The sequence below is a fragment of the Escherichia sp. SCLE84 genome, from assembly GCF_012584495.1.
GTDB lineage: Bacteria > Pseudomonadota > Gammaproteobacteria > Enterobacterales > Enterobacteriaceae > ECMA0423.
This window is the reverse complement of record NZ_CP051430.1, coordinates 4,778,368-5,009,053: the sequence shown is the minus strand read 5'-3', so window position 1 is coordinate 5,009,053 and position 230,686 is coordinate 4,778,368. Positions and strand designations below refer to the sequence as shown.

Below are 230,686 nucleotides of genomic sequence, written 5' to 3'. Positions count from 1 at the left end.
GCTGGTTGAACTGGCACAAACCGACCCGAATCGCTGCGCCGTCCTGTGCGCTAACCTTGGCGGCGACACAGACACCATCGGTGCTATGGCGACGGCAATTTGCGGCGCGTTGCATGGCGTTAACGCTATCGATCCTGCGTTAAAGGCGGAACTGGATGCGGTAAATCAGCTTGATTTCAACCGCTATGCCACAGCGTTGGCGAAATATCGTCAACAACGGGAGGTGGTATGAGCGGCGCTCGATTACACACGCTGCTGCCTGAATTAACCACGCGTCAGCCGGTGATGGTCGTCGGCGCGGCGGTCATTGACGTGATCGCCGACGCTTATGCCCTCCCCTGGCGTGGGTGCGATATCGAACTGAAACAGCAGAGCGTTAACGTTGGCGGCTGCGCACTGAATATTGCCGTGGCGTTAAAGCGCCTCGGCATCGAAGCGGGTAATGCCTTGCCGCTCGGTCAGGGCGTGTGGGCGGAGATTATTCGCAACCGGATGGCAAAAGAGGGCTTAATCAGCCTGATCGATAACGCCGAAGGTGATAACGGCTGGTGTCTGGCGCTGGTTGAGCCGGATGGCGAACGCACTTTTATGTCATTCAGCGGTGTGGAAAATCAGTGGAATCGCCAGTGGCTGGCGCGATTAACCGTTGCGCCTGGCAGCCTGCTCTATTTTTCCGGTTATCAACTGGCCTCGCCCTGCGGCGAATTGTTAGTGGAATGGCTGGAAGAGCTGCAAGACGTGACGCCGTTTATCGATTTTGGCCCACGTATTGGCGATATCCCGGATGCATTACTGGCGCGGATCATGGCCTGTCGACCTTTAGTGTCGCTCAATCGTCAAGAGGCTGAGATTGCCGCCGAACGTTTTGCTTTATCCGCAGAGATAACAACACTTGGCGAGCAATGGCAGGAGAAATTTGCCGCGCCGTTGATCGTTCGTCTCGATAAAGAAGGCGCATGGTATTTCAGCAACGACGCTTCTGGCTGCATTCCGGCATTTCCAACGCAAGTTGTAGACACCATTGGGGCGGGCGACAGTCATGCAGGTGGCGTACTTGCCGGGCTGGCCTCTGGTCTGCCACTGGCGGATGCCGTATTACTGGGCAATGCAGTGGCGTCGTGGGTTGTCGGGCATCGGGGCGGTGATTGTGCGCCAACGCGCGAGGAACTACTCCTCGCACACAAAAACGTATAGATCGCTGCGACAGTGGCTAATGCTGTACTCAATAGGCCGTTGCTGTTGGTCAAGCGCCACTTGCTTGATCACCAGCACCGGTATTTTGCTATCTAACTGAATATGTGACTGAAACTCGGCATCCGGCATCCGGGCGCTAACGCGGGAACGCGTACGTTGTGGGTAAATGTGCTGGCTGCGGAAATAGTCATAAAGTGAAATCCCGATGGCATCAACATCATGAATTAAATGCGCCGGAACCCACGATTCCTCAATCGATACCGCTTCTTCATCGACATAGCGAATACGCTTAAGCAAAAAGACATCACTTCCTGCTTCGACCGCCAGCTGCTGCGCGACTTCTTCGGGACATTTCACGACACGCTTGTTAACCCATAGCGTATCGGGCTTTTTCCCGCGCAATACCACCTGCTGAGAAAAACCTCGCGCTTCTTTCAACGAGTATTCGAAGATGTTGTTGATCTGCGTGCCGTAACCGCGCGAACGCGTCACCACACCCTCTTCTTCCAGCGCCTGCATCGCCTTGCGCACCGTAATGCGCGAAACGCCGGTTAACTGACTTAAATCACGCTCACCGGGCAAAATATTGCCATGCTCCAGCACCCCGCTGCGCACGGCATTTTTTACCGTTTCGGCAAACTTAATATAAAGCGGCGTGTTATCCGCCGCTAAAATACGCTCGTTCAGTTGGGCAATCAGCTGGGTATGCGCTTGTTCCATTTGTCTTTTTCCTGCCGAGGAGTCTGGTGGGAGTATATCACTGCTTCTTATTTAAGGCGTTTCTTTAATCCCATCAACGAATGCCTGCAACTCCTCCACCGTGCCATGAAATACATTAAAATCCACCGGACCATTGATGCCATCTACCTGTCCACGGTCGGAATGCTGCCAGAAGCGCCAGGCCATGCCGTCATTGTCCGGACGACGTTGATAATAGTGAGCCACCCACCACGGATATTCATTGAAATAGCCCGCCAGATTGGTGTGATAAAAAACGGCTCCTGAGTAAATAATCGGCTTTTTTCCCGTACTTTTTTCGACCATTTTTAGCCACTGACTTACTCGTTTGCGTAATTCTTTTGCCGATAATTTTCCCCGTTCTTCTACGTCCAGTACCGCAGGGAAATCGCCTTGTGAGAAATCCACCGTTTGCAGAAATAATCGTGCCTGAACCGGCGCTGCTACCGACGGGGAGAAATAATGATACGCCCCGCGCAGCAGGCCATTTTCGCGGCTTAGTTGCCAGTTACGCGAAAAATACGGGTCCACCAGCTTTTCGCCTTCCGTCGCCTTAATAAAAGCAAACTGTAAGCGGATACCGTTGTCGCGCATTTTTGCCATCCGCTGCCAGTCGATCCGCTCCTGCCAGCGCGAAACATCTATTCCGTGAATGGTATAACTGGCAGGAATGCGAATTGCGAAAGATTTAACCGGGCGATAACTGTAGAAGTGGATGTAGTCTTTAATCTGAACTGCTGTCGAATAGAAAAAATTCACCGTCTGACGCGGATAAATTGCAACGATGGAAATTAGCCCAAGAGCGCATAATAGAGAGGTGAGTTTTTTTCGACTGGTAATTCTTAGCTGCATTGGTTTCATCCCTGAATGTCAGTGCCAAAGGCTGACAATAACCAAAGCAGCTATAGTACGGTGCTCACCACCAGGCGTGGAAGTGGTGAACCGGACCAATACCGTGACCAACTTCCAGCGTGTCGGCCTGGGCTAATGCTGATGAAAGCCAGCTTTTTGCCTCCTGTACGGTGTCAGCCCAGTTTGTATGGCGCGGGCGTAGTGCAGCCAACGCCGCAGAGAGCGTACAACCAGTGCCGTGGGTGTTTTTGGTCATAATGCGCGGTGCGGTAAACCGTTGTTCACCCTCGCGGGTAAACAGCCAGTCCGGGCTTTGCTCATCATCCAGATGACCACCTTTCATTAGCACTGCGCCACAGCCCATCGCCAACAGCGATCGCCCTTGTTCCAGCATTTCCTGTTCGGTGCGCGCGTGTGGCGCGTCGAGCAAGGCGGCAGCTTCGGGCAAGTTTGGCGTTATTAATGAAACCTGTGGCAATAATCGACTGCGCAGCGTAGCAACCGCCGAAGGTGAAAGCAGCGGGTCGCCGCTTTTTGCCAGCATAACGGTGTCGAGTACCACGTTTTGGATCTGATAACGTTGCAACCGTTCTGCCACCGCTTCAACAATATCGGTTTCCGCCAACATACCGATTTTAGTGGTGTCGATTCGCACATCGCTGAACACCGAATCGAGCTGGGCGGCGACAAAATCAGGCTCAATGCGATACACCGACTGTACGCCACGGGTATTTTGCGCCACCAGTGCAGTAATAACTGAGCAACCATAAGCGCCAAGTGCCGAGAAGGTTTTAAGATCGGCCTGAATCCCCGCACCACCACTCGGATCAGTACCGGCAATCGTCAGAGCGTTAATTCGTTTCATGCCTGCACCTCCTGCGTCAATTGCCAGAGCGCATCAAGGAAATGTGGAACAAAACTGCCTGGCCCCTCGCTTCTGGCGACTGCGCGCTCTCCGGCTTGTTTCATCCAGTGACAGGCAGATGCGACATTTTCCAGCGTATCGCCTGGTAACGCACAGCAGGTAGCGACAACCGCCGATAATGCACAGCCAGTTCCTACCACTTTGGTCATTAACGGATCGCCACCGTGAATACCAATGATACGATGTCCATCGGTAACATAATCCATCTCGCCAGTGACCACGACGATTGCGCCAGTTTCCCGTGCCAGTGTTTGTGCAGCGGGTATCGCGTTAGCTGCGGCGTCAGTGGTATCCACTCCCCGTCCACCATTAGCAATGCCAGCTAATGCCATGATTTCCGAAGCATTACCACGTATGGCGGTTGGCTTATGAGACAGAAGTTCCAGACAAAAACGGCGGCGATAATCGAGTGCACCAACCGCTACTGGATCAAGCGTCCAGGGTGTTTGAGAGCTTTTTGCTTGCTCAACGGCGGCACACATCGACTGTGCGCGTAGCTGCGTCAGCGTGCCAACGTTAATCAGCAACGCACTGGCAATAGCCGCAAACTGACTGGCCTCTTCGGTTTCGATAACCATCGCTGGCGATGCACCGAGCGCCAGCAAGGTATTGGCAGTAAAGGTTTGCACCACATCGTTGGTCATGCAGTGCACAAGAGGGGAATGTTGGTGAAAAAGGTGTAACGCGTGCGCAGATTGCGCTGAACTCAGCAGGTCGACTTGCATAGTTTGCTCCTGCCATAACGTGAAGAAGCAATGACCTGGTGGTCCGTGACTTCCCTACGCTGGCATTATCCAGATCAGGTGATACGGGTATTTCTCAGCCTTCACGCAGAAGGGCACCCCGAGTCGTTTGGTTGCGATGATAAATCGCAGAGGAGGATGGTAATGTCCAGCGCACGCGTTGTAAACGAGGAAAAACGGCAGTTTTACAATCGCGTTAATAAATTATTTGATATATGAATCCAGCACCTTCAGAACGACATCCAGATCTTCTTCACGTTTTAGCTCATCCCCCTGGTGAACGATGTGTTCCGTCAGATGACCTTTAATCACTTCCCGCATCAGACCGTTTACCGCGCCACGGATAGCAGCAATCTGTTGTAAAACTGCAGCGCATTCGTGCGGCTCGTCGAGCATTTTCTTGAGCGCCACGACCTGGCCCTGAATCTTACTGGCACGCGCTTTCAGTTTCTGTTTATCACGGATTGTATGAGACATGGCAACACCTGGTTAACAAGAATATGAAAAATCATAGCACTATTAATCTACTGGGGGGTAGTATCAGGTACTGGGGGGGAGTAGAATCAGATTGCCGAATTAATACTAAGAATTATTATCATGACCGAATTTACAACTCTTCTTCAGCAAGGAAACGCCTGGTTCTTCATCCCCAGCGCCATCTTACTTGGTGCGCTTCATGGCCTGGAACCAGGGCACTCAAAAACGATGATGGCGGCGTTTATCATCGCCATCAAAGGCACCATTAAACAGGCGGTGATGCTCGGACTGGCAGCAACTATTTCGCATACCGCAGTGGTCTGGTTAATTGCCTTTGGCGGGATGGTGATCAGCAAGCGCTTTACTGCTCAATCAGCAGAACCGTGGCTCCAGCTGATTTCCGCAGTGATCATTATTGGCACCGCGTTCTGGATGTTCTGGCGTACCTGGCGCGGCGAACGCAACTGGCTGGAGAATATGCACGAGTATGATCATGAACATCATCACCACGATCACGAAGATCACCACGACCATGGACATCATCACCATCACGAACATGGCGAGTATCAGGATGCCCATGCACGAGCCCATGCCAATGATATTAAACGACGCTTTGATGGTAGAGAGGTCACCAACTGGCAAATTTTGTTATTTGGCTTAACAGGTGGTCTTATCCCCTGTCCGGCAGCAATTACCGTGCTGTTGATTTGCATTCAGTTGAAAGCCCTGACACTGGGCGCAACACTGGTCGTCAGTTTCAGCATTGGCCTGGCGTTAACGCTTGTCACCGTAGGCGTTGGCGCAGCAATCAGCGTTCAGCAGGTCGCAAAACGCTGGAGCGGATTTAACACTCTCGCTAAACGCGCCGCCTATTTTTCCAGTCTGTTGATTGGCTTAGTCGGTGTGTATATGGGCGTACATGGCTTCATGGGCATAATGCGATAACTCAATCCTTTAGGCTTGCATGTTATCTTCAGCCCAGGATGATTCTTAAATCAGCTATTTCCGCTGACTCTCTGCTCGCTAAGGATGCTTTTAGGGCATCCTTTCATTTACACTTTTTACGAAATCATGGGATCACTAACAAAATATCGCTTGTCAGTTATATTGTATGGCAGGAAAGATATGCGACTGATATTACAGATCCCCAAAGTGGAGAGTTTATGACCATTAAAAATAAGATGTTGCTGGGTGCGCTTTTGCTGGTTACCAGTGCCGCCTGGGCCGCACCAGCCACCGCGGGTTCGACCAATACCTCGGGAATTTCTAAGTATGAGTTAAGCAGTTTCATTGCTGACTTTAAGCATTTCAAACCAGGCGATACCGTCCCAGAGATGTACCGCACCGATGAGTACAACATTAAGCAGTGGCAGTTACGTAACCTGCCCGCGCCTGATGCCGGGACGCACTGGACCTATATGGGTGGCGCGTACGTGTTGATCAGCGACACCGACGGTAAAATCATTAAAGCCTACGACGGTGAGATTTTTTATCATCGCTAAAAAAAGCCCCCTCATCATGAGGGGGAAATGCAGACACCTTGTTATTTTTTATTATTAGCCACTTGCTCGTCTTGCTTGTTATTAGTCGTATTTCACGTTGATTAATGCGGTTGCCTCCAGTGCGCCAGATTTAACTTTGTTTGTATCGTAGACGTAGTAACTGGCAGTTATCGGAATTGAAACCGTTGTATCTGTAAGTTTTGACTTTGCCGCAATTTCTTTTAAATTTGTGTATCCTTTACTGCTGTTAGTGATATTTAAAAGTGTGACTGACGAACCATTACTTTCAAGAATAAATCCTACGCCATTATCTTCCGCACCTTTCAGTATTGTGTTGCTGTTGGTTAACAAGTCAGAACTTGATAAATACACCTGCATTTTCCGTGATGTTTGATTTTGTTGACCTAATAAATTTTTACAACGCAGAATAATATCCCCTTGTTTACTATTTATTGTTGCTTTGTTACCTGTGGCTGGTAATTGTGAAACGGGAATACTGTCTAAAGTAATTAATAAATCGTCCGGTTTGCAGGTTGTGGTTATCGGGTTGTATGACAATGTCAGATTAAAGGAATAGACACCTGCATTTTGTGCCAATGCATTTCTGTAGCTATTTACACATGCATCCCATGACTTGCCACCTAATAAACACAGTAGAAATTGTACTGCGGCACTCCCGCGTGTCGATGATGAAGCACTGGATAATGTCGCAACTCCATTAATCATCACTGAACCGCCGCCCCCCGCAGAAACATTCACTTTTGCATTACTGGCCGCAGGTGTCACCGTTACCGAATAACCACTGGTGAAACTGGTCTGATTATTTGATAACGTGATGTTGTTTTTATTGGTCCATTCAAAATGTAAATTTAATTTAATGGTATCGTTATAAAGTCCAACAATAATATCCGACGGGCTCATAGGGGTGATAGTATTTGTACTCACGCATGACGAATCATTAAAATTATGCTCATATGTCGCCATTTGTGTTTGAGTAAGTGCAAAATCCCCCTGAACAACCAAATTGTGCTGAACAGATAACTCACTATAACATGCCGCATAGCTCACAGGCATAACCATCATCATTACTATAAATAACATTATACGAATATTCATAACCACCTGACTATTACTGGCAAATATAGTTTCTACTTTCATCAATCTCTTTACCGAAGGTGATTGTGCATGAAAGTCCTTGTTGCTTATCAATTGCTACATTAACCGATGGCGGTACTTCATTGGTGCGAATAAATAACTGGCTTCCCTGACCGACAACGCCAATATTATGACCATGGATATCATTGACTTCATAACCAAACATTAATGGTTGCCCATCCGCTCTTAACGCTTTTATAAACCAGGGCTTGCGCTGATCGGTATCAAAATTAACCAGTACAACCGCGCCGCGATAAGGGGCGGCAATTTTCCGGTTGCCACGTAATTCTGCTTCGCTATCGCTTTGCGACACATCCAGCATCAGGTGATTTTCCCGATAAGGTGTCATTCCGTCGTATACCACCACTCCATTACGGTTTGTTGTGCGATATTTTTGCCCATTGACATAAGCATCTTTAATTCCTGGCGCATTCATCACAGCAAACGTTTCGGAAAGACGGTTCGCCAGATTAACGCCCCCCGACCAGGCGACAATGCCCCCTGAAACACTGGCTCCAGCCTGTCGATAAGTACTCGACTGACTATAACTGCCATTCACTGTCGCAACCGGCGCGTTCCAGGTCAAATTCGCCCCAGCTGTCGTTTCATTTCCCTGATTCTGATAACTCAGGTTGACCCCATAGTTAAACTGATCCCGGCTTCCAACGGTTCCTGATAATCCCGTATTATTTGAGGCAAACCCCTGATCATCAAACGTCGTTGAGTTAGACATATATATTTGCCGACGAGGCGTCGTAACGTCATCACCCCAATCAAAGGGAATCGATATAAAAATATTAAAACGTTTCTCTTCATGATGATTCTCGTCATACGCCTGGCTTGCCGCGAGGATATAGCTTATCCGCCGCCAGTTATTGGAATAACTCAACTGATAATCCTTACTGCTGCCGCTACGCCCCCAGTAATCTCGCCATAACGTACTTAAGGACACAGACCCCCAGCCTTCTGGCAATGACTGGCTCATATTGGCAGAGAAGCTATTTTTACGGCCAAAATCGTTCTGGTAATAATCGGCAATGTCATAGACATCGTTTTCATCACGGCGATAATTATCTTTATTGTTTGCCCAAACGTGATCATTAAATGTCCGGTAATCACGCGATGAATAACGCCAGGCCGCCAGACCAAAACGCGTCGACGTTTGGCTCACAAATTTGTTGTAGGCAATTTGATAACTTTGCCCGTCAAACACATCGCCGTTGTCTTGTTTACTATGCGACTTCGTGGCATCGACGGAAATGGCACCAAAGCGTGTATTCCAGCCAGTCCCCAAAGTAAACGCGTAATAATTATTCGCGACCATCGAGCCACCATACAGCGTCAATAAATTATTAAAACCATACTGATAACCCGCCTGGACAAAATCACTTTGTTTGCTCGCCCCTTCAATATGGCTACGACCCGCCGCAAAATCATATTTCGATACGCCGGGTTGCAGCATATTTGGCACTGCTGCATAAGGCACCAGATAGGTGGTTACCGAGCCGTCCGCCTCTTTCACGCTGACATCAAGATCTGCTCCACCACCGGCCAACTGCAAATCTGTAATCGCGAACGGGCCAGGAGGAACCTCTTTCTGATAAACCACAAAACCGTTCTGTTCAATAGTTACCAGCGCATTACTCTGAGCAATCCCCTGCACCCGTGGCGTAAAATTTTGTTTCGAGTTAGGCAACATCTGCATATCACGAAACAACCGCACACCGCTGAAGCGAACAGAATCAAAAATATCGCTTGATGTGTACATATCACCCACGCGAAGCGTGCCGAGAAGTTGGGCAAATCCACGTTCCAGATACAGGGTATTGCTTTTCCACACCCCTGGATTGTTATTTGTTTTACTGAAACTGGCATCAGAATGCAGTTGCCACCCCAGTAAATTTAACCCGCTGTTAAAACGTACATATGTACTCTTACTATTACCCGACGCTTTATAGTCACTGTAATACTGACTCACATAATAAGAGGTATAAAACGCATTAATACCCCGCTCCCAGTTTTCCGGTGGAACATAGCCACTTTCCAGTTCTTCCACCCAGGCCTGCGGGACACTGAAATCGAGACGAAAAACCCCGATATCCCAGGTATAGCTCCCACCCTGAACAAGTTGCTCAAATGTTAAACATTGCTTACCGCTGGCGAAGTTATCGCTATTAATGCCTAACCGCTTGATAACTTCTATTGATAAACATGTTTCTTGCGGGTTGTCTTTAACAATAATCTCATATTTCCCGCGCCATTGCTTATTGACATAAATATCGATGTCATACTGCCCCGGTAAGGGTTGATTATCATCAAGACGAATATTTGCAACCTGCTGGTCTTTCATTCCACCTATCATAAAATGGGTATCAAAGGTTTCTTCAGCTGCATAAGCTTCAATGCCGAGCAATAACGCTACGATTGCTGATGCAAGTGGGGTCATTCTCAACATAGGCAGCTCCTGCAATTAAATTTTGTCACTAATATAGTTGCCGTGGTCATCGATAATGGTCAGATACCAGTTATTTGCATTATTACTTTTGACATTAACACTCTGACTTTCTAAGGGGGCAATCATAATAGTTTCATAATTGACTTTAACATTATTAGCTTTGACATCCGAAATCGTCACCCAATTAGCTGAGTCATTTTTTATCACCAATCCATTGCCACTGCGATTTACCAGTAACTTTTTAAAGGTCGCTTTATTTACCGGAGCAATACCCGCTGGCCGGTAAAACAACTTAATTCTGTTTTGCATCGCAAACTTCAGTGCATTTTTGCCTTCTTGCTCTGGACTATTTGGTGGAATATCCAGAACATTCAGATAAAAAATGCTTTCTTTATTAGTGGGCAGTTTATTCGGCATAATTTTGATTTTTACTTGCTGCCCGGAATTTGCCCCTATTTTTGCCACTGGTGGCGTTAACATGAAAGGAACCTGAATTTTTTCTGGTGGTAACGACGTATCGCCATCATCAATCCACGCCTGCAGCAGCGAAGAACGGTTTCCCTGGTTCATCAACTGCACCATAACTTCTTTATTTTCTGCCGGGTAAATAATGCGCGTCCCGTAGATAACAATTCCGGCATGTGCAGGAAGGACCATAGAAAAAATGAGTAAAGATAATAATCCTTTCATCTTAATGCCTCTTAAATTAAAAAGCCGCCATGGGGATAGCGGCCATGTTTATTACCTGGAGAAACTTACAATTTTATTTATTAATCCTGCGCCACACGCATAACCAGAGAAGATAACACATCACCTGATTGCACTGAGTTATCTGTCAGTTTCAGGTATTTTGCTTTAAACGGAATAGCATATTGACCTTCCGCTGTTTTATAACTCTCAATGTTAAAAGGTGCAGAAACATCCAGGACATCGCTGTTATCACCTAAATAGAGATAGTAACCCACGGTATCGTTGCTACTGGCTATCGCCTTATCGTTACCGGTTATTTTATCGTTGGTAATCAACGAGAGTTTTACACCAGCAACTTCTTTCGGGCAGCTAATTTTTAACATGCTGCTGGTTACACCGACTGCATCATCATAGGTAGAATATTTAGCTTTACCTTCAAAGACAGTGGTTGGTACAGTCGGCATATTAATACTTACTGAATCACCACCCGCTTCGAATTTACACGGAGATTCTGCAATATTCCCCTTAATAGTTAATGTTCCGGTATCAACGTCTGCAGCAAATACTCCAGCGCTCATAAAAAAAGAAGAAAAGACAGCGGCAGCAATAATTGAACGTTTCATAATATGTTCCTTAATAAAATTTATTTTTGGTTGTTAAGAGTCTGTATCTCTTGGAAACAAATTTCTCACATCAAAAAAGTTGCCGCAATGTAAACACATTGTTTTATTGATTTAAAACAAATTAACCATTGCAATATAAATACAAAAAATGTTTAAGAGTATTAACTATTTATCGCATCTATCAATTAATGTAGATTTATGTAAATGGTATTGTTGATATCAATAAAAAAGCCGAAATCATTTATATAAATGATTTCGGCTTTCTAAATGCAATTAAAATCAGGTTGCCAAATTAATCGTAGCGATTTAACACGATTCGACGTTTGCTATCGCTACCTGCAACAACCACTTCTGTCGTTACACCTTTGACGGGCGAAGAAAACAGATGACGGGTGTCAACATTATACGTTAACTGACCACAATGCTGTTGAGGTTGACCATTAACCATAGCCATACTGCATGTTGGGGGACTGATCCTGCCATTAATCGCTAATGTGGCAGTCTCTGAAGAGAATGCGGGAGAAGCCAATCCATAGGCAAGAAAAATAATTCCTGACAGCCAATACTTATTCATTGAACGTTATCCCTGTAGTAAAGGTTATGCCTGGATAGAATGAGTGCATAACAAACTATAGCTGTACATCCACTACACAGCCACGAAGGATGATAATGAAGCATTGCCTGTATGATCAATCGACTTTGTAGAGTTTCGGACGAAGGTCCGCAGAATATTCGCAGTATTAAATAAGTGTTCATTAATGCGGCAAAAACTAATACACCGCATCAATGTAACATCTCTGCGGTGTATGAAGAATAACCAGAATGGTTAATAGGCGTTAGACCGCGCGGAAGGAAATCTCGCCTGGAATGACTTCACCCTGCCAGTAGAGCTGAGCTGCAACGCGGTCAGCCAGCTGGCGGTAGATAGCGGTAAATTCGCTCTCCGGACGGCTGATAACCGTTGGCGTGCCTTTATCGAGATCCTCACGTAAGGAGATGTGTAACGGCATCTGCCCCAGCAGCTGTGTGTGGTATTTTTCAGCCAGTTTCTCAGCACCACCGGTACCGAAAATCGGTTCATGGTGACCACAGTTACTGCAAATATGCACACTCATGTTCTCGACAATACCAAGCACCGGAACCTCGACTTTCTCGAACATCACAATGCCTTTTTTCGCATCGATCAACGCGATGTCCTGCGGGGTGGTGACCACGACTGCACCAGTTACTGGAATGTTTTGCGCCAGCGTCAATTGAATGTCACCGGTGCCTGGCGGCATATCAAGCACCAGATAGTCGAGATCCGGCCACAAGGTTTCCTGCAACATCTGCATTAACGCCTTGCTCGCCATCGGTCCACGCCACACCATCGCATTGTCGTCAGTGACCAGATAACCAATTGAATTGGTTGCCAGGCCATGAGACATAATCGGTGCCATGTGGGTACCGTCCGGCGACGTTGGACGCTGATTTTCTGCGCCCAGCATGGTGGGAATTGATGGGCCGTAGATATCGGCGTCCAGAATGCCGACTTTCGCCCCTTCCGCCGCCAGTGCCAGCGCCAGGTTTACCGCCGTGGAGGATTTACCCACGCCGCCTTTACCGGAGCTGACCGCAATGATGTTCTTCACACCATTAATACCCGGCTGATTCTTCACGCGTTTTAAGGTGGCGATATTGTGCGACAGTTTCCAGTCGATAGCTTTCGCCCCGGTGATACGCAGCAGTTCGGCGCTACATTGCTCTTTTAACTCTTCAAACGCGCTATGCCAGACGAATGGCATAACCAGTTCCACATGCAACGTGTCGTCCATCCAGGCGACATGGTGCAACGCTTTCAGCGTGGTGAGGTTATGCTTCAGGGTTGGGTGCTGAAAATTGGCCAGTGTCCCGGCGACCATTGCGCGCAAGGCTTCTGGTGATTTGGCCTGGGATTGTTCGTTCATCCCGACTCCTTTTTTGTATAGATAAACCATCAGCTGATAGTTTACCTGAAGAATATAGAGAAGTACTTACTTAACATTTTCCCATTTGGTACTATCTAACCCCTTTTCACTATTAAGAAGTAATGCCTACTATGACTCAAGTCGCGAAGAAAATTCTGGTGACGTGCGCACTGCCGTACGCTAACGGCTCAATCCACCTCGGCCATATGCTGGAGCACATCCAGGCTGATGTCTGGGTCCGTTACCAGCGAATGCGCGGCCACGAGGTCAACTTCATCTGCGCCGACGATGCCCACGGTACACCGATCATGCTGAAAGCTCAGCAGCTTGGTATCACCCCGGAGCAGATGATTGGCGAAATGAGTCAGGAGCATCAGACTGATTTCGCAGGCTTTAACATCAGCTATGACAACTATCACTCGACGCACAGCGAAGAGAACCGCCAGTTGTCAGAACTTATCTACTCTCGCCTGAAAGAGAACGGTTTTATTAAAAACCGCACCATCTCTCAGCTGTACGATCCGGAAAAAGGCATGTTCCTGCCGGACCGTTTTGTGAAAGGCACCTGCCCGAAATGTAAATCCCCGGATCAATACGGCGATAACTGCGAAGTCTGCGGCGCGACCTACAGCCCGACTGAATTGATCGAGCCGAAATCGGTGGTTTCTGGCGCTACGCCGGTAATGCGTGATTCTGAACACTTCTTCTTTGATCTGCCCTCTTTCAGCGAAATGTTGCAGGCATGGACCCGCAGCGGTGCGTTGCAGGAGCAGGTGGCAAATAAAATGCAGGAGTGGTTTGAATCCGGCCTGCAACAGTGGGATATCTCCCGCGACGCGCCATACTTTGGTTTTGAAATTCCGAACGCGCCGGGCAAATATTTCTACGTCTGGCTGGACGCACCGATTGGCTACATGGGTTCTTTCAAGAATCTGTGCGACAAGCGCGGCGACAGCGTAAGCTTCGATGAATACTGGAAGAAAGACTCCACCGCCGAGCTGTACCACTTCATCGGTAAAGATATTGTTTACTTCCACAGCCTGTTCTGGCCTGCCATGCTGGAAGGCAGCAACTTCCGCAAGCCGACCAACCTGTTTGTTCATGGCTATGTGACGGTGAACGGCGCAAAGATGTCCAAGTCTCGCGGCACCTTTATTAAAGCCAGCACCTGGCTGAATCATTTTGACGCTGACAGCCTGCGTTACTACTACACTGCGAAACTCTCTTCGCGCATTGATGATATCGATCTCAACCTGGAGGATTTCGTTCAGCGTGTGAATGCCGATATCGTGAACAAAGTGGTTAACCTGGCCTCTCGTAATGCGGGCTTTATCAACAAGCGTTTTGACGGCGTGCTGGCAAGCGAATTGGCTGACCCGCAGTTGTACAAAACCTTCACTGATGCCGCTGAAGTGATTGGTGAAGCGTGGGAAAGCCGCGAATTTGGTAAAGCAGTGCGCGAAATCATGGCGCTGGCTGATCTGGCTAACCGCTATGTCGACGAGCAGGCTCCGTGGGTGGTGGCAAAACAGGAAGGCCGCGATGCCGACCTGCAGGCAATTTGCTCAATGGGCATAAACCTGTTCCGCGTGCTGATGACTTACCTGAAGCCGGTACTGCCGAAACTGACCGAGCGCGCAGAAGCATTCCTCAATACAGAACTGACCTGGGATGGTATCCAGCAACCGCTGCTGGGCCACAAAGTGAATCCGTTCAAAGCGCTGTATAACCGCATCGATATGAAGCAGGTTGAAGCACTGGTGGAAGCGTCTAAAGAAGAAGTGAAAGCAGCTGCCGCGCCAGTTACTGGCCCACTGGCAGATGATCCGATTCAGGAAACCATCACCTTTGACGACTTCGCAAAAGTTGACCTGCGCGTGGCGCTGATCGAAAACGCAGAGTTTGTTGAAGGTTCTGACAAACTGCTGCGCCTGACACTGGATCTCGGCGGTGAAAAACGCAATGTCTTCTCCGGTATTCGTTCTGCCTACCCGGATCCGCAGGCACTGATCGGGCGTCACACCATTATGGTGGCCAACCTGGCACCGCGTAAAATGCGCTTTGGTATCTCCGAAGGCATGGTAATGGCTGCTGGTCCTGGCGGGAAAGATATCTTCCTGTTAAGCCCGGATGCTGGTGCTAAACCAGGCCATCAGGTGAAATAATCCCCCTTTAAGGCGCTGCATCGACAGCGCCTTTTCTTTATAAATTCCTAAAGTTGTTTTCTTGCGATTTTGTCTCTCTCTAACCCGCATAAATACTGGTAGCATCTGCATTCAACTGGATAAAATTACAGGGATGCAGAATGAGACACTTTATCTATCAGGACGAAAAATCACATAAATTCTGGGCAGTTGAGCAACAGGGAAACGAGTTGCATATCAGTTGGGGAAAAGTTGGCACCAAAGGGCAAAGCCAGATAAAAAGTTTTTCAGATGCTGCGGCAGTGGCAAAAGCGGAGCTTAAGCTGATTGCGGAGAAGGTGAAGAAGGGGTATGTGGAGCAAGCGAAGGATAATTCTTTGCAACCTTCCCAAACGGTAACGGGCTCTCTCAAGGTAGCGGACTTATCCACCATTATTCAGGAACAACCCTCTTTCGTAGCAGAAACCCGTGCGCCTGACAAAAATACAGATGCTGTTTTACCGTGGCTGGCAAAAGATATTGCTGTCGTTTTTCCGCCCGAAGTTGTACACACCACGTTAAGTCATCGCCGCTTTCCCGGAGTTCCTGTTCAGCAAGCAGACAAATTGACCCAATTACGTCGCTTAGCCTGTAGTGTGTCGCAACGGGATAATAAAACAGCCACATTTGACTTCAGCGCCTGTTCTTTAGAATGGCAAAACACCGTCGCCCAGGCGATCAGTCAGATCGACGGCCTGAAAACAACACAGCTACCATCACCAGTAATGGCTGTACTCACGGCACTTGAAATGAAATGCACAAGATATAAAGTGCGTGAGGATGTTATGGATCAGATCGTCCAGGAAGGCGGTCTGGAATATGCTACTGATGTAATAATACACCTTCAACAGATTGATATTAAATGGGATTATGCGAATAATGTCATTATTATTCTGCCGTCTGGCATTGCACCTGACTACTTGGAGCAATATTCCAGATTTGAATTACGCCTACGTAAACATTTATCACTGGCGGAAGAGTCTCTCTGGCAAAAATGTGCACAAAAACTTATTGCCGCAATTCCACATATTCCAGAATGGCGGCAACCATTAATTGCTTTGTTATTACCCGAAAAACCAGAAATTGCACATGAAATTGCCCAGCGTCTACTGGGGCAAAAAAAATTACCCTCGCTTGAGTGGTTAAAAATAGTGGCGACTGATGAGCACATTCTTGCCTCATTAGAAAAATATCACGAGCCATATGCCATTTTTGATGATTACTATTGTGGTGCGATATGGTCAGCCACCGTATTACAGGAGCAAGGTGTTGCAGCCCTGCCCCGATTTGCTCCCTATGCCGCAAGTGACTACTGCGCCGATGTGTTGCGTCATATCAATCATCCGTTCGCATTAACACTGCTTATACGTGTAGCCGGGCATACTAAACGCTGTCACGATCGGATGACGAAAGCCTGCGCTGCGTTCCCACATGCAGCAATGGCGGCACTGACGGAACTTCTTGGGCAAAAAGAAGAGAACAGTTGGCGCATTATGCTAATGACAATGCTTATCTCACAACCAGCACTGGCAGAACAGGTCATTCCCTGGCTCTCGACACCCGCAGTTGCCGTACTGAAATCATGCCAGCAACAACTGACACAGCCCTCAAACCATGCCAGCGCCGATCTACTGCCAGCCGTAGTAGTCTCCCCTCCCTGGCTTTCGAAAAAGAAAAAATCGCCGATTCCGGTGCTGGATTTAGCGCCATTAGGCATTGAGCCAATCTGTTATCTGACAGAAGAAATCAGTAATCAACTTTTGGCGAAATATATCTGGTATTCAAAACACATCACGGTTAGCCATGAAGAAAGTACTACCAACCTGTTGGCAAGGATGGGTTTTCAACGACGGATCGCTGGTACATATATTAAAGCTCCCGAAGCGGTAGTTGAGGCATGGCTAAATGAAGATTATTCAACCTTACTAAGTGAATTTAAGGTGTTTCATTCACCTACCGGGCATTATTGGCAGTTGGGGATTTTGACAACATTGCCGCTGGAGAAAGCAGTAAAAGCATGGAATGCCCTTACCCTATCTCCACATACCGATACCGAATACGCCATGTTACATTTTGGACTCAAAGGGTTACCTGGGTTAGTAAACTCACTTGCACGCTATCCACAAGAAGCCTTGCCCATCACGAATTACTTCGCAGCGAGTGAGCTGGCTCCTGCCGTCGCCCGTGCCTTCAACAAACTGAAAACGCTACGCGAAAACGCCCGTAGCTGGCTGTTGAAATACCCGGAACATGCCCTTACCGGCCTGCTGCCTGCGGCGCTCGGCAAAGCCGGTGAAGCACAGGATAACGCCCGCGCTGCCTTGCGTATGCTTACCGAAAACGGTCATCAGCCATTACTGCAAGAAATCGCCCGACGTTATAACCAGCCGGAAGTAACCGATGCGGTGAACGCTCTGCTTGCGCTCGATCCCTTAGATAATCACCCGACAAAAATCCCCACTCTTCCGGCCTTTTATCAGCCATCGCTCTGGACGCGCCCGGTATTAAAAGCAAATGCCCAATCACTGCCAGATAGCGCCCTCCTCCACCTCGGTGAAATGCTCCGCTTCCCTCAGGAAGAGGCTCTGTATCCGGGATTATTGCAGGTGAAAGACGTCTGTTCCGCCGACTCACTGGCGGGATTTGCCTGGGATCTGTTTACCGCCTGGCAGACCGCTGGCGCGCCGTCGAAAGAGAGTTGGGCGTTCACTGCGTTAGGCGTTCTCGGTAACGATGACACCGCCCGCAAACTGACGCCATTAATACGCGCCTGGCCTGGTGAATCCCAGCATAAACGCGCCACCGTTGGGTTGGATATTCTCGCTGCTATCGGTAGTGATATCGCCCTTATGCAGCTTAACGGCATCGCCCAGAAACTGAAATTCAAAGCATTACAGGAGCGGGCAAAAGAAAAAATTGCCGACATTGCCGAGAGCCGCGAACTCACGGTGGCGGAGCTTGAAGATCGGTTAGCACCGGATCTCGGTCTGGATGATAACGGTTCGCTGCTGCTGGATTTTGGCCCACGGCAGTTCACCGTCAGCTTTGATGAAACCTTAAAACCGTTTGTGCGTGATGTTTCCGGCAGCCGCCTGAAAGACCTGCCCAAACCGAACAAAAGCGATGATGAAACGCGGGCGAACGATGCGGTTAACCGCTACAAATTGCTGAAAAAAGATGCGCGTACCATCGCCGCCCAGCAGGTAGCAAGGCTGGAATCCGCCATGTGCCTGCGCCGCCGCTGGTCGCTGGAAAACTTCCAGCTCTTCCTGGTTGAGCATCCGCTGGTTCGTCACTTAACCCGCCGTCTGATTTGGGGCGTTTATAGCGCCGAAAACCAGCTACTGGCTTGCTTTCGCGTAGCAGAAGATAACAGCTACAGCACCGCTGACGATGATCTTTTCACCCTGCCGGAAGGCGATATCTCTATCGGCACTCCTCACGTTCTGGAAATATCACCAACGGATGCTGCCGCCTTTGGTCAGCTTTTTGCCGACTACGAACTGCTACCACCGTTCCGCCAGCTCGACCGTAACAGCTACGCCCTGACAGAAGCCGAGCGCAATGCCAGTGAACTGACCCGCTGGGCAGGCAGAAAATGCCCGAGCGGTCGGGTCATGGGACTGGCGAATAAAGGTTGGGTGCGTGGTGAACCGCAGGATGGTGGCTGGATCGGCTGGATGATCAAACCTCTGGGCCGCTGGTCGTTAATCATGGAAATCGATGAAGGCTTTGCAGTTGGTATGTCGCCAGCCGAACTTAGCGCCGAGCAACTCTTAAGCAAGCTGTGGCTATGGGAAGGCAAAGCAGAAAGCTATGGCTGGGGGAGTAATTCAACACAGGAAGCGCAGTTCTCCGTACTCGATGCCATCACCGCCAGCGAGCTGATTAACGATATTGAAGCCCTGTTTGAATAAGGAAAGAGCATGGACAAGGAATTACCGTGGCTGGCGGATAACGCCCAACTGGAACTGAAATATAAAAAAGGCAAAACACCACTCAGCCATCGCAATTGGCCGGGCGAACCAGTGCCTGTTATCACTGAAAGCATCATTCAGACACTGGGTGATGAATTGCTACAAAAAGCTGAGAAGAAAAAAAACATTGTCTGGCGTTATGAGAATTTTTCACTGGAGTGGCAGTCCGCCATTACGCAGGCCATCAACTTGATCGGCGAACACAAACCCTCAATCCCGGCCCAGACAATGGCGGCGCTAGTCTGTATCGCGCAAAATGACAGCCAACAGTTGCTCGACGAAATCGTCCAACAAGAGGGGCTGGAATATGCGACTGAGGTGGTGATTGCACGCCAGTTTATTACACGATGTTATGAGAGTGATCCTCTGGTAGTCACATTGCAGTATCAGAACGAGGACTATGGCTATGGTTATCGCTCAGAAACCTATAACGAATTCGATCTCCGACTGCGTAAGCATCTCTCTCTGGCAGAGGAAAGCTGCTGGCAGCGTTGCGCCGACAAACTCATTGCCACACTGCCAGGAATAACCAAAGTTCGCCGCCCTTTTATTGCGCTGATCCTCCCCGAAAAACCAGAAATCGCCAATGAGTTGGTAAGCCTTGAATGCCCGCGGACTCATTTTCATTCTAAGGAGTGGTTAAAAGTTGTTGCTAATGACCCCACAGCGGTGAGAAAACTCGAACGCTACTGGAGCCAGGATATATTTAGCGATCGAGAAGCCAGCTACATGTCGCATGAAAACCACTTCGGCTACGCGGCCTGCGCCGCCCTTTTGCGCGAACAAGGACTGGCAGCCGTTCCGCGCCTCGCGATATATGCCCATAAAGAAGATTGCGGCAGTCTGCTGGTACAAATTAACCATCCGCAAGTCATCCGCACCTTGCTGTTAGTTGCTGATAAAAACAAACCCAGCCTGCAACGTGTGGCTAAATACAGTAAAAACTTCCCCCATGCGACACTCGCCGCACTGGCAGAACTGCTGGCGTTAAAAGAACCACCAGCCCGCCCAGGTTATCCAATCATCGAAGACAAAAAGCTGCCTGCACAGCAAAAAGCACGCGATGAATACTGGCGTACGCTGTTACAAACGCTGATAGCATCGCAGCCACAACTAGCAGAAAGGGTGATGCCGTGGTTAAGTACTCAAGCCAGGGCAGTGCTGAATAGTTATTTATCGGCACCGCCAAAACCGGTTATTGATAGCACCGATAACAGCAGTCTGCCTGAAATGCTCGTTTCACCACCGTGGCGTAGTAAGAAAAAAATGACAGCTCCACGTCTTGATTTGGCACCGCTCGAATTAACTCCGCAAATTTACTGGCAACCAGGCGAACAAGAGAGGCTTGCCGCCACTGAGTCTGCCCGTTATTTCAGCACGGAATCTCTTGCGGAACGCATGGAACAAAAAAGTGGACGAGTTGTATTACAGGAACTGGGTTTTGGGGATGATGTATGGCTGTTTCTGAATTATATACTCCCCGGAAAACTGGATGCTGCACGCAATTCACTCATTGTTCAGTGGCATTACTACCAGGGGCGGGTTGAAGAGATCCTGAATGGCTGGAACTCCCCGCAAGCACAATTAGCAGAACAGGCGCTCCGCAGCGGTCACATAGAAGCGTTAATTAACATATGGGAAAATGACAACTTCTCACGTTATCGTCCGGAAAAGAGTGTCTGGAACCTGTATTTATTGGCACAGTTGCCGCGTGAGATGGCTTTGACCTTCTGGCTGCGTATCATTGAGAAAAAGCATCTGTTCGCGGGTGAGGACTATTTTCTCAGTATCCTCGGATTGGATGCGCTACCAGGTCTGCTGTTGGCTTTTTCACATCGTCCAAAAGAAACATTTCCGTTAATTTTAAATTTTGGCGCAACAGAACTGGCGCTGCCTGTTGCCCGCGTCTGGCGACGTTTCGCGGCGCAGCGTGATCTGGCTCGCCAGTGGATTTTACAATGGCCGGAACATACGGCTAGTGCACTTATCCCTCTTGTCTTTACCAAACCCAGCGATAATAGCGAAGCCGCATTACTTGCCCTGCGTTTACTGTACGAACAGGGACATGGCGAATTGCTACAAACCGTGGCAAACCGCTGGCAGCGTACAGATGTATGGTCTGCCCTGGAGCAGTTGCTTAAACAGGGTCCAATGGACATTTACCCGGCACGCATTCCAAAAGCCCCTGATTTCTGGCATCCGGCAATGTGGTCCAGGCCTCGACTTATCACTAATAATCAGCCTGTTACCGGTGACGCTCTGGAAATTATCGGCGAAATGCTGCGCTTTACCCAGGGGGGACGTTTTTATAGCGGGCTGGAACAACTGAAAACGTTCTGCCAGCCACAAACGCTGGCAGCTTTTGCCTGGGATCTCTTCACTGCGTGGCAACAAGCTGGTGCCCCCGCAAAAGACAACTGGGCATTTCTGGCGTTAAGTCTCTTTGGTGACGAAAGCACGGCACGGGATCTGACGACACAGATCCTCGCCTGGCCACAAGAAGGCAAATCTGCCCGTGCTGTCAGCGGCCTGAACATCCTTACCCTGATGAATAATGATATGGCGCTGATACAGCTGCATCATATATCGCAACGGGCTAAATCCCGCCCCTTACGTGATAACGCGGCGGAATTTCTTCAGGTGGTCGCAGAAAATCGCGGGCTAAGCCAGGAAGAGCTAGCGGACAGATTAGTCCCAACCCTGGGCCTTGATGATCCGCAGGCGTTGAGTTTTGATTTTGGTCCCCGGCAGTTTACCGTTCGCTTCGATGAAAACCTCAACCCGGTTATCTTTGATCAGCAAAACGTTCGCCAGAAAAGCGTTCCCCGGTTGCGCGCCGATGACGATCAACTGAAAGCGCCCGAGGCACTGGCCCGACTAAAAGGGCTAAAAAAAGATGCTACTCAGGTGAGCAAAAACCTGCTCCCGCGTCTTGAAGCTGCCCTACGTACCACCCGACGCTGGTCGCTGGCAGATTTTCATACTCTGTTTGTTAATCATCCCTTTACCCGCCTGGTTACCCAGCGATTAATATGGGGCGTGTATCCGGCAAATGAACCGCGTCGTTTACTCAACGCCTTTCGTGTGGCCGCAGAGGGGGAGTTCTGCAATACGCAGGATGAGCCAATTGACCTGCCTGCGGATGCTCTGATTGGCATTGCCCACCCGTTAGAAATGACAGCAGAAATGCGCAGTGAATTTGCCCAGCTTTTTGCCGATTACGAAATTATACCGCCACTTCGCCAGTTGACACGGCGCACGGTGCTGCTCACGCCTGACGAGTCAGCCAGTAATAGTTTGAATCGCTGGGAAGGTAAATCTGCTACCGTTGGGCAACTTATGGGAATGCGATACAAAGGCTGGGAGTCAGGCTATGAGGACGCATTTGTCTATGACCTGGGTGAGTACCGGCTGCTCCTTAAGTTTTCACCCGGTTTTAACCACTACAATGTTGATAGCAAAGCGCTAATGAGCTTCCGTTCTCTTCGAGTGTACAGTGACAATAAATCCGTCACTTTTGCCGAACTTGATGTGTTTGATTTGAGTGAGGCGTTAAGCGCACCTGACGTCATTTTCCATTAAAACACAGCGGGCAGTGATGCAACTGCCCGTTATCAACACGACTTACCAGCGGGGAAAGCGATGATCGTGCAAAAAGAGCTGGTTGCTATTTACGATTATGAGGTCCCTGTACCTGAAGATCCGTTTTCCTTCAGACTTGAGATCCATAAATGCTCTGAATTATTTACAGGTTCCGTCTATCGACTGGAGCGATTCCGGCTACGTCCAACATTTCATCAACGTGATCGAGAAGATGCTGACCCGCTAATAAATGATGCGTTGATTTATATAAGAGATGAGTGTATTGATGAGCGGAAATTACGAGGTGAATCACCTGAAACTGTAATAGCAATTTTTAATCGTGAACTACAGAATATATTCAACCAACTAATAGAATATTAGTTTATTAAAGGGGGAAGCGGTTTTCCCCCTTAGTTGCGTTTCAATTTGCCCATTACTTCAACAAATCAATCAACCGTAACAGAGACACTAATAGCTCCAGTACGGCAATGAGCACGGTTAACTTTTGTGTCAGCGTGTCCATCCGCTCTCCTTATTAAGGAGCGCAACACCAGCACCTTACCCTTACACTGCCTGTCGATACTGGTTTACGTTTGTTGAGTCGCCATGTTGCACTCCGGATCAGAGCACTACCTGCGGCACCACCCGTCCGGTAGCCAGGACTTGAAATGGGTTCGATCCGGCGCAACTTCCCAACAGTCAGGATTATAAATCTCATTATCTTAATTGCAACACTGTCCAGAGGTGGTTATAATTCGTTCGTTGAGATGCCATGTTGCACTATCAGTAACTTAACATCAAAGTAGTAAATAAAAGAACCTGCCTCACCAGCAGGTTTTTTTATTTTCTGCGATCTACTTTCCAGATATTTTTTGCCAATAGCCCACCATAAATATTCACATCCCGGTCAAATGGTGCGTTGAATATAAAATCGATGAATTTATAAATAAAAATGAGTTATATGATGAATTAATAAAAACAGTAATCATTTTATTAAAGGGGGAAGCGGTTTTCCCCCTTAGATGCGTTTCAATTTGCCCGTTACTTCAACAAATCAATCAACCGTAACAGAGCCACTAATAGCTCCAGTACGGCAATGAGCACGGTTAACTTTTGTGTCAGCGTGTCCATCCGCTCTCCTTATTAAGGAGCGCAACACCAGCACCTTACCCTTACACTGCCTGTCGATACTGGTTTACGTATGTTGGACCACGATGTTGCACTCCGGATCAGGGCACCACCTGCAGCACCACCCGTCCGGTAGCCAGGACTTGAAATAGGTTCGATCCGGCGCAACGTCCCAACAGTCAGGATTATAAATCTCATTATCTTAATTGCAACGGGGTCCACCGGTGGTTATAATTCGTTCGTTGGAACACGATGTTGCACAGGCTGTGGTGTTAGGCCTGAAAATAGTAAATAAAAGAACCTGCCTCACCAGCAGGTTTTTTTATTTACTGTGATCTGCTTTCCAGATATTTTTCGCCCAAACAACTAATGCGCCAAACATTTATTGCGCGTAAAATATCGTTTATTTCATTAATACATTTCAGGGATGAATATATGTCACCGCAGAATAATCATCTGCAGCGTCCGCCTGCCGCTGTGTTATACGCCGATGAACTGGCAAAATTAAAACAAAATGATAACGCACCTTGCCCGCCCGGTTGGCAGTTAAGTTTGCCTGCGGCCCGTGCTTTTATCCTTGGCGATAGCGCGCAAAATATTAGCCGTAAAGTGGTGATTAGTCCCTCCGCTGTCGAACGTATGTTAGTCACTCTTGCCACCGGACGCGGTTTGATGTTGGTGGGGGAACCTGGCACCGCAAAATCTCTCCTGTCTGAATTACTGGCAACCGCTATTAGCGGCGATGCCGGGTTAACCATCCAGGGCGGCGCATCTACCACTGAAGATCAAATCAAGTACGGCTGGAACTACGCTCTGCTTATCAATCATGGCCCATCAACGGAAGCGCTGGTCCCTGCCCCGCTTTACCAGGGAATGCGCGACGGCAAAATCGTCCGTTTCGAAGAGATAACGCGTACACCGCTGGAAGTGCAAGATTGTCTGTTAGGTATGCTTTCTGACAGAGTTATGACGGTGCCGGAACTCACTGGTGAAGCCAGTCAACTCTATGCGCGGGAAGGCTTTAATATTATTGCCACTGCCAATACCCGCGATCGCGGCGTCAATGAGATGAGTGCCGCGCTAAAGCGTCGCTTCGATTTTGAAACTGTCTTTCCGATTATGGATTTCGCTCAGGAGCTGGAGCTTGTCGCCAGTGCTTCGGCGCGTTTGCTGGCCCATAGCGGTATTCCGCATAAAGTGCCTGACGCGGTACTGGAGTTACTGGTCCGCACCTTCCGCGATCTGCGTGCCAACGGCGAAAAGAAAACGTCAATGGATACACTAACAGCGATTATGTCCACCGCTGAAGCCGTGAACGTGGCCCACGCCGTAGGCGTCCGCGCCTGGTTTTTAGCGAATCGCGCAGGTGAGCCAGCCGACCTGGTGGACTGCATTGCCGGAACCATCGTCAAAGATAACGAAGAAGATCGCGCTCGTCTGCGCCGTTACTTCGAACAACGAGTCGCCACACATAAAGAAGCTCACTGGCAGGCTTATTATCAAGCCCGCCACCGCCTGCCGTGAGGAAAGATGCATGAGCGAGCCGTTAATTGTCGGCATCCGGCATCATAGTCCGGCCTGCGCCCGGCTGGTGAAATCGTTAATCGAAAGCCAGCGGCCACGATACGTGTTGATTGAAGGCCCGGCTGATTTTAATGACCGGGTAGACGAACTGTTTTTATCCCACCAGCTTCCGGTAGCTATTTACAGTTATTGCCAGTATCAGGACGGTGCAGCCCCCGGGCGTGGTGCCTGGACGCCATTTGCTGAATTTTCGCCGGAGTGGCAGGCGCTACAAGCCGCACGTCGTATTCAGGCACAAACTTACTTCATCGATTTGCCTTGCTGGGCGCAGAGTGAAGAAGAGGACGATTCGCCTGATACGCAAGATGAAAGCCAGGCCTTACTGCTGCGTGCCACCCGCATGGATAACAGCGATACCCTGTGGGATCACTTGTTCGAAGATGAAAGCCAGCAAACTGCATTACCCTCTGCGCTGGCGCACTATTTTGCCCAACTGCGGGGCGATTTCCCCGGCGATGCACTCAATCGTCAGCGCGAAGCCTTTATGGCTCGCTGGATTGCATGGGCGGTGCAGCAAAATAATGGCGACGTGTTAGTCGTCTGCGGTGGCTGGCACGCTCCGGCACTGGCAAAAATGTGGCGCGAATGCCCGCAGGACATTAACACGCCGGAATTGCCCTCGCTGGCAGATGCCATTACAGGTTGTTATCTCACGCCCTACAGTGAAAAGCGCCTTGATGTGCTGGCAGGATACCTTTCCGGTATGCCTGCCCCGGTCTGGCAAAACTGGTGCTGGCAGTGGGGCTTACAGCAGGCCGGTGAACAACTGCTAAAAACTATCCTTACCCGTTTGCGCCAGCACAAGTTGCCTGCTTCGACCACGGATATGGCTGCCGCTCATCTGCATGCGATGGCGCTGGCACAGTTGCGCGGTCATACACTACCGTTACGCACTGACTGGCTGGATGCCATAGCAGGCTCGCTGATTAAAGAAGCCCTGAATGCGCCGTTGCCGTGGAGCTATCGCGGCGTTATTCATCCCGATACCGATCCGATTCTGCTAACGTTGATAGACACATTAGCGGGTGACGGATTCGGTAAACTTGCCCCTTCTACGCCACAACCGCCTCTGCCAAAAGATGTCACCTGCGAACTGGAACGTACCGCAATCTCTCTTCCGGCGGAGCTTACCTTAAATCGCTTTAACCCCAATGGACTAGCGCAAAGTCAGGTGTTACATCGGCTGGCAATACTGGAGATCCCAGGGATTGTACGCCAGCAGGGAAGCACACTGACACTTGCAGGCAACGGTGAAGAACGCTGGAAATTAACCCGCCCGCTTAGCCAGCATGCGGCATTGATTGAGGCCGCCTGCTTTGGTGCAACACTCCAGGAAGCCGCACGCCATAAATTAGAAGCCGATATGCTGGACGCGGGTGGAATCGGCAGTATCACCACATGTCTTAGCCAGGCGGCGTTAGCGGGTCTGGCGTCCTTCAGTCAACAATTACTGGAGCAACTCACATTATTAATCGCCCAGGAAAATCAATTTGCCGAAATGGGCCAGGCGCTGGAAGTGCTATATGCCTTATGGCGGCTGGATGAAATTAGCGGTATGCAAGGCGCGCAGATATTACAAACGACGTTATGCGCGGCTATCGATCGCACGCTGTGGCTATGTGAATCTAACGGCAGACCAGATGAAAAGGAGTTTCACGCTCACCTGCATAGCTGGCAAGCGTTGTGTCATATCCTGCGCGATCTACATAGCGGTGTGCAACTCCCCGGCATTTCTCTTTCTGCGGCGGTAGCCTTACTGGAGCGACGCAGTCAGGCAATTCATGCCCCGGCGCTGGATCGCGGCGCGGCTCATGGCGCACTGATGCGTCTGGAACATCCTAACGCCAGTGCCGAAGCGGCGCTGACGATGCTGGCGCAGTTATCCCCGGCACAATCCGGCGAAGCGCTGCACGGTTTGCTGGCGCTGGCCCGCCATCAACTGGCCTGTCAGCCGACATTTATCGCCGGTTTCAGCAGTCATTTAAATCAACTAAGTGATGCCGATTTTATCAATGCCCTGCCCGATTTACGCGCGGCGATGGCCTGGCTACCACCACGAGAACGCGGGACGCTGGCGCATCAGGTGCTTGAGCATTATCAACTGGCGCAACTTCCCGTTTCGGCGCTGCAAATGCCGTTGCATTGTCCACCACAGGCCATTGCACATCATCAACAACTCGAACAGCAGGCACTGGCATCGCTGCAAAACTGGGGAGTTTTCCATGTCTGAACTGAACGATCTTCTGACCACCCGTGAGCTACAACGCTGGCGATTAATTCTTGGCGAAGCGGCAGAAACGACGCTTTGTGGGCTGGATGACAACGCCCGGCAGATAGACCACGCGCTGGAGTGGCTGTATGGGCGCGATCCTGAACGGCTCCAGCGTGGTGAACGCTCTGGTGGATTAGGTGGCTCAAATCTCACCACCCCTGAGTGGATCAACAGTATTCACACTCTGTTTCCGCAACAGGTGATTGAGCGACTGGAAAGCGATGCCGTACTGCGCTACGGCATTGAAGATGTGGTGACGAATCTCGACGTGCTGGAACGTATGCAGCCTTCGGAAAGCCTGCTACGCGCCGTTTTGCACACCAAACATCTGATGAATCCCGAAGTACTGGCTGCCGCCCGCCAGATAGTGCGCCAGGTTGTTGAAGAAATTATGGCGCGACTGGCAAAGGAAGTTCGTCAGGCTTTTTCTGGTGTCCGCGATCGCCGTCGCCGCTCATTAATTCCACTGGCGCGAAACTTTGATTTCAAAAGTACTCTGCGCGCCAACCTGCAACACTGGCACCCGCAACACGGCAAGTTGTATATCGAATCCCCCCGCTTTAACAGCCGCATTAAACGCCAAAGCGAACAATGGCAACTGGTCTTACTGGTTGATCAAAGCGGATCGATGGTGGACTCGGTGATCCACTCTGCGGTGATGGCGGCCTGTTTGTGGCAGTTACCCAGCATTCGTACCCATCTGGTGGCGTTTGACACAAGCGTGGTTGATCTCACGGCAGACGTTGCCGATCCGGTAGAGTTATTAATGAAAGTACAGTTGGGCGGCGGGACCAATATCGCCAGTGCCGTGGAGTATGGTCGGCAACTTATTGAACAACCAGCAAAAAGCGTCATTATCCTCGTGAGCGATTTTTACGAAGGGGGTTCATCATCATTGCTGACGCATCAGGTGAAAAAGTGTGTCCAGAGCGGCATCAAAGTGCTGGGACTGGCAGCGCTCGATAGCACCGCAACGCCTTGCTATGACCGCGATACGGCCCAGGCGCTGGTTAATGTCGGCGCACAAATAGCCGCCATGACGCCGGGCGAGCTGGCATCATGGCTTGCGGAGAATCTTCAGTCATGAATTCACTACGTCCGGAATTATTAGAACTGACACCGCAGGCACTGACGGCGTTAAGCAATGCCGGTTTTGTTAAGCGCAGTCTTAAGGAACTGGAAAATGGCAACGTCCCGGAAATCAGCCATGAGAACGGCGCTTTAATCGCCACTTTCAGTGACGGTGTCCGTACCCAGCTGGCGAACAGCCAGGCACTGAAAGAGGCTCAGTGCAGCTGCGGGGCCAGCGGCATGTGCCGTCATCGCGTGATGCTGGTGTTAAGTTATCAACGACTTTGTGCCACCGTCCAGCCCACGGAAAAAGAAGAAGAGTGGGATCCGGCAATCTGGCTGGAAGAACTGGCTACCCTGCCCGATGCCACCCGCAAACGCGCGCAGGCGCTGGTCGCTAAAGGCATCACCATTGAGTTGTTCTGTGCGCCGGGCGAAATTCCCTCTGCCCGCTTACCGATGAGCGATGTGCGTTTTTATTCCCGTAGCAGTATTCGTTTCGCCCGTTGTGATTGTATTGAAGGCACACTTTGCGAACATGTCGTACTGGCTGTGCAGGCCTTCGTCGAGGCCAAAGCGCAGCAAGCAGAATTTAACCATTTAATCTGGCAGATGCGCAGCGAACACGTCACATCATCTGACGATCCGTTTGCCAGCGAAGAAGGCCAAACGTGTCGTCAATATGTTCAGCAATTAAGCCAGGCATTATGGCTTGGCGGCATCAGCCAGCCGCTTATTCACTACGAGGCAGCATTCAACCGCGCATTGCAGGCGGCAGAGGCCTGCAACTGGCGCTGGGTGAGTGAATCACTACGACAGCTACGGGCAAGCGTTGATGCCTTCCACACTCGCGCCAGCCACTATCATGCCGGAGAATGCTTACGTCAGCTTGCGGCATTAAACAGTCGATTAAATTGCGCACAAGAGATGGCCCGGCGCGACAGTGTTGGTGAAGTTCCTCCTGTGCCGTGGCGCACGGTCGTTGGCTCTGGCATTGCCGGAGAAGCAAAGCTTGATCATCTGCGGCTGGTGTCTTTAGGTATGCGTTGCTGGCAGGATATTGAGCATTATGGTTTACGCATCTGGTTTACCGATCCCGACACCGGCAGTATTTTGCACCTTTCGCGCAGTTGGCCGCGAAGTGAACAGGAAAACTCACCGGCAGCTACGCGTCGGCTGTTTAGTTTTCAGGCTGGCGCACTGGCGGGTGGGCAAATTGTTTCACAAGCAGCAAAACGCAGTGCCGATGGCGAGCTGCTGTTAGCTACCCGCAACCGCTTAAGCAGCGTTGTGCCGCTGTCGCCTGATGCCTGGCAAATGTTGAGCGCGCCGTTACGCCAGCCGGGCATTGTGGCTTTGCGGGAATATTTACGCCAGCGTCCCCCCGCCTGCATACGGCCTCTTAATCAGGTCGATAACTTATTTATTCTGCCGGTCGCTGAGTGTATTTCGCTCGGTTGGGATAGCAGCCGCCAGACGCTGGATGCGCAGGTAATCAGCGGCGAAGGTGAAGATAATCTCCTGACGTTATCCCTTCCGGCATCTGCCTGTTCTCCTTTTGCCGTTGAACGCATGGCGGCGCTTTTGCAACAAACAGACGACCCCGTGAGTCTGGTTTCTGGCTTTGTCAGTTTTGTTGATGGGCAATTGACACTGGAACCACGGGTGATGATGACAAAAACCCGCGCCTGGGCGCTGGACGCAGAAACTGCGCCTGTGGCACCGCTACCTTCTGCCAGCGTTTTGCCTGTGCCGTCTACCGCTCATCAGTTGCTGATGCGCTGCCAGGCGTTACTTATTCAACTGCTCCATAACGGCTGGCGCTATCAGGAACAGAGCGCTATTAGTCAGGCAGAGTTGCTGGCGAATGACCTCTCCGCGGTCGGTTTTTATCGGCTGGCACATGTGTTGGGACAATTTCGTAATACAGAAAGCGAGGCACGGGTAGAAGCAATGAATAACGGTGTTTTACTTTGCGAACAATTATTCCCCATGCTTCAGCAACAAGGATGAAATAGTGCTTTTTACTAAGAGTTCTACTCCAGTTCCGGACTGCTCACGTCACGGTATTAGGCATATTCTATATAGCCCCTGGTGAGAGTCACCAGTTTCTTGATTAAATAAAATGGAGTTTTACATGAAGGCTTTCAATAAGCTGTTTTCCCTCGTTGTTGCATCTGTTCTGGTTTTCTCTCTTGCTGGCTGCGGTGACAAAGAAGAATCGAAGAAATTCAGCGCCAATCTGAACGGCACTGAAATTGCCATTACCTATGTCTACAAAGGTGACAAGGTGCTTAAACAATCTTCTGAAACCAAAATTCAATTTGCTTCTATTGGTGCAACCACCAAAGAAGACGCTGCCAAGACACTTGAGCCGTTAAGCGCCAAATACAAAAACATCGCGGGTGTTGAAGAAAAATTAACCTATACAGATACCTACGCGCAGGAAAACGTGACTATCGATATGGAAAAAGTGGATTTTAAAGCCCTGCAGGGTATTTCAGGAATCAACGTTTCTGCTGAAGATGCCAAAAAAGGTATCACTATGGCGCAAATGGAACTGGTGATGAAAGCCGCTGGTTTTAAAGAAGTGAAATAATCTGTCGGCGGCCATGTTCCGCATGGCCGCCATACCCGTCTTAGCTTTTCTTCACATGCTGGCGCGCTGCCAGTCCACGCAGAAAATAACGTAAAAATTGATCGCCGCATTCGCGGAAGTTTTTATGATCCGGTGCGCGCATCATCGCTGTAATTTCCGGCATCGAAACGCGGAACTGCTGTTCGGTGAGGATAGCCAGAATGTCATCGGTTTTCAGCGAAAACGCGATGCGTAATTTTTTCAGCACGATGTTGTTATTAATGCGACGTTCCGGCTCCAGTGCCGGAGCAGACTCATCCTTGCCGCGTTTTTCATAAATCAGGCCATTGAGGAATGACGACAAAACAATGTCCGGACAACGCTGAAAACCCTCTTCGTCTTCTTTACGTAGCCAGACGGCGATCTGTTCCGCGGTGGCTTCGACATTACCCAGCGCCAGAATACGCACCAGGTCATTATTATTGGCTTTCAAAATGTAGCGCACGCTGCGCAGAATATCGTTACTTAGCATGAGGCCTTCAGGTGTTGATGAGGCAAAAAGCCATTTTAGCAGTCTTTTACAGGCCAATCGCCTCTTTTAAGCTTTTCAGATAACGGCGGCTGACCGGCACGGTTAAGCCATTACGCAAAATCAACTCGGCCTGGCCGTTATCTTCCAGACGAATCTCCTGTAAATGCGCGAGGTTAACCAGATACTGACGATGGCAGCGCAGTAGTGGTGTACGACTTTCCAGGGTACGTAATGTCAATTCGGTAAAGCCCTCTTTCCCTTCGTGGCTGGTAACGTAGACACCGCTCATCCGACTGCTGACAAATGCCACATCTTTCATTTGCAGCAAATAAATCCGACTATGCCCCGTACAAGGGATAAATTTCAGCGCCTGTTGATTTTCCGGTAACAGCGAAACATCCTGCTTGCTGCGTTCCTGACGCAAACGCGCCAGCGTTTTCTCCAGTCGCGCTTCATCAATTGGCTTCAGCAGATAATCAAAGGCATGTTCTTCAAAGGCTTTAATAGCGTATTCGTCAAACGCGGTGAGAAAAACAATATACGGACGATGTTCCGGGTCGAGCATCCCCACCATTTCCAGACCACTGATGCGCGGCATCTGGATATCGAGAAACAGCACATCCGGGCGCAGTTTATGCACCGCGCCGATCCCTTCCACGGCGTTTGAACACTCTCCAACGATTTCAATATCGCTCTGCTCCTGCAAAAATACACGCAGGTTCTCCCGTGCTAACGGTTCATCATCGACAATTAAGACTTTAATCATGCCTCGTCCCTCCATGGTAGTCGTAACGTTATTCGGGTGTAACTATCAGGCTCACAGGCGACGCTTATTCCATAGTCATCGCCAAACCGTTCACGTAAACGCTTATCCACCAGATTCATCCCCAGCCCACTGGCATTGGTTACCGGTTGATACAAACCGGCATTGTCTTCGATCTCCAGCATCAAATGTTGCCCCTCACGTCGGGCGCTGATTGCCACTCGCCCTGTATCCAGCAGTTGTGATGTCCCATGTTTAATGGCGTTTTCCACTATCGGTTGCAGGGTAAACGCGGGCAATTGCTGCTGGGATAATTCTTGCGGAATAGCAATGTTGACCTGCAACCGCGACTGGAAGCGCGCCTTTTCAATTTGCAGATAAGCGTTCACATGTTCAATTTCGTCGGCGAGAGTAACAAACTCCGAAGGCCGCTTTAAGTTTTTGCGGAAAAAAGTGGAAAGATACTGCACCAGCTGGCTGGCCTGTTCGCTGTCGCGGCGGATCACCGCTTTAATGGTGTTAAGCGCATTAAACAAAAAATGAGGATTCACCTGGGCGTGAAGCAGTTTGATTTCTGACTGGGTGAGCATCGCTTTTTGCCGCTCATATTGCCCGGCAAGAATCTGCGCCGAAAGCAGTTGCGCAATCCCCTCGCCCAGCGTGCGGTTTATTGAACTGAATAAACGGTTTTTGGCTTCATACAATTTGATGGTGCCCATCACGCGCTGATTTTCGCCACGCAACGGAATTACCAGCGTCGACCCCAGTTTGCATTGCGGATGCAAAGAGCAACGATAAGGTACTTCGTTGCCATCAGCGTAGACCACTTCACCGGTTTCAATCGCTTTTAAGGTGTAAGTCGAAGAAATCGGTTTGCCGGGTAAATGGTGGTCGTCACCAATTCCGGTAAAGGCCAGCAATTTCTCTCGATCGGTAATCGCGACTGCACCAATATCCAGCTCCTGATACAGCACCTGAGCCACTTTCATGCTGTTCACTTCGTTAAACCCCTGTCGCAAAATGCCTTCCGTCGAGGCTGCCACTTTCAGCGCAGTGGCAGAAAAAGCAGAAGTGTATTTTTCAAACATCGCGCGTTTATCGAGCAATATACGCATAAACAGCGCCGCGCCGACGGTATTGGTGACCATCATTGGTGCAGCAATATTACTCACCAGACGCACCGCATCTTCATAAGGTCGGGCGATCGCAAGGATGATCAGCATTTGCACCATTTCAGCGACGAACGTGACGGCACCGGCGGTAATGGGGTTAAAGACTTTATCAGTGCGCCCGCGACGGATCAGGATGCTGTGTACCAGGCCGCCGAGCAATCCTTCAACGATGGTTGAGATCATGCAACTTAGCGCGGTCATGCCCCCCATCGAATATCGATGTAAGCCGCCGGTCAGACCAACCAGCCCACCGACGACCGGACCGCCGAGTAAGCCGCCCATTACCGCGCCTATCGCACGGGTATTGGCAATAGAATCGTCAATGTGCAACCCAAACCAGGTGCCCATGATGCAGAAGATGGAAAAGACGATGTAGCAGAGAAATTTATGCGGCAGACGAACCGTGACCTGCATTAACGGTATGAATAATGGCGTTTTACTCATTAACCACGCAATGACTAAAAAAACGCACATCTGCTGAAGCAGCAGCAACACCAGATTAAAATCGTACATACCCGCAAACCACACTTCCCTTTAAAACGCGTAACATACATTGCCTGCGTTTAACTTTCTTTGAACTCTTGCAGAAAAATGAGAATTCGTGAGTACGATCACTCAAAATCGCCTGGCAAAAATAAAATCACCCTATAGATGCACAAAAAACGGGCAAAACTACCTGGTTCGCAAAACTGCGTCTAAAGTTAAACCGGGACCTCGCGAGCAAGGGTGAGACGATGGCGCTTTACACAATTGGTGAAGTGGCGTTGCTTTGTGATATTAACCCTGTCACGTTACGCGCGTGGCAGAGGCGTTACGGGTTGCTGAAACCGCAACGGACAGACGGCGGTCATCGACTGTTCAACGATGCCGATATTGACCGTATCCGCGAGATCAAACGCTGGATCGACAACGGCGTGCAGGTCAGCAAAGTTAAAATGCTGCTCAGTAATGAAAATGTTGATGTGCAGAACGGCTGGCGCGATCAGCAAGAAACATTACTGACCTACCTGCAAAGCGGCAATCTGCATAGCCTGCGAACGTGGATCAAAGAGCGCGGTCAGGATTACCCCGCCCAGACACTCACCACACATCTGTTTATTCCTCTGCGCCGACGGCTTCAGTGCCAACAACCGACTCTCCAGGCGCTGCTGGCGATCCTCGACGGCGTACTGATCAACTACATCGCCATTTGTCTGGCTTCGGCACGTAAAAAACAGGGTAAAGATGCGCTGGTGGTTGGCTGGAATATTCAGGATACCACCCGTCTGTGGCTGGAGGGCTGGATTGCCAGTCAACAAGGATGGCGCATTGATGTCCTCGCCCACTCGCTCAATCAACTACGCCCTGAACTATTCGAAGGCCGTACATTGCTGGTGTGGTGCGGTGAAAATCGAACCTCCGCCCAACAGCAGCAACTCACCAGTTGGCAAGAACAAGGCCATGATATTTTCCCACTCGGCATTTAATGATTCGTTAACAAATGCGCTTTACTGTACAATCCTTTCGTTAACATAAGGAGTGCAATATGCGCATAGCTAAAATTGGGGTCATCGCCCTGTTCCTGTTTATGGCGTTAGGCGGAATTGGTGGCGTCATGCTCGCAGGTTATACCTTTATTTTGCGTGCTGGCTAAGCGCCTGCACCAGCCTTTCAAACAGGCGGTCTGCGATGATCGCCGCCAGTGCCACCAGTAACGCCCCCTGGATCACATACGCGGTATTAAATCCGCTAAGCCCGATGATGATGGGCGTACCCAGCGTGCTGGCCCCTACCGTTGAGGCGATCGTCGCCGTACCAATGTTGATAATCACCGAAGTTCGCACGCCCGCCAGAATCACCGGAGCCGCCAGCGGTAGCTCGACCTTACGCAGTCGCTGACCACGACTCATTCCCATACCTTTCGCAACTTCTGTCACGCTGGCATCAATCGCTCCCAGCCCGGCAAGTGTCGCCTGCAGGACGGGCAGCACACCGTAAAGGATCAAGGCGATAATCGCTGGTTGCAGACCAAAGCCGATCACCGGAACGGCAATCGCCAGCACTGCGACAGGCGGAAAAGTCTGTCCAACGGCGGCAATAGTTTCCACCAGTGGGCGAAATTCCGCGCCCCACGGGCGAGTGACAGCAATTCCGGCACCAGTGCCAATGATCACCGCAAACAAACTCGAAATTCCCACCAGCCAGAAATGAGCCAGTGCCAGAGCTGCAAAACTTTCTTGCTGATAAACGGGTCGTGGCAGTTGTGGGAACAAGGCAGCAAACAGCGGCTGGCTGTAAGGCAGCCAGAAAATCAGTGCCACAAACAAAGCAATGAGCCAGAACAGCGGATCGCGCAACATCTTCATACGCTTACGCCTCCACCAGCAGATCCTGAAAATGCAGCGTACCGCAAGGCTGGCCCTGCGTGTTCACCACCGGCAGCACCTCGCAACCCCGCGCGACAAACAGGGAGAGCGCATCGCGTAGCGTCATCTCTTCTACCAGTGCCTCACCTTCTGCCCGTTCTTCGCGACGCACGTAATCCGCCACACTACGTAACGAAAGCAGACGCACACCCAGTTCGCTACGTCCAAAAAACTGGCGGACAAAATCATTCGCCGGACGAGTCAGCATCGTCAGCGGATTGCCCTGCTGCACCACTTCACCGTGATCCATCAATACCAGATGTTCAGCCAGCCGTAGCGCCTCATCAATATCATGAGTGACCAGCACAATAGTGCGCCCCAGCAAACGGTGAATGCGCGTCATCTCTTGTTGCAACGCGCCGCGCGTTACCGGGTCCAGTGCGCCAAAAGGTTCATCCATCAGTAAGACTTGCGGATCGGCAGCCAGTGCGCGCGCCACTCCCACACGTTGCTGCTGACCACCGGAAAGCTGATGCCGATAACGCTCACGCAAATTTGACTCCAGCCCCAGTAGCGTCATTAATTCGTCGATACGATCGTCAATCCGTGCCCGCGACCATTTTTGTAATTGCGGCACGGTAGCGATGTTTTGCGCCACGCTCCAGTGGGGGAATAGGCCAATAGATTGAATGGCATAGCCCATCCGGCGGCGCAACTCCAGTACTGGCAGCGAGCGAATTTCTTCTCCGGCAAAGCGGATCTCTCCGCTGTCATGTTCCACCAGGCGGTTAATCATTTTCAAGGTGGTGGATTTGCCGGAGCCAGATGTGCCAATCAGCACCGAAAAACTCCCTTCCTGAAAATTGAGATTAAGATCGTTAACGGCTTTTTGTGCGCCAAACAGTTTGCTGACATGGCTAAATTCAATCATTACGTTTCACCTTCAGCAGTGCGATAAGCAAATCGAACAGGGCATCGATCAGCACCGCCAGAACAATTACCGGGATCACCCCCAGCAACACTAAATCAATGGCGCTGCTTAGCAGCCCCTGGAAAACCAGCGCACCAAAACCGCCTGCGCCGATTAACGCCGCAATCACCGCCATACCTACAGTTTGCACCATCACCACCCGCAGGCTGCGCAGAAATACCGGTAACGCCAGTGGTAACTGAACATGCAGGAATCGCTGCGCCCCGCTCATGCCCATCGCTCTGGCGCTCTCCAGCACATCGCGCGGGATCTGGTTCAAACCGACTACCACGCCGCGCACCAGCGGCAGCAAGGCATAGAGCACCAGCGCAATCAGTGCGGGTGTCATTCCGGTTCCTGCTATGCCGAGCTTCCCCAGCCACGGAAAGGCCGTCACCAGCGCGGCAAGCGGCGCAATCAACAGGCCAAAGAGCGCCACCGAAGGCACGGTCTGAATGACATTGAGCAGAGAAAAAATTGCCCCCTGCCGAGCAGTGGAAAAGTAGCACCAGATGCCCAACGGCACACCAATCACTAACGCAGGCAGCACCGCACCAAACAGCAACGTCAGATGTTGTGCCAGCGCGTCGTCAAACACATCCTGACGGTTGGCGTATTCTTTCATTAGTGAGAGATCGTTAAGCGTGCCGGAGTACAGCAACCACAGCGGAATAATGGCAATCTGCATATGCAACAACCAGCGCCACAGCGGATGCGTGGAGATTCGGCGGATGGCATCGCTACAGGCCAGCAATGCCAGCGCCGCAGCCAGCCAGAAACCACTGCCGAGGCTGGTACGCGCCAGCGCACTGCCATTTTGCGCCAGTTGTGTCGCCGCCTTTCCCGCGCCCCACACCAGCAATACGAAGACGAATTGCGCCAGAATGAGTGCACAAATGCTGCCTTTTTTACCGGGAATAAAACAGGCCGTCAGCCAGGCGCAACCAACGCCCACCAGCATCCAGATCGTTTGCGGCCACAGCTGCCAGAGATGACGCCCCTCACCCGAAACTAAACGATTAGGCGCGTAACTGATAAACGGCAGCGCCGCTGCGATTACCGTCAGCAACAGCAGCAGCGCCAGAACAGGATTAATACGTAGATAAGTCACGGGAAATTACTTCGTCCACCCTTTTTGTTTCAGGTAGTCGGCAGCCACTTTTTTGGCATCCAGTCCTTCAACTGCAATGCTGGCATTCAGTTGCTGCAATGTTTTTGCATCGAGGCTGGCGAAGACTGGCTGTAGCCACTGTGCCATTTGCGGATACTCCTTCAACACCGATTCACGCACCACTGGTGCAGGCGCATAGATAGGTTGCACGCCTTGCGGATCGCTTAAGGTTTGCAGCCCCAGCGCCGCTACCGGGCCGTCAGTGCCGTAAGCCATTGCAGCATTAACGCCAGAGGTTTGCTGGGCAGCGGCTTTGATCGTCACCGCCGTGTCGCCACCAGCCAGTGACAGCAACTGATCCTGACCGAGCTTAAAGCCATAGGCTTTTTCAAACGCGGGTAACGCATCGGCGCGTTCGATAAACTCTGCCGAGGCTGCCAGTTTGAAGGTGCCGCCCTCTTGCAGATAACGACTCAGGTCGGCAAGCGAAGTGAGTTTATTTTTCTCTGCCACATCCTGACGCACGGCGATAGTCCAGGTGTTATTTGCAGGCGCGGGCGTCAGCCAGATTAACTTGTTGTGCTCCGAATCGAGCTTTTTGACTTTCTCGTAACCTTGCTGCGCGTTTTTCCACGCTGCATCGTTTTCATCTTTAAAGAAGAAAGCGCCATTGCCGGTATATTCCGGATAGATATCCAGTTCACCGGAAGTAATCGCCCCGCGCACCACAGGAGTCGTTCCGAGTTGCACTTTATTCACCGTCGGTACGCCGTGGCTTTCCAGCACCTGCAAAATGATATTGCCGAGTAGCGCACCTTCGGTATCGATTTTTGAACCGACTTTAACGGGGGAAGCCGCCTGTAGCGGCAGGCTCACGGCTGCCAACATAACCAGTGAACCTGCCCAGAGCTTTAAGAGTGGCATGATGCTTTCCTCATTCTTTTACTGTTGTTTTCAGCGAATTAAGAGAAAAGCATAGTTGATAATGGCGGGGTTAGCCTGAGCGGAAGGATTCAGTTGCAGAATCAGATAAATACTTAAGAGGCATATTCGGTCCGGCGTTTCCTGCCGGATGCGGCGCGAGCGCCTTATCCGGCCTACAAAGGGCGCAAACGTCGCGCCCTTACTAAAGCATTACAGCAACTCAAACTCGCCTTTCTTAACGCGTGCGGAATCAGTGCCGATAAATACATTGAACTTGCCAGGCTCGGCGTCATATTTCATCTGTTGATTCCAGAACTTCAGCGCCTCAATATCGATCGGGAAGCTGACAGTCTGAGTTTCGCCCGGTTTCAGGGTGATTTTCTCAAAGCCTTTCAGCTGTTTCACAGGGCGACTCATGGAAGCCGTCACATCCTGCAAGTACATCTGCACTACCGTGGCCCCCTCGCGCTTACCGGTGTTCGTCACCTGCACGCTGGCAGTCACTTTGCCGTCACGCTTCATGGTCGGCGCAGAAAGTTTCACATCAGAGACGGTGAAAGTGGTGTAGCTCAGCCCATAGCCGAACGGATACAACGCCCCGTTAGCTTCATCAAAATAACGCGAAGTGTATTTGTTCGGCTTGTCGGCATTATACGGGCGACCGGTATTCAGATGGCTGTAGTACACCGGGATCTGCCCGACAGAACGCGGGAAGGACATTGGCAGCTTGCCGGACGGGTTGTAATCGCCAAACAATACATCGGCAATTGCATTACCGCCTTCAGTCCCCGCAAACCAGGTTTCCAGAATCGCATCAGCCTGCTGATCTTCTTTCACCAGCGCCAGCGGACGCCCGTTCATCAGCACCAGCACCAGCGGTTTACCGGTGGCTTTCAGCGCCGCAATCAAGTCACGTTGGCTTTGTGGAATAGTGATATCGGTCCGGCTGGAGGCTTCGTGCGCCATCCCCTGTGCTTCACCGACTACAGCCACCACCACATCAGATTGTTTCGCCGTCTGCACCGCTTCATCAATCATCTCTTGCGGCGAGCGCGGATCGACTTTGACCGCTTCTTCATACTGATTCAGGAAATCGATAATGCCTTTGTCACTGGTAACGTTCGCCCCTTTGGCATACAGCACTTTACCGTTTTCACCGACGGCATTTTTGATCCCGGTCAGTACGGTCACGGATTGATCGGCAACACCGGCTGCGGACCAGCTGCCCATCACGTCACGTTTACTGTCCGCCAGTGGCCCAACCACCGCAATGGTGGCCGATTTTTTCAGCGGTAACGTTTCGAGACGGTTTTTCAGCAACACCAGGCTTTCGCGCGCCACTTCACGCGCTTCTTTACGGTGCAGGCGGCTTTCGGCATTGGTATCCACCGGGTCAGACTCTTTCGGCCCCAAATGGCTGTATGGGTCGTTAAACAATCCCATATCATATTTAACGTTCAGTACATGGCGGGCAGCATCGTCCAGCTCTTCCATCGTCACTTTGCCGGATTTGATCAACCCAGGCAGATACTTCGAGTAATACTCGTCGCTCATACTCATGTTGATTCCGGATTTCAGCGCCACGCGCACCGCATCTTCCGGGTCTGCCGCCGTGCCATGTTTAATCAGCTCTTTGATTGCACCGTGATCGGAAACGGTGATGCCTTTAAAGCCCCACTGGTCGCGCAGAACATCTTTCAGCAGCCAAGAATCGGAGGTGGCTGGCGTGCCGTTCAGCGAGTTCAGCGCCACCATCACCGCGCCGCTGCCTGCGTCCAGCCCCGCTTTGTACGGCGGCATATAATCATTAAACAGGCGCTGCGGACTCATATCGACGGTGTTGTACTCTTTACCGCCTTCTACCGCGCCGTATGCGGCAAAGTGTTTGACGCTGGTCATCACCGAGTAGCGATCTGCCGGGCTTTTACCCTGCATCGCTTCCACCATGGTTTTACCCATTGTTGAGGTGAGATACGTATCTTCGCCAAAACCTTCGGAAGCACGTCCCCAGCGCGGATCGCGCGAGACATCGACCATCGGTGCCCAGGTCATATTCAGGCCATCATCTGCCGCTTCATAAGCAGAGACACGTCCGACCGTTTTCACTGCATCGAGGTTAAAAGACGAGGCCAGACCGAGGCTAATCGGGAACACCGTGCGCTGACCGTGCAGCACGTCGTAAGCAAAGAAAAGAGGAATTTTCAGGCGGCTTAATTCCATCACCTGATCCTGCATGGCGCGGATATCCTGACGGGTTACGGTGTTGAAAATCGCCCCAACCTGACCGTCTTTGATCATCTCGCGGATCGCCTCTTTCGGGTTATCCGGGCCGACGCTGATTAAGCGCAGCTGACCAATTTTCTCATCAACTGTCATTTTCTTAAGCAGTTCGGTGACGAACGCATCCCGCGCTTCGGGCGTTAATGGATGGTTGCCGAATAAATCATCCGCCAGTGCTGGCTGCAGGGCCAGACTCACCGCGATTCCTACTGAACATAGCCATTTCATATGGATTTTTCTTCCTCTGTTGCCCGACGAGGCAGCGAAAATGGTGCAAAAACCGTAGTTTGCCATAAGCATGATGGAGAGAGAAAAAGAATGCTCAGTTTATTGTCTGAATTTTCAAAATATTCACTCGCTGAATTGTCATACAAGGCGCTATTCTAGTTTGTGATATTTTTTCGCCACCACAAGGAGTGGAAAATGTCTTCCATGACAACAACTGATAATAAAGCCTTTTTGAATGAACTTGCCCGTCTGGTCGGTCATTCACACCTGCTCACCGATCCCGCAAAAACGGCCCGCTATCGCAAGGGCTTCCGTTCTGGTCAGGGCGACGCGCTGGCTGTCGTTTTCCCTGGCTCACTACTGGAATTGTGGCGGGTGCTGAAAGCCTGTGTCACCGCCGACAAAATTATTCTGATGCAGGCTGCCAATACAGGCCTGACCGAAGGATCGACGCCAAACGGTAACGACTATGATCGCGATATCGTGATCATCAGCACCCTGCGTCTCGACAAGCTGCACGTTCTTGGCAAGGGCGAACAGGTGCTGGCCTATCCGGGCACCACGCTCTATTCGCTGGAAAAAGCCCTCAAACCGCTGGGACGCGAACCGCACTCGGTGATTGGATCGTCGTGTATAGGCGCATCGGTTATCGGCGGTATTTGTAACAACTCCGGCGGCTCGCTGGTGCAACGTGGCCCGGCGTATACCGAAATGTCGTTATTCGCGCGTATAAATGAAGACGGCAAACTGACGCTGGTGAACCATCTGGGGATTGATCTGGGCGAAACGCCGGAGCAGATCCTTAGCAAGCTGGATGATGATCGCATCAAAGATGACGATGTGCGTCACGATGGTCGTCACGCCCACGATTATGACTATGTCCACCGCGTTCGTGATATTGAAGCCGACACGCCCGCACGTTATAACGCCGATCCGGATCGGTTATTTGAATCTTCTGGTTGCGCCGGGAAGCTGGCCGTCTTTGCGGTACGTCTAGATACCTTCGAAGCGGAAAAAAATCAGCAGGTGTTTTATATCGGCACCAACCAGCCGGAAGTGCTGACCGAAATCCGCCGTCATATTCTGGCTAACTTCGAAAATCTGCCGGTTGCCGGGGAATATATGCACCGGGATATCTACGATATTGCGGAAAAATACGGCAAAGACACCTTCCTGATGATTGATAAGTTAGGCACCGACAAGATGCCGTTCTTCTTTAATCTCAAGGGACGCACCGATGCGATGCTGGAGAAAGTGAAATTCTTCCGTCCGCATTTTACTGACCGTGCGATGCAAAAATTCGGTCACCTGTTCCCCAGCCATTTACCGCCGCGCATGAAAAACTGGCGCGATAAATACGAGCATCATCTGCTGTTAAAAATGGCGGGCGATGGCGTGGGCGAAGCCAAATCGTGGTTGGTGGATTATTTCAAACAGGCCGAAGGCGATTTCTTTGTCTGTACGCCGGAGGAAGGCAGCAAAGCGTTTTTACACCGTTTCGCCGCTGCGGGCGCAGCAATTCGTTATCAGGCGGTGCATTCCGATGAAGTCGAAGACATTCTGGCGTTGGATATCGCTCTGCGGCGTAACGACACCGAGTGGTATGAGCATTTACCGCCGGAGATCGACAGCCAGCTGGTGCACAAGCTCTATTACGGCCATTTTATGTGCTATGTCTTCCATCAGGATTACATAGTGAAAAAAGACGTGGATGTGCATGCGTTAAAAGAACAGATGCTGGAACTGCTACAGCAGCGCGGCGCGCAGTACCCTGCCGAGCATAACGTCGGTCATTTGTATAAAGCACCGGAGACGTTGCAGAAGTTCTATCGCGAGAACGATCCGACCAACAGCATGAATCCGGGGATCGGTAAAACCAGTAAACGGAAAAACTGGCAGGAAGTGGAGTAAAAATTACGGATGGCAGAGTATCGCCATCCGAATTCACTTAATCGTTCTGTGCCGTCTGCCCCGCCGCCGCCATTTGGGCGGCTTTTTGTTTTTTATAGCTCAACGCTGCTGCCGGCACAGGCATCACTTTACCGGTTTCAATCCAGGTACGCAGGCGGCTGGCATCGGCAAAATGGGTATATTTGCCAAACGCGTCCATCACTACCAGCGCCACCGGTTTATTATTGATAACCGTACGCATCACCAGACAATGGCCCGCCGCATTGGTAAAGCCGGTTTTGGTTAACTGAATATTCCAGTTATCGCGATACACCAGATGATTAGTATTGCGGAACGGCAGCGTATACGTCGGGTTAGAGAAGGTTGCCATATCTTCCCGGGTAGTACTTAACTGCCCGATCAACGGATATTGTTTGCTGGCAATGAGCAGTTTGGTTAAGTCACGGGCAGTTGAAACGTTATGCACCGACAATCCGGTAGGTTCAACAAAGCGCGTGTTGTTCATTCCGAGCGATTTCGCTTTCGCATTCATTGCCTTAATAAAGGCTTTGTAACCACCGGGATAATGGTGCGCAAGGCTTGCCGCCGCGCGGTTTTCTGAAGACATCAGCGCCAGCAACAGCATATCTTTACGGCTGATTTCGCTATTCAGTCGTACGCGCGAATAGACCCCTTTCATCTCCGGCGTCTGGCTGATATCCACTTTTAGTTTTTCATCCAGCGGCAGTCGTGCATCCAGCACAACCATCGCGGTCATTAATTTGCTGATAGACGCAATTGGACGCACCAGATCCGGGTGGTTCGAATAGATCACTTTGTTGGTATTCAGATCAACAATCATCGCGCTACCGGAGGCAATTTCCGGTTGTGAAGCGGTGGTAGCGGCTGCCGTTTTCGCAACGGCCTGCGGTGCCAAAGGCACAGCCAGCATCAGGGCCAGGCTAAATAAAGAAACTCGAAATTTCGGCATGATGAGCATTCAGATAGTGGTTCACGCGCACGGGTTGCGCACCGCCGGAGTAAGGATTTACTGAGGCTAGCGACGCCATCATAACGAGCAAAAAGTGCGATCGTCAAAGGAGAATCGTGAGGAAATGCTGCATTGCTGACATTTACGCCAGCAATGCAATGTCAAAGAACTTTCTAGAACAGGCGATACCCGTAGCCCCATAGTATAACGGTTAGGGCGAGCAGCACTTCCAGTACCAGCACGCCAATCGCCAGCGTCGAACTGGAGAAGCTAAGGCCTTCCTCTTTGTTGATATTCAGGAAGCTCGGAATACCAAGGTAAAGCAGGTAGCCGGTGTAAAACAGCGCCACCGTGCCGACCAGCGCACACAACCAGACCAGCGGATAAAGCGCCACCAGACCGCTTAAAAACAGCGGAGTTGCAACGTAGCCCGCGAAGACCATGCAGTGCGCAAGTGACGGACGCTGCGGGTAATTGCGCGCCATCCACCAGATGACCCGCCCCATCACCGCGACCCCAGCCAGCATAACGCCGTAAAACAAGACAGCCAGCGCCAGTCCGGTAAACCAGGATAACTTCAGGATAGTGCCATCGCCAAAATTCCAGCCAATCTGTGTAGTGCCAATGAAGGCGCAAATCACCGGAATCGCCGCCATCAGCAAAACGTGGTGGGTGTAATGGTGAGAAATCGTTTCGTTTTCGCGATTAATCACCTGCATTTCACGATCGGGATGGGAAAACAGTCCCCAGACATGGCTCATACCGCCCCCTTGTTGTGAGTTCATGAACCTGACAGTTCAAGTATAAGTCAGCTTGTGATTATTTTTTGTTCGCCCATGTAATTTTCACTGTCTGATGAACGTCCTTTTTCAGCGTGAATGATTCACAGGGTGTATGCTTACTGGCAACCAAAGGGAGACAGACTGGCCTATGGATCTCAATACACTTATCTCACAATATGGTTATGCCGCGCTGGTGATCGGTAGCCTGGCGGAAGGTGAAACCGTGACTTTGCTGGGAGGCGTTGCGGCACATCAGGGGCTATTAAAGTTCCCGCTGGTGGTACTTTCTGTGGCGTTTGGCGGCATGATTGGCGACCAGGTGCTTTATCTGTGCGGGCGGCGGTTTGGCGGCAAGCTGTTACGCCGTTTCTCGAAACATCAGGATAAAATTGAGCGGGCGCAGAAACTTATCCAACGCCATCCGTATCTGTTTGTCATTGGTACGCGCTTTATGTATGGCTTTCGGGTGATTGGCCCGACGCTGATTGGTGCCAGCCAGCTGCCGCCGAAAATCTTTCTGCCGCTGAATATTCTCGGCGCATTTGCCTGGGCGTTGATTTTTACCACTATTGGTTACGCTGGTGGTCAGGTGATTGCGCCGTGGTTGCACAATCTCGACCAGCATTTGAAGCACTGGGTCTGGTTGATTCTGGTCGTGGTTCTGGTGGTGGGCGTGCGCTGGTGGCTGAAACGGCGCGGGAAGAAAAAGCCGGATCATCAGGCGTAAAACCATTGCCCTGGGTAAGGCGTTCGCGCCGCATCCGACATCCGGTGCACCATGCCTGATGCGACGCTTGTGCGTCTTATCATGCCTACCAAAATTTTACCCATTGAAATAACCACGCACCTCACTGCGCTATTCTGGGTTGAACTGCGGATTCGCCAACATAAAGCCGCCATCCACTATCAACGACTGCCCGGTGGTGTAATTTGCGCCCTCTGAGCACAGCCACGCTACCAGGCTGGCAATCTCATGCGTTGCGCCAAAACGCCGCAGAGGAATCGAAGGCTCCGCGTCGGGCTTCACGTCGCTGTCATCCATGCCATTCATTGGCGTGGCGATCGCCCCAGGCGCGACTGCGTTCACCAAAATCTTATGCCTGACCAGCTCCAGCGCCATCGTTTTGGTTAACCCGCCGAGCGCATGTTTAGCGGCTGTGTAAGCGCTGGCATCCGGCAGCGGCGTATGTTCATGTACCGACGTAATGTTGATGATGCGACCGCCCTGCCCTTGTTTCACCATCTGGCGGGCCGCAATTTGTGAGCATAAAAATGCACCATCGACATCAACGGTAAAAATCTTGCGCCACTCATCGAAAGCCATATCAAGAAACGGCGCTTTGGTCATTGCGCCCGCATTATTCACCAGCACATCAATACGCCCCAGCCGTTGAATGAGTTTCTCCAGCGCCTGCGCACCTTCTGGCAGTTTACCGAGATCCAGCTGCACGATCTCCGCACGTACGCCGTGGCTAACTACCTCACGCGCGGTATCTTTTGCCCCTTCTTCATCTGAGTGCCAGGTAATGCCAATATCAAACCCCTGCTGCGCCAGTAATAACGCGCACTCTTTGCCGATCCCCGAATCGGAGGCGGTAATAATCGCAACCTGTGCCATCGAGTTCTCCACTTAACGCTGAATAAACGTTAAGTATAGAAGGCGCATATCATCAGCGTTTGTAACCCCCGCCCAACGCACCAGTGAGTTGAATGGAAGCATCCAGCCACTGCCCTTGCAATAACAGGCCATTGGCCCGCTCACGCAGCGCGGGGATTCTGGCTTCGCTGACGCGGGAACCAGCAATGATGCCCGCGTTAAAGCGCGCCTGCGCAAGACCTACCACACGCAAGGCATCGCGCTCAATTTGCGCCTGATGCTGGTTTTTCTCCGCAAGTGTCTGAACCTGACTGGCTGCCCGCGCCACGTCATTCACCGCTTCAACCACCGCTTTGTTGTAGCTGGCGATAGACAAGTTGCTTTCGGCTTTTGCGATATCGAGGTTGGCGTTAAGACGACCACTATCGAAAATGGGTAGCGTCAGGCCTGCCGTAACGCCCATTTGCTGCGCGGAATGACGGAACAGATCGCTTAAGTGCAACGCATCCTGTTGCAGGAAGGCCATCAGGTTGATGTCAGGATAAAATGCCGCTTTTGCCGCATCAATGGTGCTTAGCGATGACTCAACGTACCAGTGCGCCGCCTGCAAATCTGCCCGCCGGGCCAGTAAGGAGTACCCCAGTTCATCAGGAAGCTGGCTTGCCACTTTCGGCAACGTGACCGGTTTAAGCTTCAATGACTTTGTCTGGTGATTTGTGAGTGCGCTTAACCGTGCCTCAATAATTTTCATTTTCCCCGCGACATCGTTGAGCTGCTGCCGGGTTTTGCTGGCATTAATATCGGTTTCCACACCTTCAACTGAAGAAGTAATCCCGTTCTGATATAGCTGGCGATCGGTCGCGATAATAGTGTTCTGCTCTTTTTCTATTTGCTGCAAGACCGTGTTTAACGCCGCCTGGGTTTGCCACTCCCAGTACAGGCGGGCTACGCTGCCAGCCAGCAATTGGCGGGTTTGCTCGCGTTCCGCCGCCCGTGCTTTAACCGTACCCAGGCGGGCAGTAACCTCCGCCCGATTCTTTCCCCAGATATCGAGATGCCAGCCCGCCGTTAAGCCAAAAGTTCCGTTGGTGTACCACGGACCGGTCGTACCTGCGGCCGGATCGTTCAGAGCAAACGGCCCCATTAGCCCTTCTGCCGACATTTTTTGCCGCTCCATATCCGCAGAAAAGTCGATCTGCGGACCATCCTGAGTAGCAACTGCCTTCGCCTGGGCTTCAGCCAGCTGAATGCGCTCTTCAGCCACCTGCATATCCGGTGCGTTCTGTAGTGCATTGTTAATTAATGAAGTGAGTTGATTATCGTGATACTCCAGCCACCATTGGCTGTCTGGCCAACCATTTTTCAGCGCCGTGGGTAATGCGGTATCAACTTGTGCAGCGGGCGTTTGCTGGCTTAACGCCTGGCGGGTTTCATGCATAGGCGCACACCCGGTCAGCATCAGTAACAGCGGAAAACAGGCGATGGCTGGATAAAAGGAATCACGATTCATGGGGGAATAATCAGGTAAGAAAAGGTGCGCGGAGATTACCGTGTGTTGCGATATATTTTTTAGTTTCGCGTGGCAATACATCAGTAGCAATAAAACGACATATCCAGAAAAATATACACTAAGTGAATGATATCTTCCGATTTATCTTAATCGTTTATGAATAACGGCAAAGGGCTTCGTTTTTTCCTATACTTATTCAGCACTCACAAATAAAGGAACGCCAATGAAAATTATACTCTGGGCTGTATTGATTATTTTCCTGATTGGGCTACTGGTGGTGACTGGCGTATTTAAGATGATATTTTAAAAATCAGATATGGCATATAAGTTGTCAGGTCAGGAACTAGATATTTTGTGTACTTGATTTGCAAACAGCTCCGGTGTTGGTGGCGTCAAAATCGCTGAAGCGTTCCCCGAAGGCCGGGGCAGCCCACATGGATGTGGGCTGAGGGCGCGTCTTACAAGGACGTTTCCTCGCGCCCGACCCGGTAGCCGAAGGGGATAAGCTGAAGGTACCGCGCAGCGGCGATTTTGTTCGCCAGAGCCCGGGGGTGCAGGGGGAGGAGGCGATTGTCCTCCCCCTGCGCGCTCCTTGCGCCAGTGGCAATATGTGGCTTAGTTCATGAAAGGAGCGCAACAAGATGATGAAGCTGAATAAGCGATTCATTGTCTCTGATAAGCTGCGATTCCACTATTATCGCAGCTTATCGATATCAATTGCCTGAATAGCCCTTGCAATATCAGGGGAATTATTCAACACCCGAACATGCTGAAATAATCCCGTTGCTTCATCGTATTCTTTACGCAAATAACTCAACCACTGTTTAATCCGCGCAACGTGATATAACCCGGTATCGCCCTGCTTTTCCAGACGGGTATATTTTTGCAGCAAAGCAACCACCTCCGGCCACGGCATTCGCGGTTCGTTATATTTTACTACCCGGCTCAGGTTGGGAATATTGAGCGCCCCGCGACCAATCATCACTGCGTCGCAGCCGCTGATCGCAATGCATTGTTGCGCGCTCTGCCAGTCCCAGATTTCGCCGTTGGCAATCACCGGAATATTCAGCCGCTGGCGAATCTCGCCAATCGCCTGCCAGTCAATATGCTCCGCGCGGTAACCCTGCTCTTTTGTCCGTCCATGCACCACCAGCTCCGTAGCACCAGCCTGTTGAACCGCATCGGCGATTTCAAATTTCTTCTCACCGCTGTCCCAGCCCAGACGCACTTTCACGCTGACGGGCAAATGCGCCGGTACAGCTTCACGCATCGCTTTTGCACCCTGGTAGATGAGTTCAGGATCTTTGAGTAACGTCGCCCCACCACCGCTACCGTTGACCGTTTTCGACGGGCAGCCGCAATTGAGATCCACGCCCCAGGAACCTAATTCCACCGCACGGGCGGCGTTCTCTGCCAGCCATTGTGGGAACTGACCCAACAACTGCACGCGCACCAGCGTACCGGATGGTGTCCGGCTGGCGTTTTGTAGCTCAGGGCAAATGCGATGAAAAACTTTTACCGGCAGCAGTTGATCCACCACGCGGACAAACTCGGTGATGCACAGATCGTAGTCGTTAACTTCGGTCAGCAATTCACGCACCAGAGAGTCAAGCACTCCCTCCATCGGTGCCAGTAACACACGCATATCATCACCCGCAAAATAATGAGGCGCTATGTTAGCGCCTATGGTCAGCGGATTAAAGGTCTACAAAGAGGGATTGCTGCAAACTGCAATCCCTCTCTATGCTTGATGTATGCCTGAGTTCGTTGCGCATTGCGTAATGCCGGGGAGCGAAAAAATAAGCGCTGATTTCTTAATGTGATCGGTAGCACGTTTTACGAATTAATTGTATGATGAATCCATCTCATCTGGGGTGTTGATTATGAGTAAGACACTGAACATTATCTGGCAATATTTACGCGCTTTCGTCCTGATTTATGCCTGCCTGTATGCAGGCATTTTCATTGCTTCCCTGCTACCGGTAACCATTCCGGGCAGCATCATCGGGATGCTGATCCTGTTTGTCCTGCTGGCCTTGCAAATTCTTCCGGCGAAATGGGTCAATCCGGGGTGCTACGTACTGATTCGCTATATGGCGCTATTGTTTGTGCCGATTGGCGTAGGCGTCATGCAATATTTTGATTTGCTCCGCGCGCAGTTTGGCCCGGTAGTGGTTTCCTGTGCTGTCAGTACGCTGGTGGTTTTTCTGGTGGTGAGCTGGAGTTCACAACTGGTACACGGTGAACGTAAAGTCGTAGGTCAGAAAGGATCAGAAGAATGATGGCGAATATCTGGTGGTCATTACCGCTGACGTTGATTATCTTTTTTGCCGCCCGCAAACTGGCGGCACGGTATAAGTTTCCCCTGCTTAACCCGTTGCTGGTAGCAATGGTGGTGATCATTCCTTTTTTAATGCTGACCGGCATCTCTTACGACAGCTACTTTAAAGGTAGCGAAGTGCTAAACGATCTGCTGCAACCGGCGGTCGTCGCGCTGGCCTATCCTTTATATGAGCAGCTACACCAGATCCGCGCGCGCTGGAAATCGATCATCACCATCTGTTTTATCGGCAGCGTGGTTGCGATGGTGACGGGGACTTCCGTGGCATTGTTGATGGGCGCTTCACCGGAAATCGCCGCGTCAATCCTGCCGAAATCGGTCACCACGCCTATTGCAATGGCGGTTGGCGGCAGTATTGGCGGTATTCCGGCAATCAGCGCAGTTTGCGTGATTTTCGTCGGCATCCTCGGCGCGGTATTTGGCCATACATTGCTTAATGCGATGCGTATTCGTACCAAAGCTGCGCGCGGTCTGGCAATGGGGACTGCCTCGCACGCCCTCGGTACGGCGCGCTGCGCCGAGCTGGATTATCAGGAAGGTGCATTTAGTTCGCTAGCGCTGGTGTTATGCGGGATAATTACTTCGCTGATCGCACCGTTCCTTTTCCCGATTATTCTGGCAGTAATGGGCTAAAATTTGCGATGCGTCGCGCATTTTTGATGTAAGTTTCACGCGTTGCATAATTAATGAGATTCAGATCACATATAAAGCCATAACGGGTTCGTAAACTGTTATCCCATTACATGATTATGAGGCAACGCCATGCATCCACGTTTTCAAACCGCTTTTGCCCAACTTGCGGATAACTTGCAATCTGCACTGGAACCTATTCTGGCAGACAAGTACTTCCCCGCTTTGTTGACCGGGGAGCAAGTCTCATCGCTGAAGAGCGCAACGGGGCTGGACGAAGACGCGCTGGCATTCGCACTACTTCCGCTGGCGGCGGCCTATGCGCGTACGCCATTGTCGAATTTTAATGTTGGCGCAATTGCGCGCGGTGTGAGCGGAACCTGGTATTTCGGTGCCAATATGGAATTTATTGGTGCGACAATGCAGCAAACCGTTCATGCCGAACAAAGCGCGATCAGCCACGCCTGGTTGAGTGGTGAAAAAGCGCTTGCAGCCATCACCGTTAACTACACGCCTTGTGGTCACTGCCGTCAGTTTATGAATGAACTGAACAGCGGTCTGGATCTGCGTATTCATCTGCCGGGCCGCGAGGCACACGCGCTGCGTGACTATCTGCCGGATGCCTTTGGGCCGAAAGATCTGGAGATTAAAACGCTGCTGATGGACGAGCAGGATCACGGCTATGCGCTGACTGGTGATGCGCTTTCTCAGGCGGCGATTGCAGCGGCAAACCGTTCGCACATGCCTTACAGTAAGTCGCCAAGCGGTGTCGCGCTGGAATGTAAAGACGGTCGTATTTTCAGTGGCAGCTACGCTGAAAACGCCGCATTCAACCCGACTCTGCCACCGTTGCAGGGAGCGTTAATTCTGTTGAATCTCAAGGGTTATGATTACCCGGATATCCAGCGCGCGGTTCTGGCAGAAAAAGCCGATGCGCCGTTGATTCAGTGGGATGCCACCTCCGCAACGCTGAAAGCTCTCGGCTGTCACAGTATCGACCGAGTGCTTCTCGCTTAAGCCTGGTGCCGGATGCGGCGTGAACGCCTTGTCCGGCTTGCCAGCCCTCTCCTGGTGTCGAAATTCCCGGCAAACAGTTTGCCGTTTCTTGCGCAAAACCAGCGGGTAAAGTAGCCTGATGGAAATTTTCCTTAGATCGAGTCTCCTGCATGTTAAAGCGCGTGTTCCTCAGCCTGTTAGTCCTGATCGGCTTGCTGCTGTTGACTGTGCTCGGCCTCGATCGCTGGATGAGCTGGAAAACCGCGCCTTATATCTACGACGAATTGCAGGATCTCCCCTACCGCCAGGTCGGTGTGGTGCTCGGAACAGCAAAATATTATCGTACTGGCGTAATTAATCAGTATTATCGCTACCGCATTCAAGGAGCGATTAATGCCTATAACAGCGGTAAGGTAAATTATCTATTACTGAGCGGCGATAACGCATTGCAAAGTTATAATGAGCCGATGACCATGCGCAAAGATTTAATCGCTGCTGGTGTCGACCCATCAGATATTGTTCTCGATTACGCAGGCTTTCGTACGCTGGATTCCATCGTGCGTACACGCAAAGTTTTCGATACTAATGATTTCATTATTATCACCCAACGTTTCCACTGTGAGCGGGCATTATTTATTGCGCTGCATATGGGGATTCAGGCTCAGTGTTATGCCGTACCGTCACCGAAAGATATGCTGTCAGTACGTATTCGCGAATTTGCCGCCCGTTTCGGTGCGCTGGCTGACCTTTATATTTTTAAACGTGAACCGCGTTTTTTAGGGCCGCTGGTCCCTATTCCGGCTATGCACCAGGTGCCGGAAGATGCGCAGGGGTATCCCGCCGTCACACCCGAACAGTTACTTGAATTACAAAAGAAACAAGGAAAGTAGTTATGGATGTACAGCAGTTTTTTGTCGTTGCCGTTTTTTTCCTTATTCCGATATTTTGTTTCCGCGAAGCATGGAAAGGCTGGCGCGCAGGCGCGATTGATAAACGGGTTAAAAATGCACCGGAACCGGTGTATGTCTGGCGAGCAAAAAATCCCGGACTCTTTTTCGCTTATATGGTGGCATATATCGGCTTCGGAATTTTATCTATCGGCATGATTGTTTATCTTATTTTCTATCGTTAATATTTTCTCTTTTCTGTTAATTATTGAGAATAATTATTACTTCACTCAATAAGCTGCGGATATAACATTCTGAACCGCAGCTATTTGTGAATCCTTTCACAGTATAAATTTCCCCACGCGCATAGCCTTAATATCAGCACGCAATATTTATACTCTAAATAATTCGAGTTGCAGGAAGGCGACAAGTGAGTGAGTCCCCAGGAGCTTACATAAGTAAGTGACTGGGGTGAGCGAACGCAGACGCAGCACATGCAACTTGAAGTATGACGAGTATATTTAGCGTTCGCCTTAATTACTCATAGCATTAAGGAAGATCACATGCCGCAACAAAATTATCTGGATGAACTCACTCCGGCTTTTACGCCTTTACTGGCGATTAAAGAAGCCTCTCGCTGTTTATTATGTCATGACGCTCCCTGTAGTCAGGCTTGCCCGGCACAGACCGATCCGGGGAAATTTATTCGCTCAATCTACTTTCGTAATTTTAAAGGCGCTGCCGAGACAATTCGCGAAAATAATGCCCTCGGTGCCGTTTGTGCCAGAGTGTGCCCGACGGAGAAATTATGTCAAAGCGGTTGTACCCGTGCCGGTGTTGATACTCCCATTGATATCGGTCGCTTACAGCGTTTTGTTACTGATTTTGAACAACAAACTGGGATGGAAATTTATCAGCCCGGTACTAAAACGCTCGGCAAAGTCGCGATTATTGGCGCAGGTCCTGCCGGATTGCAGGCCAGTGTAACACTGACAAACCAAGGTTATGACGTCACGATTTATGAGAAAGAAGCGCACCCCGGTGGCTGGTTGCGTAACGGTATTCCGCAATTCCGGTTACCGCAATCAGTGCTGGATGCAGAGATCGCCCGTATTGAAAAAATGGGCGTGACCATTAAGTGCAACAACGAAGTCGGTAACACACTCACCCTTGAGCAGCTGAAAGCAGAAAACCGCGCGGTACTGGTCACCGTGGGGTTATCAAGCGGTTCCGGGCTACCGCTGTTTGAGCATAGTGACGTTGAGATTGCCGTCGACTTCCTGCAACGTGTACGACAGGCGCAAGGCGATATCAGCATTCCACAAAGCGCATTAATTATCGGCGGCGGTGATGTCGCGATGGACGTAGCCAGCACGCTGAAAGTTCTCGGCTGTCAGGCGGTAACCTGCGTAGCGCGTGAAGAGTTAGATGAGTTTCCGGCAAGCGAAAAAGAGTTTGCCAGCGCCCGGGAGCTGGGCGTTTCGATCATCGATGGATTCACGCCAGTAGCCGTGGAAGGCAATAAAGTCACGTTTAAGCATGTACGGTTACCGGGCGAACTGACGATGGCGGCAGATAAAATTATTCTCGCCGTCGGTCAGCATGCCAGACTGGATGCCTTTGCGGAGTTAGAGCCGCAGCGTAACACCATCAAAACACAAAATTATCAGACCCGCGATCCGCAAGTCTTTGCTGCTGGCGATATTGTTGAGGGTGACAAAACCGTGGTCTATGCCGTGAAAACCGGGAAAGAAGCCGCCGAGGCGATTCATCACTATTTAGAGGGAGCTTGCTCATGTTAACGAAAGATCTTTCGATTACTTTTTGCGGCGTGAAGTTTCCCAACCCGTTCTGCCTCTCTTCTTCGCCTGTAGGCAACTGCTATGAGATGTGTGCCAAAGCCTACGACACAGGTTGGGGCGGCGTGGTGTTTAAAACGATCGGCTTTTTTATCGCCAACGAAGTCTCGCCGCGTTTTGATCATCTGGTGAAAGAAGATACCGGTTTTATCGGCTTCAAAAATATGGAGCAGATTGCTGAACATCCGTTGGAAGAGAATCTGGCCGCCCTGCGTCAGCTGAAGGAAGATTACCCGGACAAAGTATTGATCGCTTCGATCATGGGGGAAAATGAGCAGCAATGGGAGGAGCTGGCGCGCCTGGTGCAAGAAGCTGGCGCGGATATGATCGAGTGTAACTTCTCCTGTCCGCAAATGACTTCTCATGCGATGGGTAGCGATGTCGGGCAAAGCCCGGAGCTGGTAGAAAAATATTGTCGGGCAGTGAAACGGGGTTCCACGCTGCCAATGCTGGCGAAGATGACGCCGAATATCGGTGATATGTGCGAAGTGGCGCTGGCGGCGAAGCGCGGCGGCGCAGATGGCATTGCGGCGATTAACACCGTTAAATCCATCACCAATATCGATCTTAATCAGAAAATCGGTATGCCGATCGTTAACGGAAAATCGAGTATTTCCGGATATTCCGGTAAAGCGGTAAAACCGATCGCCCTGCGCTTCATTCAGCAGATGCGCACCCATCCAGAACTGCGCGATTTCCCAATCAGCGGTATCGGCGGCATTGAAACCTGGGAGGATGCGGCTGAGTTTTTATTGCTCGGCGCAGCAACGTTACAGGTGACCACCGGCATCATGCAGTACGGGTATCGGATAGTGGAAGATATGGCAAGCGGGTTGTCGCATTATCTCGCCGATCAGGGATTTGATTCGCTGCAGGAGATGGTAGGTCTGGCGAATAACAATATTGTCCCGGCGGAAGATTTAGACCGCAGTTATATTGTCTATCCCCGTATCAATCTTGATAAATGTGTTGGCTGTGGACGCTGTTATATTTCCTGTTACGACGGCGGTCACCAGGCGATGGAATGGAGCGAGAAAACCCGCACACCGCATTGTAATACCGAGAAATGTGTGGGTTGTCTGCTTTGTGGTCACGTCTGCCCGGTGGGTTGTATTGAGCTCGGGGAAGTGAAGTTTAAGAAAGGCGAGAAAGAACACCCGGTAACGTTGTAAAACCAGAGACGCATCCGGCATTTGGCACCGATTGCCGGATGCAGCGCATCCGGCAATATCCACAATCACATCACTTCTTACGCGCGTATTTCAGTGAATCCAGCGCTACGGCGAAGATAATAATCGCCCCTTTGATGATGTACTGCCAGTATGGGTTTACGCCGATATACGTCAGGCCATAGTTGATGACGGTAAAAATAATTACCCCGGTCACCACGCCAATCACCGTCCCCACACCGCCGCTGAACGATACACCGCCTACCACGCACGCCGCGATAGCATCCAGCTCATACATAAAGCCGAGGTTGTTGGTGGCAGAGCCGATACGTCCGGCTTCTAACATCCCGCCAAAGGCATAGAACACGCCAGACAACGCGTAGATCATCAGCAGGTTCAGGCCGACGTTGACACCAGATACTTTTGCCGCTTCCGGGTTACCGCCAATGGCAAAAATGTTCTTACCGAAGCGGGTTTTGTTCCACAACACCCAGACGAACGCCACCGCAATCAACGCGTAGAAGGTGATGTAAGAGAGACGGAAACTCCCCAGCGCGACAAAGCCCTGAGCAAAGGTAGAGAAGCCACTGTCAAAACCAGAAATTGGCGACGCCCCGACAAAGTCGTAATAGAGCGAGTTGATGCCATAGACGATGATCATCGTGCCGAGCGTGGTAATGAACGGCGTCACGTTGAGATAAGCGATAATCAGACCGTTGATCAAACCGATCACCGCACCAATGGCACAGACAATCAGAATAACCAGCGCAATCGGCATCGTCGCCATTTCCGGGAACACTTTGTTGGCGTTATCCATGGACTGCAATAATGTCGCAGCCACCACTGCCGCCAGCCCTACCTGACGACCAGCAGAAAGATCGGTCCCCTGGGTGACAATTAACCCTGCCACACCGAGCGCGATAATAATACGCACCGATGACTGGGTGAGAATATTACTTAAGTTCAACAGACTTAAAAATGTTGGGTCCTGGAAAATAATAATCGCCAGCAAAACTAAAAGAACGACGTAAATACCGCCCTCTTTCAGGTAAGTAAGAAAACTTTTCTTATTTAACGCACTCATGGGAAGCCCCTAATCTTAAAGGTGCAAAGACGCAAGACGCAGAATTTCGTTTTGCGTTGTTGTTTTTGTATCGACAATTCCGGAAACGAGACCATTGCTCATGACCAGAATACGGTCTGTTATCCCTAACAACTCAGGCATTTCAGAGGAGATAATAATAATCCCCTTGCCTTTCTTCGCCAGTTCGGCAATTAACTGATAAATTTCAAACTTCGCCCCGACATCAATACCGCGCGTCGGTTCATCGAGCATTAATATTTCTGGTTGCGTTAGTAGCCAGCGACCAATAATCACCTTTTGCTGATTACCACCGGAGAGCGAACCAATTTGCGTCCGATGACCCGGCGTTTTTACCCGCATCGAATCAATCACCCACTGGGTATCGCTTTTCATCCGCGAGTTATCCAGTAAACCAACTTTATTTTTGTAGTTGCGAATATTGGAAATTAACGAGTTAAAACCAATATCCAGATAGGCATAAATTCCCGTTGAGCGGCGCTCCTCAGTTACCAGTGCAAATCCGTGGTTTATGGCTTCGTTGGCATTATGGTTATTGATCTGTTTGCCGTGCAACGTAATGGTGCCAGCCGATTTCTCGCGAATACCAAATAACGTCTCAACAATATCGGTACGTTTCGCCCCCACCAGCCCGGCAATACCGAGGATCTCCCCTTTATGCAGATCAAACGAGACATCGCGAATCGACGGCTGGCGCAGTGACGTTAGGTTACGCACCTCGAGGATGACTTCGCCCGGCTTGTTTTCTTTGTCAGGAAAACGCTGATTAAGAGAACGCCCAACCATCATGGCGATGATCTTGTCCATCGTCAGTCCTGCCAGCGGTTCGGTGGCGATCCACTGACCGTCGCGCAATACGGTAACTTCATCACATAACTGGAAGATTTCTTCCATTTTATGCGAGATATAAACAATACCGCAGCCGCGCTCTTTTAATTTACGAATAATAGTGAACAGATGATTGACCTCTTTTTCGGTTAACGAAGAAGTCGGTTCATCCATAATCACAATTTTCGCGTTATAGGAAAACGCTTTGGCGATTTCGATCATCTGCATTTGCGAAACGGATAATGTGCCGACGCGCGCACGCGGATCGATATCAATATCCAGTTCATCAAAAATCGCTTTGGTTTCGCGGTACATTTTGTCCTGATCGACAAACATGCCTTTGGTGGGATATCGCCCCAGCCACATGTTATCCATCACCGAACGTTGTAATACCAGGTTTAACTCCTGGTGTACCATCGAAATACCATTTTCCAGTGCTTCTTTGGCAGAATGGAAATCGATCTCTTTACCCTGGAATAAAATGGTGCCGGAGTCTTTTTGATAAATACCAAACAGGCATTTTAATAATGTCGATTTTCCTGCACCGTTTTCCCCCATTAATGCATGGATAGAATGTGGCCGGACTTTTAAATTAACGTTATCAAGTGCCTTAACACCAGGAAAGGACTTGTTGATACCGCTCATTTCCAACAAGTATTCCCCGGAAGACGGAGTCGTTGAGCTGACCATATAATTTTACCTTGTTGGCCATACAATAAGGGCGCAGTAAACGACTGCGCCCAATCAGTCTTATTTCTTGCTGAATTCAGCCAGGTTGTCTTTATCTACGCCAACATAAGGTACGCGGACCACTTTGTTGTCGATTTTCCAGTTGGTGCCATCAGCCGCACCTTTGCCATCGGCCAGGTTTTTCGCCAGATCAAAGGTCGCTTTCGCCTGGTTGTTAGCATCGTTCAGTACTGTGCCCGCCAGTGCACCGGATTTCACCAGCGCCAGCGCTTCTGGCAGCGCATCGACGCCAAACACCGGAATGCTGGACTTGTTGTGTGCTTTCAGTGCTTCTACCGCGCCCATTGCCATCGCATCGTTGTTGGCGATAACCACTTCGATTTTGTTGGCGTTCGGGCCAGACAGCCAGGCGTCCATCTTATCTTTCGCCTGAGCGGTATCCCACATAGCGGTATCTAACTGTAACTGTTCAGTTTTAATGCCTTTGTCGTTCAGCTCTTTAATCACGTAAGTGGTACGTGCTTCTGCATCCGGATGGCCCGGTTCACCTTTCAGCAATACGAATTGAATCTGACCGTCTTTGTTCAGATCCCAACCCTGATTCGCCGCCCAGTGTTTAGCAATCAAATCGCCCTGAATAATGCCGGACTCTTTGGAATCAGTGCCAACGTAGTAGGCTTTGTCGTAGCTATCCAGCGCCTTACGAGACGGTTCTTTGTTGAAGAAAACCACCGGCACGTTTTGCCCACGCGCTTTCTCAATCACCGTACCCGCAGCTGCCGGGTCAACCAGGTTGATTGCCAGTGCCTTCACCCCTTTCGCCAGCAATACGTCGATCTGATCGTTCTGCTTGGACTGGTCATTCTGAGAATCATTCATCAGCAGCTGAACATCTGGCGCGGCTTTCGCATCTTGCTCAATAGCCTTGCGCACTACAGACATAAAGTTATCGTCGTACTTATAGATTGTTACACCAATGCGAGTATCAGCAGCGTGTGCAGCGGCACCGAATAACATGCTGGCCATCACAGCAGACAGGGTTAACACCTTCTTATTCATGGTATCTCCGGTTTTTCTTATGCAGGGTAGTGCTTGAGATAAATGCTCGGCGGGGCAGTAGAGTTAATGAAGTGTTACTGAACGCCGAAGCTCACTTTTTAAAATTCGTTCTTCCATGCCCGGTAACGCTCCAGAAAACGGCTTTAATTGTTGTTATGACGCTATTACCTCGGTGAAAGTGATTATTCACTGTTACATACGGGTTACAACGTTAAAACGGTGCAATCATAGCTATCACATTGTTAAGATACTGTGAAATCACTCACAGATTGAAAGCGGTTACATCGCCTGATTTGTTGAGTTAGTGATCGTCGCCGCATTCTGGCGTGTTGCGACAGAATGGCGACGCACTAACGTCGGCATAAAACAGTGGCTGGCACGAGGATCAATATTGCCTGCTGCCCCCTGCAAGGCCAGTTCGGTGGCTAATTTCGCCATTGAAGCAATGGGATAACGCACGGTCGTTAATTGCGGGTCGGTGTAACGGGCGATGGGAATATCATCGAAACCGATGATTGAGAGATGTAACGGAATCGCAATGCCATTATCTTTTAATGCTGTCAGTGCGCCAGCGGCCATATTGTCGTTATAAGCAAATACAGCGGTAAGTTGTAGATTGCGCCCCAGCAGTTCAACCATCGCCGCCTCACCGCCCGGCATGTCCGGCGTACCAGTGCCAATCCAGCTTTCCGGCGGAATAATATCCTGCTCTTTCAACGCACTCATCCAGCCTGCTTTACGCATGGCGTCATCTTCAATGCCGTGGCTGGAAGAAAGATAACCAATACGTTGATGACCGTTATTCAGCAACATGCGCGTCGCCATTCGGGCACCGCTGAGATTATCCAGGCAAACGCAACGATGGGCGTACCCCGGCACAACGCGGTTGATTAACACCATACCGGGAATGTTATCCATAAATTGCGCCAGTTCATCGTCACTCAATGCTTTTGAGTGAACAATCAACGCATTACAACGCTGGCGAATTAACACCTCAATGGCGTGACGCTCTTTTTCCGCTTCATGATAGCTATTGCCGATTAGCACGTATTTCTGATGCTGCTGGGCGACTAGATCCACCGCTTTTACCAGCGCGCCGAAAAACGCATCAGAAACGTCCATCACCACCACGCCAATGGTGTCGCTAACCTGAGTTGCCAGCGCCTGGGCATTGGCGTTTGGCCGATAATCCAGCTCACTCACGGCTTTCATTACTGCTTCACGCGTGTCGGCACTGACCAGCGTGCTGTTATTGAGCACCCGGGAAACCGTTGCCACAGAGACGCCAGCCTGACGCGCTACATCACGAATGGTGATCATATTCACTACCTGTTATGAGATTGCAGTAAATGACTGCTTGCTGGCGGCTATTTTGTCAGCACTGAATACAGGACTTCGTGAATCGAGTCACAGCAATGGAAACGGTTACAGCCGTTTTGTTAACGAATGTGATCCAGATCGTTATCTTGATGTTTTAGATATTGCCGGTCCGGCAGCACGCAAAGTTAACTGACGCCAGAGCCATTCCACCGGCCCCTGGCGGAAGTAACGCAGCCAGATAACAGAGAAGAGGATATTCGCCAGCCATACCGGAATAACAAACGCCAGCAGCTCCAGGCGGTCAAAATGCATAAACAAACCGAGGTGGTAAAAAAGCGTGGTACAAATCAGCGTTTGCAATAGATAGTTGGTCAGCGCCATCCGTCCGACGCAGGCGATTGCCAGCACCAGCTTAAAGCGGCTTAATTGCGGCCAGAAGCCATAAAACAGCGACGCATAGCCAATCGCCTGAAACGGCGCACTCAGTTCCCGCGGCATTTGAAGTAAGAAGGCACACCAGCGATACGCCCAGTCCAGCTGCCATTGCAGGGCGATGGCAGGAAGGTTAATGGTCACCCCAATCGCCACCAGCACAAAACCAGTACGACGATAGTGACGTAAGCTGAACTGCCCTTTCAGCCAGCCGCTGCGCATCAGCGCCGCACCAATGAGCATCATCCCAGCCAGTTGCCAGCCATACTGTGCGCCCAGTGCCAGTAAACTGTTGCCAACACCATCGGCACGATTACTGATCGCATCAACGCCGCCGTGAAGCTTCCAGTATTTTTCATACAAAATAGCCGATGCATCCGGCGTCCAGGCGCGGCTGGTCTGGCTGTCGGAAATCAGCCCCAATAACAGCAAAACGCCAAGCCCCACCAGATAAAGCATGACGCCGGTATTAAACAGGCTTTTTACCGATGGCGCATCGCGCACCAGCCGCCAGCAGATTAAGCCCACCAGCCCGTAAGCCAGCAGAATATCGCCGTCCCAGAACAATAAACCGTGAATAAAGCCCAATAAGACTAACAGCGTTAACCGCGACTGGATCCAGCGTCTGCCACGGGGCAGCAACATTTGCAGGCCCGCACCAAACAGCAGCGCAAAAAGCGTGAGGAATTTCACCTGGCCGATGAGATCGAGAAATGCCCAGGTCCATGCATCCTGCGGCGTAATAGCGCCGTACCAGGCGGGATTGAGATAAGCCGCCTTTGGTAGCCCAAAGGCGCTGATGTTTAATAGCAGGATCCCCAGAATGGCGACGCCGCGAACAAAATCGAGCGTGACGTTGCGCTCCATGGTTCCTGCCTTTTAATCAGTTGTGATGACGCACAGCGCGCAGAAACTCGTGGCGCGTATTCTGACTGGATTTGAACAATCCACCAAGAGAGGTCGTTGTTGTGGCACTGGTTGCATCGCGGATGCCACGCGCCTTCACGCAGTAATGCACCGCGTCGATCGAGACAGCCACGTTATTGGTGCCCAGCAGCGTTTGTAGCGCAATAAGAATTTGCTGCGTCAGACGTTCCTGCACCTGCGGACGCTGGGCAAAGAACTGCACGATACGGTTAATTTTTGACAGACCGATCACCGAATCTTTCGGGATATAAGCCACCGTCGCTTTGCCATCGATGGTAACAAAATGGTGTTCACAGGTACTGGTCAGAGTGATATCGCGCACGGTGACCATTTCATCGACCTTCATTTTGTTTTCAATGAGGGTGATTTTCGGGAAGTTGGCGTAATCCAGACCGGAGAAAATTTCATCGACATACATTTTAGCGATGCGATGCGGCGTTTCCATCAAACTGTCATCAGCCAGGTCGAGATTCAGCAGCTGCATGATTTCGGTCATATGACCAGCAATAAGGCTTTTGCGCGTTTCGTTATCCATTTCATGCACGGGCGGGCGCAGCGGTGTTTCCAGTCCTCGCGCAACTAACGCTTCATGAACCAGGGCCGCTTCTTTACTGAGTGATGGCATTTATGATTTCTCCTGCAGGTGTGACGCCTCCGCCCTGCGTGGGGGCAAAGTTATTAAGCTGATTTACAGCCTGATTATTGTGCGTGAGGCGGCGCACATAATCCAGTATTCACAGCGATAATTATTGTAATTGCCGCTGCCTTTCATCAGCAGATGTTAAAACATCGTTATGCAAATACGGAAGTGAAAGTTACTCACAGCACATTGAATAAACGGTATGATGAAGAAATTGCAAACAACACAACAAGGAGCCACGCATGGAAATGCTCGAAGAGCACCGCTGTTTTGAAGGCTGGCAGCAACGCTGGCGACACGACTCCAGTACCTTAAACTGCCCGATGACGTTCAGTATCTTTCTCCCACCCCCTCGTGATCACACCCCGCCACCAGTGCTGTACTGGCTTTCCGGATTAACCTGCAATGACGAGAACTTCACCACCAAGGCGGGTGCCCAGCGCGTGGCGGCAGAACTGGGGATTGTACTGGTGATGCCAGACACCAGCCCGCGCGGCGAAAAGGTTGCCAACGACGATGGCTACGATTTAGGCCAGGGCGCAGGCTTTTATCTTAATGCCACGCAACCGCCGTGGGCGACGCATTACCGGATGTATGATTATCTGCGCGATGAATTACCGGCGCTGGTTCAGTCGCAATTTAATGTCAGCGACCGCTGCGCCATTAGCGGTCACTCAATGGGTGGTCACGGTGCGCTGATTATGGCGCTGAAAAATCCGGGTAAATACACCAGCGTTTCGGCCTTTGCGCCAATTGTGAATCCGTGCAGCGTCCCGTGGGGAATCAAAGCGTTTAGCAGCTATTTAGGTGAGGACAAAAATGCATGGCTGGAATGGGACAGTTGCGCGCTGATGTATGCCAGTAACGCGCAGGATGCGATCCCGACGCTTATCGATCAGGGAGATAATGATCAGTTTCTTGCCGACCAGTTGCAACCTGCGGTACTGGCAGAAGCCGCGCGCCAGAAAGCGTGGCCGATGACGCTGCGTATTCAGCCGGGATATGATCACAGTTACTACTTCATCGCCTCTTTTATAGAGGATCACCTGCGCTTCCATGCGCAGTATTTACTGAAGTGAAAGTCCGCCCGGTTCGCCGGGCATCTTCTCATCAGAAGCGATAATCCACTGCCATAAAGTAACGACGTCCGTCTTCGTTATAGCTGTAGTCGTCACGACTGAGATCCTTGTCGCCAAGGTTCAGCACGCCTGCGCGCAGTTTGACGTCTTTAGTCACCTGCCAGGCCGCGCCGGTATTCCAGATGGTATAACCGCCCGGTGTTTTAGCCGTCGCGCTGTCGGCGCGTTTCTGCCCGGTATAGTGACCAGAAACATAGAATGACCAGTCTTCCAGCGCCAGCGGTTTCCAGTCCAGCGTACCGTTAGCGGTATGGAACGGCAGATCGGATAGCGGTTTGTTTTCGCCGTTGCTGACATCACGACCATCGTTGTAGGTGTAGTTGATCGACAGTTTCCATTCATCGTTGAACGGAATTTTCAGTTCGGTTTCCACGCCCTGAATACGAGCTTTGTTAACGTTGTAGTAGCTAAATACCGGTATGCGCCGTCCGTTAGCGCCCGTCTCAAAACCAACAAAGTTTTGGTAGCCCGGTGCAGCGTTGACGTCAGACGTACGGCTGATGCTGATACGATCTTTCACATCGTTACGGAAAACGGTAACGCTGGATTCAACCCCTTCCAGCCAGCCTTCTTCACCCATGTAGTAAAGCCCCAGCTCCCAACTTTCGCTGGTTTCTGGTTTCAGATCCGGGCTACCCACAATCTTACATGCGCCACGGCAGGAATTGCTCGTCCAGTCAGGGCTAAGTTGCAACAGAGAAGGTGCTTTAAATGCCGTCGCCCAGCCCCCTTTCACCGTTACGGTGTCGGTGGCGTTATAAACCAGGTAGGCACGCGGACTCCAGTGTTCACCGTAGGTTTCGTGATCGTCCATACGCACGCCGGTCGTCAGCGCCAGCGGCTCGAAGATCCGCCATTCATCTTCCACAAACAGCGCGTACTGGCTGGCAGACGTTTTGGAGCTGGTTCCCCCGGTCAGGTTCACCGCATCGCTAAGTTTGTCGTGACGCCATTCACCGCCAACCGTGAGAAACTGATTAATCGCCGTCAGCGGCAACGTGTATTTGCCGTCGACCGTATTGCTTTCGGAAGTTATCGGGCTGCTGTTGCCAGGGTTTTTGTTCTCGACTTTCTCACCGTAGTATTTCAGTTCGCTGGTGCCGTAATCCCAACGCCCATTATGGCTGACGGAGTAGTTCTGGCGTTCCAGGCGGTTTTTGTCCAGCGAGTCGGAATCACGATCCTGACGGTCGAAACCGTATCCGGCAGTAAAATCGTGATTTTGATTCGGTGTCCAGGCAAATTCGACATTGCCGTCGCGGCTGGAGAATCCTTCAATACGCGGCGTTTCTCCGGTATCGGTGGTCGTTGAGTTTTGCGGGTCATCCTTTTCACGTTTTGCCAGGCTGCCGTAAGCTTTCATTCCCAGCACACCATCAATTAATGGTCCACTGGTAAAGAACTGACCGTTATAGGTATCACCGCGATCGCGATGTTCCTGAATGGTGGTATCGACGGTAACGGTACCCGACCATTTCTGACCGATTTTTTTGGTGATGATATTCACTACACCGCCGAGCGCATCGGAGCCGTATAGCGACGACATCGGGCCACGAACCACTTCAATACGTTCGATGGAATCGACCGGGATCCAGTTCAGATCGAAATCATTGTGGCGGAAGACGGCATTGCGGGAGTTAACGCGTTTACCGTCGACGAGAATCAGGGTGTAGCTGCTGTCCAGACCACGAATACTAACGCCCTTACGGTTATCCCCTTCGTTCGTCAGTTGTACGCCAGGCACTTCTTTGAGGACATCCTTCAGATTCTGTACCGGTTTTCGCTGCAGGTCTTCCTGGGTAATGACGCTGATACTGGCGGGTGCATCTTTGAGGTTTTGTTCAACGGAAGATGCAGTGACAACCATCGTTTCGCCATCATCATCGACCGCTAACACAGGCCATGCACAAGAAATAGCGGACAAACACAGCCCGACCCGTACGAAAGGGTTCAACCTAAACATTCCATATCTCCATGAGGTAACTACGAAAATAAAATGGGTTATCGCTCACATCTTCTTCACGTCCCCTTGCGTACGGCAGCATCGCGGTGGACTTATTTGTATGCAGGTGATCATCCCAGAAAGCCGGAACAGCCTCTGATTTGTCAGCCTTTTTTGATTGCGGCGTAACGATAATGCAAACGATAACAATTATCAATCCAAATGTTAAATTTTATATCCGCATGATTTGTCAGGGAAATGGAATTGAAAAAGCCCTCTCGGTTGAGAGGGCTTAGCAAGGAAGGGAGGAAACTTATTTCTTATCGTTCTGCGGGAACTTCATTTCGCTGTAACGTACGAAGTGAGTTCCTTTAATCAGCTTGTAGCCGAACCAAATAATCAGGAACAGCGGGATACCAATATACGTTGCCGCTACGCCGCCCCAGTCAATGGTATCTTTCAGGAACGCTTCGTAGTTCTGGCCCAAAGTGATAATCAGACACAGAATGAATGCGAAGATCGGCCCCAGTGGGAAGAAACCTGAACGGTACGGCAGATCGTTAATGTCGTGTCCCTGCAATACGTAACCGCGACGGAAGCGATAGTGGCTAATGGCAATCCCCAGCCAGGCGATAAAACCCGTCATCCCGGAGGTGTTCAGCAGCCACAGGTATACCGTCTGGTTGCCAAACATGGAGGTCAGGAAGCACAGACCGGCAATCACCGTCGTCGCATACAGCGCATTACGCGGCACGCCACCACGCGACAGTTTAGCGAAAATGCGCGGCGCTTTACCGTCACACGCCAGGGTGTACAGCATACGAGTAGACGCATACATACCGGAGTTACCCGCTGACAGCACCGCCGTCAGAATAACTGCGTTCATCACCGCCGCCGCAGAGAGCAGACCCGCGTGCTGGAACACCAGGGTGAACGGACTAACGCTGATGTCTTTAACATCGTTACGCAGCAGGCTCGGATCGGTGTACGGAATAATCAGGCTGATAATCAGGATCGCGAACACATAGAACAACAGGATTCGCCAGAACACCTGACGTACCGCGCGTGGAATGTTTTTCGCCGGATCTTCGGACTCGCCTGCAGCAATACCGATCAGCTCGGTTCCCTGGAAAGAGAAGCCGACAATCATAGCTACGCCGATCATCGCCGCAAAACCACCAGCAAACGGCGCTTCGCCGATTGTCCAGTTGCTCCAGCCCGCAGGCTGCGCGCCTTTGAAGATACCGATAATCATCAGCACGCCAACGATGATAAAGACAATAACTGTCGTGACTTTGATCAGTGAGAACCAGTATTCCGCTTCACCAAAGCCACGAACTGAGATGTAGTTCAGCAGGAAGATAACGCCGAGGAACAACGCACTCCAGATCCAGCCCGGTGTATCCGGGAACCACCAGCTCATGACCAGCTGAGCTGCAACCAGGTCAACGGCGATAGTCACCGCCCAGTTGTACCAGTAGTTCCAGCCCAGCGCGAAGCCAAAGCCTTCTTCAACATAGTTCTGACCGTAAGTGGCAAACGAACCGGAAACCGGCATATATGCAGCCAGTTCACCGAGACTGGTCATCAGGAAGTAAACCATCAGGCCAATCAGCATATACGAGAGCAATGCCCCGCCCGGACCTGCCTGAGAAATCGTTGCGCCAGAGGCAACAAAAAGACCTGTACCGATGGAACCGCCAATGGCAATCATCGTCAGGTGACGCGCCTTTAATTCACGGCGTAAGCCCGGCGCTTCTGTGGTTTTAGTTTCGGAAACCATACAAAAATGCTATCCATCTTAAAAATGAGGCGCGATTGTAGCAGACGATTGGCAATCCTTCCGGCAGAAATACACGGTTATAAGACACCTTCATGATCGCCCAGGGATTATAAGTAAAGCAGCCAATCTCTTTTCTGGCGAATGCATGCTGAGGGCGCTGCGTCACGAAATCGACACAGCACCAGCATGTTCTTGTACAGCAACTTAACGCGGTACATTCGCGGGATCGCAATAGTCCAGAAAGCGCCGTAGCGCGTTGGAAAGGTGTTTTTGCCGATGATGTATACGCCACAACGTACGCATCAGGCGCGGCAGAGGGACCGCAACTTCACTTAATGTGCCTGCCTGCAATTGATCTTCAATCACCCGTCGCGACAGGCAACTAATTCCCAACCCATGACGCACCGCATGTTTGATTGCCTCGGAGTTACCTAATTCCATCGCCATCTCAAACTTCGGTAAATGTGACAGCAATAGATAATCGACAATCTCCCGCGTGCCGGAACCGCGTTCACGCAGGATCCACGGCGCAGCGGCCAGCTGCTCTAAGGTGACCGGACCACGGGCCAACGGCGAAGTCGGCGCGGCGAAAACCACCAGCTCGTCTTCCAGCCACGGTTCAGAAATAATTTCAGTGCTGTGGCACGGTCCTTCAATAAAACCAATATCAACGCGGAAATCCAGCACCGCTTGCATCACGTCCTGGCTGTTCCCAACGCTAAGTTCAATCGGCAACTGCGGATAATCATGGCGATAACGGGCGATAACTGCAGGCAGAATGTAGTTACCGATGGTACTACTGGCATAGATACGAATCGCGCCGTTGTCTTCGCGAAACAGTTGTTCGATTTCAACCGCCTGTTCAAGCAATGCCAACGCACGCGGATAGAGCAGCCGCCCGTGTTCATTAACAACCAGTCTTTTCCCCACGCGATCAAACAGTTGCACGCCAAGCTGCCCTTCCAGGTCGGTCAAGGCTGCGCTCACTGCTGATTGCGACAACGCCAGCATCACCGACGCCTGGGTGGTTGATCCACTTTTCAATACTTCTGCAAAAACTTCCAACTGCCGGAGGGTGATGTGCATAGTCGCTTACCACTTATAAAGATTAATTATAAATATATAATCAATTTTATTTTTAAACCAGTTAGTCGTAACCTTATGCCCGGTTAAAGGAGAGGGTTATGACGAATATCACCTTACAGAAACAACATCGTACACTGTGGCATTTTATTCCGGGGTTAGCCCTGAGTGCAGTTATCACCGGGGTCGCCCTGTGGGGTGGTTCCATTCCCGCGGTTGCGGGTGCCGGGTTTAGTGCCCTCACCCTCGCAATCTTGTTGGGGATGGTTTTAGGCAACACCATCTATCCGCACATCTGGAAAAGCTGTGACGGTGGTGTGCTGTTTGCCAAGCAATATTTATTACGTCTGGGTATCATTCTTTATGGCTTCCGTCTGACGTTCTCGCAAATTGCCGATGTCGGTATCAGTGGGATCATCATTGACGTGCTGACGCTGTCCAGTACCTTCCTGCTGGCTTGCTTCCTGGGGCAGAAAGTGTTTGGTCTGGATAAGCACACCAGCTGGTTGATCGGTGCCGGTAGCAGTATCTGTGGTGCTGCCGCGGTACTGGCGACTGAGCCGGTAGTGAAAGCGGAAGCCAGTAAAGTAACCGTGGCTGTTGCAACCGTTGTTATCTTCGGGACCGTCGCGATTTTCCTCTACCCGGCGATATATCCGCTGATGTCTCAATGGTTTAGTCCGGAAACTTTCGGTATCTACATTGGTTCTACTGTGCACGAAGTGGCGCAGGTGGTGGCGGCAGGTCATGCCATCAGCCCGGATGCGGAAAACGCAGCAGTTATTTCCAAAATGCTGCGCGTGATGATGCTGGCTCCGTTCCTCATCCTGCTGGCGGCGCGTGTTAAACAGCTGTCTGGGGCGAACAGCGGCGAGAAAAGCAAAATCACTATTCCGTGGTTTGCCATATTGTTCATCGTCGTTGCCATCTTTAACTCGTTCCACCTGTTACCGCAGAGCGTGGTGAACATGCTGGTAACGCTGGATACCTTCCTGCTGGCAATGGCGATGGCGGCGCTGGGTCTGACCACTCACGTCAGCGCGCTGAAAAAAGCCGGGGCGAAACCTCTGCTGATGGCACTGGTACTGTTTGCCTGGCTGATTGTTGGTGGTGGTGCGATTAACTATGTGATTCAAAGCGTCATCGCATAAACCACTACATCTTGCTCCTGTTAACCCGCTATCATTACCGTTTTCCTCCAGCGGGTTTAACAGGAGTCCTCGCATGAAATACATTGGAGCGCACGTTAGTGCTGCTGGCGGTCTGGCAAATGCCGCAATTCGCGCCGCCGAAATCGACGCAACCGCGTTTGCCTTGTTCACCAAAAACCAACGTCAGTGGCGTGCCGCACCGCTCACGACGCAAACCATCGATGAATTCAAAGCGGCCTGTGAAAAATATCACTACACATCGGCGCAAATTCTTCCCCACGACAGCTATCTGATTAACCTCGGACATCCGGTCACTGAAGCTCTGGAAAAATCGCGCGATGCCTTTATAGATGAAATGCAGCGTTGCGAACAACTGGGGCTTTCTTTGCTCAACTTCCACCCTGGCAGCCATCTGATGCAGATTTCAGAAGAGGATTGCCTTGCGCGTATTGCCGAATCCATCAACATTGCGCTGGATAAAACTCAAGGTGTAACAGCGGTGATTGAAAACACCGCCGGTCAGGGCAGTAACTTAGGGTTTAAATTCGAACATCTCGCGGCGATTATCGACGGCGTGGAAGATAAATCCCGTGTCGGCGTCTGCATTGATACCTGCCATGCTTTCGCTGCCGGGTATGATTTGCGTACTCCAGCCGAATGCGAGAAAACGTTCGCGGATTTTGCCCGTATTGTTGGCTTTAAGTATCTGCGCGGGATGCACCTTAACGATGCGAAAAGCACCTTTGGCAGCCGCGTTGACCGCCATCATAGCCTCGGTGAAGGCAATATCGGTCATGATGCGTTCCGCTGGATCATGCAGGACGACCGTTTCGACGGCATTCCGCTGATCCTTGAAACCATCAACCCGGATATCTGGGCAGAAGAGATCGCCTGGCTGAAAGCGCAACAAACTGAAAAAGCGGTGGCCTGATCGATGAACGACAGGGAAAAGCAGATTCTTAAAATTTTACGGCGTAACCCGCTGATTCAACAGAATGAAATCGCCGATATTCTGCAAATCAGCCGCTCACGTGTTGCCGCTCATATTATGGATTTGATGCGCAAGGGTTTGATTAAAGGCAAAGGATATATCCTTACCGAGCAGGATTACTGTGTGGTTGTGGGTGCAATCAATATGGATATTCGCGGAATGGCGGATATCCGTTACCCGCAAGCAGCCTCTCATCCAGGTTCTGTTCACTGTTCCGCAGGCGGCGTCGGACGTAATATCGCGCATAACCTGGCTCTGCTTGGTCGGGATGTGCATTTAATATCAGCTATTGGCAACGATTTTTACGGCGAGACATTACTGGAAGAAACGCGCCGCGCGGGCGTGAACGTTTCAAACTGCATTCGTCTGCATGGACACAGCACTGCAACTTATCTCGCTATCGCTAATAAGCAGGAAGAAACTATCCTGGCAATCAATGACACACATATTCTGCAACAGCTAACGCCTCAACTGCTCAATACTTCACGGGACTTGATTCGCCATGCTGGTGTGGTGCTGGCTGATTGTAATCTCACACCTGAAGCCCTGGAGTGGGTCTTTACCATTGCTGATGAAATTCCGATGTTTGTCGATACCGTTTCCGAATTTAAAGCGAACAAAGTAAAAAACTGGTACAGCCGGATCCACACTCTGAAACCAACACAAAATGAACTGGAAATTTTGTGGGGGCAACCGATTAAAGACGACAACGATCGCATCAGAGCTGTAAATTCGCTGCATCAACAAGGTGTTAAACGCATTTTTGTTTATCTGAAAGATGAATCTGTATTTTGCAGCGATAAGGATGGAGAACAATTTTTGCTGACCGCGCCAGCGCATACGACAGTAGACAGTTTTGGTGCTGACGATGGTTTTATGGCGGGCTTGGTATATAGCTTTCTTGAAGGATACAGTTTCCGCGACAGCGCCCGTTTTGCGGTAGCCTGCGCGGCAATTTCGCGCGCCAGCGGCAGCTTAAACAACCCTACCCTGTCTGCCGATAACGCGCTTTCATTAGTGCCAATGGTGTAACAATGTTGCCGGATTCGACGCTTGACCGCATCTTATCCGGCTCATAAATTGCGCACTACGCTAAACCAATAAAGAATCCTGCAATAGTAGCACTCATCAGGTTAGAAAGTGTCGCCGCCGCCAGCGCGCGTAAACCAAGTTGGGCGATTTCCGGCGCACGGTGTGGCGCAACCGCAGAAAACGCCCCCACCACCACCCCGATAGAACCAAAGTTAGCGAAACCGCACAACGCGAAAGAAATAATCGCCACGGTTTTAGCATCCAGAGTGCCACCCGTTTGCAGATATGGCGAGAAATTGAGATAAGCGACAAATTCATTGATCGCCAGCTTCTGCCCAATCAAACTCCCGGCAAGATTTGCATCACTCCAGTCAACCCCCATCACCCACGCCAATGGGGCCAACAGGTAACCTAAAATGGACTCCAGCGAGGCATGTGCAAAACCAAACCAGCCGCCAACGCCGCCGATAATACCATTAATTAACGCAATGATGGCGACAAATGCCATAACAACTGTCGCTACACCGGCGGCGATTTTCAGCCCGGTCATTGCCCCTGTCGCAGCGGCTTCAATAATGCTTTTTGGCGGTGTTTCGGTGAAAGAGAGGTTATTAAAGGAAACCTGCGAAGATTCCGTAGCCGGGCTTAACAGGCGGGCAAACAAGATCCCGCCTGGGATCGCCATTAACGATGCCGCCAGCAAATATTCCACAGGTACGCCCAGGGCGGCGTAACCAATCATTGTCGAACCAGCAATCGAGGCCATGCCACTACAAATCGCTGTAAATAATTCATTGCGATTCAGACGATCGATAAAGGGTTTGACGATTGCCGGAATTTCGTTTTGCCCGAGGAAAATGGTAGTGACCGCGACGAATGACTCGATCTTGCTGATATTTAACGCTTTCTGGAAGATACCGCCGAGAATGCGAATTAAAATCCCCATCACACCGATGTAGTAGAGAATACTCACCAGTGCTGTAACGAAGATAATTGCCGGTAATACTCTGAAACCAAAGATAAATCCTGCGCCATCAAACAGCGTGTCCATTTTCGGCCCGACCAGCGAACCGAAGATAAATGCGCTACCCGCGTCGCTGTACGCCATCACTTTATGCACGCCAAAAGCGACTTTTTCAGCGACCCAACGCCCTGGCGGTAACCAAAGCATAATGCCGCCAATCACAACCTGTAACACTAACGCCGCGCCAACGGTACGCAGGCTGATCTTCTTCTTGTTTACTGACAGCAAAAATGCAATTGCCAGCAATACCACCATTCCCAGAACACTTCTCATGACATCCATAGTGATTATCTCTTCATGTCATATTGGGCGACGGCTTTCTGCCCATCAGAAATAGCCGGGCCTGCATCTTGCGCTATCGGCCCGGCTTGTTATCAACGCTTAATGGGTTTTGATGTAGCCGCGCACGCACTCTTCGACTAAGCCCCAGAACCAGTCGGTATCAATAGTGATGCCGACTTTGGTATTGGCGGGCTTGCCAAGAACGCCCAGCTCGTCGCAGACGGTGCGCCCATAGCAAGGGCCACTGTTGACGTCCACTTCGACGTACATCTCCTGGGTTTTAATGCCATCAGGGTTAATCAGATAACCGATGCAGGTGGCGTCGTGCACCGGGCCGCCAGCCAGGCCGTAGTTTTCGAACTGCGTTTTGAGAGTGAAGTTCATGATGTCGCTGAACAGCTCTCCGGCAGGGCCGCCTGCCCTTTCCATCCGAGCAATCACGTCCGGGGTGCAAACGGTCTGGTTGGTGAGATCGAGGCCCATCATCACTAATGGAACGCCAGAGGTGAACACCACGCGGGCTGCTTCCGGGTCAGCAAAGATGTTGAACTCGGCAGATGGCGTGAAGTTGCCTGTACCGTAAGCGCCGCCCATTAGCACAATTTCACGGATTTTGGGCAGGATCGCGGGTTGCATACGCATTGCCACCGCGATATTTGAAAGCGGACCAACCGGCACCAGAGTGATATCGCCATCGCTTGCCATCAGGGTATCAATGATGTATTTCACCGCGTGGGTACTTTCTGCCTGGCGGGTCAGCGGCTCGAATACCGGGCCATCCAGTCCGGTTTCACCGTGAATATTATCGGCAACGATTTGTTGACGCATAATGGGTTGCGGCATCCCCGCATAAACCGGAACATTAATCTCCAGTTTCTGGCAAACATTCAGGCCATTAATTAATGTTTTATCAAGCGTCTGATTACCCGCTACAATAGTGATGCCTAATAAATCTATTGCCGGATGTTTCGCCGCCATCATTATAGCAATAGCATCATCATGACCCGGATCACAATCCAGAATAATTTTTCTCTTTTCCATTGTTTATTTCCTCTGTTTCCAGTTGCGTTATTTTTTCTACAGCAAAGAAAATGCGACCGGGCCGATGATTGAATCTTACCAACCGCGTACGTATGCTAAATATGAGAAATCTCATAGCGGATAAACATCGTGAAAGAAATCCACAATAATGATCTTAAGCAGCAATTGATGAGTGAATCCGCGTTTAAGGATTGCTTTTTAACGGATGTTTCAGCCGATACGCGGCTGTTTCATTTTTTAGCGCGTGACTACATTGTGCAGGAAGGGCAACAGCCGTCCTGGCTGTTTTACCTGACGCGAGGCCGCGCCAGGCTTTACGCCACGCTAGCTAATGGTCGCGTGTCGCTGATCGATTTCTTTGCCGCCCCCTGTTTTATTGGCGAGATTGAGTTAATCGACAAAGACCATGAACCGCGTGCGGTGCAGGCTATTGAAGAGTGTTGGTGCCTTGCGCTCCCTATGAAACATTACCGCCCGCGGTTATTAAACGACACGCTATTTTTACGAAAACTCTGCGTCACCTTAAGTCATAAAAATTATCGTAATATTGTTTCTTTAACTCAGAATCAATCATTTCCGTTAGTGAATCGCCTGGCAGCATTTATATTACTCTCGCAGGAAGGTGATCTTTATCACGAAAAGCATACGCAAGCGGCAGAGTATTTAGGCGTTTCTTATCGACATCTTTTATATGTTCTCGCGCAATTCATTCACGACGGTTTATTAACTAAAAGCAAGAAAGGGTATCTCATTAAAAACAGAAAGCAGTTGTCAGGACTGGCGCTGGAGATGGACCCGGAGAATAAATTCTCCGGGATGATGCAGTAAAAATTATTTGCAATAGCGCGATTGCCGGATGCAACGCTTAATACGTTTTATCCGGTCTACAAATCGAGCATTACGCCAGACCAATAAAGAACCCGGCAATAGTCGCACTCATCAGGTTGGAAAGCGTTGCTGCTGCCAGCGCCCGTAAACCAAGCTGGGCGATTTCTGGAGCACGTTTTGGCGAAATAGCCGAAAATGCGCCAACGACAACACCGATAGAACCAAAGTTTGCAAACCCACAGAGGGCGAACGAGATAATGGCAATGGTCTTGACATCCAGCGTGCCGCTCGTTTGCAGATAGGGCGAGAAATTGAGATAAGCAACAAACTCATTAATCGCCAGTTTCTGCCCAATCAAACTTCCGGCAAGATTTGCATCACTCCAGTCCACCCCCATAATCCATGCCAACGGGGCCAGCACATAGCCGAAAATGCTTTCCAGAGAGACATTGGCAAAACCAAACCAGCCGCCAACTCCACCAATAATGCCGTTGATCAGCGCAATAATTGCCACAAATGCCATTACCACCGTCGCCACACCGGCGGCGATTTTCAGCCCGGTCATTGCACCGTTCGCCGCAGCTTCAATAATGCTTTTTGGCGGTGTTTCGCTAAACGACAGATTTTCAAACGTAACTTGCGAAGGTTCCGTCGCCGGACTAAGAATACGTGCAAACAGGATACCGCCAGGAATAGCCATCAGCGAAGCGGCTAACAAATAGTCAATCGGCACGCCCATTCCGGCATAGCCAATCATCATCGAACCCGCAATAGACGCCATGCCGCTACAAATAGCCGTAAATAGCTCGTTGCGATTCATGCGATCAATAAAAGGTTTAACGATCGCCGGGATCTCATTTTGCCCGAGGAAAATAGTGGTGACTGCGACAAAAGATTCGATTTTGCTGATGTTGAGGGCTTTCTGAAAAATACTGCCAAGAATACGAATCAGCAGCCCCATTACGCCAATGTAGTACAGCAAGCTGATAAGCGCGGTAACGAAAATAATCGCCGGGAGTACGCGAAAGGCGAAGATAAAGCCCGCACCGTCAAACAGAACATCCATTTTGGGACCGACCAGCGAACCAAAAATAAAGGCACTTCCTGCGTCACTGTAGGACATCACTTTATGGACGCCTAATGCCGCCTGCTCTACTGCCCATTTTCCCGGGGGAAAATAGAGCATGATGCCACCAATGGCAATTTGCAGCAGCAGCGCAGCGCCAACCGTGCGCAAGCTGATGCTCTTTTTATTTACCGACAACACAAAGGCAATTGCCAGCAATACCACCATCCCCACAACACTTCTCATTATATCCATAATGATTTTCCCTTCATGCCAGTAAACCCGGCGTCAGCGCCAGGTTTTGGTATGTTTGATGAGTACGGGCGACGGCTTTCTGCCCGCCAGAAATTAACCCACGAGACGCTGATATTCTTTGGCAATTTCGCTCGCCAGAATGGCGTTATTAAAGACCAGTTGAATATTGGATTTCAGGCTATCACCGCCTGTTAGCTCCGCAACACGCGCCAGCAGGAACGGTGTACTCTCTTTCCCAATAACACCCTGTTCTTCGGCTTCAGCAACGGCTTGATCAATTGCTGCATTGATGGTTTCTTCTGGCATCGCAAACTGTTCCGGGATCGGATTCGCCACTACCAGGCCGCCGTTCAAACCGGTTTGCCACTTCACTGCCATCGCGCGAGCAATTTCGCGGGCACTGTCAAGACGAATGCTGACTTCAAATGGGCTGGTTCGGCAGAAAAACGCAGGCAGCGCTTTTGTCTGATAACCAATTAACGGTACACCGAAGGTTTCTAAATATTCTGTTGTTAATCCTAAATCGAGAATAGATTTTGCCCCCGCACAAACAACAGTGACATTGGTATTTGCCAGTTCCTGTAAATCGGCAGAAATATCGAAGGTATGTTCCGCCCCGCGATGCACACCACCAATTCCCCCGGTGGCAAATACTTTAATTCCGGCAAGCGCCGCAATAATCATCGTTGAAGCCACAGTGGTTGCGCCATTTTTTCCGGCGGCAACAACAAAAGGTAAATCGCGACGACTAACTTTGGTCACGTTATGTCCTTCACGGCCCAGCAATTCGATTTCTTCTTTACTTAAGCCCACTTTCATCACACCGCCAATAATGGCGATAGTGGCTGGTACTGCGCCCTGTTTACGAATAGTTTCTTCTACTTCAATTGCGGTTTGGGCATTTTGTGGGAATGGCATTCCGTGAGAAATTATGGTCGATTCCAGCGCAACAACCGGTTTTTTGTTTTTTAAAGCGTCCTGCACTTCCGGGGAAATTTGTAATAATTCAGGGGAAATTTTTAATTCAGACATTCTGCGTTCTCCACTAACGATATAACGTTGGCAATCGATAAATCGGGGTTATTGGTGTATTCACAGGAGAGCGCCATTGACGAACATCCCTGTGCGAAACGAACAGATTCGGCAAACGGCATTCCGTCTACCCAACACGAAGCAAGTCCCGCCATCATGGCATCGCCCGCTCCGGTAACATTAATAACATTGGTTTTGATCGGGGCAGACCAGCCACTTTCACCGCTGATATCACTGTAATAAACGCCATCGCCGCCCATGCTCAATACCAGTCGGTTCAGGCCATGTTGATGGAACCAGGCAGCAACTTTTGCCACATCTCCACGCCCTGACAGCGCAATCCCACTCAGTGTTTCCGCTTCAAGGCGGTTTGGCTTCAGAGTGTGGATCTGATTTAGACGGTCGCGCACTTTGACACATTTCCACGCTGAAACCGGATCGACAAATACGGGTACGTTGGCAGCATTATCCAGAATCCATGCCAGTGCCTCTTCACTGATATTACAGTCCGCGACAATGACCTTTGCCCTCTGAATAAATTCACGGTGCTGTGCGAGATATTCAGCTGTAATAGCGTTGCTAATATTCATGTCATTTATAGCAACCAGCATTTCACCGGTATTATCGAGTAATGATAAATAACTCGACGTATTTTCTCCCGGCACAATCAGGCATTTATCGACATAAACGCCAGATTGATTGGTTTGCGTTAGCAGCGATTGACCATAAAAATCACTACCTACTGCGCTCAGTAACCAGGCTTTGTTACCCAGCAACGCCAGGTTTTGTGCAATATTTCGCCCTACTCCACCAGGTGTAAATTTTATTTTACCTGGATTTGAATCCGCATAATTTAATGATTCATGTGAATATCCGGCGACATCAATATTCGCCGAACCTATAATTACGACATAATCCTTTTCGCGCATAGCACGTCCTCTGGTAAAAAATTACCAACCCTGTCAATCCACAAGAATATAGATACTGCAAAGACAGTTTAAACATGTGTTCATATTTAAACATGTGCTCATAGTATGCATGTTTTACGTAAAGTAAATTGCCGCCAGAGAGGCAAAGCGGGCAGATTTGAGCAGGCTCACAAAATGCGATTAAATGCCAGAATTACAAAAGCGAGGAATTTGTGACGGGATGCACAGAACAGGAACACTAAAAAAGGGCAGAAAAGAATCTGCCCTTGAGGAAATAACCTTAGTGTTTGATGAACGTTTCAGGTTTCTACTGAAAGATAAAACCATTTAAATTCATAAAATTACATTCACAAACCGGTCATTCTCTTTGCGCTCATCCAATGATACAGGGCAGTAAATTTCTGCCCTGTAACACACCTTTTATTACGCGGCTTTCGCTACTGCGTCCACTTCCGGACGTTTCAGGAAGGCATAGGCCAAACCCGCCACCAGCGTACCGGCAATAATTGCTACCAGGTAACCCAATACCGGCGTAATAGCGCCAGGGATCAGCAGAACAAACAGACCACCGTGCGGTGCCATCAGTTTCGCACCAATCGCCATTGAGATTGCGCCAGTCAGCGCCCCACCCACGATACAGCACGGCAGCACACGCATCGGATCACGAGCAGCAAACGGAATTGCACCTTCCGAAATAAAGCACAGTCCCAGTACCAGAGCGGCTTTGCCACCTTCCTGCTGCGCTTTGTCGAATTTGCGACGCGCCACCATTGTTGCCAGGCCCATTGCCAGCGGTGGCACCATACCTGCCGCCATAATCGCCGCCATCGGGCCATAGGTTTGAGTACTCAGCAGACCCACACCGAATGCGTACGCTGCTTTATTTACCGGACCGCCCATGTCAGTACACATCATGCCACCGAGGATCGCCCCCAGCAGAACCGCATTCGCAGTCCCCATGGTCTGCAGCCAGTGAGTCAACCCTTCGAGAATGCCAGCAACCGGTTTACCGATCAGGTAGATCATCGCCAGACCGACCACCAGACTGGAAATTAGCGGAATGATCAGGATCGGTTTCAGCGCCTCCATACTCTGTGGCAGTTTCAGTTGCGTACTGATTAACTTCGCAATGTAACCAGCCAGGAAGCCCGCAATAATACCGCCAATGAAGCCAGAACCGGTGCTGACCGCCAGCATACCGCCAATCAGACCCGGCGTGAGACCCGGACGATCGGCAATGGAGAAGGCAATGTAACCTGCCAGTACCGGCACCATCAGCGCAAAGGCTGAACCACCACCAATCTGCATCAGCGCCGCTGCCAACGTACCCGGCTCTTTAAACGCTTCGATACCAAAAGCAAAAGAAAGCGCGATACACAGACCACCTGCAACGACCATCGGCAGCATGTAAGAGACGCCCGTCAGCAAGTGACGGTATGCGCCTGCACTCTCTTTCTTACCTTCAGAGGTCGCCGTTTGAGCTTTGCCCGCCGGTTCATACGGCGTTGCTTCAGCAACCGCTTTATCCAGTTCCTGCGCGGTTTTCTTCAGCGCCAGACCGGTAGAGGTACGATACATCGGTTTACCAGCAAATTTCGCCAGATCCACTTCGATATCTGCCGCCACAATCACCAGATCCGCTGCGGCTACTTCCTCGGGAGTGATTGCATTACCCGCGCCAACAGAACCACGGGTTTCAACTTTCACCCACCAGCCACGTTTTTTCGCTTCGGTTTCAATGGCTTCAGCCGCCATAAAGGTGTGTGCTACGCCAGTCGGGCAAGCAGTCACCGCAACTACGCGTTTCGGACCGCTGGCGGCAACCGGTGCTGTCGCAGTGACCGGCGCAGTGTAAGGTTTCGCATGGCCTTTGGCTTCACTCAGGAACAGCTCAGGGTGCGCAACTGCCCGGGAAATATCACCCAGCCAGACATTTTTACCGTTCAGCGCGCTGTCATTCGGGATGGAATCACCGAGAACAATCGCCATTTCTGCGTCGTTCGGATTGTCGATGATTTCCAGTTTTGCTTTTCGCGCCGCCGCGCCCAGCAGGGTCTTCGCCATATAGGCGCGTGCCTGACCGAGATTAGCGTCAATAATCAGCAGCGTTTTCATTATGCCTCTCCTGCTGTCAGTTAAAAGGTTGTAAGTCGACGCGCGCCATCATTGCGGCCAACTGCGGACGATCGGTAATACCCACATTGCTTTGACTTACCGCCAGGGCTGCAACAGCAGTCGCCAGACGCAGTGTGTGTTCACTGGATTCACGCATCAGCAAGCCATAAATCAGGCCACCAACCATAGAATCCCCTGCGCCAACGGTGCTTACGACATCGACTGACGGTGGTTTGGCGATCCATTCGCCGGAGGCATTAACCCAAAGCGCGCCTTCGGCACCCAGTGAAATAACAACATGCGCAATACCTTGTTCACGTAGCGCATGTGCAGCTTCAATCACATCTTTCATTTCAGGCAGTTTACGGCCTGCCCAGATTTCCAGCTCGCGGCGGTTAGGTTTCACCAGCCACGGTGCCGCTTTCAAACCTGCTACTAACGCTTCACGGCTACTATCAAAGATAATGCAAGGACACTGACTACGCAGGCGAGTCATCCAGTCGGTGAACGCTTCCGGGCTGACGCCTGACGGTAAGCTTCCGCTGACACAGACCATATCGAACTGACCGAGCCAGCTCAGAGAATCAGTCACAAAGCGTTCCCAGTCGGCAGGGGTGACTTCAAAACCCGAGAAGTTGAAGTCGGTCACTTCGCCGTCTTTTTCCGTCAGCTTAACGTTAATTCGGGTGCGCCCCTGTACAACCTGGAAACGGTTGGCAATGCCCAGCTCGCTGAACAGTTGCTGAAAACCATCCTGATTGTCTTTACCGAGGAAGCCGCCAACGGTGACATCAATTCCCAGGTCTTTTAATACTTTGGCCACGTTGATGCCTTTACCCGCCGCATGCAGACCGGTGGTTTTCACCAGGTTCACTTCGCCGCGTTCAATTTCCGGGCAGAAACCAACAAGGTCATAAGCCGGATTAAGGGTGATAGTAGCAACACGTCTGCTCATTATGCGCCCTCCCCAAGACCAGCAGCGATAGCGTCGCCGATTGCTTTCAGCGCCTGTTCAGCATCTGCACCCTGGGCGGTAAAGCGTAGGCGATGACCTTTCTTAACGCCAAGTGCCACAACTTTCATCAGACTACGTCCGTTTGCCGGTTTGCCGGTGCCATCAAGGTTTGTCACGGTAATATCACTGTTAAATTGTTTAATGGTATTGACCAGCATGGTACCTGGACGAGCATGCAGGCCGTGTTCATTGCGCACCACAAACTCCGCGCTTAACACGTCGTCGGTCGGCGCATCATCGCTGGTCAGCAGCGCCAGCAACGTTGCCGCATCCGCTTTCAGCAAGCGGTCAGCTTTATTGTCGAGCAACAAATCAGCGAGACGCTTAAGAACCGCAATGGGCTGATCGTCATTCATCGCCACACTCACCAGCATGGCTGCCGTTTCGCCGTCCACATCAAAAGCATTTGCCGCACGGCTTACCGCAATCGCGCTACGCAGATTGCCTTCGGCGCTATCGCTCAGCCAGATACCCTGTCCGAGGTTCAGCGGTTGTTCATTGATGGCTTTGGTGACGAAAGTGGCGTCAACTGCCCTCGCCTCTTTCAGACGCGCAGCGTTCAGCGCCTGAAGAGTCAGCAGATCGCTGGCGACGATATCCAGCGTCAGCATTTCGTTGTCGAGCTTCAGCTGCTCACTCTGCTTTTCGCCCATCAGTAATGCGCGAAGTTCTTCTGCTGTTGTTGCTGACTTCAGTTGTTCAGCAACGGAATCATCGCTCAGTACGTGGGTCAGCTGGCGTAGCAGGCCCAGATGTTCATCCGAGCTGGCAGCAATACCGATTGCCACGTACGCTACCTGACCGTCACCCCAGGTGACGCCTTCCGGGAACTGAAATACCTGAACGCCGGTTTTCAGCACCTGATCGCGGGTGTCGGTAGTGCCGTGTGGAATAGCAATACCATTGCCGAGGAACGTTGAGGTTTGCTGTTCGCGCGCCAGCATGCCATTGACGTAGCCTTCTGCTACATTACCGGCCTGCACCAGCGCCGCAGCGACCTGGCGAATCGCCTCTTCTTTGTCTCCGGCCTTTTCGCCCGGATGGATGTCCTGTACGGATAACTGGAACATAGTTCTCCTCTCTTGCTGAATTGAAACGATTCAGCCTCTATGAGAAAAAAAGCGCCAACCTGGCTTAGGGTTAAAGACAAGATCGCGCTGAAACGTTTCAAGAAAGCATAATACTTCTGTTTCAGCACGCAAGGAAAGCCGTAAAGTTATGAGCAAAAGTTTGATGTGCTGCACAATTTTTTGCCATTTTTCCTAATTGCTGATGGGAAAATCCGTTATCAGCAATTTCATTTCAGCAGCGTCAGCAGCCAATCAGCAACAGTGAAATGGCATTTTGATTATTCGTGGCGCTTTTGATTTCGCTGTCTGTTTATTTTCTGACAAGCAGCGTAAACTCCGCGTCTTCCTCTTCCAGTGATCGACCAGCATGCATAACTCCCCCGCAGTCTCCAGCGCGAAATCGTTTGACCTGACCTCGACGGCGTTTTTAATCGTTGCCTTTCTCACCGGTATTGCGGGCGCTCTGCAAACCCCGACACTCAGTATTTTTCTTACTGATGAAGTACATGCTCGTCCGGCGATGGTGGGATTCTTCTTTACCGGCAGCGCTGTCATTGGGATTCTGGTAAGTCAGTTTCTCGCCGGGCGCTCTGATAAGCGCGGCGATCGCAAATCGCTGATTGTCTTTTGCTGCCTGTTAGGCGTGCTGGCCTGCACCCTTTTTGCCTGGAATCGCAACTACTTTGTTTTGCTATTCGTTGGCGTCTTTCTTAGCAGCTTTGGCTCGACCGCTAACCCGCAAATGTTTGCCCTTGCCCGTGAACATGCCGACAAAACCGGACGTGAGGCGGTGATGTTCAGCTCTTTTTTACGCGCTCAGGTTTCACTGGCATGGGTCATTGGCCCACCGCTGGCTTATGCCTTAGCGATGGGTTTCAGCTTTACGGTAATGTATCTGAGCGCAGCGGTAGCGTTTATTGTTTGCGGTGTGATGGTGTGGCTGTTTTTACCGTCGATGCAAAAAGAGCTTCCGCTGGCGACCGGCACGATCGAAGCGCCGCGCCGTAACCGTCGCGATACGCTGCTGCTGTTTGTCATTTGTACATTGATGTGGGGCTCGAACAGCCTGTACATCATCAACATGCCGCTATTTATTATCAACGAACTGCATCTTCCCGAGAAACTGGCCGGTGTGATGATGGGGACCGCCGCCGGGCTGGAAATCCCGACGATGTTGATTGCCGGATATTTCGCCAAACGTCTGGGTAAGCGTTTCTTAATGCGCGTTGCTGCCGTGGGTGGCGTCTGTTTTTACGCAGGAATGCTGATGGCGCATTCACCTGTCATTCTGTTGGGCTTGCAGCTGCTAAATGCTATTTTTATTGGCATTCTGGGCGGCATCGGGATGCTCTATTTTCAGGATCTGATGCCCGGTCAGGCGGGTTCAGCCACCACGCTCTATACCAACACGTCGCGCGTGGGCTGGATCATCGCAGGATCAGTGGCGGGCATCGTCGCCGAGATCTGGAATTATCACGCTGTGTTCTGGTTTGCGATGGTGATGATTATCGCCACTCTGTTTTGCTTACTGCGGATTAAAGATGTTTAAGGCGCGGTCAGCATTTCCAGATCGATAAGCCAGGTCATGGCCTGCTGACGCGAGTTACCGCACATTTCAGCGCTGGCTTGTAAGCCTGCACAGACTTTCGGTCGCAGTGGCGAGGTGAAAATTTTACAGCGTTGCTGTTCATCAAGCTGAATGCAGGGCGTATTGGCGGGCTTGCCATCTGGCATACCGGGAATAGGGCTGGAAATTGAAGGGGCAGTGCAACACGCCCCGCAACCCGGACGGCATTTCATACGTTGTTCTCTTAAGGTTAACCACCGGATTGATGAGCGCGCACAGTACCACCTTTTTTGCACCAGCAAAAGTGCGAATACCACTTGCCCGAAAGGCCCGTCGCGAGTACTTTGTCGCGATATTTTTGACATTTTCGACTACAGGAATTTTTCGATGCCAAGAGCGAACGAAATTAAAAAAGGTATGGTACTGAATTACAACGGCAAACTGCTGCTGGTTAAGGATATTGATATTCAGTCGCCCACTGCCCGCGGTGCCGCTACGCTGTACAAAATGCGTTTTTCTGATGTCCGTACCGGGCTGAAAGTAGAAGAGCGTTTCAAAGGTGATGATATCGTTGACACCGTGACGCTGACCCGCCGTTACGTTGACTTCTCCTATGTCGATGGCAACGAATATGTCTTTATGGATAAAGAAGACTATACCCCGTATACCTTCACCAAAGATCAGATTGAAGAAGAGTTGCTGTTTATGCCAGAGGGCGGCATGCCGGACATGCAGGTGCTGACCTGGGACGGTCAACTGCTGGCGCTTGAGCTGCCGCAGACCGTTGATCTGGAAATCGTTGAAACCGCACCAGGCATCAAAGGGGCATCTGCCAGCGCCCGTAACAAACCGGCGACATTGAGCACTGGTCTGGTGATTCAGGTACCAGAATACTTAAGCCCGGGCGAAAAAATTCGTATCCATATCGAAGAACGCCGTTATATGGGGCGTGCTGACTAACTTCAGCCGCATGCAGAAAAGGGATAGCTCAGGCTGTCCCTTTTTTAATTTATTATACCAATCTTCTATTTTGCGCTTCCTGAACACCTTACGCCCTCAATTTTCACTCGTTGATTGATCGCCCTCACACTTCATCGCATTAACAATCCAGACCAATTTCAATTGCTGTCATATAACTTTACACTGTCATTGTTAATTTATCGTTACTAAGACGTGACTCCTATGAAGACAATTGCCTCCGTTACGCTCCCGCATCATATACACGCTCCACGCTACGATCGCCAGCAGTTGCAATCACGTATCGTTCATTTTGGCTTTGGCGCCTTTCACCGCGCTCATCAGGCGTTACTGACCGATCGTGTGCTGAATGCCCAGGGCGGCGACTGGGGGATCTGTGAAATCAGCTTGTTCAGCGGTGATCAACTGATGAGCCAGCTCCGCGCACAGAACCATTTATATACCGTGCTGGAAAAAGGTGCGGACGGCAATCAGGTGATAATTGTCGGTGCCGTTCACGAATGCCTTAATGCAAAACTGGATTCCTTAGCGGCAATTATTGAGAAATTTTGCGAGCCACAGGTGGCAATTGTTTCCCTGACGATTACCGAAAAAGGCTATTGTATTGACCCGGCCACCGGTGCACTCGACACCAGTAATCCGCGGATTATTCACGATCTACAAACCCCTGAAGAACCTCACTCCGCACCGGGTATTCTCGTCGAAGCACTGAAACGCCGCCGTGAGCGCGGCCTTACACCGTTTACCGTGCTCTCCTGCGACAATATTCCCGACAATGGCCATGTGGTGAAAAACGCGGTGCTGGGAATGGCAGAAAAACGTTCGCCAGAACTCGCCGGGTGGATAAAAGAACACGTCAGTTTTCCGGGAACCATGGTCGACCGCATTGTTCCGGCTGCAACCGACGAATCACTGGCAGAAATCAGCCAGCATCTGGGGGTAAATGATCCCTGCGCGATTAGCTGCGAACCGTTTATCCAGTGGGTGGTGGAAGATAACTTCGTCGCTGGGCGTCCTGCCTGGGAAGTCGCAGGTGTACAAATGGTGAATGATGTCCTGCCATGGGAAGAGATGAAACTGCGTATGCTTAATGGCAGCCACTCTTTTCTCGCTTATCTGGGTTACCTTTCAGGATTCGCCCATATCAGTGATTGCATGCAGGATCGCGCATTTCGCCATGCCGCCAGAACATTAATGCTGAATGAGCAAGCGCCGACACTACAAATTAAAGATGTCGATTTAACACAATATGCGGACAAGTTAATTGCACGTTTTGCTAATCCGGCGCTGAAACATAAGACCTGGCAAATCGCAATGGATGGTAGCCAGAAATTACCGCAACGTATGCTGGCAGGTATTCGCATACATCTGGGGTGCGAAACGGACTGGTCGTTGCTGGCATTAGGCGTTGCTGGCTGGATGCGTTACGTCAGCGGCGTTGATGATGCCGGAAATGCCATTGATGTTCGCGATCCGCTTAGCGATAAAATTCGCGAACTTGTTGCGGGCAGCAGCAGTGAACAACGCGTAACCGCCCTGCTTTCCCTGCGTGAAGTTTTCGGTGATGATCTGCCAGATAACCCGCATTTTGTGCAGGCCATCGAACAAGCCTGGCAACAAATCGTACAATTCGGCGCACATCAGGCGCTATTAAACACCCTCAAAATTTAACGATTTCTGCGGTTAAAGCGGATGAAGCTCACCTTCGTCCGCTCTCCCCTTCTCTTTTCTGCCTTTTTTAGCCAGGATTAACGCTCAGTTAACTTACCAGAGTATTGCGGAGCCGTTGTGACCAGGACCAACCTCATCACCGGTTTTCTCGGCAGCGGGAAAACCACGTCGATTCTTCATCTGTTAGCCCATAAAGATCCCAACGAAAAATGGGCGGTACTGGTTAATGAATTTGGGGAAGTCGGAATTGATGGTGCTTTGCTCGCCGATAGCGGCGCATTGCTGAAAGAGATCCCCGGCGGCTGCATGTGCTGCGTTAATGGTTTACCCATGCAGGTAGGGTTGAATACCTTACTGCGTCAGGGAAAACCAGACCGCTTGTTGATAGAGCCGACCGGGCTGGGCCATCCGAAACAGATCCTCGATCTGTTAACCGCACCAGTCTATGAACCGTGGATAGATCTGCGCGCCACCTTGTGCATTCTCGATCCGCGCTTGCTGCTGGACGAAAAAAGCGCCAGCAATGAAAACTTCCGTGACCAGCTGGCTGCCGCAGACATCATTGTCGCCAATAAATCCGACCGTGCGACGCCCGAAAGTGAGCAAGCGCTACAGCGTTGGTGGCAGCAAAATGGTGGCGATCGACAATTAATTCACAGTGAGCATGGGAAAGTTGACGGTCATCTTCTGGATTTGCCGCGTCGCAATTTAGCCGAGTTGCCCGCCAGCGCCGCGCATTCTCATCAGCATGTCGTGAAAAAAGGGTTAGCAGCGTTAAGCCTGCCAGAGCATCAACGCTGGCGTCGCAGTCTGAACAGCGGGCAAGGATATCAGGCCTGCGGCTGGATATTCGACGCTGATACGGTATTCGACACCATTGGCATTCTGGAATGGGCGCGACTTGCACCGGTGGAACGCGTCAAAGGCGTGCTGCGTATTCCCGAAGGGCTGGTACGAATCAACCGTCAGGGCGATGACCTGCACATTGAAACGCAAAACGTTGCGCCACCGGACAGCCGTATTGAGCTGATTTCCAGCAGCGAAGCTGACTGGAATGCTTTGCAGAGCGCGCTGTTGAAGCTTCGTTTAGCGACTACCGCGTAAGGTTGCCTGCGTTTTTCAGTAAGATAATTAGAGAAAATATGATTAAAAATTTGCCGCAAATAGTGTTGTTGAATATTGTCGGCCTCGCGCTGTTTCTTTCCTGGTATATTCCCGTTAATCATGGATTCTGGTTGCCGATTGATGCGGATATTTTTTATTTCTTTAATCAGAAACTGGTCGAAAGTAAGGCCTTTTTGTGGCTGGTTGCATTGACCAACAATCGCGCTTTCGACGGTTGTTCTCTGCTGGCGATGGGAATGTTGATGCTGAGTTTCTGGCTGAAAGAAAACGCCCCTGGCAGACGACGTATCGTGATTATGGGTCTGGTCATGCTATTAACTGCAGTGCTATTAAACCAGCTGGGTCAGGCATTAATTCCTGTAAAACGGGCCAGCCCAACATTGACTTTTACCGATATTAACCGCGTCAGCGAACTGCTCTCTGTTCCCACGAAAGATGCCTCACGAGATAGCTTTCCCGGCGATCACGGCATGATGCTGCTTATTTTTTCGGCATTCATGTGGCGTTATTTCGGCAAAGTTGCAGGCCTTATCGCCCTTATTATTTTTGTGGTTTTTGCATTTCCCAGAGTAATGATTGGCGCACACTGGTTTACTGACATCATTGTCGGTTCGATGACCGTGATATTGATCGGTTTGCCCTGGGTGTTGCTGACGCCATTAAGTGATCGATTAATCACCTTTTTTGACAAATCACTACCGGGAAAAAACAAACATTTCCAAAACAAATAACTCACAGTAATTAACATCATCAGGCTTATTTTTATAGTGAGGATAATCCTGATGATGCGCACCGTGCTTTCATCCATCGCGCGCAAAAATCATTCTCTAAGTAAATGAATGGATTGCATGCGTTTCACTCAATCGTACTTTAATTGACCAATCCCGCTTATTAACTTTCTGTATCACTTTTTCTTATAAAAAATCATGTAAAACCGCTCGCCAAGACCGCACCAATCGGGTAATCTCGAACTCGTTTTGCCTCGGCGGTAGATTATCCTCACAGCATATAATTTTGTGCGTTAGTCCACAGATTTGGCCTTAAGGAATTGTTTCAACATGCCCAGGTAATTAGTCTCGTGTCGCTTGGCATTTTTTTATAACGATATTTGTCGTTAAGGACTTCAAGGGAAAACAAACAACATGGTCAAATCTCAACCGATTTTGAGATATATCTTGCGCGGGATCCCCGCGATTGCAGTAGCGGTTCTGCTTTCTGCATGTAGTGCAAATAACACCGCAAAGAATATGCATCCTGAGACACGTGCAGTGGGTAGTGAAACATCATCACTGCAAGCTTCTCAGGATGAATTTGAAAACCTGGTTCGTAATGTCGACGTAAAATCGCGAATTATGGATCAGTATGCTGACTGGAAAGGCGTACGTTATCGTCTGGGCGGCAGCACTAAAAAAGGTATCGATTGTTCTGGTTTCGTACAGCGTACATTCCGTGAGCAATTTGGCTTAGAACTTCCGCGTTCGACTTACGAACAGCAGGAAATGGGTAAATCTGTTTCCCGCAGTAATTTGCGTACGGGTGATTTAGTTCTGTTCCGTGCCGGTTCAACGGGACGCCATGTCGGTATTTATATCGGCAACAATCAGTTTGTCCATGCTTCCACCAGCAGTGGTGTTATTATTTCCAGCATGAATGAACCGTACTGGAAGAAGCGTTACAACGAAGCACGCCGGGTTCTCAGCCGCAGCTAATAAACCGTTTGGATGCAATCCCTTGGCTATCCTAACGAGTTAACTGAAAGCACTGCTTAGGCAGTGCTTTTTTGTTTTCATTCATCAGAGAAAATGATGTTTCCGCGTCTTGATCCAGGCTATAGTCCGGTCATTGTTATCTTTTAAATGTTGTCGTAATTTCAGGAAATTAACGGAATCATGTTCATACGCGCTCCCAATTCTGGACGTAAGCTCCTGCTTACCTGCATTGTTGCAGGCGTGATGATTGCGATACTGGTGAGTTGCCTTCAGTTTTTAGTGGCCTGGCATAAGCACGAAGTCAAATACGACACACTGATTACCGACGTACAAAAGTATCTCGATACCTATTTTGCCGACCTGAAATCCACTACTGACCGGCTCCAGCCGCTGACCTTAGATACCTGCCAGCAGGCTAACCCCGAACTGACCGCCCGCGCGGCGTTTAGCATGAATGTCCGTACGTTTGTGCTGGTGAAAGATAAAAAAACATTCTGTTCATCTGCGACCGGTGAGATGGACATTCCACTCAATGAATTGATTCCGGCGCTCGACATTAATAAAAATGTCGATATGGCGATCTTACCCGGCACGCCGATGGTGCCGAACAAACCCGCAATCGTCATCTGGTATCGCAACCCTTTGCTGAAAAATAGCGGCGTCTTTGCCGCTCTGAATCTCAACCTGACGCCTTCACTCTTTTATAGTTCACGGCAGGAAGATTACGATGGCGTCGCCCTCATTATTGGCAATACTGCGCTATCTACCTTTTCTTCACGTTTGATGAACGTTAACGAATTAACCGACATGCCAGTCCGTGAAACTAAAATTGCGGGCATTCCTCTGACCGTTCGGCTTTATGCAGATGACTGGACATGGAACGATGTGTGGTACGCATTTTTACTGGGCGGCATGAGTGGAACTGTCGTTGGCCTGCTCTGCTATTACCTGATGAGCGTACGTATGCGCCCCGGCAGAGAAATCATGACCGCCATCAAGCGCGAACAATTTTACGTGGCGTATCAACCGGTGGTGGATACACAAGCTTTGCGAGTAACGGGCCTGGAAGTACTGCTACGCTGGCGGCATCCTGTCGCGGGAGAAATTCCCCCGGATGCCTTCATTAACTTTGCCGAATCGCAAAAGATGATTGTGCCGCTGACTCAGCATCTGTTTGAGTTAATTGCCCGCGATGCCGCAGAATTAGAAAAAGTGCTGCCGGTAGGCGTCAAATTTGGCATTAACATTGCGCCGGACCATCTGCACAGCGAAAGCTTTAAAGCAGATATCCAGAAACTGCTCACTTCCCTACCCGCACACCATTTCCAGATTGTGCTGGAAATTACCGAGCGCGATATGCTGAAAGAGCAAGAAGCCACACAACTCTTCGCCTGGCTGCACTCGGTAGGCGTAGAAATTGCTATTGATGACTTCGGCACCGGGCACAGCGCGCTTATCTATCTTGAGCGTTTTACGCTCGATTATCTGAAAATTGACCGTGGATTTATCAACGCCATCGGTACGGAAACGATCACTTCACCCGTACTTGACGCGGTGCTGACGCTGGCGAAACGCCTCAATATGCTGACGGTTGCTGAAGGGGTCGAAACGCCGGAACAAGCGCGATGGCTAAGCGAACGCGGCGTTAATTTCATGCAAGGCTACTGGATTAGTCGCCCGTTACCGCTGGACGATTTTGTTCGCTGGCTGAAGAAACCGTATACGCCGCAGTGGTAAGGTGTGCTTACGTCCCTTATTATTCATAGTGAAAGCATGCCGGATTGCGGCTAATGATGAGTAAAAGGAAATCCGTTGCAGATGATTGTGCGCATACTGCTGCTGTTTATCGCTCTGTTCACCTTTGGTGCGCAGGCGCAGGCTATCAAGGAAAGCTATGCCTTTGCCGTGCTGGGCGAACCCCGGTACGCGTTTAATTTCAACCATTTTGATTATGTGAACCCCGCCGCGCCAAAAGGTGGGCAGATAACGTTGTCAGCCCTCGGTACCTTCGATAATTTCAACCGCTATGCACTGCGCGGCAACCCGGGCGCACGCACCGAGCAGCTGTACGACACGCTATTTACGACTTCCGATGACGAACCAGGCAGTTATTACCCGCTGATTGCTGAAAGCGCACGCTATGCTGACGATTATTCCTGGGTGGAGGTCGCTATTAATCCGCGCGCCCGTTTTCATGATGGTTCGCCCATTACTGCCCGCGATGTAGAGTTTACTTTTCAAAAATTTATGACCGAAGGCGTGCCGCAATTTCGTCTGGTCTACAAAGGCACCACCGTCAAAGCCATTGCGCCGTTAACCGTGCGCATTGAGTTAGCTAAACCCGGCAAAGAAGATATGTTGAGTCTGTTTTCGCTGCCGGTATTTCCAGAAAAGTACTGGAAGGATCACAAACTTAGCGATCCGCTCGCCACGCCTCCGCTTGCCAGTGGTCCGTACCGAATTACGTCCTGGAAAATGGGGCAAAATATTGTCTATTCCCGCGTGAAAGATTACTGGGCAGCAAACTTACCGGTAAACCGTGGACGCTGGAATTTCGACACCATTCGCTACGATTATTACCTCGATGATAATGTCGCCTTTGAAGCGTTTAAAGCAGGTGCCTTTGATTTGCGTATGGAAAACGACGCTAAAAACTGGGCCACGCGTTATACCGGTAAAAATTTCGATAAAAAATACATCATCAAAGATGAGCAAAAGAACGAATCAGCCCAGGATACGCGCTGGCTGGCGTTTAATATCCAACGTCCGGTATTCAGCGATCGCCGGGTCCGGGAAGCAATCACCCTCGCCTTTGACTTTGAATGGATGAACAAGGCGTTGTTTTACAATGCCTGGAGTCGCACGAACAGTTATTTTCAGAATACCGAATACGCGGCCAGAAATTACCCCGACGCCGCGGAGCTGGTGCTTCTGGCACCAATGAAAAAAGATCTACCGTCAGAAGTCTTCACACAAATCTACCAGCCGCCGGTATCTAAAGGCGATGGCTACGATCGTGACAACCTGTTAAAAGCCGACAAACTTCTCAACGAAGCGGGCTGGGTGCTGAAGGGTCAGCAACGCGTTAATGCCACAACGGGTCAGCCACTCAGCTTTGAATTATTGCTTCCCGCAAGCAGCAATAGTCAGTGGGTATTGCCGTTCCAGCACAGCCTGCAACGGCTGGGTATCAACATGGACATTCGCAAGGTGGATAACTCGCAAATCACCAACCGCATGCGCAGTCGCGACTATGACATGATGCCGCGCGTATGGCGGGCGATGCCGTGGCCCAGTTCCGATTTACAGATTTCCTGGTCATCGGAATATATCAATTCCACTTATAATGCCCCCGGCGTGCAAAGTCCGGTTATCGACTCGCTGATCAATCAAATTATTGCCGCGCAGGGAAATAAAGAAAAATTACTGCCGTTAGGGCGAGCACTGGATCGCGTATTAACGTGGAATTATTACATGCTGCCAATGTGGTACATGGCGGAAGACCGTCTCGCCTGGTGGGATAAATTCTCCCAACCCGCTGTACGCCCTGTTTACAGCCTGGGTATCGATACCTGGTGGTATGACGTTAATAAAGCGGCCAAACTGCCGTCAGCCAGACAACAGGGAGAGTAGATGGGCGCTTATCTGATTCGCCGTCTGTTGCTGGTGATCCCAACGTTATGGGCGATTATCACTATCAACTTTTTCATCGTGCAAATTGCGCCTGGCGGTCCGGTCGACCAGGCCATCGCCGCCATTGAGTTTGGTAATGCCGGAGTATTACCCGGCGCAGGCGGTGAAGGTATTCGCGCCAGCCATGCGCAAACGGGCGTCGGCAATATCAGCGACAGTAATTACCGTGGCGGACGCGGATTAGATCCAGAAGTGATCGCCGAGATCACTCATCGCTACGGTTTCGATAAGCCGATCCACGAACGTTACTTCAAAATGCTCTGGGACTACATCCGCTTTGATTTTGGTGATAGCCTTTTTCGCAGCGCCTCGGTGCTGACGCTGATTAAAGACAGTCTGCCGGTTTCCATCACCCTCGGATTGTGGAGCACGCTGATTATCTATCTGGTGTCGATTCCGTTAGGCATTCGCAAAGCTGTTTATAATGGGAGCCGCTTTGACGTCTGGAGTAGCGCATTTATCATCATCGGCTACGCCATTCCGGCCTTTTTGTTTGCCATCCTGCTGATTGTCTTCTTCGCGGGCGGCAGCTATTTCGACCTGTTCCCTCTACGCGGCCTGGTTTCCGCTAACTTTGATTCGCTGCCGTGGTATCAGAAAATCACCGATTATCTGTGGCATATCACGCTGCCGGTGCTGGCGACAGTGATTGGTGGCTTTGCGGCGCTGACCATGCTGACCAAAAACTCATTCCTTGATGAAGTGCGCAAGCAATACGTGGTGACCGCGCGTGCGAAAGGGGTAAGTGAAAAAAATATTCTCTGGAAACATGTGTTCCGCAACGCCATGCTGCTGGTGATTGCCGGTTTTCCGGCGACGTTTATCAGCATGTTTTTTACCGGCTCGCTGCTGATTGAAGTGATGTTTTCACTCAATGGCCTTGGCTTACTGGGCTACGAAGCGACCGTCTCGCGCGATTATCCTGTAATGTTTGGTACCTTGTATATTTTCACCCTGATTGGCCTGCTGCTGAATATTGTCAGTGATATCAGCTATACGCTGGTCGATCCGCGTATAGATTTTGAGGGACGTTAATGTCGCGACTCAGCCCCGTCAATCAGGCCCGTTGGGCGCGTTTTCGCCATAACCGTCGCGGCTACTGGTCGTTATGGATTTTCCTCGTTTTGTTTGGTTTGAGTTTGTGTTCTGAACTTATCGCCAACGATAAACCGTTGCTGGTACGTTATGACGGCAGTTGGTATTTCCCGTTGTTGAAAAACTACAGCGAAAGCGATTTTGGCGGCCCGCTGGCAAGTCAGGCTGATTATCAGGACCCGTGGCTGAAACAACGGCTGGAAAATAACGGCTGGGTACTGTGGGCACCGATTCGCTTTGGTGCTACCAGTATCAACTTTGCTACCGATAAGCCCTTCCCTTCTCCCCCCTCCCGGCAAAACTGGCTGGGAACGGATGCCAACGGCGGCGATGTGCTGGCACGCATTCTCTATGGCACGCGGATCTCGGTTCTGTTTGGCCTGATGCTGACTCTCTGTTCCAGCGTGATGGGCGTGCTGGCGGGGGCGCTACAAGGCTATTACGGCGGTAAAGTCGATCTCTGGGGACAACGCTTTATTGAAGTATGGTCGGGGATGCCGACGCTGTTTTTGATTATTTTACTTTCCAGCGTCGTACAGCCTAACTTCTGGTGGCTGCTGGCAATTACTGTCTTGTTTGGCTGGATGAGTCTGGTCGGCGTGGTGCGGGCGGAGTTTTTACGTACTCGTAATTTCGACTACATTCGTGCGGCACAGGCGCTTGGCGTCAGCGATCGCAGTATCATCCTGCGTCATATGTTGCCTAATGCCATGGTCGCGACCCTCACCTTTTTACCGTTTATTTTATGTAGTTCGATAACCACCCTGACCTCGCTCGATTTCCTCGGCTTCGGTCTACCGCTCGGTTCACCGTCACTCGGTGAACTGCTGTTACAAGGGAAAAATAACCTTCAGGCCCCGTGGCTTGGGATCACCGCCTTCTTGTCGGTGGCGATATTATTGTCTTTGCTGATCTTTATTGGTGAAGCCGTCCGCGACGCATTTGATCCTAATAAGGCGGTGTAGCATGACGCAAACTCTGTTAGCGATTGAAAATTTGTCGGTGGGTTTTCGCCATCAGCAAACCGTACGTACAGTAGTCAATGATGTTTCACTACAGATTGAGGCTGGCGAAACGCTGGCGCTGGTGGGTGAGTCAGGTTCAGGCAAAAGCGTTACCGCGCTGTCAATTTTACGCCTGCTCCCTTCCCCGCCGGTTGAATATCTCTCCGGCGATATTCGTTTTCATGGCGAATCGCTGCTTCATGTCAGCGATCAAACGTTGCGCGGTGTACGCGGTAATAAGATCGCCATGATTTTTCAGGAACCGATGGTGTCGTTAAATCCATTGCATACCCTGGAAAAACAGCTTTATGAAGTGCTTTCACTCCACCGCGGGATGCGTCGGGAAGCGGCTCGTGGCGAAATTCTTAACTGCCTTGATCGCGTTGGTATCCGCCAGGCGGCAAAACGGCTGACAGATTATCCGCATCAGCTCTCCGGCGGCGAACGCCAGCGGGTGATGATTGCGATGGAGCTGTTAACGCGACCGGAATTATTAATTGCCGATGAACCGACCACCGCACTGGACGTCTCTGTCCAGGCGCAGATTTTACAGCTGTTGCGCGAACTGCAAGGCGAGCTGAATATGGGCATGCTGTTTATTACTCATAACCTCAGCATTGTCAGAAAACTGGCCCACCGCGTGGCGGTAATGCAAAACGGTCGCTGTGTCGAGCAAAATTACGCCGCTACGCTATTTGCATCACCCACTCATCCTTACACACAAAAGCTACTCAACAGTGAACCGTCAGGCGATCCAGTGCCGTTGCCAGAACCTGCCTCAACGTTGCTGGATGTTGAACAGCTTCAGGTTGCCTTCCCCATTCGCAAAGGGATTTTGAAGCGCATTGTGGATCATAATGTGGTGGTGAAAAACATCAGTTTTACGCTACGAGCGGGTGAAACACTGGGTTTAGTGGGCGAGTCCGGTTCCGGGAAAAGTACGACGGGACTGGCGCTGCTGCGACTGATTAATTCTCAGGGCAGCATCATCTTTGACGGTCAGCCACTGCAAAATTTAAATCGCCGCCAGCTGTTACCTATTCGTCATCGCATTCAGGTGGTATTTCAGGATCCAAACTCCTCGCTCAACCCACGACTCAACGTTTTGCAGATTATTGAGGAAGGCTTACGGGTTCACCAGCCGACGCTTTCTGCCGCACAACGCGAACAACAAGTGATAGCCGTGATGCATGAAGTGGGATTAGATCCTGAAACACGCCACCGTTATCCGGCGGAGTTCTCTGGTGGTCAGCGACAACGTATTGCGATTGCCAGGGCATTAATTCTTAAGCCCTCGCTGATCATACTTGATGAACCGACATCATCACTCGACAAAACGGTACAGGCGCAAATATTGACGCTATTGAAATCATTGCAACAAAAGCATCAACTGGCCTATTTGTTTATCAGCCACGATTTGCACGTTGTCCGCGCGTTATGTCATCAGGTTATCGTACTGCGACAAGGGGAAGTAGTGGAACAAGGACCGTGCGCGCGCGTGTTTGCCACACCGCAGCAGGAGTATACGCGTCAGCTACTGGCGTTGAGCTGACGCTTAAAAAGGATTGTAGTTTGAAAAGGGTTCGGCAATTGCCACACCAAAATTTTTCAATCGGCATGTTGCAGCAAACTCGTCCTGGCGATTTACAAACAGGCACGGCTCACCTTCACACTCCAGCACCGAACATGGAACTTCGATGTCGCTTAACGCCTGGCTTAGTTTATACATCACCGACCATGCATTATCACCATCCGGGCTAAGCAATTTAAGCGCCACCAGGCTGTTGTCACCGCACGGTCCATTTTGCGGAATCGGTTCAACCTTCGAACCTGCGAAACCAGCAGACCAGCGATAGTTCTGCGGCAGTCGATGGACGATTGAGAGTTGTAATGAAGTCACTTATTTTCCCCGGAAGTACATTCACTTCACAATTTGTTTACATCAATTTTAACACATCATCAACAATCCGTCTTTATACAGATCGTAAAGATTGATGCCTCGCCTGCGTGGCCTCTATGGCTCTGATTTAAGTAATATCTGCGGGCGTGGTCACGTTTGCGGGGCTATATGTACCCGTTTCTGCGATCTAACTCAACCTTTTTAACTACAATGATGTGACTTTTTACATAAATTGATTTTACATAAAATAAACATATATCGGGGGGAATGATAGATTTGTGGTTGACATGCATCAACAAAGGAAGCCTTTTAGCTTCCTCGTTGTGCAATAGATCACCGTTTTTTCGGTCGACTGGCGTACAGACAGAAGAGAATGGAGCTGCTTGCGCAGAATGCAATTGACCAAATCATCGGCCATGCAGAGTTAAAGGTCGCAAGAGAAAGCAATGCGCCAACAATTGCCCCTATGCCAAAACGGAAGGTTCCTGCCAGCGAAGATGCCGTTCCCGCCATATGGGGAAACTCATCAAGAATGACCGCCATCGCATTGGATGACACCATCGACACGCAGCCCACAAACGCCGCAACGCCAACCACCAGCGACCAGAATCCCAGCCCCAGCAGCGCACTGATGACCATCCACGCTGCCATAATAAATTGTATCCACAACCCCGAGCGGAACATATTTAACGCGCCAATGCGGCGAACGAAGCGGCTGTTAAAAATGGTCATCACGAACAGGAAAACAATGTTTAGTGCAAAGTAATAACCAAAGTTTTCCGGCGCGACGTGGTTAATTTCAATGTAGACAAACGGTCCGGCGCTTAAGAACGAGAACATCCCGGCAAAGCTGAAACCACTGGCAAGCATATAACTCAGGACACGCTTATGACGGAACAGCGCCGCAAAGTTACCAATAGTGGTACGAATGTGAAAAGGCTGGCGACGCTCCGGTGGTAAGGTTTCTTTAATCAGGAAGAAAATCATTGCCGAAGCCAGAATCGCCGCTAATGCCAGGATCCAGAAGATGTAATGCCAGCTCAGCCACACCAGCACCCAACCGCCGACAATCGGTGCCATCAGCGGTGCAATAGTGGTCACCAGCATGACAAACGACATCATCCGCGAGAACTCTTCTTTCGGGTAAATATCGCGCATCAGGGCGTTAATGACCACGCTGGCCGCAGCCGCAGCCAGCCCGTGGAAGAAACGCATCACAATCAGCTGATCGATGGTGTTTGCCAACGCACACGCCACCGCGGCGGCGGCAAACACCAGCGTACCGCCGAGCACCACCGGCTTACGCCCGAAGCTGTCTGCCATCGGCCCGTAGATTAACTGCCCCAACGCAAAGCCCAGAATATAAGTACTGAGGGTCATCTGCGTACTGCCCGCAGGTACGCCAAACTGCGCTGAAATTACCGGTAGCGCGGGCAGATACATATCAATCGACAGCGGCATCAACATGGCCAGCAGGCCAAGGATAAAAACAATAGCAAACGACGAATGCTGTCGGGTGGTCACAACGGGCTCCTGAAAGTCATGGAAAAGTTAGACGACGCTGGCAATTTCTTCTTCAGTTAACGGACGATATTCACCGGGGGCTAAATCAGCATCCAGCGTAATACCGCCAATACGTTCACGATGCAGCTCAACCACATGGTTACCCACAGCGGCGAACATGCGTTTCACCTGATGATAACGCCCTTCGCTGATGGTCAGACGAACCTGCGTTGGGGTAATCACTTCCAGCACCGCAGGCTTAGTGAGATCTTTTTCGTTATGCAGCTGCACGCCTTTAGCAAATTGCTCTGCCGTATCGTCAGCTACAGGTGATTCCAGTGTCACCAGATAGGTCTTCTCGCAATGATGGCGCGGAGAAGTAATGCGGTGCGACCACTGACCATCATCAGTCATCAGCACCAGACCGGTGGTATCGATATCCAGACGTCCTGCGGCGTGCAGTTTCCAGGCTACCGGTTCATCCAGAAAATAGAGCACCGTTGGGTGATCAGGGTCGTCCGTGGAGCAAACATAGCCCTGAGGCTTATTGAGCATGAAGTAACGTGGACCATGTTGCTGCGCCAGCGGGTTGCCATCGTAAGCGACATCATGTTCAGGAAGCAGTTTGAACGCTGCATTACGAACAATTTCGCCATCGACGGTGACACGATTGCCGCGGATTTCACGCCCGGCAATAGCACGGCTAACGCCGAGTTGCTGTGCGATAAATTTATCAAGTCGCATGTGTGTGATTTTGCCTGTAAAAACGGAGGTCGGGCATTGACCCGAAAATCTGAACTGTTGTCTGCCCAGTATAGCGGTCTAATAACATCCCTCAAGGGAAAAAGATCCATGGCATACTATTAGCAGAATAATCTACCTACGCGAGACCATGATTTTTACACTCCGCCCATATCAGCAAGAAGCCGTGGATGCCACGCTCAACCATTTTCGTCGTCATAAAACCCCTGCCGTTATCGTGCTGCCCACCGGCGCAGGTAAAAGCCTGGTGATTGCCGAACTGGCACGGCTGGCGCGTGGTCGTGTTCTGGTGCTGGCACACGTCAAAGAACTGGTGGCGCAAAACCATGCAAAGTATCAGGCGCTGGGGCTGGAAGCCGATATTTTTGCCGCTGGGTTAAAGCGCAAAGAGAGCCACGGTAAAGTGGTATTTGGCAGCGTGCAGTCGGTCGCTCGTAATCTTGATGCCTTTCAGGGTGAATTTTCGCTGTTGATTGTCGATGAATGCCACCGTATTGGTGACGATGAAGAGAGCCAGTATCAGCAAATCCTCACTCACCTGACTAAAGTGAATCCCCACTTACGCCTGCTGGGGCTGACTGCCACGCCTTTTCGATTGGGCAAAGGCTGGATCTACCAGTTCCATTATCACGGCATGGTACGCGGCGATGAGAAAGCCCTTTTCCGTGACTGCATTTATGAGCTGCCGCTGCGTTATATGATTAAACACGGCTATCTGACGCCGCCAGAACGACTGGATATGCCAGTAGTGCAATACGATTTCAGCCGCTTGCAGGCACAGAGTAACGGGCTGTTCAGCGAAGCTGATCTCAACCGTGAGCTGAAAAAACAGCAACGCATTACGCCACATATCATCAGCCAGATCATGGAGTTCGCCGAAAAGCGCAAAGGGGTAATGATTTTCGCCGCCACCGTTGAACACGCAAAAGAGATTGTGGGATTACTGCCTGCCGAAGATGCTGCACTGATTACTGGCGACACCCCCGGCGCTGAGCGCGATGTGTTAATTGAAGATTTTAAAGCCCAGCGTTTTCGCTATCTGGTCAACGTCGCAGTACTGACCACCGGATTTGACGCCCCGCACGTCGATCTTATCGCCATTCTGCGCCCTACCGAATCAGTGAGTCTTTACCAACAAATTGTCGGGCGCGGTCTGCGTCTCGCTCCGGGCAAGACTGATTGTTTAATTCTTGATTATGCGGGTAATCCTCACGATCTCTACGCGCCGGAAGTTGGTACACCGAAAGGCAAAAGTGACAACGTTCCGGTACAGGTTTTCTGCCCTGCCTGCGGTTTTGCCAACACCTTTTGGGGGAAAACGACCGCCGACGGGACATTGATTGAACACTTTGGTCGCCGCTGTCAGGGATGGTTTGAAGATGACGACGGTCATCGCGAACAGTGTGACTTCCGTTTCCGTTTTAAAAATTGCCCGCAATGTAACGCAGAAAATGATATTGCCGCTCGCCGCTGCCGCGAATGTGACACGGTACTGGTTGATCCGGATGATATGTTAAAAGCGGCGCTACGACTGAAAGATGCGCTGGTATTACGCTGTAGCGGCATGTCTTTGCAGCATGAGCACGACGAGAAAGGCGAATGGTTGAAAATCACCTATTACGATGAAGACGGCGCGGATGTGAGTGAGCGTTTCCGTCTGCAAACGCCCGCCCAGCGAACTGCCTTCGAGCAGCTTTTTATCCGCCCGCATACGCGCACACCGGGCATCCCTCTGCGCTGGATCACCGCCGCCGATATCCTCGCCCAGCAAGCCTTATTGCGACACCCGGATTTTGTCGTTGCCCGCATGAAAGGTCAGTACTGGCAAGTGCGTGAAAAAGTGTTCGATTACGAAGGTCGTTTTCGTCGGGCGCACGAATTACGCGGTTAATGGTAGTTTTGATTGATGTATAAAGCGATTGAGTATAGAATCTCGCCCGCTTTTGCATACGCAAAGCAGATCACTTACCTGTTGCTGGGTCGCCTGTAGCAGGATTAATTTAAGAGAGAAAGAAATGTTTACTATCAACGCAGAAGTACGTAAAGAGCAGGGTAAGGGTGCGAGCCGCCGCCTGCGTGCCGCTAACAAGTTCCCGGCAATCATCTACGGTGGCAAAGAAGCGCCGCTGGCTATCGAGCTGGATCACGACAAAGTCATGAACATGCAAGCTAAAGCTGAATTCTACAGCGAAGTTCTGACCATCGTTGTTGACGGTAAAGAAATCAAAGTTAAAGCTCAGGACGTACAGCGTCACCCGTACAAACCGAAGCTGCAGCACATCGACTTCGTTCGCGCTTAATTGCTGAATAAGTTGTAAAAAACCCCGCTCCGGCGGGGTTTTTTGTATCTGCAGATTATGCCTGATTACGGTATTGCTATTTTTTGCAGGCCAGATAAGGCGTTCACGCCGCATCTGGCATTCAGAACACAAAACCGATTAATTGCCGCCAGACGTCCGGCGCTGCAATTGGTCACGCAAATTCGGCGGCGTGCCTTTAATGGTCAGGGTATCGGTTGCCGGATCCCAGAAGATGCGTTCACCTAACAGCATCGCATCAAAGTTAATAGTCAAGCCACCGCCGCTACCGGCAAACTTCGTCAACTGACGCAGTGTGCTACGGTCTGCCGGGAAGCTCTCTTCCAGTTCGTAGCCTTTTTCAGCCGCAAACTCCGTGAAACTCACTTCGCTGACGCCTGCCAGCTCTTTCGACAGCGACTCCAGTTCGATCTCTTCGCCTGCCTGCAGCTGCTCATTACAGTAGCTATAAACCTGCTGGCGCACGTTCTGTCGCTCTGCTTTATCCAGTTGTGCTTCGGCAGTGAAATCATCAACCGCTTGCAACAGCCCACGGTTTTGCGCTTTCGCGTTTAACCCTTCGCTGGCCCCGAGGAAATCCATAAAGAAATCCGCCACTTTGCGCCCTACTCGCCCTTTCAGGAAAGTGAGATAGCGGGTGGACTCTGGATTGGTTTCCCATTCGGTTAAATCGATACGCGCAACAATATCCGCATGATTGATATCAAGATAATGGGTTGGATTGATGTCGAGATTTTCGTTAACGCGCATACTGCTCAGGTTGCTCAGAACTGCCACCAGCAGATACTCCACCGCCAGATAACGGTAGTGGCAAAACAGCACGAATCCACCGTCAGCAAAAGGATATTTCGCTAATTCGTCACGCAGGCGCCCGGTTGCCGCGCGGCTAAATGCCAGAAAGTCCTCTTCGCCCTGACGCTGTAAGCGCAGCGTCTGCGCCAGTTCACTCTCTTCGCTAAACAAGCCGTAAGCTTTATTTTTGGCGCTATAGACCCGATGCAGTTCTGCCACCATCTCAACGACGGTTTCTGTCGGTTCCAGCAATGAATCGCGCAACACCAGCTCAAGGTTCTGCTCATCACGCTTGATAAGCTGGTGCAGAGCAATCTGGTTGATATCCAGACTCATGATAAACTCTCCTTTAAGACCGGGCGGTATTCAACCACCGCCGGTTAAGCGACGCAATAAAAGATGGCGGTCATTTTACAGAAGGCAGCGTAACGAGAATGATTTAACGCATAAAAAAGCAGAAAAAAAACCGTTGCTACGGTAATATGTTGCCCTTTCATCAACTAACTGATTTCGATTTATGCCACAAATTTCCCGCTACAGTGATGAACAGGTTGAACAATTGCTCGCAGAGCTGCTCAACGTACTGGAAAAACATAAGGCTCCGACCGACCTTTCCCTGATGGTGTTAGGCAACATGGTCACTAACCTTATCAATACCAGCATTGCCCCGGCCCAACGCCAGGCAATTGCCAACTCTTTTGCCCGCGCCTTACAGTCCTCTATCAACGAAGACAAAGCGCACTAAGGGAAACAGATAACAGGTTATGGTAACTCATCGTCAGCGCTACCGTGAAAAAGTCTCCCAGATGGTCAGTTGGGGGCACTGGTTTGCACTGTTCAATATTCTGCTTTCGCTCGTCATTGGCAGCCGTTACCTGTTTATCGCCGACTGGCCGACAACGCTTGCTGGTCGCATTTATTCCTACGTAAGCATTATCGGCCATTTCAGCTTCCTGGTGTTCGCCACCTACTTGCTGATCCTCTTCCCGCTGACCTTTATCGTCGGCTCCCAGAGGCTGATGAGGTTTTTGTCCGTCATTCTGGCAACGGCGGGAATGACGCTATTACTGATCGATAGCGAAGTCTTTACTCGTTTCCATCTCCATCTTAATCCCATCGTCTGGCAACTGGTTATCAACCCAGACGAAAATGAGATGGCGCGCGACTGGCAGCTGATGTTCATCAGCGTGCCGGTTATTTTATTGCTTGAACTGGTGTTTGCGACGTGGAGCTGGCAAAAGCTGCGCAGCCTGACGCGTCGTCGGCGCTTCGCGCGCCCGCTGGCCGCATTCTTATTTATCGCCTTTATCGCCTCGCATGTGGTGTATATCTGGGCCGATGCCAACTTCTATCGCCCGATCACCATGCAGCGCGCTAACCTGCCGCTTTCGTACCCGATGACAGCGCGACGTTTTCTTGAGAAGCATGGTCTGCTTGATGCGCAGGAGTATCAACGCCGTCTTATTGATCAAGGTAATCCAGACGCCGTTTCCGTTCAGTATCCGTTAAGCGAACTGCGCTATCGCGATATGGGCACCGGGCAGAATGTGCTGTTGATTACTGTCGATGGCCTGAACTACTCACGCTTCGAGAAGCAGATGCCTGCGCTGGCAGGTTTTGCTGAGCAAAATATTTCGTTCACGCGCCATATGAGCTCCGGCAACACTACAGACAACGGCATCTTTGGCCTGTTCTATGGCATCTCGCCGAGCTATATGGACGGCATTCTGTCGACCCGTACTCCTGCGGCGTTAATTACTGCGCTTAATCAGCAAGGCTATCAGCTGGGATTATTCTCATCAGATGGCTTTACCAGTCCGCTGTATCGCCAGGCATTGTTGTCAGATTTCTCGATGCCGAGCGTACGCACCCAATCCGACGAGCAGACCGCCACGCAGTGGATCAACTGGCTGGGCCGCTACGCACAAGAAGATAACCGCTGGTTCTCGTGGGTCTCTTTCAATGGCACTAACATTGACGACAGCAATCAGCAGGCATTTGCACGGAAATATAGCCGGGCGGCAGGCAATGTCGATGACCAGATCAACCGCGTGCTCAATGCACTGCGTGATTCTGGCAAACTGGACAATACGGTGGTGATTATCACTGCCGGTCGGGGTATTCCGCTGAGCGAAGACGAAGAAACCTTTGACTGGTCCCACGGTCATCTGCAGGTGCCATTAGTGATTCACTGGCCAGGCACGCCGGCGCAGCGTATTAATGCTCTGACTGATCATACCGATCTGATGACGACGCTGATGCAACGCCTGCTACATGTCAGCACACCTGCCAGCGAATATTCGCAAGGTCAGGATTTGTTCAACCCTCAACGCCGTCATTACTGGGTTACTGCAGCGGATAACGATACGCTGGCAATTACCACCCCGAAAAAGACGCTGGTGCTGAACAATAACGGTAAATACCGCACTTACAACTTACGTGGTGAAAGAGTGAAAGATGAAAAACCACAGTTAAGTTTGTTATTGCAAGTGCTGACAGACGAGAAGCGTTTTATCGCTAACTGATTAATTATAAATCAGTTAGCAAAATATCTTACTTGCAATCGGTGTGGAAAACGGTAGTATTAGCAGCCACGAGTCGGCACGTAGCGCAGCCTGGTAGCGCACCGTCATGGGGTGTCGGGGGTCGGAGGTTCAAATCCTCTCGTGCCGACCAAAAATCCCAAGAAAAAACCAACCTTTACGGTTGGTTTTTTTTATATCTGCAATTAATTCGATAAACAGACCGTGACACATCACAGCCTGTTTATTTTTTGTTATCAGAACGTCCAGACCACACCCGCCTGAGTATTCCACGGCGATTCTACCCCTGCGCCATTGCCATAGCTGACTGACAAATGACCGCTTAACGTCGGGGTAAACGATGACCTTATCCCAGCCTGATAAACGCCACGGGTTCCAGCCACATCATTATTAAATTTGCCATCGTCATTAACTTTCACCTGGTTAGAATCGGCGTATTCCTGACGCACGGCGGCTTTCAGTCAGGGTTCCAGCGTCGTACCGTTTTGCAGGTCCATGTGATAGCTTACCGCCGTTCCCGCTTCAGCGCGTAATATCCGGGTATTTCCCACATCCGCGCGCATGCCGTTTGATAACGTGTAGTCCTGACCATCTGTGGTAAAGCCGGTAAAGGCCAGATAGGGTCTAACACTCCACAATCCGTCAACCCAACGGAACCCGCTCTCGACATGAGCACCCGCGCCGTTACTATTGTAATCGCCAAACGCTGTTGCCCCATTACTCATCTTGCAATGGATGGTGTTGGCAAAACGGTCAACTTTCACCACTCCATCAACATAGGCACCGTTCTGATGCTCCCAACCGGCATAAGCCCCCAGGGTATAGCTATCGACATTGCCTTTGCCGCCGCGATCAAAACCAATATCAGAATGAGAGTAACCAAAGAACAAGCCGCGAATTGTGCTGGTTTCTTCACGGGAGAAACGGCTATCGATACCGAGCGTCAGCCCGGTCAATGTTTGCTCAAAGCCAGCGCCCGCACCAGTGGTCACGTTGTTGCGGGTGTTAATTGCCGAACTCCACATCGCCGTATCGTAATTAACGCCTTTTACGCTACCAAGACGCTCACGCACGGTGTCCAGTTCTGCATCAAATACCAGCGGTTGTGCTGCCGCCATATTCAGCACATCAGTGGTTGAAGGGGTAATTTGCGCGCGATTCTCTGCCAAACTCCAGCTATGGTTGCCATTATCCAGCAAGGTATATTCATACGTACCGATATCAACAACGCCTCCGGCATTGCCCAACGTAAATGCAGCATCACCGCCGCCCGTTGTTACCAGTGTAAGGCTATCTCCTGCTGCCGGGCTGGCACCGGTGTCCGTCACGAATATTTTGAAATCACCTGTTGCCTGACCGGTGACGTTGAGCTGATCGCTCTGATGATTAGCCATATCGGTACGCATATAAAAATTGCCGTTTCCCGACAGGGTATTGGTGGTCAACGTAATGAAATTTTCCGCACTTGCCGTCACTGATGAACGAGTCACTGGCTCATCCATCATAATCACATTTGCGTCAGACATCGCAAGGTTGGCTAAGTTGAGGAGGGTGTTTTGGTTCGTCGTAGTGATATCGGCAATGATGGTCCATACGCTATTTTCGAGCGAAACGTCCGCTTTGCTGGTATCCACGGCACCATGCGTTCTAAAAGAAGCGCCCTCAGAAACCACTACCTTACCCACCAACATTGCGGGTGCATAATTTATTTGCGGCTTCATGACCTCAAGAATGCCATCATTCCCTCTGACTGAAACGTTAACCATTGTGCTAGCCCAGACGTTAGCGCGGCCATTGTTGATAACCATATTTTCAGAGATGGCTTTTGAGGAATACGTGATACTTCCATTCTGATCTGATCGACCGAGATCATATACCGCATTTGCCTGCACTTTCGTACCAGTATCCTTTCCCAGCGATTGCATAGTGGCATGCTCATCAAGGATAGTATCAATGGCCTGCGTGTCCTCCATAACAATGAGCCCGGAACCATCATCCAGTTCATAATTTTTTGACACACCATCTTTTATACTAAATTGGCCTTTACTGTTTGTACCACTCACTTCCAGCGCATTCGTTGAGACAATTAATTTTCCGCCTGCTTTTTTATCAACGCCAGTTACAGTCCCGCCATCCATAACCTCCAGTAAGCCGCCACTATCTACAGTAGTATTATAAGCGAAGTCATTTTCTTCAACTCGCAAACTTCCGCCGTTTTCCAACAGCATATTGTTAGCAATACCATTCTTGATTTCGAACTGACCGAGACGGTTTGTTCCGAATGCCTCCATGACCCGCGTGCTTGCTTTAATAGCACCGCCTGCTTTCTGATCTACCGCAATCGCTAATCCCCCCTCTTTAACCTCCAGTAATCCTCCCTTTTCGATAGCGGCAAGGACGGTAATCCCATCTTTTTCAACGATTAAGCGCCCGCCTTTAATCGTGGGATCATTCGCTGCGCCATAAACCTGTAGCACACCATTATTGAGGGTAGTCTGGTTTGCCGCGCCACCCATTTGAACAATTTGATAACCGTCATTTAATACTGAGTATTCTGCGGTACCATTCATTTCAATGTACTGATACCCTCCTTTAATTTCAGTATTACTACTTACACCAAATTCTTTTATATGCTGTTCTCCGCCAGGATTGATTTTCGTATTATTGGCGGTCCCATAAACCAGCTGGATATCTTTTTCCAGGACAACACCATCAACTGTCTCACCATACTCAACTGTTGATGCCAATGCTATGGGTGAATATAACGCTGTAGCCACCAGAACAGATATTGCGGAACGACAAAGAGAAACAGAACCAGATTGATGAATTGAGCTTTCATCCTATGAAATTAATTGCTGTTAAAAGCATTGGGTACGGAAAATACCCATAGCTCCATACCCGGAGTCAGTTTTTAAAAACTGTTTAAAGAAATGCACAAGTATTGTGATTGATTTTTTAGTTGTTTTTCTTGATGAGAAGCTGATGCAAAATTCCGTCTTTATAATGAAAATGATGCCAAAGCGAACGACAAGGTTGTAGTTTTCACTACATGTCCATACATAAAATGGGGTAACATTCACGCGCCTGGTAGCGTTACCAACGCTACGCTCAAACATAATGATTCTAATAAAACCTCAGGAGACTACTATGCCTGAAGCAACGCCTTTTCAGGTGATGATTGTGGATGATCATCCACTTATGCGACGCGGTGTTCGTCAGTTACTGGAGCTTGATCCTGGCTTTGAAGTGGTCGCCGAAGCGGGCGACGGCGCGAGCGCGATCGATCTGGCGAATAGACTGGATATCGACGTGATCTTGCTGGATCTCAATATGAAAGGTATGAGTGGCCTGGATACCCTCAATGCCTTGCGCAGGGATGGCGTTACCGCGCAAATTATTATCCTGACCGTATCAGATGCCTCCAGCGATGTCTTTGCACTGATAGACGCAGGCGCAGACGGTTATCTGTTGAAAGACAGCGACCCGGAAGTATTGCTGGAAGCAATTCGTGCTGGAGCGAAAGGCAGCAAAGTCTTTAGCGAACGCGTCAATCAGTACTTACGTGAACGTGAAATGTTTGGCGCGGAAGAAGATCCCTTCAGCGTGCTGACGGAGCGCGAGCTGGATGTTCTGCACGAGCTGGCACAGGGGCTGTCAAATAAACAGATTGCCTCGGTGTTGAATATTTCAGAGCAGACAGTAAAAGTACATATTCGCAATCTGCTGCGCAAACTCAATGTCCGCTCACGCGTGGCAGCCACCATTCTGTTCCTGCAACAACGCGGGGCACAATAAAAATAGCCCGATGGCATCACCATCGGGCCTCTTTTTATTTACTCTCCTGCGGCGACAAATGTTGCATCGCCTGCGCGATACTACGTTCAATCACCGCACGGCGAGTATCGTTGGCAGGTAAGAGTTTCAACATCATCTCCCACGCGGCAACGGCTTCGCCAAATCGCTGCTGCTCAAAGGCATTAAACGCATACATGCTTAACACACGGATATTGCTGTGGTCGCTTCTCACCAACTGGCGCAGCAGTTCGCCGCCGAGGCGGTTGTCGTTGGGATCAGATGAACGTGTCAACGCTTCAGCATAACCCAGTGCGGCATCGCTGTTTTTCGGATCGAGGCGATACGCAGTAGCGTATGCATCGGTGGCGATACTAGCGTTACCCAGCGCCATGCCAACGCGGCCCAACATAATCCAGCCTTCTATATCTCCCGGATTTTTTTGCAGTTGAGTACGCATCCCCAGCGCAAGACGCGACATCTCTTCTTCGTTGAGCGGATCGGCTTTCGGATCCAGCGCCCTGTCCAGCAACGCCGGAGCCTGTGCCGTGGCCTGCTGCCAGATTTTCACCTGTTGATAATTTCCGGTCTGGTAGTAGCTGACGCCAGCCACAATTAACGCCACCACAATGCCCGGCAAATAAGCGACATATCCGGCACGCTTACCTTCCGGCACGCTTTGTTCAGGAAACGCTTCCGGCACCACGCGTACCCGACGCCGCGAGCGGGCGTAAATGACCCAACCGCCAATGCCAATAGCCACTACTGGCAGCACCCACAGCAGCACGGTCAGCGGCGTTAACGGCGGATCGTAAGTGACGAAGTTGCCGTAACGCGCCACCATATAATCGACAATCTCTTTCTTACTTTTACCTTCCTGCATCAGTTCATACACTTTCTGGCGCAGGTCGGTGGCAATCATCGAGTTGGAATCGGCAATGCTGTTATTCTGGCATTTCGGGCAGCGCAGTTCTTCAGTGAGCTGACGGAACTGTTGTTCCTGTGCTTCATCTTTAAACTGCAACACGTCGATGGTCGCCAGCGCTGAGCCGGAGATCATCAACATCAGCACGCCCAATAAAAACCTCATTGTGCGGCCTCCTTACTGTATTTCTCCCACAGCGGCTTGATCTCTTCTTCCCAGACGCGAGGATTGAGATCGCCCGCATGGCGATAGCGAATGATGCCGTTGCCGTCAATAAGGAAGGTTTCTGGCGCGCCATAGACACCGAGATCCAGCCCTAACATGCCGTCGCCATCAAACAGGCTTAGCGCGTAAGGATTGCCCAGCTCTTTCAGCCAGCTGATTGCCTTCTGGCGATCGTCTTTATAGTTCATGCCGACCACTCGGATGCCCTGCGCAGAAAGCTGATTCAGATATTGATGTTCCGCACGGCAGGTCGGACACCAGGTCGCCCAGACGTTAAGCAGCACTGGTTTGCCCTGAGTCAGCACATCCGCCTGATAAAACTGCCCCGGATTGTCCAGTGATTCGAGACGAAACTTCGGCACAGGCTTGCCAATGAGCGCCGATTCCAGATTGGTCGGATCATCCCCTTCGGCATTACGCGCCAACTGCCACAGCAGCGCCGCGGCAATCGCCAGGAAGATAATCAACGGAATTAACAATACTTTGCGCTTCATACAGCCTCCGGCGCAGTTTTTTGCGGACTCACGCGCTTACGATAGCGAGGATCAAACAGACACAGCAGTCCGCCCAACGCCATCATCAGCCCGCCCGCCCAAATCCAGCGAACAAATGGTTTGTAGTAAAGACGCACAGCCCACGCGCCGTTTTCCAGCTCTTCACCGAGCGCGGCGTACAGGTCACGCGTGATGCCACCGTCAATCGCCGCTTCGGTCATCATCGACCCGGCAGTGTTGTAATAACGTTTTTCCGCATACAGCACTGTTTCCGGTTTACCCTCTCGCGTTACGCCGATAGTCGCCACACCGCCACGCCAGTTCGGGCCAGTCACCTCTTTGACATCACGGAAGGTGAAGCGATATTCATGAATATCGACGCTATCGCCGGACTTCATGCGCACATCACGCTCAACGCTATAGTTCTGACTAAAGGCAATGCCAACAATTGTCACTGCCAGCCCAAGGTGAGCCGCCACCATTCCCCAATAACTGAAGGTGGTTTTCGTGCCACGTGAAATACGCAGCGCAGCTTCCGCAATTGCCAGCACAGCAATCCAGCAGGCCATTGCCAGGCCGAGCACCGTCATCGCCACAACTTTGCTTTCGAACAGCCACGGCAGCAGCAGCGACAGCACCAGCGTTGAGATGAAGGCGATAATCAATAAATTGCGGATTTTACGTGGGCGATCGCGCCCCCAGCGCACCAGAGGACCGACACCAAGCAGCAGCGCAAACGGCACCATCAGCCAGGTAAACATGGTGTTGAAGAACGGTTCGCCAATCGAAATACTGCCCAGTCCCAGTTGCTTGTGCACCAGCGGCAGCAGCGTCCCCAGTAATACCACCAGCATCGCGGCGACCAGCAAAACGTTGTTCGCTAACAGCAGAGATTCCCGCGACCACAGCGCATTGTTTACGCGTGAGCGAACTTTGTGTCCACGCGCGGCAAACAGCAGCAGCGAACCACCAATCACCAGTACCATAAAGGCGAGGATAAACATACCGCGTGCCGGATCAGAGGCAAACGCGTGTACCGATACCAGCACGCCGGAACGCACCAGGAAAGTCCCTAGCAGACACAACGAGAAGGCACTGATTGCCAGCAGTAATGTCCACGCTTTGAAGCTGGCGCGTTGTTCAGTGACCGCCAGTGAGTGCATCAGCGCAGTCCCCACCAGCCACGGCATAAACGAGGCGTTTTCTACCGGATCCCAGAACCACCAGCCGCCCCAGCCGAGTTCGTAATAGGCCCATGCGGAACCGAGCACAATGCCGAGCGTCAAGAAGATCCACGCCGCCAGCGTCCACGGACGAGTAAAACGCGCATAAGTGCTGTCCAGACGCCCGCACAACAAAGAAGCAATGGCAAAAGCAAACGCCACCGAGAACCCCACGTACCCCATATAGAGCAGAGGCGGATGGAAGATCAGCCCCGGATCCTGTAACAGCGGGTTAAGATCGCGCCCTTCAATCGGGAAGTTCGGCAACGTGCGTGAGAACGGGTTAGAGGTAAAGAGAATGAACAGCAAAAAGCCGACGCTGACCATCCCCATTATCGCCAGTACGCGGGCCACAATATCCAGCGGAATACGCTGACTAAAAATCGCTACCGCAAAGGTCCAGCCGCTCATCAGCAGCACCCACAGCAGGAGCGAGCCTTCATGCGCGCCCCAGGTAGCCGCCACGCGATACCACACCGGAAGCTGGGTATTGGAGTTGCTGGCAACATAGGTGACGGTGAAGTCGTTGACCACGAAGGCATTGACCAGTACCAGAAATGCGCCAGCCACAGACATAAACAGCAGCCAGGCAAACAAGCGGGAAGACGCCATCATGCGCGCATCTCCGCGCGCTACGCCCCATAGCGGATACACGGACAGCAGCAGCGCAATTCCTAGCGCCAGACACAGCAGCCCGTTACCAATTTCCGGCATCATGATGCTGGGTCCTTATAAACACTCGCCGGGCGACGGTGATTGGCTTCCATCGCTTTCTCAACTTCTGGCGGCGTGTAGTTTTCGTCGTGTTTCGCCAGCACTTCTTTTGCGAGGATATGATTGCCTTTTTCCAGTTCGCCCTGCACCACAACGCCCTGCCCTTCACGGAACAGATCCGGCAAAATGCCTTCGTAAGAGACATCTACTGAACCTTCAGCGTCGTAAATGGTGAAAGTTACTTTTAGCGAATTGGGATCGCGCTGCACGCTACCCGGCATCACCATCCCGCCAACGCGCAGACGCTGACCGACTTCCGGCATTTGCTGAGTTTCACGCTTGCCGTAGAGAATTTCCCCCGGCGTATAAAAGAGATCGATATTCGAGCGCAGCGCATATAGCACCAGACCGATAGTCAGTGCCAACCCTGCCAGAACAGCACAGGCAATCCACAAGCGGTTTTTACGGCGAATATTCATGCAGCCTCCTGCTGTTGCGCAGCACGTAAACGCGCCTCACGCGCCCGCTGTTGCGCCACACCACGCAGAATTGCGCGATGCTGCATCACCGAGTGCACGACCAAAACCACCAGCGGAATAACGGTCATCACCACCGCCAGCCAGACAAAAAAGGCGTAACCGCCCATTGCGAAAAATTCATTCCAGGAAGCAAATGCAGGGGTCATTTACGGCCTCTTTTCAGTATCAGTTCACTCACCCACGGACGGCGTTTTTCCATCAGCAAAATCAAATTACGCATCCGCATCAGCGTCAGCGTGGCAGACAGGAGCAGGAAGCCAAAAATCGACCAGCGCAGCGGCGAACGCATCGCCGGATCGATACTTTGCTGCATCCGCGTTGATCCCTGATGCAGGGTGTTCCACCACTCCACGGAGTAATGAATAATCGGCAGATTCACCACGCCAATCAGCACCAGGATACCTGCCGCACGGCCCGCCAGACGGCGGTCGTCGAAGGCGTGCCACAGGGCAATCACACCCACATACAAAAAAAGCAGCACCAGTTCAGAAGTCAGACGTGCATCCCATACCCACCAGGTGCCCCACATCGGTTTTCCCCATGCAGAGCCGGTAACCAGGGCAATAAAGGTAAACACGGCACCAATGGGGGCCATCGCCGCCACCGCCAGGTTGGCCATTTTCATCTGCCAGACAAGGCCAATAAACGCTGCCACTGCCATTGATGCATAAATGCCCATCGACCAGATCGCCGCAGGCACATGCAGGTAGATAATGCGGTAGCTATTTCCCTGCTGATAATCAGCCGGAGCAAAGCCGAATCCCCAGATCCAGCCGACGGTAAGCACGACCACACTGGCAATTGCCAGCCACGGTATAAACCAGCCACAGATTTGATACAGCCGTGGTGGGATCGCCAGTTGATGCAGTGTTTTCCACATAGTTTCGATACCAGACTCGAACAAAAATCAGTAATCCAGCGTTATTGAATGCTGATTCGTAACGCTGCCGCCGTCGCAAAAGGACTTAATGTCGCGGTGCCTGCCAGCAACGCGCCTAAAATTGCCAGATACCCGTCAACGGGCAAATGCATGGAAGCCGCGTCCATCGCGGCGGTGGCGAAGATGAGTAATGGGATAGTCAGCGGTAACACCAGTATGCTGAGCAGCACACCACCGCGCTTAAGTCCCACTGTCAGCGCCACGCCCGGTGCACCGAGAAAGCCAAGCGTAGGCGTTCCCAGCAGCAGCGTCAGCGCCATCACTTGCCAGCCATAAACATCCATTCCCAGTAGCATTGCTACCAGTGGCGAAAGGATGAGTAACGGCAGACCGGTTACCATCCAGTGCGCCATCACCTTCGCCAGCACAACGGCGGGCAAGGGTAACGGCAACAACATCAATTGTTCAAGACTGCCGTCCTGCAAATCGTCACGGAACAGTCGTTCCAGCGCCAGCAAGGATGAAAGCAGCGCAGCAACCCAGATAATGCCCGGTGCAATACGCGCCAGCAGTTGCGGCTCCGGACCGATACTGAGCGGAAAAAGGGTAATTACAATCAGGAAGAACCACAGCGGGTTGGCGATTTCGGCGCTATGGCGAAACGCTACACGCAGCTCAAGACGGAAAATGCGCCAGAACATCATGCGGCCCTCGTTTGCGTCAGTGAAATGCGGCGAATTTTACTTTCAGCAACGTTGAGCGGCTGGTGGGTAGTCAGAATCACAATCCCCCCCTGCTCCGTATGCTGCGCCATACGCTGGGTCAGACGATCGACGCCGTTAACGTCAATCGCGGTAAAAGGCTCGTCGAGGATCCATAACGTGGCACGGGTCAGCCACAGACGCGCTAAAGCGACGCGGCGTTGTTGCCCGGCCGAGAGCTGATTTACAGGAATATCTTCGAATCCGGCAAGCCCGGCCTGCGCCAGGGCTTCCAGACATTGTGCGGTATCGCCATCGCGATGATAAAAGTGCAGATTTTCTAACGCCGTCAGCCGGGTTTTGATCCCCGGCTGATGGCCTATCCATAACAGGTTTTGATGGTAGCTGTCGCGTACCTGATGCAAGGGCTGCCCTTGCCAGAGAACCTCGCCTGCGTCAGGGCGAGACAACCCCGTCAGCAAACGGAGAAGCGTTGTCTTCCCCGCGCCGTTGCTACCGGTGATTTGTACCCACTCTCCTGCGTTCAGCGTAAATGACAAGCCACTAAATAAGGTTCGTTCATCCCGCTCACAAAGTAACTCTCTGGCTTCAAGCATACCCACGCAATAACCCTGTTAAAAACCTGGCTCGACTTCACGCATATCGGGCAGCTTGTGCGCTATCCCTTTATGGCAATCAATACAGGTTTGCCCATCTTTCACCGCCTGGTCATGCATCTTCGCGGCAACCGATTTCTGGGCGGTTGTATCCATATACTCGAAGTTGTGACAGTTACGGCACTCCTGCGAGTTATTGTCCTTCATGCGCCGCCACTCATTCTGTGCCATCGTCAGACGATGAGCTTCAAATTTCTGCGGCGTGTCAATAACGCCAAAAATTTTACCATACAGCTCTTTACTTGCTTTGAGCTTGCGTATCATCTTCGGCACAAACTCGTGCGGAACGTGACAATCCGGACAGGTCGCACGGACGCCGCTACGGTTGTTGTAGTGCACGGAATCCATGTATTCCTGATACACCGTGTTGCGCATTTCGTGGCAGCTAATGCAGAACTCTTCGGTATTGGCTTTTTCCATCCCGGTGTTAAAGCCACCCCAGAAGACGATGCCGCCAACAAAACCGATCAACAGCAGCGTCCCCAGCGCCAGACGGCTGGGGGTACGCCACCATTTCCACAGGCGCTTAATCAGACCAGGCTTACGGTCAGAATTTCCCATAATAACCTCTTATTTCCCGTAACCTTTTGATGGGGTAAAGGTATTCCCCACGATTGGCGCGGTATCGGCCTGCGGTACGTGACATTGCAGACAGAAATAACGACGCGGAGCCACTTCCGCGCCCACTTTGCCGTCGCTGTCCATAAAGTGAGTAGGACTGATACGCGGCGCGCCAGTGGTGCGATAACTTTCGACACCGTGGCACTGCAAGCAGCGGTTGGTATTGGTCGTTACCTGATAACCTTCAACGCTATGCGGGATCATTGGCGGCTGATTCACATAGTTCAGCGGCATCCGTTCCTGCTCTTTTGGCATCCGAATGGCCCCTTCCTGTGTCCCGGATACTTCCGGCGACTGGCTAAAATCGACGCCATTAGCCGCCCAAACCGCGCCGCTTACCACCAGGGCCAGCATCGCCGTCCATTGACACAGCGCTTTCTTCAGGTCATGGCTTTTCATGATTTCGCTCCCGAACTCCATCGTGTAGTTATTGTAAATACATCCTCAGAACAGACATCCACGCAGCGACCGCACGTCATGCAATCGCGGCTGGTGACCTGCACCGGGCTTTGTTCATCCAGCACCGGGGCACGTAGCACATGCGGTTCCGGGCAAACATGAAAACAATCCATACAGCGGTTACATTTCTGCCGATCGGTGGCCGCAACGGTAATCACACCTTTGCTACCCAGCACGCCATACAGCGCGCCAACCGGACAAATGTGCCCGCACCAGCCGTGTTCAACGACCAGTAGATCAAATAAAAACAGCGCGAGAATAAGCAGCGCGCCGCTGCCGAAGCCCATTACCAGGCTGCGCCCCATCAGAGAAACGGGGTTGATCCATTCCCAAATGAGCGTGCCAGTTAAGGCTGATCCCACCAGAATGACCACCAACAGCACGTAGCGAATGTGGCGAGGGATCGTCGCAGACTGATTGAGGTCAAAGCGCCTGCGTAACCAGTTCGCTAAGTCGGTAATCGGGTTCAGCGGGCAGACCCAGCTGCAAAATAATCGCTTTCCCGCCAGGGCGTAGAGCACGGTGATAATCACCGCACCGGTCAACGCCACCGTGGCAGGCAGATGACCACTGGCAAGACTTTGCAGCGTCATCAGCGGATCGGTCAGCGGAACGGTGTCGAATAACAGGCTACTGCTGTAGTTGCCGTGCAAGATCCACACACCAAACCATGGACCGCTCAAAAACATCCCCAGCACGAAGAACTGACAAAGGCGACGTAACACCAGCCAACGGTGACTGCGCCACCAGCCTTTTTTCTCCAGCGCCTCGCGCCCGGCGTCACGTTTACGATTTGCCATTGTTCCCCTCCAGCCAACCGAAGCGGTAATGGTGACCTAACTCCCCTTTCGCCAGTGACAGCGGTAACACCTTGATTGCCGGTTGTTCCAGCACGCATACTTTTTCGCACTTACCGCAACCGGTACAGGCGTCGCTGTGAACCGTCGGCAGAAAGCGGGCGTGCTTACCGGTACGCGTGTTGCGCTCCAGCTCCAGGGTGATGGCCTCATCAATTTTCGGGCATTCGCGATAACAAACATCGCAGCGCAGCCCCTGAAAGTTGAGACAGTTTTCCTGGTCCACCAGTACCGCCAGCCCCATCCGCGCGTCGTCGATCGATTCAATCTCACGATCCAGCGCACCGCTTGGGCACACTTTGGCGCACGGAATGTCCTCACACATTTCGCAAGGAATATCCCGTGCGACAAAATATGGCGTGCCCGCCGACAGGCCAGAAGCCAGCGTCGCCAGTTTTAAGGTGTCGTAAGGGCAAGCCTGAACACACTGACCGCAACGCACACAGGCACTGGCAAAGGCGTTCTCGTTTATGGCTCCGGGCGGGCGCAACCGCACGCCAGATGCGCGTGCGGTTTGCTGTTGTAACCCCAGCGCCACACCCACGGCAGCCAGCCCGCCTGCTGTGCGAACGACATCGCGCAGAAAGCGGCGGCGACCATTTTGAGGTTTCGCTGACCGGGACATAATGGCTTACACCTTCTCCAGTTTGACCGCGCACTTCTTGAAGTCCGTCTCTTTCGAGAGCGGATCGGTCGCATCCAGCGTCAGTTTGTTAACCAGCTGTGCGGCGTCGAAGAACGGCATGTACACCAGGCCCTGTGGCGGACGGTTACGACCGCGCGTTTCAACAATCGAGATCACTTCGCCACGGCGAGAAACCACTTTCACTTTGTCGCCACGGCGCAGATCGCGCGCTTTCGCATCCAGCGGGTGAATAAACAGAACCGCTTCCGGGAAGGCGCGGTGCAGTTCCGGCACACGGCGAGTCATACTGCCGGTGTGCCAGTGCTCCAGAACGCGTCCGGTAGAGAGCCACAGGTCGTACTCTTCATCCGGTGCTTCCGCCGCCGGTTCGAACGGCAGTGCGAAGATCACCGCTTTGCCATCCGGTTTACCGTAGAACTTATAGCCTTCGCCCGCTTTCACGTACGGGTCGTTACCTTCGCTGTAACGCCACTGTGTTTCTTTACCGTTCACCACCGGCCAGCGCAGACCGCGCGCTTTGTGGTAGTCATCGAACGGCGCGAGATCGTGACCGTGACCGCGACCAAACCATGCGTACTCTTCGAACAGCCCTTTTTGCAGATAGAAGCCCAGCTCGCGGGATTCATCGTTCAGCTGATCTTCCGCCAGTTCGGATACCGGGAATTTGCTCACTTCGGGGGTGGCATACAGAACTTCGTACAGCGTTTTGCCACGCAGTTCCGGTTTCTTCGCCAGCAGCTCTTCCGGCCATACTTCTTCAGTTTTGAAGCGGCGGGAGAACTGGACTAACTGCCAGAGATCCGATTTCGCTTCGCCCGGTGCCTGTACCTGCTGACGCCAGAACTGAGTACGGCGTTCGGCGTTACCGTAAGCGCCCTCTTTCTCTACCCACATTGCGGTCGGCAGGATCAAGTCGGCTGCCAGCGCACTGACTGTCGGATACGGATCGGAGACAATGATGAAGTTGCGCGGATCGCGCCAGCCCGGCATACGCTCTTCATTAATGTTCGGCCCGGCCTGCATGTTGTTGGTACACATGGTCCAGTAAACATTCAGCTTGCCGTCTTTCAGTGCACGGTCTTGTGCCACCGCGTGCAGACCGATTTTCGCCGGAATGGTGCCGCTCGGGATATTCCACTTCTTCTCGCAAATATCACGGTGTTTCTCGTTAGTCACCACCATGTCCGCAGGCAGACGGTGAGCAAAGGTGCCCACTTCACGCGCAGTACCACACGCGGAAGGCTGCCCGGTCAGGGAGAACGGACCGCAACCCGGCTGGGAAATTTTGCCGGTCAGCAGGTGCAGGTTGTAGACCAGGTTGTTGGCCCACACGCCACGAGTATGCTGGTTGAAGCCCATCGTCCAGTAGGAGATGACTTTCTTGTTCGGATCGGCATACAGCTGCGCCAGTTGTTCTAACTGGTCTTTCGGCACGCCGGTCATTTCGGCAGTTTTTTCCAGCGTATACTCGGCAACGAAGGCTTTGTAATCTTCAAAGCTCATCGGTTCGGAGGCGTCAGAACCTGGATTCTTCGCTGCTTTTTCCAGCGGATGGGTCGGACGTAAACCGTAGCCGATGTCCGTCGCCCCTTTGCGCAGGTTAACGTGCTTGCTGAAGAAGTCCTGATTTATCGCATTGTTTTGAATGATATAGTTGGCGATGTAGTTCAGGATCACCAGGTCAGATTGCGGCGTAAAGATGATGCCGTTATCCGCCAGCTCAAAGCTACGATGCTGGTAGGTTGAAAGCACCGCCACAGTGACGTCCTGGTTAGAGAGACGACGGTTAGTGATGCGTGACCAGAGGATCGGGTGCATCTCCGCCATGTTTGCGCCCCACAGCACAAACGCGTCAGCCTGCTCGATGTCGTCATAGCAGCCCATCGGCTCATCCATACCAAAGGTACGCATAAAGCCAACTACTGCCGACGCCATACAGTGACGTGCGTTCGGGTCGATGTTGTTCGAACGGAAGCCCGCTTTGAACAGCTTGGACGCGGCATAACCTTCCCAGATAGTCCACTGACCAGAACCGAACATACCGATCGATTCCGGTCCTTTTTCTTTCAGGGCGGTTTTGAATTTCTCTTCCATCACATCGAAGGCCTGATCCCAGGTGATTGGGGTAAATTCGCCTTCTTTGTCATATTTACCGTTTTTCATACGCAGCAGCGGCTGCGTCAAACGGTCTTTACCGTACATGATCTTGGGCAGGAAATAGCCCTTAATGCAGTTCAGGCCACGGTTAACCGGTGCGTCCGGGTCGCCCTGACAGGCCACCACACGCCCCTGCTGCGTTCCGACCAGAACGCCGCAACCAGTACCGCAGAAACGGCACGGCGCTTTATCCCATTTAATGGCTTCCTGCTGACCAACAACGGCGCGGGCAACGCCCGGCACGCTGAGACCGGCAGCCGCCGCAGCGGCCGCAACGGCGTTAGCTTTCATAAAGCTACGACGACTGAGTTTCATGGTGTTTCCTCACCTTGCTCTTCCTGCTGGTGATAAACCAGCGACACCGCCAGCACGCCCTCTACGTTGCGTACTGACTCAATGGTTTGGATCAGCGTTTCGCTGTCTTCTGCTTCCACCACCACAATCAACTGACCGCTCGGCGCGTCGCTGACAGCAACTTCACAGCCGGGAAAGGCGTTCAGTTGGGTGCTGATGTCTGAAATTCGTTCGCTTTTGGCCTGCACGACCAGGCTGCAAACTTGCCAGTTAGTGTGCATGGAGATACTCCGCAGTTATGGCTGATACCGGACAGCTGGCTGCACATGCTCCACATCCGTTGCAAAGTTGGCTATTAAGTTGCGGCTGGTAGATCCCGGAGAGCGTCGGGCGAAAGATAATTGCCATTGGCTCACAGCTATCCTGACAGCGGCGGCATTCAACTGACTGATACGCCAGGCACGCGTCCCCAATGGTGAACTGCAAATCCCAGGCCCTGGTGTGGCGCGGAGAAAATAGCGATTCGGGGCAAGCCTGCGCGCAGGCGTAACAGAAGCTGCACTCGTTATTTTTGAAATTAACGCTCGGATAGCCGCCCGCGCCGCGTTGCAGAATGTTGTTTTCACAAGCATTAATACAGGCGTCGCAACGGGTGCAATGGGTCAGAAAATGAGATTCATCACCGGACCAGGGCGGACGGATACCGTTACTGGCTTTGCGCCAGCGACCAGTGAGTATGCCCCGACGGGATGCATCAATCTTCACATTGACCTTCCATCATTAACGCGCTCTGAAAATTGAGAGCGACCAAATAAACCGCATAATTAATAAGCCATTTTTATAGCCGCTAAGATATTAAAGGATGTGTCAAAGATGCATACCCCGATCGGGGTAAAACCTGTAGCAGGATCAAAAGAGTGGCGGGAAGCGTGGCAAAAACGGGCTTTTGCTCACATTTCAAATGGTTATAAACATATTTATATAGCGATTAATTCACCAGAGATATTTCTGCTGGTTTGCTCCCTCATCAGAATTTAACACTAAAAGAGCAGGTAAAATTGTCTGAATGTTCTTTAAGTTATTCATAAAGCAAATTAATAAATCTGATGAATATGTTAACCTTCAGCGACATCATCGGTGAAAACCTATAAATGAAGAAGGAAAGCAAAAAAATGAAGACCATTCTACCTGCAGTTTTGTTTGCCGCTTTCGCTACCACTTCCGCCTGGGCGGCAGAAAGCGTCCAGCCACTGGAAAAAATCGCGCCTTATCCACAAGCTGAAAAAGGGATGAAGCGTCAGGTGATTCAGTTAACCCCGCAAGAAGATGAATCTACCCTGAAAGTAGAACTGTTAATCGGTCAGACGCTGGAAGTCGATTGCAATTTGCATCGTCTCGGCGGGAAGCTGGAAAGCAAAACGCTGGAAGGCTGGGGCTATGATTATTATGTCTTTGATAAAGTTAGCTCGCCGGTTTCCACGATGATGGCCTGCCCGGATGGCAAGAAAGAGAAGAAATTTGTCACCGCGTATCTGGGCGATGCTGGAATGCTGCGTTACAACAGCAAGCTGCCGATCGTGGTGTATACGCCAGACAATGTAGATGTGAAATACCGCGTCTGGAAGGCGGAAGAGAAAATTGACAACGCGGTAGTTCGCTAAACTGCTGTGAAGTGCGTCACCCCGTAGGTCGGATAAGGCGGTCACGCCGCATCCAACATCTAACGCCCGAGCCGGTTGCCTGATGCGACGCTGGCGCGTCTTATCAGCATACGCCACATCCGGCATACCATGCCGGATGTGGCACATCATTACAACGCAATATCCGCCACTTCTTTTTGAACGGGTTGCGGTTTCAACTGCGGTTTTGGCGTACTATCTGCTGCCTGCGGCTTGTCGTATTTCAGCCCCAGCACTTCGCTGGTGTACTGCAACTCGCGTTCTGTTGCCGCTACATCACCGTTCAGCTTGCGTCCATAAGACGGAACGATCGCTTTCAACGTAGCCTGCCATTGCGGGCTGGAAACGCGATCGCCAAATACTTTTTCCAGCAGATCCAACATAATCGGCGCGGCGGTTGACGCCCCTGGCGATGCCCCCAGCAGCGCGGCAATGGTCCCTTGCTGGTCACTGACCACTTCAGTACCCAGACGCAGTACGCCACCTTTCTCGGCATCACGCTTGATAATCTGCACGCGCTGCCCCGCTTGCCACAAACGCCAGTCCTCTTTTTTTGCCTGCGGATAGTACTCTTTCAACGCTTCAAAACGATCCTCTTCACTCAACATCACCTGACTCACCAGATATTTCACCAGATCGAAATTATCCAGCCCGACGTGCATCATCGGCATCACGTTAGAGGTGGTGGTGGAACTCATCAGATCCCACAATGAACCGTTTTTGAGGAATTTGGTTGAGAAGGTGGCAAATGGCCCAAACAGCACTACGCGTTTACCGTCCAGAACGCGGGTATCGATATGCGGAACCGACATCGGTGGTGCGCCAACGGATGCTTTACCGTAAACCTTCGCCAGATGGTGATTAACCACGTCTGGATTTTCCGAAACAAGGAACTGTCCGCCCACCGGGAAACCGGCGTAGTCTTTCGCTTCCGGAATCCCCGATTCCTGTAACAGCTTCAGCGCCGCACCGCCCGCGCCGATAAAGACAAATTTGGCACGAATGTTCTGTGCAGTGCCATTTTTCAGATCGGCAACGGTAACGGTCCAGGTGTTATCGTCATTACGCTTTAGGGCGCGGACTTCGCTGCTGAGTTGCAGCGAGAAGTTAGATTTCTTCTGCAAGGAAGCAATTAACTGGCGGGTGATCTCGCCGTAGTTCACATCGGTACCAATTTCCGTACGCGTGGCTGCCACTTTCTGTTGCGGATCGCGCCCTTCCATCACTAACGGTGCCCACTCTTTGATCTGCGCGTGATCTTCAGAGTAACGCATACCGCGAAACAGCGAGCTTTGTTGCAACGCGGCGTAACGGGCGCGCAGGAAATTAACGTTATCCTCGCCCCAGACAAAGCTCATATGCGGAACGGTATTGATAAATGAACGCGGAGTACGCAGCACGCCGCGCTCAACCTGGTGCGCCCAGAACTGGCGGGAAATCTGAAATGCTTCGTTAATGGCGACTGCTTTTTCAATACTGATGCTGCCATCGGCGTTTTGCGGGGTGTAGTTCAGTTCCATCAGTGCAGAATGCCCGGTTCCGGCGTTATTCCAGCCGTTCGAACTCTCCTGCGCGACACCCTCCAGGCGCTCCACCATGGTCATCGACCATTCAGGCTCCAGCTCGCGTAAATAGGTCCCCAACGTGGCGCTCATAATGCCGCCGCCAATCAACAGTACATCAGTTTCCTGCTCCTCGGACGCTTTCGCTTTTGCCGCCATCGAAACGGCATTAAGCCCCACGGCCATCGAGAAGAGCATGGCAGTCACTTTTTTCATCTTGTTAATGCCTTACTTTTAGTCGCTTTATTGCAGGTGAGATTTGCGCGGCATCAACGGTAACACTTAAGTAACAACATTTAAATAATGTTTATAAATTATATTCTACTTTTAGAAACATTATAATTTCGTTGATTAATTATAGGGTTATTAGAAATGAAGGGATTTTTAGCATATTGACCTGACGGCAGCAGTCCGCCAGGTCAGCGTCGTAATATTATGCCGTCCGGGCAACGGCATCACGCGAAGCGGCATCGCGCTCTTCGCCCGTCAGCTCGCTAAGTTGCCCGTTGCGCATTTCCAGCAGGCGGTCGGCGTGGATAAAGTAATGATCATCATGACTGATGGCGAAAATAGTTTTACCCATCTCCTGCATCAGCGGCAGCAACACCTGATAAAACTCACGACGGAAGTGTGGATCCTGATCCGCCGCCCATTCATCCAGCAGGATAATATCGCGTTCTTCTGCCAGCGCCAGCAACAGCGCCACGCGTTTTTTCTGCCCTTTTGATAACTTCAGGTTAACAATACGCCCGTTGCTTAACTCAAGCTTATGAGCCATTTTCAGCTGCGCCAGCCACTTCTCAACCAGTTGCGGGTTAGCGGGTTTACCCTCCGGCCCCAGCAGTTGATCAAACAGCCAGACATCGGTAAACACTGCCGAAAACAGTTTGCGATAATCTTCCGGTTGTTCGCCGCTGACAGGTTTGCCATCCAGCAAGATTTCGCCGCTTTGTGGCTGATACAAGCCCGTCAACAACATCGCCAGCGTCGATTTTCCGCTACCGTTGCCGCCAATCAGAAACAGCAGCTCGCCACGTTTGATGGTGAGATTAATCGGACCAACGGAAAACGCGTTATCCTGATAAGCAAACGTCACGTTACGCAGCTCCAGCGTTTGCCAGTTGGGAAACGCCTGCGGGCGCGGAAACTCTGCTTTGAAAGGCGCGAGCGCGAATTTGTTCAGCTTGTTAAACGCCACCTGCGCCGTCAGCAGCGTCGGCAATGCGCCAACCGCCGAAAGCAGCGGCGTACGCAGGAATAAAAGCGTCAACGAATAGGTCGCGGCAACGTTGGTATCAGCCCAACCGAGACTGTTCGCCATCCAGAACACCAGGCCGATTGCGCCCAACATCATGATGTTTGACCAGTTCACGGCGCTAAGATGGAAGGTGTCTGCGCGGATAATATGGTGGCGATACTCTTGCGCATCAGGAATGTAGAGGTTGTTAAACACATACTCGGCGCGTTCCCGGTTCAGAGTCAGCTCTTTGCGCCCTTCGAGTACAGTTTGAAAATCCGTATACAGCTTGTCTTCGGTTTCACGCAGGGTCGCCATATGTTTGTACACCCGCGCCACCAGTACAAAACCACCCCAGATGGTGATCGCCATCCAGATAGCCGTTACCAGCAACATTTTGCCCGACAGCATCCACAGATACGCCGCGGAACCGATAGTGAGAATGATCCCCTGCACCAGTTCCGGAAGACGCACAAAAGCAATGGTGATATTGCGCACATCGCTGGTTAATCCCGCCAGCAACGAGGCGCTACCGAGTTGTTCAATGCGCTCGACGTTGGTATCCAGAATCCGCTTGATAAATTCACTACGCAGTCGGTAAACGAAGTGATGCCCCAAAGTGGTGAGCGCCAGTTGCGATCCGAGAGTGACTGCCATCAACAGCAGCAATAATCCCAGAAACTCCGGCAATACCAGCAGACTGGTATCCGCCGTTTCGATAAGGCGCTGATTGATAAAAGCAATTAAGCCAATGCCTAATGCCGCACTGGCGAGGCTTAGCGCCATCACACTGATAAATGGCCAGCGATACTGCCGCCAGACAAGTACAAGAAGTTCCATGCAGAAAACCCGGACAATGAATTACAGCCCGCAGTTTAAACATCTTCGCGCGCACAGCAATAATAATTCTTATTTTTATTCTTTTTTACCTGCCTGACGGAATGTCAGGTTGTAGCGGCAGTCGCCGGTGAGTGGATGAAACCCCGCTTTCAGCGGTTGAATGCCGTGATAAAACAGCCGCGATTCACCGCCCCATACCACCACATCGCCATGTTCCAACAACAAACGTTTGAGCGGATCATTACGTTTCAGGCCACCAAATTGAAAAATCGCGGGTAAGCCAAGAGAAACAGAAACAATCGGCGCGCGCAGATCCGGTTCGTCTTTATCCTGATGCAGCGACAGTTTCGCGCCAGGAGCGTAGCGGTTGATAAGACAAGCATCTGGCTGGAAATCCGGATAGCCCGCCGCCGTAGCCGCACGTTGACATAAATCATGAAAGCTTTGTGGCATGGCGGGCCACGGTTTATTTGTTTGCGGATCAATGGGCGAATAGAGATAACCTTGCCGATGGGTCGTCCAGCCCAGATGCCCACAGTTGGTCATCGCCACCGACATGGTATATCCCCCGGGGGTGACCATCTGGCGAAACGGCGACTGGCTGGCAACGTTATTAATATCGCGGATCAGTTGCTCCGCAGCGTTAAAAGCAAAACGGTGCAAAATTACCGCTCCAGCCGCCAGTGGCTCTTGCCACGGTTCAGCATCGGCAAACAGATCCAACATTACCTCTCCTCATTTTCAGCTTCGCGGCGCAGCAGTTGCGCTTTACGCGACACGCCCCAGCGGTAACCGGAAAGTGTGCCATCACCACGGACCACCCGATGACAGGGTATTATGATAGCCAGCTTGTTGGCGGCACAGGCGCTGGCAACGGCCCGTACCGCTTTCGGTTTGCCGATGGCGTTAGCCAGTTGCTGATAACTGACGGTTTCACCGCAAGGTATCGTGCGCAGTGCCTGCCAGACTTGTTGCTGAAAAGCAGTGCCGCGAATGTCCAGCGGTAACGTCAGCGGCGTATCGCGTTGATTGAGGCTGGCGATCACTTCACGCACATGTTGCTGAAACATCAGATCGGCAGGCGCGTTGTCGGCAGCGGGAAACATCTGCTGCAACTCGCTGATTAGTGTCGCGTCATCATCGCCCAGCAATATCGCGCAAATCCCCCGCTCGCTTTCTGCCACCAGGCAACGACCCAGCTCACAATCAGCCAGCGCGTAACGCACCGCCAGATTTTCGCCACCGTGACGGAATTGTTTAGCCGTCATGCCCAGCGTTTCGTCAGCTTTGCGATAGTAACTGCTGCTGTCGGGGAATCCGGCGTTAAGAATAGACGTCGTCACGCTCTCCCCTTTCGCCAGCGATTCGCGCAAACGGCGAGCGCGCCAGGCCTGTTGCCAGGCTTTAGGCGTCATTCCGGTAGTCGCTTTAAACAACCGATGTAGATGAAATGGACTCATCGCCACCTGGTCGGCTAAGGCTTCCAGCGTTACAGGCGTTTCCTGTTCCAGCAGTCGACACGCGTGGGTGATTTTATCCAACCGATGTTGCTGGGCATTGGCTTTTTCTGGCTGACAACGTTTGCAGGGGCGAAAGCCAGCGGCGAGTGCCTCGCTGGCATTTGCGTAGAAGGAGACGTTTTCCCGCAAAGCATGTCTGGCGCGGCAAGACGGACGGCAAAAGATGCCTGTGGTACGCACGGCGAAAACGAATTCGCCGTCGGCATTCGGGTCGCGGGCTAAGACAGATTGCCAGCGTTGATCGTCAGTTAAGCATGTGGCTTTTTTCATAATCAGCTCCCTGGTTAAGGATAGCCTTTAGTCTGCCCGCTCACCATCACGCAAAAACCAACAATCTTGCGCTTTAATTTTTTTCGCTGACAAGGAAGCTTTTAAACTGTGGTGACATCCAGGTTTTAAAGCTATCGCCTTCTTTGGTGATCATATAAACCGCCAGCCCTTCCCGGCGAACAACCTCTTTGGCTTTCTTCGGCCCGAGTACCATCAAGCCAGTATCCCAGGCATCGGCTTCCAGCGCCGTCGGAGCAATCACCGTCACGGATACCAGATTGTGTTCGATGGGACGCCCGGTTTGCGGATCGATAACATGGGAAAGACGTTTGCCGTCCAGTTCGTAATAGTTACGGTAGCTGCCAGAGGTGCTAATCCCATGACCGTTGATATCCACCACAGCCTGAACCGCGTTTTCTTTATCGGTTGGTTTTTGAATCGCTACCCGCCACGGCTGGCCTTCACCGTTCATACCACGGCTGTTCAGCGCGCCGCCCACCGACACCAGATAGCGGGAAATCCCTTCCTGCTCCATCAAGCGTGCCAGGTGATCCGCCGCATAACCTTCACCGACGGTGGAGAGATCGACATATAAATCCGGCAGGTCTTTTTGCAGATATTGCTGATGCGACTGATTGATGACCGTCAGGTGCTGTAAGCCGGTTTTGGCTTTCATCGCATCGATCTGTTCCTGGCTCGGAATTTGAACCGGCTGTTGTTCCGGGCCAAAGCCCCACAGATTCACCAGCGGCCCGACGGTTATATCCATCGCACCATCGGTCCTTGCGCCAATGCGCAGCGAGGTGGTGACGATATCGGCCATCGCTTCACTTACCGGCCACGGCGACAAACTTTGCGAGTCGTTAAAGCGCATCAGCGCGGAATCTTTTTTATAGGTCGAAAGCAGCTGATCGTCGGCGTCCAGCTGGGTCTGAATCTTTTCTTTAAGTTCGGCACTGCGTTTGGCATCAATGCCCGGGATGCTGGCACGCCAGAAGGTACCCATGGTTTTGCCTTCAAGAACGGTAACTTCAGTAGCGTGGGTTTTGGCGGGTTGTTGTTTTTGATCGCAACCAACAAAGAAGAGCGCGGCAGCCAGCAGTGCCACGCGGGTAAAGCTTATTTCCATACGTGATTATCCTCATGCGAACGGTCGCAAGAGTACACCAAAAAACTGAGTTTGTACGCTGAAAACAATGAAAAAAGGGCCCGCAGGCCCTTTGTTCGATATCAATCGAGATTAGAACTGGTAAACCAGACCCAGAGCTACGATGTTATCAGTGTTGATGCCAGCGTCACGAGTGAACTGGTTGTCGTCCAGCAGGTTGATTTTGTAGTCAACATAGGTGGACATGTTTTTGTTGAAGTAGTAGGTCGCGCCAACATCAACATATTTCAGGATATCTTCGTCGTCGTAGTTACGACCATTGATGACACCCAGGTTTTTACCTTTAGACTGCAGGTATGCTACAGACGGACGCAGACCGAAGTCGAACTGGTACTGAGCAACAGCTTCGAAGTTCTGTGCTTTGTTCGCCCAACCCAGGGAACCTACGCGAGTTGCGTTGTAGGTCTGGGTGTACTGAGCAGCCAGGTAGATGTTGTTAGCGTCGTATTTCAGACCACCAGTGTAGGTTTCAGCACGGTCGCCAGTACCGATGTAGTTACGAGCTACACCATTGCTGATGTAGCTACCATTTTGATCATCAGTACGTTTGGAGCTGGAAACTGCAGCACCGATACCGAAGCCTTCGTAATCATAAGTGATAGAACCGCCAACGCCGTCGCCGTTCTGACGCAGAGCATCGCGACCATTGTTGGTCATGCCTTCGCCGCTTACGCTACCGTTTTTGCCCTGGTACTGAACAGCAAAGTTCAGGCCGTCAACCAGACCGAAGAAGTCAGTGTTACGGTAGGTCGCAAAGCCGTTACCACGCTGCTGCATGAAGTTGTCAGAACCGTAGGTGTCGCCACCGAATTCTGGCAGTACGTCGGTCCAGGAAGTTACGTCGTAAACAACGCCGTAGTTACGACCGTAGTCGAAAGAACCCACATCCTGGAATTTCAGACCTGCGAATGCCACACGGGTCCAGGAGTTGTTTTCGTTTTCAGCGCTGTTGCCCTGGATCTGATATTCCCACTGGCCGTAACCGGTCAGCTGGTCAGTAACCTGAGTTTCACCTTTGAAGCCAAGACGCATGTAGGTCTGGTCGCCATCTACATCTTTGTTGTCAGAGAAATAGTGCAGGCCGTCTACTTTACCGTACAGATCTAATTTGTTGCCGTCTTTGTTGTAAACTTCAGCAGCGTTTGCTGCGCCTGCTACCAGCAGAGCTGGGACCAGGAGGGACAGTACTTTAACTTTCATGTTATTAACCCTCTGTTATATGCCTTTATTTGCTTTTTTATGCCACTGCATACTGATTAACCCTCATTAATCAGTCGGCAAGTCCATTCTCCCCAAAAATGCAGAATAATCCAACACGAATATGATACTAAAACTTTTAAGATGTTTCATTTATCGCTATAGATGTTTCAAAATGTAAATTCAAGGGAACTTTTTAAGATTATTGCGGAATGGCGAAATAAGCACCTAACATCAAGCAATAATAATTCAAGGTTAAAATCAATAACTTATTCTTAAGTATTTGACAGCACTGAATGTCAAAACAAAACCTTCACTCACAACTAGAATAACTCCCGCTATCATCATTAACTTTATTTATTACCGTCATTCATTTCTGAATGTCTGTTTACCCCTATTTCAACCGGATGCCTCGCATTCGGTTTTTTTTACCCTTCTTTACACACTTTTCATTATTCTTTGCTACCACAGAAAAACTATAACGCTTGTTAACTATTTCACAAATAATTAACATCAGCATAATTTCCAGCAATCTTTGTTTATTTGCAATTATTTTCGTTGGGCTTTTTGTAGGTTATTTGTACAGCAAAATGGCGCTTGTACATCTATTTCCCCCAATGCAGGATGATAAATATCACGGGAGAATAGAGAATCATCAATCAGGTAAGAGTCTGGAATTTCACACTGTACCCTTTATACTGCCCTATCACTTCGCGAAGTTTTAACAGGTCATAAACACGAATGCGTCAGAAAGAGACAACGGCCACGACCCGCTTTTCACTCCTACCGGGGAGCATTACCCGCTTCTTTTTACTGTTGATCATTGTGTTACTGGTGACGATGGGTGTAATGGTACAAAGCGCCGTTAACGCATGGCTGAAAGATAAAAGTTACCAGATTGTCGACATTACCCACGCTATCCAAAAGCGCGTCGATACCTGGCGTTACGTGACCTGGCAGATCTACGACAACATTGCCGCGACGACCTCCCCCTCCTCCGGCGAAGGTTTACAAGAGACGCGCCTGAAACAGGATGTCTACTATCTGGAGAAACCGCGCCGCAAAACGGAAGCGTTAATCTTTGGCTCTCACGACAACTCAACGCTTGAGATGACTCAGCGGATGTCCACCTATCTGGACACATTGTGGGGCGCAGAAAATGTACCGTGGTCGATGTATTACCTGAATGGTCAGGATAACAGTCTGGTGCTGATCTCAACCCTGCCCCTCAAAGATCTCACCTCCGGATTTAAAGAATCGACCGTCAGCGACATTGTTGATTCACGTCGTGCAGAGATGTTGCAACAGGCCAACGCCCTCGATGAACGCGAAAGTTTTTCTAACATGCGCCGCCTGGCCTGGCAGAACGGTCATTACTTTACCTTGCGTACCACGTTCAACCAGCCGGGACATCTGGCAACGGTCGTAGCTTTTGATCTGCCGATTAATGATTTGATCCCACCGGGTATGCCGCTGGACAGTTTCCGCCTTGAGCCAGACGCGACGGCAACGGGAGACAATGATAATGAGAAAGAAGGGACGGATAGCGTCAGTATCCACTTTAACAGTACGAAGATTGAAATCTCCTCGGCACTCAACTCTACCGATATGCGCCTGGTCTGGCAGGTTCCTTATGGCACCTTATTGCTGGATACGTTGCAAAACATTCTGCTGCCACTGCTGCTGAACATCGGTTTGCTGGCGCTGGCGTTATTTGGCTATACCACATTCCGCCATTTCTCCAGCCGCAGTACAGAAAGTCTACCCAGCACGGCGGTCAATAACGAATTGCGCATTTTACGGGCAATTAATGAAGAGATAGTCTCACTGCTGCCGCTCGGCCTGCTGGTTCACGATCAGGAATCGAACCGCACTGTCATAAGTAACAAAATTGCCGATCATTTGCTGCCGCATTTGAATCTGCAAAACATCACCACCATGGCGGAACAGCATCAGGGGATTATTCAGGCGACGATCAATAACGAGCTGTATGAGATCCGCATGTTCCGCAGCCAGGTCGCGCCGCGCACACAAATTTTCATTATTCGCGATCAGGATCGCGAAGTGCTGGTAAACAAGAAACTCAAGCAGGCGCAGCGTCTGTATGAGAAAAACCAGCAGGGGCGGATGACCTTTATGAAAAACATTGGCGATGCGCTGAAAGAACCCGCACAGTCCCTGGCGGAGAGCGCGGCTAAACTCAACGCCCCGGAAAGCAAACAACTGGCGAATCAGGCAGATGTGCTGGTGCGGCTGGTTGATGAAATACAGTTAGCGAACATGCTTGCGGATGATAGCTGGAAAAGTGAGACGGTGCTGTTCTCCGTGCAGGATTTAATTGATGAAGTTGTGCCTTCAGTGTTGCCTGCCATCAAGCGTAAAGGTCTGCAACTGCTGATTAACAATCATCTGAAAGCACACGATATGCGCCGCGGCGATCGCGATGCCTTACGACGTATTTTGCTGCTACTGATGCAATATGCCGTGACCTCAACGCAATTGGGAAAAATCACCCTTGAGGTTGATCAGGATGAGTCCTCCGAAGACCGCCTGACGTTCCGCATTCTGGACACGGGAGAAGGCGTAAGTATTCATGAAATGGATAATTTGCACTTCCCGTTTATCAACCAGACCCAAAACGATCGCTATGGCAAGGCGGACCCGCTGGCATTCTGGCTGAGCGATCAACTGGCACGTAAACTGGGCGGTCATTTAAACATCAAAACGCGGGATGGGCTTGGTACACGCTACTCTGTGCATATCAAAATGCTCGCAGCTGACCCGGAAGTTGAAGAGGAAGAAGAGCGTTTACTGGATGATGTCTGCGTAATGGTGGATGTTACTTCGGCAGAAATTCGGAATATTGTCACTCGCCAGTTAGAAAATTGGGGTGCAACCTGTATCACACCCGATGAAAGATTAATTAGTCAAGATTATGATATCTTTTTAACGGATAATCCGTCTAATCTTACTGCCTCTGGCTTGCTTTTAAGCGATGATGAGTCTGGCGTACGGGAAATTGGGCCTGGTCAATTGTGCGTCAACTTCAATATGAGCAACGCTATGCAGGAAGCGGTCTTACAATTAATTGAAGTGCAACTGGCGCAGGAAGAGGTGACAGAATCGCCTCTGGGCGGAGATGAAAATGCGCAACTCCATGCCAGCGGCTATTATGCGCTCTTTGTAGACACAGTACCGGATGATGTTAAGAGGCTGTATACTGAAGCAGCAACCAGTGACTTTGCTGCGTTAGCCCAAACGGCTCATCGTCTTAAAGGCGTATTTGCCATGCTAAATCTGGTACCCGGCAAGCAGTTATGTGAAACGCTGGAACATCTGATTCGTGAGAAGGATGTTCCAGGAATAGAAAAATACATCAGCGACATTGACAGTTATGTCAAGGGCTTGCTGTAGCAAGGTAGCCTATTACATGAACAATATGAACGTAATTATTGCCGATGACCATCCGATAGTCTTGTTCGGTATTCGCAAATCACTTGAGCAAATTGAGTGGGTGAATGTTGTCGGCGAATTTGAAGACTCTACAGCACTGATCAACAACCTGCCGAAACTGGATGCGCATGTGTTGATTACCGATCTCTCCATGCCTGGCGATAAGTACGGCGATGGCATTACCTTAATCAAGTACATCAAGCGCCATTTCCCAAGCCTGTCGATCATTGTTCTGACCATGAACAACAACCCGGCGATTCTTAGTGCGGTATTGGATCTGGATATCGAAGGGATCGTGCTGAAACAAGGTGCACCGACCGATCTGCCGAAAGCTCTCGCCGCGCTGCAGAAAGGGAAGAAATTTACCCCGGAAAGCGTTTCTCGCCTGTTGGAAAAAATCAGTGCTGGTGGTTACGGTGACAAGCGTCTCTCGCCAAAAGAGAGTGAAGTTCTGCGCCTGTTTGCGGAAGGCTTCCTGGTGACCGAGATCGCTAAAAAGCTGAACCGCAGTATTAAAACCATCAGTAGCCAGAAGAAATCTGCGATGATGAAGCTGGGTGTCGAGAACGATATCGCCCTGCTGAATTATCTCTCTTCTGTGACCTTAAGTCCGGCAGATAAAGACTAATCATCTGTAGGCCAGATAAGACGCGTTAGTGTCTTATCTGGCATTTGCACCGATTGCCGGATGCAGCGTAAACGCCTTATCCGGCCTACGATTCCCATTATTTCAACAGATTACATTAAAGTAGGCCAGATAAGACGCGTCAGCGTCGCATCTGGCATTTGCACTGAATGCCAGATGCGGCATAAACACCTTATCCGTCCTACGATTCCCGCGATTTCCTGACCCTCTCGGCATATACCGTCAGCGTCTGTTTTATCACATCCAGCGTTACCGGCTTCGACAGGCAGCTGTCCATACCGGACTCCAGACACCGCTGCTTCTCTTCAGCCAACGCATTAGCAGTTACTCCGATTACCGGCAACGTCAGTCCCAACTGACGAATGCGTTGCGTCAAGCGGTAACCATCCATATTTGGCATGTTGACGTCGCTAAGCACGATATCAATATGATTCTTGCTAAGTACATTAAGCGCATCGACACCATCATTCGCGGTTTTACATTGATAGCCCAACGATCCCAACTGATCTGCCAGCAGACGTCGGTTAATCGGATGATCATCCACGACCAGAATCATCATATCGTCATTATCGCTGACCGCTTTGTCCGTCGACGGCAGAGCGTTAGCAGGATCGTCGCTCTCCATCTCGATCAAATAAATACGCGCCAACAATGCCGGTAGCTCATGCGGGGCAGCCACACTGTGTACCCACTCCCCTGGCGCTTTCTCCAGCGGAATACCAATATGGCGACGACAGAAGGTCACTACCGCTCTACCCTGCCATTTTTTACTCACTACCTCGTCAGTAATTAACACATCTTCGGGAGTCGGTTCCTGCCCTTCGTATGTTGTAACGACGATGCCGCTGCGCTGCAAACTGGTTTCCAGGAACTGACAGAGCGACGCATTGCGGACCGCCAGCCAGCAGCGTTTACCACTCAACCCTTCCACGCCTTTTTTCTGCGGGTACTGAGCGCCGTACAACGGAATACGCACGGTAAACTGGCTGCCCATTCCCGGTTCTGAATCTACCGAGATATCGCCGTCCATCATGCTGATCAGTTTTTCACAAATCGCCAGACCCAGACCGGTCCCCTGGAAGTTTCGCTGTACGCCCGTTCCGACCTGGAAGAAGGGATCAAACAAGCGCACCACTTCTTTCGCCGGAATCCCCACGCCGGTATCGCGAACACGGATAGAGAGATAATCGCCATCAGCGCGGACATGCAAAACTATACAGCCGGTATCGGTGAATTTTATGGCGTTACTCAACAGGTTGGAGATGACCTGCTGTAAACGCATCGGGTCGCCATTTAAGGCCACTGGCACATCCGGTTCAATAAAGCAGTACAAGCCTAACTGCTTGCGTACCACCAGCGGTAAATAGTTGGCGGTGATGTGGTTCATCACTTCACGCGGTGAAAACTCACGCGGTTCGATCTTCAACTGTTCCGATTCAATCTTCGAGAAATCGAGAATATCGCTGATAATTTTCAACAACAGGCTGGAAGAGTTGTTCATTGCCGTCACCAGCCGATCGACGCCTTTCGGTAACTCTTTGGTTTGCAACAGATCCAGGTTACCGATAATGCCATACAGCGGCGTTCGCAGCTCATGACTGACGGTGGCAAGGAACATCGATTTTGACTGGCTCGCCTGTTCCGCTGCTTGTGCCATCTCCTGCAACGACTCTTCCATCTTCACGCGCGAAGAAACATCCACCAGCACACAAATGGCCACGTTTTCATTACGATAGCGCGAATGGACGAAGCTGATTTGCAGATTGGTATTGTTGCTGGTCAGGACATCAACAAAATTGACCTGCTGCCCACAGATAATTTGCGTCAGTCGTTGGCGGTCCTCATGCGTAAGCATATTGAGATAGGTATGCGCCAGTTCGTTACTTAAAATATTGACGCCATCAGCGGTACGCAAAATACAGATACCCACTGGCGCGGAGGCGACAATCTTGCGATTGAACTGCTCATGTTCTTCCAGTCGCAGGGCGTCGCTTTCCGCCGGAATGAAAATACGTCGCTCGTACATCCGCGCGAGAGTAAACAATGCAGCTCCGGCAAGCACATTCAGCAAAATTGCGTTAAGGATCAACATGCGAATGCGTTCCAGCACCTTATCAACCGGCACCGAATACACGATGCTTAGCGATGAGGGTGGCAGATTTTTCTTCAGCACCAGCTCCCGGAACCCTTCCGTATAGCCAAACCAGGAGCGTTCCTGCATCCAGCGAGGATCGCCCTTAATTTTACTTTCTGGTCCGGTAAGCGAAATCAGGGTATGACCATTTTCATCAAGAATGGTAACCCCCATCGGCAACGTACCCGGTAAGAAAAAGTTCTCCATCCGGATGGTCTGCTCGACACCCAAAAGCGCCTGCAACCGGTTCGCCAGATAAACTGGCGTCAACGCGTAAAAATACCCGACGCCAGGGCGCGGACCTTCGCTGATCCAGTAGAGGTTACTGCCGCTATCATCTTGTGGTGCATTTCGATATTTATTGATGCGTTCATGCAAAGCTTTCAACGCGGTATCGCGTTCCACTGGCATATCACGCAGACCGAAATTGGCCATGCAGAGGTTATCACTGCCGATTAAAAATACCCGGTTGAGATCGTAAGCCGCAGAAAAATTATCGCGCCAGTAGCGCATAAACCACGCCAATGACTCCAGAGAACCTCGCCAGGTGTTACTCATTGCGGAACAATCGGAGTCGGCAAACAGCGGTTCAAACGCAGGCACATCCGCCTGCGTTTCTCGTCCACGCGGGGAAAGCACACCGTTTTCTGCCGATAAGCGATTTTCGGCGATGTACTTCAGCTCTTTCATCACATCAGAGGTGCGTTGAATAAAGCGCTGAGCCTGATCGGAACTCAGATTAAATTCCTGACGAATTTCCGATTCTCGCTGATGTAACGCATTAACGATGTAAAAAACGGATGAAAAAGCAATCAACAGCCAGAGCACTAACGCCAATGCTCTGAACATGTAGCGCGAGGCTTTCAGGGTTGTACGAAAAGAAGCAAGGTATTTCAAAGGGGCGAAGCTCCGCCTCAGGTGACCGATGGAGTGTGGTTAAGGTAGCGGTAAAAGCGTGTTACCGCAATGTTCTGTCACCATTGCAATAATGCGTATCGCTTAGAAACCATTGCCTTAACCAGGAAAGCCGGAGTAGATGGACAGTTCTCAGTACGAAAAATAAGAAATGACCAATCTGCCGACGCTTGTTAATGGTTATATCCTGGCGTCGGCAGATCGCCCAGCAGTCTTATCTGAAAAAAGAGAGAGCCAGGTTGTGTGAAGGGATGGATCACCAGTCAAAACTTTTCACCAGCGTCAGCTCGCCAGCATTACGCATCGGTACAATAAATGTTTCCTGTTTCTCATTGACCGATCCTTCATCGGTGATCAGCGTCAGTTGGGCGGTCGTCAATTCCGTTTCGCTGCGCCCACCATAGTAGTTGATATACACCTGATAGCGCCCGTGAACTGGTGCTGGCATGGCGAAAATCTCGGGTCCGTACCCCGTCGTGACATCCATATCCAGTGCACCACTGTTTTTCAGCACGGTGTTACCGTACCAGGCGTGTTCGCCATCGGGCGTGACAACATGGAGATCGAGATCGGTATTGTCCGTATCCCACGAGAGAACCAGCCGTAAACGTGCACGAATCGTTCCTGTACCCGGCATTGAGTAAAACTGCATTTTTTGTCGGCTTTGCCCATCCGGGCTGATGACCTGCACGCTGTTGCTGCCTTCAGTGAAAATATAAGGGCGTGCAAATGAACCATCGGATTCAACTCTCTGCGGCATACTGGCACCGTTGACCACCAGCCGGCCCTGCTGAACTTTACCCGCCGCAGCATAATTCTTTATTTTGCCGCGGATCTGCGCTGAGATATTTTGATCATCTGCCATGTTGACGGACGACGCCGGGTAATTGATCGATTGTGAAAAACTGGCATCTTCGCCCTCTGCCGGATGCCAGCCAGAGAGCGGTGCGTCAATCTCGACTTCCTGCACACCTTCACTGTGAGCGACAGGCGAAAGTGCCACCAGTAACAACGGAAGAAAAATCTTTCGCATAGCATTAGTCCATTAATAATTGTCGGGTCAGCGTTTCGATATAGTTCTCATCAAGCCCGGTGGGATAACCATCAAAGGCCAGGTGCAGATACTCATGGGTTAAATCCAGCCGATCCTGAAGCGTAAAGAAGTTACGAATAAACAGCCGTTTCTGCTGCCGATCGGTATAGGGGAAACCTGAGACTAAACGACAGACCGCAAACACGTCTGGTTCGTTGTACCCCGTCTCGCCTTGTAATATACGCCGCCACTGCGGCATTTTTTTCGCCAGCCAGGCTTTCGCTTTGGGTAATAACTGGCAGGTTGAGCGTGGAGCTCCCCAGCGGCTAAGGCTGTTGTCGGGATAAGCAAACGCGAGTATCTGGTCGTAACGCTCCCCCTGCCCCGCCTGGGCCGTGGCTTGCCGCCAGGAAAGTGTCCCTTCGGTAGCGCGACTGCCATGATAATGAACCGGATCGCCTGCATAGATGAGATCCTGCGTCCAGGCGGTCATCGTTCGCGCCCCCGTGGTCGCTGGCGAAGCAGAAACACGCTGCGTGGCGCTGCTGTCGGGGATGGTCAGGCAATCGCCTTCCTGATTGGCGTTTTGCTGTAAAAAAGTGCGAATCGCCACGGTCATGGCTTTCGCTGCCTCAGGGGGCGTACTTTTCGCCTCGCGATCCAGAACTCTGGCAACGTACTCTTCACGATCGAGATGCGACTGCAATTTCAGTTTGCCCTTTTCGCTCAGTAAGGTCGTCTCACCGTGGCTGACAAACGTAATGTGGTTACCATTAGTAAACGTCACACGATAGCGCCCATTAAGTACGCCGGGTTTTACTGCCGTCGTACTCTTTTCCGCTGTGATTTTCTTCAGCGGATAGCGGGCAAACAGCTCCACCTCTACACATTGCCCACTGGCAACCTGCGTCGGCACTGGCAAAACCCGATTAAGCACCGTCGCATAACGGGTTAGTACCGTTTTGCTGGTGCCACTGCCAGTAACCCACAGCGGTGTACCATCGGTTAACCAGCCAGCAAAACCACCCTGGCGGATTTCCTGTTTATCATCGGCAAACCAGCTCCAGGTTTTCACCCGTACCCGACTACCGAGCATGGATGCGACACCGATTTTCGCCTCGTCCAGCACCACATCCAGTAAGACTTCCTGAGCTTTGTTTTGCGCAGGTAACGTCGCTAATGAATCGAGCAGCGATTTAACCGTTACCGAGGTTTCTGGCTTCAGCGTTGTAAGAGACGCTAACCACGCAGGTGCCTGACGCTGTTGCCAGTATTGCCCCCACACATCTGCGCCAATATGCAACCGCTGCGGCGCAAAATAGAGCCCACAGGAACGTACCAGCGCGGTATCGCGCGTTATGCTCTCCCCAGCCTGACAACAATAAACCTCTTCCGGGGAGTTTCCGTGACACTGGTAGGGCTGCTCCGGTTGATGGGTATCCTCCAGCCAGGCGTAAACATACAGTTTCCACAAACTCCCTAACGGCGTGGTGAGCGAGTCAGGTAATGCTGAGACTTTGGTCACGCCTGATGACGACAGCTGATACAGTTGATCGTGCTGCGCACCGCGCAGCACCAGTTGTAACGGCGTCTCCTCCGCAAGCGTTGGCAGAGTAACCAACGCCAATAGCCAGACGATTCTGCGCCAGTTCACTTATTTCACCTGCATCCCGGTCCATTCACTCCCTGCCGCAACACTTTGCTGCGCAGGTGCATAGGAACGCACATAACGAGCAGGAGGCAGAACGAATTGCCCTTTTTGCGAGAAGCGCAGCAAATGGCGGAAAGTGACCGTTCCCGTCAGTTCTTTCACCGGCACCATATAGGCCAGTTCGCCCATTTCATTACGCGCTTTTTCCAGCAATTGCCCCTGCTGTTTCGCGGCGTTGGGTTTATTGACTGAAATGCCCCATGTTGTGCGCTCAACGTCGGCTCCCGGCGGGAGCGGTACTTCCACCTGACCATAGCGCAGAACTGCATCCTGCTCGCTGGTAAGCGTAATTTCATCGAGATACAGCGCATCGCTGTCAATCTCATTGCTGGTCACCGGTTGCAGAATAAAGCTCATCTCTTCTTCACCAGGGATAAGCCGATACAACTGGCGTTCAACGGTCACCGGAATGTTACTTTGTTGAGCCATTTTTGCCGGCTCACGCCAGCGGACCTGCACATTTTGCGGCGATAATTCGTCACCAAAAGAGAGAATGTCCGGCACGCCCTGACCAACCCAACGCCAGTCTTCGCCCCCTCCAGTTAACTTATGTTTAGCCCATGCGCCCGCAGGCGCAGGCAAAACAACTGGAGGCATTGTCGCCATATATTTCGCCAGCCAGTTCATGGCCAGCGCGCGCTCAATAGTGGATTGCTCAGCGGTCAAACCACTTAAAATAGCGGCCGTCTGGGTAGCGTCACCACCGCTATTGAGCAGCACAACCGTGTGCGCCAGCGGCTGATTGCTGTTTGCCGCTTTATCCCACGCATATTGCTGAACCTGTGGCATCACCGTGGACTTCAACTGCGCTTTTTTCAGCAACGTCATGGTTAAGACGTTTGCCACCGCATCTGCCAGTGGAGATTCCGGTGTATCGAGGATCAGGCTGTCATTGATATCGCGGATGTCTTCCTCAGAGAAATCTTCATCTTTAGTTCCGCGCCGGGCGATAGCTTCATCCAACCCTTTCAACAACGTTTTGCACGGCAGATTCATCTCCTGTGCCCACGCCAGCACCAGCGCCCGATGCAATAACGGCATGTTATCTGCCTGCTCCGCGTAGCTGTCGAGCATATGCTGCCAGTATTCCGGTTGTTGCGTTACGCCGATCGCCTGGCTGGCCTGCCAGTCGGCGTACCATGCCCATGCCGTAAGGAAGGCGTCACCATTGCCATCTTCACCCCACCAGGTAAAGCGCGCTCCGGGCCCCGCCAGTTGCATCAGCCGCAGACGGTTATCCTGAATCATCTGACGAATGTCGTTAGCGGCGGCACTTTGATGATCGGCAAGCGAACGCCAGGCGAGACTGAGCGGGATCAGACGGCTACCGGTGTTGATCACGCCACCCCATGGTCCATCGACTAACGCATCAAGATTGTTGCGGAAAATCTCCTGCGGCGTTTCGCTACTTTGTAGCCGGATATTGCTAGCCTGCTCGGGCAACATCAGCGCGTTCTCGCCACCGCCGAGCATGACATTTTTCTGCTGTTCAACGGGCCAGCTGTTATCCACAAAAGACAGTTTTGTGCTAATGCTGTCCTGCACTTGCCCATTTTGTTGCAGTTCTGCGCTTAACAAGCCAGATTGCTGAATGTTCTGCGCCAGCGAAATATAATTCGCCCCTTTGTGCAGCGTCAGCGCCTGGCGCATCTCAGCGCCTGCAAATTTCGTCACCAGCGCCACCGGTTCGTTATCCTGCTGACTGAAGATAAACAGTCCTGCCGCCGGTTTGTCGCCCACGCGATACACCGTTGGCATACTCCACTTCATGTAGAGATTTTTTTCCGAACGCAGATAAGCACGCCCCTGCCCGACCAGCCCGCCGCCGTTCATCCCACGCGCGGTGATACGCCAGCGGGTTAACGAATCAGGCATCAGGAACGTGAAATACGCTTTGCCTTGTTTATCGGTTGTGAGTGACGGCATCCATGCCGCGGTATCCACCTCTTCACGCCGTGGACGTTCAAGCATTTTTACTCGCCGCTCGCTGCGGTTAGTTGCGCCAGGCGCAACCGGCTCGCTGGAGAGCGCCTGGTCGTAGCTGATAAACGACAGACTGGAGCTGGTACGCACATTGTTACGCCCCAGCGGATAGAAAAATTTGCCGATATTCGGCGCGATTTCTGGTTGCAGCGCGTAGATCATTTCATCGACCACGCCTACCGTTAGCTGCGCAGAAACAGGTTTACCTTTCAGCGACGAGGTTAATTCGACATTGACCAGTTCACCAGGCTGGTAATGGGTTTTGTCCGTTTTCACCCGGATATCAAGCTGAGGAACGGCAACTTTGATCCCGGCGTTCTGAAAACTGTACTGACCATTACGGGTATACAGCACCGAAAAAGTGATGTTAGGCGCAAAGGAATTGCTCACTGGAACCCGGGCTTCATACTGGGTATCGTTTAAACGTTGTAGCGTTAGCCAGTTTGCCGGATGCGAAAGCAGCGACTGCTGTTCCACGCGATCGCGTTCCAGCGTCAATAATGCTTCATCAATTGGCTCCGGAAAGGTAATCAGCATCTTCGCGGTTTCGCCTGGCTGGTACAGCGTTTTATCCGCCACGATATCTACCGTACCCGTATGCGCCGTGCTGCCCTTACCGCTGACGGCATAACTTAACCCAGCGAGAATTAAGCCGTCTTTATCGCGTAATGTCAGATTGTAGTTGCCAGGTTTAGCGAAATTGACGGTAAAGGATTTGCCGCCTGACGGTAGCTCTCCGCTATGGCTCGTGCGGTCTTCGAGACGCAACCATTCATACGTAACAGGAACCTGTTTTGAAGATTCCAGCGCGGCATAACGGAACACAACCGACTCGCCGCTATTACTGTATTGTGCGGCAGTACTTAATGAGTAATGCGCCAGACCGCGTTCAATGAGGATCTCTTTGGTGGTGACACGATACGCCGCGCCGTCACTGGCGGAGACGGTTAACAAATAACGGCTCGGTTTATCGGCGGCGGGGAGATTTAACGCCACATGACCGCTGGCGTCGGACACCGTTTCGCTGCCTTCCAGCGACACGGGGAAACGTCCGGCATAACGCAAATCGTTACCGACCATTGATAATTGCTGAGCGCGCAAACTTAACTGCACGCGGGCATTTTTTACCGGCTCGCCATCCGGGTAGAGCAGTTGCAGTTTGCCGCTGACCGCTTCGCCAGTTTTGAACTCTTTTTTGTCGAGAGCTAAACCAATCTCGAAATGTGGCTTGATGTAGTTTGCCACGCGAAAACTGCTGCTATAGACCTGATTGCGGTAAGCAAGACGTAACTCATAACCTCCGGCAACGGCATTTTCTGGCAGGCGGAAACTTCCCTGCCCACCATTGCGCGCATCCAGCGTGACATTGACGGTTTGCAACAGACTGCCGTTGGCGTCCAGCACCGAAAGCTTCGCCGGGGCGCTGACGATGGGGGATGAATGCAACGGATCGTGGAACTCGCGGCCCATCACTTTAACATCGACACGATCGCCTGCGCGATATAGCGGGCGATCGGTAAAGATATACAAGCGGGTGTTGTAGATTTCACTTTCGTAAAAGAAGTTCTCGGAGACAAAAACGCCGCCTTCAGCATCCTTACCCAGAATGTATGAGCGTTCTGGCGATATATGTTGTAACTGCAAGGTACCGCTGTCATCGGTCACACCGCGGGTCATCACGCCAAGACCGTCAGTCCACAAGATCTCTGAGCCGGGCTTCGCTTCACCCTGTTTTTTACCCGCGGTCCACACCAGAAGCTCGTTGCCTGACACTTTGCTAAGCGCCACGGTATCGGAAACAAACACCACCGTCGTCGCCCGATACCCACCAACCATCGCCTCGACGAGGTACAGTCCCGGCTCTTGTTGGCCGAGAGGAATATAAATGTTACCCGGCTGCGGCGAGATGAAATTGCTGGATGCGCCTTCCAGTTTTACCCCTTGCTGCGGCTCGACCGGTTTAGCCTGCCATAGTGGATAACGGAACTGTTCCACCAAGGGATATTTTTTCAGCGGGGAAAACTGGTTGTTCTGTACATAACGGGAAGGTTTAATAATGGCATTGCCGAGATGTAATTCGGGTAATGCCTGAGTCACATTCTGCCGTGACTGAGAAGAGAAAGTACGCTGCATTACGCGGCGAGATTTGCCGTACCAGTTATCCCACAGCCAGGTCAGCGTATTGTTCAGCCCGTCGCCCAGATATTGCGGTTGCACCACAATGCGATGCAGGTTTTTCTGCTGGCGCAAAAATGCCATCGGGTCAGGAATACGATACAGGCGAACGTCCACGCCGCCGTACTCTTCCATCTGATAGCGCCGATAATCACGCCCCGGCGCTTCCAGTCGCACTTTCGCCTCTTCACTGCTGCTAAAACTGCTGTCAGCAAGCAAAAAGAATGTTCCCCCGGCGGGCGGCGCATAGTTACTGGAAGGAAGCGAATCATCAGCATTAGCAAGCCCTGTTCCCACAAGAGACAGGGACAAGCACGCTGCTATCGCGCCAGAAAATTTAAACGATAAATGCCAATGAAATTGGGATTGGAATCGTTGGGTATCCATCGGGTGTCCTTCCATGTCATAAGTTGTTGCAGACTGACTGCGCGCATTCCGTTGTCAGTTTTCGTGGCGCTTCCGGTGTGGTAGATGACGTAACGCCCCATCCAGACCATTAAGTGCTGGGCATCGCCCTGATCGAAAAAAATCATATCGCCAGGCAGCGCCTGGTTTATGTCCTGGCCAATAAACTGGCTGTTGTACTGAATCAAATTAATCGCGGTCACGTAGGGGCCGGTTTTCCCGTTCCCCTGATTCCAGTTTTGCGCCAGTTGACGCTGTCCAGATGTTAGCGTCATCTCTGGCGGCAAATACTGGCTAGAGAAACCGTTACTTTTTAGCCATTTACTATCGTGAACTTTCAGCGTCTCGTTCGCCGCAAATCGCACCAGGCCCGCACAATCCTGCTGATACCAGCGTGGACTTGGCCCCTGGCGGAGCTGTTCTTGTGCAATGCGTACAAACCAGGCGCGAAACAGCCCGGATTGTTCGACATTCAGCATTTCGCTATGGGCAACAACACAACACAGCCAGCAAATCAGCGCCAGCAGCCCGTGCCTCATAGCGGCTGCCAGGTTATGGGTAGCCACTGCCAGGCGGCACCGGGTTCCATCTGGGCCAACTTCATGACATAACGCGGTTGTTGAGATAAAGCGTCCAGCTTCGGCATTAATAAAGTTTGTGCGGCGTTATAAAAAACCGGTTCGAGATTCTTCGGCAGACTGGTCAACGTTTCGTTACGCAGCAGTTTCGCCACGCCTTGTGGATTGATATAGAGTGGAACGATGCCATCAGTGGGTATTACATCCACCATTGCCGGGCGGTTTTTATTCAGTGTTTGCAGGGCGTTATTAACCAGCGTGTCATCGAGGGAGAAAAGCAGCGTTTTGTTTTGCATCGCCAGCGACACGCGGAAAAAATAATCCGACATTAATTGATCGGGTTGCGCCGCCTGCGCTTTCGGATACTGACCGTATCGGGAACTCACTTCGCGACGCCAGATTTGCGCTTCGCCCTGCTGAGTCTGGCTTATCGGCAAAACACCTTCTGGCGCTTTGCTTTCGTGCGCACCAATATTTTGCGTAAACAGTTTCCCTGGCAATTGCGCCTGTTCGGCAGTGCCATCAAACTGACCGACAAACAGCGGGGTTTGCAATTTTGAGTCTTCATACCAGCACAGCCCCGCGGCACCGTCTAACGCCCCATTCAGCTTGTCGTTTTCCTGGCTGATGTGCGAAAGCATCTCTTCGGCAATACCGTGTGAATACGGCACCACCACACAGAAGCTGGCCCCGGCAGGCATACTGTTCCAGACCGGCGTAAAATCGAAACTGGTATCTACGCTGGCGGATTCATCATTTAACGCCACAAAACTGTGCCAGCCGTCGTTACCCATTTCGAAGCGTACGCCAGCAAAAGAAGGCATTAACCGCTGGTAGCCAAAACCCAGCAACCTGGCGCTGACCACGATGCGCTGGCGTACTGGCGTTTTTTCAGCAGCACGCTCTTCCAGGCCAAAGCTTGCTTGCCAGCGTTTTTTGCCGCTCAACAAATCACCTGCGATCGCCGTGGCTTCGGTATCCTGCTGATCATCTTTAAACAGCATATCCGTGCTGGAAAACACTAGCATCTTGTCCTGATATGTCGCGAACATCAGAGCGTTATTGCCGTTATAGCGCAACTGATAAACAGGAACAGTTTCACTATTTATCTTGATGCTACTGATTTCCGTTTTGCTTAACTGGCTGTCGCTGGTAGCGGCAAACAACAATGGCTCCAGCAGTTTGCTTAAACCACTGCGCTGGATCAGCACCATATAATGTGAAAGATGGCCTTGTTTATCGTGCCACAGCGCTGCCTGCGCGGGCTGATCTAAGAGTGACGAAAAGAGCTTATCTTTCAGCGTGAGATCGTGTTCATAGACAATACGACGAATGCTGCCTTCAATGCCCAGACGATCGGCATGATTCTGATAATAGAAAACGAAATCTTCGCTCAGAACATCGTGGAGAAACGGAATGGTGAGGAGATCTTTGGGAAGCTGGCTCAGAGAGTCGCTGTCGAGAAAGAGGTCCGGCTCATTGAGATCGATTTGCAGATTGTTGTGCACCACCAGCGGCGACAACGTTTTTTCTGGCCCACTGCCAGCATATTGCAACGCCCAGACGCCAGCGGAAAGCAGTGCTATTGCGCCAAAACCTACAAGACCATAGAACCGCCAGCCTTTCGCCTTTTTTTCACCACTCATTGCCACATTCCTTGTGTATAGCCAGCCATTTTTTACGGGCACAGCCAAACTTTACCGTGCCCTAATACGACAAAAGCCCAGACTTTGCAGCCTGGACTTTTCAATTCAAACAAGGGAGATAGCTCCCTTTTGGCATGAAGAAGTAAAATTATTCTTCTTCTGGCTCGTCGTCAACGTCCACTTCCGGAGCGATTTCATCGTCCCCTTCCGCGGCACTGCCATCGATGGTATCCAGATCTTCCTCGTCAACCGGTTCAGCAACACGTTGCAGACCCACTACGTTTTCATCTTCCGCAGTACGGATGAGGATCACGCCCTGGGTGTTACGGCCTACGATGCTGATTTCCGAAACGCGAGTACGTACCAGCGTACCGGCATCGGTGATCATCATGATCTGGTCGCAGTCATCTACCTGTACCGCGCCAACAACTAAACCGTTACGTTCGGTAACCTTGATGGAGATAACCCCTTTCGTCGCACGCGACTTGGTTGGGTATTCCGCCACTGCGGTACGTTTACCGTAACCGTTTTGCGTTGCGGTGAGGATTGCGCCATCGCCACGAGGCACGATCAGAGAGACGACTTTATCGCCTTCACCTAAGCGAATACCGCGAACACCGGTGGTGTTGCAGCCCATCGCACGGACAGAAGACTCTTTAAAGCGCACCACTTTACCTTCAGCGGAGAACAGCATTACTTCGTCTTCGCCGCTGGTCAGGTCAACGCCGATCAGCTCATCGCCGTCAACCAGTTTGATCGCCACTTTACCGGCGGTACGCAGACGGTTGAACTCGGTGAGGACAGTTTTCTTCACGGTACCGTTAGCGGTCGCCATGAAGACTTTCACGCCTTCTTCAAACTCGGTCACTGGCAGGATCGCAGTGATACGTTCGTCCTGCTCCAGCGGCAGCAGGTTGACGATCGGACGACCGCGCGCGCCACGAGTGGCTTCCGGCAACTGATAAACTTTCATCGAATAGACGCGACCACGGCTGGAGAAGCACAGAATATGGTCGTGAGTGTTCGCCACCAGCAGTCGGTCGATAAAGTCTTCTTCTTTAATACGTGCGGCAGATTTACCTTTCCCGCCACGACGCTGCGCTTCGTATTCAGAAAGCGGCTGATACTTAACGTAGCCCTGGTGAGAGAGCGTCACTACCACATCTTCCTGGGTGATCAGATCTTCCAGGTTGATGTCTGCGCTGTTGGCGGTGATTTCAGTACGACGTTTGTCACCGAACTGTTCACGAACCAGCTCCAGCTCTTCACGGATCACTTCCATCAGACGATCGGCGCTACCAAGAATACGCAACAGTTCCGCGATCTGATCCAGCAGCTCTTTGTATTCGTCGAGCAGTTTTTCGTGCTCAAGGCCGGTCAGTTTCTGCAAACGCAGATCCAGAATCGCCTGAGCTTGCTGTTCGGTCAGGTAGTACAGACCATCACGCACGCCGAACTCTGGCTCCAGCCATTCCGGACGCGCAGCATCGTCGCCAGCACGTTCGAGCATCGCGGCAACGTTGCCCAGCTGCCACGGATTAGCAACCAGCGCAGTTTTCGCTTCTGCAGGCGTCGGCGCATGACGGATCAGTTCGATGATCGGGTCGATGTTCGCCAGCGCCACGGCTAATGCTTCAAGGATATGAGCACGATCGCGAGCTTTACGCAGTTCGAAAATAGTACGACGGGTCACCACTTCACGGCGGTGACGAACAAACGCCGCGATGATGTCTTTCAGGTTCATGATCTTCGGCTGACCATGGTGCAATGCCACCATGTTGATACCGAAAGAAACCTGCAACTGGGTCTGGGAGTAGAGGTTGTTGAGCACAACTTCACCGACCGCATCGCGTTTCACTTCAATCACGATGCGCATACCGTCTTTGTCAGACTCGTCACGCAGCGCGCTGATGCCTTCCACGCGTTTTTCTTTTACCAGTTCCGCAATCTTCTCGATCAGGCGCGCTTTGTTTACCTGATACGGAATTTCGTGGACGATAATGGTTTCACGACCGGTTTTGGCGTCAACTTCCACTTCTGCGCGAGCGCGGATATACACCTTGCCGCGACCGGTACGGTAAGCTTCTTCAATACCGCGACGACCGTTAATGATTGCCGCCGTCGGGAAGTCCGGCCCCGGGATGTGTTCCATCAGCCCTTCAATGCTGATGTCTTCATCATCGATATACGCCAGACAACCGTTGATGACTTCCGTCAGGTTGTGCGGCGGGATGTTGGTTGCCATACCTACGGCGATACCGGAAGAACCGTTCACCAGCAGGTTAGGAATTTTGGTTGGCATGACGTCGGGAATTTTTTCCGTGCCGTCATAGTTATCAACGAAATCGACCGTCTCTTTTTCGAGATCGGCCATCAGTTCATGGGCAATTTTCGCCAGACGGATTTCCGTATAACGCATTGCCGCCGCAGAGTCGCCGTCGATGGAACCGAAGTTACCCTGACCGTCTACCAGCATGTAACGCAGCGAGAATGGCTGCGCCATACGGACGATCGTGTCATAAACCGCCAAGTCACCATGGGGATGGTATTTACCGATTACGTCACCAACGACACGGGCAGATTTTTTATAGGCTTTGTTCCAGTCATTGCCTAGTACGTTCATGGCGTAAAGTACGCGACGGTGTACCGGCTTCAGGCCATCTCGGACATCTGGCAGCGCACGGCCAACAATGACCGACATCGCATAATCCAGATAGGAGCTCTTCAGCTCTTCCTCAATGTTGACCGGTGTAATTTCTCTCGCAAGGTCGCTCATCTAACCGCTATCCCTCTACTGTATCCCGGATTCAAAGGTCGCAAATTATAACACAGCCGCGCAGTTTGAGGTAAACCTATACGCTTTATTCACATCCAATGCCTGATATACTCGTTTGTCTTGCCAATTACGGAGTAGAAGTGCTAATGAATGCCGAAAAATCGCCGGTAAACCATAACGTAGACCACGAAGAGATCGCTAAATTTGAAGCCGTCGCCTCCCGCTGGTGGGATCTGGAAGGTGAGTTCAAACCGCTGCACCGCATTAACCCGCTGCGTCTGGGCTATATTGCCGAGCGTGCTGGCGGTTTATTTGGCAAAAAGGTGCTCGATGTCGGTTGTGGCGGCGGCATTCTGGCCGAGAGTATGGCGCGCGAAGGCGCGACGGTGACCGGTCTGGATATGGGCTTTGAGCCATTGCAGGTGGCAAAACTGCACGCACTGGAAAGCGGCATTCAGGTGGATTACGTGCAGGAAACCGTGGAAGAGCACGCGGCAAAACATGCCGGGCAGTATGATGTGGTGACCTGCATGGAGATGCTGGAGCACGTCCCCGATCCGCAGTCAGTGGTCAGAGCCTGTGCGCAACTGGTGAAACCGGGCGGCGATGTCTTTTTCTCGACGCTTAACCGCAACGGCAAGTCATGGCTGATGGCGGTGGTTGGCGCGGAATATATTTTGCGCATGGTGCCCAAAGGCACGCATGATGTGAAGAAGTTTATTAAACCGGCAGAACTGCTTGGCTGGGTAGATCAGACAAGCCTTAAAGAGCGACATATAACCGGGCTACATTACAACCCGCTCACTAATACTTTTAAACTCGGCCCCGGCGTGGATGTGAACTATATGCTGCACACGCAGAATAAGTGAGGTTGTTGTTTGGCCGAGCCAATGCCTGATGCGACGCTTGCCGCGTCTTATCAGGCCTACAAATGCTCCCCGTAGGCCGGATAAGGCGTTTACGCCGCATCCGGCAACCGTGCCGACTAGACAGTGATTACCATTTCACCGTCATCGACAAAAACCCTGCCGTCTGGGCAAAATCATCACTCCCTTTCTGCCACGCCACGCTGCCGCGCAGGGACACTCGCTGACTGATATTGCCCGTGACTCCCACTTTTATTTCACCCCGTCGCTTCACCGCATCGTCACTGATAGTGCTGCCATCTTCTTCAATTTCCGTCGCATGGGGATCGTGATAATAATTCAGATCTAATGTTGGTGTGACACCAACCGCGGTACGCCATTCGCTGTGTAAACCCAGCCGCGTCTGAATATCATCCCCCTGCGATTGTGACACGCGCGCATGGTTAGCGGCGGTAAAATCATCCTGCTGCACGCCCTGATAAATCACCTGCGCCTGCGGTTCAATCACCACACCACGCCCCGGTAACCACTGATACCCGGCTTCCAGCGAGGCGATAATCCCCGACGAGTGGTAATGATCTGTGCCATCGTCTTGTTCGGAAACATCATTGTTAAACCACGCGTATTGCAGCCAGCTATCCAGCCAGGCCCCCTGCTTCTGATTACCGTGCTGATACCAGCTTGAGGTCAGCCCAACGGCATAACCGTGGTTCTGGTTATCGGCGCGAGTTCCGGTCATATTCGAGCGGCTCTCGCCCTGATTATCACTGTAGCCACCAACCGCCCCAAGCATCCACTCGCCATCATCGCCCCAGCGCCCGCTAAACAGGTCACCGCTAAGCTGCACCGTAGAAGTGTCTTCATGCTGAGCCAGTTGCCCTGCCGCCGTGTAATGATAACGTCCGCCGATAACACGTAAATTCAGCGTCTGACCATTGCCACCTGCATGATCGCGTCGCTCCATCATAAACGCCTGATTTGCCGCCCGCAGATTATTGAGATAACCGCCAACTTTGGCATTCAGCACCGGCTGGTAAGCGGGGATTGGATCGGGTGTTGGGTCAGGATCGGGTGTTGGGTCAGGATCGGGTGTTGGGTCAGGGTCTGGATCAGGTGGCGATGGCGGCGTTACTTCTTGCGATCGCAGATACCAGTCGTTGTTATCTTCCACTAGCGTGTAGTCATACGCTCCCATGTTGACGTAGCCACTGCCAGCCAGACTGAACTGTGCATTGTTTTGAAACTGCGTGGGATCAGCTGCGAAATCAACCACTTTAATGCCTGTCGATGTCGGCTCACCAATCCCTGTAATGGAGTTAACCACCACAGTTGTGTTGCCAGCAGTATTACCGTTCATCACCAATTGATCGCTTACCGAGTCATCGCCGTTTAATTCGCTGTCGAACAGTAGCGTACCGCCGCCGGTATAATCACCGTTTACCGTCAGCGTATCGCCAGCGACGCCATTTTGCAGGCTAACCGCACCGGACGTATTGGTCAGATCACCATTAACCGTCACGTCGGCAAGATAGGTCAGGCTGTCAGTTTCAAGGTTGGTATTAAGCTCACCTGTCAACGTCACGCCATCGGTAGCATTCACCAGCGTCCCATCGCCGTTAAACAATGAGGCATTAAGGGCGACGGAAGTATCCTGCCCGGTCAGACGCAAAACCGTACCATCGCTGATATCGATAGTGCCGCTGGAAGTAGCATCGATAGACTGAATATCCTGATCCGCGCCAGTAACGAACGTCGCCCCATCACCGACCCACAGTGACGAAGCATAAGGAAAGATATCCGCAACATCGCCTTTCAGGGTGCCTTCTTCGACACGTACTGCCGACTGCGTTGTACCGCTGGCGGTCAGCTCCAGCGTACCCGCCCCCGTTTTAGTAAATGTGCTACCCTCATCCTGATGCTGCCCGCTGCTGTCAGCCATCAGTGCGCCCCACTGCGTGTCTACCCCCGCATCAACTGCCACTTCACCGTCGGCGCGCATTTCAATATCACGCCCATGCTCAGTCGTCGTAGAGCGAGTATCGACATTGGCAGTAATCTCCATCACGCTTTCTTGTTGCTTATCGGTAAAGATAACCTGGCGGTTATAGTGGGTATCTCCAAGCTGCGAGTTGTCGCTCACCTCCAGCGTACCGGAGGCGATTTGTGTTGTGCCCAAATAACTATTATTGTTTGCCAGACTTACCTGCCCGTCGCCCGCATCGACCACCACGTAGACGCCATCTTTCCCGTCACCGCCGATATGCATATCGTTTCCACCTGCAAGATCTACCACATCCTGACTGCCGATAACCGTTCCGCTGCTGCCGCTGACTTCAAGGCCATCGTTGTATGATGTGCCACTCTGCCAGGTGGAGAAATCAGAGAGATCGAGCACACCGCCGTTTAACACGATCGACTGCGGATCGTCCTGGAGAGCGGCGAGATCTGCCGCGTCGCCTTCCAGCGAAAGCACCGCACCATCATCAACGACTATATCGCCGGTTAGCGCCATCGACTGCGCCCCCGACAGCACGTAGCTGCCGTTTTGCGCAATGGTGAGCTGACCAGCACCTTCGATGGTGCCAGCAAAACTACCTTGATTAACAGTAACATTGCCACCAGCATCGATATTTAAAGTGCCATTCTGAAAGCCCGTCAATGAGTGCACAAAGGTTTGTTGGGTGGAGCCAACGTTTAGCTCTGCCTGATTCTGGTACTTATCAATACTCCCTATCGTCAGACCGTAGCAGTCTTGCGGATCATCCTGGCAATGCGTATCGCCGACATTCATCAGTGAGTTGCTGCGACCCAGGGTAACTTCACCGTTTTCAATCTGCATCTCACCAGTAAAGTCATTGTTATCTGCATTAAGTACCAGATCGCCGGAACCTGTTTTGGTGATCAACCCGGTACCAGCAATAGAGTCAACAGCTCCGTCATTCTCTGTATTGCCAATAACCAGCGTTTTTCCGTCGGCAATATCAAAGGTAACTTCACTTAAGTCGAGATACATAAAGCCACCCGCCGCAGTGGAAGGACCATCTCCATAGCCTGCTGCGCTGTTGTTCTCATCCACTAACACGCCGCCGTTCTGGCTGTAGCTGTCATCAACAGAAATATCAATAAGATAGGGAGCCGTCGCGCTATTGGTATATATCGCCCCGCCATAACCTTCGGCAGTGTTATTTGTAAAGGCGGTGTTATTTATTATCGTATAACCTGAAGGATGCTTGCTGTCGCTATTATTATCGGTAACATCGATTGCCCCGCCATCGCCATCACTGTAACTTGTTGATGTATATACCTGGTTGTTATCAAAAATAACATCACTTAAATAAACGTCATTATTAATGGTATAAATTGCGCCACCTTTGCCATCATTAGCGATGTTATTGCGAAACATGGCGTTAGTGACACGTAAATCGACGGCACCAGTATCGTTAGTACCAGAAGAATAGATTGCGCCACCATAGCCGCCTGCGACGTTACCGGAAAAAATAACATCAGTAAGATTCAGCGTTGAGTTTTCTTTAGCAAATATGGCCCCGCCGTTATTATATTCTCCTGTAACGGTGTTATTGGCAAACAAAGTCATTCCAGTTTCATTTTCTGGTAATAGTGAAAATTCCGCTCCTTGTTGCAAAAATACGGCTCCTCCGCTGGCGTTATTGGTCATATCCGAAAAAACCAGCCATTGCCCATCGGCGACACTCCAGTCCTGCGTAATGCCTGAAAGGCTTTGCCTGCTGGCGTGACAACTCGCTTTGATATCATATCCCTGGCATAAATCAATGGCCGCCGCGACACCGTTAGCAGAGAAAAGAGATGCAATCATTGACGGGAGTAGAGATAAATACTCCTTGCGTAGAAAGATAATCCGCATATTAATCTGACCATCATTTTATATAAGACGGCATATTTAAACGCATTATACAATATGGGTTATCTTTCTTTTGTAAATTGTCCAACCCGATGCAATGGCTATTTTGTTATTATTTGATGAATAATATCAGTGCGTCATAATTCAAGTTAATAACCTTAAGGGATACCAGTTATATTTAAACTAAATTAAAGTAATGAATAATTTTCTTATAATATAAGGTAAATTAACAAAATGGCTTCGCATTTAACAATAACCGAATAGAAAACAACCATTTCGACATCAACAATCGCTTACATTCGTTTATATATTGACCACAACTGATACATCAGATTATGTGATGACTCGTGCTTAGATCAATTTTTGCAATCATTAGCAAAAAGATTAATAAACCATCTATATCAATTTATCCAACCTATTCTGCCGTTCAAGAAATCGCCGAACAGTTATTTTTAACAAATTTTTCTCTTCCCATTGACTTTCCCGGACACCTTGTCTGACCTAAGGTGCGCGAAAGCCACTTTTTCCTTCCTGAGTTATCCACAAAGTTATGCACTTGCAAGAGGGCCATTTTCACACTATCTTGCAGTGAATCCCAAACATACCCCCTATATATAGTGTTCTAAGCAGCTTCCCTTACTACAGGTAGTCTGCATGAAACTATTGCGGAAAGAATTCCAAAAACAGGTACGACATACATGAATCAGAATCTGCTGGTGACAAAGCGCGACGGTAGCACAGAGCGCATCAATCTCGACAAAATCCATCGCGTTCTGGATTGGGCGGCAGAAGGACTGCATAACGTTTCGATTTCCCAGGTCGAGCTGCGCTCCCACATTCAGTTTTATGACGGTATCAAGACCTCTGACATCCACGAAACCATTATCAAGGCGGCCGCAGACCTGATCTCCCGTGATGCGCCGGATTATCAGTATCTTGCCGCGCGCCTGGCGATCTTCCACCTGCGTAAAAAAGCCTACGGCCAGTTTGAGCCGCCTGCGCTGTACGACCACGTGGTGAAAATGGTCGAGATGGGCAAATACGATAATCATCTGCTGGAAGACTACACGGAAGAAGAGTTCAAGCAGATGGACACGTTTATCGATCACGACCGTGATATGACCTTCTCTTATGCTGCCGTTAAGCAGCTGGAAGGCAAATATCTGGTACAGAACCGCGTGACCGGCGAAATCTACGAAAGCGCCCAGTTCCTTTATATTCTGGTTGCCGCGTGCCTGTTCTCGAACTACCCGCGTGAAACGCGCCTGCAATATGTGAAGCGTTTTTACGACGCGGTTTCCACATTTAAAATTTCGCTGCCGACGCCAATCATGTCCGGCGTGCGTACCCCGACTCGTCAGTTCAGCTCCTGCGTACTGATCGAGTGCGGTGACAGTCTGGATTCCATCAACGCTACCTCCAGCGCGATTGTGAAATACGTTTCCCAGCGTGCCGGGATCGGCATCAACGCCGGGCGTATTCGTGCGCTGGGTAGCCCGATTCGCGGTGGTGAAGCGTTCCATACCGGCTGTATTCCGTTCTACAAACATTTCCAGACAGCGGTGAAATCCTGCTCTCAGGGCGGCGTGCGCGGCGGTGCGGCAACGCTGTTCTACCCGATGTGGCATCTGGAAGTGGAAAGCCTGCTGGTGTTGAAAAACAACCGTGGTGTGGAAGGCAACCGCGTGCGCCATATGGACTACGGGGTACAGATCAACAAACTGATGTATACCCGCCTGCTGAAAGGTGAAGATATCACCCTGTTCAGCCCGTCCGACGTACCGGGGCTGTACGACGCATTCTTCGCCGATCAGGAAGAGTTTGAACGCCTGTATACCAAATATGAGAAAGACGACAGCATCCGCAAGCAGCGTGTGAAAGCCGTTGAGCTGTTCTCGCTGATGATGCAGGAACGTGCGTCTACCGGTCGTATCTATATTCAGAACGTTGACCACTGCAATACCCATAGCCCGTTTGATCCGGCCATCGCGCCAGTGCGTCAGTCTAACCTGTGCCTGGAGATAGCCCTGCCGACCAAACCGCTGAACGACGTCAACGACGAGAACGGTGAAATCGCGCTGTGTACGCTGTCTGCTTTCAACCTGGGCGCAATTAATAGCCTGGATGAACTGGAAGAGCTGGCAATTCTGGCGGTTCGTGCACTTGACGCGCTGCTGGATTATCAGGATTACCCGATCCCGGCCGCCAAACGTGGAGCGATGGGTCGTCGTACGCTGGGTATTGGTGTGATCAACTTCGCTTACTACCTGGCGAAGCACGGTGTGCGTTACTCCGACGGCAGCGCCAACAACCTGACGCATAAAACCTTCGAAGCGATTCAGTATTACCTGCTGAAAGCGTCTAACGAGCTGGCAAAAGAGCAAGGCGCGTGCCCGTGGTTTAACGAAACCACTTACGCGAAAGGGATCCTGCCGATCGATACCTATAAGAAAGATCTGGATACCATCGCTAATGAGCCGCTGCATTACGACTGGGAAGCATTGCGTGAATCAATCAAAACGCACGGCCTGCGTAACTCCACGCTTTCTGCCCTGATGCCGTCAGAGACTTCTTCACAGATCTCTAACGCCACTAACGGTATTGAACCGCCGCGCGGTTACGTCAGCATCAAAGCGTCGAAAGACGGTATTTTGCGCCAGGTGGTGCCGGACTACGAGCACCTGCACGACGCCTATGAGCTGCTGTGGGAAATGCCGGGTAACGATGGCTACCTGCAACTGGTAGGTATCATGCAGAAATTTATCGATCAGTCGATCTCTGCTAACACCAACTACGATCCGTCACGTTTCCCGTCAGGAAAAGTGCCGATGCAGCAGTTGCTGAAAGACCTGCTCACCGCCTACAAATTCGGGGTCAAAACGCTGTATTATCAGAACACCCGTGACGGCGCTGAAGACGCGCAGGACGATCTGGTACCGTCAATCCAGGACGATGGCTGCGAAAGCGGCGCATGTAAGATCTGATAATCCCCCAGCCTTTGCACCAAACCGTCCCCTCTCCCCTTGCGGGAGAGGGTTAGGGTGAGGGGTAATAAAACCACAGGACACACTCATGGCATATACCACCTTTTCACAGACGAAAAATGATCAGCTTAAAGAACCGATGTTTTTTGGTCAGCCGGTCAACGTGGCTCGCTACGATCAGCAAAAATATGACATCTTCGAAAAGCTGATCGAAAAGCAGCTCTCTTTCTTCTGGCGTCCGGAAGAAGTTGACGTCTCCCGCGACCGTATCGATTACCAGGCGCTGCCGGAGCACGAAAAACACATCTTTATCAGCAACCTGAAATATCAGACGCTGCTGGACTCCATTCAGGGTCGTAGTCCGAACGTGGCGCTATTGCCGCTTATTTCTATTCCGGAACTGGAAACCTGGGTCGAAACCTGGGCGTTCTCAGAAACGATTCATTCCCGTTCCTATACTCATATCATTCGTAATATCGTTAACGATCCGTCTGTTGTGTTTGACGATATCGTCACCAACGAGCAGATCCAGAAACGTGCGGAAGGGATCTCCAGCTATTACGATGAGCTGATCGAAATGACCAGCTACTGGCATCTGCTGGGCGAAGGTACCCACACCGTTAACGGTAAAACTGTGACCGTTAGCCTGCGCGAGCTGAAGAAAAAACTGTATCTCTGCCTGATGAGCGTTAACGCGCTGGAAGCGATTCGTTTCTACGTCAGCTTTGCTTGTTCCTTCGCATTTGCAGAACGCGAATTGATGGAAGGCAACGCCAAAATTATTCGCCTGATTGCCCGCGACGAAGCCCTGCACCTGACCGGCACCCAGCATATGCTGAATCTGCTGCGCAGCGGCGCGGACGATCCTGAGATGGCGGAAATTGCCGAAGAGTGTAAGCAGGAGTGCTATGACCTGTTTGTTCAGGCAGCTCAACAGGAGAAAGACTGGGCGGATTATCTGTTCCGCGACGGTTCGATGATTGGTCTGAATAAAGACATTCTCTGCCAGTACGTTGAATACATCACCAATATCCGTATGCAGGCAGTCGGTTTGGATCTGCCGTTCCAGACGCGCTCCAACCCGATCCCATGGATCAACACCTGGCTGGTGTCTGATAACGTGCAGGTTGCTCCGCAGGAAGTGGAAGTCAGTTCTTATCTGGTCGGGCAGATTGACGCGGAAGTGGACACCGACGATTTGAGTAACTTCCAACTCTGATGGCCCGCGTTACCCTGCGCATCACTGGCACACAACTGCTGTGCCAGGATGAACACCCTTCCCTTCTGGCGGCGCTGGAATCCCACAATGTGGCGGTTGAGTATCAGTGTCGCGAAGGTTACTGCGGCTCCTGTCGCACCCGTCTGGTTGCAGGTCAGGTTGACTGGATTGCCGAACCGTTAGCCTTTATTCAGCCGGGGGAAATTTTGCCCTGTTGTTGCCGGGCAAAAGGCGATATTGAAATCGAGATGTGAATTGGTTGTAGTGCCAGATACAACGCTTATGCGTCTTATCTGGCCTACAACGATTACATGGCGTAGTAATACGCTTTCACCTGCTCCCAGTCCGCTTTGGGGATTGGCTCCAGATATTTTTCCAGCTGGCGGAAGTCATGATTAATCGCTTTATCGCGACGCAAGCGGCGACGACTTTTCTCCAGGTCAAGAAAACCAGCTTCTGCATTACCTTCTGTTTTCACATAGATATGGCGAACATAACAACAGCCATGCTGACGATTAATGCTATGCATTTTCTTAAACGCCAGCGCCACTGCTTTCAACATGGCTTGCCGTACTTCGTCAGAATAAGGCGATACTGCATGCTGGGCATACCAGTCAGCAATGCTGATGAACCCCGCCATATCTTCAGTCACCAGCAACGCTCGCCATTCACCCTCAATTTTCACCGCTTCACCAAAAACGATCTTCGGCACGATGACACCGGCCCGTTCCAGTTCTTTAATTACCGCAACCTCACGGACAATCGTTGGTCGGCCGAACGGATAACGTACGGAATGAAACAGATGATGCGTCATGCGCTTTACATACAGCTTTTTGCCGTTGCGCTCGACACATTGCACCCCGCTCATACCATTACGGCGATAGTTAGGCTCTTCAACCCAGTCGCCCTCTGTTGCCCACCAGTGATTAAATTCGTCGTACTTTGCTGAAACTGCCATACCCTATCGCCTGTCATTTTTATTAACGACAATGACTATAGGTGGTTACCTGAGGAAAATCTTAATGAAACGTGTCGTATTAATGAATTTCTTTTGCCACTACTAGCGTGACACCGCTTTTACCCTTCATTTGCAGCGCATAGATTCCACCAGCCACTACCACTAATAGTGCGCCCAGTAGATAAAATGTGAATTTAATCAGTCGGATACAGCGATGAAGTTTATTCGACAGGGATTAGGCATCGCCTTACAACCAGAGTTAACGCTGAAAAGCATTGCAGGTGAATTGTGTTCCGTTCCTCACGAACCAACCTTCTATCGACAGATTTCGTTGTTGGCTAAAGAAAAGCCGGTAGAAGGCAGTCCACTGTTTTTACTACAAACGTGTACGGAACAACTCGTGGTGAATGGAAAAATTTGATGTGAGACAGGATGGCGCATGAACGCCATCCTGCAGTAGCATTACTCTTTATTAAGGAATTTTACTGCCTTATCAGGGAAATCAGTAAACAGCCCATTTACACCCGCTTTGTTATACAGAGCATCATATAACTGATTCACATCAGTAGTGTATTCAGGCAGTTTATCTGACCGCACGGTATAAGGATGCACTACCAGTTTATTCTGCTGAGCATCTTGCACCATGCCAGTGAGTTTGATATTACCCGGCTGCGATGTTTCCTCAATCAACATATGGTAATCCGGCCCGATACCGTCGGCATATTCCGCCACCTGTTTCATAGCACCCGGCTTAAACATCCAGTCGTAGTTGTAATTAACCCAGCTTCCATCCGGCTGTTTCTGCTGCGTTTCATTCCAGTCGGTATAGGCAATCAGCTGTACCAGATTGAGATCCATGCCCATTTTGGGTTCCAGCTCATTCTTAATACGCTTCAGCTCATCAGCATCAAAACATTGCAAATAAACTTTGTCGTCCTTACCGGTGTAACCATATTTCTTCAGCACTTCCAGCGTTTTTGCCGCAATATCCTTCCCTTCCTGATGATGGAACCACGGCGCTTTAATTTCTGGATAGATACCGATATTTTTCCCGGTAGAGTGATTTAACCCCTGAACAAATTCAATCTCTTCTTCAAAGGTGTGCACCCGGAAGTCGGACTTACCCATTGGGAAACGCCCCGGATAAGTCTGTACTTTTTTACCGTTTTCAATATCGAAACCTTCGGTAAATTTCAGCGACTTAATTTCATCCAGCGTGAAATCTATCGCGTAGTAACGACCGTCTTTGCGCGCCCGATCCGGGAAACGATCGGCAACATCAGTAACACGATCGAGATAATGGTCATGCAGAACAACCAGATGGTCGTCTTTGGTCATCACCAAATCCTGTTCCAGATAATCCGCTCCCTGCGCATACGCCATCGCTTTTGCTGGCAGCGTATGCTCCGGCAAATATCCACTGGCACCGCGATGGGCGATGACTATTTTTTCGTTGCTGTCCGCCGCCATTGCACTGCTTCCCATGACTATAGTGCTCATCATGATCGCCATGCTAAGGTTTTTCAGCTTCAATTTCATGCCATTAGCCTCCGTTGCGTTTTTGCAGTAATTGTTCATGGCGACGTTTTTCGCCAATCATCACAACAATCAACAAGATAACCGCCAGAATGCTGCCGCCAATCATTACCATAAAGCCGCCATCCCAGCCGAAGAAGTCCACGGTGTAGCCAACAATCGCGCTCGCCGCCACCGAACCGCCCAGGTAACCAAACAGCCCGGTAAAGCCCGCTGCCGTACCTGCCGCTTTTTTCGGTGCCAGTTCCAGCGCATGCAGACCGATCAGCATCACAGGACCGTAGATCAGGAAGCCGATAACAATCATACAAATCATATCGACGGTTGGGTTACCTGCCGGGTTCATCCAGTAAACGATAGTCGCGATGGTCACCAGTGTCATAAAGAAAACGCCGGTTGCCCCACGGTTGCCACGGAAGACTTTATCCGACATCCAGCCGCACAGCAGAGTGCCCGGAATACCTGCATATTCATAAAGGAAGTAGGCCCAGGAGGATTTATCCAGCGCGAAATGCTTAACCTCTTTCAGATAAGTCGGTGACCAGTCGAGGATGCCGTAACGCAGCAGATAAACGAACACGTTGGCGATGGCGATATACCACAGCAGTTTGTTCGGCAGTACGTACTGCATGAAGATTTGCTTCGCCGTCAGCTCCTGTTCCGCTTTTTCGTTATAGTCGTCCGGATAATCATTTTTGTACTCTTCGATCGGCGGCAAGCCACAGGATTGCGGGGTATCGCGCATCATCGCAAAGGCGAATAATGCCACCAGAATGGCGCAGAAAGCAGGCATATAGAGCGCCGCATGCCAGTCATTGAACCAGGCCATCCCCAGCAGGAACAGCAGCGGCGGAATACCACCACCGACGTTGTGCGCACAGTTCCACACTGACACAATGCCGCCACGTTCTTTCTGCGACCACCAGTGCACCATAGTACGACCACACGGCGGCCACCCCATCCCCTGGAACCAACCGCAGAGGAACAACAGTACAAACATCACCGCAATGCTCGACGTCGCCCATGGCACAAAGCCCATAAACAACATCACTGCCGCCGCCAGAATCAAACCTGCGGGCAGGAAAACGCGCGGATTCGAGCGATCCGATACCGAACCCATTATGAATTTCGAAAATCCATAAGCGATCGAGATCCCCGAAAGCGCGAAACCTAAATCACCGCGAGAGAATCCCTGCTCGACCAGATAAGGCATAGCAAGCGCAAAGTTCTTACGAACCAAATAGTAAGCCGCATAGCCAAAGAATATCCCCAGGAAAATTTGCCAGCGCAATCGACGATAAGTCGGATCGATCTCCGCAGCAGGTAAGCGCGCTTTGTGTGGCGCTGGTTTAAAAATACTCAACATTGAAAGCCTCCGTGGCCCGTGGTCTTATTTATGATTAACAGACTGATTCAGTGGGAGAACCTGCCGTTTCTTTAGTTGCCGCGATGTTAAGAAAACATTCAGAAATTAAATGTGAATTGCCGCACACATTATTAAATAAGATTTACAAAATGTTCAGAATGACGCATGAAATCACGTTTCACTTTCGAATCATGAGCGAATATGCGCGAAATCAAACAATTCATGTTTTTACTATGGCTAAATGGTAAAAAACGAACTTCAGAGGGATAACAATGAAAACTCGCGACTCGCAATCAAGTGACGTGATTATCATTGGTGGCGGCGCAACGGGAGCCGGGATTGCCCGCGACTGTGCCCTGCGCGGGCTGCGCGTGATTTTGGTTGAGCGCCACGACATCGCAACCGGTGCCACCGGGCGTAACCACGGCCTGCTGCACAGCGGTGCGCGCTATGCGGTAACCGATGCGGAATCGGCCCGCGAATGCATTAGTGAAAACCAGATCCTGAAACGCATTGCACGTCACTGCGTTGAACCAACCAACGGCCTGTTTATTACCCTGCCGGAAGATGACCTCTCCTTCCAGGCCACTTTTATTCGCGCCTGCGAAGAAGCAGGGATCAGCGCAGAAGCTATAGACCCGCAGCAAGCGCGCATTATCGAACCTGCCGTTAACCCGGCACTGATTGGCGCGGTGAAAGTTCCGGATGGCACCGTTGATCCATTTCGTCTGACCGCAGCAAACATGCTGGATGCCAAAGAACACGGTGCCGTTATCCTTACCGCTCATGAAGTCACGGGGCTGATTCGTGAAGGCGCGACGGTGTGCGGTGTTCGTGTACGTAACCATCTCACCGGCGAAACTCAGGCCCTTCATGCACCTGTCGTGGTTAATGCCGCTGGGATCTGGGGGCAACACATTGCCGAATATGCCGATCTGCGCATTCGCATGTTCCCGGCGAAAGGATCGCTGCTGATCATGGATCACCGCATTAACCAGCATGTGATCAACCGCTGCCGTAAACCTTCCGACGCCGATATTCTGGTGCCTGGCGATACCATTTCGCTGATTGGCACCACCTCTTTACGTATTGATTACAACGAGATTGACGATAATCGAGTGACGGCAGAAGAGGTTGATATTCTGCTGCGTGAAGGGGAAAAACTGGCCCCCGTGATGGCGAAAACGCGCATTTTGCGGGCCTATTCTGGCGTGCGCCCGCTGGTTGCCAGCGATGACGACCCGAGCGGACGTAACGTCAGCCGTGGCATCGTGCTGCTCGACCATGCTGAACGCGATGGTCTGGACGGATTTATCACCATCACCGGTGGCAAACTGATGACCTATCGGCTGATGGCTGAATGGGCTACCGACGCGGTATGCCGCAAACTGGGCAACACGCGCCCCTGTACGACTGCCGATCTGGCACTGCCTGGTTCACAAGAACCCGCTGAAGTTACCTTGCGTAAAGTCATCTCCCTGCCTGCCCCGCTGCGCGGTTCTGCGGTTTATCGTCATGGCGATCGCACGCCTGCCTGGCTGAGCGAAGGCCGTCTGCATCGTAGCCTGGTATGTGAGTGCGAAGCGGTAACTGCGGGTGAAGTTCAGTACGCGGTAGAAAATTTAAACGTTAATAGCCTGCTGGATTTACGCCGTCGTACCCGTGTGGGGATGGGTACCTGCCAGGGCGAACTCTGCGCCTGCCGCGCTGCCGGACTGCTGCAACGTTTTAACGTCACGACGTCCGCGCAATCTATCGAGCAACTTTCCACCTTCCTTAACGAACGCTGGAAAGGCGTGCAACCCATCGCCTGGGGAGATGCACTGCGCGAAAGCGAATTTACCCGCTGGGTTTATCAGGGATTGTGTGGTCTGGAGAAGGAACAGAAAGATGCGCTTTGATACTGTCATTATGGGCGGCGGCCTCGCCGGATTACTCTGTGGCCTGCAACTGCAAAAACACGGCCTGCGCTGTGCCATTGTCACGCGTGGTCAAAGCGCGCTGCATTTCTCATCCGGTTCGCTGGATTTGCTGAGCCATCTGCCTGATGGTCAACCGGTGACAGACATTCACAGTGGACTGGAATCTTTGCGTCAGCAGGCACCAGCCCATCCTTACAGTCTTCTCGAACCACAACGCGTGCTCGATCTCGCTTGCCAGGCGCAGGCATTGATCGCTGAAAGCGGTGCGCAATTGCAGGGCAGCGTGGAACTGGCCCATCAGCGCGTTACCCCGCTCGGCACTTTGCGTGCAACCTGGTTAAGTTCGCCAGAAGTTCCCGTCTGGCCGCTACCCGCGAAGAAGATATGTGTAGTGGGGATAAGCGGGCTGATGGATTTCCAGGCGCATCTTGCGGCGGCTTCGTTGCGCGAACTGGATCTTTCGGTTGAAACCGCAGAAATAGAGCTGCCGGAACTGGATGTCCTGCGCAATAACGCCACCGAATTTCGCGCGGTGAATATCGCCCGTTTCCTTGATAATGAAGAAAACTGGCCGCTGTTACTTGATGCGCTTATTCCTGTCGCCAATACCTGCGAAATGATCCTGATGCCCGCCTGCTTCGGCCTGGCCGATGACAAACTGTGGCGTTGGTTGAATGAAAAACTACCTTGTTCACTGATGCTTTTGCCAACGCTGCCGCCTTCCGTGCTGGGCATTCGTCTGCAAAACCAGTTACAGCGCCAGTTTGTGCGCCAGGGTGGCGTGTGGATGCCGGGCGATGAAGTGAAAAAAGTGACCTGTAAAAATGGCGTAGTGAATGAAATCTGGACCCGCAATCACGCCGATATTCCGCTACGTCCACGTTTCGCGGTTCTCGCCAGCGGCAGTTTCTTTAGTGGCGGACTGGTAGCGGAACGTAACGGCATTCGCGAGCCGATTCTCGGCCTTGATGTGCTACAAACCGCCACGCGGGGTGAATGGTATAAGGGCGATTTTTTTGCGCCGCAACCGTGGCAGCAGTTCGGTGTAACCACTGATGAGACGCTACGCCCGTCGCAGGCAGGGCAAACCATTGAGAACCTGTTTGCCATCGGTTCGGTGCTGGGCGGATTTGATCCCATCGCCCAGGGATGCGGCGGCGGTGTTTGTGCCGTCAGTGCTTTACATGCCGCTCAACAGATTGCCCAACGCGCAGGAGGCCAACAATGAACGACACCAGCTTCGAAAACTGCATTAAGTGCACCGTCTGCACCACCGCCTGCCCGGTGAGCCGGGTGAATCCCGGTTATCCAGGGCCAAAACAAGCCGGGCCGGATGGCGAGCGTCTGCGTTTGAAAGATGGCGCACTGTATGACGAGGCGCTGAAATATTGCATCAACTGCAAACGTTGTGAAGTCGCCTGCCCGTCCGATGTGAAGATTGGCGATATTATCCAGCGCGCGCGGGCAAAATATGACACCACGCGCCCGTCGCTGCGTAATTTTGTGTTGAGTCATACCGACCTGATGGGTAGCGTTTCCACGCCGTTCGCACCAATCGTCAACACCGCTACCTCGCTGAAACCGGTGCGGCAGCTGCTTGATGCGGCGTTAAAAATCGATCATCGCCGCACGCTACCGAAATACTCCTTCGGCACGTTCCGTCGCTGGTATCGCAGCATAGCGGCTCAGCAAGCACAATATAAAGACCAGGTCGCTTTCTTTCACGGCTGCTTCGTTAACTACAACCATCCGCAGTTAGGTAAAGATTTAATTAAAGTGCTCAACGCAATGGGTACCGGTGTACAACTGCTCAGCAAAGAAAAATGCTGCGGCGTACCGCTAATCGCCAACGGCTTTACCGATAAAGCACGCAAACAGGCAATTACGAATGTAGAGTCGATCCGCGAAGCTGTGGGAGTAAAAGGCATTCCGGTGATTGCCACCTCCTCAACCTGTACATTTGCCCTGCGCGACGAATACCCGGAAGTGCTGAATGTCGACAACAAAGGCTTGCGCGATCATATCGAACTGGCAACCCGCTGGCTGTGGCGCAAGCTGGACGAAGGCAAAACGTTACCGCTGAAACCGCTGCCGCTGAAAGTGGTTTATCACACTCCGTGCCATATGGAAAAAATGGGCTGGACGCTCTACACCCTGGAGCTGTTGCGTAAAATCCCGGGGCTTGAGTTAACGGTGCTGGATTCCCAGTGCTGCGGTATTGCGGGTACTTACGGTTTCAAAAAAGAGAACTACCCCACCTCACAAGCCATCGGTGCGCCACTGTTCCGCCAGATAGAAGAGAGCGGCGCGGATCTGGTCATCACCGACTGCGAAACCTGCAAATGGCAGATTGAGATGTCCACGAGCCTTCGCTGCGAACATCCGATTACGCTACTGGCCCAGGCGCTGGCTTAACCGACCTTTTGATGCCCGGTAAGCACATTGCTTATCGGGCATTTTTGCGAGCGCGATTCCACGCACCATGTATGCGTTGCAACGCTTTGAAAATTCCTCTGAAAATGTCTCGCAAAGGCTGAAACTGACAGATGTCAAAGGCCCGGGATAGACGTAATGTCGCGTCATCATAAATATCAGGTGACGGACAACCATGACCGAATCAACAACATCCTCCCCGCATGATGCGGTGTTTAAAACCTTTATGTTCACACCCGAAACCGCACGGGATTTTCTCGAAATACATTTACCAGAACCACTGCGCAAGCTTTGCAACCTGCAAACCTTACGCCTGGAACCCACTAGTTTTATTGAAAAAAGTTTACACGCTTACTACTCGGATGTTTTGTGGTCCGTGGAAACCAGCGACGGTGACGGCTATATCTACTGCGTGATTGAACATCAAAGCTCTGCAGAAAAGAATATGGCTTTTCGGCTAATGCGCTATGCCACTGCCGCCATGCAGCGTCAACTGGATAAAGGCTATGACAGAGTTCCGCTGGTGGTGCCATTGCTGTTTTATCATGGCGAAACATCGCCCTACCCGTACTCACTTAACTGGCTGGATGAGTTTGACGATCCGCAACTTGCCCGGCAGTTGTACACCGAAGCTTTTCCGTTGGTGGATATCACCATCGTACCTGACGATGAGATCATGCAACATCGGCGTATAGCTCTGCTGGAACTGATTCAAAAGCATATTCGCGACCGCGATTTAATCGGCATGGTTGACAGGATCACCACGCTTTTGGTTAGAGGCTTCACTAATGACAGCCAGCTACAAACACTGTTTAATTATCTGCTGCAATGCGGCGATACCTCCCGTTTCACCCGTTTTATTGAGGAGATTGCCGAACGTTCACCACTACAAAAGGAGAGATTAATGACTATTGCTGAACGGCTACGGCAGGAAGGGCATCAAATTGGCTGGCAGGAAGGTATGCATGAACAAGCCATTAAAATTGCTTTGCGCATGCTGGAACAGGGCATTGATCGTGACCAGGTGCTCGCGGCCACCCAGCTAAGCGAAGCCGATCTGGCAGCGAATAACCACTAATTAACACAGGCCCACAGCCGATCCCCATGGGCCTTTGATATCAATAACTACCTTTTATGCGTGGCCCATTTTTGCCTGATTTAAACATCGCCAGTCGTTGATCCAGGGCATCGCTGTAGAGCATCGTGTCAACGCCAACAGCGACAAAGTTCGCTCCCCACGCCAGGCATTGCTGCGCCATATCAGGAGCCACAGCCAGAAAACCAGCCGCTTTACCCGCAGCACGGATCCGCCGAATACTGGTTTCAATAATTCGCTGCACTTCCGGGTGCCCGGCGTTATCCGGGTAGCCCAACGACGCAGAAAGATCCGCTGGTCCAATAAACACGCCATCAATCCCTTCGACGTCGAGGATCTCGTCCAGGTTATCCAGTGCCGTTTTACTTTCCACCTGCACTAACAGACAAAGCGAATCGTTGACTTGCGCCATGTAATTCTCAATGCGTCCCCAGCGCGCAGCCCGTGCCACACTGGCCCCAACACCACGCTCACCGTAGGGAGGGTTGGACAAGTTTTGCCGGAGGGGGAATGTGCCGGTGCAGTAAACCGGCACAGAGTGGCGGAATCAGACAGATAAGGTCATGGACTCAATAACCTCAATCCAGCCATGCTCACTGGCGATATCCTGGCCGTTTAACCAACGGCGCAGCATATTCAGTGCCATCATTGCGCACACTTCCTGACGGATAGCCAGGCTGTAGCGCGTAGTGCTGAAACGCACACGCAGAGCGAAAGTGCCGTCTGGTGTGGCTAGCGCAAAGTTGAGATGTTCGTTCTCGAAACCCGAAACAGCCAGTGCCAGCCCGGCAAAATGGTTGGCCCGCCGTTCTGTAATCCAGTGCGCAGTTTGCGCCAGGGTTTCTTCCTGTGAAGGAACCACTTCACACGCCAGCAATGGAGCACCTGCGCGAGAAAGTTGCAAAGCCAATAAACCACCGGTGAATTGCTCGCTCAACGTCAGGCTGAACTGGCGGTTTTGCAATTCGCGACTGATCTGCGCGGGCAGTCCTTCGGTGCCTTCGAAAATCACGCTCTGTCCGGCAACACGTTTAACGTCCAGCCACAGTTTTTCCATCGCCTGTTGCTCGCTTGCCGGTCCGGTGAGTTTCAGTTCGATAATCGGCATTGAAGAGCGATAGCCCATTGTTACGCCCGGCGGCAGTTGTAGAGTGTCCAGGCTTTGTGCCAGATCGCTTTCCGAACGACCAAAGGTAGTTAAACGCAGACAAACCGGCGGCTGTGGTAAAGAAAAACGCTCGCGCAGACGCGGCAGGATTTCGTGCTCGACCATCACCTTAAATTCTGACGGTACGCCGGGAGTAAAGAACATCAGGCAACGATTAAGCTGCACGGCAAAACCACAGGCGGTGCCTACCGGGTTATTGATAAATTCAGCACTGGCAGGCAGCTCCGCTTGTTTACGGTTGCTCGGTGCCATTACTCGTCCACGTTCGTGGAAATAGCGTTCCATCTCTTTGAGCCAGGCTTCATGCAGCACCATGCCTTCACCTTTTGCTGTCGCAGCGGCGAGTGCGCTTAAATCATCGCTGGTCGGTCCCAGCCCGCCGTTAACGATCAGCACATCGGCGTGCTGACTACGTTCGCGAAGAATGGTGACTAAGTCATCAAGGTTATCCCCCACCGTATTGCGGCGAGATAATGGCAGCCCCTGATGAAAGAAAAAATCGGCCAGCCAGGCAGCGTTAGTGTCAACGATTTGCCCGTGTAACACTTCATCCCCGGTGGATAGCATTTCCACTTTTAACATGGTTATCTCCTGCTTTTGTTATCGAATCACTATAACGCAAAGGGAGATAAGGCGTAGTAAGAAACTGAATGGCGCGACAGAATGCCGCGCCGGAAGGGATCAGAAACTGGCGTTAACCCCAACATACGGGCCGTCAGCCACGGCGTTGTCGCGGTTACCGTCTTTACCCGACAGATTCAGGTAGCGATAACCCGCCTCAATACTGACTGGACGCATAATGGTGTAACGCGCGCCAGCATTCGCTTCCTCATAACTTTGAATACCGCTGGAGAGCGAATCCGGAGAGTAGTAATACTCGCCAAACAAACGGAAGCTGTTGCCAATTTTCCACTGCAAACCACCTCCTACCGCTGCGGCATAACCTTCATCGCCGTAATTCGGGTTGGTGTAAACGCCTTTTCCGCCAACGGTCGCCATTAACGGCCCGAGAGGCAGATTCAACCCCAGCCCCACGCCCGCGACGTCACCGTCGTCGTCGTTATGTGTCCAGTTACCGCTTAAAGCCAGGCCCGTCGATTCAGTCCCAAAACCGACACCAATATTGGTGTATTCTTTACCCGCCTGGCCGCTGATGCTCATTGCATTGACCGATGCAGAAACCAACAGCATTCCGGCCAGACCTGCTAGCGCAATTTTTTTCATTATCCCCTTTCCCACAAGCAATTAATCAAAATTCCCAAAGCTGCGGGATTGTACTGCCTGGCACAGAGGATTCAATGAGCGAAAAAAGGGATCTAGTCACTTATTGTAACTAAATACTTCTTAAATAATTAAACGCCGAAAAAATAAACACACTTTACCGATACACACAAAAATAATAATAAGTGCAGTTATCATTGCAAAAGAGATTACTGTCACTTTCACATATTTCTGAGTTACCGTATTCTCATGGTTTCTTTTTATTTATAAGGAATACCCCTATGCGACAACGGACTATTGTATGCCCTTTGATTCAAAATGATGGTGCTTATTTGCTGTGTAAAATGGCCGACGATCGCGGCGTTTTCCCCGGTCAATGGGCGCTTTCGGGTGGCGGCGTGGAGTCTGGCGAACGAATTGAAGAGGCACTACGCCGCGAAATTCGCGAAGAACTGGGAGAACAGCTGCTTTTGACAGAAATCACGCCGTGGACCTTCAGCGATGATATTCGCACCAAGACGTATGCAGATGGTCGCAAGGAAGAGATTTATATGATTTACCTGATTTTTGACTGCGTTTCTGCCAACCGAGAAGTGAAAATAAACGAAGAGTTTCAGGACTACGCGTGGGTAAAACCTGAAGATCTGGTGCATTATGATTTAAATGTTGCCACCCGAAAAACGTTACGTTTGAAAGGTCTTCTTTAACAATGATGACAGCCATCACTGGCTGTCAGATTGAAAATTTAGTGGTTAACGAATTCCCCATCCAGATAAACTTTGCCTTTTTCCACATGCATGACTAAACCATCCAGATAATCAGGTTTAAATGTCGCATCACGCTTATTTTTAGCAATATATGTCAGGCAATGATTATGGGTGAAAATAACGATATTTTTATCAGGCGCTTTGCTTTGTAAGTCCTTAATTGCACTATAAATCTCATTACCGCACTGAAGAAGTCGTTTATCTACCGTCAGCTTTTTACCCGCGGAAAACCAGGTCGCCGACTGAATGGTCCGGACGGTATTACTGGAATAAAGATCGAAATCAGGGATGTCAGCGCTAAAAGCGTTGCCCAGTTCACGGGCATCCTGGGTACCTTTAACCGTAATACCTGTTTTATCTGACAAGCATTGATTGGTTGAACGATCGCAACGTTCAGCATGGCGAAACAAAACGACAACCGGGTGCTGCTGTGCCAGTCTGGCCAATGTTTTATTGTCGATACGTGGCAAACCATTGCTACTCCAGGCGGCATGAGTACCCAGTCCGGCAATTGCAGCGAGCGCCAGTAAAATGATGAAATATTTTTTTGACTTCAATGATGAGCGGCAAAAAGCTAACACGTAAACTCCACCTATAGACAAGCGCAACCAGACAATTACCGTAAAATTGAGCGACATTTCTGGCGATAATTAGCAGTTGGTGTAATATTAAAAATCCTACGATGTCGGCAAAATGCCTCAAAATTTTGCCAAATGCAAAGCCTAAATAAGAAAAAATATAAAAATTTCAATATTTACGTCTAATATTAGTTTCTTAAGGTTAAGTTAATATTCTATCCTTAAAATTTCGCTCCAAATGGCAAAATATACACAACACTCTTTATAGCAAATATAAGTGGACAGGTATTCAATGGCGGAAGGAAAAGCAATGTCAGAATTTTTGCCTTTTTCGCGACCAGCAATGGGCGTGGAGGAACTCGCTGCAGTTAAAGAGGTTCTCGAATCCGGTTGGATCACAACCGGTCCGAAGAATCAGGCGCTTGAGCAAGCCTTTTGCCAGTTGACGGGAAATCAGCATGCCATCGCGGTCAGTTCAGCCACCGCCGGAATGCATATCACGCTAATGGCGTTGGAAATTGGCAAGGGCGATGAAGTGATTACGCCTTCCCTGACCTGGGTTTCAACCCTCAATATGATTTCCTTGTTGGGTGCAACGCCGGTAATGGTGGATGTCGACCGCGATACGCTGATGGTCACGCCTGAAGCGATCGAGTCAGCCATAACGCCACGCACTAAAGCCATCATTCCGGTGCATTATGCCGGTGCGCCAGCAGATATTGACGCCATTCGCGCCATTGGCGAACGTTACGGCATCGCAGTTATCGAAGATGCTGCCCATGCCGTCGGTACGTATTACAAAGGGCGACATATTGGCGCAAAAGGTACCGCTATTTTTTCATTTCATGCCATTAAAAATATTACCTGTGCGGAAGGTGGCCTGATTGTAACTGATAATGAAAACCTTGCCCGCCAGCTACGGATGCTGAAATTTCACGGTCTGGGTGTCGATGCCTATGACAGACAAACCTGGGGCCGTGCACCGCAGGCTGAAGTCTTAACACCGGGCTATAAGTACAATCTGACCGATATTAACGCCGCGATTGCCCTGACACAGTTAGCAAAATTAGAGCACCTCAACACCCGTCGGCGCGAAATTGCCCAGCAATATCAGCAAGCACTGGCAGCTCTCCCCTTTCAGCCATTAAGCCTTCCCGCCTGGCCGCACGTTCACGCCTGGCATCTGTTTATTATTCGTGTCGATGAACAACGTTGTGGTATCAGTCGCGATGCGTTGATGGAAGCGTTAAAAGAAAGAGGCATTGGTACCGGGTTACATTTCCGCGCCGCTCACACACAAAAATATTATCGCGAGCGTTTTCCCACGCTGTCGTTACCGAATACCGAATGGAATAGCGAACGCATCTGTTCTTTGCCGCTGTTCCCGGATATGACTACCGCCGATGCCGACCGTGTCATCACAGCCCTTCAGCAACTCGCAGGACAATAAGCCATGTTTGAAATCCACCCTGTTAAGAAAGTCTCGGTGGTTATTCCCGTTTATAACGAGCAGGAAAGCTTACCGGAATTAATCAGGCGCACCACCACAGCCTGTGAATCGTTGGGGAAAGAGTATGAGATCCTGCTGATTGATGACGGCAGTAGCGATAATTCCGCGCAAATGCTGGTCGAAGCCTCACAAGCGGAGAACAGCCATATTGTGTCTATTTTGCTTAACCGCAATTACGGGCAACATTCAGCGATTATGGCGGGATTCAGTCACGTTACCGGCGACTTAATTATTACCCTTGATGCCGATCTCCAGAATCCGCCAGAAGAAATCCCCCGCCTGGTGGCAAAAGCCGATGAAGGTTACGACGTGGTAGGGACTGTACGCCAGAACCGCCAGGACAGCTGGTTTCGTAAAACAGCTTCGAAGATGATTAACCGGCTTATTCAGCGCACCACCGGCAAAGCGATGGGTGACTACGGTTGTATGCTGCGCGCCTATCGCCGTCATATTGTCGATGCGATGTTGCACTGCCATGAACGTAGCACCTTTATCCCGATTCTGGCGAATATCTTCGCCCGCCGTGCCATTGAAATTCCAGTACATCATTCCGAGCGTGAGTTTGGTGAATCCAAATACAGTTTTATGCGCCTGATTAATTTGATGTACGACCTGGTGACCTGCCTTACCACAACGCCGCTACGTATGCTGAGTCTGCTCGGCAGCATTATTGCGATTGGAGGTTTTAGCATTGCGGTGCTGCTGGTGATTTTACGCCTGACCTTCGGACCACAATGGGCGGCAGAAGGCGTCTTTATGCTATTTGCCGTGCTGTTTACTTTTATTGGCGCTCAGTTTATCGGCATGGGATTACTCGGTGAATATATCGGCAGGATCTACACCGATGTCCGCGCCCGCCCCCGCTATTTTGTTCAGCAAGTTATCCGTCCATCCAGCAAGGAAAATGAATAATGAAAACCGTCGTTTTTGCCTACCACGATATGGGATGCCTCGGTATTGAAGCTCTGCTGGCTGCCGGTTACGAAATTAGCGCCATTTTTACCCATACCGATAATCCCGGTGAAAAAGCCTTTTATGGTTCGGTGGCTCATCTGGCGGCGGAAAGAGGCATTCCGGTTTATGCGCCGGATAACGTTAATCATCCGCTGTGGGTGGAACGCATTGCCCAACTGTCACCAGAGGTGATTTTCTCTTTTTATTATCGCCATCTTATTTGCGACGAGATTTTGCAGCTCGCTCCCGCAGGTGCATTTAATCTGCACGGTTCGCTGTTACCAAAATATCGTGGTCGCGCGCCGCTGAACTGGGTGCTGGTGAACGGTGAAACGGAAACGGGCGTTACATTGCACCGAATGGTAAAACGTGCCGATGCTGGGGCCATTGTGGCGCAACTGCGCGTTGCCATTGCGCCAGACGATATCGCTATTACGCTGCATCATAAATTGTGCCATGCCGCGCGCCAGCTACTGGAACAGACATTACCCGCCATTAAACACGGTAATATTCTGGAAATCGCCCAGCGCGAAAACGAAGCCACCTGTTTTGGTCGCAGAACGCCGGATGACAGTTTCCTTGAATGGCATAAACCGGCATCCGTACTGCACAACATGGTACGTGCCGTTGCCGATCCGTGGCCGGGTGCCTTCAGCTATGTTGGCAATCAGAAATTTACCGTCTGGTCGTCGCGTGTTCATCCTCATGCCAGCAAAGCACAGCCGGGGAGCGTGATTTCTATTGCACCGCTGTTGATTGCCTGTGGCGATGGCGCGCTGGAAATCGTCACCGGACAGGCGGGCGACGGCATTACTATGCAGGGCTCGCAATTAGCGCAGACGCTGGGCCTGGTGCAAGGTTCACGCTTGAATAGCCAGCCTGCCTGCACCGCCCGACGCCGTACCCGGGTACTCATCCTCGGGGTAAATGGCTTTATTGGCAACCATCTGACAGAACGCCTGCTGCGCGAAGATCATTATGAAGTTTACGGTCTGGATATTGGCAGCGATGCGATAAGCCGTTTTCTGAATCATCCGCATTTTCACTTTGTCGAAGGCGATATCAGTATTCATTCCGAATGGATTGAGTATCACGTCAAAAAATGTGATGTCGTCTTGCCGCTGGTGGCGATAGCCACGCCGATTGAATATACCCGCAACCCGCTGCGCGTATTTGAACTCGATTTTGAAGAGAATCTGCGCATTATCCGCTACTGCGTGAAGTACCGTAAGCGAATCATCTTCCCGTCAACTTCAGAAGTTTATGGGATGTGTAGCGATAAATACTTCGATGAGGACCATTCTAATTTAATCGTCGGCCCGGTGAATAAACCACGCTGGATTTATTCGGTATCAAAACAATTACTTGATCGGGTGATCTGGGCCTATGGCGAAAAAGAGGGTTTACAGTTCACCCTCTTCCGCCCGTTTAACTGGATGGGACCGCGACTGGATAACCTTAATGCGGCACGAATCGGCAGCTCCCGCGCTATTACGCAACTCATTCTCAATCTGGTAGAAGGTTCACCGATTAAGCTGATTGATGGCGGAAAACAAAAACGCTGCTTTACTGATATTCGCGATGGTATCGAGGCGTTATACCGCATTATCGAAAATGCGGGAAATCGCTGCGACGGTGAAATTATCAACATTGGCAATCCTGAGAACGAAGCGAGCATTGAGGAACTGGGCGAGATGCTGCTGGCGAGCTTCGAAAAACATCCGCTGCGCCATCATTTCCCACCGTTTGCGGGCTTTCGCGTTGTCGAAAGTAGCAGCTACTACGGCAAAGGATATCAGGACGTAGAGCATCGTAAACCGAGCATCCGCAATGCCCACCGCTGCCTGGACTGGGAGCCGAAAATTGATATGCAGGAAACCATCGACGAAACGCTGGATTTCTTCCTGCGCACCGTTGATCTTACGGATAAACCATCATGACCAAAGTAGGCTTACGCATTGATGTCGATACCTTTCGTGGCACCCGTGAAGGCGTGCCGCGTCTGCTGGAAATCTTGAGTAAGCATAATATTCAGGCCAGCATTTTTTTCAGCGTCGGCCCGGACAATATGGGCCGCCATCTCTGGCGACTGGTGAAGCCACAGTTTTTGTGGAAGATGCTGCGCTCAAATGCGGCATCGCTTTATGGCTGGGATATTTTACTGGCAGGTACGGCCTGGCCAGGTAAAGAGATTGGTCATGCCAATGCCGATATCATTCGTGAAGCGGCTAAACATCACGAAGTCGGCCTGCACGCCTGGGATCACCATGCCTGGCAAGCCCGTAGCGGTAACTGGGATCGGCAAACAATGATCGACGATATTGCACGCGGTCTTCGCACTCTGGAAGAGATTATCGGTCAACCGGTAACCTGTTCTGCCGCTGCGGGCTGGCGTGCCGACCAGAAGGTGATCGAAGCAAAAGAAGCGTTCCATTTGCGCTACAACAGCGATTGTCGTGGGGCCATGCCGTTCCGTCCATTGCTCGAATCAGGAAACCCTGGCACTGCGCAAATTCCGGTGACCTTACCCACCTGGGATGAAGTGATTGGTCGGGATGTGAAAGCAGAAGATTTTAACGGTTGGTTACTCAACCGCATCCTGCGAGATAAAGGCACGCCGGTTTATACCATTCATGCAGAAGTTGAAGGCTGCGCTTATCAGCATAATTTTGTGGATCTCCTCAAACGCGCAGCTCAGGAAGGCGTGACATTTTGCCCTTTAAGCGAACTGTTATCAGAGACGTTGCCGCTCGGACAAGTTGTTCGCGGAAATATTGCCGGACGTGAAGGCTGGCTGGGTTGCCAACAAATTGCGGGTAGTCGCTGATGAAATCGGTACGTTACCTTATCGGCCTCTTCGCGTTTATTGCCTGCTATTACCTGTTACCGATCAGCACGCGTCTGCTCTGGCAACCCGATGAAACGCGTTATGCGGAAATCAGTCGAGAAATGCTGGCATCCGGCGACTGGATTGTGCCCCATCTGTTAGGGCTACGTTATTTCGAAAAACCCATTGCCGGATACTGGATTAACAGCATTGGGCAATGGCTATTTGGCGCGAATAACTTTGGTGTGCGGGCAGGCGTTATCTTTGCGACCCTGTTAACTGCCGCGCTGGTGACCTGGTTTACTCTGCGCTTATGGCGCGATAAACGTCTGGCTCTACTCGCCACAGTAATTTATCTCTCATTGTTTATTGTCTATGCCATCGGCACTTATGCCGTGCTCGATCCGTTTATTGCATTCTGGCTGGTGGCGGGAATGTGCAGCTTCTGGCTGGCAATGCAGGCACAGACGTGGAAAGGCAAAAGCGCAGGATTTTTACTGCTGGGAATCACCTGCGGCATGGGGGTGATGACCAAAGGTTTTCTCGCCCTTGCCGTGCCGGTATTAAGCGTGCTGCCATGGGTAGCGACGCAAAAACGCTGGAAAGATCTCTTTATTTACGGCTGGCTGGCGGTTATCAGTTGCGTACTGACGGTTCTCCCTTGGGGACTGGCGATAGCGCAGCGGGAGCCTGACTTCTGGCACTATTTTTTCTGGGTTGAGCATATTCAACGCTTTGCACTGGATGATGCCCAACATAGAGCTCCGTTCTGGTACTACGTGCCGGTCATCATTGCCGGTAGCCTGCCGTGGCTGGGATTACTCCCCGGTGCACTGTACACAGGCTGGGAAAACCGCAAGCATTCCGCAACCGTCTATTTGTTGAGCTGGACGATAATGCCGCTGCTGTTTTTCTCCGTCGCTAAAGGTAAATTGCCCACCTATATTCTTTCCTGCTTTGCATCTCTGGCAATGCTGATGGCGCATTACGCTTTGCTGGCAGCAAAAAATAATCCTCTGGCGCTGCGGATTAATGGCTGGATTAACATCGCTTTTGGCGTCACTGGCATTATTGCCACATTTGTGGTCTCCCCGTGGGGACCAATGAACACGCCGGTGTGGCAAACCTTCGAGAGCTATAAAGTCTTTTGTGCCTGGTCGATTTTTTCGCTATGGGCATTTTTCGGCTGGTACACCTTAACAAACGTCGAAAAGACCTGGCCTTTTGCCGCGCTTTGCCCGCTGGGGCTGGCGTTGCTGGTAGGATTTTCAATTCCTGACAGAGTTATGGAAGGAAAACATCCGCAATTTTTTGTCGAGATGACACAAGAATCACTTCAGCCAAGCCGCTATATTCTTACTGATAGCGTCGGTGTTGCCGCAGGTCTGGCATGGAGCCTGCAACGCGATGACATCATCATGTATCGCCAGACAGGTGAGTTGAAATACGGCCTTAATTATCCGGATGCGAAAGGGAGATTTGTCAGCGGTGATGAGTTCGCAAACTGGCTTAATCAACATCGTCAGGAGGGGATTATTACTCTCGTGCTTTCGGTTGACCGCGATGAAGATATCAACAGTCTCGCCATTCCGCCCGCAGATGCCATCGATCGTCAGGAGCGTCTGGTGCTGATTCAGTATCGTCCCAAATGATCTGGCTAACATTAGTCTTTGCCAGCTTGCTTAGCGTTGCCGGGCAGTTGTGTCAGAAACAGGCAACCTGCTTTGTGGCGATAAACAAACGGCGCAAACATATCGTGCTGTGGCTGGGACTGGCGCTGGCTTGTCTTGGTCTTGCCATGGTGCTCTGGCTGCTGGTCTTGCAGAACGTACCGGTAGGCATTGCCTACCCGATGTTAAGTCTGAATTTTGTCTGGGTGACGCTGGCTGCAGTAAAACTGTGGCACGAACCGGTATCGCCGCGTCACTGGTGTGGGGTGGCGTTCATTATTGGTGGCATTGTGATCCTCGGGAGTACGGTGTAATGGGCCTGATGTGGGGATTATTCAGCGTCATTATTGCCTCAGTTGCGCAATTAAGCCTGGGTTTTGCGGCGAGTCATCTGCCGCCGATGACGCACTTATGGGATTTTATCGCGGCTCTGTTAGCTTTTGGCCTGGATGCCCGGATACTGTTACTCGGGCTGCTGGGTTATCTGCTTTCCGTTTTTTGTTGGTATAAAACGCTACATAAACTTGCGCTAAGCAAAGCCTATGCCTTGCTCAGTATGAGTTATGTGCTGGTATGGATTGCTTCAATGGTACTTCCCGGCTGGGAAGGGACTTTTTCGCTGAAAGCACTACTGGGAGTAGCCTGTATTATGAGCGGGTTGATGCTGATTTTCCTGCCCATGACAAAACAACGTTACTGAGTTTTCCCTGCCACTTTACACTGCCGTTCCCACTCATCGGGGCTATAACTGCTTGCCGAGAGGACTTTCACCGTATGCAGCTTTTCACGATTAATACAATAAAGCGCATTCTGCAAAGGCGAGAGTAAATCCCCCACTTTCACGGCGAAGTCACTCTTCACTTCGGCGATCATTTTTATCGCGCCGCCAGCATCGCAGAGCATAAGTACATGTCTGTTATCTTGTTTATTGCAGCACGATTTTTTGACCAGCCATTCCATTGCATTATCCTGTTTGCTAAGAGTTTTCACATCAATTTACAGATTAACAGATAAACTCTTTATCAACGGCAATGGAATGGCAGAAATGAGAAGTGAAACGGAGGGTTAATTATTGCTGACGTTGCACCCACTCTTTTAGCGCCTGACGTGAAATTTTAATACCGCCGTTTTTCAGTTCAGGCGGCAACGTTAACCAACGCACCGGTTGCTGAAAACTGGCCAGCTTATCTTTCACCCATTCACTAAGATCAACGCTCTCGTGGTCATACTCCATCACCGCCACCGGTCGATGACCAAACTCCTTGTCGGCAACGGGGACGATAAACACCTGCAAAACCGCAGGATGTGCAGCAATTACGCGCTCGACTTCTTCCGGCTGAATACCCTCTCCGCCACTGAAGAATAGATTGTCTAAACGTCCGACAATGGTCAGCTTGCCATTATGCATCTCACCGCGATCGCGCGTAGCGTACCAGCCTTCGTCATTAACCAGTGAAACCAGTTGCCCGTTACGCCAGTAACCTTCTGCCATACTGGCAGCCCGCAGCCACACTTCATTATTAACGATTTTCACTTCCCGACCCGGCAGCGGCGAACCAACGTCTGCCAGGCCGTCGGCTTCTTTCGCACACACCGTGGAGGCAAACTCGGTCAGACCATAGCCGCAAAAGCAACGAATCCCCTGCTCGCGCGCCTGTTCCGTCAACTCGACCGGGATAGCCGCGCCGCCAAGTAACACCGCTTTCAGGGAAACGGAACTGCGGTTAACCAGCAAACGCCAGAGTTGTGTTGGCACCAGTGAAGCATGAGTACAGCCTGCCAGCATTTGCTCCAATGGCTGTTTATCACGCACCGTCATCCGCGCACCAGCGTATAACCAGCGCCACATAATTCCCTGACCGGAGACGTGAAACAGCGGTAAAGAGAGCAACCAGTCATCGTGATCGCCAAACGGAATCAACGATAACACCCCTTCGGCACTGGCAAGATGGGCCTGATAAGTATGGACAGCGGCTTTCGGCAACCCGGTAGAACCCGAGGTCAACGTCATTGAGCACAGACGCGTCGGCTGCCACGTAGCGGCATGTGCGCCTTCAACCCGCTGAATGTGCAGCGACGTTAACGCCGGAAACGTGTTTTCCCCATCCGGCACCAGCGCAAATTGCAGCGTCAGATTGGGCAGCAATTCTTCAAGCAACGGTTGCGGCAGCTGAGGGTTCACGGGCAACACCCGCGCCCCGCATTGCAGTAACGCCAGCCAGGCGAGCAGCGTTTGCGGCGTATTCCACGCCCGCAACATCACGCCGCTGCCCTCAACAACGCCCTGCGCCGCAAAGCCTGAGGCTAATTCATCGACGCGAGCACAAAGCTCGCGCCAGTTAAGTTGCTCGTCATTAAGACGTAAGGCGATGGCTTCTCCCCGCACTTGCCGCCAGTGACGCCACGGCCAGTCAGAGAAGATCATAACAACCGCTCCAGTGCATCAACTTCCACGACAGGCAGCGTGCTACCCGGCCAGCGACGTACCTGCTGCGCCTGCATCAGATCCAGCGTGTCCAGCCCTGGAATGGTGTCCGGCGTTAACCAGGCGGCAATCCGCGCCAGTTGCGTTAAGCCTAAGCTCGATTCAATGGAAGAACTGATCACCGCCGTCAGCCCCAGCGCGTGCGCCGCCTGTACCTGCTCGCGTACTTTCTCCAGACTGCCCGTGAGCGTGGGTTTGATAACTACCGCGCGCACTCCCTCTTCAGCCACAAAGGCAAAATCCGGCTCGCGCAAGCTTTCATCCCAGGCAATGGCAATGCCGGTTTCACGGGCAAACGCTCGCGAATCATCGCGGGTTTTGCACGGCTCTTCGAGAAACGCGATGCGGTGGCGATAATCCGGGTTAACATATTTGGCAAACTGCTGGCCTTTCAGCGGTGTCCAGGCGCGATTTGCGTCAAGACGCAAATGCAGATCCGGAATTGCCTCCAGCAACAGATTAACCACCATGCCGTCGCGCACGGCTTCGTACAATCCCACTTTGACCTTCGCCACTTTCTCGCCTGGCATATCAGCAAGTTTGAGGATCAGATCGTCAGGATCGCCATTACACAGTGGTGCCGCACGGTAATTGGCCGCCTGCGGGAGCGTATCTGCCAGCTCCGCCAATGCACAGCTTACGCCAAAGGCAACGGAAGGCATCTGCGGTAGCTCGCAATCGCCTGCCAGCCAGTTATTTACCCAGGCAAGCAGCACGCTTTGCGCCTCTTCCCAGGTTTCCTGGCTGAAGCCCGGCAGTGGGGAGATCTCCCCCCACCCTTCGCGCTCGCCCTCACGCAGGCAAACGTACAGCCCGTCGCGGGTTTTTAACCGCCTGTCGCGCAGAACCACCCCCGCGTCCATGGGGATCTGCCAGCGGTATACCTGCGCGCTACGCATTACGGATTCCGTTTAAATTTGCTGAAATCAGGCTGACGTTTCTGGTTGAAAGCGTTGCGACCTTCCTGACCTTCTTCCGTCATGTAGAACAGCATGGTGGCGTTGCCCGCCAGCTCCTGCAGCCCCGCCTGCCCGTCACAGTCGGCGTTCAGCGCAGCTTTCAGGCAGCGCAGCGCCATCGGGCTGTTTTGCAGCATTTCGCGGCACCAACGGACGGTTTCTTTTTCCAGATCCGCCAGCGGTACCACGGTGTTGACAAGGCCCATATCCAGCGCCTGTTTTGCGTCGTACTGACGGCACAGGAACCAGATTTCTCGCGCTTTTTTCTGCCCGACGATACGAGCCATGTAGGAAGCGCCCCAGCCGCCGTCGAAGGAACCGACTTTCGGGCCAGTCTGACCGAAGATGGCATTATCTGCTGCGATAGTCAGGTCGCACATCATGTGCAGAACGTGACCACCGCCGATGGAGTAGCCAGCCACCATCGCGACAACCGGTTTCGGACAGGTACGGATCTGACGCTGGAAGTCCAGCACGTTCAAGTGATGTACGCCGGAATCATCTTTATAGCCGCCGTAATCACCACGCACTTTCTGGTCACCACCGGAGCAGAACGCTTTATCGCCTGCGCCAGTCAGAATGATCACGCCGATATTGTCGTCATAACGCGCATCTGCCAGTGCCTGGATCATCTCTTTTACCGTCAGAGGACGGAAGGCATTGCGCACCTGCGGACGATTAATGGTGATTTTTGCGATACCGTCGGTGGATTTTTCATAACGAATGTCCTCGAAACCTTCGGAGCAGTCGTGCCATTCAACCGGTGCGTAAAGCATTGCTTCATCAGGATAAATCATATTGTGTCCTTTAGTCAGAAACGCAAGATCTGCGCCAGACTTGCGATTACGCCAGCGGGATTTTCCCGATGCGCGTTATGTCCGGCGCGAGGAATGACATGGCAGTCGGCAGCCAGTTCCGCCGCCAGGGCGCGGAATTTGCTGTCACGTTCACCACATAAATAATAAAACGCAAATGTGCGGGCGCTAAGGTTAGCACGTAAATCAGGCTGGACGGCGAGAGAAGTCGCCTCCAGCATGGCGGCAAGGGTTGCGCCATTATTGTTGCTGCGCAGCGCCACCAGCTCCCGGCGTTGATCGTCATTGAGCGAGGCAAAAACAGGCTGTTGATACCAGTCGGCAAATACCGCCGTTAACGGTTCTGTGCGAAAACGCTGCGCCCATTGGCGATCGGAACGCTGACGTTCCGCACGTTGTTCAGCATTTTGCAGCCCCGGATGCCCGCCTTCGACAATAACCCCACAAAGCCCCGCCAGCCCCTGGCAAGCCGCCATCATCGCCACCCGTCCGCCAAGCGAGTACCCCACCAGCCAGAAGTCAAGGATGTTGTAACTAACCAAGGTTTTACGCAGTAAGTCGGTGACATCATCAAATCCATCGACGCTAATCGCCGCCGAACCACCATGACCTGGGAGATCAACATACAACCGTGAGTAGTCGGCAAACGCCTCGCCCACTTCTTGCCATTCGTGGCAATCGCCGGAAAAACCGTGCAAAAACACCAGCCAGGGTAAACCTGGTTTTCCGTGTTTTGCCTGCGCGTGCAGGATCATAAATGGCTTACCTGCGCCAGAAGTTGCTGGAGCGTTTGCGCACCATCGGTGTCGTTAACCACCATTTCAATCACCGTGGTGGTTGGCGTGCGCCAGGCGTCGGCAAATGCCGTTTCAAGTTCCTGCCAGTTTTGCGGACGATGATATTTCAGCTCGAACATCGCGGCGGCGTGCTCAAAATGGACGTTTTGCGGCATCAGATAGAAACGCTCACGCTCGCTTTGCGGCGTTGGCAACAGCGAGAAAATTTGCCCGCCGTTGTTGTTCACCACAATTAATACCAGCGGCGCAGAAACCTGACGCAATAACGCCAGCGCGTTGAGATCGTAAAGTGCGGAGAGATCGCCCACAATCGCCAGCGTCGGTTTGCCGCTTGCCCGCTGAACGCCTGCGGCGGTCGAAAGCAGTCCGTCGATACCGCTGGCCCCTCGGTTGCTGTACACCGGGTAACCTGCCGGAAGTTGCGAAAGCGCATCAATCAGACGTACCACCAGGCTGTTACCAACAAACAATTGCCCCTGTTCAGGCAGATAGTCGCTGATGCGATGCGCCAGTTGCGCTTCGCCAAACGCATCACGGCGGGCAATAACCGCCTGCATTGCCTGTTCCGCCAGGCGCGGGATTTCAACGCACCAGGGCTGGCGTTTTTCTGCCGGATGCAGCTCCAGCCAGTCGGCAATATTGGCAATTAAGCGACGTCCGCGATGGTGTGCCGGATCAAGTCGCCCTTCAATGTCATCAACAATCCAGTACTCTTCGGGTTCACAGCTTGCCTGCCATTGCAGGAGCCGTTTCCCCGTCAGGCTGCTTCCCAGTTGCACCACAATTTGCGCCTGCTGCAGCTCGCTGGTCGCTTTGGCATTGCCTAACCAAAGATCGGCACACGGCAGCGGCTGCCCGGTTTGTGACAGCACGTCGCCAATCAGCGGCCAGCCAAGAGTTTGCGCCCACAGGGCAACTTTTTTGCCCTCTTCCGCACTCATGCGCCCGGCAACCACCACGCCGCGCTTTTGTCGCCAGAAGAACCAGTCGCGCTGTTTTTCACTTTCCAGACGAGGCGCTTCACGCAGCCACGGTTTGTCGTCCTGCCACCAGTCACCCAGACGCTGTTGCCAGCTAAGCCCGGTATCGTCCATTTCGCCATACAGCGGTTCAGCAAACGGGCAGTTGATATGGACTCCCCCTGCATGAAGCGTACCGAGAGCGTGGTCGATGGTAGAAACCAACCAACATGCGGGGATATCCTGGGTCGGGCGCGGCAATGAAATACTGTGCGTGGGGTGAGAGGCGAACATTCCCGGCTGGCGAATTGCCTGATTCGCGCCGCAGTCAATTAGCTCCGGCGGGCGATCGGCGGTTAAGAGAATCAGTTTTTCTCCGGTTAACCCGGCTTCAATCAGTGCCGGATAGAGATTTGCCACCGCCGTGCCGGAGGTCACAATCACCGCCACCGGCTGCTTGCTGACTTTCGCCAGCCCCAGCGCCAGATGCCCCAGTCCACGCTCATCGAAATGGGTGTGGTGAATGAATGCGGAATTCTCCGCCGCCGCTAACGTTAACGGTGTAGAACGCGAGCCTGGGGCGATACAGATGTGTCTGACGCCGTGACGCGTTAATGCTTCCAGAATGACCGCCGCCCAGCGTCGGTTAAATGCGCTTACTGACATGAGTTTGTCCGGTATCAATATTGCGGCTAAGTATAAGGAGCTACAAAAATAGATTATTGATATGAATCGGTAATGATGCGACTCATTACTATTCCATCTGTAATAAAGTACGCAGCCCTGCCGCTTTGTTGTCGATTTCCTGCCACTCTTGCTCGGGGTCGGAACCACGGACAATGCCCGCGCCAGCATATAATCGCACGACATTGCCGCTAATTTTTGCTGAGCGCAGGGAAACGCAGAATTCGCTTTGTTGTAATGAGAGATAGCCCGCAGAACCGGCGTACCATTCTCGGGTGAACGGTTCGTGACGGGCGATAAACTGTCGCGCCAGATCGCGCGGTAAGCCAGCAACTGCTGCCGTTGGCTGCAACTGATGTAAACAGATCACATCATCCGCTTTGTTGAGTGAAGTCCAGATACAGCGGCGAAGATGCTGCACTTTACGCAGACGCAGTACCTGCGGCGGTAAAACATCCAGCGTCTGGGTATCGGCCTGTAATCGTTGGCAGATATCTTCCACCACCAGCATGTTCTCGCGCTGGTTTTTATCATCCGCCATCAGCCACTCTCCTAACTGCTGCGCCTGCTTATCATCAGGATTATTTGCTACTGTTCCCGCCAGCGCTTCAGTACGCAGCGCTTTGTCACGCCGCCGCCATAACCGTTCCGGTGAAGAGCCAAGAAAAGCATTTTCGCCATCAAAGGCCATGTAAAAATGGTAGCAATTCAGATTCAGTCGACGACTGGCAGCCATCATCGCCGCCGCGTTGACCGGACTTGCGAAATGCAGGTCAGTTGCCCGAGCGAGCACCACTTTGTCGAGCTCACCTTCGGCGATGGTTTTCGTTGCCAGTTCGATTAATTGCGTCCAGCCCGTTTTGTCCGGCCAGTGTTGTTCTCGCGTGGTGGTTAAATGTAACCCAGGCAAGGGCTTGATACTCACCAGTGTGGCGATAAATTCTTTTGCCTGAATCGCATCGTGCTGAAGGGAGCTTTCGCTGAATAGCGTCAGCCGCAGCGTGGCTTTACCGCCACAGCGTCGCCATTCCAGGCGGGGTAAAAGTAAATTGCCCTGCGACGGGTCAAAAGCATTCAGCCCCCAAATGCGTAAGTCGGCGTGTTCCGGGTGCTGGCGAAGAAAACGTTGTGCCTGGTCCAACGACGTAAAACGGGTAATCGCGCCCAGGACGGCAGCTTCTTCATCACCATTACGTTGTTGCCAGTAGAATTGCGGGTACGTTTGCTGACTGGCCAGCCAGCTCAAGGCATCAAAAGCGTCTTTGAGAGGGAAAGGAATATCGATAACCCGAATGCCGGGTGTCGCCGGAATCTCTTGCGACAAATGGCGCAGTAGATTTTCCAGCGCCGTAGTAAGTGATTGCACGCGGACCTCTCCCTGTTAAAAGCCTCACATTATACGGGGTACTACAAAAAAAATGCAGTACCCCGGTGTAGGGAGGTTTTAACGGCGTGCCAGCAACAGTCCTAGTACCAGCCCAACGGCCGCGCCCACACCAATTCCTTGCCAGGGTTTTTCGTGGACGTAGTCATCAGCACGATAAACTGCCTGCTTCGCCCGATAGTAATAACTGTCTGAAGCCTGGCTAACCCGTTTTTTCACATCATCCAGCGCTTTTTCTGCACGCGCTTTTAGCTCAACATATTTCTGATCGGCGGGATCGCCAGAGGAGCGGAGCACCTCTTCCAGTGTTTCACTAAGCAGCGTCAGGTCGTCATCGATACGTGTATCACCAAACTGATTAGACATTCTCGTTCTCCATTTGCGTAAAACCTGTCACTAACTATAGACAAGGGTTGTTGATTACGCCTGAATTACCTCGCGTGCCATCCCAATGTGTGGGATACCATCTTCTTCATAGACCTCCGTCACAGGGATAAAACCGAAACTCTGGTAGAAGTTTTGCAGATGCGCCTGCGCCCCGAGGTAAACAGGCTTATCAGGCCAGTGATGCGTACATGTTTCGAGTGTTTTACTCATCAGCTGCTGCCCCACTTTTTCGCCACGCAACGCTTCACTGACAATCACCCGACCTATAACGACCGGCTCAAGATCATCATCACTTTTCAGAATCCTCGCATACGCCACCAGTTCATCATTTTTCCAACCGAGAATATGGCGATTATCCCCCGTCAAATCATCACCATCGATATCCTGATAAGGGCAATTCTGCTCGACAACAAACACCGCGCAACGCAGTTGTAATAAGGCATAAAGCTGGGAAACCGATAATTCAGAGTGATGCAGATCTTGCCATTCAATCATAATGCTCTCCTTTTAGATGTATGCCTTATACTAGCCGGAATATTTTTTGAAACGTGATGAACTCATGGAATTAATTTTTTTAGGTACTTCAGCCGGTGTGCCAACCCGCACGCGCAATGTCACGGCAATATTGCTTAACCTGCAACATCCGACCCAGAGCGGACTTTGGTTGTTTGACTGCGGTGAAGGCACCCAGCATCAGCTACTGCATACCGCCTTTAACCCTGGAAAACTGGACAAGATTTTTATCAGTCACCTTCATGGCGATCATCTTTTTGGTTTACCCGGCTTGCTGTGCAGTCGTTCTATGTCAGGCATTATCCAACCCTTAACGATTTATGGTCCGCAAGGTATCCGTGAATTTGTGGAAACCGCGCTGCGGATTAGCGGCTCATGGACCGATTATCCGCTGGAAATTGTCGAAATTGGCGCTGGCGAAATTCTCGATGATGGCCTGCGCAAAGTAACCGCTTATCCGCTGGAACACCCACTGGAATGTTATGGCTATCGTATTGAAGAACATGATAAACCGGGTGCATTAAATGCCCAGGCATTAAAAGCTGCTGGCGTGCCGCCTGGCCCACTGTTTCAGGAATTAAAAGCGGGCAAAACAATCACGCTGGAAGATGGAAGGCAGATTAACGGCGCAGATTACTTAGCTGCTCCAGTGCCAGGTAAAGCGCTCGCTATTTTCGGCGATACCGGCCCCTGCGATGCCGCACTTGACCTGGCTAAAGGTGTCGATGTCATGGTGCACGAAGCGACGCTGGATATAACCATGGAAGCCAAAGCCAATAGTCGCGGCCATAGCTCTACACGCCAGGCTGCGACACTAGCCCGTGAGGCTGGAGTCGGTAAGCTAATCATTACCCACGTCAGCTCGCGCTATGATGACAAAGGTTGTCAGCACCTGTTACGTGAATGCAGGTCAATTTTCCCGGCGACTGAACTGGCGAATGATTTCACCGTGTTTAACGTTTAACTCTGCTTATTATTAAAAACAGGGCGAAACTTGCCCTGTTATCGCAACCCGCGCTACATATATCCACCCACACGGGCATATTGAGCGATTTTTGATATTTATTCATCTCCTTACGCACTATATTCAGAGCAATAAGTTGCCTCTTTTTATCTTCATTCAGCACAACCTTTGCAACTAAAAGGAGCCCATGATGGTTACAGTTGTCAGCAATTATTGTCAATTATCTCAAACCCAACTCAGTCAGACATTTGCAGAAAAATTTACTGTGACCGAGGAATTACTGCAGTCTTTAAAAAAAACAGCGTTATCCGGAGATGAAGAAAGTATTGAGTTACTGCATAATATTGCGTTAGGTTATGATGAATTTGGAAAAAAAGCTGAAGATATTCTTTACCATATTGTTAGAAACCCAACAAATGAGACCCTATCGATTATCCGACTTATTAAAAATGCCTGTTTAAAATTATATAATTTGGCACATACCGCAACCAACTCCCACCTTAAACCAACTGGTCCGGATAATTCAGATGCTCTCCTGTTCAAAAAGCTATTCTCCCCTTCGAAATTAATGACAATTATCGGTGATGAAATTCCTCTTATATCTGAAAAACAGTCGCTTTCAAAGGTGCTTTTAAATGATGAGAATAATGAACTGAGTGATGATACAAACTTCTGGGATAAAAATCGTCAATTAACCACAGATGAAATAGCTTGCTATCTTCAGAAGATCGCCGCTAATGCAAAAAATACTCAAGTCAATTATCCTACTGGTCTCTACGTCCCCTACTCCACCAGAACTCACCTGGAAGACGCTCTCAATGAAAATATTAAGAGCGATCCATCATGGCCGAATGAAGTCCAGTTATTCCCCATAAATACTGGCGGACACTGGATATTAGTTTCGCTACAGAAAATAGCAAATAAAAAAAAATAATAAACTACAAATAAAATGCGTCATATTCAACTCATTGCGTGCACTAGGCCATGATAAAGAAAATTTACTTAAGCGTATCATTAATAGTTTTAATTCTGAACTCATGGGAGAAATGTCGAATAATAATATAAAAGTTCATTTAAATGAACCAGAGATAATATTTTTACATGCCGATCTTCAGCAATACTTAAGCCAAAGTTGCGGTGCGTTTGTGTGCATGGCAGCCCAGGAAGTGATTGAACAAAGGGAAAGCAATTCTGACAGCGCCCCCTATACGTTATTAAAAAACTATGCTGACAGATTTAAAAAATATTCAGCAGAAGAGCAGTACGAAATTGATTTTCAACATCGACTGGTAAACAGAAATTGTTATTTAGATAAATATGGCGATGCACGAATCAATGCTTCTTATACACAATTAGAAATAAAACACTCACAACCCAAAAATAGAGCATCCGGCAAAAGAGTGAGTTAACATCATTGTTAATTAATTCGACCAGTCAGCAAATATGCTGACTGGTCGAACATAGTTTGCTAAACAGTCATCACTGACTGATGTCAGTCACACCATCCGCCAGTTCAATCTTCGGGTATTTCCAGCGTATCTCGGCACGCGATTGCTGGTCTGTTGATGTAGTGGATTGTTGTTGCTGACTTTTCTTACCCTCAGAGTTCTGCCCCCTGTCAACTCAATCTGCCAATAAATAACATAATTATATTTTTCCTTATATGAATTCCTTTTTAAAATAGCGAAGCCACTGTAAAAGATACTTTTTGTATAGATCTAACAACCGTAATAAAACAAACACTCATAACTCATTATAAATAATGATAAAATAACGTCTTTTATTGATAATTTATATATGAAAAAAAATCCTTTTGTTATATTATTTCTGATTTCACTCCCTCTGATTATTTTTACCAACCCTGGGTCACTGCATTATCGCCAACGCCCCGACACGTCAGTCCTGAGCAATTAGAAAAAACAGTTCGTTATCTTACATAAACTGTGCATCCACGTAATGCCGACAATATTGATAATCTGAATAGGTCCGTAGAGTATATAAAAGAGTTCTTTGTCAGTAGCGGTGCCAGAGTTACCGCGCAGGGCGTCCCCGATTGGCTATTACGACTCTGCGCCTGGTAGCCAGGATTACCCTTACCCGCAATGTCCTGGCTTTATCCCGATCGGGGGGACTTTATTGCCTGGTCGGCAGAATACAGGATATCAACGCCGTTCGTCAGGTAAAAACGGCATTGTTATCATCCCGGGATTTATCTGTTTATTCTATGAATGCTGATCCTACCCACGTAATATGGACACAGGCCTAAGCGAGGTTCTTGTTTTCAAATTGTTCCGGACTGAGGCCGCCACACCAACTGTGCCGCCGCCACCGATTGTAATCACATTCGATATAATTAAACACCGTTGCCCGCATTATTTCCCGGCTGATAAAGTGTTCTCCATGGATACATTCCACTTTCAGCGAATGAAAGAAGCTTTCCACGCAGGCATTATCGTAGCAGCAACCTTTTGCGCTCATACTTCCACGCAGATTATGCCGCTTCAGTTGCGCCTGATAATCTGCTGAACAGTACTGGCCTCCACGGTCCGTGTGAACGATAACGTTCCGGGGCCTCTTACGCCGCCACAGCGCCATCTGCAGGGCATCGCAGGCCAGTTGCGCCGTCATGCGTGGCGACATTGACCAGCCAATAACGGCACGTGACCACAGGTCAATGACCACTGCCAGATACAGCCAGCCTTCATCTGTACGTAAGTACGTGATGTCTCCTGCCCACTTCTGGTTCGGGCCACTGGCGTAAAAATCCTGCTCCAACAGATTTTCTGACACAGGCAGACCGTGTGCGCGGTAGCAGACCGGGCTGAACTTCCGGGAGGCCTTTGCCCTCAGTCCCTGACGGCGCAGGCTTGCCGCCACGGTTTTTACGTTAAAGGGGTAACCCTGAGCACGCAGTTCATCCGTCAGGCGTGGGGCACCGTAACGCTGTTTTGACCGGGTAAAAGCCGCGAGGACAACGCTGTCGCAGTGTTGGCGGAACTGCTGACGCGTGCTTATCCTTGTCCGCCGCTGACACCACGTATACCAGCCGCTGCGGGCCACCCGGAGCACGCGGCACATTGCTTTGATGCTGAACTCAGCCTGATGTTTTTCAATAAAGACATACTTCATTTCAGGCGCTTCGCGAAGTATGTCGCGGCCTTTTGGAGGATAGCCAGCTCTTCATCCCGTTCTGCCAGCTGGCGTTTGAGACGTGCAATCTCGGTAGACATCTCCAGTTCACGTTCAGAAGACGTCTGCTGATTTTGCTGTTTACTGCGCCAGTTGTAGAGCTGTGATTCATACAGGCTGAGTTCACGGGCTGCGGCAGTAACACCGATGCGTTCAGCAAGCTTCAGGGCTTCACTGCGAAATTCAGGCGAATGCTGTTTACGGGGTTTTTTACTGGTTGATACTGTTTTTGTCATGTGAGTCACCTCTGACTGAGAGTTTACTCACTTAGCCGCGTGTCCACTATTGCTGGGTAAGATCATGCCCCATGGTTTATTCCCGGTATTGATTTCTCTGACCACCTGAATTATTGGCAACACGATATTCCCGCCGTAATGATTACTGACACCGCTTTTTATCGTAATAAACAATACCACTTGCCCGGTGATACAGCAGACAGATTGAATTATCAGAAAATGGCTCAGATGGTGTTATAACCTTGTTACACAACAGTAAATAATAAAAATTTCTCGAGGCGGGTCCAGAAACAGCGACATGTACATTTTATTTTCCCTCGTCTGTTTTAAGATGCGAAACATAAAATTCAATGGAGGAAAAATAAATGGGAATGATTGGTTATTTTGCAGAAATTGACTCAGAAAAGATTAACCAACTGCTTGAGTCTACTGAAAAACCTTTGATGGATAATATACATGACACGCTTTCAGGATTACGCCGACTGGATATTGATAAACGCTGGGATTTTTTACACTTTGGGCTGACAGGCACCTCTGCTTTTGATCCCGCGAAGAATGATCCGCTGAGTCGTGCCGTGCTTGGTGAACACAGCCTCGAAGATGGCATAGATGGCTTCCTGGGATTGACCTGGAATCAGGAGTTAGCCGCGACAATCGACCGACTGGAATCACTGGATCGAAGTGAGCTGCGTAAACAGTTTTCCATTAAGCGACTCAATGAAATGGAGATTTATCCGGGAGTGACCTTTTCAGAAGAGTTAGAGGGGCAACTCTTTGCTTCGATCATGCTTGATATGGAAAAGCTGATTAGCGCGTATCGACGTATGCTGCGACAAGGGAATCATGCGCTGACGGTTATTGTTGGGTGATGGTGTCAGGGCACCAAAAAAAACCGCCGAACATGTCGGCGGCTTTCTGACTTACAAACTGATAGCTTACATCAGCGGCATTGCTAACCGCACAATGCTAATCAGCGGTTGTGGCCATACACCCAGCACCAGTACCAACAGTGCAGAGATCAGCACCACGATACCGCCTGCGCTGTACTGCCAGTTTGACGGTGCATCGCGACCCGGTTGTTCCGGGGCGTGCAGGTACAGGCTCACCGCCACGCGCAGGTAGTAGTAAAGGCCGATTGCCGAACCGACAACCACGGCGCCCACCAGCCACCACAAGTGTGCCTGGACACCGACCGCCAGCACGTAGAACTTACCAATAAAGCCCAGCGTCATCGGAATACCGGCCAGAGACAGCATCATCACCGTCATCACCGCCGCGAGGATCGGGCGATGCCAGAACAGACCGCGGTAAGAGAACAGGGAATCAGCATCCGGGCCACGGTACGGGCTGGACATCAGGCTGACCACGCCGAACGCGCCGAGGCTGCTGAACAGATAACCGGCCAGGTAAACTCCTACCGCTTCCATCGACATCTCGCCCGTTTGCAGCGCAATCAGCGCCACCAGCAGATAGCCGAGGTGAGAGATAGATGAGTAACCGAGCAGACGTTTGATATTGGTCTGGCTCAGCGCCATCAGGTTACCGAAGATGATAGAGGCAAAGGCGATAATCGCCAGCACTACCCGAATCGCTTCGCTGTCACCCACCGGTGCGTAGAGGAACAGACGCATCACCACACCGAGGATAGCGATTTTGCTCGCCGTCGCCAGGAAAGTGGAAACCGGCGCAGGCGCGCCCTGGTATACGTCTGGCGTCCACAGGTGGAACGGCACCAGAGAGAGTTTGAAGCCAAGGCCAACAATCATCAGGCCGAAACCTGCCAGCAACAGCGGCTCGTTGAGCATACCGTCGCCGAGGTTTTTACCCAGCGCGACAAACGACAGGTCGCCAGACTGCGCATACACCAGCGCCATACCGAACAGCAGGAAAGAAGACGCTGCGGCAGAAAGGATAGTGTATTTGATACTGGCTTCCAGCGAACGTTTCTGGCGGAAAGCGTAACCGACCAGGCCAAACAGCGGCAAAGAGATCAGTTCGATACCGAGGAACAGAGACGCCAGATGGTTGGCATTCGCCAGCAGGATCCCGCCCAGCGCGGCAATTAACACCAACAGGTAGAACTCATCCTTGTTGTCGTTATAGCCTTCAAGCCACGGGTAGGCGAAAGTACAGGTGGCGAGGCTCGCCAACAATACCAGCCCGGTGTAAAGCATGGCGAAACCATCAACGCGCATCAGCGGCGTAACGTCCATAGCGCCCGCCTGGCCAACAAACCAGAGCGAAACCAGCGCCGCGTTAAGCCCAATAACCGAGAGCGTAGCGTTGAGGAAATGATTGCGTCGCCACGCAATGGAGAGCATCACAACCACCACCGTCAAGCCGACGATCAGCAACGGTAGCAGTGCGATCAGGTTTTGTGGAGTTATTGTCATGGCGATTTACGGCCTTGTAGTAGTAACGGAATTAACAAACCACTGCTGGATATTGCCAATCGCGGAGTGCGAGGTATCCAGAATCGGCTGCGGATAGAAGCCCAGCAGTACCAGCAGCACCACCAGCAACAGGATCATAAACAGCTCACGCAGCGACATCCCTGGCAGTTCCTGGCTGGCAATCTGGCTTTTCGCTTTACCGAAGTAAGCGCGATGTAACATCGCCAGCGAATAAACAGATGCAAAGACCAGCCCAAAGGTAGAGATAACGGTAATCACCGGGACAACCTGGAAGCTGCCGAACAGAATCATAAATTCGCCGACGAAGTTACCGGTGCCAGGCATCCCAAGCGTTGCCACCGCAAAGAACAGCGACAGTGCTGGCAGCCATTTCATCTTGCTCCACAGACCGCCCATCATGCGCATGTCGCGGGTATGGATACGTTCATAAAGCTGACCACAAAGAATAAACAGACCCGCCGCCGACAAACCGTGCGCAATCATCTGGATTACCGCGCCCTGGTAGGCCAACTGGCTGCCGGTGTAGATAGCAATCAGCACGAAGCCCATGTGGGAAACCGAGGTGTAGGCGATCAGACGTTTGATATCGGTCTGGGCGAAGGCCATCCACGCACCGTAGAAGATGCCGATAACACCCAGCCACATAGCAATTGGCGCGAACTCTGCCGACGCGTTCGGGAACAGCGGCAGGGAGAAACGCAGCAAACCGTAAGCGGCAGTTTTCAGCAAGATCCCCGCGAGGTCAACGGAACCGGCGGTCGGAGCCTGGGAGTGCGCATCCGGCAGCCAGCCATGCAGCGGAACCACCGGCATTTTGACTGCGAAGGCGATGAAGAAGCCCAGCATTAACAGGTATTCCACACCACTGGACATTGGCGTATTCAGCAGCTCTTCATAGTTGAAGGTCCAGACGCCGGTCGCATTGTAGTGAACAAAAACCAGCGCCAGGATGGCAATCAACATCACCAGGCCACTCGCCTGGGTGTAAATGAAGAACTTGGTTGCCGCCGTGATACGCGTTTTACCGTCAGAGGCTTTATGCCCCCACAGTGCGATCAGGAAGTACATCGGCACCAGCATCATTTCCCAGAAGAAGAAGAACAGGAACATGTCGATGGCAAGGAACACGCCGATAACGCCGCCCAGGATCCACATCAGGTTGAGGTGGAAGAAGCCCTGATATTTTTCGATCTCTTTCCACGAACATAGTACCGCCAGCACACCGAGCAGACCGGTCAGCACGACCATCAGCAGCGACAGACCGTCAATGGCGAGATGAATAGAGATACCAAAACGCGGGATCCACGGCATGTCGAATTCAGACTGCCACTGCGGAATTCCGGCGGATTGCGTCAGTGAATAACCGCCCTGCAACCACAGTTGCAGCGACAGCGCCAGCGTCAATCCCATGGTGATCAGCGCGATCCAGCGCGGCACCTTGACGCCAAAGCGTTCGGTCTGCCAGCACAGGAAGCCGCCAATAAAGGGAATTAATATTAGCCAGGGTAGTAACATGGCGATCTTTATTCCTTGTAAAAGTCCCGTCAGGACCGGATTTTCAACGAATTCTCACGACAGAAAATTCTCTTCGGACTGGGGGTAGTGTCGGATGCGCCGCGAAGGCAGCTTATCCGACCTACGTTCTTATATGCCCAGGGGCAATCCCACAATCCTTAACTCAACGCAGTACCATCAACAGTGCCAGCACCACGACCACACCGATGCTCATGGATGCCACATACCAGCGCAGATAACCGTTCTCGCTTAACAGCAGACCTTTACCTGCAAAGCGGGAAAGAACCGCCGGGATGTTCATCATTGAGTTCAGCGGATCGCGTTTCAGCAACCAGGCAATACCCAGGAACGGCTTGACGAACACTTTGTCGTACAGCCAGTCAAAGCCCCAGGCGTTGTACCACCAGGTGCCCAGCAGGCGGCCCGGCGCACTGTTGGCGATGGAGGTCACCAGAGTACGTTTACCCAGCCTCAGCCAGGCTGCCAGCAGAATGCCGACCACCGCGACCACGCCAGAGGTAATTTCCAGGGTCAACATGCTGCCGTGCTCCAGTTCCGTCGTTTGCGGAAGCACGCCCTGCAGCGGCGGTACAATCAGTGCGCCAACGAAGGTGGAAAGGATCAGCAGCACAATCAGCGGCAGGCTGTGAGTTACCCCTTTCACGGCGTGAGCGTGAATTTGTTCTTTTCCGTGGAAGACGATGAAAATCATACGGAAGGTGTAGAGCGAGGTCATAAACGCACCGACCAGACCTGCCACCATCAGATTGATATGACCATTCGCCATCGCACCCGCGAGGATCTCATCCTTACTGAAGAAGCCCGCAGTGACCAGCGGTAGTGCCGACAGTGCTGCGCCGCCCACCAGGAAGCAGAGATAAACCAGCGGAATAGATTTACGCAGACCGCCCATCTTGAAGATGTTCTGTTCGTGATGGCAGGCCAGAATGACGGAACCGGATGCCAGGAACAGCAGCGCTTTAAAGAACGCGTGAGTCATCAAGTGGAAAATCGCCGCATCCCATGCCTGCACGCCAAGCGCGAGGAACATGTAGCCAATCTGGCTCATGGTAGAGTAAGCGAGAACACGTTTGATGTCGGTCTGTACCAGCGCGGCAAAACCGGCCAGCAACAGCGTAACCGCCCCGACAATACCCACCAGATGCAGAACTTCCGGCGTCATCAGGAACAGGCCGTGGGTACGGGCGATCAGGTAGACACCCGCGGTTACCATCGTTGCGGCGTGGATCAGCGCGGAGACAGGCGTCGGGCCCGCCATCGCGTCAGCAAGCCATGTCTGCAACGGCAACTGCGCAGATTTACCGACCGCACCGCCCAGCAGCATCAGCGTCGCCCACATCAGCATGTTATTGCCGTCAGCAAAGTGCACTGGTGCCAGTTCCACCATTTCGCGGAAGTTCAGGGTGCCCAGTTCGTTGTAAAGAATGAACAGTGCGAAAGCGAGGAAAACGTCACCCACACGGGTCACGACGAACGCTTTCATTGCCGCTGCGCCATTCTTCGGATCGGTGTAATAGAAACCGATCAGCAGATAGGAGCACAGGCCCACGCCTTCCCAGCCGAGGTACATCAGCAGCAGGTTATCGGCGAGAACCAGAACTACCATGCTGGCGATGAACAGGTTGGTGTAGGCGAAGAAGCGAGAGTAGCCCTCTTCACCGCGCATGTACCAGGAGGCGTACATGTGAATAAGGAAACCCACACCAGTGACCACCGAGAGCATGGTCAGCGACAGGCCGTCCAGCACCAGGTTAAAACCGATGTTAAAGTCGCCTACCGACATCCACGTCCACAGCGGCTGGCTGTATGACTGCTCGCCGTTAGCGAAGAAATCAACGCCGATAAAGGCGGTTACCAGCGCCGCCAGGCCCACAGAGCCAACGCCGACGATCGCCGAAACGTTTTCAGACCAGCGCCCACGGGAGAACGCCAGCAGGACGAAGCCAATCAATGGCAAAATAATGGTTAAGGCAAGCATGTTCATCCGCGCATCTCACTTACTGAATCGATGTTCAGGTTCTGGCGACGACGGTGAAGTTGCAGCAGCAGCGCAAGGCCGATACTCGCTTCTGCCGCCGCGAGGCTGATGGCGAGAATGTACATCACCTGACCGTCGGTCTGACCCCAGTAGCTTCCGGCGACCACAAAGGCCAGCGCGGAGGCGTTAATCATGATTTCCAGACCAATCAGCATAAACAGCAGATTGCGACGGATAACCAGACCGGTTAAGCCAAGAACGAATAAGATTGCCGCGAGGATCAGTCCATGTTGTAAGGGGATCATGCGTGCTCCTCCGTTTTTCTTTTCGCGCTGTCGTCTTTACGATTGCTCAGCACTTCACCCGCACGCTCTTCACGACCGACGTGGAAGGCCACAACCAGACCCGCGAGCAGCAGCATAGAAGCCAGTTCCACCGCCAGTACGTAAGGCCCGAACAGCGTAATACCCACTGCTTTAGCACTGATTGGCATACCGTCGATACCCTGATCATTAACACCAAGGATGGCGTAAACAATCACCACCAGCATGATGGCCGACAAAATTGCCGGACCAATCCACACCTGCGGTTTCAGCCACTGGCGTTCCTGTTCGATTTCTGAACCGCCCAGGTTGAGCATCATCACCACGAACACGAACAGCACCATAATGGCACCCGCGTAGACGATAATTTCCAGCGCACCGGCGAAGTAAGCGCCCAGTGAGAAGAACACCCCGGAAATCGCCAGCAGCGAAATAATCAGGTACAGCAGTGCGTGTACCGGATTGGTATGGGTGATCACTCGCAAGGTCGCAAGTATGGCTATCAGGCCACAGATATAAAAAGCGAACTCCATTGCCCCTCTCCTTACGGTAACAGGCTCTTGACGTCGATAGGCTTGGCTTCGTTCTCTGCTTCGCCCTTATCTTTGCCGTCGATTGCCATACCTGCCATCCGGTAGAAGTTATATTCCGGGTATTTGCCCGGACCGGAGATCAGCAGATCCTCTTTTTCGTAAACCAGATCCTGGCGCTTGTATTCCCCCATTTCGAAATCCGGGGTTAACTGAATCGCCGTGGTCGGACAGGCTTCTTCGCACAGACCACAGAAAATGCAGCGTGAGAAGTTGATGCGGAAAAATTCCGGGTACCAGCGACCGTCTTTGGTTTCTGCTTTTTGCAGCGAGATACAGCCGACCGGGCAGGCTACCGCGCAGAGGTTACAGGCTACGCAACGCTCTTCGCCGTCCGGGTCGCGGGTCAGAACGATACGACCACGATAACGGGGCGGCAGATAGACCGGCTCTTCCGGGTACATTCGCGTTTCGCGTTTGGCGAACGCGTGCAGGCCGATCATCCAGATACTACGAACCTGGGTGCCGAAACCTACTAACAATTCTTTTAAGGTCATGGTCTTATTGCCCCTTATTGCGCCTGCCAGAGAATGACAGCCGCCGTTACCAGCAAGTTGATCAGCGTCAGCGGCAGGCAGATTTTCCAGCCGAAGGACATTACCTGGTCATAACGCGGACGCGGTAACGACGCACGAATCAAAATGAACATCATCATAAAGAACGCGGTTTTCAGCGCGAACCAGATGAATGGCGGTAACAACGGGCCTTGCCAGCCACCGAAGAACAGCGTCACCATCAATGCAGAGATGGTCACAATCCCGATGTACTCACCCACGAAGAACAGACCGAACTTCATACCGGAATATTCAATGTGGTAACCATCCGCCAGTTCCTGCTCGGCTTCCGGCTGGTCAAACGGGTGACGGTGACACACCGCCACGCCCGCGATGGCAAAGGTAATAAAACCAAAGAATTGCGGGATGACGTTCCACACATGCGCCTGGCTGTTGACGATGTCGGTCATGTTGAATGAACCGGCCTGCGCCACCACGCCCATCAGGGAAAGCCCGAGGAATACTTCGTAGCTCAGGGTCTGCGCAGAAGCACGCATCGCACCCAGCAGCGAGTATTTGTTGTTACTTGACCAGCCCGCAAACAGCACCGCGTAAACCGCCAGACCTGCCATCATCAGGAAGAACAAAATCCCGATGTTCAGGTCGGCAACCACCCAACCCGGACTGACTGGCACAATTGCAAAGGCCAGCAGCAGCGAGGTAAAGGCAATCATCGGTGCCAGGGTAAAGATGACGCGATCCGAGAATTTCGGGATCCAGTCTTCTTTAAAGAACATTTTGATCATGTCCGCAACCAGCTGGAGCGAACCGCCCCAGCCAACACGGTTAGGTCCATAACGGTTCTGGAACAGACCCAGCAGGCGACGTTCGCCAAAGCTCATGAATGCCCCACAGGTGACAACCACCAGCAGGATCACCACCGCTTTGAGGATGGTCAGCAGGATCTCAATCAGTTCCGGTGATATCCAACTCATTGTTGTGCCTCCTTGAGATCCTCAAGATGCGCGCCAGCCAGCACCGGAGCAATGCCGGACATACCCATCGGCAAGCCCACCTGCCCTGCCGTCAGCCCTTCGGCGATTTCAACCGGCAGCGTGACCGTGTTGCCATCGTAACTAAAGGAGACGCGTGTCCCCGCATTCACGCCCAACTTCGCGGCATCCGCTGGGTTGAGTTTGATATACGGCTGCGGCATACGGCTCTGGAAGACCGGAGCACGCTGTGACAATTCATCGCTGCCAAACAGGTGGTAGTACGGCGCGATACGCCATTTCCCGTCCTGCGGCTGGAAGCGTGCCGGTACGCTGGTGAAGTAATCCAGACCGTTTTCGCTGGTTTCAAACAGACGCACACCGGGATCGCCAAAGCGCAGTTTGCCGCCCACTTCGTCCTGGAATTTGTTCCACGCCTGCGGGGAGTTCCAGCCCGGCGCCCAGGCAAACGGCACTTGCGAACGGTGCGCGGTCGGCTGGTTGTTACCTTCCATCGAGAAGGTGAACATGGTGTCAATATCCTGCGGCTGACGCGGCTCATGAACGCTGATATTGGCGCGCATGGCGGTACGACCGCTGTAACGGTGCGGTTCACGGGCCAGTTTCTGCCCACGAATACGGAATGTCGCATCCGGCGCAGCATCTTTGATACCTGCCAGTTCCGGGATTTTCGCCACAACAGCGTCAATTACATGGTCGAGCTGCGTCCAGTCCACTTCACGGCTCAGCAGGGTGCTGTGCAGCGAGTGTAACCAGCGCCAGCTTTCCAGCATGACAGTTTTGCTGTCGTAATAAGCCGGATCGTAAACCTGGAAGAAACGTTGGGCGCGGCCTTCGTTGTTGATCACCGTACCGTCGCTTTCAGCAAAGCTGGCAGCAGAAAGTACCAGATGGGCGTTTTCCATAATCGCTGTGCGTTGATGATCAACCACCATCACCAGCGGCGCTTTAGCCAGCGCAGCATTCACGCGGGTAGCAGAAGCGTGACGATGCAGATCGTTTTCCAGCACCACCACCGCGTCGGCGCGTCCAGTTTCCAGTTCGGTTAACGCTTCTTCAAGCGAACCGCCACCCATAATGCCCAGCCCCATGCTGTTGACGGAACGGGCAATCATGGTGATACCGACGTCAGCGCCGCGACCTTTCAGGGCTTTTGCGACGTTAGCCGCCGCCTGAATCACCTCTAAGCTACCGGCGTTCGTCCCGGAGATAATCAACGGTTTCTTCGCACCCGCCAGTGCCTGCACGATGACGTCGATTTTGCTTTGCAGTTCAGGTTCAATACCGTCAACCGCTGGCGCGGAGTTATCCAGCGCATGGGCGATGGCAAAACCTAAACGCGCCTGATCTTCAACCGGTGCGCGATAAGTCCACGCCGCGATATCATCCAGACGGGTGTCATCAACGTTGGTAACAAACAGCGGATGCTTCGCACGTTGGCCGATGTTAAGGATTGCCGCAATCTGCCAGTCAGCCACTTTCTGTGCTGCCGCCATTTCGCGCGCTTTACCTTTCACCGCCTGACGCACTGCCAGCGCGGCGCGCGCGCCGGTCTGGGTAACGTCTTCGCCCAGCACCAGTACCGCATCGTAAGATTCGATTTCGCGCAGAGCCGGCGTATAAATGCCGCCTTCACGCAGCACTTTCAGCGCCAGTTGCAGACGTTCCTGCTCACCGTGAGCGATACCGGTGTAGAAGTTTTCTTCGCCCACCAGTTCACGCAGCGCAAAGTTGCTTTCCACGCTGGCACGCGGAGAACCAATACCGATCACTTTCTTCGACTGACGCAGAATATCTGCTGCGCCCTGCATTGCCTGTTCGGCGTTGAGGGTAATGAAATCATCGCCACGACGCTGTACTGGCTGACGCGGACGATCTTTCAGGTTGACGTAACCGTAACCGAAACGACCACGGTCGCAGAGGAAGTAGTGGTTTACCGTACCGTTGTAACGGTTTTCGATACGACGCAGTTCGCCATAACGCTCGCCGGGGCTGATGTTACAGCCGATGGAACATTGCTGGCAGATGCTCGGCGCAAACTGCATATCCCATTTACGGTTATAACGCTCGGAGTGCGTTTTGTCGGTAAATACGCCGGTCGGGCAAATTTCGACCAGGTTACCGGAAAATTCGCTTTCCAGCGTGCCGTCTTCCGGGCGACCGAAGTAGACGTTGTCGTGCGCACCGTAAACGCCCAGATCTGTACCGTCAGCGTAATCTTTGTAGTAACGCACACAGCGGTAGCAGGCGATGCAGCGGTTCATTTCGTGAGAGATGAATGGCCCCAAATCCTGATTACGGTGGGTACGTTTGGTGAAACGGTAGCGACGGAAGCTGTGTCCGGTCATCACGGTCATATCCTGAAGATGGCAGTTACCGCCTTCTTCACATACCGGACAGTCGTGCGGGTGGTTGGTCATTAACCACTCGACCACACTTTCACGGAACTGTTTCGCTTCTTCGTCGTCAATGGAAATAAAGGTGCCATCGGAAGCCGGTGTCATACAGGACATCACCAGGCGACCACGCGTGTCTTCCGCGTTTTGGTATTGCTTCACCGCACACTGGCGGCAAGCACCGACGCTTCCCAGCGCCGGATGCCAGCAAAAGTAAGGAATATCAAGGCCCAGAGACAGACAAGCTTCCAGCAGGTTGTCCGCTCCGTTGACCTCGTATTCTTTGCCGTCTACATGAATTGTAGCCATTAGCATGCTTCCAGTTTTCTCAGTCAGAGACTGAGCGTTAATCGAAATTCGGTTACCAGCGCTCTTTCAGCAGGTTCGGCTGAATCCCATTAATCAAATGGGTATTGCTGAACGGCTGTTTGATTCCCGCCTCAAATTCTTCGCGGAAATATTTGATGGCGCTCTGTAACGGCTCCACTGCACCAGGTGCGTGGGCACAGAAAGTTTTACCCGGGCCTAAGAATCGACACAGTTGCTCAAGTGTTTCGATATCGCCCGGCTGACCTTCGCCACGCTCCAGCGCACGCAGAATTTTCACGCTCCACGGCAGACCGTCGCGGCACGGCGTACACCAGCCGCAGGACTCACGGGCGAAAAACTCTTCCAGGTTACGCACCAGCGACACCATGTTGATCTCATGGTCAACCGCCATCGCCAGCGCCGTACCCAGACGGCTTCCCGCTTTACCGATACTTTCGAATTCCATCGGCAGGTCAAGGTGCGCTTCGGTCAGGAAGTCGGTGCCCGCGCCGCCTGGCTGCCAGGCTTTGAATTTCAGACCGTCACGCATACCACCGGCGTAATCTTCGAGGATCTCGCGCGCGGTAGTACCAAACGGCAGTTCCCACAGACCCGGATTTTTCACCCGACCGGAGAAGCCCATCAGCTTGGTGCCAGCATCTTTACTTTTCGAGATGTTCTGATACCACTCCACGCCGTTAGCGAGGATCGCCGGAACGTTACACAGGGTTTCGACGTTGTTGACACAGGTCGGTTTGCCCCATACGCCGGAGGTTGCCGGGAAGGGGGGTTTCGAGCGTGGGTTAGCACGACGCCCTTCCAGGGAGTTGATTAACGCTGTTTCTTCCCCGCAGATGTAGCGCCCTGCCCCGGTATGGACGAACAGTTCGAAGTCGAAACCTGTTCCCATAATGTTTTTGCCAAGCAAGCCCGCTTCAGTGGCTTCGGCAATGGCGCGGCGCAGATTTACTGCCGCTTCAATATATTCGCCACGCAGGAAGATGTAGCCACGGTAAGCTTTCAGCGCAAACGCGGAGATGAGCATGCCTTCCACCAGCAGGTGCGGCAGTTGCTCCATCAGCAGGCGGTCTTTATAGGTGCCTGGCTCCATTTCATCGGCGTTACACAGCAGGTAACGGATGTTCATGGATTCGTCTTTCGGCATCAGGCTCCACTTCAGGCCAGTCGAGAAGCCCGCGCCACCGCGCCCTTTCAGACCAGCGTCTTTTACCTGATTAACGATTTCGTCCGGAGACAGCCCGGTCAGCGCCTTACGCGCCCCTTCGTAACCGTTTTTGTTGCGGTATTCGTCCAGCCACACTGGCTGTTTGTCATCGCGCAGACGCCAGGTCAGCGGATGCGTTTCGGGAGTACGGATAATGTTTTTCATTTATACCGCTCCAGCAGTTCAGGGATCGCTTCCGGGGTCAGATGCGCGTGAGTGTCCTCATCGATCATCATATTTGGCCCTTTATCACAGTTCCCCAGGCAGCAGGTTGGCAGCAGCGTAAAGCGGCCATCAAATGTCGTTTGCCCTGGTTTGATGTTCAGCTTTTTCTCGAGCGCCGCCTGGATGCCCTGGTAACCATTGATATGACAGACCACGCTGTCGCAATAACGGATCACATGGCGGCCAACCGGCTGGCGGAAGATCTGGCTGTAGAACGTTGCCACGCCTTCGACGTCGCTCGCCGGAATACCCAGCACATCGGCGATCGCGTGGATCGCACCATCCGGCACCCAGCCACGCTGCTTCTGAACGATTTTCAGCGCTTCAATGGACGCCGCACGCGGGTCTTCGTAGTGGTGCATCTCGTGCTCAATCGCTTCACGCTCTGCCGCACTCAGCTCAAAAGCCTCGGTTTGTGGTTGTTGATTCTCGTGCATAATTAGCGGTCCACATCTGACATAACAAAATCGATACTGCCCAGATAAACAATCAGGTCAGACACCAGGCTGCCGCGGATCGCCGCCGGAATTTGCTGCAAATGCGCATAACTCGGCGTGCGGATACGAGTGCGATAACTCATGGTGCTACCGTCGCTGGTCAGGTAGTAACTGTTGATCCCCTTGGTCGCCTCAATCATCTGGAAAGATTCATTGGCAGGCATCACCGGCCCCCACGACACTTGCAGGAAGTGGGTGATCAGGGTTTCGATATGTTGCAGCGTGCGCTCTTTCGGCGGCGGCGTGGTCAGCGGGTGATCCGCTTTGAACGGGCCTTCCGGCATGTTGTTGAGGCACTGCTCAAGAATGCGCAGACTCTGGCGCAGCTCTTCCACTTTCAGCATTACGCGGGTGTAGCAGTCAGAAACACCACCACCAACCGGGATTTCAAAGTCGAAGTTTTCATAGCCAGAATAAGGACGCGCCTTACGCACGTCGAAGTCGATCCCGGTAGCACGCAGGCCCGCGCCAGTGGTGCCCCACTCCAGCGCCTCTTTCGCGCCATAGGCGGCAACGCCCTGGGAACGACCTTTCAGAATGGTATTTTGCAGCGCCGCTTTCTCGTAAGACGCCAGACGTTTCGGCATCCAGTCGAGGAACTCACGCAGCAGGCGATCCCAGCCGCGCGGCAGGTCGTGCGCTACGCCGCCAATACGGAACCACGCCGGGTGCATACGGAAACCCGTGATCGCTTCCACCAGATCGTAAATTTTCTGACGATCGGTAAAGGCGAAGAACACGGGCGTCATTGCGCCGACGTCCTGAATAAAGGTCGAGATGTACAGCAGGTGGCTGTTGATACGGAACAGTTCGGAGAGCATAACGCGAATGACGTTAACGCGATCCGGCACGGTGATCCCGGCCAGTTTCTCTACCGCCAGCACGTAAGGCATTTCGTTAACGCAGCCGCCGAGGTATTCAATACGGTCGGTATACGGAATGTAGCTGTGCCAGGACTGGCGCTCGCCCATTTTCTCCGCACCACGGTGGTGGTAGCCGATGTCTGGTACGCAGTCGACAATCTCTTCGCCGTCGAGTTGTAAAACGATACGGAAAGCCCCGTGCGCCGACGGGTGGTTCGGACCGAGGTTGAGGAACATGAAGTCCTCGTTTTCGGTGCCGCGCTTCATCCCCCACTCTTCCGGTTTGAAGGTCAGGGCTTCCATCTCCAGATCCTGTTTGGCTTTGGTCAGCTCAAACGGCGAGAATTCGGTAGCGCGCGCCGGGTAATCTTTACGCAGCGGGTGACCTTTCCAGGTTTGCGGCATCATGATGCGGCGCAGGTTCGGGTGACCGTCGAAAGTAATGCCAAACAGATCCCAGGTTTCACGCTCATACCAGTTAGCGTTCGGGAACAGTTTGGTGAAGGTCGGTACGTGCAGGTCGTTTTCTGCCAGCGCCACCTTCAGCATGATGTCGCGGTTACGATCGATAGAAATCAGATGGTAGAAAACGGAAAAATCCGCGGCAGGTAACCCTTCGCGGTGTGTGCGCAGACGTTCGTCCATGCCGTGTAAGTCAAACAGCATGACGTAAGGTTTCGGCAGTTTCTTTAAGAAATCGCCAACTTCCAGTAATTGTTCACGCTTGATCCACACAACGGGAACCCCGGTGCGAGTCGCCTGAACAGTAAAGGCATCCGGCCCAAAACGGTTGCGCAGTTCGCCAATCACCGGATCATCAAGATGATCGCGGGTCTGCCAGGCGGGTTCTTGCGCGGTTAAGTCGGTCATATTGTTCACCATTGCAAATGGTCCGTGGTGACTGTCGGCGCAGTAAGCTTCGCGAAATAGATTTAGGAATAAGCGAAGAAAAATCCCTTTGCCGACAGGCGCAAATTAAATCTCGTCAGGTGTACGCAGGTTGGTTACGGCAATACGTTCACCGCGCTTGCGTTCGCGCTCTGATTGCATATTGGCGCGATAAACGCCCTGATCGCCAACCACCCAGGAGAGCGGACGACGTTCTTTGCCGATAGATTCCTGCAACAGCATCAGTGCCTGCATGTACGCTTCAGGACGCGGCGGGCAGCCCGGGATATACACATCAACCGGGATGAATTTATCGACGCCCTGCACAACGGAATAAATATCGTACATACCACCAGAGTTGGCACAGGCACCCATTGAGATAACCCATTTTGGTTCCAGCATCTGGTCATACAGACGCTGAATAACCGGTGCCATTTTGGTAAAGCAGGTTCCTGCAACCACCATCAGGTCAGCCTGACGCGGCGAAGCACGCAATACTTCTGCGCCAAAACGCGCCACGTCATGCACCGCGGTAAACGAAGTCACCATCTCAACGTAACAGCAGGAAAGACCGAAGTTATACGGCCAAATTGAGTTTTTACGACCCCAGTTAACCATGTCATTGAGCTTGCCCATAAACACGTTTTTGTTAACTTCTTGCTCCAGAGGGTCGGTTACGATCTCCTGCTTTTGCAGGGGGTAACGGTCGTTCTCACCGTTGGGATCTATGCGGGTGAGCGTATAATCCATCTTAATGCCTCGCGGTTAGCGTTGACGATTAGCGATACTGTTCGTTTCCGGGTTCATACGCTCGCGGCGTGAACGCGCGGGCGTCCAGTCCAGCGCGCCAATACGCACCAGATAAACCAGACCTGCCAGTAACACAAAAATAAAAATTGCAGCTTCCACAAAGCCTACCCAGCCGCTTTCGCGGATAGAGGTTGACCATGCGAACAGATACAGCGCTTCAACGTCGAAGATAACGAAGAACATGGCCACCAGATAAAACTTGGCGGACAGGCGTAAGCGGGCGGAGCCGACCGAGTCGATACCGGATTCAAACGGCACGTTTTTCGACCTCGCGCGTGCGCGACCGCCTAAAAACCAACCGCCTACCAGCATCAGGCAACACAGGCCAATGGCAACGATAAGAAAGATAGCGAATGCCCAGTGATGAGCGATGACTTCAGTGGATGTTGACATACTCATTGCTTACTCATCAAAAGTAGCGCCAGATTCACTGCTCTTCACGGCAGATGGACGCCACATCGATTCATGGGGAGGAATAAAAAAAACCTTACAATCACTGTAGAAATTCTTTTATACAGCTAATTGATGTGGTCTTTTACTCCTTTCTATAACCTTTTGTCAACTTTAACAAAAGTTTCTTCACATTAGTTTACATAATATCAACACCATTAGCATTTAATGCCCTTTCACCCCAGATCCTTGACGACTCCAGGATAATTAGATGTTGTTGAATCGTGTCCGTTGTGAAGCAATGGAAAAAATACGGGTCTATTTTGACAGGAATTTGTGTCGATTCCTCCCCCCAAAAGAGAGTATTTTCTTGATCTGTGACACGCTTTTGTCATTCCATAACAAAAACGCAGCAACAAATTTACGTATTTTTTAACATCATTGTAGCAGGTGATTTTTTTCAGGCGATTATTTGTGCGTTCGGGACGTGAATCTCTGGTGATTGAAAAATGAACAGTTTTGTACGTTCTGCACTATGCGAGGAAGGATTTTTACTAAAAAAAAGCCGCTGGGGTTTAAAACACCCCCAGCGGCTCGTTTTTTACACTATTGTCTCAGGAATTATCTATCGTCCGTCGATTACTCGATATCCCTTTCAATCAACAATGAATCATCCCCTTCCGGAGCAGACATTGGGCTGTATTGCCACGGATTATGGTAGCTCTCCATCGCCTGATAGATCACCTGGGCCAGCTCATTATTACTGGACGGGTCATAGCACAGCAAATATTCGGTATCAGGTAGCGGCGGTAAGCCATCTACTCCACTCAGCACACGCAGGTCCGGGCTCATCATCTCAACCGGCCTTGCCGTCACGCCAAGACCGGCTTTCACTGCCGCACGAACGGCCGGAAGCGTCGAGGCGACATAAGCCAGTCGCCATGGAATATCTGCTTTATTAAGCGTCGCCAGCACCATATCGCGAAACGGACTTGGATCATCCAGCAATACAAGAGGGATCGGCTCGCCTTTTTGCAATACGTATTCCGCTGCGCAGTACCAGTGTGTTGGCGAGGTTCGCAGGTTCAATGCCTTAAACGCTGAAGGACGATGGGTGGTTACCATCAAATCCACTTCCTGGGATTCCAGCATTTCTGCCATATAGGCATTACGTTTAACGCGGACATCCAGCGCTAATTTCGGATAAACCGAACTCACGCGATTTAACAGGAAAGGTAAGATCGTATCGGCAGATTCATCTGAAGCACCGATAGTTAACACGCCCTGAAGATTACTGAACATTAATGATGAGCAGGCCTCATCATTAAAACGCAGGATTTTCCTGGCGTAACCAAGAAGTTGAATGCCATGTTCAGTTAACAGTTTGTTGCGACCGTGACGAGCGAACAGTTCTTTCCCAACGAGTTGTTCCAGACGGTGCATTTGCTGACTTACGGCGGACTGAGTACGACACACAGCGGCAGCTGCGGCAGCAAAAGTGTTCAGATCGGCAACAGCAACAAATGTTCTCAGCAGATCGAGGTCGAGGTTAATTATCGGACGATTTGCACTTATCATATATTATCACTTACTGGCGGCTCATACTGAGCTGGTTAATGCTGTGCACACACAAACAAGCAATTCCATTTGTAATGTGCCTCCCTGGCAGTTTCATCCGGAACCCGGACGAAAGTAAAAATGCATATGAGTTGCACTAAAAAAGCGACTCACATTGTTCCGTTATAATGCCTGAAGTAGATCACAGAATATATCTTCAGGGATCGCATATCTATTAAGTTACTCACTCTTTTCTATTTATGACATGCGCGTGTTTGTATAAATGTAAATGTGAGTCCTTGTTCCACTCTCGTGCAGCATCGCTGGTCATACGCGAACACGTACAAACAGCAATGGTGAGGCGGCATCAAGAGCAGGGATCCGTCATTTATGCGAGCATTTTACCCCAAAAACCTTTTATTTATAAGGGTCATTGCGAATTATCTGATGCAAAGTTATGTTATGTTAGGCAAAGTAATCTTCTATTATTAATAAGCACATCAAAACCTTTTTGAATATTAAATAATAATTAATTAGCATCATCCTCATTCATTAATTCCGCTTAACAATAGTTTCACACCTTGCCCCCATTACGACACCTCGGAAATCATCACGCTGTTAAACTCTCCGTAATGCGGAAATATCATCATCGCGTTTCATTAGTGAATTCTTAAATGAGGCATTTTCACACAATTATCTTACAGATAAAAAAACCAGACTTACAATTAAGAATCAGAACAATTCACTATATAACATTGCATGTAAAGCATATACACCTCATTATTTTGTCATTATTAAGTTATTAACAGCACAATCGAGCCTTCCCCTCTGGCAAAATCTTATTCTGCAGACCTTCAAAACACCGTCCTGGGGGAGTACATTGTTCTAAGCTGACTTCCACGGCAGGGAGTGGCGATAACAGCAAAAAAGGTCAAGATTCATGTCCCCCATTGAAAAATCCAGCAAATTAGAGAATGTCTGTTATGACATCCGTGGTCCGGTGCTGAAAGAAGCAAAACGCCTGGAAGAAGAAGGTAACAAGGTACTGAAACTGAACATCGGCAACCCAGCCCCGTTCGGTTTTGACGCGCCAGATGAAATCCTCGTTGACGTGATACGCAACCTGCCTACCGCTCAAGGGTATTGCGATTCCAAAGGTCTTTACTCCGCGCGTAAAGCCATCATGCAGCACTACCAGGCTCGTGGCATGCGTGATGTTACCGTGGAAGATATTTACATCGGCAATGGTGTATCGGAGCTTATCGTTCAGGCAATGCAGGCATTGCTGAACAGCGGGGACGAAATGTTGGTTCCTGCACCAGATTACCCACTATGGACCGCGGCGGTTTCGCTTTCCAGCGGTAAAGCGGTGCATTATCTTTGCGATGAATCCTCTGACTGGTTCCCGGACCTCGATGATATTCGCGCTAAAATTACGCCTCGTACGCGTGGGATCGTTATTATCAACCCAAATAACCCAACCGGCGCGGTATATTCCAAAGAGCTTTTAATGGAGATTGTGGAGATTGCACGTCAGCATAATCTCATTATCTTCGCCGATGAAATTTATGACAAAATTCTTTACGACGACGCTGAGCATCACTCAATTGCGCCGCTGGCACCTGACCTGCTGACCATTACCTTTAACGGACTGTCGAAAACGTACCGCGTTGCAGGCTTCCGTCAGGGGTGGATGGTGTTGAACGGGCCGAAAAAACACGCCAAAGGCTACATCGAAGGTCTGGAAATGCTGGCTTCAATGCGCCTGTGTGCTAACGTTCCTGCGCAACACGCCATTCAGACCGCGCTGGGTGGTTATCAGAGCATCAGTGAATTTATTACCCCTGGCGGTCGTCTTTATGAGCAGCGTAACCGCGCGTGGGAACTGATCAACGATATTCCGGGCGTTTCCTGCGTGAAACCTCGTGGTGCGCTGTATATGTTCCCGAAAATCGACGCCAAACGCTTTAACATTCACGACGATCAGAAAATGGTGCTGGATTTCCTGTTGCAGGAAAAAGTTCTGTTGGTGCAAGGGACGGCATTCAACTGGCCGTGGCCGGATCACTTCCGCATTGTCACGCTACCGCGTGTCGATGATATCGAGCTGTCTTTGAGCAAGTTCGCGCGTTTCCTTTCTGGTTATCATCAGCTGTAATCTTAATTTCACTGCCGGAGATTGCATCCGGCAGCGTTATCCCGCCACAATGACCTGATGATGTCATCATACGTAAGGTCACTATGAAACAGAGCCATTTTTTTGCCCATCTCTCCCGCCTGAAACTCATTAACCGCTGGCCGCTCATGCGCAACGTGCGGACGGAAAATGTGTCCGAACACAGTTTGCAGGTAGCGATGGTCGCCCATGCGCTGGCAGCTATCAAAAATCGGAAATTTGGCGGTAATGTCAACGCCGAACGTATCGCTTTACTGGCGATGTACCACGATGCCTCAGAAGTGCTCACCGGCGATCTCCCTACTCCGGTGAAATACTTCAATTCGCAAATCGCTCAGGAGTACAAGGCTATTGAAAAAATCGCTCAGCAAAAACTGGTCGATATGGTTCCGGAAGAGCTGCGGGATATCTTTGCGCCGTTAATTGACGAGCATGCATATAGCGATGAAGAAAAATCGCTGGTGAAACAGGCAGATGCACTGTGTGCATATCTGAAATGTCTGGAAGAACTCGCGGCCGGAAATAATGAATTCTTGCTGGCAAAAACGCGACTGGAAGCGACGCTTGAAGCGCGTCGCAGCCAGGAGATGGACTACTTCATGGAAGTATTTGTTCCCAGCTTCCATCTTTCGCTCGATGAGATTAGCCAGGATTCACCGCTGTAAGCAGCCGGAGTCTGCGTCGCATCAGGCAATAAGCGCCGGATGCGACATCAGGCTCTTGTCAAAACGGAAACAGCATCGGGATCATCACCACACAAACCGCCATCACGATAATGGTGAACGGTACCCCCAACTTCACAAAGTCACTGAAGCTGTAATTTCCCGGACCTAAAACCAGTGTGTTAACAGGTGAAGAAACCGGTGTCATAAAGGCGGCGGATGCTGCCATCGCCACGACCATCGCGAATGGATAAGGCGACACCCCCATCGTTTTGGCAGCAGCCAGCGCAATCGGAGCCATCAACACCGCCGTCGCGGTATTAGAGATAAATAGCCCAATAACCGCCGACAAGACAAACAAACAACCCAGCATCATATGTGGCCCGTAACCACCGCCAATGTCCATCAGCCCTTTCACCGCCAGCGCGACACCTCCCGTTTTCTGTAATGCCACAGCAAACGGCATCATCCCAACGATCAAAATAATGCTCGGCCAGTGAATGGATTTATAGGCGCTTTCAGCATCTATACAGCGGAATTTCCCCATCAGCAGGCAGGCGATGATAGCGGCAACAGGATTAGGAATTTCATCTGTCAGCATTAACGCCACCATTAGCACCAGACAGAAAATGGCATGGGGTGCCTGGCTGTGCGCGGGCGATGCTTCACTCACCTCTTCCGGTAAGTTCAGCGCTACGAAGTCGCGGCCCTGTTTGGCCAGCATACCGATCAGTTTCCAGTTACCCACAACCAGGATGATATCGCCCAGCAGCAGAGGCTCATCCGCCAGCGAACCTTCCAGCGCCACGCCATTGCGCTTTAGCCCCACCACATTCAGTCCGTAGCGGGTACGAAAACCAATTTCGCGCACCGATTTACCAATCAGTTCTGACTCAGGAATTAATGAAATCTCTGCCATGCCCACATCAAGGGCCTGGTCAGAAAAATACTCGCCGCGCAGTACCATCGGCTCCAGCAATTGCTCACTACAAAATTGCCGGAGATCGACATCAGCCGCAGACATATCAATAAGCAAAACGTCACGCGCGCGAAATTCAGAAACCCCATTAACGTTCACGATAACGCGACGAAAACGCCGCCAGCGTTCAACACCGATGACGTTAGCGCCATAACGCTCACGTAATTTGAGATCATCCAGCCGTTGACCTATCATTGGCGATCCGGGGCGAATAGCCAGACGTCGCGCACGCCCGGTCAGTCGATATTCACGGATAAGATCGCGAAAGGTTCGACGCGTCCAGCCTTCGCGCTGCGGGGTCTGGGTATCCCCTTTCAGCATGAAACGCATCACTAACATATACAAAATACCCAGCACCAGCACGACCAGGCCAATAGGTGTTACGCTAAAGAAACTGAAGCCGTGATAGCCTTCACGCAGCAATTCACTGTTGACTACCAGGTTCGGCGGCGTCGCCACCAGCGTCATCATGCCGCTAATCAGCCCGGCAAAACTTAACGGCATCATCAGACGTGACGGCGAAGTTTGCATACGCATGGCAACGCTTAACACCACGGGAATAAAGATAGCGACAACGCCGGTTGAACTCATAAACGCGCCAAGCCCCGCGACGGTCAGCATCAACAAAACCAACATTTTGATTTCACTGTTGCCCGCCACTTTGACCAGCCATGTTCCCATTACGGTGGCAACACCGGTACGGACCAAACCATCGCCAATAATAAACAAGGCGGCAATCAGGACAACGTTAGGATCAGAAAAGCCGGAAAATACTTCGGGGACTGTCAGCGTTCCGCTTAATGCAAACGCGACAATAACAAACAAAGCGACCGCATCCATACGCACTCTGCCCGTCGCAAACAAGACAATGGCAACGGCAAGTAATGAAAGAACCCAAATCAATTCACCGTTCACAACTTATCCTTGTTAATTGAGGGAGATGTCTTGATTCTGCCATAAAAAAGCCCCGACGAGACGGGGCTAAATCATGATCAGGTGTTTCACTGAATAATAACATCGCCATTTGGCTGTTTGGTCACAGTAATTTGCTCCAGACTGTGGAGGACCAAATCGACCTCATTCAGGCGCGGGGTATCTGCCGGAGCGTTAACCGCAATGACATGGCAACCCGCCGCCAGGCCAGAAAGCACGCCAGCGGGAGCATCTTCCACCACCACACACTCCTGCGGCGCAAGCCCCAGCAGCTGCGCACCTAACAGATACGCATCAGGTTCTGGTTTTCCGCGCTTCACTCGCTCAGCGGTTACAAACACCTCTGGTGCGGGAAGCCCAGCTATTTTATGGCGCGCTCGCGCTACCGGCATGGAGCCAGAAGTCACAATGGCCCACGGAATACCTGCTTTATTCAAATGATTGAGTAAGGCGATTGCCCCCGGAAGCGCGGTAATACCTTCGGTTTCCGTGGCCTCGATGTGCTCCAGACGCGTAAACTCGGCGGCAATATCAGCCTCGGATTTGCCCGCCATAAAATGGCGCAAAGAGGTGATCGCCTGTTTACCGTGAATGAAAGCCAGCACCTCTTCCGGCGCTAACCCATGACGTCTGGCCCAGTTGCTCCACGCCCGTTCTACCGCAGGCAGGGAATCCACCAGCGTTCCATCAAGATCAAACAGAAAACCTTTGCACCGCACGCGGGCCTCCTCAGGCGTTGATAATTTGATTAATTTCGTTGGCGCTCAAATGGTACTGACGCGGGCAGGCATGCCACACATTAAGCATGCGCTGATATTTTTCCCACATTGGCGTCTGGGCGTTAAAACCGTGAGTTCCGGCGTCAAAATGGGTATAGCGCCCTTCCACATTAACCATAAAGCGGACATAACCGAGGTAACGTGCTTCAGTGGCGGCGTCAAAGCCGAGGAAGGTGACACGACGTTCATCGATGGATTGCTGGTCCTGCAAATTAGACCAGGAAACATGCAACGCATGATACATCTCCATAATGTCGATGATAGTGCGGCAGGTTTCTTCTTTCAGCTCGCCAAACTCGCGATCCAATTCACGCATCTGTAATCCGTAACCACGCTCAATAATTGTTTGCAGGCGACGGTAACGTTCAGCATTTGCCGGATCGAGCATAGTCATCATCTTGTACTGATTAGACAAAATAAGACGTTGCGCGTTGGTCATTTCCATTGTTGACTCCTGTATCACTATACTACGGTGAAAAAAAAGAAGGCTGAGTATGCCTTCTTTTATATGCGTAATCAGGGGTCAATTACAAATCATCAAGGAAAGTTTTATCCAGTTGTTTGAAGGCGCGCTTAAGCGTGTCAGCTAATGCCTGGTAATCAGGCTTGCCTTCAACGGGTGCCAACACCTGTCCAGACTCCTGCAATTTACCGCGAACTTCATAAAACCAGTTAAGGATTGCAGGGGGTAATGGCGTTACAGAACGCTTGCCCAGCCACCACAATCCCTGCATAGGTAAACTTAAGGCGAACAGCGCAGTGGCAACTGCCGGCCCAAGCTGACCGCCCAGGGCAATCTGCCAGCAGAGAGTAAATACGGCGATCGGCGGCATAAAACGGATCGCATAACGCGTCATCTTGATAACGCGATTTTCGACAAAGACCGGGGCAAGGCGTTTTTCCAGCGGCCACGTCTTTGAGTAATGCTGTCCCCGGCGAAACAAGCTAAAAAAATTAACAGAACGATTATCCGGCGTTGACATGCTTCACCTCAACTTCACATATAAAGATTCAAAAATTTGTGCAAATTCACAACTCAGCGGGACAACGTTCAAAACATTTTGTCTTCCATACCCACTATCAGGTATCCTTTAGCAGCCTGAAGGCCTAAGTAGTACATATTCATTGAGTCGTCAAATTCATATACATTATGCCATTGGCTGAAAATCACGCAAAATGGCATAGACTCAAGATATTTCTTCCATCATGCAAAAAAAAAATTTGCAGTGCATGATGTTAATCATAAATGTCGGTGTCATCATGCGCTACGCTCTATGGCTCCCTGACGTTTTTTTAGCCACGTATCAATTATAGGTACTTCCATGTCGAGTAAGTTAGTACTGGTTCTGAACTGCGGTAGTTCTTCACTGAAATTTGCCATCATCGATGCAGTAAATGGTGAAGAGTACCTTTCTGGTTTAGCCGAATGTTTCCACCTGCCTGAAGCACGTATCAAATGGAAAATGGACGGCAATAAACAGGAAGCGGCTTTAGGTGCAGGCGCCGCTCACAGCGAAGCGCTCAACTTTATCGTTAATACTATTCTGGCACAAAAACCAGAACTGTCTGCGCAGCTGACTGCTATCGGTCACCGTATCGTACACGGCGGCGAAAAGTATACCAGCTCCGTAGTGATCGATGAGTCTGTTATTCAGGGTATCAAAGATGCAGCTTCTTTTGCACCGCTGCACAACCCGGCTCACCTGATCGGTATCGAAGAAGCTCTGAAATCTTTCCCACAGCTGAAAGACAAAAACGTTGCTGTATTTGACACCGCGTTCCACCAGACTATGCCGGAAGAGTCTTACCTCTACGCCCTGCCTTACAACCTGTACAAAGAGCACGGCATCCGTCGTTACGGCGCGCACGGCACCAGCCACTTCTATGTAACCCAGGAAGCGGCAAAAATGCTGAACAAACCGGTAGAAGAACTGAACATCATCACCTGCCACCTGGGCAACGGTGGTTCCGTTTCTGCTATCCGCAACGGTAAATGCGTTGACACCTCTATGGGCCTGACCCCGCTGGAAGGTCTGGTCATGGGTACCCGTTCTGGTGATATCGATCCGGCGATCATCTTCCACCTGCACGACACCCTGGGCATGAGCGTTGACGCAATCAACAAACTGCTGACCAAAGAGTCTGGCCTGCTGGGTCTGACCGAAGTGACCAGCGACTGCCGCTATGTTGAAGACAACTACGCGACGAAAGAAGACGCGAAGCGCGCAATGGACGTTTACTGCCACCGCCTGGCGAAATACATCGGTGCCTACACTGCGCTGATGGATGGTCGTCTGGACGCTGTTGTATTCACTGGTGGTATCGGTGAAAATGCCGCGATGGTTCGTGAACTGTCTCTGGGCAAACTGGGCGTGCTGGGCTTTGAAGTTGATCATGAACGCAACCTGGCTGCACGTTTCGGCAAATCTGGTTTCATCAACAAAGAAGGTACCCGTCCTGCGGTGGTTATCCCAACCAACGAAGAACTGGTTATCGCGCAAGACGCGAGCCGCCTGACTGCCTGATTTCACACCGCCAGCTCAGCTGGCGGTGCTGTTTTGTAACCCGCCAAATCGGCGGTAACGAAAGAGGATAAACCGTGTCCCGTATTATTATGCTGATCCCTACCGGAACCAGCGTCGGTCTGACCAGCGTCAGCCTTGGCGTGATCCGTGCAATGGAACGCAAAGGCGTTCGTCTGAGCGTTTTCAAACCTATCGCTCAGCCGCGTACCGGTGGCGATGCGCCCGATCAGACTACGACTATCGTGCGTGCGAACTCTTCCACCACGACGGCCGCTGAACCGCTGAAAATGAGCTACGTTGAAGGTCTGCTTTCCAGCAATCAGAAAGATGTGCTGATGGAAGAGATCGTCGCAAACTACCACGCTAACACCAAAGACGCTGAAGTCGTTCTGGTTGAAGGTCTGGTCCCGACACGTAAGCACCAGTTTGCCCAGTCTCTGAACTACGAAATCGCTAAAACGCTGAATGCGGAAATCGTCTTCGTTATGTCTCAGGGCACTGACACCCCGGAACAGCTGAAAGAGCGTATCGAACTGACCCGCAACAGCTTCGGCGGTGCCAAAAACACCAACATCACCGGCGTTATCGTTAACAAACTGAACGCACCGGTTGATGAACAGGGTCGTACTCGCCCGGATCTGTCCGAGATTTTCGACGACTCTTCCAAAGCTAAAGTAAACAATGTTGATCCGGCGAAGCTGCAAGAATCCAGCCCGCTGCCGGTTCTCGGCGCTGTGCCGTGGAGCTTTGACCTGATCGCGACTCGTGCGATCGATATGGCTCGCCACCTGAATGCGACCATCATCAACGAAGGCGACATCAATACTCGCCGCGTTAAATCCGTCACTTTCTGCGCACGCAGCATTCCGCACATGCTGGAGCACTTCCGTGCCGGTTCTCTGCTGGTGACTTCCGCAGACCGTCCTGACGTGCTGGTGGCCGCTTGCCTGGCAGCCATGAACGGCGTAGAAATCGGTGCCCTGCTGCTGACTGGCGGCTACGAAATGGACGCGCGCATTTCTAAACTGTGCGAACGTGCTTTCGCTACCGGCCTGCCGGTATTTATGGTGAACACCAACACCTGGCAGACCTCTCTGAGCCTGCAGAGCTTCAACCTGGAAGTTCCGGTTGACGATCACGAACGTATCGAGAAAGTTCAGGAATACGTTGCTAACTACATCAACGCTGACTGGATCGAATCTCTGACTGCCACTTCTGAGCGCAGCCGTCGTCTGTCTCCGCCTGCGTTCCGTTATCAGCTGACTGAACTTGCGCGCAAAGCGGGCAAACGTATCGTACTGCCGGAAGGTGACGAACCGCGTACCGTTAAAGCAGCCGCTATCTGTGCTGAACGTGGTATCGCAACTTGCGTACTGCTGGGTAATCCGGCAGAGATCAACCGTGTTGCAGCGTCTCAGGGTGTAGAACTGGGTGCAGGGATTGAAATCGTTGATCCAGAAGTGGTTCGCGAAAGCTATGTTGGTCGTCTGGTCGAACTGCGTAAGAACAAAGGCATGACCGAAACCGTTGCCCGCGAACAGCTGGAAGACAACGTGGTGCTCGGTACGCTGATGCTGGAACAGGATGAAGTTGATGGTCTGGTTTCCGGTGCTGTTCACACTACCGCAAACACCATCCGTCCGCCGCTGCAGCTGATCAAAACTGCACCGGGCAGCTCCCTGGTATCTTCCGTGTTCTTCATGCTGCTGCCGGAACAGGTTTACGTTTACGGTGACTGTGCGATCAACCCGGATCCGACCGCTGAACAGCTGGCAGAAATCGCGATTCAGTCCGCTGATTCCGCTGCGGCCTTCGGTATCGAACCGCGCGTTGCTATGCTCTCCTACTCCACCGGTACTTCTGGTGCAGGTAGCGACGTAGAAAAAGTTCGCGAAGCAACTCGTCTGGCGCAGGAAAAACGTCCTGACCTGATGATCGACGGTCCGCTGCAGTACGACGCTGCGGTAATGGCTGACGTTGCGAAATCCAAAGCGCCGAACTCTCCGGTTGCAGGTCGCGCTACCGTGTTCATCTTCCCGGATCTGAACACCGGTAACACCACCTACAAAGCGGTACAGCGTTCTGCCGACCTGATCTCCATCGGGCCGATGCTGCAGGGTATGCGCAAGCCGGTTAACGACCTGTCCCGTGGCGCACTGGTTGACGATATCGTCTACACCATCGCGCTGACTGCGATTCAGTCTGCACAGCAGCAGTAATCTCGTCATCATCCGCAGCTTTGCGCTGCGGATATCTGAACCGGAAATAATCACTATTTCCGGTTTTTTATTCTCTTAATCTGCATTAATCCTTTCTGATTATCTTGCTTAACTGCGCTGCATCAATGAATTGCGCCATTTCACTTTGCATACTTACCACTTTGTTTTGTGCAAGGGAATATTTGCGCTATGTCCGCAATCACTGAATCCAAACCAACAAGAAGATGGGCAATGCCCGATACGTTGGTGATTATCTTTTTTGTTGCTATTTTAACCAGCCTTGCCACCTGGGTAGTTCCGGTGGGGATGTTTGACAGTCAGGAAGTGCAGTATCAGGTTGATGGTCAAACAAAAACACGCAAAGTCGTAGATCCACACTTATTTCGCATTCTGACTAACGAAGCAGGCGAACCTGAGTATCACCGCGTACAGCTGTTCACGACGGGCGATGAACGCCCGGGCCTGATGAACTTCCCGTTTGAAGGATTAACCTCAGGATCGAAATACGGGACAGCTGTTGGCATCATCATGTTTATGCTGGTGATTGGCGGCGCGTTTGGCATTGTGATGCGTACAGGAACCATTGATAACGGTATCCTGGCGCTTATTCGCCATACCCGCGGGAATGAAATTCTCTTTATTCCTGCGCTGTTTATTCTGTTTTCACTTGGCGGCGCGGTATTTGGTATGGGAGAAGAGGCCGTCGCCTTTGCCATTATCATCGCACCGCTAATGGTCCGGCTGGGCTATGACAGTATTACCACCGTCCTGGTGACCTATATTGCCACGCAAATCGGTTTTGCCAGTTCGTGGATGAACCCGTTTTGTGTGGTCGTTGCTCAGGGGATTGCCGGCGTTCCGGTGCTTTCTGGCTCCGGGTTGCGCATCGTGGTGTGGGTTATCGCCACTATGATTGGCCTGATCTTTACCATGGTGTACGCCTCACGAGTGAAAAAGAATCCTCTTCTGTCACGCGTGCATGAGTCCGACCGCTTCTTTCGTGAAAAGCAGGCGGATGTTGAACAACGTCCGTTTACCTTTGGTGACTGGCTGGTATTGATTGTCCTGACCGCCGTAATGGTCTGGGTGATTTGGGGCGTGATCGTTAATGCCTGGTTTATTCCAGAAATTGCCAGCCAGTTCTTCACCATGGGTCTGGTGATTGGCATCATCGGCGTTGTTTTCCGCCTTAACGGCATGACGGTTAATACCATGGCTTCATCCTTTACCGAAGGGGCGCGAATGATGATCGCCCCTGCCCTGCTGGTGGGTTTCGCCAAAGGGATTTTGCTGCTGGTCGGTAATGGTGAAGCGGGTGATGCCAGCGTGTTAAATACCATCCTCAACAGCATTGCCAATGCCATTAGCGGTCTGGACAACGCGGTCGCGGCCTGGTTTATGTTGCTCTTCCAGGCGGTATTTAATTTCTTCGTGACGTCCGGTTCTGGTCAGGCGGCGTTAACCATGCCGTTACTGGCACCGCTTGGCGATCTGGTCGGTGTTAACCGTCAGGTTACCGTGCTGGCATTCCAGTTTGGTGATGGCTTCAGTCACATCATTTACCCAACCTCAGCTTCGTTAATGGCAACTCTCGGTGTATGCAGGGTGGACTTCCGTAACTGGCTGAAGGTGGGCGCGACCCTACTTGGACTGCTGTTTATTATGTCCAGCGTCGTAGTGATCGGCGCTCAGTTGATGGGCTACCACTAAAAATGTTAAGAGCCGCAATTGCGGCTCTTTTTTCATTCTGCCGTTTCAGTCTCTACGGCTTCATTTTTGGCATTGCGCTTCATCCACAACGCCAGCGCTTTCAGCGAGTCTGGAGTGAACTCATCGCAGCGTGCGGTGATTTCTTCCGGCGTCAGCCAGCAAACTTCACTGACTTCATCTTCCTGTAGGGCGAAGGGACCGTGAGAGACGCAGCTGAACAACGCGCCCCAGACACGGCAATTTTTATCTTCGAAATAGAACTGCCCGTGCTCGGCAAAGGGGACACCGGCAATGCCCAACTCTTCTTCCGCTTCGCGACGCGCGGATTCCAGCAGTTGCTCATCGGCCTGAACCACACCGCCTGCGGTCGCATCTAACATGCCGGGTAAAAAGTCTTTTGTCTCGGTACGACGCTGGACCAGAATTTTGCCCATGCCATCATGCACGACGATGTAAGTTGCACGATGACGCAGACACTGTGCCCGCATTTGTTCCCGGCTGGCTTGTGCAATGACTTCGTTCTCTTCATTGACAATATCCACCCATTCAGTACTTGCCAAACGACGCTGTTCCATTATCAGGAAACCTTCTTTTTCTGGCGCTCTTACGGCGCATTTTGAGTTGTGGGTAAATTACGGATTAATCGCGACCTGCGCAATGATACTTTGATCATTGAGTGCGATTACACTAAGTACGTCATTATCCAGCATGCCATAACTCGCCGGATTACCGCCTTTCGGAATACTCACCGAGCCGGGGTTGAAGTGGAAAATCTCCCCCCGCTGTTCTGCCACTGGCAGATGGGTATGACCGTACACCAGCACATCGTTCTGGTTTAAAGCAGGTAGATTTTCCGGGCCAAAAAGATGACCATGCGTCAAAAACAGACGTTGTTTTTCCAGTAATACCTGTTGCCACGGCGCGGTTATCGGGAAATGCAGCAGCATTTGATCCACTTCGCTGTCGCAGTTGCCGCGCACAGCGATAACCTTATGTGCCACTTCATTAAGCCGTTCAGCGACTTTGGCTGGCGCGTAACCCTCCGGTAAAGCATTACGCGGGCCGTGATTCAACACGTCGCCAAGGATCACCAGCCACTGGGCACCGCTTTGGGCAAACAACTCCAGAACACGTTCCGTCGCCGGTAACGACCCATGAATGTCCGATGCAAACATCAGTTTCATCACTCACTCCTCGTCGAAAAAACGTAAGCTATGATACTGGATTCTGTCGTTGCTATCAGCCAGATTGCTTCGCCGAAAGTGCAATAAAACGCTGGACAGACGCTCGCTGCCACTGGAATGTCGCATAATCCACCAGGCGTTCTGGCACCTCATCGCCATGTAGTACCAGGCGGTTAATCATTAGCGCCAGATCAGTATCAGCAATGCACCATTCACCAAATAAATTCGGCTGACCCAGTACTAACAAATGTTCTGCCATCGCAAACAGTTTCTCTGCACTGGCTTTTCCCTCGGCCGTTAGTGGCGCTTTTTTCGCCCCCGCAAAGACAACATCCGTCGGACGCTCTTCGCGGATGGGCATCAGATCGCTGCGCAGCCAGGCCTGAATCTGTCGTGCACGCGCACGATTTTCTAAATCAAGCGGATAAATACGTTCCCAGGTCGGTGGCGCAAATCGATCTTCCAGATACTCCGCAATGGCAGAAGATTCACTCAACTCAAAATCATCGATTTGTAATAACGGCACACGGCGTGTCTGACCGTAACCTTGCCACGTCGGCTGCAAATGTTCACCGCTGTCGAGGTCGATGGTCTTGATATGAAACGACAGGCCTTTTTCCTGCAACGCCACCCAGGCGGATAACACATAAGGGGAGAAAAAGTGGGCATCTGACCAAAGCGTGATAGCGGGTTTACTCATTATGTCCTCGGCAATAAAGGGGGCTGGCTATCAAACTATAGAGCCTTTTTGTCACTGTCACGTGACGAATACTCACGTAATTCGCCGCGCTTTCTATACTTGTGGTGTTCAGATGATTAAACAACCGGAGCTGCAATGATCGATCTCTATTTCGCCCCGACACCCAATGGTCACAAAATTACGCTGTTTCTCGAAGAAGCAGAGCTTGATTATCGCTTGATTAAGGTAGACCTGGGGAAAGGCGGTCAGTTTCGTCCGGAATTTTTGCGCATTTCGCCCAACAACAAAATTCCGGCAATTGTTGATCATTCTCCTGCCGATGGCGGCGAACCGTTAAGCCTCTTTGAGTCTGGTGCCATTTTGTTGTATCTGGCTGAGAAAACAGGACTCTTTTTGAGTCATGAAACGCGTGAGCGCGCCGCCACATTACAGTGGTTATTCTGGCAGGTAGGCGGACTGGGGCCGATGCTTGGGCAAAATCATCATTTTAATCACGCAGCCCCCCAAACCATTCCTTACGCTATTGAACGTTATCAGGTTGAAACTCAGCGTCTTTACCATGTACTGAACAAGCGGCTGGAAAACTCGCCCTGGCTGGGAGGCGAGAACTACAGCATTGCGGATATTGCCTGCTGGCCGTGGGTTAATGCCTGGACTCGCCAGCGAATTGACCTCGCAATGTATCCGGCAGTCAAGAACTGGCATGAGCGGATCCGTTCGCGCCCTGCCACCGGGCAGGCACTGCTAAAAGCACAACTCGGTGATGAGCGTTCGGATAGTTAACAGAAACAGGTTCTCGTGTATTATTTCATCCTAAGTAAAACAACGGAGAACCTGCAATGGCACAACCTGCCGCTATTATTCGTATAAAGAACCTTCGTTTACGTACGTTTATCGGAATTAAGGAAGAAGAAATTAACAACCGTCAGGATATTGTTATCAATGTGACGATCCACTACCCCGCCGATAAAGCGCGCACTAGCGAAGATATCAACCATGCGCTGAATTATCGCACCGTAACGAAAAACATTATTCAGCATGTAGAGAATAACCGTTTCTCTTTGCTGGAAAAATTAACTCAGGATGTGCTCGATATCGCACGTGAACATCACTGGGTGACGTATGCTGAAGTGGAGATCGATAAACTGCACGCGCTGCGCTACGCCGATTCGGTATCCATGACCTTAAGCTGGCAGCGTTAACCGCCATATCGGGAGGCTGCATGAACATAGTGATCACCGGAGGGACGGGATTAATTGGTCGCCATTTGATTCCGCGTTTGCTGGAGCTGGGCCATCAAATCACGGTAGTGACGCGTAACCCACAGAAAGCCAGTTCCGTTCTCGGCCCTCGGGTGACGCTATGGCAAGGGCTAGCCGATCAAAGCAACCTCAACGGCGTTGATGCGGTAATCAACCTGGCCGGAGAACCGATTGCTGATAAACGCTGGACTCACGAGCAAAAAGAGCGTCTCTGCCAAAGCCGCTGGAATATCACGCAAAAACTGGTCGATTTGATTAATGCCAGCGACACGCCGCCGTCGGTACTCATTTCCGGCTCGGCAACGGGCTATTATGGCGACTTAGGTGAAGTGGTGGTTACCGAAGAGGAACCGCCGCATAACGAATTTACCCATAAACTCTGCGCCCGCTGGGAAGAAATTGCCTGCCGGGCGCAAAGTGACAAAACGCGAGTGTGCCTGCTGCGAACCGGCGTGGTACTGGCACCGGACGGCGGTATTCTCGGTAAAATGCTGCCACCGTTTCGTCTTGGCCTGGGCGGGCCGATTGGTTCCGGTCGGCAGTATCTGGCCTGGATTCATATTGATGATATGGTCAACGGCATTCTCTGGCTGCTGGATAACGACCTGCGCGGGCCATTTAATATGGTTTCGCCCTACCCGGTACGCAATGAACAATTTGCCCATGCGCTCGGTCAAGCGCTGCATCGCCCGGCCATTTTGCGCGTCCCCGCAACCGCCATTCGGCTGTTAATGGGCGAATCTTCAATACTGGTATTAGGTGGACAACGCGCGCTGCCTAAACGGCTGGAAGAAGCGGGTTTTGCGTTTCGCTGGTACGATTTAGAAGAGGCGCTGGCGGATGTCGTTCGCTGATGTGGTTTACAGCAAACATCCGCCAGTTAACTCCCGGTGTTACAGGATTAGTGGCTTTGCGCGATAAGATCGTCTGGTGAAAGTCGGGTCACCATCATAACTAACTCTCTGTCTAAACCTCTATCCAGCATCTCCTGAGCAATACGCAGGGCTTCTTCGTGTTTGCCCTGCATTGCGCCTTCTTCACGTAATCTGTCAGCAATGGTCATCAGTTTCTCCTTTTCTTGTGGTGCGCGTTCTGTTATCTCACCAATAAATGCACGGAAACGCTGGGCATCCCCTGTTTGTAATACGTAATTAAACAGGGCTTTTAGCTGTCTGTCATTAGTGTTCCCTGTAACTAGCAGCGAAACAATTTGGTCGACTAATCCCAACAGATCGCGCTGACGAATATGTTTCTGAATTAACTCCAACAGCGCCATTTTGCGGTGTTGCATAATCTCGTCATCCGGCACCACGGTAATATCCACCAACGGAAACGCTGATGAATATATTTTGCGGGCTATAGCAGGCTCGGCAAATTCATCAAGCCAGCAGAGTGAATAAGGATAAGGACTTCTGCAACCATGATAAAACAGCATCGGGATCACCAATGGAAGCTCTTTATAGCCCGCATCAAGATGGTTTTGCATTGCCGCAATGGAATAACGCATCATGCGAAAAGCCATTAATTCTTCCGGCTTACTTTGGTGCTCTATCACTACATAAATATAACCCACTCCCTCCTGCGTTTTCACAGACCACAAGAGGTCGGAATAATATTGCCGCAGGTCGTCATCAATAAAACTATTTGGTTCCAGTTTAAGCGTCGTAAAATCACACAGTTTGCGCAGCGGCGCGGGAAGATGAATATCAATAAAATCCCGCGCGGTGTCTGGATGGCGTAAAAAAGATTTAAATACCGCATCATGCGGCGTGGAAGTTGTCGATATTGTCATGGCGTTCCGTCACCCCTCAAATTTAAGATGACGCGACAATAACCACGATTAACACCCAATGCAGCAGGCAGTTTTTATCTTTGGACAGCGAATTCAGAAGTATTTTTAGCGGACTGCAACTTTTACATTTCAGCGGAAGCTGACTCACAAATTCCCCATGAAAATACTCCGGCAGCGTTAGCCACCGGAGAGGAAATTATTTCAGCGATCCCTTAAGGAACTGTTGCAGACGAGGGCTTTGCGGGTTGCCAAATAACTGCTCCGGCGCGCCCTCTTCTTCTATTTTTCCCTGATGGAGGAAAATGACGTGAGTAGAAACATGGCGAGCAAAGCCCATTTCGTGAGTCACTACCACCATGGTTTTCCCCTCTTCTGCCAGTTGCTGCATAATACGTAACACTTCGCCTACCAGTTCAGGATCGAGCGCCGAGGTAGGTTCATCAAACAGTAAAACTTCCGGTTCCATCGCCAGCGCCCGCGCGATAGAAACACGCTGTTGCTGACCGCCGGAAAGATGCACCGGATATTTCCCCTGCGCACGTTCGTCTATCCCGACTTTCGCCAGATACTTCACCGCCCGCTCGCGCGCTTCCTGCTTGCTCAGGCCCAACACCTGAATCGGCGCTTCCATGACGTTTTCCAGCACCGTCATATGGCTCCAGAGATTGAAGTGCTGGAATACCATCGTCAGGCGTGTGCGCAGTAAGCGCAGTTGATTTTTATCGGCGACTTTGAGTTGACCATCTTTGTCGCGCACCAGATTGATCTTCTGGCCATTGACCACGATCGACCCTTCACTCGGTTTTTCGAGGAAGTTAATGCAGCGCAGAAAGGTACTTTTCCCCGATCCCGACGATCCGATGATGCTTATTACATCTCCGGCATTCGCTTGCAGTGAGACCCCTTTCAGCACTTCATGTTCGCCGTAGCGTTTGTGCAAATCGATAACGTTTAATTTATTCTCGGACATCGTATTCTCAGTGCGTTGAAGAAGGTTTCACATGCTGCAACCAGCGTTTTTCCGCTCTGCGAAAGAGGCTGATCAGGACATAAGAGATGATTAAATAGAGCACCGCGGCAATGCCGAAGGCGGTAAAAGGTTGATACGTGGCGGCGTTAATATCGCGGGCTATTTTCAGCAGATCCGGCACAGTGGCCGTAAACGCCAGCGCAGTAGAGTGCAGCATCAGGATCACTTCGTTGCTGTATGCCGGTAACGCAATACGCAGCGCAGAAGGCAAAATAATGCAACGATACATTTTAAAAGTCGAGAAGCCATAGGCTCTGGCGGCTTCAATTTCCCCATGCGGAACCGAACGGATTGCCCCAGCAAAAATCTCGGTAGTGTAAGCGCAGGTGTTAAGCGTCAGCGCCAGCACGGTACAGTTCAGGCCACTGCGGAAGAAAGCGTTAAGGAATTCGGTTCCCTTAACAATCTCAAGCGTGTACATGCCGGAATAGAACACCAGCAACTGAACATACAGCGGCGTACCGCGAAAAATATAGGTAAATAACCAGATTGGAAACTGGATGTATTTATTACTGGAGACACGACCAATCGCCAGAAACAGCGCCAGGACTCCGCCTATCACTACCGACAAAATAAGCAGCCACAGAGTGATCGCCACACCAGTAAAGCGATAACCGTCGGTCCACAGCAGCGGTTTCCAGTATTCATGTAAGATTTCGATCACAGGTCAGCCCTCTTCACACCCACGGAGTAGCGGCGCTCAAGGAACAGCAGCACACCATTGGAAACAGTGGTGAAAACCAGGTAAATCACGCCACAGACGATGGCGAAATAGAACGGTTCCCAGGTACTTTTGCCTGCCAGTTGGGTGGCTTTGACCACATCTTCCAGGCCGAGTAACGAAACCAGTGCGGTAGATTTGAGGATCACCTGCCAGTTGTTGCCAATGCCTGGCAGGGCGTAACGCATCATCGCCGGAAACATGATCCGCCGAAACACTTGCCCACGAGTAAAACCGAACGCCGTCGCCGCCTCTATATGCCCTTTCGGCACTGCCATAAACGCGCCACGGAACGTTTCGGTAAAATAAGCACCGTAGATAAAACCGAGAGTAATAATACCAGCGACCATCGGATCGATATCAATCTGCCCGACGCCCATCGCCTCCGTCACCGTGTTTAGCGCAATCTGCAAACCGTAGAAAATCAGCAGCATCAACACCAAGTCCGGCACGCCACGAATCAGCGTGGTGTACCCTTCGAAAATCAGCCCCGAAAGCCGATTTTGCGAGAGCTTACCGCCAGCGCCAATTAAACCGATGATTACAGCGAGCACTACAGAACTGATAGCCAGCTCCAGCGTGACGAGCGCACCCTGTAAAATAACACCTGAAAACCCATACAACATGCTGCCTGTCCTGTCGTGTGTGGTGAATTACCGCCTCTTGTCTCCCTCCGGTTACCCGAAGGGAGCGGGCTTTCTTTCACCGATGGCGATTAACCGCCATAAACATCAAAATCGAAGTACTTTTTCGCTAATTTCTCGTAAGTACCGTCAGCGCGCATTTCGGCAAAGGCTTTGTTCAGTGCCTCGCGCAGTTCGTTATCTTCTTTACGCAGGCCCATGCCGGTCCCTACACCAAACAGTTTTTCATCTTTAACAGACGGGCCACCGAATTTGTAATCTTTACCGACGGGTTGTTTGAGGAAACCTTCACTGGCAGCGACCTCATCCTGGAACGCGGCATCAATACGTCCGGCAGTCAGGTCAGAATAAATGTTGTCCTGCCCCTGATACGAGACGATTTCAATGCCTTTTGGTGCCCAGTGTTCGTTACCGAACGTCTCCTGGGTGGTGCCCTGCAATACGCCTACCCGCTTGCCTTTCAGCGACTCGACTGTCGGCTGAATGTCGGAATTTTTCGCCACCACCAGACGAGAATCGGCAGCGTACAGTTTGTCGGTGAAGGCAATTTCTTGCTGACGTTTTTCCGTAATGGAAAGCGATGACATGATGGCGTCAATCTTCTTCGCTTTTAAGGACGGGATTAACGCATCCAGCGGATTTTCGACAAACGTACATTGCGTATTGATGCGTTTGCATAATTCCTTTGCCAGATCGATATCGAAGCCAACCAGTTCGCCTTGTGAATTTTTTGATTCAAATGGCGCATAGGTCGGGTCGGTACCGATGCGGATGTTTTGCGGAATCGCAGCAAACGCCGCAGTTGCGCTGGAGAAGGCCAGAACCAGAGAGAGCGATAGCACCAGTTTTTTCATAATGTCCTCAACTGACAGTCTTTTTATAGGGAATATTTACAGGTTTGTTACACTTATCGTGCCATAAAATTGACCATCAAGGCAAAATATCCCGCCCCGTTAGACGTATTATTTTTCATTAAAAATGCTTAAGTATGCATTTCAATGCACCACGATAGTGCAACAAACCTGGCGTGCACCATGATGATCATTCCATCAGGTACAGCTTCCCAGCGACGTATCAGTCACCGTAGACATTAAAGTCGAAATACTTTTTCGCCATCTTGTCGTAGGTGCCGTCCTGACGCAGCTCGCCAAGCGCCTTATTGAAGGCAGCCGTCAGTTCAGCATCATCTTTACGTAGCCCTACACCGGTGCCATCACCGAAGTATTTTTTGTCTTTTACTGATGAGCCAGCAAAGGCGAAATCTTTACCAGCAGGTTGCTTGAGGAATCCTTCGCTGGCAGCAACTTCATCTTGT

195 protein-coding genes, 1 tRNA gene, 7 pseudogenes and 1 riboswitch (2 of these 204 running past the window's edge) are annotated in these 230,686 nt (G+C 51.3%); of the genes and pseudogenes, 81 read left to right on the top strand and 122 right to left on the bottom strand.

Annotation, left to right across the window (positions count from 1 at the left end):
* Nucleotides 1-232, top strand: partial view of an ADP-ribosylglycohydrolase family protein gene (locus HGD79_RS24225; protein ID WP_000846219.1) — the final stretch only. Its footprint begins 773 nt before the window's first position; 232 of the gene's 1,005 nt are visible here — the last part of the coding sequence; the start codon falls outside the window, past its left edge; the stop codon is at nucleotides 230-232.
* Nucleotides 229-1,194 (top strand): carbohydrate kinase family protein, encoded by a 966-nt coding sequence (locus tag HGD79_RS24220; RefSeq protein ID WP_000011973.1) that lies wholly within the window; start codon nucleotides 229-231, stop codon nucleotides 1,192-1,194. The genes HGD79_RS24225 and HGD79_RS24220 overlap by 4 nt, the downstream gene beginning before the upstream one ends.
* On the opposite strand, the gene HGD79_RS24215 is transcribed toward HGD79_RS24220, so the two are convergent.
* The 5 genes from HGD79_RS24215 to rcnR form a co-directional block, all read right to left on the bottom strand.
* Nucleotides 1,168-1,914 carry a GntR family transcriptional regulator gene (locus tag HGD79_RS24215; RefSeq protein WP_000434038.1) on the bottom strand — a complete coding sequence of 249 codons (747 nt, stop codon included), beginning with the start codon at nucleotides 1,912-1,914 and terminating at the stop codon, nucleotides 1,168-1,170. The genes HGD79_RS24220 and HGD79_RS24215 overlap by 27 nt on opposite strands.
* Before the next feature lie 51 nt (nucleotides 1,915-1,965).
* On the bottom strand, nucleotides 1,966-2,784 hold the full coding sequence (locus HGD79_RS24210) for a glycoside hydrolase family 25 protein (protein ID WP_096147434.1): 819 nt from the start codon (nucleotides 2,782-2,784) through the stop codon (nucleotides 1,966-1,968).
* Nucleotides 2,785-2,848: 64 nt separating this feature from the next.
* Nucleotides 2,849-3,649, bottom strand: coding sequence for a bifunctional hydroxymethylpyrimidine kinase/phosphomethylpyrimidine kinase (thiD, locus tag HGD79_RS24205; RefSeq protein WP_000822274.1), 801 nt, complete (start codon nucleotides 3,647-3,649; stop codon nucleotides 2,849-2,851).
* A complete protein-coding gene (gene thiM, locus HGD79_RS24200) occupies nucleotides 3,646-4,434 on the bottom strand; it encodes a hydroxyethylthiazole kinase (RefSeq protein WP_001195590.1) in 789 nt (262 codons plus the stop codon). Before thiM ends, thiD begins: the two co-directional genes overlap by 4 nt.
* A 34-nt stretch (nucleotides 4,435-4,468) precedes the next feature.
* Nucleotides 4,469-4,565: riboswitch (TPP riboswitch) on the bottom strand.
* Nucleotides 4,566-4,656: 91 nt separating this feature from the next.
* The gene (rcnR, locus tag HGD79_RS24195; protein ID WP_000019944.1) at nucleotides 4,657-4,929 is read right to left on the bottom strand and encodes a Ni(II)/Co(II)-binding transcriptional repressor RcnR; all 273 of its coding nucleotides are present in this window, start codon (nucleotides 4,927-4,929) and stop codon (nucleotides 4,657-4,659) included.
* Between the two features lie 120 nt (nucleotides 4,930-5,049).
* Here rcnR and rcnA point away from each other — a divergent pair, with 120 nt between their 5' ends.
* Complete coding sequence (gene rcnA / locus HGD79_RS24190; protein WP_096147435.1) at nucleotides 5,050-5,874, top strand: nickel/cobalt efflux protein RcnA; 825 nt, start codon at nucleotides 5,050-5,052, stop codon at nucleotides 5,872-5,874.
* 218 nt (nucleotides 5,875-6,092) lie between these two features.
* Entirely contained in the window at nucleotides 6,093-6,431 is a 339-nt protein-coding gene (gene rcnB, locus HGD79_RS24185) for a Ni(II)/Co(II) efflux transporter accessory subunit RcnB (RefSeq protein WP_000153067.1), read from the top strand.
* A gap of 81 nt (nucleotides 6,432-6,512) precedes the next feature.
* On the opposite strand, the gene HGD79_RS24180 is transcribed toward rcnB, so the two are convergent.
* The 6 genes from HGD79_RS24180 to apbC all read right to left on the bottom strand — a co-directional run bounded on the left by HGD79_RS24180 (nucleotide 6,513) and on the right by apbC (nucleotide 13,300).
* Nucleotides 6,513-7,547 carry a putative fimbrial-like adhesin protein gene (locus HGD79_RS24180; protein ID WP_001026151.1) on the bottom strand — a complete coding sequence of 345 codons (1,035 nt, stop codon included), beginning with the start codon at nucleotides 7,545-7,547 and terminating at the stop codon, nucleotides 6,513-6,515.
* A 13-nt stretch (nucleotides 7,548-7,560) separates the two neighbouring features.
* Entirely contained in the window at nucleotides 7,561-10,041 is a 2,481-nt protein-coding gene (locus HGD79_RS24175; protein WP_000945406.1) for a fimbrial biogenesis outer membrane usher protein, read from the bottom strand.
* A gap of 15 nt (nucleotides 10,042-10,056) precedes the next feature.
* On the bottom strand, nucleotides 10,057-10,731 hold the full coding sequence (locus HGD79_RS24170) for a fimbria/pilus periplasmic chaperone (protein WP_000677395.1): 675 nt from the start codon (nucleotides 10,729-10,731) through the stop codon (nucleotides 10,057-10,059).
* Between the two features lie 80 nt (nucleotides 10,732-10,811).
* A complete protein-coding gene (locus HGD79_RS24165; protein WP_000830468.1) occupies nucleotides 10,812-11,354 on the bottom strand; it encodes a fimbrial protein in 543 nt (180 codons plus the stop codon).
* Between the two features lie 292 nt (nucleotides 11,355-11,646).
* Nucleotides 11,647-11,928, bottom strand: a complete 282-nt coding sequence (locus HGD79_RS24160; protein WP_001324851.1) for a YehE family protein — start codon at nucleotides 11,926-11,928, stop codon at nucleotides 11,647-11,649.
* Nucleotides 11,929-12,190: 262 nt separating this feature from the next.
* Nucleotides 12,191-13,300 carry an iron-sulfur cluster carrier protein ApbC gene (gene apbC / locus HGD79_RS24155; protein WP_001005448.1) on the bottom strand — a complete coding sequence of 370 codons (1,110 nt, stop codon included), beginning with the start codon at nucleotides 13,298-13,300 and terminating at the stop codon, nucleotides 12,191-12,193.
* Nucleotides 13,301-13,431: 131 nt separating this feature from the next.
* Between apbC and metG the strand changes: the two genes are divergently transcribed.
* The 9 genes from metG (at nucleotide 13,432) to HGD79_RS24110 (ending at nucleotide 31,696) form a co-directional block, all read left to right on the top strand.
* A complete protein-coding gene (metG, locus tag HGD79_RS24150; protein WP_001295427.1) occupies nucleotides 13,432-15,465 on the top strand; it encodes a methionine--tRNA ligase in 2,034 nt (677 codons plus the stop codon).
* A 140-nt stretch (nucleotides 15,466-15,605) separates the two neighbouring features.
* Nucleotides 15,606-19,400 (top strand): WGR and DUF4132 domain-containing protein, encoded by a 3,795-nt coding sequence (locus HGD79_RS24145; RefSeq protein ID WP_001215633.1) that lies wholly within the window; start codon nucleotides 15,606-15,608, stop codon nucleotides 19,398-19,400.
* 9 nt (nucleotides 19,401-19,409) lie between these two features.
* Nucleotides 19,410-23,042 carry a DUF4132 domain-containing protein YehI gene (yehI, locus tag HGD79_RS24140; protein ID WP_168848526.1) on the top strand — a complete coding sequence of 1,211 codons (3,633 nt, stop codon included), beginning with the start codon at nucleotides 19,410-19,412 and terminating at the stop codon, nucleotides 23,040-23,042.
* Nucleotides 23,043-23,102: 60 nt separating this feature from the next.
* A complete protein-coding gene (gene yehK / locus HGD79_RS24135; protein WP_000636926.1) occupies nucleotides 23,103-23,423 on the top strand; it encodes a protein YehK in 321 nt (106 codons plus the stop codon).
* A 1,182-nt stretch (nucleotides 23,424-24,605) separates the two neighbouring features.
* Entirely contained in the window at nucleotides 24,606-25,694 is a 1,089-nt protein-coding gene (locus tag HGD79_RS24130) for a MoxR family ATPase (protein WP_000074859.1), read from the top strand.
* Nucleotides 25,695-25,704: 10 nt separating this feature from the next.
* Entirely contained in the window at nucleotides 25,705-27,984 is a 2,280-nt protein-coding gene (locus tag HGD79_RS24125) for a DUF5682 family protein (protein WP_168848525.1), read from the top strand.
* The gene (locus HGD79_RS24120; RefSeq protein WP_168848524.1) at nucleotides 27,977-29,113 is read left to right on the top strand and encodes a VWA domain-containing protein; all 1,137 of its coding nucleotides are present in this window, start codon (nucleotides 27,977-27,979) and stop codon (nucleotides 29,111-29,113) included. Before HGD79_RS24125 ends, HGD79_RS24120 begins: the two co-directional genes overlap by 8 nt.
* A complete protein-coding gene (locus HGD79_RS24115) occupies nucleotides 29,110-31,110 on the top strand; it encodes an SWIM zinc finger family protein (protein ID WP_001317947.1) in 2,001 nt (666 codons plus the stop codon). Before HGD79_RS24120 ends, HGD79_RS24115 begins: the two co-directional genes overlap by 4 nt.
* A 124-nt stretch (nucleotides 31,111-31,234) precedes the next feature.
* Complete coding sequence (locus tag HGD79_RS24110) at nucleotides 31,235-31,696, top strand: YehR family lipoprotein (protein WP_001295429.1); 462 nt, start codon at nucleotides 31,235-31,237, stop codon at nucleotides 31,694-31,696.
* Nucleotides 31,697-31,736: 40 nt separating this feature from the next.
* On the opposite strand, the gene HGD79_RS24105 is transcribed toward HGD79_RS24110, so the two are convergent.
* From HGD79_RS24105 to btsS, 3 genes are read right to left on the bottom strand one after another with little or no spacing between them, the layout of a single operon-like run.
* On the bottom strand, nucleotides 31,737-32,207 hold the full coding sequence (locus HGD79_RS24105; protein ID WP_001295430.1) for a DUF1456 family protein: 471 nt from the start codon (nucleotides 32,205-32,207) through the stop codon (nucleotides 31,737-31,739).
* 46 nt (nucleotides 32,208-32,253) lie between these two features.
* The gene (gene btsR, locus HGD79_RS24100) at nucleotides 32,254-32,973 is read right to left on the bottom strand and encodes a two-component system response regulator BtsR (protein ID WP_000598641.1); all 720 of its coding nucleotides are present in this window, start codon (nucleotides 32,971-32,973) and stop codon (nucleotides 32,254-32,256) included.
* Nucleotides 32,970-34,655: a two-component regulatory system sensor histidine kinase BtsS gene (btsS, locus tag HGD79_RS24095; RefSeq protein ID WP_001295431.1), complete on the bottom strand. Its 1,686-nt coding sequence runs from the start codon at nucleotides 34,653-34,655 to the stop codon at nucleotides 32,970-32,972. The genes btsR and btsS overlap by 4 nt, the downstream gene beginning before the upstream one ends.
* A 221-nt stretch (nucleotides 34,656-34,876) precedes the next feature.
* On the opposite strand from btsS, the gene mlrA reads away from it, so the two are divergent.
* Nucleotides 34,877-35,608: an HTH-type transcriptional regulator MlrA gene (gene mlrA / locus HGD79_RS24090; RefSeq protein WP_001240401.1), complete on the top strand. Its 732-nt coding sequence runs from the start codon at nucleotides 34,877-34,879 to the stop codon at nucleotides 35,606-35,608.
* A gap of 59 nt (nucleotides 35,609-35,667) precedes the next feature.
* Entirely contained in the window at nucleotides 35,668-35,775 is a 108-nt protein-coding gene (locus tag HGD79_RS24085) for a protein YohO (RefSeq protein WP_001216963.1), read from the top strand.
* Here HGD79_RS24085 and yehW read toward each other — a convergent pair.
* The 5 genes from yehW to bglX form a co-directional block, all read right to left on the bottom strand.
* Nucleotides 35,756-36,487, bottom strand: coding sequence for a glycine betaine ABC transporter permease YehW (yehW, locus tag HGD79_RS24080; RefSeq protein WP_000783120.1), 732 nt, complete (start codon nucleotides 36,485-36,487; stop codon nucleotides 35,756-35,758). The genes HGD79_RS24085 and yehW overlap by 20 nt on opposite strands.
* A gap of 4 nt (nucleotides 36,488-36,491) precedes the next feature.
* Nucleotides 36,492-37,418, bottom strand: a complete 927-nt coding sequence (yehX, locus tag HGD79_RS24075; RefSeq protein ID WP_168848523.1) for a glycine betaine ABC transporter ATP binding protein YehX — start codon at nucleotides 37,416-37,418, stop codon at nucleotides 36,492-36,494.
* The gene (yehY, locus tag HGD79_RS24070) at nucleotides 37,411-38,568 is read right to left on the bottom strand and encodes a glycine betaine ABC transporter permease YehY (RefSeq protein WP_000221820.1); all 1,158 of its coding nucleotides are present in this window, start codon (nucleotides 38,566-38,568) and stop codon (nucleotides 37,411-37,413) included. Before yehY ends, yehX begins: the two co-directional genes overlap by 8 nt.
* Before the next feature lie 6 nt (nucleotides 38,569-38,574).
* Nucleotides 38,575-39,492 carry a glycine betaine ABC transporter substrate-binding protein OsmF gene (osmF, locus tag HGD79_RS24065; RefSeq protein ID WP_001130307.1) on the bottom strand — a complete coding sequence of 306 codons (918 nt, stop codon included), beginning with the start codon at nucleotides 39,490-39,492 and terminating at the stop codon, nucleotides 38,575-38,577.
* Nucleotides 39,493-39,702: 210 nt separating this feature from the next.
* Complete coding sequence (gene bglX / locus HGD79_RS24060; protein ID WP_000871512.1) at nucleotides 39,703-42,000, bottom strand: beta-glucosidase BglX; 2,298 nt, start codon at nucleotides 41,998-42,000, stop codon at nucleotides 39,703-39,705.
* A 195-nt stretch (nucleotides 42,001-42,195) separates the two neighbouring features.
* Between bglX and dld the strand changes: the two genes are divergently transcribed.
* A complete protein-coding gene (gene dld, locus HGD79_RS24055) occupies nucleotides 42,196-43,911 on the top strand; it encodes a D-lactate dehydrogenase (RefSeq protein ID WP_139496467.1) in 1,716 nt (571 codons plus the stop codon).
* Nucleotides 43,912-43,948: 37 nt separating this feature from the next.
* Here the strand turns inward: dld and pbpG are convergent, their stop codons facing one another.
* Together pbpG and HGD79_RS24045 are read right to left on the bottom strand one after the other, a co-directional pair.
* Nucleotides 43,949-44,881 (bottom strand): D-alanyl-D-alanine endopeptidase, encoded by a 933-nt coding sequence (pbpG, locus tag HGD79_RS24050; protein ID WP_001295432.1) that lies wholly within the window; start codon nucleotides 44,879-44,881, stop codon nucleotides 43,949-43,951.
* 173 nt (nucleotides 44,882-45,054) lie between these two features.
* The gene (locus HGD79_RS24045; protein ID WP_001295454.1) at nucleotides 45,055-45,642 is read right to left on the bottom strand and encodes a Yip1 family protein; all 588 of its coding nucleotides are present in this window, start codon (nucleotides 45,640-45,642) and stop codon (nucleotides 45,055-45,057) included.
* A gap of 169 nt (nucleotides 45,643-45,811) precedes the next feature.
* On the opposite strand from HGD79_RS24045, the gene HGD79_RS24040 reads away from it, so the two are divergent.
* Nucleotides 45,812-46,390 carry a DedA family protein gene (locus HGD79_RS24040; RefSeq protein WP_001298793.1) on the top strand — a complete coding sequence of 193 codons (579 nt, stop codon included), beginning with the start codon at nucleotides 45,812-45,814 and terminating at the stop codon, nucleotides 46,388-46,390.
* Between the two features lie 129 nt (nucleotides 46,391-46,519).
* Here HGD79_RS24040 and HGD79_RS24035 read toward each other — a convergent pair whose 3' ends face one another.
* A complete protein-coding gene (locus tag HGD79_RS24035; RefSeq protein ID WP_000079526.1) occupies nucleotides 46,520-47,281 on the bottom strand; it encodes an SDR family oxidoreductase in 762 nt (253 codons plus the stop codon).
* 52 nt (nucleotides 47,282-47,333) lie between these two features.
* Entirely contained in the window at nucleotides 47,334-48,770 is a 1,437-nt protein-coding gene (gene mdtQ / locus HGD79_RS24030; RefSeq protein WP_021578616.1) for a multidrug resistance outer membrane protein MdtQ, read from the bottom strand.
* Between the two features lie 223 nt (nucleotides 48,771-48,993).
* Between mdtQ and yohP the strand changes: the two genes are divergently transcribed.
* A complete protein-coding gene (gene yohP, locus HGD79_RS27000) occupies nucleotides 48,994-49,077 on the top strand; it encodes a small membrane protein YohP (protein ID WP_000691708.1) in 84 nt (27 codons plus the stop codon).
* A gap of 387 nt (nucleotides 49,078-49,464) precedes the next feature.
* Here the strand turns inward: yohP and dusC are convergent, their stop codons facing one another.
* A complete protein-coding gene (dusC, locus tag HGD79_RS24020; RefSeq protein WP_001264868.1) occupies nucleotides 49,465-50,415 on the bottom strand; it encodes a tRNA dihydrouridine(16) synthase DusC in 951 nt (316 codons plus the stop codon).
* A 238-nt stretch (nucleotides 50,416-50,653) separates the two neighbouring features.
* Here dusC and HGD79_RS24015 point away from each other — a divergent pair, with 238 nt between their 5' ends.
* The 7 genes from HGD79_RS24015 to preA all read left to right on the top strand — a co-directional run bounded on the left by HGD79_RS24015 (nucleotide 50,654) and on the right by preA (nucleotide 56,655).
* On the top strand, nucleotides 50,654-51,052 hold the full coding sequence (locus tag HGD79_RS24015) for a CidA/LrgA family protein (RefSeq protein WP_001295452.1): 399 nt from the start codon (nucleotides 50,654-50,656) through the stop codon (nucleotides 51,050-51,052).
* Entirely contained in the window at nucleotides 51,049-51,744 is a 696-nt protein-coding gene (locus HGD79_RS24010; protein WP_096147437.1) for a CidB/LrgB family autolysis modulator, read from the top strand. The genes HGD79_RS24015 and HGD79_RS24010 overlap by 4 nt, the downstream gene beginning before the upstream one ends.
* A gap of 129 nt (nucleotides 51,745-51,873) precedes the next feature.
* On the top strand, nucleotides 51,874-52,758 hold the full coding sequence (cdd, locus tag HGD79_RS24005; protein ID WP_032259246.1) for a cytidine deaminase: 885 nt from the start codon (nucleotides 51,874-51,876) through the stop codon (nucleotides 52,756-52,758).
* Between the two features lie 149 nt (nucleotides 52,759-52,907).
* Nucleotides 52,908-53,627, top strand: a complete 720-nt coding sequence (gene sanA / locus HGD79_RS24000; RefSeq protein ID WP_000920064.1) for an outer membrane permeability protein SanA — start codon at nucleotides 52,908-52,910, stop codon at nucleotides 53,625-53,627.
* A 2-nt stretch (nucleotides 53,628-53,629) separates the two neighbouring features.
* Nucleotides 53,630-53,869: a DUF2542 family protein gene (locus HGD79_RS23995; RefSeq protein WP_000383096.1), complete on the top strand. Its 240-nt coding sequence runs from the start codon at nucleotides 53,630-53,632 to the stop codon at nucleotides 53,867-53,869.
* Nucleotides 53,870-54,187: 318 nt separating this feature from the next.
* Nucleotides 54,188-55,426 (top strand): NAD-dependent dihydropyrimidine dehydrogenase subunit PreT, encoded by a 1,239-nt coding sequence (gene preT, locus HGD79_RS23990; protein ID WP_001136361.1) that lies wholly within the window; start codon nucleotides 54,188-54,190, stop codon nucleotides 55,424-55,426.
* Nucleotides 55,420-56,655, top strand: a complete 1,236-nt coding sequence (gene preA / locus HGD79_RS23985; protein WP_000956043.1) for an NAD-dependent dihydropyrimidine dehydrogenase subunit PreA — start codon at nucleotides 55,420-55,422, stop codon at nucleotides 56,653-56,655. Before preT ends, preA begins: the two co-directional genes overlap by 7 nt.
* 70 nt (nucleotides 56,656-56,725) lie before the next feature.
* Here the strand turns inward: preA and mglC are convergent, their stop codons facing one another.
* From mglC to folE, 6 genes are all read right to left on the bottom strand, one after another.
* On the bottom strand, nucleotides 56,726-57,736 hold the full coding sequence (mglC, locus tag HGD79_RS23980; protein ID WP_001275118.1) for a galactose/methyl galactoside ABC transporter permease MglC: 1,011 nt from the start codon (nucleotides 57,734-57,736) through the stop codon (nucleotides 56,726-56,728).
* A 15-nt stretch (nucleotides 57,737-57,751) separates the two neighbouring features.
* Entirely contained in the window at nucleotides 57,752-59,272 is a 1,521-nt protein-coding gene (mglA, locus tag HGD79_RS23975; protein ID WP_000255039.1) for a galactose/methyl galactoside ABC transporter ATP-binding protein MglA, read from the bottom strand.
* A gap of 60 nt (nucleotides 59,273-59,332) precedes the next feature.
* The gene (gene mglB / locus HGD79_RS23970) at nucleotides 59,333-60,331 is read right to left on the bottom strand and encodes a galactose/glucose ABC transporter substrate-binding protein MglB (RefSeq protein ID WP_001036964.1); all 999 of its coding nucleotides are present in this window, start codon (nucleotides 60,329-60,331) and stop codon (nucleotides 59,333-59,335) included.
* Nucleotides 60,332-60,610: 279 nt separating this feature from the next.
* Nucleotides 60,611-61,651, bottom strand: coding sequence for an HTH-type transcriptional regulator GalS (galS, locus tag HGD79_RS23965; RefSeq protein ID WP_000628660.1), 1,041 nt, complete (start codon nucleotides 61,649-61,651; stop codon nucleotides 60,611-60,613).
* Nucleotides 61,652-61,792: 141 nt separating this feature from the next.
* Nucleotides 61,793-62,950, bottom strand: a complete 1,158-nt coding sequence (gene yeiB / locus HGD79_RS23960; RefSeq protein ID WP_000440894.1) for a DUF418 domain-containing protein YeiB — start codon at nucleotides 62,948-62,950, stop codon at nucleotides 61,793-61,795.
* Nucleotides 62,951-62,966: 16 nt separating this feature from the next.
* On the bottom strand, nucleotides 62,967-63,635 hold the full coding sequence (folE, locus tag HGD79_RS23955) for a GTP cyclohydrolase I FolE (RefSeq protein WP_001139613.1): 669 nt from the start codon (nucleotides 63,633-63,635) through the stop codon (nucleotides 62,967-62,969).
* Nucleotides 63,636-63,892: 257 nt separating this feature from the next.
* On the opposite strand from folE, the gene yeiG reads away from it, so the two are divergent.
* Nucleotides 63,893-64,729 (top strand): S-formylglutathione hydrolase, encoded by an 837-nt coding sequence (gene yeiG, locus HGD79_RS23950; protein ID WP_000425438.1) that lies wholly within the window; start codon nucleotides 63,893-63,895, stop codon nucleotides 64,727-64,729.
* A 31-nt stretch (nucleotides 64,730-64,760) separates the two neighbouring features.
* On the opposite strand, the gene cirA is transcribed toward yeiG, so the two are convergent.
* The 3 genes from cirA to yieE form a co-directional block, all read right to left on the bottom strand.
* On the bottom strand, nucleotides 64,761-66,752 hold the full coding sequence (gene cirA / locus HGD79_RS23945) for a catecholate siderophore receptor CirA (protein ID WP_000489247.1): 1,992 nt from the start codon (nucleotides 66,750-66,752) through the stop codon (nucleotides 64,761-64,763).
* A 292-nt stretch (nucleotides 66,753-67,044) separates the two neighbouring features.
* On the bottom strand, nucleotides 67,045-68,514 hold the full coding sequence (gene lysP / locus HGD79_RS23940; RefSeq protein ID WP_000253273.1) for a lysine-specific permease: 1,470 nt from the start codon (nucleotides 68,512-68,514) through the stop codon (nucleotides 67,045-67,047).
* 204 nt (nucleotides 68,515-68,718) lie between these two features.
* Nucleotides 68,719-69,600 (bottom strand): DNA-binding transcriptional regulator YeiE, encoded by an 882-nt coding sequence (yieE, locus tag HGD79_RS23935; RefSeq protein WP_000548294.1) that lies wholly within the window; start codon nucleotides 69,598-69,600, stop codon nucleotides 68,719-68,721.
* Between the two features lie 98 nt (nucleotides 69,601-69,698).
* Here yieE and HGD79_RS23930 point away from each other — a divergent pair, with 98 nt between their 5' ends.
* The 3 genes from HGD79_RS23930 to HGD79_RS23920 all read left to right on the top strand — a co-directional run bounded on the left by HGD79_RS23930 (nucleotide 69,699) and on the right by HGD79_RS23920 (nucleotide 72,771).
* Nucleotides 69,699-70,748, top strand: coding sequence for a YeiH family protein (locus HGD79_RS23930; RefSeq protein WP_000182053.1), 1,050 nt, complete (start codon nucleotides 69,699-69,701; stop codon nucleotides 70,746-70,748).
* A 73-nt stretch (nucleotides 70,749-70,821) separates the two neighbouring features.
* Complete coding sequence (gene nfo, locus HGD79_RS23925) at nucleotides 70,822-71,679, top strand: deoxyribonuclease IV (protein ID WP_000873890.1); 858 nt, start codon at nucleotides 70,822-70,824, stop codon at nucleotides 71,677-71,679.
* Nucleotides 71,680-71,682: 3 nt separating this feature from the next.
* A complete protein-coding gene (locus HGD79_RS23920; RefSeq protein ID WP_000999819.1) occupies nucleotides 71,683-72,771 on the top strand; it encodes a sugar kinase in 1,089 nt (362 codons plus the stop codon).
* A 55-nt stretch (nucleotides 72,772-72,826) separates the two neighbouring features.
* Here the strand turns inward: HGD79_RS23920 and HGD79_RS23915 are convergent, their stop codons facing one another.
* Both HGD79_RS23915 and rihB read right to left on the bottom strand, forming a co-directional pair.
* The gene (locus HGD79_RS23915) at nucleotides 72,827-74,077 is read right to left on the bottom strand and encodes a NupC/NupG family nucleoside CNT transporter (RefSeq protein WP_000382941.1); all 1,251 of its coding nucleotides are present in this window, start codon (nucleotides 74,075-74,077) and stop codon (nucleotides 72,827-72,829) included.
* A 99-nt stretch (nucleotides 74,078-74,176) separates the two neighbouring features.
* Nucleotides 74,177-75,118 (bottom strand): ribosylpyrimidine nucleosidase, encoded by a 942-nt coding sequence (rihB, locus tag HGD79_RS23910; RefSeq protein ID WP_000415429.1) that lies wholly within the window; start codon nucleotides 75,116-75,118, stop codon nucleotides 74,177-74,179.
* A gap of 129 nt (nucleotides 75,119-75,247) precedes the next feature.
* Here rihB and HGD79_RS23905 point away from each other — a divergent pair, with 129 nt between their 5' ends.
* On the top strand, nucleotides 75,248-75,946 hold the full coding sequence (locus tag HGD79_RS23905; protein WP_000658580.1) for a transcriptional regulator YeiL: 699 nt from the start codon (nucleotides 75,248-75,250) through the stop codon (nucleotides 75,944-75,946).
* Nucleotides 75,947-76,016: 70 nt separating this feature from the next.
* On the opposite strand, the gene HGD79_RS23900 is transcribed toward HGD79_RS23905, so the two are convergent.
* The 6 genes from HGD79_RS23900 to fruB form a co-directional block, all read right to left on the bottom strand.
* The gene (locus HGD79_RS23900) at nucleotides 76,017-77,267 is read right to left on the bottom strand and encodes a NupC/NupG family nucleoside CNT transporter (protein WP_000353897.1); all 1,251 of its coding nucleotides are present in this window, start codon (nucleotides 77,265-77,267) and stop codon (nucleotides 76,017-76,019) included.
* A 93-nt stretch (nucleotides 77,268-77,360) separates the two neighbouring features.
* Entirely contained in the window at nucleotides 77,361-78,299 is a 939-nt protein-coding gene (gene psuG / locus HGD79_RS23895; protein ID WP_001292461.1) for a pseudouridine-5'-phosphate glycosidase, read from the bottom strand.
* On the bottom strand, nucleotides 78,287-79,228 hold the full coding sequence (locus HGD79_RS23890; protein ID WP_001208141.1) for a pseudouridine kinase: 942 nt from the start codon (nucleotides 79,226-79,228) through the stop codon (nucleotides 78,287-78,289). The genes psuG and HGD79_RS23890 overlap by 13 nt, the downstream gene beginning before the upstream one ends.
* 423 nt (nucleotides 79,229-79,651) lie before the next feature.
* Nucleotides 79,652-81,343, bottom strand: coding sequence for a PTS fructose transporter subunit IIBC (gene fruA / locus HGD79_RS23885; protein WP_000854463.1), 1,692 nt, complete (start codon nucleotides 81,341-81,343; stop codon nucleotides 79,652-79,654).
* A 16-nt stretch (nucleotides 81,344-81,359) separates the two neighbouring features.
* Complete coding sequence (gene fruK, locus HGD79_RS23880) at nucleotides 81,360-82,298, bottom strand: 1-phosphofructokinase (RefSeq protein WP_000091263.1); 939 nt, start codon at nucleotides 82,296-82,298, stop codon at nucleotides 81,360-81,362.
* Entirely contained in the window at nucleotides 82,298-83,428 is a 1,131-nt protein-coding gene (gene fruB, locus HGD79_RS23875; protein ID WP_000487257.1) for a fused PTS fructose transporter subunit IIA/HPr protein, read from the bottom strand. The genes fruK and fruB overlap by 1 nt, the downstream gene beginning before the upstream one ends.
* A gap of 367 nt (nucleotides 83,429-83,795) precedes the next feature.
* Between fruB and setB the strand changes: the two genes are divergently transcribed.
* Nucleotides 83,796-84,977, top strand: a complete 1,182-nt coding sequence (gene setB, locus HGD79_RS23870) for a sugar efflux transporter SetB (protein WP_000551969.1) — start codon at nucleotides 83,796-83,798, stop codon at nucleotides 84,975-84,977.
* On the opposite strand, the gene HGD79_RS23865 is transcribed toward setB, so the two are convergent.
* The gene (locus tag HGD79_RS23865) at nucleotides 84,974-85,228 is read right to left on the bottom strand and encodes a YkgJ family cysteine cluster protein (RefSeq protein ID WP_001349348.1); all 255 of its coding nucleotides are present in this window, start codon (nucleotides 85,226-85,228) and stop codon (nucleotides 84,974-84,976) included. The two genes, setB and HGD79_RS23865, sit on opposite strands and share 4 nt — an antisense overlap.
* A gap of 154 nt (nucleotides 85,229-85,382) precedes the next feature.
* Between HGD79_RS23865 and yeiP the strand changes: the two genes are divergently transcribed.
* The 10 genes from yeiP (at nucleotide 85,383) to yejF (ending at nucleotide 97,822) form a co-directional block, all read left to right on the top strand.
* A complete protein-coding gene (gene yeiP / locus HGD79_RS23860; protein WP_001136827.1) occupies nucleotides 85,383-85,955 on the top strand; it encodes an elongation factor P-like protein YeiP in 573 nt (190 codons plus the stop codon).
* Between the two features lie 222 nt (nucleotides 85,956-86,177).
* The gene (locus HGD79_RS23855) at nucleotides 86,178-87,644 is read left to right on the top strand and encodes a mannitol dehydrogenase family protein (protein WP_000848200.1); all 1,467 of its coding nucleotides are present in this window, start codon (nucleotides 86,178-86,180) and stop codon (nucleotides 87,642-87,644) included.
* 117 nt (nucleotides 87,645-87,761) lie between these two features.
* Complete coding sequence (gene yeiR / locus HGD79_RS23850) at nucleotides 87,762-88,748, top strand: zinc-binding GTPase YeiR (RefSeq protein ID WP_000198822.1); 987 nt, start codon at nucleotides 87,762-87,764, stop codon at nucleotides 88,746-88,748.
* Nucleotides 88,749-88,786: 38 nt separating this feature from the next.
* On the top strand, nucleotides 88,787-89,500 hold the full coding sequence (lpxT, locus tag HGD79_RS23845; RefSeq protein WP_001298785.1) for a Kdo(2)-lipid A phosphotransferase: 714 nt from the start codon (nucleotides 88,787-88,789) through the stop codon (nucleotides 89,498-89,500).
* A gap of 411 nt (nucleotides 89,501-89,911) precedes the next feature.
* Complete coding sequence (mepS, locus tag HGD79_RS23840; protein WP_000241011.1) at nucleotides 89,912-90,478, top strand: bifunctional murein DD-endopeptidase/murein LD-carboxypeptidase; 567 nt, start codon at nucleotides 89,912-89,914, stop codon at nucleotides 90,476-90,478.
* 180 nt (nucleotides 90,479-90,658) lie between these two features.
* Entirely contained in the window at nucleotides 90,659-92,215 is a 1,557-nt protein-coding gene (locus HGD79_RS23835; RefSeq protein ID WP_000470594.1) for a cyclic di-GMP phosphodiesterase, read from the top strand.
* 81 nt (nucleotides 92,216-92,296) lie between these two features.
* Nucleotides 92,297-94,111: an extracellular solute-binding protein gene (locus HGD79_RS23830; protein WP_001298777.1), complete on the top strand. Its 1,815-nt coding sequence runs from the start codon at nucleotides 92,297-92,299 to the stop codon at nucleotides 94,109-94,111.
* Nucleotides 94,112-95,206, top strand: a complete 1,095-nt coding sequence (locus HGD79_RS23825) for a microcin C ABC transporter permease YejB (RefSeq protein ID WP_000501583.1) — start codon at nucleotides 94,112-94,114, stop codon at nucleotides 95,204-95,206.
* Nucleotides 95,206-96,231 (top strand): ABC transporter permease, encoded by a 1,026-nt coding sequence (locus tag HGD79_RS23820; RefSeq protein WP_000088916.1) that lies wholly within the window; start codon nucleotides 95,206-95,208, stop codon nucleotides 96,229-96,231. Before HGD79_RS23825 ends, HGD79_RS23820 begins: the two co-directional genes overlap by 1 nt.
* A 1-nt stretch (nucleotide 96,232) precedes the next feature.
* Nucleotides 96,233-97,822, top strand: coding sequence for a microcin C ABC transporter ATP-binding protein YejF (gene yejF, locus HGD79_RS23815; protein WP_168848522.1), 1,590 nt, complete (start codon nucleotides 96,233-96,235; stop codon nucleotides 97,820-97,822).
* A gap of 3 nt (nucleotides 97,823-97,825) precedes the next feature.
* Here yejF and HGD79_RS23810 read toward each other — a convergent pair whose 3' ends face one another.
* From HGD79_RS23810 to rsuA, 3 genes are all read right to left on the bottom strand, one after another.
* Nucleotides 97,826-98,170 (bottom strand): YejG family protein, encoded by a 345-nt coding sequence (locus HGD79_RS23810; RefSeq protein WP_000202798.1) that lies wholly within the window; start codon nucleotides 98,168-98,170, stop codon nucleotides 97,826-97,828.
* Between the two features lie 333 nt (nucleotides 98,171-98,503).
* Nucleotides 98,504-99,694, bottom strand: a complete 1,191-nt coding sequence (gene bcr, locus HGD79_RS23805) for a multidrug efflux MFS transporter Bcr (protein WP_000213360.1) — start codon at nucleotides 99,692-99,694, stop codon at nucleotides 98,504-98,506.
* A 27-nt stretch (nucleotides 99,695-99,721) separates the two neighbouring features.
* On the bottom strand, nucleotides 99,722-100,417 hold the full coding sequence (gene rsuA, locus HGD79_RS23800; RefSeq protein ID WP_001234850.1) for a 16S rRNA pseudouridine(516) synthase RsuA: 696 nt from the start codon (nucleotides 100,415-100,417) through the stop codon (nucleotides 99,722-99,724).
* 148 nt (nucleotides 100,418-100,565) lie between these two features.
* Here rsuA and HGD79_RS23795 point away from each other — a divergent pair, with 148 nt between their 5' ends.
* Nucleotides 100,566-102,326: a DEAD/DEAH box helicase gene (locus HGD79_RS23795; RefSeq protein WP_000578076.1), complete on the top strand. Its 1,761-nt coding sequence runs from the start codon at nucleotides 100,566-100,568 to the stop codon at nucleotides 102,324-102,326.
* A gap of 124 nt (nucleotides 102,327-102,450) precedes the next feature.
* Nucleotides 102,451-102,735 carry a 50S ribosomal protein L25 gene (gene rplY, locus HGD79_RS23790; RefSeq protein ID WP_000494183.1) on the top strand — a complete coding sequence of 95 codons (285 nt, stop codon included), beginning with the start codon at nucleotides 102,451-102,453 and terminating at the stop codon, nucleotides 102,733-102,735.
* Nucleotides 102,736-102,873: 138 nt separating this feature from the next.
* Here the strand turns inward: rplY and yejK are convergent, their stop codons facing one another.
* Nucleotides 102,874-103,881, bottom strand: a complete 1,008-nt coding sequence (gene yejK, locus HGD79_RS23785; RefSeq protein ID WP_000050789.1) for a nucleoid-associated protein YejK — start codon at nucleotides 103,879-103,881, stop codon at nucleotides 102,874-102,876.
* A 181-nt stretch (nucleotides 103,882-104,062) separates the two neighbouring features.
* Between yejK and HGD79_RS23780 the strand changes: the two genes are divergently transcribed.
* The 3 genes from HGD79_RS23780 to HGD79_RS23770 all read left to right on the top strand — a co-directional run bounded on the left by HGD79_RS23780 (nucleotide 104,063) and on the right by HGD79_RS23770 (nucleotide 106,221).
* Nucleotides 104,063-104,290 carry a YejL family protein gene (locus HGD79_RS23780; protein ID WP_001135667.1) on the top strand — a complete coding sequence of 76 codons (228 nt, stop codon included), beginning with the start codon at nucleotides 104,063-104,065 and terminating at the stop codon, nucleotides 104,288-104,290.
* A gap of 19 nt (nucleotides 104,291-104,309) precedes the next feature.
* A complete protein-coding gene (yejM, locus tag HGD79_RS23775; protein WP_168848521.1) occupies nucleotides 104,310-106,070 on the top strand; it encodes an LPS biosynthesis-modulating metalloenzyme YejM in 1,761 nt (586 codons plus the stop codon).
* A gap of 74 nt (nucleotides 106,071-106,144) precedes the next feature.
* Nucleotides 106,145-106,221 (top strand) — tRNA-Pro (locus HGD79_RS23770).
* A gap of 103 nt (nucleotides 106,222-106,324) precedes the next feature.
* Here the strand turns inward: HGD79_RS23770 and yejO are convergent.
* Nucleotides 106,325-108,916 (bottom strand): annotated as a pseudogene (yejO, locus tag HGD79_RS23765) (autotransporter YejO).
* Between the two features lie 319 nt (nucleotides 108,917-109,235).
* On the opposite strand from yejO, the gene narP reads away from it, so the two are divergent.
* Entirely contained in the window at nucleotides 109,236-109,883 is a 648-nt protein-coding gene (gene narP, locus HGD79_RS23760) for a nitrate/nitrite response regulator protein NarP (protein ID WP_001113637.1), read from the top strand.
* Between the two features lie 34 nt (nucleotides 109,884-109,917).
* Here the strand turns inward: narP and ccmH are convergent, their stop codons facing one another.
* Genes ccmH through napF form a run of 15 tightly spaced genes read right to left on the bottom strand, consistent with a single transcriptional unit; the run spans nucleotide 109,918 to nucleotide 122,057 of the window.
* Nucleotides 109,918-110,970: a cytochrome c-type biogenesis thiol:disulfide oxidoreductase CcmH gene (gene ccmH, locus HGD79_RS23755; protein WP_001211568.1), complete on the bottom strand. Its 1,053-nt coding sequence runs from the start codon at nucleotides 110,968-110,970 to the stop codon at nucleotides 109,918-109,920.
* A complete protein-coding gene (dsbE, locus tag HGD79_RS23750; protein ID WP_000824439.1) occupies nucleotides 110,967-111,524 on the bottom strand; it encodes a thiol:disulfide interchange protein DsbE in 558 nt (185 codons plus the stop codon). Before dsbE ends, ccmH begins: the two co-directional genes overlap by 4 nt.
* Complete coding sequence (gene ccmF / locus HGD79_RS23745; protein ID WP_016244867.1) at nucleotides 111,521-113,464, bottom strand: cytochrome c-type biogenesis heme lyase CcmF; 1,944 nt, start codon at nucleotides 113,462-113,464, stop codon at nucleotides 111,521-111,523. The genes dsbE and ccmF overlap by 4 nt, the downstream gene beginning before the upstream one ends.
* A complete protein-coding gene (gene ccmE, locus HGD79_RS23740; RefSeq protein ID WP_001026418.1) occupies nucleotides 113,461-113,940 on the bottom strand; it encodes a cytochrome c maturation protein CcmE in 480 nt (159 codons plus the stop codon). Before ccmE ends, ccmF begins: the two co-directional genes overlap by 4 nt.
* Nucleotides 113,937-114,146 (bottom strand): heme exporter protein CcmD, encoded by a 210-nt coding sequence (gene ccmD, locus HGD79_RS23735; protein WP_000186540.1) that lies wholly within the window; start codon nucleotides 114,144-114,146, stop codon nucleotides 113,937-113,939. Before ccmD ends, ccmE begins: the two co-directional genes overlap by 4 nt.
* The gene (gene ccmC / locus HGD79_RS23730; protein ID WP_001295447.1) at nucleotides 114,143-114,880 is read right to left on the bottom strand and encodes a heme exporter protein CcmC; all 738 of its coding nucleotides are present in this window, start codon (nucleotides 114,878-114,880) and stop codon (nucleotides 114,143-114,145) included. Before ccmC ends, ccmD begins: the two co-directional genes overlap by 4 nt.
* A gap of 41 nt (nucleotides 114,881-114,921) precedes the next feature.
* Entirely contained in the window at nucleotides 114,922-115,584 is a 663-nt protein-coding gene (gene ccmB / locus HGD79_RS23725; RefSeq protein WP_000971730.1) for a heme exporter protein CcmB, read from the bottom strand.
* The gene (gene ccmA, locus HGD79_RS23720; protein ID WP_000525587.1) at nucleotides 115,581-116,204 is read right to left on the bottom strand and encodes a cytochrome c biogenesis heme-transporting ATPase CcmA; all 624 of its coding nucleotides are present in this window, start codon (nucleotides 116,202-116,204) and stop codon (nucleotides 115,581-115,583) included. Before ccmA ends, ccmB begins: the two co-directional genes overlap by 4 nt.
* A gap of 12 nt (nucleotides 116,205-116,216) precedes the next feature.
* Nucleotides 116,217-116,819, bottom strand: a complete 603-nt coding sequence (gene napC / locus HGD79_RS23715; RefSeq protein ID WP_000528376.1) for a cytochrome c-type protein NapC — start codon at nucleotides 116,817-116,819, stop codon at nucleotides 116,217-116,219.
* Nucleotides 116,820-116,828: 9 nt separating this feature from the next.
* On the bottom strand, nucleotides 116,829-117,278 hold the full coding sequence (gene napB / locus HGD79_RS23710) for a nitrate reductase cytochrome c-type subunit (RefSeq protein ID WP_000835177.1): 450 nt from the start codon (nucleotides 117,276-117,278) through the stop codon (nucleotides 116,829-116,831).
* On the bottom strand, nucleotides 117,275-118,138 hold the full coding sequence (napH, locus tag HGD79_RS23705; RefSeq protein WP_000013515.1) for a quinol dehydrogenase ferredoxin subunit NapH: 864 nt from the start codon (nucleotides 118,136-118,138) through the stop codon (nucleotides 117,275-117,277). The genes napB and napH overlap by 4 nt, the downstream gene beginning before the upstream one ends.
* Nucleotides 118,125-118,820: a ferredoxin-type protein NapG gene (gene napG, locus HGD79_RS23700; protein ID WP_000091291.1), complete on the bottom strand. Its 696-nt coding sequence runs from the start codon at nucleotides 118,818-118,820 to the stop codon at nucleotides 118,125-118,127. The genes napH and napG overlap by 14 nt, the downstream gene beginning before the upstream one ends.
* 6 nt (nucleotides 118,821-118,826) lie before the next feature.
* Nucleotides 118,827-121,313: a periplasmic nitrate reductase subunit alpha gene (napA, locus tag HGD79_RS23695; protein WP_000778047.1), complete on the bottom strand. Its 2,487-nt coding sequence runs from the start codon at nucleotides 121,311-121,313 to the stop codon at nucleotides 118,827-118,829.
* Entirely contained in the window at nucleotides 121,310-121,573 is a 264-nt protein-coding gene (gene napD / locus HGD79_RS23690; RefSeq protein ID WP_000557378.1) for a chaperone NapD, read from the bottom strand. Before napD ends, napA begins: the two co-directional genes overlap by 4 nt.
* Complete coding sequence (gene napF / locus HGD79_RS23685) at nucleotides 121,563-122,057, bottom strand: ferredoxin-type protein NapF (RefSeq protein WP_000686723.1); 495 nt, start codon at nucleotides 122,055-122,057, stop codon at nucleotides 121,563-121,565. Before napF ends, napD begins: the two co-directional genes overlap by 11 nt.
* A 108-nt stretch (nucleotides 122,058-122,165) precedes the next feature.
* Between napF and yojO the strand changes: the two genes are divergently transcribed.
* Complete coding sequence (gene yojO / locus HGD79_RS23680; RefSeq protein WP_001296837.1) at nucleotides 122,166-122,330, top strand: protein YojO; 165 nt, start codon at nucleotides 122,166-122,168, stop codon at nucleotides 122,328-122,330.
* Nucleotides 122,331-122,443: 113 nt separating this feature from the next.
* On the top strand, nucleotides 122,444-122,953 hold the full coding sequence (eco, locus tag HGD79_RS23675; protein ID WP_000712252.1) for a serine protease inhibitor ecotin: 510 nt from the start codon (nucleotides 122,444-122,446) through the stop codon (nucleotides 122,951-122,953).
* A gap of 149 nt (nucleotides 122,954-123,102) precedes the next feature.
* Here the strand turns inward: eco and mqo are convergent, their stop codons facing one another.
* The 6 genes from mqo to ompC form a co-directional block, all read right to left on the bottom strand.
* Nucleotides 123,103-124,749, bottom strand: coding sequence for a malate dehydrogenase (quinone) (gene mqo, locus HGD79_RS23670; protein WP_000758074.1), 1,647 nt, complete (start codon nucleotides 124,747-124,749; stop codon nucleotides 123,103-123,105).
* Between the two features lie 217 nt (nucleotides 124,750-124,966).
* A complete protein-coding gene (yojI, locus tag HGD79_RS23665; protein ID WP_000422226.1) occupies nucleotides 124,967-126,610 on the bottom strand; it encodes a microcin J25 efflux ABC transporter YojI in 1,644 nt (547 codons plus the stop codon).
* Nucleotides 126,611-126,685: 75 nt separating this feature from the next.
* A complete protein-coding gene (gene alkB / locus HGD79_RS23660) occupies nucleotides 126,686-127,336 on the bottom strand; it encodes a DNA oxidative demethylase AlkB (protein ID WP_032252095.1) in 651 nt (216 codons plus the stop codon).
* A complete protein-coding gene (ada, locus tag HGD79_RS23655; RefSeq protein WP_000710375.1) occupies nucleotides 127,336-128,400 on the bottom strand; it encodes a bifunctional DNA-binding transcriptional regulator/O6-methylguanine-DNA methyltransferase Ada in 1,065 nt (354 codons plus the stop codon). The genes alkB and ada overlap by 1 nt, the downstream gene beginning before the upstream one ends.
* A 73-nt stretch (nucleotides 128,401-128,473) precedes the next feature.
* The gene (gene apbE, locus HGD79_RS23650) at nucleotides 128,474-129,529 is read right to left on the bottom strand and encodes an FAD:protein FMN transferase ApbE (protein ID WP_096147443.1); all 1,056 of its coding nucleotides are present in this window, start codon (nucleotides 129,527-129,529) and stop codon (nucleotides 128,474-128,476) included.
* Nucleotides 129,530-129,640: 111 nt separating this feature from the next.
* Nucleotides 129,641-130,768 carry a porin OmpC gene (gene ompC / locus HGD79_RS23645; protein ID WP_000865573.1) on the bottom strand — a complete coding sequence of 376 codons (1,128 nt, stop codon included), beginning with the start codon at nucleotides 130,766-130,768 and terminating at the stop codon, nucleotides 129,641-129,643.
* Between the two features lie 738 nt (nucleotides 130,769-131,506).
* Between ompC and rcsD the strand changes: the two genes are divergently transcribed.
* The gene (rcsD, locus tag HGD79_RS23640; protein ID WP_047642305.1) at nucleotides 131,507-134,179 is read left to right on the top strand and encodes a phosphotransferase RcsD; all 2,673 of its coding nucleotides are present in this window, start codon (nucleotides 131,507-131,509) and stop codon (nucleotides 134,177-134,179) included.
* 16 nt (nucleotides 134,180-134,195) lie between these two features.
* Nucleotides 134,196-134,846, top strand: a complete 651-nt coding sequence (gene rcsB, locus HGD79_RS23635) for a response regulator transcription factor RcsB (protein ID WP_001061917.1) — start codon at nucleotides 134,196-134,198, stop codon at nucleotides 134,844-134,846.
* Between the two features lie 199 nt (nucleotides 134,847-135,045).
* Here rcsB and rcsC read toward each other — a convergent pair whose 3' ends face one another.
* The 7 genes from rcsC to gyrA all read right to left on the bottom strand — a co-directional run bounded on the left by rcsC (nucleotide 135,046) and on the right by gyrA (nucleotide 150,220).
* Entirely contained in the window at nucleotides 135,046-137,895 is a 2,850-nt protein-coding gene (gene rcsC / locus HGD79_RS23630; RefSeq protein ID WP_000876014.1) for a two-component system sensor histidine kinase RcsC, read from the bottom strand.
* A 274-nt stretch (nucleotides 137,896-138,169) separates the two neighbouring features.
* Nucleotides 138,170-138,946, bottom strand: a complete 777-nt coding sequence (locus tag HGD79_RS23625; protein WP_001225866.1) for a YfaP family protein — start codon at nucleotides 138,944-138,946, stop codon at nucleotides 138,170-138,172.
* Between the two features lie 4 nt (nucleotides 138,947-138,950).
* Nucleotides 138,951-140,600 carry a YfaQ family protein gene (locus tag HGD79_RS23620; protein ID WP_168848520.1) on the bottom strand — a complete coding sequence of 550 codons (1,650 nt, stop codon included), beginning with the start codon at nucleotides 140,598-140,600 and terminating at the stop codon, nucleotides 138,951-138,953.
* Nucleotides 140,601-145,112 (bottom strand): alpha-2-macroglobulin, encoded by a 4,512-nt coding sequence (locus HGD79_RS23615; RefSeq protein ID WP_211086009.1) that lies wholly within the window; start codon nucleotides 145,110-145,112, stop codon nucleotides 140,601-140,603.
* A 23-nt stretch (nucleotides 145,113-145,135) separates the two neighbouring features.
* Nucleotides 145,136-145,759, bottom strand: coding sequence for a DUF1175 domain-containing protein (locus HGD79_RS23610; protein ID WP_021565336.1), 624 nt, complete (start codon nucleotides 145,757-145,759; stop codon nucleotides 145,136-145,138).
* Nucleotides 145,756-147,444: a DUF2138 domain-containing protein gene (locus tag HGD79_RS23605; RefSeq protein ID WP_000012300.1), complete on the bottom strand. Its 1,689-nt coding sequence runs from the start codon at nucleotides 147,442-147,444 to the stop codon at nucleotides 145,756-145,758. Before HGD79_RS23605 ends, HGD79_RS23610 begins: the two co-directional genes overlap by 4 nt.
* 148 nt (nucleotides 147,445-147,592) lie before the next feature.
* Nucleotides 147,593-150,220 carry a DNA topoisomerase (ATP-hydrolyzing) subunit A gene (gene gyrA, locus HGD79_RS23600; protein ID WP_001281218.1) on the bottom strand — a complete coding sequence of 876 codons (2,628 nt, stop codon included), beginning with the start codon at nucleotides 150,218-150,220 and terminating at the stop codon, nucleotides 147,593-147,595.
* A gap of 146 nt (nucleotides 150,221-150,366) precedes the next feature.
* On the opposite strand from gyrA, the gene ubiG reads away from it, so the two are divergent.
* Nucleotides 150,367-151,089, top strand: a complete 723-nt coding sequence (gene ubiG, locus HGD79_RS23595; RefSeq protein ID WP_000990766.1) for a bifunctional 2-polyprenyl-6-hydroxyphenol methylase/3-demethylubiquinol 3-O-methyltransferase UbiG — start codon at nucleotides 150,367-150,369, stop codon at nucleotides 151,087-151,089.
* 127 nt (nucleotides 151,090-151,216) lie between these two features.
* Here ubiG and yfaL read toward each other — a convergent pair whose 3' ends face one another.
* Together yfaL and ypaB are read right to left on the bottom strand one after the other, a co-directional pair.
* The gene (gene yfaL, locus HGD79_RS23590) at nucleotides 151,217-154,969 is read right to left on the bottom strand and encodes an AIDA-I family autotransporter adhesin YfaL/EhaC (RefSeq protein ID WP_168848519.1); all 3,753 of its coding nucleotides are present in this window, start codon (nucleotides 154,967-154,969) and stop codon (nucleotides 151,217-151,219) included.
* A 424-nt stretch (nucleotides 154,970-155,393) separates the two neighbouring features.
* Nucleotides 155,394-155,537, bottom strand: a complete 144-nt coding sequence (gene ypaB, locus HGD79_RS26915; protein WP_001300064.1) for a protein YpaB — start codon at nucleotides 155,535-155,537, stop codon at nucleotides 155,394-155,396.
* A 127-nt stretch (nucleotides 155,538-155,664) separates the two neighbouring features.
* Here ypaB and nrdA point away from each other — a divergent pair, with 127 nt between their 5' ends.
* The 3 genes from nrdA (at nucleotide 155,665) to yfaE (ending at nucleotide 159,423) form a co-directional block, all read left to right on the top strand.
* The gene (nrdA, locus tag HGD79_RS23585) at nucleotides 155,665-157,950 is read left to right on the top strand and encodes a class 1a ribonucleoside-diphosphate reductase subunit alpha (protein WP_001075177.1); all 2,286 of its coding nucleotides are present in this window, start codon (nucleotides 155,665-155,667) and stop codon (nucleotides 157,948-157,950) included.
* Nucleotides 157,951-158,038: 88 nt separating this feature from the next.
* The gene (gene nrdB, locus HGD79_RS23580) at nucleotides 158,039-159,169 is read left to right on the top strand and encodes a class Ia ribonucleoside-diphosphate reductase subunit beta (protein ID WP_000332036.1); all 1,131 of its coding nucleotides are present in this window, start codon (nucleotides 158,039-158,041) and stop codon (nucleotides 159,167-159,169) included.
* Nucleotides 159,169-159,423, top strand: coding sequence for a ferredoxin-like diferric-tyrosyl radical cofactor maintenance protein YfaE (gene yfaE, locus HGD79_RS23575; protein ID WP_000135040.1), 255 nt, complete (start codon nucleotides 159,169-159,171; stop codon nucleotides 159,421-159,423). The genes nrdB and yfaE overlap by 1 nt, the downstream gene beginning before the upstream one ends.
* A gap of 53 nt (nucleotides 159,424-159,476) precedes the next feature.
* Here the strand turns inward: yfaE and inaA are convergent, their stop codons facing one another.
* Nucleotides 159,477-160,127, bottom strand: a complete 651-nt coding sequence (gene inaA / locus HGD79_RS23570; protein ID WP_000301050.1) for a lipopolysaccharide kinase InaA — start codon at nucleotides 160,125-160,127, stop codon at nucleotides 159,477-159,479.
* 79 nt (nucleotides 160,128-160,206) lie between these two features.
* Nucleotides 160,207-160,311: pseudogene (locus HGD79_RS26750) on the bottom strand (hypothetical protein); the annotation flags it as partial.
* Between HGD79_RS26750 and HGD79_RS23565 the strand changes: the two are divergent.
* Nucleotides 160,309-160,548: pseudogene (locus HGD79_RS23565) on the top strand (LysR family transcriptional regulator); the annotation flags it as partial. The pseudogenes HGD79_RS26750 and HGD79_RS23565 overlap by 3 nt on opposite strands.
* A 41-nt stretch (nucleotides 160,549-160,589) precedes the next feature.
* Here the strand turns inward: HGD79_RS23565 and glpQ are convergent.
* Complete coding sequence (gene glpQ / locus HGD79_RS23560; RefSeq protein WP_000768973.1) at nucleotides 160,590-161,666, bottom strand: glycerophosphodiester phosphodiesterase; 1,077 nt, start codon at nucleotides 161,664-161,666, stop codon at nucleotides 160,590-160,592.
* Between the two features lie 4 nt (nucleotides 161,667-161,670).
* On the bottom strand, nucleotides 161,671-163,029 hold the full coding sequence (gene glpT / locus HGD79_RS23555) for a glycerol-3-phosphate transporter (RefSeq protein WP_000948732.1): 1,359 nt from the start codon (nucleotides 163,027-163,029) through the stop codon (nucleotides 161,671-161,673).
* A 272-nt stretch (nucleotides 163,030-163,301) separates the two neighbouring features.
* Here glpT and glpA point away from each other — a divergent pair, with 272 nt between their 5' ends.
* The 4 genes from glpA (at nucleotide 163,302) to HGD79_RS23535 (ending at nucleotide 168,462) form a co-directional block, all read left to right on the top strand.
* A complete protein-coding gene (gene glpA, locus HGD79_RS23550) occupies nucleotides 163,302-164,930 on the top strand; it encodes an anaerobic glycerol-3-phosphate dehydrogenase subunit A (RefSeq protein ID WP_000857257.1) in 1,629 nt (542 codons plus the stop codon).
* Nucleotides 164,920-166,179, top strand: a complete 1,260-nt coding sequence (glpB, locus tag HGD79_RS23545) for a glycerol-3-phosphate dehydrogenase subunit GlpB (RefSeq protein WP_001209921.1) — start codon at nucleotides 164,920-164,922, stop codon at nucleotides 166,177-166,179. Before glpA ends, glpB begins: the two co-directional genes overlap by 11 nt.
* Entirely contained in the window at nucleotides 166,176-167,366 is a 1,191-nt protein-coding gene (gene glpC / locus HGD79_RS23540; RefSeq protein ID WP_001000358.1) for an anaerobic glycerol-3-phosphate dehydrogenase subunit GlpC, read from the top strand. The genes glpB and glpC overlap by 4 nt, the downstream gene beginning before the upstream one ends.
* A 193-nt stretch (nucleotides 167,367-167,559) precedes the next feature.
* Nucleotides 167,560-168,462, top strand: a complete 903-nt coding sequence (locus HGD79_RS23535) for an ISNCY family transposase (protein WP_168848518.1) — start codon at nucleotides 167,560-167,562, stop codon at nucleotides 168,460-168,462.
* Between the two features lie 40 nt (nucleotides 168,463-168,502).
* Here HGD79_RS23535 and HGD79_RS23530 read toward each other — a convergent pair.
* From HGD79_RS23530 to HGD79_RS23520, 3 genes and pseudogenes are all read right to left on the bottom strand, one after another.
* Nucleotides 168,503-168,964: pseudogene (locus HGD79_RS23530) on the bottom strand (aldolase/citrate lyase family protein); the annotation flags it as partial.
* A 63-nt stretch (nucleotides 168,965-169,027) separates the two neighbouring features.
* Nucleotides 169,028-170,230: a nicotinamide mononucleotide deamidase-related protein YfaY gene (locus tag HGD79_RS23525; protein WP_000921642.1), complete on the bottom strand. Its 1,203-nt coding sequence runs from the start codon at nucleotides 170,228-170,230 to the stop codon at nucleotides 169,028-169,030.
* Between the two features lie 99 nt (nucleotides 170,231-170,329).
* Nucleotides 170,330-170,872: a YfaZ family outer membrane protein gene (locus tag HGD79_RS23520; protein ID WP_000717009.1), complete on the bottom strand. Its 543-nt coding sequence runs from the start codon at nucleotides 170,870-170,872 to the stop codon at nucleotides 170,330-170,332.
* Between the two features lie 278 nt (nucleotides 170,873-171,150).
* Here HGD79_RS23520 and nudI point away from each other — a divergent pair, with 278 nt between their 5' ends.
* The gene (nudI, locus tag HGD79_RS23515) at nucleotides 171,151-171,576 is read left to right on the top strand and encodes a nucleoside triphosphatase NudI (RefSeq protein ID WP_001249889.1); all 426 of its coding nucleotides are present in this window, start codon (nucleotides 171,151-171,153) and stop codon (nucleotides 171,574-171,576) included.
* A gap of 38 nt (nucleotides 171,577-171,614) precedes the next feature.
* On the opposite strand, the gene ais is transcribed toward nudI, so the two are convergent.
* Nucleotides 171,615-172,217 carry a lipopolysaccharide core heptose(II)-phosphate phosphatase Ais gene (ais, locus tag HGD79_RS23510; protein WP_001297077.1) on the bottom strand — a complete coding sequence of 201 codons (603 nt, stop codon included), beginning with the start codon at nucleotides 172,215-172,217 and terminating at the stop codon, nucleotides 171,615-171,617.
* A gap of 307 nt (nucleotides 172,218-172,524) precedes the next feature.
* Here ais and arnB point away from each other — a divergent pair, with 307 nt between their 5' ends.
* From arnB to arnF, 7 genes are read left to right on the top strand one after another with little or no spacing between them, the layout of a single operon-like run.
* A complete protein-coding gene (arnB, locus tag HGD79_RS23505) occupies nucleotides 172,525-173,664 on the top strand; it encodes a UDP-4-amino-4-deoxy-L-arabinose aminotransferase (RefSeq protein WP_001388277.1) in 1,140 nt (379 codons plus the stop codon).
* A gap of 3 nt (nucleotides 173,665-173,667) precedes the next feature.
* Nucleotides 173,668-174,636 (top strand): undecaprenyl-phosphate 4-deoxy-4-formamido-L-arabinose transferase, encoded by a 969-nt coding sequence (gene arnC, locus HGD79_RS23500; protein ID WP_096147447.1) that lies wholly within the window; start codon nucleotides 173,668-173,670, stop codon nucleotides 174,634-174,636.
* Entirely contained in the window at nucleotides 174,636-176,618 is a 1,983-nt protein-coding gene (gene arnA, locus HGD79_RS23495; RefSeq protein WP_000860245.1) for a bifunctional UDP-4-amino-4-deoxy-L-arabinose formyltransferase/UDP-glucuronic acid oxidase ArnA, read from the top strand. The genes arnC and arnA overlap by 1 nt, the downstream gene beginning before the upstream one ends.
* Nucleotides 176,615-177,505, top strand: a complete 891-nt coding sequence (arnD, locus tag HGD79_RS23490; protein ID WP_000169728.1) for a 4-deoxy-4-formamido-L-arabinose-phosphoundecaprenol deformylase — start codon at nucleotides 176,615-176,617, stop codon at nucleotides 177,503-177,505. The genes arnA and arnD overlap by 4 nt, the downstream gene beginning before the upstream one ends.
* On the top strand, nucleotides 177,505-179,157 hold the full coding sequence (gene arnT, locus HGD79_RS23485) for a lipid IV(A) 4-amino-4-deoxy-L-arabinosyltransferase (protein ID WP_096147448.1): 1,653 nt from the start codon (nucleotides 177,505-177,507) through the stop codon (nucleotides 179,155-179,157). Before arnD ends, arnT begins: the two co-directional genes overlap by 1 nt.
* Nucleotides 179,154-179,489, top strand: coding sequence for a 4-amino-4-deoxy-L-arabinose-phosphoundecaprenol flippase subunit ArnE (gene arnE, locus HGD79_RS23480; protein ID WP_000638031.1), 336 nt, complete (start codon nucleotides 179,154-179,156; stop codon nucleotides 179,487-179,489). The genes arnT and arnE overlap by 4 nt, the downstream gene beginning before the upstream one ends.
* Nucleotides 179,489-179,875: a 4-amino-4-deoxy-L-arabinose-phosphoundecaprenol flippase subunit ArnF gene (arnF, locus tag HGD79_RS23475; RefSeq protein ID WP_000523879.1), complete on the top strand. Its 387-nt coding sequence runs from the start codon at nucleotides 179,489-179,491 to the stop codon at nucleotides 179,873-179,875. Before arnE ends, arnF begins: the two co-directional genes overlap by 1 nt.
* Here arnF and pmrD read toward each other — a convergent pair.
* From pmrD to HGD79_RS23430, 9 genes are all read right to left on the bottom strand, one after another.
* Complete coding sequence (gene pmrD / locus HGD79_RS23470) at nucleotides 179,869-180,135, bottom strand: signal transduction protein PmrD (protein ID WP_001295285.1); 267 nt, start codon at nucleotides 180,133-180,135, stop codon at nucleotides 179,869-179,871. The genes arnF and pmrD overlap by 7 nt on opposite strands.
* Before the next feature lie 109 nt (nucleotides 180,136-180,244).
* Nucleotides 180,245-181,600: an o-succinylbenzoate--CoA ligase gene (gene menE / locus HGD79_RS23465; protein ID WP_000577554.1), complete on the bottom strand. Its 1,356-nt coding sequence runs from the start codon at nucleotides 181,598-181,600 to the stop codon at nucleotides 180,245-180,247.
* On the bottom strand, nucleotides 181,597-182,559 hold the full coding sequence (gene menC / locus HGD79_RS23460; RefSeq protein WP_001255609.1) for an o-succinylbenzoate synthase: 963 nt from the start codon (nucleotides 182,557-182,559) through the stop codon (nucleotides 181,597-181,599). Before menC ends, menE begins: the two co-directional genes overlap by 4 nt.
* Nucleotides 182,559-183,416 (bottom strand): 1,4-dihydroxy-2-naphthoyl-CoA synthase, encoded by an 858-nt coding sequence (gene menB, locus HGD79_RS23455; RefSeq protein ID WP_000639996.1) that lies wholly within the window; start codon nucleotides 183,414-183,416, stop codon nucleotides 182,559-182,561. The genes menC and menB overlap by 1 nt, the downstream gene beginning before the upstream one ends.
* A gap of 14 nt (nucleotides 183,417-183,430) precedes the next feature.
* Entirely contained in the window at nucleotides 183,431-184,189 is a 759-nt protein-coding gene (menH, locus tag HGD79_RS23450) for a 2-succinyl-6-hydroxy-2,4-cyclohexadiene-1-carboxylate synthase (RefSeq protein WP_000600496.1), read from the bottom strand.
* Nucleotides 184,186-185,856 (bottom strand): 2-succinyl-5-enolpyruvyl-6-hydroxy-3-cyclohexene-1-carboxylic-acid synthase, encoded by a 1,671-nt coding sequence (gene menD / locus HGD79_RS23445; protein WP_000116368.1) that lies wholly within the window; start codon nucleotides 185,854-185,856, stop codon nucleotides 184,186-184,188. Before menD ends, menH begins: the two co-directional genes overlap by 4 nt.
* 88 nt (nucleotides 185,857-185,944) lie before the next feature.
* Nucleotides 185,945-187,240 carry an isochorismate synthase MenF gene (gene menF / locus HGD79_RS23440; RefSeq protein WP_001191399.1) on the bottom strand — a complete coding sequence of 432 codons (1,296 nt, stop codon included), beginning with the start codon at nucleotides 187,238-187,240 and terminating at the stop codon, nucleotides 185,945-185,947.
* A gap of 78 nt (nucleotides 187,241-187,318) precedes the next feature.
* The gene (gene elaB / locus HGD79_RS23435) at nucleotides 187,319-187,624 is read right to left on the bottom strand and encodes a stress response protein ElaB (RefSeq protein WP_000070621.1); all 306 of its coding nucleotides are present in this window, start codon (nucleotides 187,622-187,624) and stop codon (nucleotides 187,319-187,321) included.
* 54 nt (nucleotides 187,625-187,678) lie between these two features.
* Nucleotides 187,679-188,140: a GNAT family N-acetyltransferase gene (locus tag HGD79_RS23430; protein WP_000574091.1), complete on the bottom strand. Its 462-nt coding sequence runs from the start codon at nucleotides 188,138-188,140 to the stop codon at nucleotides 187,679-187,681.
* Between the two features lie 64 nt (nucleotides 188,141-188,204).
* Between HGD79_RS23430 and rbn the strand changes: the two genes are divergently transcribed.
* The 3 genes and pseudogenes from rbn to HGD79_RS23415 all read left to right on the top strand — a co-directional run.
* Nucleotides 188,205-189,122, top strand: a complete 918-nt coding sequence (rbn, locus tag HGD79_RS23425; protein WP_001300687.1) for a ribonuclease BN — start codon at nucleotides 188,205-188,207, stop codon at nucleotides 189,120-189,122.
* Between the two features lie 187 nt (nucleotides 189,123-189,309).
* Nucleotides 189,310-190,531, top strand: a pseudogene (gene elaD, locus HGD79_RS23420) (deubiquitinase ElaD).
* A gap of 388 nt (nucleotides 190,532-190,919) precedes the next feature.
* Nucleotides 190,920-191,352, top strand: a pseudogene (locus tag HGD79_RS23415) (hypothetical protein); the annotation flags it as partial.
* Between the two features lie 32 nt (nucleotides 191,353-191,384).
* Here HGD79_RS23415 and HGD79_RS23410 read toward each other — a convergent pair.
* Nucleotides 191,385-192,547 (bottom strand): IS3-like element IS3 family transposase gene (locus HGD79_RS23410; protein WP_087599250.1). Its coding sequence is split into 2 segments (ribosomal slippage): nucleotides 191,385-192,286 and nucleotides 192,286-192,547, totalling 1,164 coding nucleotides; the frame shifts between segments, so codons are not numbered across the junction.
* 75 nt (nucleotides 192,548-192,622) lie between these two features.
* On the opposite strand from HGD79_RS23410, the pseudogene HGD79_RS23405 reads away from it, so the two are divergent.
* Nucleotides 192,623-192,810: pseudogene (locus HGD79_RS23405) on the top strand (aminopeptidase); the annotation flags it as partial.
* 102 nt (nucleotides 192,811-192,912) lie between these two features.
* Nucleotides 192,913-193,416 carry a YfbM family protein gene (locus tag HGD79_RS23400; protein WP_000525365.1) on the top strand — a complete coding sequence of 168 codons (504 nt, stop codon included), beginning with the start codon at nucleotides 192,913-192,915 and terminating at the stop codon, nucleotides 193,414-193,416.
* Between the two features lie 66 nt (nucleotides 193,417-193,482).
* On the opposite strand, the gene nuoN is transcribed toward HGD79_RS23400, so the two are convergent.
* The 14 genes from nuoN to lrhA all read right to left on the bottom strand — a co-directional run bounded on the left by nuoN (nucleotide 193,483) and on the right by lrhA (nucleotide 210,076).
* Nucleotides 193,483-194,940 (bottom strand): NADH-quinone oxidoreductase subunit NuoN, encoded by a 1,458-nt coding sequence (gene nuoN / locus HGD79_RS23395; protein WP_096147449.1) that lies wholly within the window; start codon nucleotides 194,938-194,940, stop codon nucleotides 193,483-193,485.
* Between the two features lie 6 nt (nucleotides 194,941-194,946).
* Entirely contained in the window at nucleotides 194,947-196,476 is a 1,530-nt protein-coding gene (gene nuoM, locus HGD79_RS23390; protein ID WP_000926441.1) for an NADH-quinone oxidoreductase subunit M, read from the bottom strand.
* A 163-nt stretch (nucleotides 196,477-196,639) separates the two neighbouring features.
* Nucleotides 196,640-198,481 carry an NADH-quinone oxidoreductase subunit L gene (gene nuoL, locus HGD79_RS23385; protein WP_168848517.1) on the bottom strand — a complete coding sequence of 614 codons (1,842 nt, stop codon included), beginning with the start codon at nucleotides 198,479-198,481 and terminating at the stop codon, nucleotides 196,640-196,642.
* On the bottom strand, nucleotides 198,478-198,780 hold the full coding sequence (nuoK, locus tag HGD79_RS23380) for an NADH-quinone oxidoreductase subunit NuoK (RefSeq protein WP_000612644.1): 303 nt from the start codon (nucleotides 198,778-198,780) through the stop codon (nucleotides 198,478-198,480). The genes nuoL and nuoK overlap by 4 nt, the downstream gene beginning before the upstream one ends.
* Complete coding sequence (nuoJ, locus tag HGD79_RS23375; RefSeq protein WP_094322201.1) at nucleotides 198,777-199,331, bottom strand: NADH-quinone oxidoreductase subunit J; 555 nt, start codon at nucleotides 199,329-199,331, stop codon at nucleotides 198,777-198,779. The genes nuoK and nuoJ overlap by 4 nt, the downstream gene beginning before the upstream one ends.
* Before the next feature lie 11 nt (nucleotides 199,332-199,342).
* The gene (nuoI, locus tag HGD79_RS23370) at nucleotides 199,343-199,885 is read right to left on the bottom strand and encodes an NADH-quinone oxidoreductase subunit NuoI (protein WP_000172749.1); all 543 of its coding nucleotides are present in this window, start codon (nucleotides 199,883-199,885) and stop codon (nucleotides 199,343-199,345) included.
* 14 nt (nucleotides 199,886-199,899) lie between these two features.
* Nucleotides 199,900-200,877, bottom strand: coding sequence for an NADH-quinone oxidoreductase subunit NuoH (gene nuoH, locus HGD79_RS23365; protein WP_000118507.1), 978 nt, complete (start codon nucleotides 200,875-200,877; stop codon nucleotides 199,900-199,902).
* Complete coding sequence (gene nuoG, locus HGD79_RS23360) at nucleotides 200,874-203,600, bottom strand: NADH-quinone oxidoreductase subunit NuoG (RefSeq protein WP_075826948.1); 2,727 nt, start codon at nucleotides 203,598-203,600, stop codon at nucleotides 200,874-200,876. Before nuoG ends, nuoH begins: the two co-directional genes overlap by 4 nt.
* A 52-nt stretch (nucleotides 203,601-203,652) precedes the next feature.
* On the bottom strand, nucleotides 203,653-204,990 hold the full coding sequence (gene nuoF / locus HGD79_RS23355) for an NADH-quinone oxidoreductase subunit NuoF (protein ID WP_000789495.1): 1,338 nt from the start codon (nucleotides 204,988-204,990) through the stop codon (nucleotides 203,653-203,655).
* Nucleotides 204,987-205,487 carry an NADH-quinone oxidoreductase subunit NuoE gene (gene nuoE / locus HGD79_RS23350; protein ID WP_000545042.1) on the bottom strand — a complete coding sequence of 167 codons (501 nt, stop codon included), beginning with the start codon at nucleotides 205,485-205,487 and terminating at the stop codon, nucleotides 204,987-204,989. The genes nuoF and nuoE overlap by 4 nt, the downstream gene beginning before the upstream one ends.
* Before the next feature lie 2 nt (nucleotides 205,488-205,489).
* Nucleotides 205,490-207,292 carry an NADH-quinone oxidoreductase subunit C/D gene (nuoC, locus tag HGD79_RS23345; RefSeq protein ID WP_000247878.1) on the bottom strand — a complete coding sequence of 601 codons (1,803 nt, stop codon included), beginning with the start codon at nucleotides 207,290-207,292 and terminating at the stop codon, nucleotides 205,490-205,492.
* 93 nt (nucleotides 207,293-207,385) lie between these two features.
* Nucleotides 207,386-208,048: an NADH-quinone oxidoreductase subunit NuoB gene (gene nuoB / locus HGD79_RS23340; protein WP_000386733.1), complete on the bottom strand. Its 663-nt coding sequence runs from the start codon at nucleotides 208,046-208,048 to the stop codon at nucleotides 207,386-207,388.
* 15 nt (nucleotides 208,049-208,063) lie between these two features.
* Complete coding sequence (gene nuoA / locus HGD79_RS23335) at nucleotides 208,064-208,507, bottom strand: NADH-quinone oxidoreductase subunit NuoA (protein WP_000062997.1); 444 nt, start codon at nucleotides 208,505-208,507, stop codon at nucleotides 208,064-208,066.
* Nucleotides 208,508-209,137: 630 nt separating this feature from the next.
* A complete protein-coding gene (gene lrhA, locus HGD79_RS23330) occupies nucleotides 209,138-210,076 on the bottom strand; it encodes a transcriptional regulator LrhA (RefSeq protein WP_168848516.1) in 939 nt (312 codons plus the stop codon).
* 919 nt (nucleotides 210,077-210,995) lie between these two features.
* Between lrhA and alaA the strand changes: the two genes are divergently transcribed.
* Together alaA and yfbR are read left to right on the top strand one after the other, a co-directional pair.
* The gene (gene alaA, locus HGD79_RS23325; RefSeq protein WP_000074527.1) at nucleotides 210,996-212,213 is read left to right on the top strand and encodes an alanine transaminase AlaA; all 1,218 of its coding nucleotides are present in this window, start codon (nucleotides 210,996-210,998) and stop codon (nucleotides 212,211-212,213) included.
* Between the two features lie 83 nt (nucleotides 212,214-212,296).
* Nucleotides 212,297-212,896 (top strand): 5'-deoxynucleotidase, encoded by a 600-nt coding sequence (gene yfbR / locus HGD79_RS23320; RefSeq protein ID WP_000813860.1) that lies wholly within the window; start codon nucleotides 212,297-212,299, stop codon nucleotides 212,894-212,896.
* Nucleotides 212,897-212,954: 58 nt separating this feature from the next.
* Here yfbR and HGD79_RS23315 read toward each other — a convergent pair whose 3' ends face one another.
* From HGD79_RS23315 to yfbV, 4 genes are all read right to left on the bottom strand, one after another.
* Nucleotides 212,955-214,787, bottom strand: a complete 1,833-nt coding sequence (locus HGD79_RS23315) for an SLC13 family permease (RefSeq protein WP_001012899.1) — start codon at nucleotides 214,785-214,787, stop codon at nucleotides 212,955-212,957.
* 86 nt (nucleotides 214,788-214,873) lie between these two features.
* Nucleotides 214,874-215,524, bottom strand: a complete 651-nt coding sequence (gene hxpA / locus HGD79_RS23310) for a hexitol phosphatase HxpA (protein ID WP_001203389.1) — start codon at nucleotides 215,522-215,524, stop codon at nucleotides 214,874-214,876.
* Between the two features lie 10 nt (nucleotides 215,525-215,534).
* Nucleotides 215,535-216,029 (bottom strand): YfbU family protein, encoded by a 495-nt coding sequence (locus HGD79_RS23305; RefSeq protein WP_000426124.1) that lies wholly within the window; start codon nucleotides 216,027-216,029, stop codon nucleotides 215,535-215,537.
* 82 nt (nucleotides 216,030-216,111) lie between these two features.
* Entirely contained in the window at nucleotides 216,112-216,567 is a 456-nt protein-coding gene (yfbV, locus tag HGD79_RS23300; RefSeq protein WP_000106627.1) for a terminus macrodomain insulation protein YfbV, read from the bottom strand.
* 339 nt (nucleotides 216,568-216,906) lie between these two features.
* On the opposite strand from yfbV, the gene ackA reads away from it, so the two are divergent.
* The 3 genes from ackA to yfcC all read left to right on the top strand — a co-directional run bounded on the left by ackA (nucleotide 216,907) and on the right by yfcC (nucleotide 222,038).
* Nucleotides 216,907-218,109 (top strand): acetate kinase, encoded by a 1,203-nt coding sequence (gene ackA / locus HGD79_RS23295; RefSeq protein WP_000095707.1) that lies wholly within the window; start codon nucleotides 216,907-216,909, stop codon nucleotides 218,107-218,109.
* Nucleotides 218,110-218,183: 74 nt separating this feature from the next.
* Nucleotides 218,184-220,328, top strand: coding sequence for a phosphate acetyltransferase (pta, locus tag HGD79_RS23290; protein WP_000086722.1), 2,145 nt, complete (start codon nucleotides 218,184-218,186; stop codon nucleotides 220,326-220,328).
* Nucleotides 220,329-220,517: 189 nt separating this feature from the next.
* Entirely contained in the window at nucleotides 220,518-222,038 is a 1,521-nt protein-coding gene (gene yfcC / locus HGD79_RS23285; protein WP_168848515.1) for a putative basic amino acid antiporter YfcC, read from the top strand.
* Nucleotides 222,039-222,070: 32 nt separating this feature from the next.
* On the opposite strand, the gene yfcD is transcribed toward yfcC, so the two are convergent.
* From yfcD to yfcF, 3 genes are read right to left on the bottom strand one after another with little or no spacing between them, the layout of a single operon-like run.
* The gene (gene yfcD, locus HGD79_RS23280) at nucleotides 222,071-222,613 is read right to left on the bottom strand and encodes an NUDIX hydrolase YfcD (protein WP_000437935.1); all 543 of its coding nucleotides are present in this window, start codon (nucleotides 222,611-222,613) and stop codon (nucleotides 222,071-222,073) included.
* A gap of 57 nt (nucleotides 222,614-222,670) precedes the next feature.
* On the bottom strand, nucleotides 222,671-223,222 hold the full coding sequence (gene yfcE / locus HGD79_RS23275; RefSeq protein ID WP_000772452.1) for a phosphodiesterase: 552 nt from the start codon (nucleotides 223,220-223,222) through the stop codon (nucleotides 222,671-222,673).
* Nucleotides 223,223-223,277: 55 nt separating this feature from the next.
* Nucleotides 223,278-223,922: a glutathione transferase gene (gene yfcF, locus HGD79_RS23270; protein ID WP_000042442.1), complete on the bottom strand. Its 645-nt coding sequence runs from the start codon at nucleotides 223,920-223,922 to the stop codon at nucleotides 223,278-223,280.
* Between the two features lie 135 nt (nucleotides 223,923-224,057).
* Here yfcF and yfcG point away from each other — a divergent pair, with 135 nt between their 5' ends.
* Genes yfcG through HGD79_RS23255 form a run of 3 tightly spaced genes read left to right on the top strand, consistent with a single transcriptional unit; the run spans nucleotide 224,058 to nucleotide 226,038 of the window.
* Nucleotides 224,058-224,705, top strand: coding sequence for a GSH-dependent disulfide bond oxidoreductase (yfcG, locus tag HGD79_RS23265; protein ID WP_000566471.1), 648 nt, complete (start codon nucleotides 224,058-224,060; stop codon nucleotides 224,703-224,705).
* Nucleotides 224,706-224,761: 56 nt separating this feature from the next.
* Nucleotides 224,762-225,124, top strand: coding sequence for a dihydroneopterin triphosphate 2'-epimerase (gene folX, locus HGD79_RS23260; protein WP_139496424.1), 363 nt, complete (start codon nucleotides 224,762-224,764; stop codon nucleotides 225,122-225,124).
* Nucleotides 225,125-225,144: 20 nt separating this feature from the next.
* Complete coding sequence (locus HGD79_RS23255) at nucleotides 225,145-226,038, top strand: TIGR01777 family oxidoreductase (RefSeq protein WP_001028336.1); 894 nt, start codon at nucleotides 225,145-225,147, stop codon at nucleotides 226,036-226,038.
* 47 nt (nucleotides 226,039-226,085) lie between these two features.
* On the opposite strand, the gene rpnB is transcribed toward HGD79_RS23255, so the two are convergent.
* The 6 genes from rpnB to argT all read right to left on the bottom strand — a co-directional run.
* Complete coding sequence (rpnB, locus tag HGD79_RS23250) at nucleotides 226,086-226,976, bottom strand: recombination-promoting nuclease RpnB (protein ID WP_021534428.1); 891 nt, start codon at nucleotides 226,974-226,976, stop codon at nucleotides 226,086-226,088.
* 196 nt (nucleotides 226,977-227,172) lie between these two features.
* A complete protein-coding gene (gene hisP, locus HGD79_RS23245) occupies nucleotides 227,173-227,946 on the bottom strand; it encodes a histidine ABC transporter ATP-binding protein HisP (protein WP_139496425.1) in 774 nt (257 codons plus the stop codon).
* A gap of 7 nt (nucleotides 227,947-227,953) precedes the next feature.
* On the bottom strand, nucleotides 227,954-228,670 hold the full coding sequence (locus HGD79_RS23240) for an ABC transporter permease (protein ID WP_000569958.1): 717 nt from the start codon (nucleotides 228,668-228,670) through the stop codon (nucleotides 227,954-227,956).
* Complete coding sequence (gene hisQ, locus HGD79_RS23235) at nucleotides 228,667-229,353, bottom strand: histidine ABC transporter permease HisQ (protein ID WP_000965518.1); 687 nt, start codon at nucleotides 229,351-229,353, stop codon at nucleotides 228,667-228,669. Before hisQ ends, HGD79_RS23240 begins: the two co-directional genes overlap by 4 nt.
* 89 nt (nucleotides 229,354-229,442) lie before the next feature.
* Nucleotides 229,443-230,225, bottom strand: a complete 783-nt coding sequence (gene hisJ / locus HGD79_RS23230; protein WP_000737621.1) for a histidine ABC transporter substrate-binding protein HisJ — start codon at nucleotides 230,223-230,225, stop codon at nucleotides 229,443-229,445.
* Nucleotides 230,226-230,445: 220 nt separating this feature from the next.
* Nucleotides 230,446-230,686 carry the 3' end of a lysine/arginine/ornithine ABC transporter substrate-binding protein ArgT gene (argT, locus tag HGD79_RS23225; protein ID WP_000748261.1) on the bottom strand. 542 nt of this gene lie beyond the right edge of the window, so 241 of the gene's 783 nt are visible here — the last part of the coding sequence; its start codon lies beyond the right edge, outside the window; it ends in the stop codon at nucleotides 230,446-230,448.

Excerpts from the sequence above, each read along its gene's own strand:
- nuoE (WP_000545042.1), bottom strand. The coding sequence starts at position 205,487 with ATGCACGAGAATCAACAACCACAAACCGAGGCTTTTGAGCTGAGTGCG.
- yehW (WP_000783120.1), bottom strand. The coding sequence starts at position 36,487 with ATGAAGATGTTGCGCGATCCGCTGTTCTGGCTCATTGCTTTGTTTGTG.
- mdtQ (WP_021578616.1), bottom strand. The coding sequence starts at position 48,770 with ATGAATCGTGATTCCTTTTATCCAGCCATCGCCTGTTTTCCGCTGTTA.
- HGD79_RS24085 (WP_001216963.1), top strand. The coding sequence starts at position 35,668 with ATGCGCATAGCTAAAATTGGGGTCATCGCCCTGTTCCTGTTTATGGCG.
- yfaE (WP_000135040.1), top strand. The coding sequence starts at position 159,169 with ATGGCCCGCGTTACCCTGCGCATCACTGGCACACAACTGCTGTGCCAG.
- folE (WP_001139613.1), bottom strand. The coding sequence starts at position 63,635 with ATGCCATCACTCAGTAAAGAAGCGGCCCTGGTTCATGAAGCGTTAGTT.
- menH (WP_000600496.1), bottom strand. The coding sequence starts at position 184,189 with ATGATCCTGCACGCGCAGGCAAAACACGGAAAACCAGGTTTACCCTGG.
- narP (WP_001113637.1), top strand. The coding sequence starts at position 109,236 with ATGCCTGAAGCAACGCCTTTTCAGGTGATGATTGTGGATGATCATCCA.
- fruB (WP_000487257.1), bottom strand. The coding sequence starts at position 83,428 with ATGTTCCAGTTATCCGTACAGGACATCCATCCGGGCGAAAAGGCCGGA.
- ccmB (WP_000971730.1), bottom strand. The coding sequence starts at position 115,584 with ATGATGTTCTGGCGCATTTTCCGTCTTGAGCTGCGTGTAGCGTTTCGC.
- rihB (WP_000415429.1), bottom strand. The coding sequence starts at position 75,118 with ATGGAAAAGAGAAAAATTATTCTGGATTGTGATCCGGGTCATGATGAT.
- hisQ (WP_000965518.1), bottom strand. The coding sequence starts at position 229,353 with ATGTTGTATGGGTTTTCAGGTGTTATTTTACAGGGTGCGCTCGTCACG.
- glpB (WP_001209921.1), top strand. The coding sequence starts at position 164,920 with ATGCGCTTTGATACTGTCATTATGGGCGGCGGCCTCGCCGGATTACTC.
- HGD79_RS23625 (WP_001225866.1), bottom strand. The coding sequence starts at position 138,946 with ATGCGAAAGATTTTTCTTCCGTTGTTACTGGTGGCACTTTCGCCTGTC.
- psuG (WP_001292461.1), bottom strand. The coding sequence starts at position 78,299 with ATGTCTGAATTAAAAATTTCCCCTGAATTATTACAAATTTCCCCGGAA.
- napC (WP_000528376.1), bottom strand. The coding sequence starts at position 116,819 with ATGGGAAATTCTGACCGTAAGCCTGGTCTGATTAAGCGCCTGTGGAAA.
- nudI (WP_001249889.1), top strand. The coding sequence starts at position 171,151 with ATGCGACAACGGACTATTGTATGCCCTTTGATTCAAAATGATGGTGCT.
- ubiG (WP_000990766.1), top strand. The coding sequence starts at position 150,367 with ATGAATGCCGAAAAATCGCCGGTAAACCATAACGTAGACCACGAAGAG.
- glpT (WP_000948732.1), bottom strand. The coding sequence starts at position 163,029 with ATGTTGAGTATTTTTAAACCAGCGCCACACAAAGCGCGCTTACCTGCT.
- nuoM (WP_000926441.1), bottom strand. The coding sequence starts at position 196,476 with ATGTTACTACCCTGGCTAATATTAATTCCCTTTATTGGCGGCTTCCTG.
- ccmD (WP_000186540.1), bottom strand. The coding sequence starts at position 114,146 with ATGACCCCTGCATTTGCTTCCTGGAATGAATTTTTCGCAATGGGCGGT.
- pbpG (WP_001295432.1), bottom strand. The coding sequence starts at position 44,881 with ATGCCGAAATTTCGAGTTTCTTTATTTAGCCTGGCCCTGATGCTGGCT.
- nuoG (WP_075826948.1), bottom strand. The coding sequence starts at position 203,600 with ATGGCTACAATTCATGTAGACGGCAAAGAATACGAGGTCAACGGAGCG.
- cdd (WP_032259246.1), top strand. The coding sequence starts at position 51,874 with ATGCATCCACGTTTTCAAACCGCTTTTGCCCAACTTGCGGATAACTTG.
- HGD79_RS24040 (WP_001298793.1), top strand. The coding sequence starts at position 45,812 with ATGGATCTCAATACACTTATCTCACAATATGGTTATGCCGCGCTGGTG.
- nuoJ (WP_094322201.1), bottom strand. The coding sequence starts at position 199,331 with ATGGAGTTCGCTTTTTATATCTGTGGCCTGATAGCCATACTTGCGACC.
- yojI (WP_000422226.1), bottom strand. The coding sequence starts at position 126,610 with ATGGAACTTCTTGTACTTGTCTGGCGGCAGTATCGCTGGCCATTTATC.
- lrhA (WP_168848516.1), bottom strand. The coding sequence starts at position 210,076 with ATGATAAGTGCAAATCGTCCGATAATTAACCTCGACCTCGATCTGCTG.
- mglB (WP_001036964.1), bottom strand. The coding sequence starts at position 60,331 with ATGAATAAGAAGGTGTTAACCCTGTCTGCTGTGATGGCCAGCATGTTA.
- HGD79_RS24170 (WP_000677395.1), bottom strand. The coding sequence starts at position 10,731 with ATGAAAGGATTATTATCTTTACTCATTTTTTCTATGGTCCTTCCTGCA.
- gyrA (WP_001281218.1), bottom strand. The coding sequence starts at position 150,220 with ATGAGCGACCTTGCGAGAGAAATTACACCGGTCAACATTGAGGAAGAG.
- napA (WP_000778047.1), bottom strand. The coding sequence starts at position 121,313 with ATGAAACTCAGTCGTCGTAGCTTTATGAAAGCTAACGCCGTTGCGGCC.
- HGD79_RS23535 (WP_168848518.1), top strand. The coding sequence starts at position 167,560 with ATGACCGAATCAACAACATCCTCCCCGCATGATGCGGTGTTTAAAACC.
- HGD79_RS24120 (WP_168848524.1), top strand. The coding sequence starts at position 27,977 with ATGTCTGAACTGAACGATCTTCTGACCACCCGTGAGCTACAACGCTGG.
- menE (WP_000577554.1), bottom strand. The coding sequence starts at position 181,600 with ATGATCTTCTCTGACTGGCCGTGGCGTCACTGGCGGCAAGTGCGGGGA.
- HGD79_RS24010 (WP_096147437.1), top strand. The coding sequence starts at position 51,049 with ATGATGGCGAATATCTGGTGGTCATTACCGCTGACGTTGATTATCTTT.
- fruK (WP_000091263.1), bottom strand. The coding sequence starts at position 82,298 with ATGAGCAGACGTGTTGCTACTATCACCCTTAATCCGGCTTATGACCTT.
- HGD79_RS24220 (WP_000011973.1), top strand. The coding sequence starts at position 229 with ATGAGCGGCGCTCGATTACACACGCTGCTGCCTGAATTAACCACGCGT.
- HGD79_RS23605 (WP_000012300.1), bottom strand. The coding sequence starts at position 147,444 with ATGAGTGGTGAAAAAAAGGCGAAAGGCTGGCGGTTCTATGGTCTTGTA.
- HGD79_RS23825 (WP_000501583.1), top strand. The coding sequence starts at position 94,112 with ATGGGCGCTTATCTGATTCGCCGTCTGTTGCTGGTGATCCCAACGTTA.
- folX (WP_139496424.1), top strand. The coding sequence starts at position 224,762 with ATGGCACAACCTGCCGCTATTATTCGTATAAAGAACCTTCGTTTACGT.
- rsuA (WP_001234850.1), bottom strand. The coding sequence starts at position 100,417 with ATGCGACTTGATAAATTTATCGCACAGCAACTCGGCGTTAGCCGTGCT.
- lpxT (WP_001298785.1), top strand. The coding sequence starts at position 88,787 with ATGATTAAAAATTTGCCGCAAATAGTGTTGTTGAATATTGTCGGCCTC.
- HGD79_RS23865 (WP_001349348.1), bottom strand. The coding sequence starts at position 85,228 with ATGAAATGCCGTCCGGGTTGCGGGGCGTGTTGCACTGCCCCTTCAATT.
- ccmF (WP_016244867.1), bottom strand. The coding sequence starts at position 113,464 with ATGATGCCGGAAATTGGTAACGGGCTGCTGTGTCTGGCGCTAGGAATT.
- yfbV (WP_000106627.1), bottom strand. The coding sequence starts at position 216,567 with ATGTCAACGCCGGATAATCGTTCTGTTAATTTTTTTAGCTTGTTTCGC.
- yejM (WP_168848521.1), top strand. The coding sequence starts at position 104,310 with ATGGTAACTCATCGTCAGCGCTACCGTGAAAAAGTCTCCCAGATGGTC.
- ackA (WP_000095707.1), top strand. The coding sequence starts at position 216,907 with ATGTCGAGTAAGTTAGTACTGGTTCTGAACTGCGGTAGTTCTTCACTG.
- ypaB (WP_001300064.1), bottom strand. The coding sequence starts at position 155,537 with ATGGCCCTCTTGCAAGTGCATAACTTTGTGGATAACTCAGGAAGGAAA.
- yehK (WP_000636926.1), top strand. The coding sequence starts at position 23,103 with ATGATCGTGCAAAAAGAGCTGGTTGCTATTTACGATTATGAGGTCCCT.
- rcnR (WP_000019944.1), bottom strand. The coding sequence starts at position 4,929 with ATGTCTCATACAATCCGTGATAAACAGAAACTGAAAGCGCGTGCCAGT.
- HGD79_RS24175 (WP_000945406.1), bottom strand. The coding sequence starts at position 10,041 with ATGTTGAGAATGACCCCACTTGCATCAGCAATCGTAGCGTTATTGCTC.
- hisP (WP_139496425.1), bottom strand. The coding sequence starts at position 227,946 with ATGTCCGAGAATAAATTAAACGTTATCGATTTGCACAAACGCTACGGC.
- lysP (WP_000253273.1), bottom strand. The coding sequence starts at position 68,514 with ATGGTTTCCGAAACTAAAACCACAGAAGCGCCGGGCTTACGCCGTGAA.
- HGD79_RS23795 (WP_000578076.1), top strand. The coding sequence starts at position 100,566 with ATGATTTTTACACTCCGCCCATATCAGCAAGAAGCCGTGGATGCCACG.
- arnB (WP_001388277.1), top strand. The coding sequence starts at position 172,525 with ATGTCAGAATTTTTGCCTTTTTCGCGACCAGCAATGGGCGTGGAGGAA.
- osmF (WP_001130307.1), bottom strand. The coding sequence starts at position 39,492 with ATGCCACTCTTAAAGCTCTGGGCAGGTTCACTGGTTATGTTGGCAGCC.
- napD (WP_000557378.1), bottom strand. The coding sequence starts at position 121,573 with ATGCACACTAACTGGCAAGTTTGCAGCCTGGTCGTGCAGGCCAAAAGC.
- nuoL (WP_168848517.1), bottom strand. The coding sequence starts at position 198,481 with ATGAACATGCTTGCCTTAACCATTATTTTGCCATTGATTGGCTTCGTC.
- HGD79_RS24110 (WP_001295429.1), top strand. The coding sequence starts at position 31,235 with ATGAAGGCTTTCAATAAGCTGTTTTCCCTCGTTGTTGCATCTGTTCTG.
- ccmH (WP_001211568.1), bottom strand. The coding sequence starts at position 110,970 with ATGAGGTTTTTATTGGGCGTGCTGATGTTGATGATCTCCGGCTCAGCG.
- ompC (WP_000865573.1), bottom strand. The coding sequence starts at position 130,768 with ATGAAAGTTAAAGTACTGTCCCTCCTGGTCCCAGCTCTGCTGGTAGCA.
- HGD79_RS23890 (WP_001208141.1), bottom strand. The coding sequence starts at position 79,228 with ATGCGCGAAAAGGATTATGTCGTAATTATAGGTTCGGCGAATATTGAT.
- yehI (WP_168848526.1), top strand. The coding sequence starts at position 19,410 with ATGGACAAGGAATTACCGTGGCTGGCGGATAACGCCCAACTGGAACTG.
- HGD79_RS24045 (WP_001295454.1), bottom strand. The coding sequence starts at position 45,642 with ATGAGCCATGTCTGGGGACTGTTTTCCCATCCCGATCGTGAAATGCAG.
- menC (WP_001255609.1), bottom strand. The coding sequence starts at position 182,559 with ATGCGTAGCGCGCAGGTATACCGCTGGCAGATCCCCATGGACGCGGGG.
- HGD79_RS23920 (WP_000999819.1), top strand. The coding sequence starts at position 71,683 with ATGAACGACAGGGAAAAGCAGATTCTTAAAATTTTACGGCGTAACCCG.
- apbE (WP_096147443.1), bottom strand. The coding sequence starts at position 129,529 with ATGGAAATAAGCTTTACCCGCGTGGCACTGCTGGCTGCCGCGCTCTTC.
- ccmC (WP_001295447.1), bottom strand. The coding sequence starts at position 114,880 with ATGTGGAAAACACTGCATCAACTGGCGATCCCACCACGGCTGTATCAA.
- yfcE (WP_000772452.1), bottom strand. The coding sequence starts at position 223,222 with ATGAAACTGATGTTTGCATCGGACATTCATGGGTCGTTACCGGCGACG.
- yeiB (WP_000440894.1), bottom strand. The coding sequence starts at position 62,950 with ATGGAGCGCAACGTCACGCTCGATTTTGTTCGCGGCGTCGCCATTCTG.
- yehX (WP_168848523.1), bottom strand. The coding sequence starts at position 37,418 with ATGATTGAATTTAGCCATGTCAGCAAACTGTTTGGCGCACAAAAAGCC.
- pmrD (WP_001295285.1), bottom strand. The coding sequence starts at position 180,135 with ATGGAATGGCTGGTCAAAAAATCGTGCTGCAATAAACAAGATAACAGA.
- nrdA (WP_001075177.1), top strand. The coding sequence starts at position 155,665 with ATGAATCAGAATCTGCTGGTGACAAAGCGCGACGGTAGCACAGAGCGC.
- elaB (WP_000070621.1), bottom strand. The coding sequence starts at position 187,624 with ATGTCTAATCAGTTTGGTGATACACGTATCGATGACGACCTGACGCTG.
- btsR (WP_000598641.1), bottom strand. The coding sequence starts at position 32,973 with ATGATTAAAGTCTTAATTGTCGATGATGAACCGTTAGCACGGGAGAAC.
- alaA (WP_000074527.1), top strand. The coding sequence starts at position 210,996 with ATGTCCCCCATTGAAAAATCCAGCAAATTAGAGAATGTCTGTTATGAC.
- yeiP (WP_001136827.1), top strand. The coding sequence starts at position 85,383 with ATGCCAAGAGCGAACGAAATTAAAAAAGGTATGGTACTGAATTACAAC.
- HGD79_RS24130 (WP_000074859.1), top strand. The coding sequence starts at position 24,606 with ATGTCACCGCAGAATAATCATCTGCAGCGTCCGCCTGCCGCTGTGTTA.
- HGD79_RS24215 (WP_000434038.1), bottom strand. The coding sequence starts at position 1,914 with ATGGAACAAGCGCATACCCAGCTGATTGCCCAACTGAACGAGCGTATT.
- HGD79_RS23855 (WP_000848200.1), top strand. The coding sequence starts at position 86,178 with ATGAAGACAATTGCCTCCGTTACGCTCCCGCATCATATACACGCTCCA.
- HGD79_RS23995 (WP_000383096.1), top strand. The coding sequence starts at position 53,630 with ATGGATGTACAGCAGTTTTTTGTCGTTGCCGTTTTTTTCCTTATTCCG.
- rcsD (WP_047642305.1), top strand. The coding sequence starts at position 131,507 with ATGCGTCAGAAAGAGACAACGGCCACGACCCGCTTTTCACTCCTACCG.
- mqo (WP_000758074.1), bottom strand. The coding sequence starts at position 124,749 with ATGAAAAAAGTGACTGCCATGCTCTTCTCGATGGCCGTGGGGCTTAAT.
- metG (WP_001295427.1), top strand. The coding sequence starts at position 13,432 with ATGACTCAAGTCGCGAAGAAAATTCTGGTGACGTGCGCACTGCCGTAC.
- ada (WP_000710375.1), bottom strand. The coding sequence starts at position 128,400 with ATGAAAAAAGCCACATGCTTAACTGACGATCAACGCTGGCAATCTGTC.
- yejF (WP_168848522.1), top strand. The coding sequence starts at position 96,233 with ATGACGCAAACTCTGTTAGCGATTGAAAATTTGTCGGTGGGTTTTCGC.
- HGD79_RS23835 (WP_000470594.1), top strand. The coding sequence starts at position 90,659 with ATGTTCATACGCGCTCCCAATTCTGGACGTAAGCTCCTGCTTACCTGC.
- dld (WP_139496467.1), top strand. The coding sequence starts at position 42,196 with ATGTCTTCCATGACAACAACTGATAATAAAGCCTTTTTGAATGAACTT.
- thiD (WP_000822274.1), bottom strand. The coding sequence starts at position 3,649 with ATGAAACGAATTAACGCTCTGACGATTGCCGGTACTGATCCGAGTGGT.
- mlrA (WP_001240401.1), top strand. The coding sequence starts at position 34,877 with ATGGCGCTTTACACAATTGGTGAAGTGGCGTTGCTTTGTGATATTAAC.
- nuoK (WP_000612644.1), bottom strand. The coding sequence starts at position 198,780 with ATGATCCCCTTACAACATGGACTGATCCTCGCGGCAATCTTATTCGTT.
- nuoC (WP_000247878.1), bottom strand. The coding sequence starts at position 207,292 with ATGGTGAACAATATGACCGACTTAACCGCGCAAGAACCCGCCTGGCAG.
- HGD79_RS23430 (WP_000574091.1), bottom strand. The coding sequence starts at position 188,140 with ATGATTGAATGGCAAGATCTGCATCACTCTGAATTATCGGTTTCCCAG.
- nuoA (WP_000062997.1), bottom strand. The coding sequence starts at position 208,507 with ATGAGTATGTCAACATCCACTGAAGTCATCGCTCATCACTGGGCATTC.
- napG (WP_000091291.1), bottom strand. The coding sequence starts at position 118,820 with ATGTCCCGGTCAGCGAAACCTCAAAATGGTCGCCGCCGCTTTCTGCGC.
- HGD79_RS23780 (WP_001135667.1), top strand. The coding sequence starts at position 104,063 with ATGCCACAAATTTCCCGCTACAGTGATGAACAGGTTGAACAATTGCTC.
- galS (WP_000628660.1), bottom strand. The coding sequence starts at position 61,651 with ATGATCACCATTCGTGATGTAGCGCGTCAGGCTGGCGTCTCTGTGGCA.
- HGD79_RS23610 (WP_021565336.1), bottom strand. The coding sequence starts at position 145,759 with ATGAGGCACGGGCTGCTGGCGCTGATTTGCTGGCTGTGTTGTGTTGTT.
- nuoN (WP_096147449.1), bottom strand. The coding sequence starts at position 194,940 with ATGACAATAACTCCACAAAACCTGATCGCACTGCTACCGTTGCTGATC.
- rcnA (WP_096147435.1), top strand. The coding sequence starts at position 5,050 with ATGACCGAATTTACAACTCTTCTTCAGCAAGGAAACGCCTGGTTCTTC.
- HGD79_RS23830 (WP_001298777.1), top strand. The coding sequence starts at position 92,297 with ATGATTGTGCGCATACTGCTGCTGTTTATCGCTCTGTTCACCTTTGGT.
- yfcC (WP_168848515.1), top strand. The coding sequence starts at position 220,518 with ATGTCCGCAATCACTGAATCCAAACCAACAAGAAGATGGGCAATGCCC.
- glpA (WP_000857257.1), top strand. The coding sequence starts at position 163,302 with ATGAAAACTCGCGACTCGCAATCAAGTGACGTGATTATCATTGGTGGC.
- HGD79_RS23400 (WP_000525365.1), top strand. The coding sequence starts at position 192,913 with ATGGGAATGATTGGTTATTTTGCAGAAATTGACTCAGAAAAGATTAAC.
- fruA (WP_000854463.1), bottom strand. The coding sequence starts at position 81,343 with ATGAAAACGCTGCTGATTATTGACGCTAATCTCGGTCAGGCACGCGCC.
- HGD79_RS23820 (WP_000088916.1), top strand. The coding sequence starts at position 95,206 with ATGTCGCGACTCAGCCCCGTCAATCAGGCCCGTTGGGCGCGTTTTCGC.
- arnD (WP_000169728.1), top strand. The coding sequence starts at position 176,615 with ATGACCAAAGTAGGCTTACGCATTGATGTCGATACCTTTCGTGGCACC.
- arnA (WP_000860245.1), top strand. The coding sequence starts at position 174,636 with ATGAAAACCGTCGTTTTTGCCTACCACGATATGGGATGCCTCGGTATT.
- HGD79_RS23520 (WP_000717009.1), bottom strand. The coding sequence starts at position 170,872 with ATGAAAAAAATTGCGCTAGCAGGTCTGGCCGGAATGCTGTTGGTTTCT.
- HGD79_RS23900 (WP_000353897.1), bottom strand. The coding sequence starts at position 77,267 with ATGGATATAATGAGAAGTGTTGTGGGGATGGTGGTATTGCTGGCAATT.
- HGD79_RS24145 (WP_001215633.1), top strand. The coding sequence starts at position 15,606 with ATGAGACACTTTATCTATCAGGACGAAAAATCACATAAATTCTGGGCA.
- mepS (WP_000241011.1), top strand. The coding sequence starts at position 89,912 with ATGGTCAAATCTCAACCGATTTTGAGATATATCTTGCGCGGGATCCCC.
- HGD79_RS24125 (WP_168848525.1), top strand. The coding sequence starts at position 25,705 with ATGAGCGAGCCGTTAATTGTCGGCATCCGGCATCATAGTCCGGCCTGC.
- bglX (WP_000871512.1), bottom strand. The coding sequence starts at position 42,000 with ATGAAATGGCTATGTTCAGTAGGAATCGCGGTGAGTCTGGCCCTGCAG.
- hisJ (WP_000737621.1), bottom strand. The coding sequence starts at position 230,225 with ATGAAAAAACTGGTGCTATCGCTCTCTCTGGTTCTGGCCTTCTCCAGC.
- yejK (WP_000050789.1), bottom strand. The coding sequence starts at position 103,881 with ATGAGTCTGGATATCAACCAGATTGCTCTGCACCAGCTTATCAAGCGT.
- yfcG (WP_000566471.1), top strand. The coding sequence starts at position 224,058 with ATGATCGATCTCTATTTCGCCCCGACACCCAATGGTCACAAAATTACG.
- nuoF (WP_000789495.1), bottom strand. The coding sequence starts at position 204,990 with ATGAAAAACATTATCCGTACTCCCGAAACGCATCCGCTGACCTGGCGT.
- HGD79_RS24180 (WP_001026151.1), bottom strand. The coding sequence starts at position 7,547 with ATGAATATTCGTATAATGTTATTTATAGTAATGATGATGGTTATGCCT.
- arnC (WP_096147447.1), top strand. The coding sequence starts at position 173,668 with ATGTTTGAAATCCACCCTGTTAAGAAAGTCTCGGTGGTTATTCCCGTT.
- rcnB (WP_000153067.1), top strand. The coding sequence starts at position 6,093 with ATGACCATTAAAAATAAGATGTTGCTGGGTGCGCTTTTGCTGGTTACC.
- HGD79_RS24115 (WP_001317947.1), top strand. The coding sequence starts at position 29,110 with ATGAATTCACTACGTCCGGAATTATTAGAACTGACACCGCAGGCACTG.
- glpC (WP_001000358.1), top strand. The coding sequence starts at position 166,176 with ATGAACGACACCAGCTTCGAAAACTGCATTAAGTGCACCGTCTGCACC.
- HGD79_RS23305 (WP_000426124.1), bottom strand. The coding sequence starts at position 216,029 with ATGGAAATGACCAACGCGCAACGTCTTATTTTGTCTAATCAGTACAAG.
- dusC (WP_001264868.1), bottom strand. The coding sequence starts at position 50,415 with ATGCGTGTGTTACTGGCACCGATGGAGGGAGTGCTTGACTCTCTGGTG.
- inaA (WP_000301050.1), bottom strand. The coding sequence starts at position 160,127 with ATGGCAGTTTCAGCAAAGTACGACGAATTTAATCACTGGTGGGCAACA.
- HGD79_RS24035 (WP_000079526.1), bottom strand. The coding sequence starts at position 47,281 with ATGGCACAGGTTGCGATTATTACCGCCTCCGATTCGGGGATCGGCAAA.
- rplY (WP_000494183.1), top strand. The coding sequence starts at position 102,451 with ATGTTTACTATCAACGCAGAAGTACGTAAAGAGCAGGGTAAGGGTGCG.
- yfcD (WP_000437935.1), bottom strand. The coding sequence starts at position 222,613 with ATGGAACAGCGTCGTTTGGCAAGTACTGAATGGGTGGATATTGTCAAT.
- arnF (WP_000523879.1), top strand. The coding sequence starts at position 179,489 with ATGGGCCTGATGTGGGGATTATTCAGCGTCATTATTGCCTCAGTTGCG.
- ccmE (WP_001026418.1), bottom strand. The coding sequence starts at position 113,940 with ATGAATATTCGCCGTAAAAACCGCTTGTGGATTGCCTGTGCTGTTCTG.
- HGD79_RS24015 (WP_001295452.1), top strand. The coding sequence starts at position 50,654 with ATGAGTAAGACACTGAACATTATCTGGCAATATTTACGCGCTTTCGTC.
- sanA (WP_000920064.1), top strand. The coding sequence starts at position 52,908 with ATGTTAAAGCGCGTGTTCCTCAGCCTGTTAGTCCTGATCGGCTTGCTG.
- nrdB (WP_000332036.1), top strand. The coding sequence starts at position 158,039 with ATGGCATATACCACCTTTTCACAGACGAAAAATGATCAGCTTAAAGAA.
- setB (WP_000551969.1), top strand. The coding sequence starts at position 83,796 with ATGCATAACTCCCCCGCAGTCTCCAGCGCGAAATCGTTTGACCTGACC.
- yohP (WP_000691708.1), top strand. The coding sequence starts at position 48,994 with ATGAAAATTATACTCTGGGCTGTATTGATTATTTTCCTGATTGGGCTA.
- rcsB (WP_001061917.1), top strand. The coding sequence starts at position 134,196 with ATGAACAATATGAACGTAATTATTGCCGATGACCATCCGATAGTCTTG.
- yfbR (WP_000813860.1), top strand. The coding sequence starts at position 212,297 with ATGAAACAGAGCCATTTTTTTGCCCATCTCTCCCGCCTGAAACTCATT.
- HGD79_RS24105 (WP_001295430.1), bottom strand. The coding sequence starts at position 32,207 with ATGCTAAGTAACGATATTCTGCGCAGCGTGCGCTACATTTTGAAAGCC.
- napB (WP_000835177.1), bottom strand. The coding sequence starts at position 117,278 with ATGAAAAGCCATGACCTGAAGAAAGCGCTGTGTCAATGGACGGCGATG.
- nuoH (WP_000118507.1), bottom strand. The coding sequence starts at position 200,877 with ATGAGTTGGATATCACCGGAACTGATTGAGATCCTGCTGACCATCCTC.
- dsbE (WP_000824439.1), bottom strand. The coding sequence starts at position 111,524 with ATGAAGCGCAAAGTATTGTTAATTCCGTTGATTATCTTCCTGGCGATT.
- HGD79_RS24165 (WP_000830468.1), bottom strand. The coding sequence starts at position 11,354 with ATGAAACGTTCAATTATTGCTGCCGCTGTCTTTTCTTCTTTTTTTATG.
- rpnB (WP_021534428.1), bottom strand. The coding sequence starts at position 226,976 with ATGACAATATCGACAACTTCCACGCCGCATGATGCGGTATTTAAATCT.
- cirA (WP_000489247.1), bottom strand. The coding sequence starts at position 66,752 with ATGTTTAGGTTGAACCCTTTCGTACGGGTCGGGCTGTGTTTGTCCGCT.
- btsS (WP_001295431.1), bottom strand. The coding sequence starts at position 34,655 with ATGTACGATTTTAATCTGGTGTTGCTGCTGCTTCAGCAGATGTGCGTT.
- nuoB (WP_000386733.1), bottom strand. The coding sequence starts at position 208,048 with ATGGATTATACGCTCACCCGCATAGATCCCAACGGTGAGAACGACCGT.
- nfo (WP_000873890.1), top strand. The coding sequence starts at position 70,822 with ATGAAATACATTGGAGCGCACGTTAGTGCTGCTGGCGGTCTGGCAAAT.
- menB (WP_000639996.1), bottom strand. The coding sequence starts at position 183,416 with ATGATTTATCCTGATGAAGCAATGCTTTACGCACCGGTTGAATGGCAC.
- yieE (WP_000548294.1), bottom strand. The coding sequence starts at position 69,600 with ATGCACATCACCCTCCGGCAGTTGGAAGTTTTTGCAGAAGTATTGAAA.
- yfaL (WP_168848519.1), bottom strand. The coding sequence starts at position 154,969 with ATGCGGATTATCTTTCTACGCAAGGAGTATTTATCTCTACTCCCGTCA.
- apbC (WP_001005448.1), bottom strand. The coding sequence starts at position 13,300 with ATGAACGAACAATCCCAGGCCAAATCACCAGAAGCCTTGCGCGCAATG.
- alkB (WP_032252095.1), bottom strand. The coding sequence starts at position 127,336 with ATGTTGGATCTGTTTGCCGATGCTGAACCGTGGCAAGAGCCACTGGCG.
- arnE (WP_000638031.1), top strand. The coding sequence starts at position 179,154 with ATGATCTGGCTAACATTAGTCTTTGCCAGCTTGCTTAGCGTTGCCGGG.
- HGD79_RS23525 (WP_000921642.1), bottom strand. The coding sequence starts at position 170,230 with ATGTTAAAAGTGGAAATGCTATCCACCGGGGATGAAGTGTTACACGGG.
- HGD79_RS23930 (WP_000182053.1), top strand. The coding sequence starts at position 69,699 with ATGACGAATATCACCTTACAGAAACAACATCGTACACTGTGGCATTTT.
- HGD79_RS24210 (WP_096147434.1), bottom strand. The coding sequence starts at position 2,784 with ATGCAGCTAAGAATTACCAGTCGAAAAAAACTCACCTCTCTATTATGC.
- mglC (WP_001275118.1), bottom strand. The coding sequence starts at position 57,736 with ATGAGTGCGTTAAATAAGAAAAGTTTTCTTACTTACCTGAAAGAGGGC.
- HGD79_RS23255 (WP_001028336.1), top strand. The coding sequence starts at position 225,145 with ATGAACATAGTGATCACCGGAGGGACGGGATTAATTGGTCGCCATTTG.
- mglA (WP_000255039.1), bottom strand. The coding sequence starts at position 59,272 with ATGGTCAGCTCAACGACTCCGTCTTCCGGGGAATACTTGTTGGAAATG.
- preT (WP_001136361.1), top strand. The coding sequence starts at position 54,188 with ATGCCGCAACAAAATTATCTGGATGAACTCACTCCGGCTTTTACGCCT.
- preA (WP_000956043.1), top strand. The coding sequence starts at position 55,420 with ATGTTAACGAAAGATCTTTCGATTACTTTTTGCGGCGTGAAGTTTCCC.
- thiM (WP_001195590.1), bottom strand. The coding sequence starts at position 4,434 with ATGCAAGTCGACCTGCTGAGTTCAGCGCAATCTGCGCACGCGTTACAC.
- yfcF (WP_000042442.1), bottom strand. The coding sequence starts at position 223,922 with ATGAGTAAACCCGCTATCACGCTTTGGTCAGATGCCCACTTTTTCTCC.
- napH (WP_000013515.1), bottom strand. The coding sequence starts at position 118,138 with ATGGCAAATCGTAAACGTGACGCCGGGCGCGAGGCGCTGGAGAAAAAA.
- menD (WP_000116368.1), bottom strand. The coding sequence starts at position 185,856 with ATGTCAGTAAGCGCATTTAACCGACGCTGGGCGGCGGTCATTCTGGAA.
- rbn (WP_001300687.1), top strand. The coding sequence starts at position 188,205 with ATGGAATTAATTTTTTTAGGTACTTCAGCCGGTGTGCCAACCCGCACG.
- arnT (WP_096147448.1), top strand. The coding sequence starts at position 177,505 with ATGAAATCGGTACGTTACCTTATCGGCCTCTTCGCGTTTATTGCCTGC.
- nuoI (WP_000172749.1), bottom strand. The coding sequence starts at position 199,885 with ATGACCTTAAAAGAATTGTTAGTAGGTTTCGGCACCCAGGTTCGTAGT.
- glpQ (WP_000768973.1), bottom strand. The coding sequence starts at position 161,666 with ATGAAATTGAAGCTGAAAAACCTTAGCATGGCGATCATGATGAGCACT.
- yojO (WP_001296837.1), top strand. The coding sequence starts at position 122,166 with ATGCATACCCCGATCGGGGTAAAACCTGTAGCAGGATCAAAAGAGTGG.
- HGD79_RS23915 (WP_000382941.1), bottom strand. The coding sequence starts at position 74,077 with ATGGATGTCATGAGAAGTGTTCTGGGAATGGTGGTATTGCTGGCAATT.
- yeiG (WP_000425438.1), top strand. The coding sequence starts at position 63,893 with ATGGAAATGCTCGAAGAGCACCGCTGTTTTGAAGGCTGGCAGCAACGC.
- HGD79_RS24160 (WP_001324851.1), bottom strand. The coding sequence starts at position 11,928 with ATGAATAAGTATTGGCTGTCAGGAATTATTTTTCTTGCCTATGGATTG.
- eco (WP_000712252.1), top strand. The coding sequence starts at position 122,444 with ATGAAGAAGGAAAGCAAAAAAATGAAGACCATTCTACCTGCAGTTTTG.